The organism is Thermaerobacter litoralis (assembly GCF_054654595.1).
In genome coordinates this window covers 1-230,686 of record NZ_BAAIES010000002.1, presented here as the reverse complement: position 1 = coordinate 230,686, position 230,686 = coordinate 1, and the positions used below count along the sequence as shown (strand labels likewise).

The 230,686-nt window shown below is 74.4% G+C and carries 181 protein-coding genes and 3 tRNA genes; 125 read left to right on the top strand and 59 right to left on the bottom strand.

The features are described 5' to 3' along the window. Positions 1-115 precede the first annotated feature (115 nt). A complete protein-coding gene (locus ACYQ02_RS01140) occupies positions 116-322 on the bottom strand; it encodes a DUF1657 domain-containing protein (RefSeq protein WP_460038593.1) in 207 nt (68 codons plus the stop codon). Between the two features lie 312 nt (positions 323-634). Between ACYQ02_RS01140 and pfkA the strand changes: the two genes are divergently transcribed. The 6 genes from pfkA to ACYQ02_RS01110 all read left to right on the top strand — a co-directional run bounded on the left by pfkA (position 635) and on the right by ACYQ02_RS01110 (position 8,637). Next, complete coding sequence (gene pfkA, locus ACYQ02_RS01135; RefSeq protein WP_460038592.1) at positions 635-1,594, top strand: 6-phosphofructokinase; 960 nt, start codon at positions 635-637, stop codon at positions 1,592-1,594. 28 nt (positions 1,595-1,622) lie between these two features. Continuing rightward, positions 1,623-3,542, top strand: coding sequence for a pyruvate kinase (pyk, locus tag ACYQ02_RS01130; RefSeq protein WP_460038591.1), 1,920 nt, complete (start codon positions 1,623-1,625; stop codon positions 3,540-3,542). A 205-nt stretch (positions 3,543-3,747) separates the two neighbouring features. Continuing rightward, positions 3,748-4,851, top strand: coding sequence for an Mrp/NBP35 family ATP-binding protein (locus ACYQ02_RS01125; RefSeq protein ID WP_460038590.1), 1,104 nt, complete (start codon positions 3,748-3,750; stop codon positions 4,849-4,851). A 193-nt stretch (positions 4,852-5,044) separates the two neighbouring features. Further along, positions 5,045-6,013 carry an alpha/beta hydrolase gene (locus tag ACYQ02_RS01120; RefSeq protein WP_460038589.1) on the top strand — a complete coding sequence of 323 codons (969 nt, stop codon included), beginning with the start codon at positions 5,045-5,047 and terminating at the stop codon, positions 6,011-6,013. Positions 6,014-6,145: 132 nt separating this feature from the next. Then, positions 6,146-7,378, top strand: a complete 1,233-nt coding sequence (locus ACYQ02_RS01115) for an aspartate kinase (protein ID WP_460038588.1) — start codon at positions 6,146-6,148, stop codon at positions 7,376-7,378. A gap of 89 nt (positions 7,379-7,467) precedes the next feature. Further along, positions 7,468-8,637 (top strand): ABC transporter substrate-binding protein, encoded by a 1,170-nt coding sequence (locus ACYQ02_RS01110; RefSeq protein ID WP_460038587.1) that lies wholly within the window; start codon positions 7,468-7,470, stop codon positions 8,635-8,637. A gap of 150 nt (positions 8,638-8,787) precedes the next feature. Here ACYQ02_RS01110 and ACYQ02_RS01105 read toward each other — a convergent pair whose 3' ends face one another. From ACYQ02_RS01105 to ACYQ02_RS01095, 3 genes are all read right to left on the bottom strand, one after another. Further along, complete coding sequence (locus ACYQ02_RS01105) at positions 8,788-9,714, bottom strand: ABC transporter ATP-binding protein (RefSeq protein ID WP_460038586.1); 927 nt, start codon at positions 9,712-9,714, stop codon at positions 8,788-8,790. 81 nt (positions 9,715-9,795) lie between these two features. Further along, complete coding sequence (locus ACYQ02_RS01100) at positions 9,796-10,794, bottom strand: FecCD family ABC transporter permease (RefSeq protein WP_460038585.1); 999 nt, start codon at positions 10,792-10,794, stop codon at positions 9,796-9,798. Positions 10,795-11,213: 419 nt separating this feature from the next. Then, entirely contained in the window at positions 11,214-12,260 is a 1,047-nt protein-coding gene (locus ACYQ02_RS01095) for a FecCD family ABC transporter permease (RefSeq protein ID WP_460038584.1), read from the bottom strand. Between the two features lie 514 nt (positions 12,261-12,774). Here ACYQ02_RS01095 and ACYQ02_RS01090 point away from each other — a divergent pair. Next, positions 12,775-13,380, top strand: a complete 606-nt coding sequence (locus ACYQ02_RS01090) for a hypothetical protein (RefSeq protein WP_460038583.1) — start codon at positions 12,775-12,777, stop codon at positions 13,378-13,380. 440 nt (positions 13,381-13,820) lie between these two features. Then, positions 13,821-14,714, top strand: coding sequence for a hypothetical protein (locus ACYQ02_RS01085; protein ID WP_460038582.1), 894 nt, complete (start codon positions 13,821-13,823; stop codon positions 14,712-14,714). Positions 14,715-15,204: 490 nt separating this feature from the next. Here ACYQ02_RS01085 and fhuF read toward each other — a convergent pair whose 3' ends face one another. The 3 genes from fhuF to ACYQ02_RS01070 form a co-directional block, all read right to left on the bottom strand. Continuing rightward, positions 15,205-16,521, bottom strand: a complete 1,317-nt coding sequence (gene fhuF, locus ACYQ02_RS01080) for a siderophore-iron reductase FhuF (protein WP_460038581.1) — start codon at positions 16,519-16,521, stop codon at positions 15,205-15,207. Positions 16,522-16,932: 411 nt separating this feature from the next. Further along, positions 16,933-17,565 carry an NUDIX hydrolase gene (locus tag ACYQ02_RS01075; RefSeq protein WP_460038580.1) on the bottom strand — a complete coding sequence of 211 codons (633 nt, stop codon included), beginning with the start codon at positions 17,563-17,565 and terminating at the stop codon, positions 16,933-16,935. A 420-nt stretch (positions 17,566-17,985) separates the two neighbouring features. Next, positions 17,986-19,074, bottom strand: coding sequence for a VOC family protein (locus ACYQ02_RS01070; RefSeq protein ID WP_460038579.1), 1,089 nt, complete (start codon positions 19,072-19,074; stop codon positions 17,986-17,988). Between the two features lie 605 nt (positions 19,075-19,679). On the opposite strand from ACYQ02_RS01070, the gene ACYQ02_RS01065 reads away from it, so the two are divergent. From ACYQ02_RS01065 to ACYQ02_RS01050, 4 genes are all read left to right on the top strand, one after another. After that, positions 19,680-21,650, top strand: a complete 1,971-nt coding sequence (locus tag ACYQ02_RS01065) for an FAD-dependent thymidylate synthase (protein WP_460038578.1) — start codon at positions 19,680-19,682, stop codon at positions 21,648-21,650. A gap of 282 nt (positions 21,651-21,932) precedes the next feature. Beyond that, positions 21,933-22,016, top strand: a tRNA-Leu gene (locus ACYQ02_RS01060). A gap of 296 nt (positions 22,017-22,312) precedes the next feature. Next, positions 22,313-23,209: an SPFH domain-containing protein gene (locus ACYQ02_RS01055; protein WP_460038577.1), complete on the top strand. Its 897-nt coding sequence runs from the start codon at positions 22,313-22,315 to the stop codon at positions 23,207-23,209. A 143-nt stretch (positions 23,210-23,352) separates the two neighbouring features. Further along, entirely contained in the window at positions 23,353-23,571 is a 219-nt protein-coding gene (locus tag ACYQ02_RS01050) for a type II toxin-antitoxin system antitoxin (protein ID WP_460038576.1), read from the top strand. 176 nt (positions 23,572-23,747) lie between these two features. On the opposite strand, the gene ACYQ02_RS01045 is transcribed toward ACYQ02_RS01050, so the two are convergent. The 6 genes from ACYQ02_RS01045 to ACYQ02_RS01020 form a co-directional block, all read right to left on the bottom strand. After that, complete coding sequence (locus ACYQ02_RS01045; RefSeq protein WP_460038575.1) at positions 23,748-24,515, bottom strand: 3-hydroxyacyl-CoA dehydrogenase; 768 nt, start codon at positions 24,513-24,515, stop codon at positions 23,748-23,750. Positions 24,516-24,597: 82 nt separating this feature from the next. Further along, positions 24,598-25,758, bottom strand: a complete 1,161-nt coding sequence (locus tag ACYQ02_RS01040) for a thiolase family protein (protein WP_460038574.1) — start codon at positions 25,756-25,758, stop codon at positions 24,598-24,600. Positions 25,759-26,173: 415 nt separating this feature from the next. Beyond that, on the bottom strand, positions 26,174-27,760 hold the full coding sequence (locus ACYQ02_RS01035) for an acyl-CoA synthetase (RefSeq protein ID WP_460038573.1): 1,587 nt from the start codon (positions 27,758-27,760) through the stop codon (positions 26,174-26,176). A 192-nt stretch (positions 27,761-27,952) separates the two neighbouring features. Then, on the bottom strand, positions 27,953-29,620 hold the full coding sequence (locus ACYQ02_RS01030; RefSeq protein WP_460038608.1) for a long-chain fatty acid--CoA ligase: 1,668 nt from the start codon (positions 29,618-29,620) through the stop codon (positions 27,953-27,955). A 298-nt stretch (positions 29,621-29,918) separates the two neighbouring features. Then, positions 29,919-31,007 (bottom strand): CoA transferase, encoded by a 1,089-nt coding sequence (locus ACYQ02_RS01025; protein ID WP_460038572.1) that lies wholly within the window; start codon positions 31,005-31,007, stop codon positions 29,919-29,921. Between the two features lie 141 nt (positions 31,008-31,148). After that, positions 31,149-32,189: an alpha/beta hydrolase gene (locus ACYQ02_RS01020; RefSeq protein ID WP_460038571.1), complete on the bottom strand. Its 1,041-nt coding sequence runs from the start codon at positions 32,187-32,189 to the stop codon at positions 31,149-31,151. Between the two features lie 143 nt (positions 32,190-32,332). Here ACYQ02_RS01020 and ACYQ02_RS01015 point away from each other — a divergent pair, with 143 nt between their 5' ends. From ACYQ02_RS01015 to ACYQ02_RS01005, 3 genes are all read left to right on the top strand, one after another. Further along, the gene (locus tag ACYQ02_RS01015; RefSeq protein WP_460038570.1) at positions 32,333-33,499 is read left to right on the top strand and encodes a zinc-dependent alcohol dehydrogenase; all 1,167 of its coding nucleotides are present in this window, start codon (positions 32,333-32,335) and stop codon (positions 33,497-33,499) included. Between the two features lie 88 nt (positions 33,500-33,587). Beyond that, on the top strand, positions 33,588-34,814 hold the full coding sequence (locus ACYQ02_RS01010) for an alcohol dehydrogenase catalytic domain-containing protein (RefSeq protein WP_460038569.1): 1,227 nt from the start codon (positions 33,588-33,590) through the stop codon (positions 34,812-34,814). Positions 34,815-34,834: 20 nt separating this feature from the next. Then, the gene (locus ACYQ02_RS01005) at positions 34,835-35,293 is read left to right on the top strand and encodes a cupin domain-containing protein (RefSeq protein WP_460038568.1); all 459 of its coding nucleotides are present in this window, start codon (positions 34,835-34,837) and stop codon (positions 35,291-35,293) included. Between the two features lie 113 nt (positions 35,294-35,406). Here the strand turns inward: ACYQ02_RS01005 and ACYQ02_RS01000 are convergent, their stop codons facing one another. After that, entirely contained in the window at positions 35,407-37,296 is a 1,890-nt protein-coding gene (locus ACYQ02_RS01000; protein ID WP_460038567.1) for a hypothetical protein, read from the bottom strand. A 275-nt stretch (positions 37,297-37,571) separates the two neighbouring features. Next, positions 37,572-38,051 (bottom strand): hypothetical protein, encoded by a 480-nt coding sequence (locus ACYQ02_RS00995; protein ID WP_460038566.1) that lies wholly within the window; start codon positions 38,049-38,051, stop codon positions 37,572-37,574. Between the two features lie 677 nt (positions 38,052-38,728). On the opposite strand from ACYQ02_RS00995, the gene ACYQ02_RS00990 reads away from it, so the two are divergent. Further along, entirely contained in the window at positions 38,729-39,835 is a 1,107-nt protein-coding gene (locus ACYQ02_RS00990) for a COX15/CtaA family protein (protein ID WP_460038565.1), read from the top strand. Between the two features lie 316 nt (positions 39,836-40,151). On the opposite strand, the gene ACYQ02_RS00985 is transcribed toward ACYQ02_RS00990, so the two are convergent. Further along, entirely contained in the window at positions 40,152-41,093 is a 942-nt protein-coding gene (locus tag ACYQ02_RS00985; protein ID WP_460038564.1) for a heme o synthase, read from the bottom strand. A 599-nt stretch (positions 41,094-41,692) separates the two neighbouring features. Between ACYQ02_RS00985 and coxB the strand changes: the two genes are divergently transcribed. The 6 genes from coxB to ACYQ02_RS00955 all read left to right on the top strand — a co-directional run bounded on the left by coxB (position 41,693) and on the right by ACYQ02_RS00955 (position 46,722). Beyond that, positions 41,693-42,550, top strand: a complete 858-nt coding sequence (gene coxB, locus ACYQ02_RS00980) for a cytochrome c oxidase subunit II (protein ID WP_460038563.1) — start codon at positions 41,693-41,695, stop codon at positions 42,548-42,550. Positions 42,551-42,599: 49 nt separating this feature from the next. Further along, a complete protein-coding gene (locus ACYQ02_RS00975) occupies positions 42,600-44,378 on the top strand; it encodes a cytochrome c oxidase subunit I (RefSeq protein WP_460038562.1) in 1,779 nt (592 codons plus the stop codon). A gap of 62 nt (positions 44,379-44,440) precedes the next feature. Next, on the top strand, positions 44,441-45,163 hold the full coding sequence (locus ACYQ02_RS00970; RefSeq protein ID WP_460038561.1) for a cytochrome c oxidase subunit 3: 723 nt from the start codon (positions 44,441-44,443) through the stop codon (positions 45,161-45,163). Between the two features lie 16 nt (positions 45,164-45,179). Further along, positions 45,180-45,824, top strand: coding sequence for a cytochrome c oxidase subunit 3 (locus tag ACYQ02_RS00965; protein ID WP_460038560.1), 645 nt, complete (start codon positions 45,180-45,182; stop codon positions 45,822-45,824). 161 nt (positions 45,825-45,985) lie between these two features. Further along, positions 45,986-46,288: a cytochrome C oxidase subunit IV family protein gene (locus tag ACYQ02_RS00960; RefSeq protein ID WP_460038559.1), complete on the top strand. Its 303-nt coding sequence runs from the start codon at positions 45,986-45,988 to the stop codon at positions 46,286-46,288. Between the two features lie 113 nt (positions 46,289-46,401). After that, positions 46,402-46,722, top strand: a complete 321-nt coding sequence (locus ACYQ02_RS00955) for a hypothetical protein (protein WP_460038558.1) — start codon at positions 46,402-46,404, stop codon at positions 46,720-46,722. A gap of 210 nt (positions 46,723-46,932) precedes the next feature. Here ACYQ02_RS00955 and ACYQ02_RS00950 read toward each other — a convergent pair whose 3' ends face one another. After that, the gene (locus tag ACYQ02_RS00950; protein WP_460038557.1) at positions 46,933-47,826 is read right to left on the bottom strand and encodes a CAP domain-containing protein; all 894 of its coding nucleotides are present in this window, start codon (positions 47,824-47,826) and stop codon (positions 46,933-46,935) included. 102 nt (positions 47,827-47,928) lie between these two features. Next, positions 47,929-49,887: a hypothetical protein gene (locus ACYQ02_RS00945; protein ID WP_460038556.1), complete on the bottom strand. Its 1,959-nt coding sequence runs from the start codon at positions 49,885-49,887 to the stop codon at positions 47,929-47,931. Positions 49,888-50,412: 525 nt separating this feature from the next. On the opposite strand from ACYQ02_RS00945, the gene ACYQ02_RS00940 reads away from it, so the two are divergent. Beyond that, on the top strand, positions 50,413-51,048 hold the full coding sequence (locus ACYQ02_RS00940; RefSeq protein ID WP_460038555.1) for a hypothetical protein: 636 nt from the start codon (positions 50,413-50,415) through the stop codon (positions 51,046-51,048). Positions 51,049-51,164: 116 nt separating this feature from the next. After that, positions 51,165-52,157, top strand: a complete 993-nt coding sequence (locus ACYQ02_RS00935) for a M23 family metallopeptidase (protein WP_460038554.1) — start codon at positions 51,165-51,167, stop codon at positions 52,155-52,157. A gap of 10 nt (positions 52,158-52,167) precedes the next feature. On the opposite strand, the gene ACYQ02_RS00930 is transcribed toward ACYQ02_RS00935, so the two are convergent. Beyond that, a complete protein-coding gene (locus ACYQ02_RS00930; RefSeq protein ID WP_460038553.1) occupies positions 52,168-53,598 on the bottom strand; it encodes a glycosyltransferase family 4 protein in 1,431 nt (476 codons plus the stop codon). A 107-nt stretch (positions 53,599-53,705) separates the two neighbouring features. Between ACYQ02_RS00930 and ACYQ02_RS00925 the strand changes: the two genes are divergently transcribed. From ACYQ02_RS00925 to mutM, 5 genes are all read left to right on the top strand, one after another. Further along, positions 53,706-54,371 carry an RNA polymerase sigma factor gene (locus tag ACYQ02_RS00925; RefSeq protein ID WP_460038552.1) on the top strand — a complete coding sequence of 222 codons (666 nt, stop codon included), beginning with the start codon at positions 53,706-53,708 and terminating at the stop codon, positions 54,369-54,371. Beyond that, positions 54,368-55,957: a DUF4349 domain-containing protein gene (locus ACYQ02_RS00920; protein ID WP_460038551.1), complete on the top strand. Its 1,590-nt coding sequence runs from the start codon at positions 54,368-54,370 to the stop codon at positions 55,955-55,957. Before ACYQ02_RS00925 ends, ACYQ02_RS00920 begins: the two co-directional genes overlap by 4 nt. Before the next feature lie 407 nt (positions 55,958-56,364). Continuing rightward, the gene (locus ACYQ02_RS00915) at positions 56,365-58,146 is read left to right on the top strand and encodes a S8 family serine peptidase (protein WP_460038550.1); all 1,782 of its coding nucleotides are present in this window, start codon (positions 56,365-56,367) and stop codon (positions 58,144-58,146) included. 347 nt (positions 58,147-58,493) lie between these two features. Then, on the top strand, positions 58,494-61,607 hold the full coding sequence (gene polA, locus ACYQ02_RS00910) for a DNA polymerase I (protein ID WP_460038549.1): 3,114 nt from the start codon (positions 58,494-58,496) through the stop codon (positions 61,605-61,607). After that, positions 61,600-62,679, top strand: a complete 1,080-nt coding sequence (gene mutM / locus ACYQ02_RS00905) for a bifunctional DNA-formamidopyrimidine glycosylase/DNA-(apurinic or apyrimidinic site) lyase (RefSeq protein ID WP_460038548.1) — start codon at positions 61,600-61,602, stop codon at positions 62,677-62,679. Before polA ends, mutM begins: the two co-directional genes overlap by 8 nt. A gap of 221 nt (positions 62,680-62,900) precedes the next feature. On the opposite strand, the gene ACYQ02_RS00900 is transcribed toward mutM, so the two are convergent. The 3 genes from ACYQ02_RS00900 to ACYQ02_RS00890 all read right to left on the bottom strand — a co-directional run bounded on the left by ACYQ02_RS00900 (position 62,901) and on the right by ACYQ02_RS00890 (position 65,856). After that, complete coding sequence (locus tag ACYQ02_RS00900; protein WP_460038547.1) at positions 62,901-63,569, bottom strand: hypothetical protein; 669 nt, start codon at positions 63,567-63,569, stop codon at positions 62,901-62,903. Positions 63,570-63,798: 229 nt separating this feature from the next. Then, on the bottom strand, positions 63,799-64,656 hold the full coding sequence (locus tag ACYQ02_RS00895) for a cell wall hydrolase (protein WP_460038546.1): 858 nt from the start codon (positions 64,654-64,656) through the stop codon (positions 63,799-63,801). Positions 64,657-64,983: 327 nt separating this feature from the next. Beyond that, positions 64,984-65,856, bottom strand: a complete 873-nt coding sequence (locus ACYQ02_RS00890; RefSeq protein ID WP_460038545.1) for a cell wall hydrolase — start codon at positions 65,854-65,856, stop codon at positions 64,984-64,986. A gap of 517 nt (positions 65,857-66,373) precedes the next feature. Here ACYQ02_RS00890 and ACYQ02_RS00885 point away from each other — a divergent pair. The 6 genes from ACYQ02_RS00885 (at position 66,374) to ACYQ02_RS00860 (ending at position 69,576) form a co-directional block, all read left to right on the top strand. Beyond that, the gene (locus tag ACYQ02_RS00885) at positions 66,374-66,574 is read left to right on the top strand and encodes a hypothetical protein (protein ID WP_460038544.1); all 201 of its coding nucleotides are present in this window, start codon (positions 66,374-66,376) and stop codon (positions 66,572-66,574) included. After that, the gene (coaE, locus tag ACYQ02_RS00880) at positions 66,571-67,506 is read left to right on the top strand and encodes a dephospho-CoA kinase (RefSeq protein ID WP_460038543.1); all 936 of its coding nucleotides are present in this window, start codon (positions 66,571-66,573) and stop codon (positions 67,504-67,506) included. Before ACYQ02_RS00885 ends, coaE begins: the two co-directional genes overlap by 4 nt. Continuing rightward, positions 67,500-68,126 (top strand): lytic transglycosylase domain-containing protein, encoded by a 627-nt coding sequence (locus ACYQ02_RS00875; RefSeq protein ID WP_460038542.1) that lies wholly within the window; start codon positions 67,500-67,502, stop codon positions 68,124-68,126. The genes coaE and ACYQ02_RS00875 overlap by 7 nt, the downstream gene beginning before the upstream one ends. Before the next feature lie 83 nt (positions 68,127-68,209). Continuing rightward, a tRNA-Leu gene (locus tag ACYQ02_RS00870) sits at positions 68,210-68,293 on the top strand. 73 nt (positions 68,294-68,366) lie between these two features. Further along, a tRNA-Leu gene (locus ACYQ02_RS00865) sits at positions 68,367-68,449 on the top strand. Positions 68,450-68,817: 368 nt separating this feature from the next. Then, positions 68,818-69,576: a RibD family protein gene (locus ACYQ02_RS00860; protein WP_460038541.1), complete on the top strand. Its 759-nt coding sequence runs from the start codon at positions 68,818-68,820 to the stop codon at positions 69,574-69,576. 60 nt (positions 69,577-69,636) lie between these two features. Here the strand turns inward: ACYQ02_RS00860 and folP are convergent, their stop codons facing one another. Then, complete coding sequence (gene folP / locus ACYQ02_RS00855) at positions 69,637-71,520, bottom strand: dihydropteroate synthase (RefSeq protein ID WP_460038540.1); 1,884 nt, start codon at positions 71,518-71,520, stop codon at positions 69,637-69,639. A gap of 312 nt (positions 71,521-71,832) precedes the next feature. On the opposite strand from folP, the gene ACYQ02_RS00850 reads away from it, so the two are divergent. Continuing rightward, the gene (locus tag ACYQ02_RS00850; protein ID WP_460038607.1) at positions 71,833-72,591 is read left to right on the top strand and encodes a glucose 1-dehydrogenase; all 759 of its coding nucleotides are present in this window, start codon (positions 71,833-71,835) and stop codon (positions 72,589-72,591) included. Positions 72,592-72,669: 78 nt separating this feature from the next. Here the strand turns inward: ACYQ02_RS00850 and ACYQ02_RS00845 are convergent, their stop codons facing one another. Continuing rightward, positions 72,670-73,854: a glycosyl hydrolase family 18 protein gene (locus ACYQ02_RS00845; protein WP_460038539.1), complete on the bottom strand. Its 1,185-nt coding sequence runs from the start codon at positions 73,852-73,854 to the stop codon at positions 72,670-72,672. Between the two features lie 307 nt (positions 73,855-74,161). After that, positions 74,162-74,926, bottom strand: coding sequence for an N-acetylmuramoyl-L-alanine amidase family protein (locus tag ACYQ02_RS00840; RefSeq protein WP_460038538.1), 765 nt, complete (start codon positions 74,924-74,926; stop codon positions 74,162-74,164). A 301-nt stretch (positions 74,927-75,227) separates the two neighbouring features. Here ACYQ02_RS00840 and ACYQ02_RS00835 point away from each other — a divergent pair, with 301 nt between their 5' ends. The 6 genes from ACYQ02_RS00835 to ACYQ02_RS00810 all read left to right on the top strand — a co-directional run bounded on the left by ACYQ02_RS00835 (position 75,228) and on the right by ACYQ02_RS00810 (position 86,532). Next, positions 75,228-76,190: a hypothetical protein gene (locus ACYQ02_RS00835; protein ID WP_460038537.1), complete on the top strand. Its 963-nt coding sequence runs from the start codon at positions 75,228-75,230 to the stop codon at positions 76,188-76,190. Positions 76,191-76,604: 414 nt separating this feature from the next. Further along, entirely contained in the window at positions 76,605-77,945 is a 1,341-nt protein-coding gene (locus ACYQ02_RS00830) for an MFS transporter (RefSeq protein WP_460038536.1), read from the top strand. A 228-nt stretch (positions 77,946-78,173) separates the two neighbouring features. After that, entirely contained in the window at positions 78,174-80,147 is a 1,974-nt protein-coding gene (gene acs, locus ACYQ02_RS00825; RefSeq protein ID WP_460038535.1) for an acetate--CoA ligase, read from the top strand. A 353-nt stretch (positions 80,148-80,500) separates the two neighbouring features. Next, positions 80,501-83,776, top strand: a complete 3,276-nt coding sequence (locus ACYQ02_RS00820) for a DNA-directed RNA polymerase subunit alpha C-terminal domain-containing protein (protein WP_460038534.1) — start codon at positions 80,501-80,503, stop codon at positions 83,774-83,776. A 133-nt stretch (positions 83,777-83,909) separates the two neighbouring features. Then, the gene (locus ACYQ02_RS00815; RefSeq protein ID WP_460038533.1) at positions 83,910-85,181 is read left to right on the top strand and encodes a bifunctional phosphoglucose/phosphomannose isomerase; all 1,272 of its coding nucleotides are present in this window, start codon (positions 83,910-83,912) and stop codon (positions 85,179-85,181) included. A gap of 352 nt (positions 85,182-85,533) precedes the next feature. Beyond that, the gene (locus ACYQ02_RS00810) at positions 85,534-86,532 is read left to right on the top strand and encodes an ABC transporter substrate-binding protein (protein ID WP_460038532.1); all 999 of its coding nucleotides are present in this window, start codon (positions 85,534-85,536) and stop codon (positions 86,530-86,532) included. A 41-nt stretch (positions 86,533-86,573) separates the two neighbouring features. Here ACYQ02_RS00810 and ACYQ02_RS00805 read toward each other — a convergent pair whose 3' ends face one another. Further along, positions 86,574-87,269, bottom strand: a complete 696-nt coding sequence (locus ACYQ02_RS00805) for a thiamine diphosphokinase (protein ID WP_460038531.1) — start codon at positions 87,267-87,269, stop codon at positions 86,574-86,576. Positions 87,270-87,501: 232 nt separating this feature from the next. Between ACYQ02_RS00805 and ACYQ02_RS00800 the strand changes: the two genes are divergently transcribed. Beyond that, the gene (locus ACYQ02_RS00800) at positions 87,502-87,891 is read left to right on the top strand and encodes an SH3 domain-containing protein (protein WP_460038530.1); all 390 of its coding nucleotides are present in this window, start codon (positions 87,502-87,504) and stop codon (positions 87,889-87,891) included. Here ACYQ02_RS00800 and mntR read toward each other — a convergent pair. From mntR to ACYQ02_RS00775, 5 genes are all read right to left on the bottom strand, one after another. Beyond that, positions 87,888-88,661, bottom strand: coding sequence for a transcriptional regulator MntR (gene mntR, locus ACYQ02_RS00795; protein ID WP_460038529.1), 774 nt, complete (start codon positions 88,659-88,661; stop codon positions 87,888-87,890). The two genes, ACYQ02_RS00800 and mntR, sit on opposite strands and share 4 nt — an antisense overlap. A gap of 173 nt (positions 88,662-88,834) precedes the next feature. Then, positions 88,835-89,233: a cupredoxin domain-containing protein gene (locus ACYQ02_RS00790; RefSeq protein WP_460038528.1), complete on the bottom strand. Its 399-nt coding sequence runs from the start codon at positions 89,231-89,233 to the stop codon at positions 88,835-88,837. A gap of 227 nt (positions 89,234-89,460) precedes the next feature. Beyond that, complete coding sequence (locus ACYQ02_RS00785; protein ID WP_460038606.1) at positions 89,461-90,762, bottom strand: M20/M25/M40 family metallo-hydrolase; 1,302 nt, start codon at positions 90,760-90,762, stop codon at positions 89,461-89,463. A gap of 147 nt (positions 90,763-90,909) precedes the next feature. Beyond that, the gene (locus ACYQ02_RS00780; protein ID WP_460038527.1) at positions 90,910-92,514 is read right to left on the bottom strand and encodes a VOC family protein; all 1,605 of its coding nucleotides are present in this window, start codon (positions 92,512-92,514) and stop codon (positions 90,910-90,912) included. Between the two features lie 512 nt (positions 92,515-93,026). Next, entirely contained in the window at positions 93,027-94,175 is a 1,149-nt protein-coding gene (locus ACYQ02_RS00775; RefSeq protein WP_460038526.1) for an AAA family ATPase, read from the bottom strand. 583 nt (positions 94,176-94,758) lie between these two features. Between ACYQ02_RS00775 and ACYQ02_RS00770 the strand changes: the two genes are divergently transcribed. Together ACYQ02_RS00770 and ACYQ02_RS00765 are read left to right on the top strand one after the other, a co-directional pair. Next, on the top strand, positions 94,759-95,340 hold the full coding sequence (locus ACYQ02_RS00770; RefSeq protein WP_460038525.1) for a MerR family transcriptional regulator: 582 nt from the start codon (positions 94,759-94,761) through the stop codon (positions 95,338-95,340). Further along, positions 95,321-96,640 carry a glutamine synthetase family protein gene (locus tag ACYQ02_RS00765; RefSeq protein WP_460038524.1) on the top strand — a complete coding sequence of 440 codons (1,320 nt, stop codon included), beginning with the start codon at positions 95,321-95,323 and terminating at the stop codon, positions 96,638-96,640. The genes ACYQ02_RS00770 and ACYQ02_RS00765 overlap by 20 nt, the downstream gene beginning before the upstream one ends. Before the next feature lie 62 nt (positions 96,641-96,702). Here ACYQ02_RS00765 and ACYQ02_RS00760 read toward each other — a convergent pair whose 3' ends face one another. Together ACYQ02_RS00760 and ACYQ02_RS00755 are read right to left on the bottom strand one after the other, a co-directional pair. Then, positions 96,703-97,044: a glutaredoxin domain-containing protein gene (locus tag ACYQ02_RS00760; RefSeq protein ID WP_460038523.1), complete on the bottom strand. Its 342-nt coding sequence runs from the start codon at positions 97,042-97,044 to the stop codon at positions 96,703-96,705. Between the two features lie 58 nt (positions 97,045-97,102). Beyond that, entirely contained in the window at positions 97,103-97,555 is a 453-nt protein-coding gene (locus ACYQ02_RS00755) for a DUF192 domain-containing protein (protein ID WP_460038522.1), read from the bottom strand. 552 nt (positions 97,556-98,107) lie between these two features. Here ACYQ02_RS00755 and ACYQ02_RS00750 point away from each other — a divergent pair. The 3 genes from ACYQ02_RS00750 to ACYQ02_RS00740 all read left to right on the top strand — a co-directional run bounded on the left by ACYQ02_RS00750 (position 98,108) and on the right by ACYQ02_RS00740 (position 104,060). Next, a complete protein-coding gene (locus ACYQ02_RS00750) occupies positions 98,108-100,699 on the top strand; it encodes a hypothetical protein (RefSeq protein WP_460038521.1) in 2,592 nt (863 codons plus the stop codon). 103 nt (positions 100,700-100,802) lie between these two features. Beyond that, positions 100,803-102,062 carry a glycosyltransferase family 2 protein gene (locus tag ACYQ02_RS00745; RefSeq protein WP_460038520.1) on the top strand — a complete coding sequence of 420 codons (1,260 nt, stop codon included), beginning with the start codon at positions 100,803-100,805 and terminating at the stop codon, positions 102,060-102,062. A gap of 90 nt (positions 102,063-102,152) precedes the next feature. Continuing rightward, on the top strand, positions 102,153-104,060 hold the full coding sequence (locus ACYQ02_RS00740; protein WP_460038519.1) for an ABC transporter ATP-binding protein: 1,908 nt from the start codon (positions 102,153-102,155) through the stop codon (positions 104,058-104,060). On the opposite strand, the gene ACYQ02_RS00735 is transcribed toward ACYQ02_RS00740, so the two are convergent. Further along, positions 104,023-104,505: an SRPBCC family protein gene (locus ACYQ02_RS00735; protein ID WP_460038518.1), complete on the bottom strand. Its 483-nt coding sequence runs from the start codon at positions 104,503-104,505 to the stop codon at positions 104,023-104,025. The genes ACYQ02_RS00740 and ACYQ02_RS00735 overlap by 38 nt on opposite strands. Before the next feature lie 320 nt (positions 104,506-104,825). On the opposite strand from ACYQ02_RS00735, the gene ACYQ02_RS00730 reads away from it, so the two are divergent. The 22 genes from ACYQ02_RS00730 (at position 104,826) to menC (ending at position 129,749) form a co-directional block, all read left to right on the top strand. Then, positions 104,826-105,305 (top strand): acyl-CoA thioesterase, encoded by a 480-nt coding sequence (locus tag ACYQ02_RS00730; RefSeq protein WP_460038605.1) that lies wholly within the window; start codon positions 104,826-104,828, stop codon positions 105,303-105,305. After that, positions 105,302-105,706 carry a glycine dehydrogenase gene (locus ACYQ02_RS00725; protein WP_460038517.1) on the top strand — a complete coding sequence of 135 codons (405 nt, stop codon included), beginning with the start codon at positions 105,302-105,304 and terminating at the stop codon, positions 105,704-105,706. The genes ACYQ02_RS00730 and ACYQ02_RS00725 overlap by 4 nt, the downstream gene beginning before the upstream one ends. 108 nt (positions 105,707-105,814) lie before the next feature. After that, entirely contained in the window at positions 105,815-106,672 is an 858-nt protein-coding gene (locus ACYQ02_RS00720) for a class II fructose-1,6-bisphosphate aldolase (protein ID WP_460038604.1), read from the top strand. A gap of 256 nt (positions 106,673-106,928) precedes the next feature. After that, a complete protein-coding gene (glpX, locus tag ACYQ02_RS00715) occupies positions 106,929-107,912 on the top strand; it encodes a class II fructose-bisphosphatase (protein ID WP_460038516.1) in 984 nt (327 codons plus the stop codon). Positions 107,913-107,986: 74 nt separating this feature from the next. Then, positions 107,987-108,550 (top strand): GAF domain-containing protein, encoded by a 564-nt coding sequence (locus ACYQ02_RS00710; protein ID WP_460038515.1) that lies wholly within the window; start codon positions 107,987-107,989, stop codon positions 108,548-108,550. 197 nt (positions 108,551-108,747) lie between these two features. Further along, positions 108,748-109,263: a type 1 glutamine amidotransferase domain-containing protein gene (locus tag ACYQ02_RS00705; protein WP_460038514.1), complete on the top strand. Its 516-nt coding sequence runs from the start codon at positions 108,748-108,750 to the stop codon at positions 109,261-109,263. A gap of 449 nt (positions 109,264-109,712) precedes the next feature. Beyond that, a complete protein-coding gene (gene modA, locus ACYQ02_RS00700) occupies positions 109,713-110,819 on the top strand; it encodes a molybdate ABC transporter substrate-binding protein (RefSeq protein WP_460038513.1) in 1,107 nt (368 codons plus the stop codon). Between the two features lie 97 nt (positions 110,820-110,916). Continuing rightward, positions 110,917-111,681 carry a molybdate ABC transporter permease subunit gene (modB, locus tag ACYQ02_RS00695; protein ID WP_460038512.1) on the top strand — a complete coding sequence of 255 codons (765 nt, stop codon included), beginning with the start codon at positions 110,917-110,919 and terminating at the stop codon, positions 111,679-111,681. After that, the gene (locus ACYQ02_RS00690; protein WP_460038511.1) at positions 111,678-113,243 is read left to right on the top strand and encodes an XRE family transcriptional regulator; all 1,566 of its coding nucleotides are present in this window, start codon (positions 111,678-111,680) and stop codon (positions 113,241-113,243) included. Before modB ends, ACYQ02_RS00690 begins: the two co-directional genes overlap by 4 nt. Then, positions 113,192-114,343 (top strand): polysaccharide deacetylase family protein, encoded by a 1,152-nt coding sequence (locus tag ACYQ02_RS00685; RefSeq protein WP_460038510.1) that lies wholly within the window; start codon positions 113,192-113,194, stop codon positions 114,341-114,343. The genes ACYQ02_RS00690 and ACYQ02_RS00685 overlap by 52 nt, the downstream gene beginning before the upstream one ends. A 209-nt stretch (positions 114,344-114,552) precedes the next feature. Continuing rightward, positions 114,553-115,644 carry an ABC transporter ATP-binding protein gene (locus ACYQ02_RS00680; protein ID WP_460038509.1) on the top strand — a complete coding sequence of 364 codons (1,092 nt, stop codon included), beginning with the start codon at positions 114,553-114,555 and terminating at the stop codon, positions 115,642-115,644. Between the two features lie 5 nt (positions 115,645-115,649). Then, positions 115,650-116,369, top strand: coding sequence for an ABC transporter permease (locus tag ACYQ02_RS00675; protein WP_460038508.1), 720 nt, complete (start codon positions 115,650-115,652; stop codon positions 116,367-116,369). A 216-nt stretch (positions 116,370-116,585) separates the two neighbouring features. Next, positions 116,586-118,106 (top strand): GldG family protein, encoded by a 1,521-nt coding sequence (locus tag ACYQ02_RS00670; protein WP_460038507.1) that lies wholly within the window; start codon positions 116,586-116,588, stop codon positions 118,104-118,106. Then, on the top strand, positions 118,103-119,320 hold the full coding sequence (locus ACYQ02_RS00665) for a DUF4340 domain-containing protein (protein ID WP_460038506.1): 1,218 nt from the start codon (positions 118,103-118,105) through the stop codon (positions 119,318-119,320). Before ACYQ02_RS00670 ends, ACYQ02_RS00665 begins: the two co-directional genes overlap by 4 nt. Before the next feature lie 287 nt (positions 119,321-119,607). Beyond that, positions 119,608-120,219 (top strand): TetR/AcrR family transcriptional regulator, encoded by a 612-nt coding sequence (locus tag ACYQ02_RS00660; protein WP_460038505.1) that lies wholly within the window; start codon positions 119,608-119,610, stop codon positions 120,217-120,219. Positions 120,220-120,273: 54 nt separating this feature from the next. Beyond that, positions 120,274-121,080: an electron transfer flavoprotein subunit beta/FixA family protein gene (locus ACYQ02_RS00655; RefSeq protein ID WP_460038504.1), complete on the top strand. Its 807-nt coding sequence runs from the start codon at positions 120,274-120,276 to the stop codon at positions 121,078-121,080. A 25-nt stretch (positions 121,081-121,105) separates the two neighbouring features. Further along, positions 121,106-122,062: an electron transfer flavoprotein subunit alpha/FixB family protein gene (locus ACYQ02_RS00650; protein WP_460038503.1), complete on the top strand. Its 957-nt coding sequence runs from the start codon at positions 121,106-121,108 to the stop codon at positions 122,060-122,062. A 99-nt stretch (positions 122,063-122,161) separates the two neighbouring features. Continuing rightward, the gene (locus ACYQ02_RS00645) at positions 122,162-124,297 is read left to right on the top strand and encodes a (Fe-S)-binding protein (protein ID WP_460038502.1); all 2,136 of its coding nucleotides are present in this window, start codon (positions 122,162-122,164) and stop codon (positions 124,295-124,297) included. A gap of 103 nt (positions 124,298-124,400) precedes the next feature. Then, positions 124,401-126,245: a long-chain-fatty-acid--CoA ligase gene (locus ACYQ02_RS00640; RefSeq protein WP_460038501.1), complete on the top strand. Its 1,845-nt coding sequence runs from the start codon at positions 124,401-124,403 to the stop codon at positions 126,243-126,245. A gap of 212 nt (positions 126,246-126,457) precedes the next feature. After that, on the top strand, positions 126,458-127,249 hold the full coding sequence (locus ACYQ02_RS00635) for an acyl-CoA thioesterase (protein ID WP_460038500.1): 792 nt from the start codon (positions 126,458-126,460) through the stop codon (positions 127,247-127,249). A gap of 102 nt (positions 127,250-127,351) precedes the next feature. After that, a complete protein-coding gene (locus ACYQ02_RS00630; RefSeq protein ID WP_460038499.1) occupies positions 127,352-128,413 on the top strand; it encodes a GNAT family N-acetyltransferase in 1,062 nt (353 codons plus the stop codon). Positions 128,414-128,441: 28 nt separating this feature from the next. Beyond that, positions 128,442-129,749 carry an o-succinylbenzoate synthase gene (menC, locus tag ACYQ02_RS00625; protein WP_460038498.1) on the top strand — a complete coding sequence of 436 codons (1,308 nt, stop codon included), beginning with the start codon at positions 128,442-128,444 and terminating at the stop codon, positions 129,747-129,749. Positions 129,750-129,758: 9 nt separating this feature from the next. Here menC and ACYQ02_RS00620 read toward each other — a convergent pair whose 3' ends face one another. Then, positions 129,759-130,283, bottom strand: a complete 525-nt coding sequence (locus ACYQ02_RS00620) for a PaaI family thioesterase (protein WP_460038603.1) — start codon at positions 130,281-130,283, stop codon at positions 129,759-129,761. 517 nt (positions 130,284-130,800) lie between these two features. Here ACYQ02_RS00620 and ACYQ02_RS00615 point away from each other — a divergent pair. The 4 genes from ACYQ02_RS00615 (at position 130,801) to ACYQ02_RS00600 (ending at position 135,384) form a co-directional block, all read left to right on the top strand. Further along, complete coding sequence (locus ACYQ02_RS00615) at positions 130,801-132,000, top strand: ABC transporter substrate-binding protein (protein ID WP_460038497.1); 1,200 nt, start codon at positions 130,801-130,803, stop codon at positions 131,998-132,000. A 180-nt stretch (positions 132,001-132,180) separates the two neighbouring features. Beyond that, positions 132,181-133,215: an ABC transporter permease gene (locus tag ACYQ02_RS00610; protein ID WP_460038496.1), complete on the top strand. Its 1,035-nt coding sequence runs from the start codon at positions 132,181-132,183 to the stop codon at positions 133,213-133,215. 99 nt (positions 133,216-133,314) lie between these two features. Next, complete coding sequence (locus tag ACYQ02_RS00605; RefSeq protein WP_116901030.1) at positions 133,315-134,127, top strand: ABC transporter ATP-binding protein; 813 nt, start codon at positions 133,315-133,317, stop codon at positions 134,125-134,127. Positions 134,128-134,331: 204 nt separating this feature from the next. After that, complete coding sequence (locus ACYQ02_RS00600) at positions 134,332-135,384, top strand: cation diffusion facilitator family transporter (protein WP_460038495.1); 1,053 nt, start codon at positions 134,332-134,334, stop codon at positions 135,382-135,384. Between the two features lie 36 nt (positions 135,385-135,420). Here ACYQ02_RS00600 and ACYQ02_RS00595 read toward each other — a convergent pair whose 3' ends face one another. After that, a complete protein-coding gene (locus ACYQ02_RS00595; protein ID WP_006904356.1) occupies positions 135,421-135,624 on the bottom strand; it encodes a YHS domain-containing protein in 204 nt (67 codons plus the stop codon). Positions 135,625-136,005: 381 nt separating this feature from the next. Between ACYQ02_RS00595 and rlmD the strand changes: the two genes are divergently transcribed. The 11 genes from rlmD to ACYQ02_RS00540 all read left to right on the top strand — a co-directional run bounded on the left by rlmD (position 136,006) and on the right by ACYQ02_RS00540 (position 151,958). Then, entirely contained in the window at positions 136,006-137,658 is a 1,653-nt protein-coding gene (rlmD, locus tag ACYQ02_RS00590; protein ID WP_460038494.1) for a 23S rRNA (uracil(1939)-C(5))-methyltransferase RlmD, read from the top strand. Between the two features lie 115 nt (positions 137,659-137,773). Then, complete coding sequence (gene hemQ / locus ACYQ02_RS00585; protein ID WP_460038493.1) at positions 137,774-138,634, top strand: hydrogen peroxide-dependent heme synthase; 861 nt, start codon at positions 137,774-137,776, stop codon at positions 138,632-138,634. A gap of 229 nt (positions 138,635-138,863) precedes the next feature. Beyond that, a complete protein-coding gene (locus ACYQ02_RS00580) occupies positions 138,864-140,723 on the top strand; it encodes an amidase (RefSeq protein ID WP_460038492.1) in 1,860 nt (619 codons plus the stop codon). 425 nt (positions 140,724-141,148) lie between these two features. After that, positions 141,149-142,780, top strand: coding sequence for an alkaline phosphatase family protein (locus ACYQ02_RS00575; protein ID WP_460038491.1), 1,632 nt, complete (start codon positions 141,149-141,151; stop codon positions 142,778-142,780). After that, a complete protein-coding gene (locus ACYQ02_RS00570) occupies positions 142,777-143,754 on the top strand; it encodes a glycosyltransferase family 2 protein (RefSeq protein ID WP_460038490.1) in 978 nt (325 codons plus the stop codon). Before ACYQ02_RS00575 ends, ACYQ02_RS00570 begins: the two co-directional genes overlap by 4 nt. 203 nt (positions 143,755-143,957) lie before the next feature. Further along, the gene (locus ACYQ02_RS00565; protein ID WP_460038489.1) at positions 143,958-144,662 is read left to right on the top strand and encodes a hypothetical protein; all 705 of its coding nucleotides are present in this window, start codon (positions 143,958-143,960) and stop codon (positions 144,660-144,662) included. Between the two features lie 62 nt (positions 144,663-144,724). Next, positions 144,725-145,744 carry an iron ABC transporter substrate-binding protein gene (locus ACYQ02_RS00560; RefSeq protein ID WP_460038488.1) on the top strand — a complete coding sequence of 340 codons (1,020 nt, stop codon included), beginning with the start codon at positions 144,725-144,727 and terminating at the stop codon, positions 145,742-145,744. A gap of 193 nt (positions 145,745-145,937) precedes the next feature. After that, positions 145,938-147,839, top strand: a complete 1,902-nt coding sequence (locus ACYQ02_RS00555; protein WP_460038487.1) for a hypothetical protein — start codon at positions 145,938-145,940, stop codon at positions 147,837-147,839. 65 nt (positions 147,840-147,904) lie between these two features. Further along, a complete protein-coding gene (locus ACYQ02_RS00550) occupies positions 147,905-149,659 on the top strand; it encodes an ABC transporter permease (protein ID WP_460038486.1) in 1,755 nt (584 codons plus the stop codon). Then, positions 149,656-150,894, top strand: coding sequence for an ABC transporter ATP-binding protein (locus ACYQ02_RS00545; protein ID WP_460038485.1), 1,239 nt, complete (start codon positions 149,656-149,658; stop codon positions 150,892-150,894). The genes ACYQ02_RS00550 and ACYQ02_RS00545 overlap by 4 nt, the downstream gene beginning before the upstream one ends. Further along, positions 150,891-151,958 carry a GDP-mannose 4,6-dehydratase gene (locus ACYQ02_RS00540; protein ID WP_460038484.1) on the top strand — a complete coding sequence of 356 codons (1,068 nt, stop codon included), beginning with the start codon at positions 150,891-150,893 and terminating at the stop codon, positions 151,956-151,958. Before ACYQ02_RS00545 ends, ACYQ02_RS00540 begins: the two co-directional genes overlap by 4 nt. A gap of 129 nt (positions 151,959-152,087) precedes the next feature. Here the strand turns inward: ACYQ02_RS00540 and ACYQ02_RS00535 are convergent, their stop codons facing one another. Then, positions 152,088-154,097 (bottom strand): sodium-translocating pyrophosphatase, encoded by a 2,010-nt coding sequence (locus ACYQ02_RS00535; RefSeq protein WP_460038483.1) that lies wholly within the window; start codon positions 154,095-154,097, stop codon positions 152,088-152,090. A 248-nt stretch (positions 154,098-154,345) separates the two neighbouring features. Here ACYQ02_RS00535 and ACYQ02_RS00530 point away from each other — a divergent pair, with 248 nt between their 5' ends. Genes ACYQ02_RS00530 through ACYQ02_RS00520 form a run of 3 tightly spaced genes read left to right on the top strand, consistent with a single transcriptional unit; the run spans position 154,346 to position 158,458 of the window. After that, positions 154,346-155,815 (top strand): 5-formyltetrahydrofolate cyclo-ligase, encoded by a 1,470-nt coding sequence (locus ACYQ02_RS00530; protein WP_460038482.1) that lies wholly within the window; start codon positions 154,346-154,348, stop codon positions 155,813-155,815. A gap of 47 nt (positions 155,816-155,862) precedes the next feature. After that, a complete protein-coding gene (locus tag ACYQ02_RS00525; RefSeq protein WP_460038481.1) occupies positions 155,863-156,396 on the top strand; it encodes a MarR family winged helix-turn-helix transcriptional regulator in 534 nt (177 codons plus the stop codon). Continuing rightward, positions 156,350-158,458, top strand: a complete 2,109-nt coding sequence (locus tag ACYQ02_RS00520) for an MDR family MFS transporter (protein ID WP_460038480.1) — start codon at positions 156,350-156,352, stop codon at positions 158,456-158,458. The genes ACYQ02_RS00525 and ACYQ02_RS00520 overlap by 47 nt, the downstream gene beginning before the upstream one ends. A gap of 200 nt (positions 158,459-158,658) precedes the next feature. Here ACYQ02_RS00520 and ACYQ02_RS00515 read toward each other — a convergent pair whose 3' ends face one another. Next, the gene (locus ACYQ02_RS00515; RefSeq protein ID WP_460038479.1) at positions 158,659-159,222 is read right to left on the bottom strand and encodes an MOSC domain-containing protein; all 564 of its coding nucleotides are present in this window, start codon (positions 159,220-159,222) and stop codon (positions 158,659-158,661) included. A gap of 188 nt (positions 159,223-159,410) precedes the next feature. Between ACYQ02_RS00515 and ACYQ02_RS00510 the strand changes: the two genes are divergently transcribed. Further along, positions 159,411-159,809 carry an HIT family protein gene (locus ACYQ02_RS00510; RefSeq protein WP_006904337.1) on the top strand — a complete coding sequence of 133 codons (399 nt, stop codon included), beginning with the start codon at positions 159,411-159,413 and terminating at the stop codon, positions 159,807-159,809. A 68-nt stretch (positions 159,810-159,877) separates the two neighbouring features. Here ACYQ02_RS00510 and ACYQ02_RS00505 read toward each other — a convergent pair whose 3' ends face one another. Then, entirely contained in the window at positions 159,878-160,852 is a 975-nt protein-coding gene (locus tag ACYQ02_RS00505; protein ID WP_460038478.1) for a lysylphosphatidylglycerol synthase transmembrane domain-containing protein, read from the bottom strand. A gap of 398 nt (positions 160,853-161,250) precedes the next feature. Here ACYQ02_RS00505 and ACYQ02_RS00500 point away from each other — a divergent pair, with 398 nt between their 5' ends. The 10 genes from ACYQ02_RS00500 to serA all read left to right on the top strand — a co-directional run bounded on the left by ACYQ02_RS00500 (position 161,251) and on the right by serA (position 174,464). Next, positions 161,251-162,189, top strand: a complete 939-nt coding sequence (locus ACYQ02_RS00500) for an ROK family protein (RefSeq protein WP_460038477.1) — start codon at positions 161,251-161,253, stop codon at positions 162,187-162,189. A gap of 223 nt (positions 162,190-162,412) precedes the next feature. Continuing rightward, complete coding sequence (locus tag ACYQ02_RS00495; protein ID WP_460038476.1) at positions 162,413-162,883, top strand: DUF4260 family protein; 471 nt, start codon at positions 162,413-162,415, stop codon at positions 162,881-162,883. 511 nt (positions 162,884-163,394) lie between these two features. Continuing rightward, complete coding sequence (locus tag ACYQ02_RS00490; RefSeq protein WP_460038475.1) at positions 163,395-164,036, top strand: RNA polymerase sigma factor; 642 nt, start codon at positions 163,395-163,397, stop codon at positions 164,034-164,036. Then, positions 164,023-165,354 carry a hypothetical protein gene (locus tag ACYQ02_RS00485; protein ID WP_460038474.1) on the top strand — a complete coding sequence of 444 codons (1,332 nt, stop codon included), beginning with the start codon at positions 164,023-164,025 and terminating at the stop codon, positions 165,352-165,354. Before ACYQ02_RS00490 ends, ACYQ02_RS00485 begins: the two co-directional genes overlap by 14 nt. A gap of 31 nt (positions 165,355-165,385) precedes the next feature. Continuing rightward, a complete protein-coding gene (locus tag ACYQ02_RS00480) occupies positions 165,386-166,069 on the top strand; it encodes an ABC transporter ATP-binding protein (RefSeq protein WP_460038473.1) in 684 nt (227 codons plus the stop codon). 334 nt (positions 166,070-166,403) lie between these two features. Further along, positions 166,404-167,516: an ABC transporter ATP-binding protein gene (locus ACYQ02_RS00475; RefSeq protein WP_460038472.1), complete on the top strand. Its 1,113-nt coding sequence runs from the start codon at positions 166,404-166,406 to the stop codon at positions 167,514-167,516. After that, positions 167,513-169,771 carry an ABC transporter permease gene (locus ACYQ02_RS00470; protein WP_460038471.1) on the top strand — a complete coding sequence of 753 codons (2,259 nt, stop codon included), beginning with the start codon at positions 167,513-167,515 and terminating at the stop codon, positions 169,769-169,771. The genes ACYQ02_RS00475 and ACYQ02_RS00470 overlap by 4 nt, the downstream gene beginning before the upstream one ends. A gap of 59 nt (positions 169,772-169,830) precedes the next feature. Next, entirely contained in the window at positions 169,831-170,502 is a 672-nt protein-coding gene (locus tag ACYQ02_RS00465) for a hypothetical protein (RefSeq protein ID WP_460038470.1), read from the top strand. Between the two features lie 831 nt (positions 170,503-171,333). Further along, on the top strand, positions 171,334-172,611 hold the full coding sequence (locus ACYQ02_RS00460) for a pyridoxal-phosphate-dependent aminotransferase family protein (RefSeq protein WP_460038469.1): 1,278 nt from the start codon (positions 171,334-171,336) through the stop codon (positions 172,609-172,611). After that, a complete protein-coding gene (gene serA / locus ACYQ02_RS00455) occupies positions 172,608-174,464 on the top strand; it encodes a phosphoglycerate dehydrogenase (protein ID WP_460038468.1) in 1,857 nt (618 codons plus the stop codon). The genes ACYQ02_RS00460 and serA overlap by 4 nt, the downstream gene beginning before the upstream one ends. Here the strand turns inward: serA and ACYQ02_RS00450 are convergent. After that, positions 174,445-174,573: a hypothetical protein gene (locus tag ACYQ02_RS00450; RefSeq protein WP_460038467.1), complete on the bottom strand. Its 129-nt coding sequence runs from the start codon at positions 174,571-174,573 to the stop codon at positions 174,445-174,447. The genes serA and ACYQ02_RS00450 overlap by 20 nt on opposite strands. Positions 174,574-174,703: 130 nt before the next feature. Between ACYQ02_RS00450 and ACYQ02_RS00445 the strand changes: the two genes are divergently transcribed. The 5 genes from ACYQ02_RS00445 to ACYQ02_RS00425 all read left to right on the top strand — a co-directional run bounded on the left by ACYQ02_RS00445 (position 174,704) and on the right by ACYQ02_RS00425 (position 179,623). Continuing rightward, on the top strand, positions 174,704-176,059 hold the full coding sequence (locus ACYQ02_RS00445) for an amino acid ABC transporter substrate-binding protein (protein ID WP_460038466.1): 1,356 nt from the start codon (positions 174,704-174,706) through the stop codon (positions 176,057-176,059). Between the two features lie 169 nt (positions 176,060-176,228). After that, positions 176,229-177,122: a branched-chain amino acid ABC transporter permease gene (locus tag ACYQ02_RS00440; protein WP_460038465.1), complete on the top strand. Its 894-nt coding sequence runs from the start codon at positions 176,229-176,231 to the stop codon at positions 177,120-177,122. Next, positions 177,119-178,144 carry a branched-chain amino acid ABC transporter permease gene (locus ACYQ02_RS00435; protein WP_460038464.1) on the top strand — a complete coding sequence of 342 codons (1,026 nt, stop codon included), beginning with the start codon at positions 177,119-177,121 and terminating at the stop codon, positions 178,142-178,144. The genes ACYQ02_RS00440 and ACYQ02_RS00435 overlap by 4 nt, the downstream gene beginning before the upstream one ends. After that, positions 178,141-178,887 (top strand): ABC transporter ATP-binding protein, encoded by a 747-nt coding sequence (locus ACYQ02_RS00430; protein ID WP_460038463.1) that lies wholly within the window; start codon positions 178,141-178,143, stop codon positions 178,885-178,887. The genes ACYQ02_RS00435 and ACYQ02_RS00430 overlap by 4 nt, the downstream gene beginning before the upstream one ends. After that, positions 178,880-179,623: an ABC transporter ATP-binding protein gene (locus ACYQ02_RS00425; RefSeq protein ID WP_460038462.1), complete on the top strand. Its 744-nt coding sequence runs from the start codon at positions 178,880-178,882 to the stop codon at positions 179,621-179,623. The genes ACYQ02_RS00430 and ACYQ02_RS00425 overlap by 8 nt, the downstream gene beginning before the upstream one ends. A 117-nt stretch (positions 179,624-179,740) precedes the next feature. Here ACYQ02_RS00425 and ACYQ02_RS00420 read toward each other — a convergent pair whose 3' ends face one another. The 3 genes from ACYQ02_RS00420 to ACYQ02_RS00410 form a co-directional block, all read right to left on the bottom strand. Continuing rightward, positions 179,741-180,526 (bottom strand): enoyl-CoA hydratase/isomerase family protein, encoded by a 786-nt coding sequence (locus tag ACYQ02_RS00420; protein ID WP_460038461.1) that lies wholly within the window; start codon positions 180,524-180,526, stop codon positions 179,741-179,743. A 300-nt stretch (positions 180,527-180,826) separates the two neighbouring features. Next, positions 180,827-181,933 (bottom strand): lipid II:glycine glycyltransferase FemX, encoded by a 1,107-nt coding sequence (locus ACYQ02_RS00415; protein WP_460038460.1) that lies wholly within the window; start codon positions 181,931-181,933, stop codon positions 180,827-180,829. Beyond that, complete coding sequence (locus ACYQ02_RS00410; protein WP_460038602.1) at positions 181,930-183,480, bottom strand: alanine racemase; 1,551 nt, start codon at positions 183,478-183,480, stop codon at positions 181,930-181,932. Before ACYQ02_RS00410 ends, ACYQ02_RS00415 begins: the two co-directional genes overlap by 4 nt. A gap of 436 nt (positions 183,481-183,916) precedes the next feature. Here ACYQ02_RS00410 and ACYQ02_RS00405 point away from each other — a divergent pair, with 436 nt between their 5' ends. From ACYQ02_RS00405 to ACYQ02_RS00395, 3 genes are all read left to right on the top strand, one after another. Then, a complete protein-coding gene (locus ACYQ02_RS00405) occupies positions 183,917-185,500 on the top strand; it encodes a carboxypeptidase M32 (RefSeq protein ID WP_460038459.1) in 1,584 nt (527 codons plus the stop codon). A gap of 138 nt (positions 185,501-185,638) precedes the next feature. Next, positions 185,639-186,025, top strand: coding sequence for an MTH1187 family thiamine-binding protein (locus ACYQ02_RS00400; protein WP_460038458.1), 387 nt, complete (start codon positions 185,639-185,641; stop codon positions 186,023-186,025). Continuing rightward, positions 186,022-187,698: an MDR family MFS transporter gene (locus tag ACYQ02_RS00395; RefSeq protein WP_460038457.1), complete on the top strand. Its 1,677-nt coding sequence runs from the start codon at positions 186,022-186,024 to the stop codon at positions 187,696-187,698. Before ACYQ02_RS00400 ends, ACYQ02_RS00395 begins: the two co-directional genes overlap by 4 nt. Positions 187,699-187,882: 184 nt before the next feature. Here ACYQ02_RS00395 and safA read toward each other — a convergent pair whose 3' ends face one another. Further along, positions 187,883-188,953: a SafA/ExsA family spore coat assembly protein gene (safA, locus tag ACYQ02_RS00390; protein ID WP_460038456.1), complete on the bottom strand. Its 1,071-nt coding sequence runs from the start codon at positions 188,951-188,953 to the stop codon at positions 187,883-187,885. 794 nt (positions 188,954-189,747) lie between these two features. Between safA and pdxS the strand changes: the two genes are divergently transcribed. Next, entirely contained in the window at positions 189,748-190,665 is a 918-nt protein-coding gene (pdxS, locus tag ACYQ02_RS00385) for a pyridoxal 5'-phosphate synthase lyase subunit PdxS (RefSeq protein WP_460038601.1), read from the top strand. 31 nt (positions 190,666-190,696) lie between these two features. After that, positions 190,697-191,479: a pyridoxal 5'-phosphate synthase glutaminase subunit PdxT gene (gene pdxT / locus ACYQ02_RS00380; protein WP_460038455.1), complete on the top strand. Its 783-nt coding sequence runs from the start codon at positions 190,697-190,699 to the stop codon at positions 191,477-191,479. Positions 191,480-191,663: 184 nt separating this feature from the next. On the opposite strand, the gene ACYQ02_RS00375 is transcribed toward pdxT, so the two are convergent. Then, entirely contained in the window at positions 191,664-192,437 is a 774-nt protein-coding gene (locus ACYQ02_RS00375; protein WP_460038454.1) for a biotin transporter BioY, read from the bottom strand. Between the two features lie 336 nt (positions 192,438-192,773). Between ACYQ02_RS00375 and argC the strand changes: the two genes are divergently transcribed. From argC to ACYQ02_RS00330, 9 genes are all read left to right on the top strand, one after another. After that, the gene (gene argC, locus ACYQ02_RS00370) at positions 192,774-193,874 is read left to right on the top strand and encodes an N-acetyl-gamma-glutamyl-phosphate reductase (RefSeq protein WP_460038453.1); all 1,101 of its coding nucleotides are present in this window, start codon (positions 192,774-192,776) and stop codon (positions 193,872-193,874) included. Between the two features lie 45 nt (positions 193,875-193,919). Beyond that, entirely contained in the window at positions 193,920-195,497 is a 1,578-nt protein-coding gene (locus ACYQ02_RS00365) for a bifunctional ornithine acetyltransferase/N-acetylglutamate synthase (RefSeq protein ID WP_460038452.1), read from the top strand. A 27-nt stretch (positions 195,498-195,524) separates the two neighbouring features. Beyond that, on the top strand, positions 195,525-196,598 hold the full coding sequence (argB, locus tag ACYQ02_RS00360; protein WP_460038451.1) for an acetylglutamate kinase: 1,074 nt from the start codon (positions 195,525-195,527) through the stop codon (positions 196,596-196,598). Then, a complete protein-coding gene (locus ACYQ02_RS00355; protein ID WP_460038450.1) occupies positions 196,595-197,809 on the top strand; it encodes an aspartate aminotransferase family protein in 1,215 nt (404 codons plus the stop codon). Before argB ends, ACYQ02_RS00355 begins: the two co-directional genes overlap by 4 nt. Positions 197,810-197,827: 18 nt before the next feature. Continuing rightward, entirely contained in the window at positions 197,828-198,841 is a 1,014-nt protein-coding gene (gene argF / locus ACYQ02_RS00350) for an ornithine carbamoyltransferase (RefSeq protein ID WP_460038449.1), read from the top strand. 47 nt (positions 198,842-198,888) lie between these two features. Beyond that, positions 198,889-200,139, top strand: a complete 1,251-nt coding sequence (locus ACYQ02_RS00345; protein WP_460038448.1) for an argininosuccinate synthase — start codon at positions 198,889-198,891, stop codon at positions 200,137-200,139. A gap of 22 nt (positions 200,140-200,161) precedes the next feature. Further along, the gene (locus ACYQ02_RS00340) at positions 200,162-200,731 is read left to right on the top strand and encodes an MOSC domain-containing protein (protein ID WP_460038447.1); all 570 of its coding nucleotides are present in this window, start codon (positions 200,162-200,164) and stop codon (positions 200,729-200,731) included. Positions 200,732-200,825: 94 nt separating this feature from the next. After that, positions 200,826-202,370, top strand: coding sequence for an argininosuccinate lyase (gene argH / locus ACYQ02_RS00335; RefSeq protein WP_460038446.1), 1,545 nt, complete (start codon positions 200,826-200,828; stop codon positions 202,368-202,370). 277 nt (positions 202,371-202,647) lie between these two features. Beyond that, positions 202,648-203,979: an MFS transporter gene (locus ACYQ02_RS00330; RefSeq protein ID WP_460038445.1), complete on the top strand. Its 1,332-nt coding sequence runs from the start codon at positions 202,648-202,650 to the stop codon at positions 203,977-203,979. A 99-nt stretch (positions 203,980-204,078) separates the two neighbouring features. On the opposite strand, the gene ACYQ02_RS00325 is transcribed toward ACYQ02_RS00330, so the two are convergent. Both ACYQ02_RS00325 and ACYQ02_RS00320 read right to left on the bottom strand, forming a co-directional pair. Then, entirely contained in the window at positions 204,079-205,341 is a 1,263-nt protein-coding gene (locus ACYQ02_RS00325; protein WP_460038444.1) for a P1 family peptidase, read from the bottom strand. After that, positions 205,338-206,336: a uracil-DNA glycosylase gene (locus ACYQ02_RS00320; RefSeq protein WP_460038443.1), complete on the bottom strand. Its 999-nt coding sequence runs from the start codon at positions 206,334-206,336 to the stop codon at positions 205,338-205,340. The genes ACYQ02_RS00325 and ACYQ02_RS00320 overlap by 4 nt, the downstream gene beginning before the upstream one ends. 473 nt (positions 206,337-206,809) lie before the next feature. Here ACYQ02_RS00320 and ACYQ02_RS00315 point away from each other — a divergent pair, with 473 nt between their 5' ends. From ACYQ02_RS00315 to ACYQ02_RS00305, 3 genes are read left to right on the top strand one after another with little or no spacing between them, the layout of a single operon-like run. Beyond that, complete coding sequence (locus tag ACYQ02_RS00315; RefSeq protein ID WP_460038442.1) at positions 206,810-207,328, top strand: (2Fe-2S)-binding protein; 519 nt, start codon at positions 206,810-206,812, stop codon at positions 207,326-207,328. A gap of 29 nt (positions 207,329-207,357) precedes the next feature. Beyond that, a complete protein-coding gene (locus ACYQ02_RS00310; protein WP_460038441.1) occupies positions 207,358-209,745 on the top strand; it encodes a xanthine dehydrogenase family protein molybdopterin-binding subunit in 2,388 nt (795 codons plus the stop codon). Further along, the gene (locus ACYQ02_RS00305) at positions 209,742-210,650 is read left to right on the top strand and encodes an FAD binding domain-containing protein (RefSeq protein WP_460038440.1); all 909 of its coding nucleotides are present in this window, start codon (positions 209,742-209,744) and stop codon (positions 210,648-210,650) included. Before ACYQ02_RS00310 ends, ACYQ02_RS00305 begins: the two co-directional genes overlap by 4 nt. Before the next feature lie 108 nt (positions 210,651-210,758). Here ACYQ02_RS00305 and ACYQ02_RS00300 read toward each other — a convergent pair whose 3' ends face one another. The 8 genes from ACYQ02_RS00300 to ACYQ02_RS00265 form a co-directional block, all read right to left on the bottom strand. Then, on the bottom strand, positions 210,759-211,313 hold the full coding sequence (locus ACYQ02_RS00300; protein ID WP_460038439.1) for a hypothetical protein: 555 nt from the start codon (positions 211,311-211,313) through the stop codon (positions 210,759-210,761). Between the two features lie 142 nt (positions 211,314-211,455). After that, positions 211,456-213,117 (bottom strand): hypothetical protein, encoded by a 1,662-nt coding sequence (locus tag ACYQ02_RS00295; protein WP_460038438.1) that lies wholly within the window; start codon positions 213,115-213,117, stop codon positions 211,456-211,458. 614 nt (positions 213,118-213,731) lie between these two features. Then, entirely contained in the window at positions 213,732-214,793 is a 1,062-nt protein-coding gene (locus tag ACYQ02_RS00290) for an FAD-dependent oxidoreductase (protein WP_460038437.1), read from the bottom strand. Continuing rightward, positions 214,790-216,235 carry an alpha,alpha-trehalose-phosphate synthase (UDP-forming) gene (locus ACYQ02_RS00285; RefSeq protein WP_460038436.1) on the bottom strand — a complete coding sequence of 482 codons (1,446 nt, stop codon included), beginning with the start codon at positions 216,233-216,235 and terminating at the stop codon, positions 214,790-214,792. The genes ACYQ02_RS00290 and ACYQ02_RS00285 overlap by 4 nt, the downstream gene beginning before the upstream one ends. Next, complete coding sequence (locus ACYQ02_RS00280) at positions 216,207-217,385, bottom strand: DUF4236 domain-containing protein (RefSeq protein ID WP_460038435.1); 1,179 nt, start codon at positions 217,383-217,385, stop codon at positions 216,207-216,209. The genes ACYQ02_RS00285 and ACYQ02_RS00280 overlap by 29 nt, the downstream gene beginning before the upstream one ends. Before the next feature lie 77 nt (positions 217,386-217,462). Then, complete coding sequence (locus tag ACYQ02_RS00275; RefSeq protein ID WP_460038434.1) at positions 217,463-218,320, bottom strand: ABC transporter permease; 858 nt, start codon at positions 218,318-218,320, stop codon at positions 217,463-217,465. Next, the gene (locus ACYQ02_RS00270) at positions 218,310-219,383 is read right to left on the bottom strand and encodes a quaternary amine ABC transporter ATP-binding protein (RefSeq protein WP_460038433.1); all 1,074 of its coding nucleotides are present in this window, start codon (positions 219,381-219,383) and stop codon (positions 218,310-218,312) included. The genes ACYQ02_RS00275 and ACYQ02_RS00270 overlap by 11 nt, the downstream gene beginning before the upstream one ends. A 1-nt stretch (position 219,384) precedes the next feature. Continuing rightward, entirely contained in the window at positions 219,385-220,497 is a 1,113-nt protein-coding gene (locus ACYQ02_RS00265; protein WP_460038432.1) for an ABC transporter substrate-binding protein, read from the bottom strand. Between the two features lie 725 nt (positions 220,498-221,222). Here ACYQ02_RS00265 and ACYQ02_RS00260 point away from each other — a divergent pair. Next, the gene (locus tag ACYQ02_RS00260) at positions 221,223-223,463 is read left to right on the top strand and encodes a S8 family serine peptidase (RefSeq protein WP_460038431.1); all 2,241 of its coding nucleotides are present in this window, start codon (positions 221,223-221,225) and stop codon (positions 223,461-223,463) included. Between the two features lie 115 nt (positions 223,464-223,578). On the opposite strand, the gene bshB2 is transcribed toward ACYQ02_RS00260, so the two are convergent. The 3 genes from bshB2 to ACYQ02_RS00245 all read right to left on the bottom strand — a co-directional run bounded on the left by bshB2 (position 223,579) and on the right by ACYQ02_RS00245 (position 227,983). Continuing rightward, positions 223,579-224,838 carry a bacillithiol biosynthesis deacetylase BshB2 gene (gene bshB2, locus ACYQ02_RS00255; protein WP_460038430.1) on the bottom strand — a complete coding sequence of 420 codons (1,260 nt, stop codon included), beginning with the start codon at positions 224,836-224,838 and terminating at the stop codon, positions 223,579-223,581. Between the two features lie 75 nt (positions 224,839-224,913). After that, entirely contained in the window at positions 224,914-226,317 is a 1,404-nt protein-coding gene (locus ACYQ02_RS00250; RefSeq protein ID WP_460038429.1) for an EamA family transporter, read from the bottom strand. A 367-nt stretch (positions 226,318-226,684) separates the two neighbouring features. Continuing rightward, positions 226,685-227,983: a helix-turn-helix domain-containing protein gene (locus ACYQ02_RS00245; RefSeq protein ID WP_460038428.1), complete on the bottom strand. Its 1,299-nt coding sequence runs from the start codon at positions 227,981-227,983 to the stop codon at positions 226,685-226,687. A gap of 157 nt (positions 227,984-228,140) precedes the next feature. Between ACYQ02_RS00245 and ACYQ02_RS00240 the strand changes: the two genes are divergently transcribed. Beyond that, positions 228,141-228,425 (top strand): hypothetical protein, encoded by a 285-nt coding sequence (locus ACYQ02_RS00240; RefSeq protein ID WP_460038427.1) that lies wholly within the window; start codon positions 228,141-228,143, stop codon positions 228,423-228,425. Between the two features lie 210 nt (positions 228,426-228,635). Then, positions 228,636-228,911: a hypothetical protein gene (locus ACYQ02_RS00235; protein WP_460038426.1), complete on the top strand. Its 276-nt coding sequence runs from the start codon at positions 228,636-228,638 to the stop codon at positions 228,909-228,911. A gap of 31 nt (positions 228,912-228,942) precedes the next feature. Here ACYQ02_RS00235 and ACYQ02_RS00230 read toward each other — a convergent pair whose 3' ends face one another. After that, the gene (locus tag ACYQ02_RS00230; RefSeq protein WP_460038425.1) at positions 228,943-229,371 is read right to left on the bottom strand and encodes a Fur family transcriptional regulator; all 429 of its coding nucleotides are present in this window, start codon (positions 229,369-229,371) and stop codon (positions 228,943-228,945) included. Positions 229,372-229,832: 461 nt separating this feature from the next. Here ACYQ02_RS00230 and ACYQ02_RS00225 point away from each other — a divergent pair, with 461 nt between their 5' ends. Continuing rightward, positions 229,833-230,588: a metal ABC transporter ATP-binding protein gene (locus ACYQ02_RS00225; protein WP_460038424.1), complete on the top strand. Its 756-nt coding sequence runs from the start codon at positions 229,833-229,835 to the stop codon at positions 230,586-230,588. Positions 230,589-230,686 lie beyond the last annotated feature (98 nt).

Sequence of the window (230,686 nt, the reverse complement as noted above, 5' to 3'; positions counted from 1 at the left end):
AGCCTGCGGGCTCCCGCGCGTCCTTTCCGCCCGCCGGGGCGGGCCGGTTGGTGAGGCGTAGGGATCATCCGGCCGGCATCGGGATGCGCTGGTTCATCACCAGTTCGCTGGCCCGTCACTTCTGCTTGTACTGGGGCTCCTGCTGCTGGATCTGCTGCAGGCGCTGCTTCAGGCCGTTGACGGTCTGCTCCATCTGATTGGTCAGGTCCCGGAACAGCTGCTTGGCCTGCTGGTCCTGGGTCTCCAGCTGGTAGCTCTTCAGGTCCGCCAGGATGCTCTCGGCGTTGGCCAGGGTCTGCTGCATCTTCAAGCCGACCGTCACGCCGCTCACCTCCCGGGACTAATGTCGGCCGGCGGGCCCCGGGCCATGTCCGGCAATGGCTTGCGGCGATGGCGACGGCCGTGCGGCCCTGGTTTGGCCCCCTTCGTCCTGGATGGGGAGGACAAAGGGTGGGGCCCCTGCGCTACCATGAAAGGGTCGAGGCGCCCCGGTGGGTGCGGACGCCGCTGGGCGGGTCGCGGGGCCCGGTAGGCCGGCGGCGCCCGGCGGGCGGCGGGGGCCGGCGGCCGCGGGGCTGGGCCCAGGCGGCGTCCGGGATGGACAAGCGAGTCTGGCGGGCGGGGAGGGCGAGGGATGAAGCGGATCGCGCTCTTGACCAGCGGCGGCGACGCCCCGGGGATGAACGCGGCCGTGCGCGCCGTGGTGCGGCGCGCGCTGGCGGCCGGCTGCGCGGCCATCGGGGTCCAGGAGGGCTACGCCGGCCTGATCGACGGCCGCATGGAGGAACTGGACCACCGGGCGGTGGGCGACATCATCCACCGCGGCGGGACGATCCTGCGCACCGCGCGCAGCGAGGCCTTCCGCACCCCGGAGGGCCAGGAACGGGCCCTGGAGCAACTGCGCCGGCACGCCATCGACGGGCTGGTGGCCATCGGCGGCGACGGCACCCTGCGCGGCGCCCTGGCCCTGCACCGGCGAGGCGTCCCCGTGGTCGGGATCCCGGCCACCATCGACAACGACCTGGCGGGCACCGACGTCACCATCGGCTTTGACACGGCCGTCAACACCGTCCTGGAGGCGATCAACCGGGTGCGGGACACGGCCACCGCCCACGGCCGCACCTTCGTCATCGAGGTGATGGGCCGGCACAGCGGCCAGATCGCCCTCATGGCCGGCCTGGCCGGCGGCGCCGAGTCCATCCTCGTCCCGGAGGTACCCTACGACCTGGACGATGTCTGCGCGCGGCTGCTGCGCGGCCGCCAGCGGGGCAAGCGCCACAGCATCATCGTCGTCGCCGAGGGCGCGGCCCGGGGCTTCGAGGTGGCCCAGGCCATCGAGGCGCGCACCGGCCTGGAGACCCGGGTGACGGTGCTGGGCCACATCCAGCGCGGCGGCACCCCCTCCGGCCGGGATCGCCTGGTCGCCAGCATCCTGGGGGCCGCGGCGGTGGAGGCGCTGCTGGCCGGCCGGTCGGGGGTGATGGTGGGCGTCCGCGGCGACGGCTGGGTGGCGACGCCCATCGAGGAGGTCCTGGCCACGCCCCGGCCCCTGCCGCCGGGCTGGATCGAGCTGGCCGAGGTCCTGGCCCGCTAGACGGTCCCACTCTCCCCTTGCCGAGGTGATGGCTGTGGAATACCGGCGGACCAAGATCGTCTGCACCCTGGGCCCGTCCACCGACGATCCCCAGGTCCTGCGCCGGATGCTGGAGGCCGGGATGGACGTGGCCCGGATCAACCTCTCCCACGGCACGGCCGCCGACCACCGGCGCCGGGTGGAGCTGTTGCGCCGGGTGGCCGCGGAGGTGGGCCGCGACGACGTGGGCATCCTCTTCGACACCCGGGGACCCGAAGTGCGGGTGGGGCCCTTGCCGGGCGGCGCCCTGGAACTGGCCGGCGGCCAGCGGGTCGCCCTGGTGGCCGCCGATCAGGCCGCCGCGCGGGGCGCCGGCGCCGAGGGGAGCGGGCCGGCCGGTGCGCCGGCCGGGGCCGGCGGGCCGGGGGACGGCGGAGCCGGCGGCGGCGCCGGGGCGCCCCGGGCCGGTTCGTCCCAGGCCGGTTCCGTTCAGGGCGCCGGGGAGACGGGCCCGGCGGGGTGCCCGGTGATCCCCGTGTCCTACAGCCGGGTGGCCACCAGCGTCGGCCCGGGCGACCGGATCCTGCTGGACGACGGCAACCTGGTCCTGACGGTGGAGGAGTCCGACGGCGTCTACGTCTACTGCCGGGTCGACGCCGGCGGCCGGCTGCTCCAGGGCAAGAAGGCCACCCTGCCCGCGGAGAGCCTGGACCTGCCCTACCTGAACGAGGCCGACCGGGCCGACGTGCGCCTGGGCATCGAGCTGGGGATCGACTTCATCGCCGCCTCCTTCGTGCGCTCGGCCGCCGACGTCCACGCCCTGCGGCGGGTGATCGAGGAGGCGGGCGGCGACCAGTGGGTCATCGCCAAGATCGAGAACCGCCTGGGCGTGGAGCGGCTAGAGGAGATCCTGGCCAGCGCCGACGGCATCATGGTCGCCCGCGGCGACCTGGGCGTGGAGCTGCCCGTCGAGGACATCCCCCTGCTGCAGAAGCAGATCATCCAGGCGGCCAACCGGGCGGGCAAGCCGGTGATCACGGCGACCCAGATGCTGGAGTCCATGGTCCAGCACCCGCGGCCGACCCGGGCCGAAAGCACCGACGTGGCCAACGCCATCCTGGACGGCACCGACGCGGTCATGCTCTCGGCCGAGACCGCGGCGGGCCGCTACCCGGTGGAAGCGGTGGAGATCATGGCCCGCATCGCCCGGCGGACCGAGGCGGCCCTGGACTACGGCCAGCGCCTGGCCCGCACCGGTTTGGAGGAACACCGCACGGTCACCGACGCGGTGAGCTACGCCTCCTGCACCGCCGCCGAGAACCTGGGGGCGGCCGCCATCCTGACGGCCACCCAGTCGGGCTACACCTCCCGCATGATCTCCCGCCACCGGCCCCGCCAGCCCATCGTGGCCGTCACGCCCAGCCGGCGGGTGGCGCGCAAGCTGAGCCTGGTGTGGGGCGCCCGGGCCCTGGTGACGGCGGCCCAGAAGGACGTGGACGGCCTGATCGAAGAGGCCATGCGCGAGGCCGTCAAGGGCGGGTTCGTCCGGCCGGGGGACCTGGTGGTGATCACCGCCGGCGTGCCCGTCGGCCAGCCCGGCACGACCAACATGCTCCAGGTGCACACCGTGGGGCAGGCGGTCTTGCGGGGAACGGGGGTCGGCCAGGGCAGCCACACCGGCCCCGTGCGCATCGTCCGCGATCCGGAGGCGGCGGGGGCGTTCCACGGCGGCGAGGTCCTGGTGGCGGTGGCCACCGACCGCGACTTCATGCCCCTGATCGAGAAGGCCGGCGCCCTGATCACCGAAGAGGGCGGCCTGACCTCCCACGCCGCCATCGTCGGGCTGCACCGCGGCATCCCCACCATCGTCGGGGCGGCGGGGGCCCTGGAGACGCTCCAGGACGGCGAGACGGTCACCGTCGACGCCCGCCGCGGCCTGGTCTACCGCGGCTGGGCCCGGGTCGGGTAAGGGGGCCGGTAGGCGCGGCAACCCGGCGCCTGTTTCCGGATGAACCGGCGCCGCCCGCCGGGCCCGCACCCGTGGACGTGCCCATGGGCGGGCGGGCCGGCGGCCGGGCTCCCTGGCGGGCTGCGGCCGCGTTCGTCCGGCACGGCCTTCCGGCCGCTGGCCATGCGGGCTGGTACAATGGAGGCATGAAAGGGGGGACTCCACCGTGTCCGAGGTGACGCGGGAGCAGGTCCTCAGCGCCCTGGCGCAGGTCAAGGACCCCGAGCTCAACCGGAACCTGGTGGAACTGAACATGGTCCGCGACCTCCAGATCGACGGCGGTCGCGTGGAAGTGGAGATCGCCCTGACGGTGCGGGGCTGCCCGCTGCGCTATGAGATCAAGAAGGACGTGGAGTCCAAGCTGCAGGCCATCCCGGGTGTGACCGAGACGGTGGTCCACCTGGGCGCCATGACCGACGAGGAGCGGCAGCAGCTGATCGAGAAGTTCCGCCAGCCGCGCCAGCCCAAGTCGCGGATCATGGCCGACGACTCCCAGACGGTCATCCTGGCCATCTCCAGCGGCAAGGGCGGCGTCGGCAAGTCCACGGTGACGGCCAACCTGGCCGCGGCCCTGCGCGCCCTGGGATACAAGGTGGGCGTGCTGGACGCCGACATCTACGGCTTCAGCATCCCCGGCATGCTGGGCATCGAAGGGCGCAAGCCCGTCGCCTTCGACAAGGCCATCGTGCCCATCCCCGCCCATGGCATGCAGGTCATGTCCATGGGGTTCTTCGTCGACGCGGACACGCCCCTGATCTGGCGCGGGCCCATGCTGATGGGCGCCATCGAGCAGTTCCTGGCCGACGTGCTCTGGGACGATCTGGACTTCTTCCTGATCGACCTGCCGCCGGGAACGGGCGACGTGCCCTTGAGCATCATGCAGAAGCTGCCGCGGGCCCAGATCGTCGTGGTCACCACGCCCCAGCCCGCCTCGGTGACCGTCGCCCAGCGCACCGGCATCATGGCCCGCAAGGTCCAGCACGAGGTGCTGGGCGTCATCGAGAACATGTCGTACCTGGTGTGCTCGCGCTGCGGCGAGCGCCACGAGATCTTCGGCCGGGGCGGCGGCCAGCAGCTGGCGGAGAAGCTGGGCACGCGCCTGCTGGGCCAGCTGCCCATCCAGGAGGAGCTGCGCGAGGCGGCCGACGCCGGCAAGCCCGTGGCCCTGTACGCCCCGGAGAGCCAGGTGGCCCGGGCCTTCCTGGACCTGGCGGGCCGCATCGCCGAGCTCACCCTGCCCGCCGAGCGGCTGGCCGCGGCCTCCCGCTGAGCGGGGCCGGACAAAACAGGGAAGGTGGAAGGGCCTTCCGGATCGAAATCCCCGATGGCTCTGCCGGCCCGCCGGCTCCATCGGCCCGCTCTGCCCGGTGGCGGCGGCCTCCGCCAACCGGGGGCGACCGGTGGCGGCGGGCCGGTTCACATCCGGGCCGGGCGCCCGCCCGGCCGGCGAATGGGGGATGGACGTGGGGAGCGAACCGATCCGGGGCACTGCCCGGCCGGGCCGGCCCGTGGCCTGGCGCCGGTGGCTGGGATGGGGCCTGGCCCTGCTGGTCGTGCTGGCCGTGGCCGCGTCGGTGGCCATTTCCTGGCAGGTGGGCCTGGGGTTGATCCACCCCGAGCGGGAGCCGGTGACCCAGGACCCTGGCAGCCGCGGCCTGGCCTTCGAGGACGTGACCTTCTCCAGCCGCGACGGCGTCCGCCTGGCGGGCTGGTTCCTCCCGGCGGCGGGCGGCATGGCGCCCCGGACGGTGATCTTCGCCCACGGCTACGGGAAGAACCGGCTGCAGGACGACGTGCCGGCCCTGGACGTGGCGGAGGCCCTGGTCGGGGCCGGGTTCAACGTCCTGATGTTCGACTTCCGCAACAGCGGCGAGTCGGGCGGCGACCGCACCACCGTCGGCCAGGAGGAGGTGCAGGACCTGGTGGCGGCGGTGGAATGGGTGCGCCGCACCCACGGGCCGGACCAGGCCGTGGGCCTGCTGGGCTGGTCCATGGGGGCGGTGACGGCCATCCTGGCCGCCGGCGGCGGGGACGGGCCCGCCGTCCAGGCCGTGGTGGCCGACGCGCCCTTCTCCGACCTGCGGACCTACCTGGAGGAGAACCTCGCCCACTGGACCGGCCTGCCCGAGTTCCCCTTCAACTGGCTGATCCGCACGCTGCTGCCGCCCCTGGTCGACGTCCACCCCGAGCGGGTGCGGCCGGTGGAGGCCGTGGCCCGCATGGCCCCCACGCCCCTCCTGCTCATCCACGGGACCGCCGACACGGTGATCGGCCCCCACCATAGCCGCTACCTGGCCCTGGTCGCCGAGCGGTCGGGGGTGCCGGTGGAGCTGTGGGAGGTGGAGGGGGCGGGTCACGTCAAGGCCTACGCCACGGCGCCGGAGGCCTACCGGCAGCGGGTCACCGCCTTCTTCGACGCCCACCTGCGTTGAGCCGGCCCCCTTGGCCAGAACCTTGAGCCGGTTCCCTTGGCCAGACCTAGAGCCCAGACCCCTTTGACACGCCGGCCGCCGGGCGGAACAATACCGGACAAGGACTCTGGCACGGCGACGGAGGAATGAGCCTTGTCCCTTTGGGTATGGAAGTTCGGCGGCAGTTCCGTGGCGGGACCCGAGCGCATCCGCCACGTGGCCCGGCGGGTGGCGGAGGCCCGCCGGGACGGCCATGACCTGGTGGTGGTCGTCTCCGCCATGGGGGACACCACCGACGACCTCATCGACCTGGCCCGGCAGCTCCATCCCGAACCCCCCGCCCGGGAACTGGACGCCCTGATGGCCACCGGCGAGCAGGCCAGCGCCGCCCTGCTGGCCATGGCCCTCGACGCCCTGGGCGTGCCGGCCCGCTCCTTCACCGGCTGGCAGGCGGGCATCCAGACCGAGGGCGCCCACGGCAGCGCCCGGGTGCGGGCCATCGCCCCGGAGCGGCTCCGCGAGGCCCTGGCGGCCGGGTTCGTCCCGGTGGTGGCGGGGTTCCAGGGCCTCAACGCCGAAGGCGCCGTGACCACCCTGGGTCGCGGCGGCTCCGACACCACCGCGGTGGCCCTGGCGGCGGCCCTCCGGGCGGACCGCTGCGAGATCTTCAGCGACGTGGAGGGCGTCTTCACCGCCGATCCGCGGGTGGTGCCCGAGGCCCGGCTGCTCCCCGTGATCTCCTACGACGAGATGATGGAGCTGGCGCGCCTGGGCGCCCAGGTGCTCCACCACCGGGCGGTCACCTGCGCCCAGCACCACGGCATCGTGATCCACGCCCGCTCCACCTTTTCCGACCACCCGGGGACGCGGGTGGTGCCGGCGGGCGCCGTCGAGCCCGACCGTCCCGTCAGCGGGGTGGCCTCGGACCGCCACGTCGCCCGGCTGGCGCTGGTGTCGGTGCCCAACGTGCCCGGCATCGCCCACCGGGTCTTCAGTGCGCTGGCCGAGGCCGGGATCAACGTGGACATGATCAGCCAGTCGGTGGCCCGCAACGGCCACCAGGACATCGCCTTCACCATCGCCGACGGCCATCTGGCCGTGGCCCGGCGCATCCTGGAACCGGTGGTGCGGGCGCTGCCGGCGGAACGGCTGGTGGTCGACGACGGCATCGCCAAGGTCAGCGCCGTCGGCGCGGGCATGGCGACCCAGCCAGGGGTGGCGGCCACCATGTTCGGCGCCCTGGCCGGGGCAGGGATCAACATCGAGATGATCAGCACCTCGGAGATCAGCATCTCCTGCCTGGTGGCCCGGGAGCAGGTCGACGAGGCCGTGCGGGCCGTCCACGCCGCCTTCGGGCTGGATCGGGTCGAGGCGACCCCGGACTAAATTTTGAAATTGACACTCATTAATTCCTCCGTTACCATGGGCCCGTGTGAGAACCTTTCTCAATTTCTCCGAGGAGGGGGCACGGGCCCATGCATCTTCGGTTGGTCCGCGGGTTTGATAGAGCAAACCGCCGGCATGGTGGGGCCGGCGGCGAGGAGGCGCGGGAGCGCCGCCCGGAGGGTGGAACCGGCGGGCGCCGGCGCGGCCGCCGGCCCGGCGCCGCGGCGATCCTGCTCGCCGTCCTGACGGTGGCGTCCCTGCTGCTCACCGCCTGCGGCGGGGCGCCGGCGGCCTCGGGGGAGGCGGGTTCGTCCGGGGGAACGGCCACGGGCAGCGCCAGCGGTTCCGGCACCGGCACGGCCAGCGGCAGCGGGACGGGCTCGGGGGCGGCCGGCGAAGGCGAGGGGTACGTGGTTCGTCACGCCATGGGCGAGACCCCGATCCCCGGGACCCCCCAGCGGGTCGTGGTGCTGACCAACGAGGCCACCGAGGCCCTGCTGGCCCTGGGGGTCAAGCCGGTGGGCGCCGCCAACTCCTGGCTGGGGGACCCCTGGTACGACCACATCGCGCCGATGATGGAAGGCGTCACGCCCGTCGGCAAGGAGGACCAGCCCAACCTGGAGGCCATCGCCGCGCTGCAGCCCGACCTGATCCTGGGCACCAAGATGCGGCATGAGAAGATCTACCCGCAGCTGTCCCAGATCGCGCCCACGGTCTTCTCCGAGACGATCCGGGGCAAGTGGCAGGAGAACTTCATGCTCTGGGCTGAGGCGGTCAACCGGAAGGCGGAGGGCGAGCGCCTTCTGGAGGAATGGAACCAGCGCCTGGAGCACTTCCGCCAGCAGGCCGGCGACAAGCTGAACCTGGAGGTCTCCCTGGTCCGGTTCATGCCCGGCCGCGTGCGGATCCTCTACAAGGACACCTTCGCCGGCAGCATCCTGGAGGAGATCGGCTTCAAGCGCCCGCCGGCCCAGGACCGGCCCGACTTCGCCGCCGAGGTCGGCAAGGAGCGCATCCCCGAGATGGACGGCGACATCCTGTTCTACTACAGCTACGAGACCGGCGACGGCCAGGCGACGAAGCTGGAGCAGGAGTGGACCCAGGATCCCCTGTGGAAGAACCTGTCCGTCGTCAAGGCCGGCCAGGTCTACAAGGTCGACGACGTGATCTGGAACACCGCCGGCGGCATCCTGGCGGCCAACCTGATGCTGGACGACCTGTACCGCTACGTCCTGGGCACCGAGCCCCCGGCCCGCTGAGCCGGGCAGGATCGCCGCAAGGTCGGGCCTGGGGCGGCAAGAACGGGCCGGGTGGAATCACCCGGCCCGTTCGGCTTTGCTCGGCCTCTTGCATTCGGGATCTTGCATTCGCGTTGCACTCGCGGCGGCGGGGGGCGGGGGCACCGCCGTTCAGGCCCGGCTAGGCGCCAGGATCCGGGGCTCCTGGGGCCCCGGGCCGGCCGGGCGGGGGGTGCGGCCGGGGGGCTCTTGGCGGGCGCCGTCCAGGGCCGCCCGGGCGGGGGACGGCGCGGCCGGTTCGTCCCGGCGGCGGGACATCCAGCGGCTGCAGGGCACGCACAGGGGCGTGCCGTAGACGGGGTCGGCGATGACGCGGCAGTCGATGCCGAAGACCTCCCGGACCAGGTCTTCCCGCAGGACCTCTGCCGGGGCGCCCTGGGCGTGGATCCGGCCGCCGTGGACGACCACCAGGTGGTGGGCGTAGCGGGCCGCCTGGTTGAGATCGTGAAGGACCATGACCACGGTGCGGCCGTCGTGCTCGTTGAGGCGCGCCAGCAGGTCGAGGATCTCCATCTGGTGGGCCAGGTCCAGGTAGGTGGTCGGTTCGTCTAGGAGCAGCAAGGGCGTGTCCTGGGCCAGGGCCATGGCGATCCAGGCGCGCTGCCGCTGGCCGCCCGAGAGGGCGTCCACCGGGTGGCCGGCTAGGTCCTCCAGCCCCGTCCAGGCCAGCGCCTGGCGGACCCGCTCCTCGTCCTCGGCCGTCCACTGCTGGAGCCAGGACTGGTGCGGGTAGCGGCCCTGCTTGACCAGCTGCAGGACCGTCATGCCTTCGGGGGCCAGGGGGCTCTGGGGGAGGATGGCCAGCTGCCGGGCCACCTCCCGGGTGGGCAGGGTGGCGATGGCGCGGCCGTCCAGCAGCACGGCCCCGGTCTGGGGACGCATGAGCCGGGCCAGGGCGCGCAGCAGGGTCGACTTGCCGCAGCCGTTGCGCCCGATCAGCACCGTGATGCGGCCCGGCGGGATCCGCAGGTCGAGGCCCGCGATCACGGGCTCGCCGCCGTAGGACAGGGTCAGGTTGCGGCTCTCCAGGACGGGCATAGGTGGCCTCCTCCCTCGTGGTCGGATGGTCTTCCCCGGTTTCGGCGTCCCGCCGGTGCCGGCGCGTAAGGCTTCCGGCCGTCACCCCCGCTGCTGGCGGTAGAGCAGCAACAGGAAGAAGGGGGCCCCGACGGCGGCGGTGAACACGCCCGCCGGCACGTCCAGGGGCGGAAAGGCCGTCCGCCCCACGGTATCGGCGGCCAGCAGCATCAGGCCCCCGATCAGGGCCGCCCCCGCCGCGTTCTGGCTGAAGGCGGGCCCGGCCAGCCAGCGGGCGATGTGGGGGGCCAGCAGGGCGACGAAGCCGACGGCGCCGGCCACCGCCACGGCGGCGCCCGTCAGGGCGGCGGCCGCCGCCAGGGCCAGCAGCCGGTCCCGGTCGGGCCGGGTGCCCAGGCCGCCGGCCACCGCGTCCCCCAGCTGGAGGGCGTTGACCTGCCGGGCTGTCAGCAGGGCCAGGCCGCCCACCGCCACCAGCCAGGGCGCCAGGAGCCCGGCGTCGGTCCAGGTGGCGCCGTACACCGTGCCGGTGAGCCAGAGCATGGCCCGGTTCGTCAGGTAGATCGGGCTCTTGACCACGAAGAGGGTGGTCAGGGCAGCCGTGGCCGCCCGCAGGCCGATGCCCACCAGGATCAGGCGCAGGGAGGCGCCGGTGCGCCGGGCCAGCCCGTACATCAAAAGGGCCGTGACGGCGGCGCCGGCGAAGGCGGCGGCCGGCAGCCAGCGCACGCTGAGTCCCTGGCCGTAGGTCAGGAAGGCCACGGCGGCCGCCGATGCGCCGCCGGTGACCCCGAGGATGTCGGGCGCCGCCAGGGGGTTGCGGAAGACGGCCTGGGTCAGGGCGCCGGCCAGGCCCAGGGCGGCGCCCGCCAGCAGGGCCACCAGGGTGCGCGGCAGGCGCAGGTTCATCACGACGAAGGTCTCCGGGCCGCCCGCGACCCCGGTGCCGGCGGTCGCCGTGCCCCCGGCGGGGGCCGGCAGGCCACCCGCCTCCAGCAGGATGGCGACGATCCGGTCAGGGGGGATGGCCAGCGAGCCCAGGCAAAGGCTGGCGACGAAGGCGGCCAGGGTCAGGGCCACGAGCAGTGCCGTCGCGGCCAGGGAACGGCGGCTGGGGTGGAACGATACGGGCAGCCCGCGCGGGCGCACGGTCAGGTGGCCGGGCAGGGGCGGTAGGGGCGGAAGGGGCGGGAGGACCGCCCGGCCCGCCCGGCCCGCCAGGGCCCCGACCGGACCGGCAACGGGTGCCTGGGGTTCCTGGGCCGAATGTGTGAACCCCGTCGCGGGTCCGGAGGGCCCTGTCGAGGGACCCCCAGACGCTGTGGCCAGCGCCAGGGTGCCTGTCGCCGGCCCCGCGGGCTCTGCCGTGGAACCCGCGGGCCGCGGGGCAGCCCCCACCGGCCCCGTCGCCGGCCCTGCGGCTAGGGCCTGGGGCGCCGGCGCCGGTACGGCCGCGTTTCGCGTTCCTCGGGCCGGTTGAAGCGGCCGCCTTGCGGGACTCATCGCAACGCCCTCCGGCCAAGCAGGATGAAGAACGGCGCCCCCAGCAGCGCGGTGGTGACGCCCACCGGCAGTTCCTCCGGCATGGCCAGGAAGCGGCCGGCCAGGTCAGCGGCCAGCAGCGTCGCGGCGCCGATCCAGGCGCTGTAGGCCACCATCCAGCGCGGGTTCAACCCCACCAGGGTTCGGGCCAGGTGGGCCGCCACCAGGCCGACGAAGCCGATGGGGCCGGCGGCCGCCACCGCCGTCCCCGCCAGCAGGACCACCGTCGCCCCCGCGGCCAGCCGGACCGGGCCGGCCGGGACGCCCAGACCCCGGGCCACGTCATCTCCCAGGGTCAGGGTGTGGAGGGCGGGAGCCAGGGCCAGGGCGGTGGCCCAGCCCACGGCCATCCAGGGGAGCAGGGGGGCGAAAAGGCCGAGCTCGCGGCCTGCCACCGAGCCCTTGAGCCAGAACAGCACCTCGTCCAGGGCCCGCTCGTGGGCGGTCAAAAGGCCGCTGGTCAAGGACTCGCCCAGGGCCCACACGGCGGCGCCGGCCAGGGTGAGCTTGAGGGGCGTCGGCCCCTCGCGCCCCAGGGCACCCAGCAGGTAGACGAGGATACCGCCGGCGGCGGCGCCTGCCAGGGACGTGGCCGTGAGCAATCCGAGGGAGGCCGGCCCGCCCAGCACCGCCACCAGGACGACGGCTGTGGCCGCTCCCGCGTTGATCCCCGCCACCTCCACGTCGGCCAGCGGGTTGCGGGTCAGCATCTGCAGCACCAGCCCCGCGACCCCCAAGCTGGCGCCCACCATCACCGCCAGCAGCGTCCGGGGCATGCGCACCGTGGTGACGACCAGGTGGGCGTCGCTGCCGTCAAAGCGGGTGTAGGCCCCGACCACCTCGGCCAGGGGGATCGCCATGGCGCCGTAAGCCATGCTGGCGGCGGCCAGCCCGGCCACCAGCAACAGGCCGGCCACCAGGCCGGCCCCGGGCCTGTTGAGCGGAAGAACCGGCCCGCGGCGGGCGGGCGCGGGGACGGGTCGGGTTCCGGATACCGCGGCCAAGGGCGACGCCACCTTTAACGGTTGCGATGGTATTGTGCGATGGTATTGAAAATCTTTTTCTGTATATCCCGCATTCGATCTTGGGGGGCGGGATCCTCCCCGTCAAGGGGATCGCGGCCAGTGGTCCACGATGGACGGCCCGTCCCCGTGCGGGGCGCCGGCCGCGCCGGCGGCTCGTCGGCGAGCCCTGGGGGGCGGAGGGAGGTGCGTCAGGTGGGGCGGTCCTGGTGGCCGCGCTGACCGGCCACGGTGTTGGCCCTCGCGTTTTGGCGTCCTCATGGGCCGCGACCGGCGGGCCGGGCGCCGGGCGCAAGGGAACGGCGTGCGCAAGAGCACCGGGTGAATTCGGTTCCTTTTTGGCAGAGTGGTGGCGTTGGCTGAGTGATTGCGTATGGTTGACTATTCCTGGATGCATATGGTGTGATAGCAGAGATCCTGGTCTTGTAATTGCCAGCCGCCCTGGGGTCAAGTACCCAGAGTCGGGGTTTTGAATCCGGGTGGGGGTCGGGCGGGAATGGTAAATCCAAAAATATTGAATGTCAAGACGATTGTGGTCGTCGTGGCAGCGGCGGCGGTGGTGGCGGCGGTGGTGGCCGCCATCGCTTCGCTTCCCAAACCGGTGCAATTGTACGATACACATCAATGGCCTGATCCGAGCCAATTTGGGTCGGTTGATCAGATCAAAGGCGTACTAAGCATATCAGCTGTCGTCAAGGTCATGGACCGTCCTCCTCCACCTGGAAACGGGGGCGGGGATTGGTACTCCATAAGCTATGACATCAAGATCACAAATGTAAGTGGGAAGCCCGTGCGTGACCTCATTGTCGGTGTGAAGCTAGATCCTAAAATGGGGCCGTGGATCTTGTCGAACATGCTTGACTTCGGAAGTGGTCTGGATGGGATCGACTTGATTCCAGGTCAGAAGCCGTATGGTCTCTATGTATCACGACTATCAGGTGTACCCAATCCCCGGCTTCTCGATACGCAGGATCGGAATAAGTTGATTGAGGCCATTCGAACCCCGCTATGGATGAAGATCACGTGGAATGGCGAAGCTCATTACATCCGATTGGACCCGGAAGAAATACATTTTGAAGGCCTCAGTTTGCTTGAGGAGTAGGCCTTAGGGGGACCGGAAAACGCAAGCCTCCTCCACATCGCAACTCCGAAGGTCCGTGGTATAAATCCGTCCTGGTCGAAGCCCCACCCTAGTACTTGAATAGTTAGCGGTGCTCCCGGCGCGGTGCGGTCTAGCTGTGGCTTCCGTTGTCTCAGTTGCAGTACACCGTCGGCCGCGGATAATGCGAGATGGTCACCGAGCGCGGCGAACACACGGCCCGGAGCCACGCGGCGTTGGTGGTCCCCGTCGCCGGGGGTGGTCCCGAGACGGAAAACGCCCGTGGGCGGGACGAAAAATCTGTTGTCCAGGACCACTTCTGGAAGACATGGGAAGCCCGCACCGACAAGAAGGCATCCTCTGTGCACAATGGCAATCGAAGTAATTGTATGCGTTTGTTGGATTTGGGGCCCGGAAGAGCCGGGCCGAGAAGGGATGGTCGAATGAAGAGAAAGCTCATAGCCCTGCTGTTGATCGCAACGGTGTTGATCGGGCTGACGGGCTGCCGCTGGGGGCAGTCAGAGCCGTCAGCGCTGGAATCATCGGCCCCCAAGGTGGTTGATAACCCGGAACCTGCTTCGGAACCGGTGCAAGAGGCGGCGGTGAAGCCACTGGAGCTTCCCACATACGAGGTTGGGGGCGGGAAGAAGACTCCGGTGCCGATTGTGAAGCTGGGAGAGCCACTAGAAGTGGGACCTGTGACGTTCCTGGTAAAGGCGTACAGTTTGACCTATTCGGTTGCTCGGAGACAGCTTCCGGACGGTAGCCTGTCGCAGGAGGCCGAGCCCGACTGGGCCGCGACGGAGTTTCGCATAACGGTTGAGAATCGTAGTGACGGTGTATTGGATCTTAACCAAAAGAAAGCATATTGGATAATGGACGAAGACAATCTTTACAAGCGATATGGCTTTGATCCTGTGATCAACTGGTTCGTTGTGGGATACATTAATCGCTACCTCATTATCCCGGATGAGCGTGTAGCAGAGGCATATAATTACATGCCCATGGATAAGGCCCTTGTCGCATGGATGGTCAATGAAAAAAAGATCCGTCCGCTTCCGGACAAAGTGCTTCCGGGTCATACAGTCGAAGGAAGTGTTGTATTGACGAGAGGTGCGGAACCCAATACGTACTATCTTTGCTTTGGAAATTGGCTGCGCAAATTGGCCTGGGGGTGTGTGGACTTGGGTACACCCGAAGAAATGCTCCGAGCTGCGGTTGTTAACATTGGGCCCAGTCCGCCTACCCCGTGGATCCAGGATAGAGATATCCAGATTTCTGGGGAGAACGGATACGGTCCTGAAGGCATTGAGGGGGCTGGCCGCAAACTTCATTAGGAACCGGCACCAATTAAACAACTTTCCCCTCGCCGGCAGCTACCGAAACTCGAGGCACTCCCGGAACGCGGCGGGTCCGTCCGATCGGGTCGCCCCGGGCATGGACGTCCTTGACACCGTGACCTACCGCTTTGGCTGCGTGCCAAACACCGACCCGGTGGGTGCTTCCCGGACGGAGGTCGTCGACCTGATCTGCCAGGCCGTCGCCGAAGGGGCCGGCGGCGGCACGCACGGCTTGTGCAGCGGCCGCTCTCCGCACAGGAGGCAGCCGCTTCGGCCCGTTTCCAAGTGGTCACCATGACGTTTGCGGCAGGCGCCTTTCGTTGGTCCGATCCGGGTACGGTGTGGCTCCGGTGAGGTTGGGTGCAGCCTGAAGCCCTTAAGAAGGCGCTCCGCCGGCTCAGGCTGAGCGGTGCCCCAAGGCCGCCCTTCCGATTCCGGCGCGGTACGCGCCTCCGCCCGGGGAGTCTCAGATTGGGTTTCGTGGGGATCACGGGATCCGGGGGGAGTTCGGGTCCGGATGGGCCTGGCGCCGGGCGGCCCGCCAGCGCAGGGGGCAGCAGTGACAGGGCTGGCCGCCCGGCAGGCGGTAACGCAGGCAACACGACCGCCGGATCCGCTGGGGCATGGATCCCTCCGCCTCCCACCAGGGTAGGCCGGCGTACCGGATCCGTCCGGCCAGGGGATTGGGGTCGAACCCGCCCAGGGCCGGCGCCGCCAGCAGCCAGGCGGCGTCGTGGGCCGCCGCGGCCGCCGTGGGGGCCCCGGCGGCAGCCAGCTCTTCAAAGAGGCTGGCGCAGAGGTTGGCCGTGTTCGTCCAGAGGGTGGTGGGGCGCACCCCGGTGGCCTGGTTCAGGGCGTGGACCACCGGAGCCAGGTAATCCCGCAGCAGCACGGCCAGGAGGTCGTCCATCCAGGGGGCCCGCGGCGGCCGGGGGGTGCGGGGCGTCCGGGGAATGGCCGGGGAGACCAGCGGGTGCCCCGATTCCCCGTGGCCGCCCCTTGGCAGCGGGTGGCGACAGCCGCCCAGGGGACCCGTGCACAGGACGCACACGGGGCCGTCGGGGGCGGCGTCGACCGGCCCGCCGGCGCCGGGCTCCTGACCGGCGGAGGAAGTGGCCGGCAAACGGTGGACGGGATCGCTCCCGGCCACACCCCGGCCTGGTGGGGAACCGGCGGCCGGGGCGGCGGAGTCCTGCGGCACCGGGGTGAGGCGCCTCCGGTTTTGTCTCCCCGAGGTGGTCCTGCCGCCGGGGGCCGGCACCTGCCTTGGGTGGCCGGAAGGAGCCGGTACCGCCGGTGTCCAGGCGATGGCGAAGGGCAGCAGCACAGCCGGTCGCTGTGCCGGTTCGTCCGGTTCCGGTCCGGACCCCGTTTGCCGCCCCGGCTCGGGGGCCAGCACCAGCACGGCGTCCTGGACGGGACCCACCAGCGGGATGCCGGCGACGGTCATGGCCAGCAGCGGTCCGGTGAGGACGGCGGCGCCATAGTGCTTGTGCCACTGGGAGGCGACCGCTTCCAGGGGCCCGCCCCAGCACGCTTGCAGGGATTCAATCATGGTCCGGAGCACCGTGGGGTCGCGCAAGGCGAGGGCGGGGACCGGTGCGGCCCGCCCGCCGGCGTCGCCGTCGCAAAACACCGCGTCCCTGCGGGGCAAGGGGCAAACGGCGTCCCCGCGAGGTGAGGGACCCAGGCCGCAGGCGGCCAGGAAGCCGTCCAGGCGGCGCCGGGTGCCCGGCGCCAGCGGCAGCCGGTGGAGGGTGGTGAGGGCGGCCGGTTCAGCCGGCGGGGACGGGCTCCTGCTCATGGCCCAAATGATACTGCAAGCTGTTCGCAAAAACCACCGGGCGGAGCGCCCTTCCGGCGGGGGCGGCGGCTGGGGCACGCGGCGGGCAGGCCGGTTCAGCCGGGGGAACCCGAGCCGGTTCCACTAGGGTCTGGCGGAAATCCGGGGGAACCCGAGCCGGGTCCACCAGAGCCTGGTGGAAATCGGGGGGCTGAGCCGGTTCCACCAAAGCCGGGTGGAAATCCGGGTGGAACCCGGGCAGGTTTCACCGGCCGGTGGGCCGGCCTGGATGTCCCACCCGGTGTGGCGGGTTCTTGCGCGGGCCTCCGGGCTCCGGGCGAGGGCGCCACGGGGCCCGAAGACCAGCCGGTCCTCTGGGTGGCTGGGGCCGGGGCCGGCCCCCGGGGACACGGGCCCGGACCGGGGGCTCCGCTAGGCGTTGGGAGGCGCCCCAGGGCCGGGAGCAGGCTTCCCGTCGCCGGAAGCGGGTCGCCCGGCGCCGGAGGCGGCGCAACCGTCGTTGGAGGCGGCGCAACCGTCGCTGGAGCCGGCGCGGCCGTCGTCGGAGCCGGCCAGCAGCGGCGCCACCCGGTACCCCTCAAGGCGCTCGCCCCGGTATGCCGCGATGAACACGAAGGGCGGGCCGGCCGCCAGCATCCGCGGCAGGAACAGGGGGATGTTCCCCACCACCCGTGGGTCGTGGAGGACCTGCTCGACGGGCCACCAGGCCAGGCGGCCTTCCTCCGAGGCCAGCAGGCTCCCGGTGGCGCGACGTGCGAGGAAGGTGTAGATCATCTGGGGCCGCCAGGCGCCGTCCAGCTCGTGGAAACAGAGGACGGCCCGCAGGGTGGGGTCCTCCAGGGTGAGTCCCGTCTCCTCGGCGAACTCGCGAACGATGCCCTGGATGGGGTCCTCACCGGCCTCCAGCTTGCCGCCGGGCGCGTTCCACCGCCCCGCGTTGGGCGGCTTGCGGCGCTCCAGCAGGAGGACCCGGCCGTCCTGCACGAGGAAGCCCAGGGTGAACACTTCGAAGACATGCCGCGGTGCGGGTGCCGTCATGCTCATGGGTAGGATTCTTCGGTCGCCGGGCGTCGAATCCTGTTGGGACCCGGCAGGGGGCGCGTGGTTTGCGCCCGGCGGGGGCGCGGTTTGGGTCCGGAGCGGTCGCGGTTTGGGCCTGGCAGGGGGCTCGCGAATTGCCGATTTCCCGGGAAATGCGTCGGCCGGTTGTCGAACCGGCGGAAGCGGCGCCAACTGCGGGACCAAGGCCAGCGGGGCCGCGCCAGCTGCGGGGCCAAGGCCAGCGGGCCGCGTCGGCGACAGGGCCGGGGGCGGCCCGCCGGTCGGGAGCCGCCGCCGTTCGGCCCCACCCTCATGCCAGCTAGGCACCCCGGCAACCTTCACGACCGTGGGGAGCCGCCACGGTTCAGCCGCACACCTCGGCCGGCTCGCCCCACCGGGTTGCCCCCTCGGTGGGGGGACGGCTCAGGTGGTCAGGTGCACGGGGATCCTGTCCGGGTCGATCACCGTCCAGCCGCGCTCCGTAGCCTGCAGGGGGAGTCGGGCTCGCTGGACCCGTTCCCGCACCGCTGCGAGATCGGCCGCCGTGGGGAGGACGACCGTGAAGCCCGCCAGGCCCGCGGCGCCCGGCGGCGGGGCCGGCGCCCCTTCGCCCGCCCACACGTTGAGGCCCAGATGGTGGTGGTACCCGCCGGCGGCCACGAAGAGGGCGCCCGGGAAGTCGCGCTGGGTCACCTCGAAGCCCAGCACGCCGCAGTAGAAGGCTTCGGCGGTCTCCAGCCGCGACACCTGCAGGTGGACGTGCCCCACCACGGGACCCAGGCCGTCGGGTTCGGCAGGGGCCCCGGCGGACGGGTGGTCCGGGGACCCGGGGTCCGCCGGCTGTGGGGGTTCCGGGGCGGCCGGCGACCGGAGGTCGTCTCGGGCCGCGGCCACCAGGCTCTCCAGGTCCAGGGGGGCGGTGTACATGGCCACGCTGCCGTCGTGGCCGCGGGGCCACTGGTCGCGGGGCCGGTCGGCATAGAGCTCGAGGCCGTTGCCCTCGGGGTCGGCCAGGTAGAGGGCCTCGCTAACGCCGTGGTCGGCAAAGCCCTGGAACCGCCAGCCGCCTTCCACCAGCCGCAAGAAGGCCCGGCCCAGGGCCGCGCGGCTCGGGTAGAGCAGGGCGATGTGGTAGAGGCCCGTGGTCCGCGGGGGCCGGATCGGGGCGGCAGGGACCTCCTCCAGGACCAGGAGGGGCGGGCGGCCGGAGGCCGCGCCGAGGGCGACGACCCGCCGGCCGGTCCCGGGGGCCGCGGGCGGAGCGGCCGGATCGTCCGGCTCGGGGGTGCCGGCGTCACGGGCCGCCGGTGGCATGGTGGCGCCGGTGAGGCCGTCCGTTCCCCCGTCGATTCCGCCGGCGGCTACTCCGCCGGCGGCGGGGAAGGCGGTGGGCACCAGACCCAGCAGGTCGCGGTAGAAGGGCATGACCCGCGCCAGCTGCCGGACCCGCAAATAGACGGGGCCGAGGCGCAGGCCGGCGGGCAGGGGATGGTCCGGGTCGCCGGGCGGCATGGGGCATCACCTCGTGTTGGGATGGGCGCGCGGTGGCGTGGCCGGCCGGTGTCCGGCCCGCGGCCGGCTGCCTCTTCCCCCATTGTCACCATCCGGCTGCCGTCCGGCCAGGGACTGCCCGGGAGGGCCAGGCACGCCAGCGGCCGGGCGCCTGGGGCGACCCACCCGGGGTCGCGTGCCGCGGGGTTACCGCCCTCGGTGCTACGCCCCGGGGCGACACACCTGGCGCCACCCACCCGGGGCCGCGCGCCAGGGGCCGCATTCGCGTGCCACGGGCCGCACCGCACACCGACCGGCCGGTGGAGCGGGCAGGGGGAGCGCACCATGGGGCGCATTCGCGTGCCAGGAGCCCCATTCCCGGGGGATGGGGGTGGGAAGCGGGAGGGTCGTCGCCCCCCTACGGCGAAGGGTTTCTGTCCTGGGCCTTTCAGTCCCCGGCGCCCCTCGCCGCCCGCGACGGCGAGGGGTGGCGAGGACCCGTGGCGTTTGCCCAACGATCCCAGGCGACGGCGCGACGCGGCCCCCGGCGCCAGGCCGGCCACCACGGCGCCGCCGGTCCCAACGATGCACGAACCATGCCACCCCAGGCGAGGCGGTGTTGGACCTTGTCGACGGCCGGTTCCCGCTACACGCCCCGCCAGCGCCAGCTGCTGGCCCGTTACGTGAGCAACCTGGACCAGAACGTGTATGCCATCTACAACTTGCCCGAAGAGGTCGTGGCGGTGATCTTCGCCTACGTCAGCCGCAGCCCGCGCAGCTTCCGGGACAACCTGCTGCGGCTGATGGAAGACCCCGAGCTCGACCTGCTGGCCGGCCTGCCGCCCCAACCCCAGGGGGTCCCCCGTGCCGGGAGCGGTTCTGGGCCCTCCGGCCAGGGGGCCTCCTCCACCAACCCCTCCGCGCTGGAACTGCCGACCCGGGAGGCCACCGCGGCACCGGGGAACGAATCCGCCGCGACGGTGGAACCGGCGGCCCCGGCGAGGGGCGGGTCGACCTCGCTCGAGCGCGCCGTCGGGCCGGCGGGCGGCGGGGCTCCGGCCCCCGGCGGGCAGAGCCCCCTGGCACCGGTGCCGCCGTCCCCGGGGGGGACCACCGGCCTGAGCGGCCCCTCGCCGGCCGCGGCGGCGCCTCCGGAGGCGGTGCCTGCCGGCTCGGTGGCGGTGGCCGCCGAGAAGGCCCGGCGCTTCCACGAGAAATGGGTGGTGGGCTACGGCCATGCCTCGGTGGCCGAACTGGCCAAGGCGGCCGTCGGCATCGAGCGCATCTCCCGCCTGGCCAGCGCGCGCCTGGAGACGGCCAACCCGTGGCTGTCCTTCATCGAGTACAGCCAGCGCTACCAGATGCCCGCCCGCGGGGCCTACGTGGTTCCGCCCGAGCTGGAGCAGGCCGGCGACGCCGAGCTCCTGGCCGAGTTCCACCGGGTCCAGGACGTCACCTACGACGCCTACCAGGAGCTCTTGCGGGGCCTGGTCGCGCACCTGGAGGCGGTGGAACCGGCGCGGCCCGGCGAGTCGCCCCGGGCGCGGTCGAGCCGCCTGGAGAAGATGGCCTTCGAAGACGCGCGCTACGCCCTGACCCTGGCGGTGGAGACCAACCTGGGCATGGTGGGCAACGGGCGCGCCCTGCGGGACGCCATCGTCCGGCTCCTTTCGGATCCCTACGCGGAGACGACCCGCCTCGCCCTGGCCATCCGCCGTGAGGTGGAGCGGGTCTTACCCACCCTGGTTCGATATGCCGAACCCAACCCCCGGCTGCGCGCCGCCGAGGAGGCCGTCGCCCGTGGGGTCGACGAGGCCTTTCGCCGCTACGGGGCGACGGAGGCGGAGACCAGCGGGCCCGTCCTCCTTCTGGACTGGACGGGCCGGGGCGCGGGTGCCGGGCCGGCGCCGGCGCCGGCCGCTGCGGCCGGCGGGGCGAGCGTAACGGGGCCATCCGCCCTTCCCCCATCGACCACACCCGACGAGCAGGCGGCCCTGGACGTGATCCTGGGCGCCTGGCTGGTCGAACACGGCACCCGCGGCTGGCCGGCCACCGCCGACGTCCTGGCCCGCATGGCGCCGGCGGAGAAGATCGCCCTCTTCGCCCGGGCGGTGGAGGGCCTCGGGCCCCACGACCCCCCGCCCGATGCACTGAAGCTGGTCCGCTACCGGGCCGAGCTCTGCGTCTCGGAGGCCAACTGGCATCAGCTGCTGCGCCATTCCCGGCGCATGCACTTTGCCGCCCAGGCGCCGTCGGTGGTCCACGGCATCACCGTCCCGCCGCGGATCACCGAAGCGGGCCTGGCGCCGGTCCTCCTGCGCGCCGTGGACGCGGCGGAGCGCCTGTTCTTCCGGCTGGTGCGGGCGGGCCTGCCCCTGGCCGCCCACTACGTGGTGACCAATGCCCACCGGCGCCGGGTGCAGGCGGAGTTCGACCTCTGGCAGCTCTACCATCTGCTGACCCTGCGGGGGAAGCCCGAGGCCCAGTGGGACATCCGGGCCACCGTCCACGAGCTGGCGCGGCGGGTGACGGCGGTGCACCCGAACCTGGTGCGGTGCGCGCCGCGGCTGGCGGCGATGCTGGAGGCGGGCTCGTAACGGGCTGGGACGGCGCCGGGCGGTCGCGCGCGCATCCCGGCCGCGGAAACGGAAGGCGTGGCCGCGGGCGGCGGGCGGCTGGCGGTTGCGCGCGCAACCCGGCTGCGGAAGCGGCGGGACCGGCCGCGGCCGGCCGGCGGCGGCCGGTGGCGGCGAGGGCGGCCCAGGGCGGCACGTTGCGGCCGGAGGCGGGCGAGCGCAGCCGGCCAGGAAAGCGCCGGTAGGACAGGAACGCAGCCCGTTGTGAGGCCCGGCGCCCCTGTGCTACGATGCTGCTGCTGGGCCGGGGTGTCGGAACCGGTAGACGAGGCGGACTCAAAATCCGTTGGGCGCGAGCCCGTGCGGGTTCGAATCCCGCCCCCGGCACAGGAGCCGGCTCCCGAGGGAAACGGGGGCCGGCTCCGCCTTCACCCGCCCATTTCACCCACCCATCCACTCGCCCGTTGGCGCGCATTCCCTGGCGCCCGTTTTCTTTTTTCTTCTTCCGCTTTCGACGTAAATTTTGGTTCCGTATTTAGCTTCCGCAGGCGTTCACCCGCAGGAGATCCCGGCGTGCTAGCAGAATGATATCATCCCATCCAGAGGAACCGGCGGTCCGGGCCTCGCCGGGACTGAACCGGCAAGCGAAGGCCGCGGGGCCTGGGAGGCAGGAGGGGATGGCGATGAAGGAGCGGCGGGCGTGGGCCCTGCCCGGCATCGTTGGGCTGCTGGCGAGCCTGGCGCTGGCGGCGGCCGGCGTGTACCTGTTCGTCACGGGCGTGTCGGCCCTGGATTCGGGAACCAGGGCGGTGCTGGGCCATGGCGGCATCGACCTGGTGGCCAGCCTCTTGGCCCTGGCAGGCGCGGCGGCGGTCGCCTCGGGGATGGTGATCGTCCAGCCCAACTACTCCCGGTCCGTGGTGTTGTTGGGACGTTACCTGGGGACCTTGCGCGAACCCGGCTGGTGGTGGACCGTGCCCCTGGCCGCCCATCCCGCCGTGTCCCTGCGGGTGCGGAACTTCGAGAGCGAGAAGCTCAAGGTCAACGACCTGCGCGGCAACCCCATCCAGATCGCCGCGGTGGTGGTCTGGCGGGTGGTCGACCCGGCCCGCGCCCTGTTCGAGGTCGACGCCTACGAGGACTTCGTCAAGATCCAAAGCGAGACGGCCTTGCGCCACATCGCCAGCCAGTACCCCTACGACCACTTCGAGGACCATCGCGCGCCGTCCCTGCGGGAGAATACCGACAGCGTGTCCCAGGCTCTGGCTCAGGAGCTCCAGGAGCGGCTGGCGGTCGCCGGCGTGGAGGTGCTGGACGCGCGCCTGACCCACCTGGCCTATGCGCCGGAGATCGCCCACGCCATGCTGCAGCGCCAGCAGGCGGAGGCCGTGGTGGCGGCGCGGGCCAAGATCGTGGAAGGCGCCGTGGGCATGGTGGAGATGGCGTTGCAGGAGCTGCAGCGCAGCGGCCTGGTCGACCTGGACGCGGAGCGCCGCGCGGCCATGGTCAACAACCTGATGGTGGCCATCGTCGGCGAGCGGGCCGCCCAGCCGGTGATCAACGCCGGCACGCTGTACTGAGGGGCTGTGCCGTGCGGGGGGAGGGGGGCCGTCTGCCCGCCGCCCGCAGGGAACGGTCCCATGGTGGTGGCAATCGGCGAGCCACCGGCGGGCCGGCGGGGCGGCGGAGCAGCGCCGGGGCATGACAACGGGAAGTGACGCCGGTGACCGAGAAGAAACGGTTCCTCCTGCGCATCGATCCGGCGATCTACGACGCGATCCAGAAATGGGCCGCCGATGAGTGGCGCAGCGTCAACGGCCAGATCGAGTACCTGCTGCGGGAGGCGCTGCGCAAGGCGGGCCGCCTGCCCGGACCGGCCAGGGGGGACCGGGGGCCCAGGGAGTCCGGGCCGCCCTCGACCGATGCGGGAGGGGAGGGTTGAGGGCGCAGGCCTGGACGGCACGGGCTTGGACGATGCAGGACTGGACGACGCTGGACGGGCCGTCAACACGTCGCTTCCAGGCTTCGGGGGCCGGCCGCCCAGGGCGGATCCGGCCCCCATGCCCGGTCGCGACTCGATGGGGGACGCGATGGGGACGGCGCGGGCCGCTGCGCCCCTCAGCGCGGCCCCATCCGCAGCGCCCCGTCCAGGCGGATCGTCTCGCCGTTGAGCATCGGGTTCTCGATGATGTGCCGCACCAGCATGGCGTATTCCCGCGGCCGGCCCAGGCGGGAGGGGAAGGGCACCTGCTGCTCCAGCGACTTGCGGGCCGGCTCGGGCAGCCCCGCCATCATCGGGGTGTCGAAGATCCCCGGGGCGATGGTGACCACCCGGATGCCGTACCGGGCCAGCTCCCGGGCGATGGGCAGGGTCATGGCCGCCACGCCGCCCTTGGAGGCGGAGTAGGCGGGCTGGCCGATCTGCCCGTCGAAGGCGGCCACCGACGCGGTGTTGACGATGACCCCGCGCTCGCCCTCCTCGTTGGGCTCGGCCTGGGCCATCGCGGCCGCGGCCAGCCGGATCACGTTGAAGGTTCCCACCAGGTTGACCTCGATGACCCGGCGGAACCGGTCCAGGTCGTGGGGTCCGTCGCGGCCCAGGACCTTCTCGGCGATGGCGACCCCGGCGCAGTTGACGGCCCCGTGAAGTCCGCCGAAGCCCTCCAGCGCGGCCTGGACCGCCTGTTGCACGCTGCCGGGGTCGGTGACGTCGGTTGGGACGAACCGGCCCCGCCCGCCCAGGCGGCCGGCCACCGCCTCCCCGGCGGCCGGGTTGACGTCGGCGATGATGACGTTGGCCCCGGCTTCCGCCAGGAGCTCCGCCGTGGCGGCCCCCAGGCCGGAGCCGCCGCCGGTGACCAGAAAGGTTGCGCCCTTGACCTCCATGGGTGCGCCTCCTTTTGACCTGCCTGCTGGATGGACCTGCCACTGGTCGAGGCGGGCAGGGGAGCGGCCCCCTGCCGCGCCGCTAGGCCAGGCGCTCGATGATGGTGCAGGTGGCCATGCCGTGGCCGATGCACATCACCTGCAGGCCGAACTGGCCGCCGGTGGCCTCCAGCCCCGCCAGCATCTTCGCCATCAGCCCGGCGCCGGTGGCGCCCAGCGGGTGGCCGTGGGCGATGGCGCCGCCCCAGGGGTTGACCTTGTCCATGTCGGGCTCCAGTTCCCGGGCCCAGGCCAGCACCACGGTGGCGAAGGCCTCGTTGATCTCGATCCAGTCGATGTCCTGGAGCGTCAAGCCGGCCCGTTCCAGGGCCAGGCGGGTGGCGGGGATCACCGCCGTCAGCTGCATGGTGGGATCGTCGCCGACGACCACCCGGGCGCGGAACCGGGCCTTGGGCCGCAGGCCGTCCGCCAGAGCCGCCTCCCGGTCGGCCACCAGCACCGCCGAGGCGCCGTCGGAGATCTGGCTGCTGTTGCCGGCGGTGACGATCCCGTTGCCCTGGGGCCGGAACACCGTGGGCAGGGCCGCCATGCGCTCTAGGTCCACCTGGTCGCGGATGCCCTCGTCGCGGGTGACGGTGACGGGCTGCCCGCCGGCGTCCAGCCCTTCCACCGGGACGATCTCCCGGTTCCTCCCCTCGCGGGCGGCGGCGCTGGCTCGGCGGTGGCTCTCGGCGGAGAACTCGTCGGCCTCCCGCCGGGAGATGCCCCACCTCTCGGCGATGCGCTCGGCGCTCTCCCCCTGGTGGATCAGCTCGTACCGGTCGCGCAGCTCGGGGTTCAAGACCTCAAACCCGCCGCGGATGTCGCTGAACATGGGCACGCGGGTCATGCTCTCCACCCCGGCGGCGATCACGTAGCGGGCATCGCCGGCGGCCACGGCCTGGGCGGCGAAGTGGATCGCCTGCTGGCTCGACCCGCACATCCGGTTCAGGCTGACCGCCGGAACCCGGACGGGAAAGCCGGCCAGCAGCACGCCCAGCCGGCCGATGTTGGCCCCTTGCTCGCCGGCCTGGGTGACGCAGCCGGTGATCACGTCGTCGACGGCGCCGGGATCGATGCCCGCCCGGTCCACCAGGCCCCGCAGCGCCAGGGAAAGCAGCTTGTCGGGGCGGGTCGCGCGGTGGACGCCGTCGCGCCGGCCGAAGGCCGTGCGCACGCCATCGATGAGCACGGGCTCGCCCACGGTCACCCCTCCCTTCGTACGTCGGGTCCCGGCCCGCACCCCGCCATCCGGGAGACCCGGACCGCCCGCCGCGGGCACGGGTCCCGCCCGGGTTGGAAGCCGCCGCCCGCACCGGGACGAAGGCCGGCCTCCAAGCCCGGACCGACCAACCGGACGGTCGGCGGCGGCGTATCGGGCCGCCTTGCAGCCGCCCCTGGTGGGCCGGGGCCCGCCAGCTCCCTTCGGCGCGGGCGGGCCCCGCCCCTGCTGGACCCGGCTACCGGTAGGGCCGCAACCGGCCCGGCTTCGCGTCCCGCACCGACCGACCCCCGAGGGCCCGGCGGCTCCCCTGCAACCCCGGCCGGTCCCAGCGGCGCGGCGGGTGGCGTTGGTGGGGCAGGCCGTTGGTGGGGGAGGCGCTTCGGTCGCCCGGCCCTCAGTTCCCCGCTGCCGCCGCGAAGCGGGCCCGGAGCTCCCGCTTGAGGATCTTGCCCGACGCGTTCCGCGGCAGGTCGTCCACGAAGAAGACCCGCTTGGGCACCTTGAAGGGCGCCAGGTGCTGGCGGGCGTGGGCGATGAGCTCCTCCTCGCTGGCCTGGGCCCCGGCTTTGAGCACCACCACCGCCGTCACCGCCTCGATCCACTTGGGATCGGGCAGGGCGATGACCGCCACCTCCGAGACAGCGGGGTGGGTGTAGAGGGCTTCCTCCACCTCGCGGCTGGCCACCAGCACGCCGCCCGTGTTGATCACGTCCTTGATGCGGTCGACCACGTAGAGGTAGCCCTCTTCGTCCATGTAGCCCAGGTCGCCGGAGTGGAACCAGCCGCCGCGGAACGCTTCCTCGGTCTCCTCGGGTTTGTCCCAGTAGCCCACCAGCAGCTGGGGCGAGCGGTGGACGATCTCGCCCAGTTCCCCGGGCGGGACGTCCCGCATGGCCGGGTCCACCACCCGGGTCTCCACGTGGAGGACGGGCCGGCCGGCCGACGCCGGCCGGGCGTCGTGTTCCTCGGGGCGGAGCACCGTGGCCAGGGGCGCGATCTCGCTCTGCCCGTAGCAGTTGTACACGGCGACCCCCGGCAGCCGCCGGCGCAGTTCCTCCAGGACCGGCACCGGCATGATGGAGGCGCCGTAGTACAGCTTCTTGAGGCTGCTCAGGTCGTGGCGGTCGAACTCGGGGTGGCGCAGGAAGTTGATCCACACCGTCGGCGGGGCGAACATCGAGGTGATCCGCTCCCGGGCGATCAGGGGCAGGCACACCTCGGGCACCGGCGCCGGGAGGATCCAGCCGGTGGCCCCCACCAGCAGCTGGGGCATCAGGAACACGTGCATCTGGGCCGAGTGGTACAGGGGCAGGGCATGAAGGCAGCGGTCGTGGCGCTGGATGTCCAGCTCCACGAGGCAGCTCAGGTACTCGGCCAGCAGCGCCCGGTGGGTCATCATAGCCCCCTTGGGGGCGGCGGTGGTTCCGGAGGTGTAGAGCAGCTGGACGACCTGGTCCTCCTCCACCGCGGCGAAGGCATCGTCCGCTCCGGCGCCCTCGGCCGCCGCCGGACCGGCGGGATCGCTGGAAGCCTGGACCGCCTCCAGCAGCGACTCCATGGTGGCGTAGATCGACGCCCGGGCTTCGTCCCGCACCGCCGCCACCGCCGGTTCCAGCTGGGCGTCGTAGAAGAGGGCGCGGCTGCCCGACTGGTTGACGATGTACAGAAGCTCCCGGCCCGTCAGCATGAAGTTCACCGGGACATGGACGAACCCGGCCCGGGCGCAGGCCAGGAAGAGCAGGACATAGGTGTCCGAATTGCGCCCCAGGACTGCCACCCGGTCGCCGGCCTCCAGCCCCATCTCGCTGAGGATCCGCGCCAGGCGGGTGGCGGCCCCGTCCAACTGGGCGTAGGTCCAGCGGCGGTCGCCGAAGTGGAGGGCGACCCGGTCCCGGTGCTTGCGGGCCGACCGGCGCAGGGCGTCGCCGATGGTGTTGCGCAGGGCCAGGCGCCGGGCCGGATCATCGGGACGAACGGCCATGGCAGGTCCTCCTTCCGCAGGGTGGGGTGCGGGCCCGTCAGGGCGGTGCCGCCGGGCCGGGGCCGGGTTCGACCCGCGACCCGGGGCCCGGGCCGGCCGGGGGGCCTGGTGGCGGGCGCTTCGCCGCCCGCCACCGTGAGCCGCGACCGTAAGCCGCGACCGTGAGCCGCCACCATGGGCCGCCCGCCACGCCTAGCTGCTCGCCGCCAGGTGGTCCCGGAACCGCTCCCGGAGCGCGGCCTTGAGGAACTTGCCCGTCGAGGTGCGGGGGATCTCCGGGACGAAGACCACGTCGTCGGGCAGCCACCACTTGGCGAACTTGGGACGGAGGAACTCGATCAGCTCCTCCTTGGTCGCCGTGTGGCCCTCCTTCAGCACCACCACGGCCAGCGGCCGCTCCTGCCACTTGGGATGGGGAACGGCGATCACCGCCGCCTCGGCGACGGCGGGGTGGGCCATCAGCTCGTTCTCCAGGGCGACCGAGCTGATCCACTCGCCGCCCGACTTGACCAGGTCCTTGTCCCGGTCCTTGATCTCCACGAAGCCCCGGGGATCGATGGTGGCGATGTCGCCCGTGCGCAGCCAGCCGTCCTCCGTCCAGCGGTCGGCCGCCTCCGGCGCCTCGTAGTAGGCGGCGGCGATCCAGGGGCCCCGCACCTCCAGCTCACCCATGGTCTCGCCGTCCCACGGGACCACACCCCGCTCGTTGCGGGCCCGGATCTCCACCAGCGGCACGGGACGGCCCTGCTTGGCGCGGTACGCGTACTGCACCTCGTCGGGTGCACCGGCCAGGTCGGGCGGCAGCTGGGAGAGGGTGCCGACGGGGGAGGTCTCGGTCATGCCCCAGCCGTGGATCACCCGCAGCCCGTGGCGCTCCTGGAAGCCCCGGATCATGCCCTTGGGGGCGGCGGAGCCGCCCACCAGCATGGCCCGCAGGCTGGAGAGGTCCCAGCGGCCGGGGTTCTTGTCCAGCTCCTGCAGGATGCCCAGCCAGATGGTGGGCACGCCGGCCGTCAGGGTGACCCGCTCCTGGGAGAAGTCTTCCAGGAGGCTGATGGCGTCCAGGTGCGGGCCCGGGAAGACCTGCTTGGCCCCGACCATGGTCGCCGTGAAGGGCATGCCCCAGGCGTTGGCGTGGAACATGGGGACCACGGGCAGGCAGCAGTCGGCCTCACCCATGCCCACGCAGTCGGGCAGGGCGGTGCCCAGGGAGTGGAGCACCAGGGCGCGGTGGGAGTAGAGGACCCCCTTGGGCCGGCCCGTGGTGCCCGAGGTGTAGCACATGGCTGCCGCTTCCCGCTCGTCCAGGTCGGGTTCCCGGTAGCGGCCCAGGTCGGCCGCGGCCAGCAGCGCCTCGTAGTCGAGGAACCCCTGGCCCGCCTCCGCGCTGGCGCCGGGACCGCCCGCCGCCGTACCGCCGCCGGCCCCGGCGCCCGACGGGGACGGCGACCTCACCAGGATCACGTGCTCCAGCCGGACCTGGTCCCGGAACTGCTGAAAGAGCGGCAGCAGGGTCTGGTCGACGATCAGCACCTTGTCGCCGGCGTGGTTGACGATGTAGGCCAGCTCCGACGGGTGCAGCCGCAGGTTGAGGGTGTGGAGCACCGCCCCGGCGGCGGGGATGCCGAAGTAGGCCTCCAGGTGCTGGTACTGGTTCCACATCAGCGTGGCCACCCGGTCCCCCCGGCCGACGCCCAGGTCCTGCAGGGCGACGGCCAGGCGGCGGGCCCGCTCGGTGAAGTCCCGGTAGGTGTAGCGGTGGAAGGTCTTGTCGGGCAGGCGGGTGACGATCTCCCGGGGGCCGAAGAGGGCCTCGGCCCGGCGCAAGATGGTCAGCAAGGTCAGGGGATAGTCCATCATCAGGCCCTGCACGGTCCATCCTCCTCTCGCGGGGGCCGGCCCGGGCCCCCAGCGCCGGGGCCGGCCAAGGTGACCAGCGGACTGACCGTCGGACGAACGCAGCCGCGAAATCGGACGAACGCGAAGCCGAACGGGAAGGCGAACGGGAAGCCGATCGCTCGGCCCCGGCGCGGCCACCCTCCCCTGAGCCGGTGTGCCCGCAGCCCGCAGCCCGGGCCCGGCAGAGGGCCGCCTCCAGTCCGGGGAGGGCGTCGCACCCCGAGGGCGCGGCCCCGGTCCGGCCGGCCGCCCGGCAACGTCACGGGGCCGGTCGGGGTGAGGGCGCGGGGTCCGGCGGCCGGGCATCACCTCCTCCTGGGCCGTCTCCGTGGGGCGTCGCCGTGGCCGCGGCGGGCCCTTGAGGGAGGGCGGGCCGCTGCCGGACCGCGGCGATGGGCAGGTCCCGCTCCCGGGCCCAGGCCTCCCACTCGGCGGCCGAGCGGCGGCGGAAGGCCGAGGCCAGGGCGGCCTCCATCGCCCCCAGTGCCTCCGGCGGGACCGGTGCCGCCAGGCCGGCCTGGCCCGGCCGGGCAAGCTCGGCCAGCAGCCGCTGGGCGAAGTGGGGTTCCAGGGCCGCCACCGCCACCCAGCCCTCCCGGGCGGGATAGCAGCGGTAGAAGGGGAGGCCGCCGCCCAGGGGCCCCCCGGGGGCGGTGAGCCCGTGCTCTAGGGGAGCGGCCAGGGACGCCGCGGCCTCGGCCAGGCTGACCTCAACCCGGCGGACGAACCGGCCCCGTTCCCGGGCCAGGAGCAGCGCCAGGGCGGCCGTCACCGCCCGCTCCGCCCCGGCCAGGTCGGCCATCAGGGTGCGGGGCAGGGCGGGCGGGTCCAGCAGCCCCGTCGCGGCCAGGTAGGTCAGGTCGTGGCCGGGTTCCTCCTGGCGGGGAGCCGGGTGGCCGACGATGGCCACGTGGACCAGGCGAGGGAACCGGCGCGCCAGGTCCCCGGGCCCGAGGCCGAGCCGGGCCAGGGCCGAGGGGCGCTGGGCCGTCAGCAGCAGGTCCGCCTGGGCCAGCAGGTCGGCCAGGGCGGCCTGGCCACCGGGCGACTTCAGGTCCAGGCGCCGGACCACCTGCCCGGCGGTGAGGGACCGGTACCAGGCAGGGGCGGCGGCCGCCAGGGGATCGCCGCCGGGCGGTTCGATCTTGTAAACCGTGGCGCCCAGGGCTTGCAACCGGGCGGCGGCCACCGGTCCTGGCACGTTGACGGCCAGGTTGACGACCCGGTACCCCTCCAGGGGATCCGGGGACGGGGGCGGCGCGGGGGAGGGGCGGGCATCGACGGGCACGGCCTTCACCCCGATCTCGTCGCCAGACGTGGTGGTGAGCAATGGGATTCGCCGCGACAACCCGTCGTCCTGCCGGCTTCCGGTGATCACCGCTTCCCCGCGTTCCCCGGCAGGGCACCGGGTGGGGTGGCCGGGCCTACCCGTTGCTCGCTGGCCCCCATGGGATCGTGGGGCTCCATCCACACGGCCGCGTGACCGGGCCTACTTGTTGCCTACCGGCCCCCCGCCGGCCCCCTCCGCCAGGACCCGGTAGAGCAGGGGGAGGGAGACGTCGTAGCGGTGGGCGATGCCGAAGTGGCCGCCGTCGAACTCCTCGTAGGTGTGGTCGATCCCCAGCTCCACCAGGGCGCGGTGGAGCTGCCGGGCGCCCCAGAGCAGGTTGAACTCGTCCTGCCGGCCGCAGTCGATGTACACGAGCCGGAGACGGCGGAGGGCCGCCGCCACCTGGGGGGCCAGCCGCACGGGGTCGTGGGCCAGCCACCGCTCCCAGACCGCCGGCCGCAGGGCGCCGGTCTCCAGGTCGACGGGCAGGGCGATGCCGTAGGGCTCGGCAGGATCCGGCGAGTAGCAGGCGGCCATGGCGAAGATGTTCAAGGACGCCTGCCAGCTCCGGTTGAGGGACTGGCCCCGCGCCCGCAGCTGGCGGTAGGCATCGACGTACGCCTTCAGCCCGCCCAGCTGGCGCACGTGATCGAGGAACTTGGGGAAGTCGGGCAGATAGCAGTATTCGAAGGCCATGTCGCCCGAGTGGCAGGCGAAGGCCTGGAAGACCTGGGGGTGCCGGCTGGCCAGCATGAAGGAGCCGTAGCCGCCCGAGGACTTGCCCGCCACCCCGTGGGCGGCGATGGGGTAGAGGCCCTCCACCAGGGGCACCAGCTCCCCGACGACGTAGTCCTCGTAGCGGCCCACGGCGGGGGAGTTCAGGTACTGGCTGCCGCCCAGGTAGGTGAAGCAGTCGGGCAGGGCGAAGACCGCCGGCCCAATCCGGCCCTCGGCATAGAGCCTTCCCAAGCGCTCGGGCAGGGTCTCCTCCCACGGGTTGAAGTTGAGCTGGGTCGCGCCGGTTCCTCCGAATCCCGAGAGCAGCCAGATGCAGGGCACGGGCCGGTCGGGCAAGCCGCCGGGAGGAACCAGCACCCACAGGGAGCGCTCCGCCGGATCGCCCCAGGGGTTGCCCGCCAGCACGCGGCTCTGGTGGCGGTGCTCCACGGCCTGGAAGGGGGCATGGACGGGACGGTGCACGCTGGGATCACCTCGATGGTCGTGATGGCGGTCGTGGGCCGTCGCCGGGCGGCAGCCGGGGAGCGGCCGCCCGTTTGTGGTACCTTCTAATTTAGCCCCATACCCGGGATGTCCTGGACGTCCCGGCCCATGGAGGGTGGCCGTTGCTGCAAGGATACCTGGCCGGCATCCGCCGGCTGACCCTGCGGGAGATCCCGGTGCCCGAGCCGGGTCCGGGCGAGGTGGTCGTCCGGATCCGGTGCGCCCTGACCTGCGGCACCGACCTCAAGACCTTTCGCCGCGGCCACGCCCGCCTCCCCGTCCCGGGGCCCTTCGGCCACGAGGCGGCCGGCGTGGTCCACGCCGTGGGCGAGGGGGTTGAGCGCTTCCGTCCCGGCGACCCCGTGATGTGGGTTCCCACCGGCCCCTGCGGCCAGTGCCCGCCCTGTCGCCGCGGGCAGGAGAACCTGTGCCAGCGCCTGTTCGAACCGGAGCGGATGGCCCTGGGGGCGTACGCCGAGTACATCCGGCTGCCGGCGCCCGTCGTCGCCCGCCACCTCTTCCCCAAGCCGGACCATCTGTCCTTCGAGGAGGCGGCCTTCCTGGAGCCCTTGAGCTGCGTGGTCCGGGGCTGGCGCCGGCTGGGGCGGCCCGAGGAGGTCGTGGTCCTGGGGACCGGCACCATCGGCCTGCTGCACATCATGGTCGCCCGGGCCTTGAAGGTGCCCCGGGTCGTGGCCGTGGGCCGGCGCCCGGCGGGCCTGGAGCTGGCGAGGCAGGCCGGGGCCACCGAGACCCTGCAGGCCGACGCCCAGGAGGCCCTGGGACGGGTGCGGGCCCTGTTCGGCGGCGAGGGACCGGCGGCGGTGATCGAGGCGACGGGGCGGGCCGAGGGGTGGCAGGCGGCGGCCCAGTGGGTGCGTCCCGGCGGCCGGGTCCTGCTCTTCGGCGGGCTGGCGGGCGGCACCTGGGTCCACTTCGAGGCCTTCCGCCTCCACTACGAAGAGGTCGACCTGATCGGCTCCTTCCACTACACCCCGGCCGACGTCCGCGAGTCCTATGACCTGCTGGCGCGGGGGCGGCTGCCCGTGGCGGCGTTGATCACCCAGCGGCGGCCCCTGGCGGATCTGCCGTCGGTCTTCCAGGCCCTGGACCGGGGGGAGGCCATCAAAGTGGCCCTCTACCCGGACGGGGACGCACCGGGCGGGGACGAACCGGCCTCGCCGGGCGCTAACGAACCGGCCTCGCCGGACGCGCCCGCCGCGCCGGACGAACCGGCCGCAGCAGGCGCGCCAGGCTCGCCGGCCCCGGTCCCGCCGGCTTCGACCTGAGCGGTTTGCTGAATCGAACCCGGGCCCGGGCCAGGGCGGGATCGGCGCCGGCCCGGGCCGCGATGGGTGAGGCAGGGGGGAGCCGTCCATGGCCCGTGGGATGGCGCCGCCGGCGCCGCCGGCGCCGCCGGTTCTTCCCGCCCGGATGCGGGTGGCCTTGCTGGATGCCGGCGGCCGTGTCGAGGTGGGCGAGCAGCCCGTGCCGCGGCCGGGCCCCGGCGAGGCCCTGGTCCGGCTGCGGGCCTGCGGCATCTGTTCCAGCGACCTTCTGGACTGGTACGTGGCGGGCAAGGCCCGGGGCGGGCCCTTTGTCTTCGGCCACGAGCCGGCGGGGGAGATCGTCGCCCTGGGGCCGGGGACCCAGCCGCCGCCCGGCATCCAGGTGGGCACCCGCGTCTTCGTCCACCATCACGCGCCCTGCATGGACTGCGCCGCTTGCCGGCGGGGCGACTTCGTCCACTGTCCCGTCTGGCGCCGCCCGGGGCTCCTGCCCGGGGGCATGGCCGAGTACGCGGTGGTCGCGCCCCAGGTGCTGGCGCACGACACCCTGCCCCTGCCGCCCGGGGCGGGGTGGGAGGTGGGCGTCCTGGTCGAACCGGTGGCCTGCGCCGTCCACGCCCTGCGGCGGGCGGGCTTGGCGCCGGGGCAGCGGGTGGCGGTGATCGGCGCCGGGTTCATGGGTCAGGTCCTGGGGCTGGTGGCCCGGGCCTGGGGCGCGGCGGAGCGGGCCGTGGTCGACCGGCTGGCCGGGCGGCTGGCCTGGGCGGCGCGGCGCTGGGCGACCCTGGTGATCGACACCGGTCCGGCCGGTGACGAAAGGCCAGGGGGAGGCGCGGCTGGGGCGGCCGCCGCGAGCGGCCGTGGGGGGGCGGCGGCTGGCCCGGTGGACCCCGGCCAGCCGCCGGCGGCGGTGCCATGGCTGGCGGCTGCCTCGGACCCGGAGGCGGTGGCCCGCTGCCTCGAAGAGCGGTGGGGGGAGCGGGCCGACCTGGTCCTGGTCTCGCCGGCAGGGGAGGAGCCCCTGCGCCTGGGGATCGCCTGCGCGAGGCCGGGCGGCACCGTGGTGATGTTCGCGCCCACCGCCCCCGGGAGGGATCCGGCCATTCCCGGCTACGACGTGTTCTTCCGGGAGATCCGGCTGGTTCCCAGCTACTCCGCCGGGCCCCCCGACACCCGGGCGGCCCTGGACCTGCTGGCGGCGGGCCAGGTGCCGGCCGGGGACCTGGTGACCCACCGGTACCCGCTGGCGGAAGTCGCCACCGCCTACCGCCAGGTCAAGGACCCGGGCGCGTTGAAGGTGATGGTCGAGTTGTGACGGCAGGAGGTTTCATCCCAATGGAAACCACGTCCAACCGCCCCCTGACGGCCGAGGAGTTCGGGCGCCTGCGGGTGCGCCGGTTCGACCCCACCACCTTCCGCTGGGAGGGCATCCCCGACCAGGTGTACCAGGGACCGGAAGAACCGGCGCCGCGCTTCCGCGACGTCATCCGCCGCACCCTGGTGCCCGGCGGCGCCACGCCGGCGGCCTTCGAGGTCCGGTACTTCGAGGTGGGGCCCGGGGGATACTCCCGGCTGGAGCTGCACCAGCACATCCACGCGGTGCTGATCCTGCGCGGCGAGGGCGAGGTGCAGGTGGGCGACGAGGTGCACCGGGTCCGGCCCTTCGACCTGATCTACGTCCCGCCCGAGACGCCCCACCAGTTCCGCCACCCCGGCGGGGAGGGGGACGAGCCCTTCGGCTTCCTCTGCGTCGTCGACGCCCAGCGGGACCGGCCGCGTCCCCTGAACCCCTGACGGGCGATCCGGGCCGCGGCGGCCAGCGGGGATGGGCGGCTGTGCCCCCATCGCGGGCTAGCCGGGGGCTCGCTCTGTCTCCTGCCGGCTCACGGCCGGCGGGGCGGGCGCATTCAGCGGAAGGGCTGGAGCGAACCCGGTTCCCGGCCCGTGGCGAAGGACGGGACGACCCGCATCGCCCCGGGGGTGCGGGGGCCGGGGTTGCGGGCACCGGGTGGCGCCGCGGGCGGTGAACCGGCGGCCCCGCCGGGACCCGCCGCGATCCGGGGGTGGAACCGGTGGCCGGTGGAGGCCCCCGGCGGCAACACCGCGGGAGGCAGACCCTGCAGCGCCGCCGGGGAGAGGGTGGCCGGCCGGCTGGCGGCGCCAGGCCGTTCCCCGCGGGACCCCAGGGCCGGGCGCCGGGCGAGCGCCCCCTGGCCCGGCGGCGGGCCATCCGCTGCGGGCGGGATGCCCCGGCTGGCGTCGGGGCCGCCCGCCGGCAAGGGCTCGGCCGTGGGGGACGGGACCGCCCGTTTTCCTCCGGGCACCGCGGCCGCCGTGGGCGCCGCTGGAGTCGGGGTCTCCGTCCCGCTGGCCCCGGTTGCGGTCGGCGAGCCGGCCGTCCGGCCCGCGGCCGGCGGCTTCGGCCCTGCGGGCCCGGCTTCCCCGGCGCCGGCGACTTCGGTGCCGCCCGTGTCCCCGCCCGCTTCCTCGCCCGCCTCCTTTTCCGCGACATCAACCGGGTCCGCGATCAGGTTTTCCCGGGATTCCCCGGCGGCCTCTGTCTCCACCCCCTGGGCGGCGGAGCCGGGGCCGTCGACCCCCTGGCCGGCGACCGCGGGATCCGCCTCTTCGGGGTTGACTCCCTCGAGCCCTCCGTTCGCCCCGGCGCGGTGGCCCTGGGGTGCGCGGGCCTGGCCGCCCGGATCCGGGCCGCCGGGCCGGACAACCTTCCCATTGTTGGCCGCGGCCAGATCGGGTTCGGTGGCCGACGGGGTCTCGCCCCACGGCACCAGGGGCTGCGGGGGCCCGCCGAAGAAGGTGACCAGGCCGCTGTAGAGGGCGGCGGCCACCACGTCGTCGGGCCAGCCGGCGGGGAGGGTGAGGGTGACCGCCAGGGGCGCGCTCAGCACCACCCGTGCCGCGGCCGGCGACGAGCCAGCCTGGCGGGTGGCCGGGGTGCCGCTCCCCGCCGCCCGGCCGGCGCCGCGGAGCCCCCCAAACCCATCGCCGCCCCACCCGGACCCATGCGGAGGATCCGGCGCGCCCGCCGGCACCGGGAAGGACAGGGTGACGCCGCCGGTGCCCGGCCAGGGCTGCCGGTGGACGGGAACGCAGCCGTGCCACCACAGGGAGCGGGCCAGCCGCCGGGCCAGTTGCCACGCGGCCCACGGATTGCGGCCGGTGGCCCGGACCCGGGCGCGCAGGGAGACGGCGTCCAGGCGCAGGGCGACCAGGAGGTCGGCGCCGAGCGGCCCGGCCGTCGCCGTCCCGCCATCGGGGGTGCCGGCCCCGCCGCCCGGGCCCTCGGTTCCGCCGGTCCCCGGCGACCGGCCGGGGGAGGTTCCACCCGCCGGGGATTCCTGCGGTCCTCCGGGGTGCAGGGGCTGGTTCAGAGGCTGGTTCAGGGGTTGGCTCAGGGGCTCCGCCGGCCGTCCCGGGTCCCCCAGCGCCGGCAGGACGATCACCGTGGCGCCGGCCCGCTGGAGCAGGCGGGCGAGCCGGGTGGCCAGCGGCGGCAGCGAGCCGCCGGTACCGGCCGGCTGGGGAGCCGAGGGCGGATCCGGCGTCCCGGTGCCGCCTCCGGGCTCTGCCGGCCGGGGGCCGGGTTCGTCCCGGGACACCGAGAGGAGCACCGTCCGGCCGTGCAGGGCGGAGTCGACGGCCGCAAAGGGCCTTCCCCCGTCGCTGCCGCGACCCAGGAAGACCCGGTGTCCCAGCCGTTCCAGCACGGTGGCCCAGCCGGCGGCGCCGGCGGGGTCGACCTCCACGAGCCAGCGGTGGCGGACCAGGACCTGCATCGGCCGCTCCCCCCTCCGATCGCTGTCAACATACGCGGAGGGCAGAACAGGGGTGCGGCCGGCGGGCGAGGGGGCGCGCCGGATCCGGCTCGCCCCGGATTGGGGGCCTGCTGGTGCCCGGGCGGGCCTGGCGCGGCCCAGCCCATGGCCTCCGGCACGGGTCGGATCCGGGTATCCGGGTCGACCGCCGGGCTGCCGCCGGAGGCGCCGGTCCCCCGTCGACTAGGCGGGCGCGAGCGGCCGTGGGCCGGGAAGAATGCGGTCCGGGGCAACGGTCAGGCGGCGGAACGGGTTCCGGCCAGCATGCCGCCCAGGACGCCGCCGTAGACCAGGTGGGCGACGGCCGCCACCAGGGCACTGCGGGCTCCCGAGAAACCCGTGCCCAAAAAGCCCGGCGACGGGGCCGCCCCGATGGCGGAGAGGAGCGGCAGGATTACCAGGGCGCCGGCGATCCACACGGCCAGCCCGAAGGCCATGCCGGTGACGGCGTTGCCGGCGGGAGCGATGGCCCGGTAGACGAAGGCCCAGAGCACGGCCGCCACCAGGAGGGCCGCCAGGCCCCCGATGGCCATGGCGGCCTGGGCCATCACCCGGCTGTCACCCATCCCCAGGCCGTCGGCGACGAACCGGCTGAAGGCGCCGCGCTGGGTTCCCAGGATCGGTTGCAGGACGTAGACGGTGGCGATCTGGACGAGCCCGGCGATGAGGCCGGCCGTCACCACCCGGGCGGTGGCCACGTTGCGTACCGGTGCCACGGGCGTCTCCCTCCTTGTGCGTGCGGGTGCCGGTCGCGGCGGGGCGCGCCGGCACCAACGGCCCAGGGCGGTGCCCCTGGATTCGCCCCGGCCTGCGGTGGGGCGGGGCCCCGCGGGAGCACCGGCCGTTTCGCCGGCGGGACGGGCGCGGCGACGGCCCCGGCGCATCCGGAAGGGGGCGGTCGCCCCGGCGCAACGGGTGCGTCATGGTTAGGTTGACCAGCCCCCGGGGGCCCCATTCGGCCGGCCCGCCGCGGCCTCCGGGGAGCCGGCCCGGGCCGGGGCCGTTCGGCGGGGCCTTGTGGTGGCTGCGCGCCGCGGTCTCGCGGCGGCTCCTGAAGGCGATCTCGGGGCGGCTCCTGAAGGCTCCTGAAGACGAAGGTGCGCTGGAAGGTGCGCTGCAAGAGGCGGCGCCCGGCCCCGGGGCGCGCCATGGGGTGTTCGCCGAATTGCCTAGCCCGGTGCCTTGGGCTACGGTGGTGCTGGTTGCCCTGGCGGGCGGCCCCTCGCGGGCGGCCGATCCGCCTCGGTGGCCGATCCGCCTCAAGATGCCAAAAGACGCCCGGCGATCCAACAAGGACGCAGGGACGCGGAAGCCCGCCGGTAATGGACGACGTTCGGGCCTTGGACCCGGCGATGGACGACCTTCGGGCTTTTTACAGTGGGGGGTGACGCCGATGGCCGATGAAGCGCAGATACGGCGGAACGGGGATCCAGGCCCCACGCCGGCCGGCCGTGGCCTGAAGCGACTGGCCGCCGTCGCCACGGTGACGATGTTCCTCGTGGTGGTGGCCGGGGCGCTGGTGACCGCCACCGGCTCCGGTGAGGGATGCGGCCGGTCCTGGCCCTTGTGCGGTTCCCCGGTGTGGACGGTCCAGGCCGTCATCGAGTTCAGCCACCGGGTGGTGTCCGGGATCGCTGCCCTGGCGGTGGTGGCCCTGGCCTTTTTGGCGCCACGCCGGCTGGGCGGGCGGCGGGATGCGCGCTGGCTGGCCGGGGTGGCCGTGTTCTTCCTGTTCTTGCAAGCCGGTTTGGGCGCCGGTGTGGTCCTCTGGGGCCAGGCCGACGCGGTCCTGGCCCTGCACTTCGGCATCTCCCTGGTGTCCTTCGCCTCGGTGGCGCTGCTGAGCCTGCGCGTGTGGCGGTGGCGCGGTGGAACCGGCTCCGGGCCGGCCATGGCCGCGGCCCCGGGCGCGGTGGCGGCCGCGGGCACCGGGGGCGAGGGGCGGGGAACCCCCAAGCCGGGGGCGGGGGCCGGGAACGCGGTGCCGGTCCCGCTGCGCCGGTGGGTCTGGGCGCTGCTGGCCTACACGTACCTGGTGGTCTACACGGGAGCGTACGTGCGCCACACCGGGTCCAGCCTGGCCTGCCCCGCGTGGCCGCTGTGCGGCGGGCCGTGGGAGGGGGCGGCCCTGGTTCAGATGGTGCACCGGCTGGCCGCCGGCGTCCTCCTGGTGGGGCTATTCGCCCTGGCCGCCTGGGCCCGGCGCTACCGGGACCAGGCGCCTGGCATCGTCCGGGCCGTGCAGCTTGCCGCCGCGCTGGCGGCCGCCCAGGCCCTCAGCGGCGCCTTCGTCGTGTTCAGCCGGCTGGACCTGGCGGCGACCATGCTGCACAGCAGCATCATGGCGTTGCTCTTCACCGTCCTCTGCCACGGGGCGCTGGAGGCGGCCGGTCCGGGTTGGGCGCTGGGCACGGATGCGCCCGGGATCACCCTGGGGTCCGGGCGGGCGCGGCCGGTGACGGTGCCGGCGCCCCGGTTCGACCCGGCCCGCCGGGCTTGAGGCAAAAGGACCGGGGAAAAGGGGTCGCTGCGAAGGCTCCGTTTCAAGGCCACGGGGCCCCGAGCTGCGGGGACTTGGCGAAAGGCGGCTGGCATGGGGATGGGTCCCCGGTGCCAGCCGCCTTCCTTTCGGCCGTGCGCGGGTTCGGCGTCCCGTGGGCTGGCAGGGCAGGCGCGCGGCCGGCGTTACGTGGGTTGAAAGGGCAGGTTGGGATCCCGTGCCCCGCCCGACGAGGGCATGTGCCGGTTCGACCCTGGGCACCAGGCCATGGTCGCGTCCCACGGGGCCCTGGCGGGCCCAACCGCCCAACCGGCGACTAGAACCGGCCCAGCAGCGCGCCGGCCAGCTGATGCAGGGTCACGTCAAGGACCATGGCGCCGAACAGGCTGAACAGGTAGACGATGCTGAAGCCGTACACGGCCCGGGCCCGCCCCTCGGTGACCTGGTCCATGAGGCCCCGGGTCAAGCGGAGGAACCGGGCCCCCAGCGCGAGGGCGGCCGCCGTGTAGGCCCACCCCAGCACGCCCAGGGGCAGCATGGCCAGGGTGACCGCCACGGTGATCCACGTATAGAGGTAGACCTGCCGCAAGGTGGCTTCCACGCCCGCCACCACGGGCAGCATGGGGACCTTGGCCTGGGCGTACTCGTCCCGCAGGGCGACGGCCAGAGTCCAGAAGTGGGGCGGCGTCCAGAAGAAGACGATCAGGAACAGAACGACGGCCGCCAGGTCGATCCGGCCGGTGGCGGCGGCCCAGCCGATCAGCGGCCCGACGGCGCCGGCGGCACCGCCGATGACGATGTTCTGCGGGGTGCGCCGCTTGAGCCAGGCGGTGTAGACGCCGACGTAGAAGGCGATGCCGCCCACCGCCAGGTAGGCCGTCAGGGGATTCACCTGGGTATACAGCAGCGCGAAGCTGAGGATGCCGAGGAGCACGGCGAAGGCCGTGGCGCGGCCGGGGTGGACCCGCCCGGCGGCGATGGGCCGCCGGCTGGTGCGGGGCATGGCCGCGTCCATGTCCCGGTCGAGCACATGGTTCAAGGTGGCGGCGGAGCCGCCCGCCAGCATGGTGCCCGCCAGGGTGAGAAAGAGCGTCCAGGGGTGCGGGGCCTCGCCCAGGGCGACCCACATGGAGGCCGCCGTGGTGACCAGGACGAGCAGCATGACCCCCGGCTTCATCAGCGTCAGGTAGTCGCGGAGCGCGTGGCTCCGGCTGGCGGGGATGGCGCGCGCCAGCACCGCGCTGTTGGGCATGCTCATGGACCGTTCCTCCATCCGGAATGGCTGAACCCGCGGTTCGCGGCGCCGGCGCGGGACGCCGGCTGCCCGTGCCCGGGATCGTCCGGAGATCCGCCGGATTCCGCCATCCGCGCCCTCACAACGATTAGAAAATACCGAAACGCGTGGGGTTCATGCGACCCGAAGCGCCTTTCCTCCGGCCTCGGCCCGAGGCGCATCGGTTTGGAGCCCGATGGCCAGGACGGGCGCGGGTCAGGGACTTTTGATAGTGGGCTGCAGGAAAGAGGAGCGCGCAGGAACGATCACGGCACTATTCTATCGCTTTGTCGCCGGCTGGCAAGACGAGGCGCCCAGGTGGCTCGCGGCACCAGGGGGTGGGTTGCCGCTCTTGTCATTTGTCGCCTTGCGGCCGTAGGGGGGATTCCATACAATCCAAGCGGACTGCGGGGACTGCGACCTTGTTGCCCTCGGATTGCAATACGTTCTGATCCGGTCCACCTGATCCGGTCCACGACGGCAAGGTGGATCGCGGCGTCACGCTGGAACTCGACGGGCCGGCGACGGGAGGGCGGGCGGTTCGCCTGCCGCCCGGGACCGGCGGATGGGAGGCAAAGGGGGACATGCAGCAGGTGACGGAGCGCGACAACCGGCGCGCCGGTGCGGTCATGACCCTCCTGGTCGGGCTCGTCCTGGTGGCGGGCGTGGCCAGCACCGTCTACGCCACGAAGCGCTGGTGGCTGCCGCCCCTGGTGTCGGCGGCCGCGGCGCCCATCGACCACATGTTCAACATCCTGATGATCAGCATTGGCATCGTCTTCGTTCTCACCCAGGGCATGCTGGCCTGGTTCGTCTGGAGGGCCGCGCGCAGCCCGCGGGCGCTTTACTGGCACGAGAACAAGCGGTTGGAGACCACCTGGACCGTGGCGACGGCCGTCATCCTGACGGTGTTCATCGTGATGGGTTATCAGATCTGGCTGACGCTCCACACGCCGACGGCCGCCGCGGCGGAGAAGTCGGCGGTGGTGGAGGTTTGGGGCCAGCAGTTCTTCTGGACGGCGCGCTACCCGGGTCCGGACGGGAAGTTCGGCAAGACGGACCCGCAGTACGTGGACTTCCAGAAGAACCCCTTCGGCATCGACCCCAATGACCCGGCGGGCAAGGACGACATCGTGGTCGACGGGTCGAAGGGTCCCATCGTGATGCCGGCCGGTTACCACGTGACGGTCAAGCTCAGCTCGCGGGACGTGATCCACAGCTTCTTCGTGCCCCAGCTGCGGGTGAAGATGGATGCCGTCCCCGGCCAGGTCACCGAGGTGTACGTGGAGCCCACGGAAGTGGGGCGCTTCGAGATCGCCTGCGCGGAGCTGTGCGGCGTCGGCCACTTCACCATGCGCGGCGAGATCCAGGTGCTGTCCGACGCGGACTGGCAGGCCTGGGTCACGGAGCACGCGGGTGAGCACGGCGGGACGGCCCAGTGACCGGCCTTTGGATCGCCGGTCACCGGCTCGGTAGAGAGGAGGAACGGTAATGGCCCACGGCGGCACCCAGGCCGCGGTGGCGGGCCACGCCACCCACGCGGCCCACCACCACGAGCCGCAGAGCTTTTGGCGCCGTTACATCTTCAGCACCGATCACAAGATCATCGCCATCCAGTACCTGCTGACCTCGCTGATCATGGCGGCCATCGGTGGCTTCCTGGCCATGCTCATGCGCGTGCAGCTGGGCTGGCCCGGCAAGCAGTGGCCGCTGCTGGAGGCGATCATGCCCAACGCCTTCAAGGGCGGGCAGATGAACCCGGACTTCTACTACGGGGCCATCACGATGCACGGCACCATCATGGTGTTCTTCTTCCTGACGACGGCCCTGAGCGGCGGGTTCGCCAACTTCCTGATCCCGCTGCAGATCGGCGCGCGGGACATGGCGTTCCCCGTCCTCAACATGCTGTCGTACTGGATGTTCCCCGTCGCCATCGTGTTCGCGCTGGCCTCCTTCTTCGTGGAGGGCGGCGCGCCGGGGTCCGGCTGGACGGCCTACGTGCCGTTGAGCGATCGGGAAACGGCGGGCCAGACCCTGTGGCTGATCGCCGTCTTCATCCTGATGCTGGCGTTCCTGGCGGGTGGTATCAACTACATCACGACCACGCTGAACATGCGCACCAAGGGCATGTCCTTCAGCCGGCTGCCCTTGACGGTGTGGGCCCTGTTCGTCACGGCGCTGGTGGGCCTGTTCGCCTTCCCGGCCCTGATGGCGGCGTGCCTGATGCTGATCTTCGACCGGGTGGGCGGCACCCACTTCTTCGACCCGGCGGGTGGCGGTGACCCGATCCTGTGGCAGCACCTGTTCTGGTTCTTCGGGCACCCCGAGGTGTACATCGTCATCCTGCCGGCCATGGGCATCGTCTCCGAGGTGCTGGCGACCCACGGGCGCAAGCCGGTCTTCGGCTACCGGTACATGGTGGGCTCGATCCTGGCCATCGCCGGCCTGAGCTTCATCGTCTGGGGTCACCACATGTTCTCCAGCGGCATGAGCCCGACCCTGGGCAGCATCTTCATGGCGACGACCCTGGCCATCGCCATCCCGTCGGCGATCAAGACGTTCAACTGGCTGGCGACCATCTACCGGTCGAAGATGCGCTTCACGGCGGCGTCCTTGTACGCCATCGGCTTCGTGTCGCTGTTCATCACCGGCGGTCTGACGGGCGTGATCCTGGGCAACCCGTCGGTGGACCTGTACTTCCACGACACCTACTTCGTCGTCGGCCACTTCCACTTCATCATGGGGGCCGCGGCGCTGTTCGGGGTGTTCGCGGGGATCTACCACTGGTTCCCCAAGATGTTCGGCCGGATGATGAACGAGCGGCTCGGCAAGTGGCACTTCTGGCTGACGTTCCTGGGCATCTACGGCACCTTCTTCCCCATGCACTTCCTGGGGACGGCCGGGATGCCGCGGCGAATCTACAACTGGGCGGCGTATCAGTTCCTGGGCGACGTGGCGACCCTGAACCACGTGATCTCGATCTCGGCCTTCGTCCTGGGCGCGGCCCAGCTGATCTTCGCCTACAACCTGTTCTACAGCATGTTCCGCGGGCCCAAGGCCGAGCGGAACCCGTGGCAGGCCAATACCCTGGAGTGGTGGGCGCCGTCGCCGCCGCCCCACGGCAACTGGGACGAGGCGGAGCCGGTGGTCTACCGCTGGCCGTATGAGTACAGCCCGAAGGATGCGCCCGAGGGCGTCGACCACATCCCGCAGTGGGTGCCCGAGCCCGCGCTGGCGACGGCCGGGCGCGACGGCGCCGGCTCCCGCTGACCGGCCGAACCGGGATGGCAGGACGGCACCGGCGGGACCTCGGGCCTGTGGGGGTGACCGAGATGGCGACGACAACCCGAAAGCCACCGCGAACCCGTACCCGGACCCGTAGCGGCCGCGTCGCGGGCCGCCCGCCGGTGCCGGTGATCCCCGGGGGCCGGGCCGGTTCCCCGGTCCGGACGCCCCCCACCGGTCGCGGCGGGGGCCACGGCGGCCCCGGCGGCGGTGCCGGCGGCGGCGAGGAGGAGGCGGCCCGGGCCCGCGCGGCCACCATGGCCACCTGGATCGTGGTGGCGGCGGTGACCCTGATGTTCATGGGCTTCACCAGCACCTACGTGGTCCGCAGCGCCGAGCCGGGGTGGGCGCGGCAGGACCTGCCGTCCCTGCTGTGGTGGAACACGGCGGTCCTGCTGGCCAGCAGCGTCAGCATGGAGGTGGCCCGGCGGCGGACGCGCCATGGCCGGACCGATGGGGCGCGGCGCGCCCTGCTGCTGACGATCCTGCTGGGTGCCCTCTTCGTGGCCGGCCAGGTGGCCGCGTGGCTGCAGTGGATGGGCGCGGGCGTCGCCGCCGCGGGGAGCACCCACGCCGCCTTCTTCTACCTGCTCAGCGGCACCCACGCGGCCCACGTGGCGGGCGGCATGGGAGCGCTGATCTACGGGCTGTGGCGGCTGGGGCGGCCCGGCACCACGGCGCAACGGGCGGCGTCGCTGGCCAACATCGCGACCTACTGGCACTTCGTCGACGTGCTCTGGGTGTACCTGTTCGCATTGCTTCTCTGGTAACGATGGGGGTGTCGGCATGAGCACCATCGAGGCGACGCAGCACCCGCTGGCGGCCGACCAGGAGGCCGTGCTGCGGTCGGAGTGGGGCGGCGGCCGCTCGCCCTTCGCCACGGCCCACGCCAAGCTGGGTATGTGGATCTTCCTGGCGTCGGACGTCCTGGTCTTCGCCACCCTGCTGACGGCCTACGGCGTGGCGCGGCTGAAGGCGGGCACCTGGCCGGACCGGACCCACATCTTTGAAGGGCTCTGGCTGGTCACGTTGATGACCTTCATCCTGATCAGCAGCAGCTCGACCATGGCGGCGGCCGTGGGGGCGGCCCGGCGGGGCGACCAGAAGGCGGCGGTGCGCTTCCTGCTGCTGACGATCCTGGGCGGCCTGTTCTTCCTGGGGTCGCAGGCCTTCGAGTGGACCAGCCTGATCCATGAAGGGGCGCGGCTCTTCACCAACCCCTGGGGCGTGCCGCAGTTCAGCGCCAGCTTCTTCGTGATCACCGGGTTCCACGGGTTCCACGTCCTGACGGGCTTGATCTACCTGGCGGTGGTCACCCTGAACGCCATGCGCGGCCGCTACTCGGGGCTGGGCGTCGAGGTGGCCGGCCTGTACTGGCACTTCGTCGACCTGGTTTGGGTGTTCATCTTCACGCTGTTCTACCTGATCTAGTCTGATGGCCCGGCACCCCCGGCGGCGCGGTCGGCGATGAGGGTTGCGTCCGGGGAGGCGTCCCCGGACCCCTGGGTCGCATAGGCCAGCGCTTCGCGCCGTGCAGGGGGAGGGCCGCCGGCGACCGACGGGGTCGCCGGCGGGGGAAGGAGGGGCGCCTGGTGAGCGGAGCTTCCGAGCAGGCGATGGAGCACGGGCAGGAGCACGATCACGGCAACCGCTTGTACTTCGTCACGTGGCTTTGGCTGCTGGTGATCACCGTCCTGGAGGTCGGCGTGGTCTTGTTCCACCTCCCCCGGGCGGTGCTGGTCGGCGTCCTGCTGCTGATGACGTTGCTCAAGTCGCTGTTGATCGTGGCCAACTTCATGCACCTGCGGTTCGAGAAGCTGAACATGATCTACGTCATCCTGACGCCGATGATCTTCGCCCTGATCATGTGGTACGGCGTCTCGCTGGACTATTGATGGGCAATGGGCGTGATGGGAAACCGACGTGATGGGGGCCGGACGAACCGGCCACCTCGCACGCAGGGCCGCGACGGCTTGTCGCGGCCCTGCGTGCCCCGGGGGTGGGGCGCATGGGCGGCTTGGAACTGGCGACCCACTGGACCAGCGGCGGGCAGTTGCCCAAGGCCTTCGTGATCATCATGCTGGGCGTGACGTACGGCCTGATCGTCCTGCTCGGCGTCGGGGCGTATCGCCTGCTCAAGGGCGCCCAGCGCCCGCCGGAGGAACCCGGCGGCGGTACGGGCGACGGCACCGGTCGCGCCGGTCGCGATGGGGATGGTTCGGGCCCGGGCGCCAGCGGGCTCCGAGGCCGCGGGCCGGCCACCGACGGTTTGCCCGGCGGCCGGCGCAGCCGGAGCCCGGGGCCGGGACGGGGACGGGAAGGCGGCTAGGCAGCTAGGCGGCTAGGCGGCTAGGCGGTCCGGACGCGTCCAGAACGACTTTATACCCAGAACGACCCCTTACCCCGAACGACCCCAGAACGGCCGGTGGCGCCACGGGGCGGCCGTCGGCGGGGGCTTGGCCGGTGAAGACGATGGGCGGCGCCCAGCAGGGCGCCGCCCATCGCGTTGGCGGCTGGGTTCCCTTTCGGTGACGGGCGTTCACCGGTACCGGTCGCCCAGGAAGAGCTGGACCACCAGGACGCCGTAGGGGATCGGCACCACGGCCACGCCGATGGCGTCGTGATCCGGGTTCAGGATGTTGGCGCGATGGCCCTCGCTGGCCATCAGCTGCATGTGGGCGCGGTCGACGTCCCGGGACTTGGCCAGGTTCTCCGCCCCCATCACCCGGGCCGCGATGCCGGCCTGCCGCTCCATGGCGTAGGGTGTGCCGTAGGTCGGCGACTCGTGGGCGAAGTAGCCGTTGGCTTTGAGGTCCTCGGCCTTCAGCCGCGCCAGCCGGACCAGGTCGGGGTCCACGGACAGCGGCGGCAGGCCGTGCTGACGGCGCGCCTGGTTGACCAGGTCGACCAGATGCCGCTCGGCGGCGGTCAGGGTCGTCCCCGCGGGCGCCGGAGCGGGGCTGGGCGCCGGCGCCGCGGCCGGCGTTCCGGACCCCGCGCCGCCCGAGGACGACGGGCCGGAGGCCGGGCCGGGAACCGGGACCGGCGTGGCCGTGCCGGGGCGGGTGGGGGCGGCCGAGCCGCCCGGGTTCGGGGTGGGCGTGGGGGTGGGCGCGGTGGGCGCCGTGGGCTGCGACGTCAGGCCGCTGCGCTGGCGCAGGATGGCCAGCTTCCATGCGTAGTACAAGCCGGTACCGGCCGCGGAGGAACCCCGCACGGGCTGGCGGGCGGAAGCGGGCGCTGTGGCGGGTGCCGCGGTGACCGGTGCCGGTTCCGGCATCGGCCGCGCACCGGAGGGCGCCGGAGCCGGCGTCGACGGGGCCCTTTGCACCAGGTACCAGGAGGCCTGGGCGGGAGTGGCCGCGACGGAGACGACCAGCAGGGCGGCGGCGGCCATGCCGGCCGCCCGGCGAAGCAGGATCCGCTTTGACATAAAATCCCTCCCCGGATTGAGTCGAACCCACGATCCATTGTCGGCTTCGACCCTGGTCCGTGACAAATGACCTGGGCAGCTGTTGCTCGCCTGGGGAGGGAATCACGACCCGGACCGGCGGGAGCCCGCCTCCGGGGGCAGAATTCGACCAGGATGGAAGAACCCGCCGGTTGGGCCAGGCGGCCGGGGGCGTTGGGGCCGGGCGGGGTGGCCGACGGCCGGCGGCTGGGGGCGCCCCGGCGGGGGGCGGTCCGGCGGGCGTTCCCCGGGAGGGGCGCCGGCTGGCGGCCCGGCGTCTCCCGCGCCGGAGGCGCGGGCGGGGGGGCCGGCGTCTCTCGCGCCGGAGGGCGGACCGGCGTCTCTCGCGCCGAAGGCCCGGGTGGGCAGACCCGCGCCCTCCCCGGCCGGTTCCAGCTGGCCGCCGGCGGTGATGCGCGCCAGCACCCGGCCCGCCCCCGGGTTGTCCGGTGGCCGCAACCGGAGGGTGAGGCCGCCGGATTCGTCCACCTCCATCCGCAGCAAGAGGGCGCTGGCCCGGTCCCGGTTGGCCGGACCGGCCGCGGCGGCGGGGAGGGGGGCGGCAGGGGGCGGACTCCCGTCCGCGGGGAGGCTGCGGGGGCCGGGGCGGCCCCTCGGCGGGGCACTCCCGGCGGCCGCAGGGGGCGCCGCCCCAGGGAGCGGGCCGTCCTCCGGCTCAAGGGGAAGGTGGAACCAGCGGGCTCGCCAGTGGCCGGTCTCGTGCCGCCGCCACAGGCCCAGGCGGAGGGCCCGCGGCTGCGGGCGGCACGGCGCGCCCGCGTCGCCGTCGCCGGAGGCCCGTTCCGCCACATCGCCGGCCGCCCGTGGGGCGGGCGGCCCGGCGACCCTTGCGGCGCCGTCGCCGGCGAACCCGGCGGCGTCTTCCGCGGCGGCCGCCAGGACGACCAGGGGCTGTCCCCGATGGCACCAGCCCGCCGCCAGGATCGGCCCCCGGGCCGGCTGGCCGGGCGCTGGGGGAGGCGCGGCCTCGGCGGAAGCGGCCGCCCCGGTCCCGTCCCCGGTGTCCAGGATCACCGGCTCGTCGCGCCAGCGGCCGTCGAACCAGAGCACGCGCCATTCCCCGCCGCCGTGCCCGGCGCCGGGGACCGGCCCCAGCCGGTACCAGGGGACGAACACGGCCCGGCCCGCCGGGTCGCCGCAAGCGGCGGCCCAGCGGATGCGCTCGCCCCAAAGGGGCCGGAGCCGCAACCATCCGCCGAATCCCGGCGCCCCTGCGCCCGGCCCGATCCACACCTCCAGGTTGCCGGGTTCGGCCCCCTGGGCCGGCCGGTGGACGACGATCCATGGCACCGGCGGGTGGTCCTCCAGGTCGCCCGCGGGGCGCTCGGCCGGCGCGGGGCCGCAGGCCGGGCCCCAGCCGGCCCAGAGCAAGGGGGTCCCGCCCCGGGGCCCATCCGCGGCGCGGCCCGGGTCCGGCGAAGGGCGGCCCGGGATGGGGGGACCGCCCGCAGCCGGAGGGCCGCCGGCCGGTCCCAGGGGGGTGGGGACCGGTCCTGGGGGCCGGTGGCCCGGGAAGGAGAACGTAGCCCACCGGCCGCGCCGGCTGAGGGAGACCGGCCCCTCGGCCCCGCCGCCGGCCCCGGCCGGCCACCCTGCGACCCAGGGCTCACCGTCCCCGTCCAGGCCGGCCACCAGCAGCCGGGAGGCCGGGAAGGCGGGCGACGCGGGCCGCGGCCGCCAGGCCCACGGCCGGCCCGCGGGGTCGCGGCCGAGCAGCACCATGCCCGGCCCTTCCGGGGCACCCAGAAGCCCCTCCCACACCGTAAAGGCGGTCCCGCCGGCCTCCGTCCCGGGACCCGGGCGGGGGGCCGGCCCGGGCCCGCCCTTGCCGGCGTCAGGGCCCGGCGGGCCGGCACGCCCCGGCGCGGCGGCCCCATCACCGGGCGCCGGCGGGCTGCCACCGCGGCGGCGCCTGCCCCCCGGGGCGTCGCGGCCCGGCGTGCCGGCGGGGGCCGGTTCGTCCAGAAGCCCGTCCCGGTCGGGACGTCCCCGACCGGCGGGGTCCGTCCTGCCGTCACCCATGACGCCCGCCTCCCGCTTTCGATCTACAGGGCCGGCGGCGGTCCTATGCCTGCCCCATGACGGCTCCTCCCCCTCCGGTGGTGATCCATCCCTCTGGGCCGTGCTGGCGCAACGGGGCACGCCACCAGGCCCGCGCCCCACCCCCCACCCCACCCCGGGGCGCCGCTGCGCCGGGCTGGATCCCGGGACGCCCCTGCTCCTGAGTGGGCCCCCGGCCCGGCCCGCCCCGGGTGCTCGCCCCGGGGGACGCGGCCTCCGGCCCTTCGCGACGGGCGAAGACCCAATCTTCGCCCCCGGCCGTGGCGGCCGCGGGGGGCGCCTCATATAGCGGTAGCAGGCGAGGCGGGACGACCGGCCGGGCTCGCCATGGGTTCCGCCGGGACGCCGGGTAGGCCCTTGCCGGGATCCGCGGTGGGCGCCGACCCCGCGCCGGCCCCGGGGATGCTCCCCGGAGCCCGGGACCCGTGGGAACCGGGGGACAGGCGGGGCTCGATCATCATCGCCCAAGGGGCAGGAGGGATCGTCGTGAGCGACGGAGTGCGGGCGCAGCAGGTCGATCAGGTGGTGCCGGGACCGTGTGACCCGGTCTACGGGTGCCCCGAGCCCACGGAGATCGTCTGCATCGAGACGGTGAAGGTCTACGACTTCTGCTTCCAGACGGATCGCCGGGAGAACGTGTGCTTCCCCATCCCGGCGGCCTTTACCGGGGTCCTGCCCAGCGACCGGGTGGAGTGCACCATCGAGCAGGTGACCTGCCAGGAGGTCTCGCGGGAGGAGGACCCCAACAACCCGGGCTTTGCCGACGTCACCCTGATCGTCACGGTGACGATGCACTTCACCATCACACGCAACGGCAACGTCATCGCCGAGTTCGAGGACTCCTTCGGGTTCCTCAAGACGGTGCTGCTGTGCGCGCCGGAGGGGACCGCCATCCAGTGCGAGTCGGCCGGCTCGCGGTGCGGGCCCTGCGTGATCATCAACGGCCAGGTGTGCTGCGAGGTCAACCTGTGCCTGTTGATCCAGTCCAAGGCCCTGGTGAAGCTGCTGGTGCCGGCCTACGGCTTCTGCGTGCCGGCGCCGTGCGTGACCCTTCCCCAGCCGCCCCTGGTCTGCCCGCCGGAGAACCTGTTCCCCCCGCAGTGCGTGCCGCCCACGACCTGACGAACCGGCGGCACCGCCCCGGGGGCCGCACCGCGCCGCGGTGCGGCCCCCGTGCTTGTCGCGGGGACCGCGGGGACGGCCGGGCCAAAGGGGCAGGAAGGGAAGGGGGGCTTGACGTGGCGGCGGGTGAGAACCGGCGACTTCAACGGGGAGACCTCAAGGCCGGCGGCTCCCCCGCACCCCGGGCTGGCGTCCCGGAGGGGGCGGGGGCGGGGCCGGCCGGCGCCGGTGACGCCGGTGGTCAAGGGGGCGGGCCGCGGGCGCCCGGGCGAAATCCGGGGATGCGGCCGGCGCCGGTGCCCGGGGGGCCGGGGGGCCGGGCCGCCGTGGTCTCGGGTGCCGTGGTCTCCGGTGCCGTGGCCGACGCCTTGCGGCGCTGGGAGGCCACCGTGCGGCCGCACTACCCGGACCTCGACCCCCGGCTGCTGCGGCCGGGGTTTTGGTTTCCCCTGCCCCGGGGGCGGTACAAGTTCGACAGGGACACCTTCGGCGATCCCCGCCGGTGGACACCGGCAGGGCCGCGGCCCCGCCGGCATCAGGGCAACGACATCCTGGCCGCCCGGGGCACACCGGTGCGGGCGGTGGGGGCCGGGCGGGTCCTGGCCCGCGGGTGGAGCCCCTACGGCGGCTGGTTCATCCTGGTGGAACTCGCGGGGACGGGGCATGCCGCCTACTACTCCCACCTGGACCGCTATGCGCCGGGCACCGGCGTGGGGCGCCCGGTGCAGCCGGGCCAGGTGCTGGGTTTCGTCGGCAACACCGGCTACGGTCCTCCGGGGACCCGGGGCAAGTTCTGGCCCCACCTGCACTTCGAACTGCGCCGGCTGGAGCGGGGAACGGGCCAGGGCGACCGGCCCGGCACCCCTCCGGCCGAGGCGGGGGTCAAGGACCGCGGCGCGGCCCGCGGGCCGGGACGGCCCGTCAATCCCTACCCCTACCTGCGGTACTGGGAGGCCTGGGCGGCGGCGGAGGAAGGGGAAGGGGTGGCGGCAGCGGAAGGGGGCAGGACCGCCGCCACCGGAAAAGGGGAGGCCGGAGCAGGGAAAGCCGGGAAAGGGAAGACCAGGGGGAAGACCCGGGATCGGCAGGCCAGGGGGTCGTCGCCCTAGGCCCTGCGCGTCACCGCCCGGCCGGCCGGTCCGCGGGGTCCGGGCCGGCGGGCGAGCCTTCTCCGTGGGCTCCCCGGGGCAGGGCCGCTGGTGGGGCCGCCGGCCAAGCCGCCGGCGGCCCCGCGTTGCTCGCTGGGGCGCCTGCACCGGCCGGCGCCGGCTCCTCCGGATCCGGCGCCGGTGGGCGGGGTTGGGACGGCGCCGGTCCGCCCGCACCCCCGGCGGCCGGTTCGCCCGCTTCCGAGGCGGCCGGTTCGTCCAGGTCGGGCGCCGGTGCGCGGGGATCGGGCGGCACGGGCGGATTTGGCTCCGGGGCGGCGGGATCGTCCCCCTCAGGGGCGACCCGCGGGGCCCGTTCGTCCGCTGCGGGCATGGCCGGTTCGTCTAGATCCCGCCGGCCGTGGTCGACCGCACCACCCTCTGCCGGGTCGACCGCGGCGCCGGCCGCCCGGTAGACCGCCAGGGTCCGGTCGACCATGGCGTCCAGGCTCAGGTGCTCTTCCGCATACCGGCGCCCGAAGGCCATGAGTTCGGCCAGCCAGGCCCGGTCCCGGTAAAGGCGCAGCAGGTCGCGGAGCAGGGCCGCCGGATCGGGCGGCCCCAGCCGGCGGCCGTTGCCGCTGAAGTCGGGAAAGGACATGCGCTCCACCTGTTCGGGGGTCACGGGCCCGTGGTACTCCCGGCCCAGGACCAGGCAAGCGGCGCCCGCGGCCAGCCCCTCCCGGATCACCCTCCCCGTGCCCACCACCACGTGGACCCGGCCCATCACCCGCTCCAGGTCGGGCACCCAGCCCAGGTTGCGGATGCGGCCGCCGCCCAGCCGCCGGTTGGACGCCGCCCACACCTGGACGTCCTGGGGAAGACCCAGCACCGCCCGGCGGAAGGCGGCCACGGCCGGGCGCTTGTCGCGGTCGACCCGGCCGGCGTAAAGGAGGGTGAAGCGGCCTTCGCGAATACCCGGACGAAACCGCTCCAGGTCCACGCCGTTGCCCACGACGGCGATCTTCGCCCGGTAAGCGTCCAGGTCACGGGCCACCCGGGGACCGACGCAGATCAGCCGGTCGGCCGCCTGGAGGGCGGGGCGGTAGGCGGGCTGGTCGAGGCCCAGCCCGTGGCAGGTCAGGACCAGGGGCAGGCCCAGCAGCGCGGCCAGGCGCCGGGCCAGTTCGAAGGACCAGGACGACTGGGCGTGCACCACGTCGTAGCGGTCCTGCGGGATGCCGAGGCGCCGGTCGATCACCGGTGCGGGGAGGAACCGCACCGCCACGCCGCCGGCCTCCAGGGCGGCCACCGTCTCGGCGTGGGCGTCCCGGCCGCCCCGGGAGTGGGTCACCCAGAGGTCCACCCGGTGACCCCGCCGCACCAGGCCCCGGGCCAGGTCGAGGACGTGGGTCGTCTGCCCTGCGGCGAAGAAGGTCGCCGTCAGCATCAGGACGTGCAAGGCTCCATCCCCCCGTTGCCAGGAGGCTATGCGATCCCATCCGCCGCCGTCCCGGGAACCCGGGGCCGGCTCCGGGCGTCCAAGGCGGTGCAGAGAGGAGGACGGCGATGCACCTCGGCGAGGGCGGGCGACCGGCCGGCGGGCCCGCGGCTGCAGGGACCACCCCGCCCGGTGGTGATGCCGTCGACGTCCCCGTGCCCCCCGCGACCGACGAGGACCTGGTCCGCCAGGCGTGCCAGGGGGACCAGGATGCCTTCGCGGAGCTGGTCCGGCGGCACCACGGGCTGGTCTACAACCTCTGCCTGCGGCTGGTGGGGCAGCCTGCCGACGCGGCGGACGCCACCCAGGAGGTCTTCCTGCGGGTGTACACCCGGCTGGGCCACTTCCGCGGCCAGGCCCGGTTCCGCACGTGGCTCTACCGCATCGCCGTCAACACCTGCCAGGACGAACTCCGCCGCCGGCGCCGCCGGCCGCGGCTCCTGGGCGACCTGGGCCGGGACGCCGCCGCGGATGGGCCTCCCCCGCCGGCAGGGGCCGTGCTGGCCAGGGAGGTACGGGCGGCGGTGGCGGCCGCTTTGGCCGCCCTGCCGGAGCCCTTTCGGGTGGCGGTCGTCCTGCGGGATCTGCACCACCTGTCCTATGAGGAGATCGGCGCCGTGCTGGGCCTGCCGCCCGGGACCGTCCGGTCCCGGATCCATCGCGGCCGGCTGCTGTTGCGAGACGCCCTGACCCGGGCCGGTTGGGCGCCGGGGACCGGAGGCGAGACGCCATGAGATGGCCCTGGATCGAGATCCCCGCAGGCTGGATCGGCCCATGGGGCCACCCCGACCCCTGGCTCGACGAGGAAGGGCGGGCCCTGTTGCCGCCCCGGCGCCGGCGGGCGGTGGAGCGGCACCTGGCCCGCTGCCGCCGCTGCGAGGCCCTGGTCCGGGCGGAGGAACAGGCCCGGGTGGCCCTGGCCGCCCTGGGGCCGGAGGAGCCCCCGGCCGGGCTGGCCGAGGCGATCCTGGCCCGGGTGGCGGCGGCCCGGCAAGAGGCAGGTTCCGCCGCTGGAGACGGAGCCGGGGTCACCGCCGGGCCCGGTGGTGGGGCGACCGGGGGGCCTGCGGCCGGTTCCACCCCCGTGCACGCGGCCAGCGTCACCGGCGGTCGCGGGGCTCGTTTCCCGGGATACGGACGGTCCCCGGACCAGGGACCCGCCCGGAGCCGGCGTCCGGCCCCCGCCGCCCTGGCCGCGGCGGCCGCGATCCTCCTGGTCCTGGTGGCGGCCGGCCTCGCCGCCCTGATCGCTCCCGGCCGGTGGACCACGGTGGTGCGGTGGGACGCCGCGGGCGGGGTGACCGGGTCCCCGCCCCCTGCCCAGGGGGAGGTCCCCCCCCTGGCCGTCGACGGCATGGGGGCGGCCGGGCTGCCCGGCGCCCCGGAGGCGCAGGGGACGGCCGAGCTGGCCGGGATGCCCGGAGCCGGCGCCCCCGGCCCCGGCGGGTCGTCCGGGGCGGCGAACGCCGGCAGCCCGCCGCCGGAGGGGTCCGGAGCTGCCCCCGCCGGCCGGGCGGCGGGAACGGGCGGTGACCTGGCCGCGGGGACTGGGCGGGAAGGCACCCCCGGCTTGCCGCAGGCGGACCCCGGCGCGGCCGCCGGGGAGCCGGGCGACGGCGTCGTGACCACCTCTGCCGCGGAGGAGGGGGGGCCGTGGCTGATCCGCTCGGGACGGCTGGCCCTCTCCGTGCCGGCGGTGGAACCCGTCTTCCGCGAGGCCCAGGCCGTCGCCCGCCGGCTGGGCGGCTTCACCGAACAGGCCCAGCTGGAGGGGGTCGGCGCCGCCCGTTCCGCCTACCTGGTGCTGCGGGTGCCCGACGCCCGGCTGGAGGAGGCCATGGACCGGCTGGCCGCCCTGGCCGGGGACGGCCGGGTCGACCTGCGGGCGATGACGGCCGAGGACATCTCGCGCCAGTGGGTCGACACCCAGGCCCGGCTGGAGAACCTGCGGGCCCAGGAGGACCGGCTGAGGGAGTTGGCGGGGCGTTCCGGCGACGTCGACGAGTTGCTCAGGGTCGAGCAGGAGCTGTGGCGCGTCCGGGGCGAGATCGAACAGCTGGAGGGGCAGGTGCGGTACTGGCGCCAGGCGATGCGGCTGGCCCGCATCGAGGTCAGCCTGGAGGCCCTGGCGCCGCAGCCCGCGCCGCCCGCCGGCGACCTCGGCACCCGGGTCCGCCTGGCCCTTCAGGCATCGGTGCGGTCCCTGGCCGCCCTCGGGGCGTGGGTCGTGGTGGCGGGGGCGGCGGCCCTGCCGTACGCGGCCCTGCTGGGCGCCGGCTACCTGGCCTGGCGCGCCTGGAGGCGGCGCCGGACCCCGTGACGGCGGCGCCGGGGGTCGGGACCCCAGGAACCCCCTTGACAAGGGCGCCCTTGTGAACCGCGTCACGAGAACCTTGGGACCCCGGGCCCGGCATTTTGGGCCTGCGGCACCAAGGAGATGGCGGCCGGGCCGCGTATGTGGCATCTCCAGATCCTGCAAGGAGGGGATGCCACGTGGGGCGTCGCCATGTTCGTCCCGTACCCACAGGGGTTGACCCGAGCCGGCCGGGAGGGCGGGCCGCATCGGCCGCCAACCGCCCGGGACCCGTCGCCGGGCTCGGGTCCGCAGCTTCTGCCGGCACCCGCCCGGACGTTCCCGGCGCTTTGCCGCCGCTCCGTCCGGTCCCCAGGGCCGGCGCGTCCCGGTCCCGGCGGCGAGCGGTCGCCTGGCTGGTGGCCGCCGCTCTGGTGGCCATCCCGTGGGGCCAGGCCCTGGCGGCGGTCTCGGCACCGGCGGCCGGTCCGGGGCAGGGAGCAGGCCGGCAGGAGGCCCTGTCCCTCCCGGGCATCCGGCTGGCCTCGGCCGGATCCGGGGCCGCGGCCCAGGCCGGCCGGTCCGGTGGCGACCGGGCGGCCAAGGCGCCGGAGCCCGCCCGGGTGCCGCCCGTCCTCGTCGACACCGACGGCGACCGGATCAGCCAGGACCTGGAGGCGCTGCTGGCGACGGCGGCGGCGGGCGAGCGGCTGGGGGTGATCGTCCGGCTGGAACCCGGCACCCTGGCCCGTCACGGCGGCGTCGCCCGGCTGCTCGACCGGTGGCAACAGGCGGTGGGGACCTTTGACACCGGGGCTCGCTGGTCCCACGCCCTGGAAGGCTTCGCCGCCCGGCTGACCCCGGGCCAGATCCGCGCCCTGGCGCGCCAGCCCGAGGTGGCGGCCGTCGAGCCCGACCGGACCGTCCAGGCCCACCTGGACACGGCGACCACCTGGACCGGGGTCCGGCAGGCCCGCAGCGACTTCGGCGTCACGGGGGACCGGGACGGCCGGCCGGCGTCCTACTCCCGGACCGACGTGGTCATCGCCGTGATCGACACGGGCATCGACGCCGGGCACGTCGACCTGGACGGCGGCAAGGTGATCGGCTGGTACGACGCCGTGCGGGGACGAACCAGCCCCTATGACGACAACGGTCACGGCACCCACGTGGCCAGCATCGCCGCCGGCACCGGGGAGGGCAACAGCGCCTACACGGGCGTGGCGCCCGGCGCCGCCCTGGTGGGCATCAAGGTGCTGAACCAGCAGGGCAGCGGCACCACCTCCCAGATCCTCAGCGGCATCGACTGGATGGTGCGCAACAAGGACAACTACGGGATCCGCATCGGCAACATGTCCCTGGGCGCCGCGGGCTGCTCCGACGGCACCGACTCCCTGGCCACGGCCGTCAACAACGCCGTGGCGGCGGGGATCGTGATGGTCGTCGCCGCGGGCAATGAGGGGCCCAACCGCTGCACCATCGGGACGCCCGGGGCGGCGGCCAGCGCCGTCACCGTGGGCGCCGTGTACGACCCCGGCGAGCGGGGGTGGGTGCTGGCCGAGTTCTCCAGCCGCGGGCCGACCGCCGACGGCCGGGTCAAGCCCGACGTGACGGCGCCCGGCCGGAACATCACGGCGGCCAAGGCCGGTTCCACCAACGGGTACGTCACCTACAGCGGCACCTCCATGGCCACGCCCTTCATCGCCGGCACGGCGGCCCTGATGCTGGATGCCAACTACGGCCTCACGCCCTCCCAGGTCAAGAGCCTGCTCACCGCCTCGGGCAACGGGAAGGACTTCGGCCCGGCCGGCAAGGACATCGACTGGGGCGCCGGCATCAGCATCGCCTACAACGCCGTCAAGGCGGCTGGGGGCTTCAGCGGCAGCTTCAGCGACGGCTTGCAGCACGCCTACTGGCGGGGCAGCCTCTCCGCCAGCGGCGACGCCGACGTCTACAGCGTGACGGTGACCGATGCCAGCCGGCCCCTGGGCCTGACGATGAACATGCTCTCCAACCCCAGCTGCGGCTTCTGGAGCTGCAGCCCCGACTTCGACCTCTACCTGTACGACCCGGCGGGCCGCCTGGTCGCCCGCTCCGAGGGCACGGCCCGGCAGGAGCAGATCCTCTACCAGCCCGCCAGCACCGGCACGTACCGGGTGGAGGTCTACAGCTACAGCGGCTCCGGCAGCTACGACCTGGACGCCAGCTACCGTTGAGGCGGCGGCCGCTCCGCTGGCGCACCCGGCGCCAAGCTCCCCCTCTCCAGCCCCCCGGGCCGGCCCCGGGGGGCTGGTTCGTCCCTGGGAGATCGGCGCGGCGACGCGGGCGCCGCGGTGCGCCCGCCGGCGGCATCCGGGGGACCCGGGCCCGATGCTACAATGGACGGGACGGACGGGACATGCGGGAGGGGGCGGGAAGGCCCATGGACGGGGAGCGCCAGCCAGACCTTGACCGCGGCGGGGCCGCGCGGGGCGCCGCCCGGGGTTCCACCGGCCGCGGCCGGCGGGGGGGCGCCGGCCGGGCCGACGAGGCCGGCGGCGGGCTTGGGGGTTCCACGACTGGGATGAGGGAAGGGGTGGAGACCGGCCCGGGCGGGGCCGCGAACCGCCCTGCGGGCGGAGGCGGGGGCCGCGGCGACGGGGCGGCGCATCCCGGAAGCCGCAACGGGACCCGGCGTTCTCCGGCCCCAGCGCTGGTGGCGCCCGATCCCGCCGCGCTGGAGGACAAGCTGGTCCTGGTGGATGGCCACAGCTTGATGTACCGGGCCTTCTTCGCCCTGCCGCCGCTGACCACGGCCGACGGCCTGCCGACCAACGCCGTCTACGGTTTCCTCACGATGCTCCTGCGCCTGCTGGAGGAGGAGCGGCCGCGCTACGTGGTGGTGGCCTTCGACCGCGGCCTGCCGGCCTTCCGGGTGGAGCGGTACGCCGCCTACAAGGGGCACCGGCCCGAGACCCCCGACGACCTGCGCAGCCAGTTCCCGGTGGTCAAGGAGGTCCTGTCCGCCCTGGGCATCCCCATGGTGGAGCACGACGGTTTCGAGGCCGACGACCTCCTGGGCACCCTGGCCCGGCGCGCCCGGGAAGCCGGGGTGGGCCGGGTCCTCCTGGTCACCGGCGACCGCGACGTCCTGCAGCTGGTGGGCGACGGCGTCGAGGCCCTGCTCACCCGCCGGGGGATCAGCGACGTCCACCGCTACGATGCCGCCCGCATCCGGGAGGAGATGGGCATCGACCCGGCCCAGTACCTGGACGTCAAGGCGCTGATGGGCGATCCCTCGGACAACATCCCCGGGGTGCCCGGCATCGGCGAGAAAACGGCCCTGAAGCTGATCCAGCAGCTGGGGGACCTGGAGTCGGTGCTGGCCAACCCCGAGGCCGCCGGCGGCAAGAAGCTGCCCCAGGCCCTGCGGGAGTACGCCGACCAGGCCCGGCTGAGCCGCGAGCTGGCGCGGATCCGGACCGATGCCCCCGTCGACTTCGACCCCGAGCGGTGGCGGCGCCGGCCGGCGGACGCTGGGGTGCTGCGGCCCCTGCTGCTGCGGCTGGAATTCCGCAGCCTGGTGGAGCGGCTGGGGCTCAGCCAGCCCGGCCGGGCGGCTGGGGCGGCGGAAGGCCCTGGGGATGCCGGCCGCGGCGGTGGAACCGGCCGGGCCGGCGCCGCAGATGGCCTCGCCACCGAGCCCGCTGAGCCGGGTGCGGCCGGGGGCCGCGCCGGTGGGGGCGACGAGGCCGGGGCCGGGACCGGGCCGGAGGCGGGACCCGGCCTGGCCGGCGACCTGGACCGGACGGCGGGGGCCCCGGGGGCCGGGCCGGGCCCGGGGGCGCCGCTGCCCGGGACCGTGACCCCCCTGACCGCCGGCGCCGTGGCGGCGTGGCTCGAAGAGAGCCTGGCCGGCGGCCGCGATCCGGACGGGCCGGGTGCCGCGGCTCCACCGGTGACGGTGGTGGCGGCCTGGTTGGACGATGCCCAGGCCGGGGAGGCCGCACCCGGGGCGGCCGGCCCGTCCCTGGCGGGGATCGGGCTGGCGGTGGGCCAGCGGGCGGCCGCCTGGCTGGCCGGGGACGACGGGGACCCGGGCGCCGCCCCGGCGGCCGGGGCCATCCTGGAGGCCCTGGCGGGCCGGCCGCTGGCCGGGTTCGACCTCAAACCCCTGTGCCGGCTGTTCCTGCGCCACTCCGCGGCGGCGGGCGGCCCGTCGGGTGGCCCAGCCGGGGCCCCGGCGGCCGACCTCAAACTGGCCGCCTACCTGCTCGACCCGGTGCGCAACCGCTACCACCTGGTGGACACGGCCCGCCAGTTCTTCGGCTGGGACCTGGAGGAGGGGCCTGCCGACCGGCCGACCGACCCCGCCTGCCGGACGGTGGCCCTGCTGGGCCGGGACGCGGCCCTGTGCGCCCGGCTGCGGGAGGCCGTGGAAGCGGAGCTGGCGGCCCGGGGCCTGGAGCGGGTCTACCGGGAGATCGAGCTGCCCCTGGTGCCCGTGCTGGCCGCCATGGAGGAGGCCGGGATCGCCGTCGACCGGCGCCAGCTGGAGGAACTGGGCCGCCTCTTCACCCGGCGCAGCCAGGAGCTGGCCGAGCAGATCTACGAGCTGGCGGGCGAGACCTTCAACATCAACTCGACCCAGCAGCTGGGCCAGATCCTCTTCGAGCGGCTGGGCCTGCCGGTGGTGAAGAAGACGAAGACGGGCTACTCCACCGACGCCGAGGTGCTGGAGACCCTGGCGGCCCACCACCCCATCGCCGAGCTGGTGCTGGAGTACCGGTCCCTGGTCAAGCTGCAGGGGACCTACGTGGACGGCCTGGCCGAGCACATCGGCCCCGACGGCCGGGTCCACACCACCTTCCAGCAGACGGTGGCCGCCACGGGCCGGCTCTCCAGCACCCAGCCCAACCTGCAGAACATCCCGATCCGGGACGAACCCGGCCGCTCCCTGCGCCGCGCCTTCGTGGCGCCGGCGGGCCACCGGCTGGTGGCGGCCGACTACTCCCAGATCGAGCTGCGGGTCCTGGCCCACTACAGCGGCGACCCCGGCCTGGTGGAGGCCTTCGCCCAGGGCCAGGACGTCCACGCCCGCACGGCCAGCGAGATCTTCGGCGTGCCCCTGGCGCAGGTGACGCCCGAGCAGCGCCGGGTGGCGAAGGCGGTCAACTTCGGCCTCGCCTACGGCCAGACGGACTTCGGCCTGGCCCGGGCCCTGCGTATCGACCGGGCCGACGCCCGCCGCTTCATGGACCGCTACTTCGAGCGCTATCCCGGGGTCAAGCGGTACATGGAGGAGATGGTGCGGCGGGCGCGGCAACACGGCGAGGTGACGACCCTGCTGGGGCGGCGCCGCCCCGTGCCGGAGATCCGGCACCGGGTCTACCACATCCGCCAGAACGCCGAGCGGGTCGCCATCAACACCCCGATCCAGGGCACGGCGGCGGACATCATGAAGCTGGCGATGATCCGCGTCCACCAGGCCCTGCGGGCCGAGGGGCTGCGGGCCCGCATCGTCCTCCAGGTCCACGACGAGCTCCTGGTGGAGGCGCCGGAGGCCGAGGTGGACGCCGTCGCCGCCCTGTTGCGCCGGGAGATGGAGGGGGCCTTCCGCCTCGACGTGCCTCTGGTGGTGGAGGTCAAGGCGGGCGCCAACTGGTACGAGATGGAGGCGATCGACGCCGGTGCCTGAGCTCCCGGAGGTGGAGACCATCCGGCGCGATCTGGAGCAGCACCTGTCGGGCGTCCGGGTCGCCGGCGTCCGGGTGCTGCGCCCGGAGGTGGTGGTCGGGGCGACGCCCGCCGCCCTGGACCGGGCCCTGCGGGGGGCCCGGTTCCACCGTTTCACCCGCCGCGGCAAGTACCTGATCGTGGAGTTCGCCCGGGACGGGGACGGCGCGTCCCGGCAGGACGAACCGGCCGGCGGCCGGCGCTGGCTGGTCATCCACCTGCGGATGACCGGCCGCCTCACCCTGGCGCGGCGGGAGGAACCCCTACCGCCCCACACCCACGTGATCGTCGAGCTCGCGGGGGATCCCCATCGCGGCCCGGCCGGGTCGAACCCGGCCGGGCCGGTCCCCTGGGACGAGCTGCGCTTCTCCGACGTCCGCCGCTTCGGCCGGTTGTACCTCCTGGACAAAGACCCGCTGGCACCGGGCCCGAGGGAAGCCGGAAGAGGAGCTGGCGCCGGAAGAACGGGTCCCGTCCCCGGGCTGGAGGGCCTGCGGACCCTGGGGCCGGAGCCCTTGGGCCCGCGCTTCTCCGCCGCCGAGCTGGCCCGGGGCCTGGCGGGACGGCGGGCGCCGATCAAGGCCCTGCTCCTCGATCAGCGGGTGGTGGCGGGCCTGGGCAACATCTACGCCGACGAGGCCCTGTTCCGCGCCCGGATCCACCCCGCCCGGCCGGCGGGTCAGCTGGCGGGCCGGGAGGTCGCCCGCCTGGTCCGGGCCATCCGCGCCGTCCTGCGGGAGGCGGTGGACGCCGGCGGGACCACCTTTTCCGACTACCGGGACGGGTTGGGCCGGCAGGGCCGCTTTGCCCGGTGCCTGGCCGTCTACGACCGGGCGGGGGAGCCCTGCCCCCGCTGCGGCACGCCCATCGCCACCCTGCGCCTGGGTGGGCGAACGGCCCACTTCTGCCCGCGGTGCCAGCCGGCCTCTGCGCCGCCGGATGGGGGGCCCCGACAACGGGGAGCGGTCCACGGGCCCGGGGAGGGACCCGACCGGCCGGCCCATGCCCCGGACGAACCGGCGGGGGCCCGATGAAGGGCGAAGGGGAGACCGGCTCAAGGGCCCGGTCGCCCCGTCCGGGGCGGGGGCGGGGCTGGGCGGGGGCGGGTCATGGGGATGAGGTGGGCCGGCGGGGGGCGCGTCCGGGCACGGCTCACCGCCCCGGCCCGGCCCCCGCCCGGCTGTCAGGCCTGTCGCCCCGGCCCCCGGACGAACTGGCGGGGGCGTTGGGGCGGCGCGGGGGAGGCGCGGCGAGCTCAGCGGCCGGCGGGCCCGTCGCCCGGCCGTCGGGAGGCGGGGCGGCCGCCGTCCTGCGCGGTGTCCGGGGTGGCAGGGCCGCCGGCGTCAGGGGCGGCCCGGGTGGCCTCGGGGGCCCCGTAGGCGGCGGCGCCGGGCTCGGGGCCACCGATGTCGGCGGTGACCCGCAGGCCGGGGATCTCGAACTCCACCTGGGGCCGGACCCCGATGGCCCGGGCCTGGGCGTCGGCCAGTTCCTCCAGCTCGTCGATCCAGCGGTCGTCGTCGGTGAAGGAGGCGGGCGCCCCCGTCGCCGTCAGGTCCGCCCGCTCGGGGGCCCCGGGTTCGGGTTGAACCGGCCGCCGGCCGCCTTGCGGGTGACCCGGCCCCGCCCCGGGGGCGCCCGCGGCGCCGGCGGGCCCCCGGCCGGAACCGCCGGCGGTGGCCAAGGGATGGCCGGCGCCGGGGCCGGCGCGGTCCGCGGCGGGTGACGCGGCCCGTGGGAACGGGCCCGCCGCCGGACCGGAGGCGACGGCTGTCTCGCGAGGGACGCCCGTCGCCTGACCGGGAACGCCGGCCGCCTCGCGCCATGCGCCCGTCGCCCGGCCGGAGACGCTGGCCACCTCGCGCGATGCGCCGGTCCGGTTGCCGTTCCCGGCGGGATTGTCCTTCACGTCGCGTGGGGTCATGGCGGTCGCTCCTTTCTCCGCCTGTCACCCGTAGCTTGGCCGCGGCGCCCCCGCCTCAACCCCGGAAACGGCGCGGGGCGGGGGATGGTCCCCCGCCCCGTTCGATTTCGCAAACCCTGCTGGTCCGGGCCGCAACCCAACGCCTTGGCTCGCCCGGGCCGGCGCCGCCGGTCCGGCTCCACCGGCGCGGCGCCGGTTCTCCGCAGGCGACCCCTCCGTAGCCGAACCCTCAGTAGGCGAACCGGTGATTGCCGATCCAACCCGCGCTGGGCCGGCTCTCCAGGAAGGGCTGGTAGCCCGCCTTGACCGGGTTCCAGAAGTACAGGGCGCCGCCGGTGGGGTCCCAGCCGTTGACGGCGTCGATGGCCGCCTGCCAGGACTCGGCGCTGGGCTCCTGCCAGAAGGTTCCGTTCAGGACCGGTTCGAACTGGTAGGGCTCGAACAGCACGTCCGCCACCGTGTCGGGGAACAGCGGGCTCTTCACCCGGTTGAGGATCACCGCCGCCACGGCCACCTTGCCCACGTAGGGCTCGCCGGCGGCCTCGGCCTCGACCATCTGGGCCAGCAGGCGCAGCTCGTAGTCGCTGACGTGCACACCGGCCCCGCCGGTCACCGGCCGGGACGGCGCGGTCGTCGCCGGCGCCTGGTAGGCCGGCGTGCTGCCCTGCCAGCCGGCCAGGGGGACGATGAGCCGCTGCCCGGGCATGATCAGGTCGCTGCCCAGGGTGTTGGCTTCCATCAGGGCGGCGGCCGTCAGCCCGTAGGCCCGGGCGATCTTGAAGAGGGTGTCCCCGCGGCGCACGGTGTAGATGTCGTACCGATCGACGCTGGGGATCGCCAGGTACGTCCCCGCCCAGACGACGTTGGCCGACGGCAGGCGGTTCAGCGCGACGATATCCCGGACCGGCACGCCGTACCGCCGGCTGATCTGCCACACCGTCTCGCCGCGCTGGACGTAGTGGGTCACAAAGGCCGGGCCGCCCTGGGCTGCCGCCGCCGGGGCCGTGCTGCCCATCACGGCCAGGACGGTCAGGCTCACCCCGGCCATCAGGCCTGCCAGCGCGCGCCGCCACCGCGAATTCGCCAATGCCTCTCCCTCCCCGGAGAAATGGTGTTGTAACATGGACGAAATGAATTATAGGGAAGCGCAACATTCGTAAGCATTAGCAAAAAGTTTCCGGGCCATTGGAGAGGCATGATATGGGAGGTTCACCGTCAGTTCGCGTAAGTTCACGGAAGGTACTGTAAGTCCGCCTCGGCTCGCACCATGGGGCGAGCGACGAGCTATGCAAAAAGGCCGGCGGGGGCTGCCACGAGCCCCCGCCGGCGCTTGCGTCCACGGGTCGACCGTTCCCGCGCTGACGTCTGCGCTGGATTCATCGACTTTGCGCGATCGCGCGATGTCCCACGGCCTTCAGTAGGCGAAGCGGTGGTTGCCGATCCAACCGGCGCTGGGCCGCGACTCCAGGTGGGGCTGGTAACCGGACTTGGCCGGATTCCAGAAGTACAGGGCCCCCCCGGTGGGGTCCACGCCCCGCGCCGCGTCCCGCGCCGCCCGCCACGAGGCGGGGCTGGGCTCGCGCCAGAACCAGCCGTTCAGGATCGGCTCGAACTGCCAGGGCTGGAAGATGACCTCCTCCACGGTGTCCGGGAACAGGGGGCTGCGGACGCGGTTGAGGATGACGGCGCCCACAGCCACCTTGCCCTCGTAGGGCTCCGCGGCCGCCTCGGCCTCGATCATCTGGGCCAGGAGCCGCAGCTCCCGCGGGGTGAGGTGCATCGCCCGCCCCGTCGTCCCGCGCTGGGCGGCGGTGGCGGCGGTGCGGCCTTCCTTCCCGGCGGCGCGGGTGTTCTCCTGGGACGAACCGGCCCGCGGGGCCTTGCCCGTCACAGCGCCGGTCGCCTGGACACCCGTGGACCGCTCCTTCTCCCCGCCGGTCTTATCGGACCGGTCCGCCGTCGTACCCCGGCGCTCCGGTTCGACCCCATCCTTGGCGGCGGCCCGCTGGGCTGCCGCCACCAGGCCGCCCGTCGCGATCGTGGATCGATCGGCGGCGACCTGGGAGACCTTCGCCGTCACGGCCACCGGACCGGACCCCGCCGCCCCGGCGCCACCGCCCTTCTCCAAGGGCTTCGCGGCGATGGCCAGGGCCGCCGTCGGCCCGGACAGCACGAAGGCCAGTACCAGGACCGCGCCCACCAGGGGCAGGCCCTGCCACCGGCTCCGGCCGGCCCGGCCGGTGACCCGGGCCGCCGGGGTAGCCTGCTCCATCGCTGTAGCCCGCATCGCTTTCCCTCCTCGTCAGCGAAAAGGTCAACGATCTACGGTTGTCGTCGAAATTATAAAAAGTCGACATTTACGCGGCATTATTGAATCCATGGTCATCGGGGCTTGGTTCAACAGAATAGGAAAAATATCGGGATCAGGCTTGGCGCGGGATGGCGGCCCCGAGCCGGGTGGCCGCGCAGGCCGCGGGGTGCAGGAGGCGGGGTTCAAGGAGATGGGGGCTGCGCGATGGACGGGCGGTCCAGGGCGCGGCGCGGGCAGCGCGGGCCCGCCCGCGGGCTGTATAATCGCCATGGCGCCGCACCGGCACCCCGTTTCCCGGATCACGAGCCGCGGGGCCGGCGGCCCTGGGGCCGGTTCGTCCGGGGGACGGGCTCGGACGGGTGCCGGCCGGTGGAACCCGGCCTGGCGCAAAGCCGGCCGGTGGAACCCGGCCCGTCAGCGGGCGCAGGCCGGCTCGTGGAACCCGGCGGCGGGCCAGAGGGGCGCGACGGTGCCCCGGAGGGAGGAAGCCGAGATGATGGTCGTGGCCCTGGAGTTCGACGATCCGAAGAAGCTCGAGGCCGCCGTGCAGCGGCTGCGCCAGAACCTGGGCGTCACGGGGGAGCTGGCCATCAAGCCCCTGGACGGCGGCCGCTGGCGCCTCACGGTCAGTTCCGAGAAGCCCCTGCGGGAGAGCTCGCTGGAGAAGCTGGGCGGCCGGCGGGTCGACCTGTGACGGGTCGACCTGGGGACGGTGCCGCCGCCCGCACCGCCGCGCCGCGGCCCGCGGGCCGGCCCGTCCTGATCGGGTTGACGGGCGGGATCGGCAGCGGCAAGAGCGCCGTGGCCCGCCTGCTGGCCTCCCTGGGGGCGGCGGTGGTGGATGCCGACGCCGTCGCCCGCCAGGTGGTGGAACCGGGCGAGCCGGCCCTGGCCCGGCTGGTGGAGGCCTTCGGCCCGGAGATCCTCCACCCCGACGGTACCCTGGACCGCCGGGCCCTGGGGCGCCGGGTCTTCCGGGACGAGGCGGCCCGCCGGACCCTGGAGAGCATCGTGCACCCGGCGATCCGGGCGCGCACGTGGGAGCAGATCCAGTCCCTGATGGCCGCGGGGCGATACCCGGCGGTGGTCTGGGACGTACCCCTGCTGTTCGAGGTGGGCGCCGAGGGGCTCGTCGACCAGGTCTGGGTGGTCACCGCCCCGCAGGCCGTCCGGCTGGAACGGCTGCGCCGGCGGGACCCCGACCTGTCCGTGGAGGAGCTGGAGCGGCGCATGGCGGCCCAGATGCCCCTGGAAGAAAAAGCCGCGCGGGCCCACGTGGTGATCGACAACGGCGGCGACTGGGACGCCACCCGGCGCCAGGTGGAAGGCGCCTGGCGGCGTTACGTGCTGGGCGCGCCGCCGGCGGACCCCGTGCCGTCCGCGGCGGTCGAACCGCCCGCCCTCGCTGCGCCTCCGGCCGCGGCGAAGCCGGCGGCGGGTCCCCCTTCGCCGGGGGCCGCCCAGCCGCCTGCGCCTGCGCAGCCGCCCGCGGCGGCACCGGGCGTGGAGCTGGGTGGCGGCGGCGATGGCCCGCTGTCCCATCCCGCGCCGCCATCGCACCCGCCCCAAGGACCCCAAGCCGGCGACCCCGGGGATGACGCCCTCGGGGGTGACCCACGGTGCTGAGCGCCGGCCGCTGGCTGGGATGGGCGGCGGGCGCCCTGCTGGCCGTTCTGGTGGGGCTCGTCGTCCTCTATGCGATCTACCCGGTCCCCATGGCGGAGTTGATCCGGCGGGAGGCCCGGGCCTGCGGTCTCGATCCCCTGCTGGTCGCGGCGGTGGTGCGCCGGGAGAGCGGCTTCGAGCCGGGCGCCGTGTCGGAGCGGGGGGCGCGGGGGCTGATGCAGATCATGCCCGAGACCGGGGCCTGGGCGGCGAGCCGCCTCGGCATGGCCTCCTTTCACCCCGATCGCCTGTTCGAGCCGCAGGTCAACCTGCGCCTGGGGTGCTGGTACCTGGCCTACCTGCTGGAGCGCTTCGACGGCGATCCCGTGGCGGCCCTGGCGGCCTACAACGGGGGCGAGGGTACGGTGGCGACGTGGATCGCCCGGGGCCACTGGCACCCGCGCCAGGGCCCGCGGGCCATCCCCTTCCCGGAGACCCGCCACTTCGTCGCCGGGGTGCTGCGGGACTATCGGGTGTACGACTGGCTCTACCGGCGCTTGCCGGCCGCGTGGGGCCGGGTGCGGCAGCTGGCCGTGGCGCTGGGGCCCGCCGCCGTCGCGCCGGACCGCGGGCGGGAATGAGGCGAGCGATCCGGGGGTCTTGCACCCGGCCCGGCCAGGTGCTATATTACGAACTGCGCAGCCGATCCCGGCGCGCGGCACATGCCGAAGTGGTGGAACTGGCAGACACGCGGTGTTCAGGGCGCCGTGGGCTTACGCCCGTGTGGGTTCGAATCCCACCTTCGGCACCGGCGGACAGGTGATCCTGTCCGCCTTTCCCATCCAAGCCCGGAGTTCCTTCATGAACAGCCGGGCGGCCGTGCGAGGGTGCTGGAACTGGCAGACAGGCACGTTTGAGGGGCGTGTGGGTTTATCCCGTGCGGGTTCGAGTCCCGCCCCTCGCACAGCAGGCAACGGGCACGCCGGGCGGCGTGGCGGCAGCCACGCCGCCCGGCGTTTTTATCGGCCCCGCGCCTTCCAGGCTGCCCTTTCGACCTTCCTTGGGTGGAGCGTTCTGGGCATCGTGCGGGCGCCGGGTGCCCCGTCCCGGTGCCCGTGGTGGCCCTGGCGTGGCCCGTGGTCGTGGCCGTGGCACAGCCGGTGGCCCGCCCATGGCGCTTTCGCCACGCTGCTTGTCGGCCGCCTCACCGTCAGTGGCCGTGGCGCGGCAGGTGACCCGCCCGTGGCGCTGGCACCCGCCCCCGGGCAACGATAAGATCGAGCCGGAACCCCGTCCTGGAAGGTCAAACCAGATCCAAGGCAGGTGATCCCGGTGCAGCAGCTCTACCCCGAGGCGCGGCCGTGGCCCGATCCCCTGGCCATCTACGACGACCTGGACCTGCCCGATGGGCCGCCCCACCGGCCCTACGTGCTGGTCAACATGGTCTCCACGGTGGACGGGAAGGTCACCATGGGCCGGGGCGCCATCAAGGAGCCCATCGGCAGCAAGGTCGACCACGGCCTGATGGCGCGCCTGCGGGCGCCGGTGGACGCGGTCCTGCGCGGGGCCGGGACCGTCCGCGCCTACGACGTCCCGCCGCGGGTGCCCGATGGATACGCCGAGCGCCGCCAGGCCCGGGGCCTGCCCGCCCAGCCCCTGCCGGTGGTCATCACGGGCTCCTGCGACCTGCCCCTGGACGCCCGCTTCTTCCGGGAAGCGCCCCGCCGGCCCCTGGTGCTGACGCGGCGGGCCGCGCCCGCCGACAAGGTCGAAGCGGTGCAGCAGGTGGCGGACGTGGCCTTCGCCGGCGAGGAGAAGGTGGAGATGCGGGCGGCCCTGGCCCTGCTGCGCGAGCGGTACGGCATCCGCCGGCTGCTGAGCGAGGGCGGCCCGACGGTCAACTTCGCCATGCTGGAGGCCGGTGTGGTGGACGAGCTGTTCTGGACCGTGGCGCCGAAGATCGTCGGCGATGAGGGCGACAAGACCATGGTGATGGGGCCCCACCCGCTGGAGCCCCTGGTCCGGTTGAGCCTGGCCAGCGCCTTCTTCCACGAGGGCGAGCTGTACCTGCGCTACCACGTGCTGGACTGAGGGTGTCGTCGGCCGGGTAGCGTCCGGCTGGTGCAGGGCTGGCGCGCGGCCCTCAGGGACTCAGGCCTGACGATCCTCCGCGCCGGGCCCCGCGGGCAGGCGGCCCAGCTCCCGCAGGGGGCGCCGTTGCTTCCCCGTCACGGCGTCGAAGGGCCAGCCGGCGGCCGGTTCGTCCCATCCCCGGACCAGGGCGTCGGCCATGCGGGCGACCCGGGCGTTGGCCCGGATGTCGTGGACCCGGACCATGTCGGCGCCGTGGACCGCGGCCAGGGCGGTGGTGGCCAGGGTGCCCTCCAGCCGGTCGCCGATGGGGGTCTCCAGCACGTTGCCGATGACCGACGTGCGGGAGGCGCCCAGCAGGACGGGATAGCCCAGGCTGCGGAAGGCGCCCAGGTTCTCGAGGATCTCCAGGTTGTGGCGGGTGCGCTTGCCCACGCCGATGCCGGGGTCGACCACGATGGCCTCCGGCCGCACCCCCGCCTGCAGCGCCCGGTCGATTCCCTCCTGCAGGTAGCGGGCGATGTCCAGCACCACATCTTCGTACTGGGGATCCCGGGTCAGGTTCCGGGGGTGGCCCTGCAGGTGCATGATCACCACGCCGGCCCCGTAGCGGGCGCAGACGGCGGCCAGGTCCGGGTCGGCGTGCAGGCCGCTGATGTCGTTGATGATGTGGGCGCCGGCCTGGAGGGCCGCCTCTGCCACGGGGGCCTTGTAGGTGTCGATGGAGATGGGCACGTCCACCTCCCGGACCAGCCGCTCCACCACGGGGATCAGCCGCGCCAGCTCCTCCTCCAGCTCCGGCTTGGAGGCGGCGATGTTGGCGCTTTCGGCGCCCACGTCGATCAGGTCGACGCCTTCGGCCACCATCTCCAGGGCGCGCCGCAGGGCGCGGTCGGGGGCGTTGTAGCGGCCGCCGTCGGAGAAGGAGTCGGGCGTCACGTTGAGCACGCCCATGATCAGGGTGCGCTGGCCGAAGACCAGGGAACGCCCGCGGAAGTCGACCCGGCGGGGCCCGCCGGCCACGGGCACCGGCCCGATGCCGGGGAAGGGCCCGCCATGCCCGTCGCCGGGCGCTGCGGTGGAACCGGCGGGGCCGGCCCCCGCCGGTGCGGCCGCGCCGGCGGGCGCGGCCGCACCGGCGCCGTGGCCGAAGGGCAGGGAGAGCAGGGCCCGGGCCAGGGCGCGGCCAGCCCCGGCCCATTCCCGGGCCAGTTGCCACAGGGTGCCCACGGGGCCGCCCAGCAGGAGGCTGGCCGCGCCGGCGTAGGGGCGCCAGGTGGCGAACCCGGTGCGGCTGGCGGCCTCGTGGGCCAGCTGCCGGGCCTGGTCGGGGGCCAGGGGCGCGATCTCGAACACGTGGAACCAGCGGTCGTAGAGGGCCCTGGCGCCGGGCCATCCCGTCCGGACCAGCCGGGCGGCGGTGTCGCCGGCGGGCCAGGGCCCCCGGTGGACGGCGACCACGGGCCCGGGCACGGCGCGGCCGGGCCGGGAGGCCGGCGCCGGCGAAGGGGCGGCGGTGCTGGGGCCGGGGCGGGCGGGTTCGGGATCCTTCACGGGCGAGGCTCCTCCTTGCTCGGGGTTCGGCCGCGGCGGGACGGCGGGCGGCACCAGCGCTGCGGGCGATGGCATCCCTGCGCTGCCGGAGGGGTTGCCGCGGGCCGCGGTTCCCAGGGTGGCGGGGGCCAGCTCGGCCCAGGCCCGCTCGGCCAGCGGCCCCCAGAGGTCGAAGTGGGGGAGGCGGCCGTGGTGGCAGATCCCGCGGGCGGGGAGGCCGTAGCGGGTGCCCCAGGCCGCCAGGCGGCCTTCGTCCGCGCAGAGCACCTTCACCAGATACGGGGCCACGGTCCCGTCGGGGACAGGCCGGTTCCAGGGCTGGCGCAGGACGGCCAGTTCCCCCCGGCGCGCCCGGGCCAGGGCGCGCCGCCATTGGTCCACCAGCCGCACGGGCATCCTCCTCGGGTGGGCGGGCCGCGGGACGGGGGCCGGAGCGGGCGGCGCTGGCGCCGGGCCGCCATCCGGCTGCGAGCCGGGCCGCGACCCCGCCGAGTCGTGCCGCGGCCCCGCCGCAAGCTGGGCCGCCACCCCGCCGCGAGCCTGCCGCGTTCGTCCCCATGATAGCAGGACCGGGGCCGGCGGGCCGAACCGCGGGGATGCCGGCGGCCGGGGGAGTGGGATGCAGCGAAGGCCGAATCGGCCGGGAAAGGGGAGGTGGAGCCGGTGACGGAGCCGGCGAAGCAGGAGGCGACGCGGGACGCGATGGCCGGGCCGGCCAGGCGGCTCGGCGGCGAGGTGGCGGTGGTGACGGGGGCCGGGCGCGGCATCGGCCGGGCCGTGGCCCGGCGGCTGGCGGCGGAAGGGGCCGCCGTTGGCGTGCTGGACGTCGACGGGGCGGCCGCCCAGGCCACGGCCGCCATGATCCGGCAGGAGGGGGGCCGGGCCCTGCCGGTGGAAGCCGACGTGGCCGACAGCGCGGCGGTGGCCCGGGCCATGGCCCGGGTGGCCGGCGAGCTGGGTCCTCCCACGATCCTGATCAACAACGCGGGGATCGGCGGCTTCGTGCCGCTGGAGCACCCGGAGGCCGAGGCCACCTGGCAGCGGGTGCTGGCGGTCAACCTGACGGGCGCCTATTGGTGCGCCCGCCATGCCGTCCCCTACATGCGCCGGGCCGGCCGCGGGGCCATCGTGCAGATCGCCTCCACCCGGGCGCTGATGTCCGAACCCGATGGCGAGCCCTACGCGGCGGCCAAGGGCGGGCTCCTGGCCCTGACCCATGCCCTGGCCATCAGCCTGGGGCGGTACGGGATCCGCGTCAACGCCGTCAGCCCCGGGTGGATCGACACGGGCCACGAGCCCGTGGGCGAGCAGGACCACGCCCAGCACCCGGTGGGGCGGGTGGGCCGGCCGGAGGACGTGGCGGCGGCCTGCGCCTTCCTGGTCTCGCCCGAGGCCGGGTTCATCACCGGCCAGAACCTGGTGGTGGACGGCGGGATGACGGTGAAGATGATCTACCTCTGAGGCGGGCCGCCGGCCCGAGGGAAGGCGGCCGCGCCCTGCCGCAGCCCCCACCTCAGGTGGCAGGCGGTCTCCCGGTGCCTACCTCAGGCGGCGGGCGATCTCCCGCCAGGCCGCCTCCTCTTCCATGCCCAGCCGCCAGATGGCCACGCCCCGCACCCGGTGGCGCCGGATCAGGTTCAGCTTCTCCGCCCAGCTGCGGGCGTTCTCGAAGTAGACCGTGTGGGTGGAACCGTCGGCGGCCGTGTAGGTGAAGAAGGGGACCCGGGCCCGGTCGTCCCACCGTACCTCCACACCCTGGTCCCGGGCCAGCCGCACCGCCTGGGCGTGGTCCAGGTAGCGGGGGAAGGTGCCGCCACCCCAGTCGAACCCGAAGGAGCCGAGGCCCACGATCACCTTCTCCCGGGGGACGTGGCGCAGGGCGTAGCGCACCATGCGGTCCACGTAGTCCAGGGAGGCCAGGGGCCCCGGCGGCGTGTCGGCCCGGTGCTCCGAGTAGGTCATCAGGATGAAGAAGTCGACGGTCTTCCCCAGGGCGGCGTAGTCGTAGACGCCGGTGTTGGGGTCGGTGCGGTCGTCCCGGTCCCGGGGGAAGACGGCGATGCTGAGCAGCTTGTCTTCAGGCAGGGCCTGCCGCACCTTGCGGACGAAGGCGGTCAGCCGCGGGCGCTCCTCGGGCGGCACCGTCTCCAGGTCGATGTGGACGCCGTCGTAGCCCTCCTGCCGCAGGATGTCCAGGATGCCGCGCACGGCCCGGTCCTGGGCCGCCGGGTCGCGGAGGAACCGGCGGGCCGTGGCGGCGCTGCGGTCCCCGGAGCCGTAGAGCAGGTTGTGGACGATCATCTCGACCTTGAGGCCGCGCCGGTGGGCTTCCCGGACCACCTGCTTGCGCCGCTGGGGCGGCGGCGCGCCGTAGGCTTCGATGGTGCCGTCGCCGCTCTCCGCCAGCCGGAACCAGAAGGGAACGATGACGTCCAGATCCCGGGCGTGGCGGACCATGGTCTCGTAGGAGCCCGGCAGCGGCGGCTCCGGCTCGGTGTAGAAGCCGTAGACCACCGGGTCGCCGCCCAGCAGGCGGGCGGCCCGGCTGGGCCCGTCGTCGCCGCGGCCGGGGCCCGGCTTGGCGGGGGCGCGGGAGGCCGGCCCGTTGCCGCAGGCGGCCAGGATCAGGGCAGACAGCAGCAGTGCGGCCAGCCAGGCCAGGGGCCGCCGGCGGGGCCGCTGGCGGGGGTCGCGGTCTTCACCGCGGCAGGAACGTGGCGTCACGGCGCATCCCTCCGCCCGCAGTGTCACCGCGGGCAGCGGGCGCCATGCACCGCCCGGAGCCGGAACCCGGAGGAGGCGGCGGCGCCGGCGACGCCCGGAACGACCGGTCCCACCGGCGCCGCAGCCGGCGTCTTGACCGCCGGGCGCCTGGACCGCGGGATTCGCCGCGGGCTGCGCCGCCCGCCCCCAGCCGGCTTGAGGGGAAGCAGCGCAGCCGGTCCGACGCCGAACGGGGGAAGCCGCCCGGACGGCGAACGGGAAGCCGCCCGGCCCGCCCCGCCGGCCGTGCCGGCCCCCAGACCCGGGTTCACGGGCCGCCCGGCGGCCGGGGGGACGGCCCCCGGGCCCGGATGCCCAGCCCCGCCAGCCCCCGCACCAGCCCGTCCACCGCCGCGGCCGCCAGCTGCCGCCGCCCGCTAGGGCTGAGCAGCAAGGCCCGATCCGCCGGGTTCGTCAGGAAGGCGAACTCCACCAGGACGGCGGGTCGCCCCGCCCGCGCCAGCAGGAAGAAGTCCGCCGGCAGGGCCTCGTTGCGGGCCTCCGGCGGGAAGGCGGCGTTCAGGCGGTCCTGGACGGCCTCCGCCAGGCGGCGGCCGGGTTCGTCCCCGAACTGGTAGAAGACGATGGGGCCCCGCAAGCGGCGGTCCCGGGCGGCGTTGACGTGCAGGCTCACCAGGGCGACGGCCCGGGCGTCCCGGGTGATGCGCAGGCGCTCTTCCAGGTCGCGCCGCACGGCGGCGTCGTCATCGCCGGGGGCCAGGGCGTAGTCCGCCGTCCGGGTGAGGACCACCCGGAACCCCGAGGCTTCCAGCATCGGGGTCATCAGCTGGGCGAACTGCAGGGTGAGGTCCTTCTCCAGGATCCGCCCGTCCAGGTGGGTTCCCCCGTCGATGCCCCCGTGACCGGGGTCCAGCACGATCACCGGCCGCCCCTGGGGGGACGGGGGCGGGGCGTGGACCCGCTGGGTCAGGACGAACAGGCCCAGCAGCGCGGCCAGGATCACCAGCAGGGCGGCCTCGGCCGGCGTGGCGCCGGCGGGGGCGGTGCGGCCCCGGCGGGGGTTCGATCTCAACGCATGGCCCTCCCTCGGCGGACCCGGGGACCCGGCCTCCAAGGGGCAGCCGGGGACGCCGGCGCCCCGCCGGTGCGGTGGCCGCAACGCGGGCCGGCAGCGCCGCCGGCCGTGGGGCGGGATCCCTTCCCGGCGAGCGGGTCCCCCTGGGGAGGGTCCCGTTGGCGTTGTATGCGGCCGGGCGGGCGATCTTGTGGCGGTCCCGGCCGGCCCCGGCGGGAGGAACCGGCGGGGTGGATGGGGAAGTCAGGGCCAGGATGGGCCGGCGGCGGGCAGGGGGCTGCCGGGAGGGGGCGAGCCGATGGCGGGAGGATCCCAGCGACGGCGGGCGGAGCCGGCGGGGGGCCGGCCGGAACCGGTGGGCGGCCCCGCGGAGGAGCCTGCACCCGTCGACGAACCCGAGCTCTTGCTGATCGGTCCGGACGCTGCCGCGGGGCCTGCCGGCGCGGGAGCGCCCGCCAGCGGCCGGGCCGGATCGGCGGCATCAGGGCGCGGCGGCGTGGCGGGGCGCCTGGCCCGCCGGGCCGGGGGGCCCAGGGGCGCCTCCGGCGAACCGTGGGGACCGCCGGCCGAGAGGCCGCCGGCGGGGCCGGGGGCGCCGGCCGCTCCGGCGGCGGGTGGGCCCGGAGCGGGGGCCGGGGAGGGGCCCGGCGTCTTCCCTGAGCAGGACCTCCCGCCGCCCGTCGACCCGGCGCCCCTGGGCTGGTTCCTCCTGAGCGTGGTCTACGCGGTGACCGCCCTGTACACCGCGGTGCCCGCGGCCGGGACGACCCTCTTCGGCGCGGGGCCCGAGGGCGGCGGGCGCATGGCCGTGGCCCTGGTCGTCCTGCCCTATCTCTTCGCGGGCCTGTACACGGGGCTCACCCACGGCGGCCGCGGCTGGGTCTACCCCGTGACCTTCGCCGCCTGGCCGCTCCTCCTGGAGCGCCTGGCCTTGTACCTCTTCGGCTTCGCCGGGCGGTGGATGCAGGAGGGCTTCCCCGATGGCTGGCGGGAGGCCCTGCCCGTGGCATCCGCCCTGGCCTTCACCCGGGAGGCGCTGGCGCCATACGCGACCCCGGCCTACGGGGCGGCGGGGGCGGCGAGCCTGGCCTTGACCGTGGCCGTGTTCTTCGCGGTGCGCTGGGCGGAGGCCCGCTGGCGGCTGCGGCGGGCCGTGGAGCGCCCGGGTCCAGGGTCTGCGCCCCGGTGGCCCCGGCTGCGCCGCCGGCAGGCGGGCGCCGGGTCATCCTTCAGCAGGAGTTCGCCGGCCGCCGCGGAATAAGCCTTCCCATATCGTGCCACGGGACGATCCCGCGGCGTCGCCAGGCGGTGCCGCCACGCCAGACCCCGGCCCGACGGGCCCCGGGCGTCTCGCGCCGTGAACCGCCCGGTTCACCGCCACGTTGCACTCATCCGTCGTATCCCCATGGGACCGCCGGCGCAGACCGCCGCCGTCGCGGACCGCCCGGCCGAAGGCCGCGGGTTCCCGGCTGCGGCGGCGGGCCGGGGTCGACGGCCGGTGAACGGGTTCACCCCGGCGGCGATGCCCGTCACAGGAAGGGAGGGATTGGTGGAACAGGTCCGACGTCCAGGGGTTGCCCCGGACCGGGATTGGGGGCCCGGTGCGGGGTAGGGCGGCCCCGGCTGCCCGGGAGCGTTCCGCGGGATGCTCAGCGCGAGAGGGGAGGTCCTCTGAATGGGTGCGGTCACTGCCACCGCCGGCCCGGCGGACCGCCAGAGCATCTGGCGCGTCATCGCCGCCTCGGCCGGGGGGACCATCATCGAGTGGTACGACTTCTACATCTTCGGCAGCCTTTCCACCGTCATCGCCTCGGCCTTCTTCCCCAAGGGGAACCCGACCGTCGCCCTGCTCAACACCCTGGCCATCTTTGCCACCGGGTTCCTGGTGCGGCCCTTTGGCGCCCTGGTGTTCGGCCGCCTGGGCGACCTCATCGGCCGCAAGTACGCGTTCCTGATGACCCTGCTGATCATGGGCGGCGCCACCACGGCCATCGGCCTGGTGCCGACCTACAGCCAGATCGGCATCGCCGCGCCCCTGATCGTCCTGGTCCTCCGGTTGCTGCAGGGCCTGGCCCTGGGCGGCGAGTACGGCGGCGCGGCCACCTACGTGGCCGAGCACGCCCCGGACGGGCGGCGGGGCTTTTACACCTCCTTCATCCAGACGACGGCGACCCTGGGCCTGTTCGTCTCCCTGGGCGTGATCCTGGCCGTCCGGCTGTCCATGAGCCCGGAGGCCTTCAACGCCTGGGGCTGGCGCATCCCGTTCCTGCTCTCGGCGGTCCTGCTGGTGCTGTCGGCGTGGATGCGCATGCGCCTCCAGGAGTCGCCCCTGTTCCAGCAGCTCAAGGCCCAGGGGAAGACCTCCCAGGCGCCGGTCTCGGAGACCTTCCGCAACTGGAAGCTGGTCCTGCTCGCCCTGCTGGGCGCCACGGCCGGCCAGGCGGTGGTGTGGTACACTGGCCAGTTCTACGCCCTGGTCTACCTGCAGAACACCCTGAAGGTCGACTTCGTCACCGCCAACACCATCGTGGCCGTCGCCCTGGCCCTGGCCACGCCCTTCTTCATCGTCTTCGGCCACCTCTCGGACCGGATCGGCCGCAAGCCGATCATGATGGCGGGGAACCTGATCGCCGCCCTGACCTACTACCCGCTCTACCAGCTGATGCACCAGTACGCCGGCAATCCCGTCGTGCTGACCCTGCTGGTCTGGATCCAGGTCATCTACGTCACCATGGTCTACGGACCCATCGCCGCCTTCTTGGTCGAGATGTTCCCGGGCAAGATCCGCTACACGGCCTTGTCCCTGCCCTACCACCTGGGCAACGGCTGGTTCGGCGGCCTGACGCCCTACATCTCGGCCAGCTTGGTGGCCAACACCGGCAACATCTACGCCGGCGTCTGGTATCCGATCATCGTGGCCTCCATCACCTTCGTCGTCGGTACGTTCCTGCTCAAGGAGACCAACGTGATCTCCATCTGGCGGGAGACCCATCCCGGCGAGGTGACGGCCGACTGACCGGCGGTCGTGGGGGACGAACCGGCCGGCAGGGGCGGCCCCGCGGGCCCGAAAGGGTCTCGCGGGGCCGCCCCGTGCCCGGCCTGCCGGGGCGCGGCGGCCCGGCCCGGCCATCCGGCGCAGGATCCCGGCCGGTTTCGTCCTAATAACAGGTACAGGGGACGAATTCCGGCGGGCGGTGGGGCCCGGGTCGTCGCCGGGCCCTTGCTCGCCCAGGGAGGGGAGATCATGGCAGAGGCCGGTGCACGGCCCATCGACGCCCTTCTCAAGGAGGAGCGCCGCTTTGCGCCGCCGGAGGACTTCCGGGCGCGGGCCCACGTGCGCGACGAGTCGGTCTACGAAGAGGCCGAGCGGGATCCCGAGGGCTTCTGGGCGCGGTGGGCGGAGGAGCTCGAGTGGTTCCAGAAGTGGGACCGGGTGCTGGAATGGAACCCGCCCTTCGCCCAGTGGTTCGTGGGCGGCAAGCTCAACGCCAGCGTCAACTGCGTCGACCGGCACATCCGGGGGCCGCGCCGCAACAAGGCGGCGATCATCTGGGAGGGCGAGCCCGGCGACACCCGCACCCTGACCTACTACGACCTCTACCGGGAGGTCAACCGGTTTGCCAACGTCCTCAAGGACCTGGGCGTGCGGCGGGGCGACCGGGTCACCATCTACCTGCCCATGATCCCGGAGCTGCCCATCGCCATGCTGGCCTGCGCCCGCATCGGCGCGCCCCACTCGGTGGTCTTCGCCGGCTTCAGCCCCCAGGCGCTGGCCTCCCGCATGGAGGACGCCGGCTCGCGGTTCCTCATCACCTGCGACGGCTTCTACCGGCGGGGGAAGGTGGTGCCCCTCAAGGCCCAGGCCGACGAGGCCATCCGGCTCCTCGGGGGCAAGCAGGACGTGGAGGCGGTGGTGGTGGTCCGGCGCACCGGTGACGACGTGCCCTTCACGCCGGGCCGCGACCGCTGGTGGCACGAGCTGATGGAGAAGGCCCAGCGGCTGTGCCCGCCCGAGGTGATGGACGCCGAGGACATGCTCTTCATGATGTACACCTCGGGCACCACCGGCCGGCCCAAGGGCATCGTCCACACCACCGGCGGGTACCTGACCGGCGTGTACGCCACCACCAAGTGGGTCTTCGACCTGCACGAGGACGACGTCTACTGGTGCATGGCCGACATCGGCTGGATCACCGGCCACTCCTACATCGTCTACGGCCCCCTAGCCAACGGCGCCACCACGGTGATGTACGAGGGGGCACCCGACTGGCCGGACAAGGACCGGCCCTGGGTGATCGTCGAGAAGTACGGCGTCACGGTCTTCTACACGGCGCCGACGGCCATCCGCGCCTTCGCCGCCGACGGCCCCGAGTACCCGCGGCGCCACGATCTCTCCAGCCTGCGCCTCCTGGGCAGCGTGGGCGAGCCCATCAACCCGGAGGCCTGGATGTGGTACCACGAGCACATCGGCGGCGGCCGCTGCCCCATCGTCGACACCTGGTGGCAGACGGAGACCGGCGCCATCATGATCACCCCGCTGCCCGGGGTCACGGTGACCAAGCCCGGCAGCGCCACCCGGCCGTTCCCGGGGATCAAGGCCGCCGTCCTGGACGACCAGGGCAACCCGGTGCCGCCGGGGCAGGGGGGCGGCTATCTGGCCATCCTGCGTCCCTGGCCCTCCATGCTGCGGGGCATCTGGGGCGACGAGGAGCGCTACATCAACACCTACTGGTCCAAGTGGGGCCGGGACGTGTACTATCCGGGCGACGGCGCCAAGATCGACGAGGACGGCTACTTCTGGGTCCTGGGCCGGGTCGACGACGTGATGAACGTGGCCGGCCACCGGCTCAGCACCATGGAGATCGAGAGCGCCCTGGTCTCCCATCCGGCGGTCGCCGAGGCGGCGGTGATCGCGGCACCCCATGAGCTCAAGGGCCAGGTGCCGGTGGGCTTCGTCATCCTGGAGGCGGGCCGGCAGGGCAGCCCCGAGCTGGAGGCGGAGCTCAAGGAGCACGTGGCGAAGGTGATCAGCCCCATCGCCCGGCCCGACCGCGTCCTGTTCGTGCCCGACCTGCCCAAGACCCGCAGCGGCAAGATCATGCGCCGGCTTCTGCGGGACATCGTCGAAGGCCGGGAACTGGGCGACACCACCACCCTGCGCGATCCCGACGTGCCGGAACAGCTGCGGCAGATGTACGCCACCCGGGCGGGGCGCTGACGGCGGCGTGCGGGCAGGCCGCAACAGGTGGAACCAGGGGGCCGGCGGGGCATGCCGGCCCGCCGGAGCCAGGAGCCGGTGGTGAACCACCGGCTCCTGGCGTGTTGGGGTGCGCCAATGCTCTGGTGGAAACCGTCAAGAAAAGTTTACAATCGAACACGATTGGTTTAAGTGGTCGTCCCCGGCTTCGTCACAATTCGACAGGGTTTTGTCGAAAATTGTGGTAGCCGATGGCGACGGCGATACGTCACCGCACCGGCGGCATCCCGCCTGGTGCCCGGCCGCGGCCCGGGCGGCCGCGGCCGGCCGGGCCTCCCGCAGCCGCCGGGCGGCGCCCGTACGGAGGGGAAAGAATGGAACTGGCGCCCGATGCGCCGAGCCTGGCGACGCCCGGTGCCGGGGGGCCGGGCCTTGACCCCGGGCCGTCTCCCGGCCCGTCCACAGGCCCCGGACTGGCGGGCGGCGCCGGGCGGCCTGGCGCGAGTGGCATGGCGGAGATGGCCGGTTCGTCTGGGGCGGCGGTCCGGCCGGCGGACGCCTCGTCCGGGGCGGCGGTCCGGCCGGCGGACGCCCGCGGCCTCGTCTCCGCCGCCGAAGACCCCGGGGACGGCCGGGACGGGCCCTGGGAGGCGACCCCCTCGGGGGGGCCGGCGGGGACGTCGCTGGCCGGGGTCCCCCTCAACCTGCTGGACATCCCGCCCCGGGTTCGGATGGCCCTGCAGCAGCGGGGGTACGAAACGGTGGGCGACCTGGCCTGGCGCGAGGACCCTCGCCTCCTGGCCGCCCGGGGCATGGGGACCCGCGGCCTGCTGGCCCTGGTGACGGAGCTGGCACGGGTCATGGCCGACGCGGGCTACCAGCAGGAGCTGCTGGCCCGGGCCGTCCGCTACGATCCCCGGCGCTTTCCCGAGCCGGTCCGGCGGCTGTCCGTGGAGGAGCTGGGCCTGGGCCAGCGGGCCTACCGGGCCCTGCGCCGGGCCGGGATCCAGACGGTGGGCCAGTTGCTGGAGCTGGGCGAGCCGGGCCTCCGGCGGCTGCGGGGCCTGGGCCCGCGCTCGCTGGCGGAGATCTGCCACCGGCTGGACGCCCTCCAGTCCGGCCGGCCGCTGCCGCCGCCGGGAGGGGCCACGGGCGATCCCCTGGCCCCCGACCTGATGGACGACCCGGCCCCCATCGCCGCCCTGCTGTTGCCCCGCCGCGTGGTGACCGCCCTCCAGCGGGCGGACTTGCACACCGTCGGCGCCGTGGCCGGCTTCACCCTGGAAGGGCTGCGGCGGCTCCGAGGGCTGGGGGAGAGTGGCGTGGGCACGATCCTCGAGGCCCTGGAGCGCTACCGGCAGGAACGCAGCCGGCGGGAGTCGGTGCCACGGGAGCTGGCCGACTGGCTGCAGGAGCTGATCGAGCCCCTGGCCGACCGGGAGCGGGAGGTCCTGGCCCTGCGCTACGGCCTCCTGGGATTGGAACCCCACGACCTGTCCGCCATCGCCGCCCGCTGGCAGACCACCCGGCAGTGGGTCAGCGTCGTCCAGGGGCGGGCCCTGCGGCGGGCCCGGGCGCGGGCCAAGCTGGAGCGGTTCGAGCCCCTGGTCCGGGCGGTGCTGGCCGCCGCGACCCGTTGCGGGGCGGCGGGCCCCGCCGAGCTAGCGGAGGCCTTGCGGCAGGACGGCGCCGTGGGTGTGCCCGAGGCGACCGACGAGGCGGTGCGGCTGGTCGGCCTGCTGGTCCAGCTGACGCCGGGGTTGCGCCGGGTGGCCGGTTCCACCTGGTCGACGGTGGAGATCGCCCAGCGCCTGCCCGATGCGGCGCGGCGGCTCGAGGCCTTTTTGGCCGCCGCCGGCCGTCCCTTGCCCCTCGCCGACCTGGCCCGCCACCTGGCGGAAACCATGGAGGACTTGCCCGCGCCGGCCGAGGCCATGGCCCGGGCGGCGGTCGCCACCCAGGGATCCTTCACCCGGTTCCAGGGCGGCTTGTACGGCCTGGCCTCCTGGCGGGAGGGGCGGCGGGTGCGGGCCCGCGACTACGTCTACCAGGCCCTGCAGCGGGCCGGCCGGCCCTTGCACTACGCGGAGCTGACCCGGCTGGTCAATGAGCTCTTGCCCGAAGGGCGGAAGATGCCCCCGACCCATGTGCTGACGATCCTCTCCTCCGGGGAGCCCTTCCGCCGGGTCGACCGGGGGATCTACGGCCTCAGCCACTGGGAACGGGAGCCCGAGCGCAACCTGACCCAGCTCTGCCGCGATGCCCTGGCGGAAGCGGGGGAGCCGGTGGCCTTGGACCAGGTGGTCGCCGCCGTGCAGGCGGAGCGGCGCTACCCCCGGCGCACGGTGGCCCGGGCCCTGAACGAGGATCCGGCCGTGCTCCGGTACGGGCGGGACCGGTTCGGCCTGACGGCATGGCTGGCCACGGACCCCGGGGCCGCGGGCGTGGTCGGGGCGCCCGCCTACGGGCCGCGGCCGACCAACCTGGCTGCGGTGCGGGGGCTCCTGGCGGAACTGCTGGCGGGCCACGTCTACGACACCGCCCAGCTCACCTCCTACCTGGGCCGCTGGCGCCAGCGCTCCCAGGCCCGCCAGGTCATCGCCTACCTTCACACCATGGGGTGGCTGACGGGGCTGGACGACACCTGGACCGCCACGCCCCTCAACGACACCTGGGTCCGGGCCGGCAGCGAGGCGGACCAGCTGGTCGCCCTGGCCCTGGCCGACCCCATCTTTGCCCGGGCCGTGATGCTCCACGCCGCCTTCCGGCGGCTGGAGGCGGAGGGGCTGGAGGCGGAGGCGGCCGCCGGTACGAAGGCCGACACCGGCGCGGCGGCTCGGGGGGCGTCCCCGGCGGCGGGGGATGGGCCGGCCGGTGGCGTCCTGACGCCCCAGGAGGCTGCCCGCTGGCTTGGTGCCCGGATCCGCCGGGCGGCCGCGGCCGCCGGCGAGGCGCCCGGGCCCGGGCTGGTGGAGCGGTTCCACCGGCGCTGGCAGGTCACCGCCTGGTTCGACCCCTGGCTGCCGGTGCTGCTGACGGGCCGCAACGAGGAGCCGGAGGGCGAAGCCAACGGCGCCGGCGAGGCCGGGGAGACCCCGGCGGACGAACCGGCTGCGGCCGGGCCGGGCCGGGCCCGCGGCGCTGCCCGGGCGGCCCTGTGGGACCTGGCGGCGGAGCGGCTCTGGCCGGACCAGCCCGTCCACCTGCCGGCCGCCTGGCTCGAGTCGCCGGCCACCGCCTGGGCCGTGGTGGCCGACCTGGTGGCCTCCCGCGCCGGGGCCGGCGGCACCGCCGTCGACCTGGACGCCCTGGCGGCCTGGTGCCGGGGGCAGGGCCTGGAGGCCGAACCCGTGCGCATCGAAGCGGAACTGTTCGCCCTGGGGCTCTGGCCGGTGGTGCAGGGATCGCGCTTGCGGCTGGCCATGCCCTACCGGCTGGTGTTGCCGCCCGGCGGCTTTCCCGCCCTGGGCCTGCCCGGCGGGGACGGGCTCGTCGACGCCACGGCGGCCACCCTGGCGCGGGAGGGGATCCTGGTGGAGCAGCCTGCGGGCGGGCCGGCGCCGCCGCCCGCGGAGGTCTATGCGATCCCGTCCCTGGGCGGCGGGCCGGCGGAGGCCGCCGTCCACGGGGAGGACGGCGGCGACGGCTGAGACAGGCGGGACGGGGGATCGGCCGGCGGCGCGTCGGCGGCCGGCCAGGGTGGCGGGGGATGGCGTCCGCCCGCGCAGGGGTGATCAACGGCACCATCGGGACGTCCAGGGGCGTCGAGAGGGAGGCCGAAGGATGGACGCCGGAGAGATGGTCAGGGATGGCGCCGGTGCCGCCGGCCGGGCGGCGCCGGCCGGGAGGGCCAGCGGGGACCAGGACGCCAGCGGGGCCGTGGACTGGCAGGGGCTGCGAGCCTTCGACCGGTCGGGGATGCTGGGGGTCGTGGCGGCCTTCCCCCACCAGCTGGAGGAGGCCTTGCGGCTCGGCCGGGACGCCACCAACGTGCCCCGGCCCCTGGCGGAGGTCCCGCGGGCGGTCCTGGTGGCCGGGTTAGGGGGCTCGGCCATCGGCGGCGATTTCGTTGCCGCGGTGCTGGAACCGGAGGCGCCGGTGCCCGTGGTGGTCCACCGCGACTATGGCTTGCCCGGCTGGGTGGGGCCCCGGGACCTGGTCTTTGCCGTGAGCTATTCCGGCGCGACGGAAGAGACCCTGAGCGCCTTCGACGAGGCGTTGCGCCGCGGAGCCGCGGTGGTGGCGGTGGCGAGCGGCGGCCCCTTGCTGGAGCGGGCGGCGGCCGCCGAGGCGGCCGGCCGGCCGGTTCGTCAGGTCCGGGTGCCGGCCGGCCTGGCGCCCCGGGCCGCCTTGGGTTACCTCATGCTGCCGGTCCTCTACCTGACCTGCGCCTGGGCGGGGCTGGGCGACCCGTCGGCCCAGGTGGAGGAGGCCATCGCCGTCTTGCGGTCCCTGGCCCGGGAGCTGGAGCCCAATGGCCCCGAGGGGCCGGCGCAGGCCCTGGCCCGGCGGCTTCTGGACCGGCCCCTCTTCGTCTACGGGGCCGGGCGGCTCGGCCAGGCGGCCGCCTACCGGTGGCAGTGCCAGATCAACGAGAACGCCAAGCAGCTGGCCCATTCCCACAGCTTTCCCGAGCTCAACCACAACGAGATCATGGGCTGGGAGGGGGTCGGGGCGCAGCCGGCCGGGGCGGACCCGGTCCCCGGCGGGGTCGCGGTGGCGGCGGCCTCCGGCCGGGCCCGGGAGGGCGAGCCGGCGCCCGGCGCCGGCTTCGGGTCCGGGCGGGCCCGCCCGCTGATCGTCCGCCTGGAGGCGCCCGCCGATCACCCCCGCAACCAGGCTCGGATGGCCATCACCGCCGAGCTGGTGGGCGACCGGGCGGAGTGGGTGACCGTCCAGGGGCGGGGGCAGGGCCGGCTGGCCCAGCTGCTCAGCCTGGCCTATTTCGGCGATTTCGTCTCGGTCTATGCCGCCTTGTTGCGGGGCGTCGACCCGTCGGCCATCGCCAGCATCCAAAAACTGAAGGAACGCCTGGCCGCCCTGCCCGCCGAGTAGGCAAGGGGCGGCTGGGGGTCGGGGCGGCGGCCGGACCCCCGGGCGCCGGGGGGTGCCGGTCACCCGGCTCCGCCGGCCGGCCCCGGCGACGGTGCCGGGAGGACCGTGCCCTTTGCGGCGCGCCGGTCAGCAGGGACCGCGGGCCGGCTGCCCGGGCCCGTCGCCTGCCGGTCCCGAGGCTCGCCCGGCCCCAGGCGGCTTCCGGACCGGCGGCGCGAAGCCCGATCGGCGGGGCGGCGCCGGCGGTCTGGCCGTCGCGGCGAGCACATAGCCATGGGCACCGGGAGGGCCGATCCCGGTGCCCATGGGTTTTTGGAGGCTGGGTTTTTGGAGGCGCGGGTGGGTCTGGGGAGTGGCCGTCGCCCTCGGCCTGGCCGCGGGATGGGTGGGTGCCGGCGCCCCGGCGGCGGGAGGGCGGCAAGGGCCGGCCGGCCCGCCTGCGGCCCGGTGGGTCTTCCGGGACGACCTGGGCCAGCGGGTCACCCTGCCCGGACCCCCGCGCCGCATCGCCTGCAGCGGCCGGGACCTGTGCGACCTGGCCCGCGCCTTGCTGGGCGGTGAGGACGGCGGGACGGTGACGGTGTTGCCGCCCGGGGCCGAGATCCAGCACCTGCGGCCGGGCGCCGTCGACCTGGTGCTGCTGCCGGCGGTGACCCGCCAGCCGGGGCTGGCGCGCACCCTGCGGGCTCGGGGCTGGGCGGTGGCCACCCTGCGCTGGCTGGACGTGGGGGAGCTGCCGGCGGCGGCCGAGCGCCTGGCCGGATGGCTGCACCGGCCCGGGCGGGGCCGGGAGGTGGCCGGCGCCTACCGGCGGCGCCTCCACCGGGTGGCGGCCGCCGTTGGCTCCGTCCCCTGGCCCCAGCGCCCCCCGGTGCTGGTGCTGGCCTGGGACCAGCCGCCCGTGTGGGCCGGGCCGGGCAGCCCGGCGGCCGCCCTGGTGGAGCGGGCGGGGGGCCGGCTGCTGGACGGCGGCGGAGCCGCCCTGGCCGGCGAGCCGGTTCCTCCGGGTTCCGGCTGGCGGGCCCGGCTGGGAGCCCTGGCGCGGCGGGCGGGGCTGGCCTCCCTCGTCACCGGCCCGGGCTGGCAGACGGGGGAGGACCGGTGGCGGTCCCTGCCCTGGTCACCGGCGGTGCGGGTGGTGACGCCGCTGCTGGGGCCGGCGGTGCCGGCGGTGCCGGGCGGCCCGCCGGTGGCCACGGCCCTGTACCTGGCTCCGGCCCAGCTGCTGGGGGTGGGGCCGGCGGCCCTGGACGGCCTGGAACGGCTGGCCGCCTGGCTCCACCCGGATCGGCTCCCCAGCCCGGACGACGGCCCGCCCCACCGGCTGGTGCCCCTGCGGACCATCCCCTGAGCCGCCAGCCACGAGGCCCGCGCCCCAGGCCCGGGGACTGGTCAGCTGCGGCGCTGGAGCACCACCAGGCCCAGCCCCGTGCGGGCCCGGAACGCCCCCTGGGAACCCGCCAGGGCGTTGCTGACGGTGTAGGCGGTCCCCCAGGCCAGGGTTGCGTCCCGGAGCGGGTAGACCAGGCCTTCGGTGGTGACGCCGGTCATGCGGGGACTGAGGGGAACCAGGGAGACCGTCTGGCCGGGTCGTCCGTGGAACTGGACCTCGCCGGGGCCGGCCAGGGGCCGCACGTGGGCCGGGCCCGCCAGGACGGTCAGGGGGTGGCCGCCGGCCCACCACCGGGCCACCAGGAGCAGGTTGGCCAGGGTGTGGTCGACCCGGTCCCCCACGCCGCCCACGAGATAGAGAGGGACCCGCCCCAGCCGCCGGCGGGCCAGGTCCAGCGCCAGCTCGGTGTCGGTGAAGTCCTTGGCGGGAGGAACCGGCACCACCTCCACGCCGGCCGCCCGCGCCGCCTCCACCTCCTCGGGGCCCAGGGTGTCGAAGTCGCCGCACAGCAGGTGGGGCCAGAGGCCGGCCCGGCGCAGCAGGCGGAGGCCGCCGTCGGCGGCGACGCAGAGGGAGGCCCTGCGGGCCAGGTGGGCGACCTCGTCCGCCAGGGCCGGTTCGTCCAGGTCGCCGCCCGCCACCACCACGGCGTAGGGCGGGGCGGGGGGCGGCAGGAAACCGAAGGGTGTGGACACGGGCCCACCTCCCGGCATGTCCGGTTCCTCCCGCGCATAGGGTCATACGGGTCCCCGGAGGCGGGCCCCGGTGCCGGTTCATCCGCCGGCGGGCGCCGGTTCACCCGCCGGGTCCGCGCGGGGACCGCCGGTCCGCTGGCCGCCGCGGGCGGTCCCGGGACGGAGCCGCACCGCCCGGCGGCCGGGAGCCGGTGCCCTGTTCGCCGGGACGCCATCGGAAGGGGGAGGAACCGTGTCGCGCATTCGGGAACTGGCGGCGGAACTGCGGGAGCAGGAGCGGCCCCTGCTCGACCACTACAAGCAGCTGGTCGATGCGGCCACCACGGAGACGGAGCGCCGCCTGGCCCAGATGATGTACAACTACCAGCGCTTCCAGCTGCAGAGCCTTGAGCTCTTCCAGGACCGCGTCCCCGAGCGCTTCCACTGCTTCGGCGTCATCACCCACGACGACGTCAACGTCCGCCAGCGTCCCTCCGGCAAGTCCGAAGCCCTGGCCCGGGTGGGGCGCGGCACGCCCGTCATCGTCATGGCCTTTGAGGGCTTCTGGGCCGAGGTCCAGCTGGTCGGCGGCGAGACGGGTTACGTCTTCAAGGATTACGTCCGCTGCGAGGTGGGCGGCTAAGGCCGCCCGCCCGCCGGGTCCGGCGCCCCGACCTCGGGCGTGGCGGCCCGCCGGCCCCCGGTGCCGGTGGCGATGGCGGTCCCGGCGCCGGGGTGGGAGGGGGCGTCCCCGGCGGCCCCGGCGGGGGTGCCGGGGTGGGGGAGGCCGCCGTCGCCCGTGCCCGGCCCGCGTTGGGGGCCGGTCCCGCCGCTGGCGCGACCACGGGTGCTGGGCGCGCCCTGGGGATGCCGGGCGCCGGGACGGCCCGGGTTCTCGGCGGGTTCCGGGCTGCCGGCGTCGTCTCCCTCGCGCAGGGCCGCATGGAGCTGGTTCATCCAGGCGGGGTTGGCCCGGGCGAAGGCGACGAAGCGCTCGATCCGCTCCAGGGTCTCGTGGCTGACGTGATGCTCGATGCCCTCCACGTCCTGCTGGACCACCGCTTCGTCCCGCACGCCCAGCAGGCGCAGGAAGGTGGCCAGGGTCTCGTGACGCCGGCGCATGGCCTTGCCGATGGCCTCGCCTCGCTCGGTGAGCACGAGGCCCCGGTAGCGCTCGTAGGTGACGAAGTTCTGCTCGTCCAGCCGCTGGACCATGCGGGTGACCGACGAAGGCTGCAGGTTGAGGGCCAGGGCGATGTCGCTCACCCGGGCGTAGCCCTTGCTGCGGATGAGCTCGTAGATCGTCTCCAGGTAGTCCTCCATGCTCGGGGTCGGCCGCACCCGGGTCACCTCGTTCCCACCGGCGCTGCTCGTCTCCGGCCGGGATTCCGCCGTCTCCGCCATCTCCGCCATCAATATATCGTACGAGGGCGCCCCGCCGCCCCTGGGGTGCGGTGCCCCGGGTGACGGTGCGCCGGCGCCGGGAAAGACGCGGGAGGCAGCCGGCCGGCTGCCTCCCGAGCTTGCGGGGATGTGATCCGCGCGTTACCGCGCCTCGCTGCCTGTTTCGGGAAATCCCTGGTCGATCACTCGGTCACGTGGATGGTGCCCTTCATCGTGGCGCTGTGACCGGGAACGGTGCAGATGAACTCGAAGTCCCCGGTCTGCTGCGGCGTGAACTCCACCGAGTTGCTCTTGCCGGGATCCGTCAGGGGGATCTCCAGGTCCAGCTGCTCGGAGACCAGGTCGTGCTGGACCGAGTCGTTGTTGACCAGCTCGATGGTGTAGGTCTGGCCCTTCTTCAGGTTGATCTCCGTCTTGTCGAAGGACAGGCTCTGGGCCGTGACCGTGATCTTGTTGCCAGCGGCCTGGTCACCGTTGCCCTCGTTGCCGCCGCCACCGCCGCCACCGCACGCGGCCAGGACCGGCAGGGCCACCAGCATCAGGGCGACCAGCACCAGCAGAGAACGGCGTGCGCGCTTCATGCTGGGTGCGTCCCTCCTTACGGGGATTGGGTCCACCGTTCTTTTATATCCCATGAACGTGGCTCCCGCACTCGGATGGACAACCGATTTCACCACCCGGCGCGCGCCCGGTTCCCGGCGACCGGCTCCGGGCCGTTGGGGTGCGCAGCTTAACCCCGCCCTCCGGCCGCTCCCGCCCCCGGCCGCTCCCGATTCCGGCCGCTCCCCGCGGCTCCCCGGCCGCTTTCTTACCGCTCCCGCGGCGCACCGGGTCGTTCAAGGGCGGCCGCCGCGGCCAGGCGGCTCACGTAGGCCCAGAGCACCTGGGCCACCTGGGCCAGGTGGGTCCGGTCCACGTGCTCTAAGCGGTCGGTGTGCCAGTGATAGTGGGGGATCCGGCCGTCCGCACCCGTGGCCAGGAAGGTGATGGCCGGGATCCGCCGGGCCGCCGGCACCAGGGCGTCGGTGGGGAGGAGGGGCCGTGGCCCGGGCGTCAGCCGTCCCGGGGGCAGCTCCCCCGCCAGCCGCCGGGCCTGCTCGACGAGCCCCGGGTCGTAGCGGACCGGCACCACCATCCCTTCGGCGGTCAGGTAGTGGAGCCGGCCCGCCCCCACGTTGTCGACGTTGACGACGGCCACCGGGCCCCGGCCGTCACGGAACCAGGGGTGCTCCAGCAGGGCCGCCATGCCCCGCATCCCGGTCTCCTCGGCGCCCGTCAGGGCGACGAGCAGCTCGACGCCGGGCAGGGGCGCCGACGCCCAGCGGCGGGCCAGGGCCAGGGCCACCGCGACGCCCGAGCCGTTGTCGTTGGCTCCATTGATCGGCCGTCCCGTGGCCCAGCTGATCAGGAGGAACGCGGCCACGGCGGCCGACGCCCAGGCCGCGGCGGCCAGCGGCCCGGCCACGGGAAGCCCGCCGGCGCGGGCCGCCAGCAGCAGCGGCACCGCCGCGAAGGCGCCGTAGCCGGCGGTGAAGAAGGCCTGCAGCCAGGGCAGGAACCGCGGGGCGAAGAGCCAGCTGCCCCACTGGGTGTCGTAGTGGGCGGCGATCACCAGGCGCAGGGCCGGCGCTGCCGCAGGCCTGGCGCCAGGGCCCGCCGCGCCAGCGGCCGTCCCGGAGGGTGTGGAGGGCGACGCCGGCGCGCCGGCGCGTGGCCAGCGGGCCACCACGTTCTGGGACCGGCCGCGGGGGACGACCCACGCCAGGCTGACGGGGACGCCCTTGGGCCACAGGGCCAGCTCCCCCACCAGGGGCACCAGGGCCAGCAGGCCTCCCAGGGCCAGAAGACCAGCCAGGGCCCCCGGGATGTCCGGCCGCGCGCCAGCCAGGCCCAGCACCGCCAGGACCAGCCCGATCAGGCCCGGTCCCAGGTAGAGGGTGTGGCGCGGGGCCCGGAAGGGCTGGACGTCGACCTCGAATCCCAGCTCCTTGAGGCGCGCCGCCAGCCAGCGGGCGGCCCGGCCTTCCTCCGGCGTGCCGGTTCCCCGGTGGGGCAGGCGACAAAGCTCCTCCAGATCGGGCCATGGGTCCGGGACCCGCGGGTCCGGCATCCCTTCCACGCCGCTCCCCCCTTCCGGGCGCCCCGGTCCACCGGTGGGCGCCGAAGGTGGACCGGGCGTGGGCTGCCGCTTCGCACCGTTCTTTCCCCGCCGGCGGCGGCTTCCCTTCTCAGGCCCGGCCGGCCGTGGCTTCCCTCCTCAGGGCGCCGCCGGGGGGAGGGGCGCCTCGGCCAGCCAGCGGCCGGCGGCCTCCACCTCGGCCGGTTCGACCCCGTGGCCACCGTCCGCCCAGTGGAGGGTGACGGCGGCGCCGGCGGCCTCCAGCTGCCGGGCCAGCTCCCGGCTCTGGTCCGCCGGCACCACCGGGTCCTGGCGCCCGGCGGCGATGAAGACGGGTCGTCCGGCCAGGGCTCCCGGGGCTGCCGGTTCGACCGGCACCGGCATCGGCCGGAACAGGACGGCGGCGGCCAGCAGGTCGGGGTGCCGCAACAGCAGCGCCGCGGCCAGGTTGGCCCCGTTGCTGTAGCCCACGGCCACCACACGGCCGGCGGCGAAGCCGTAGCGGCGGGCCGCCGCCCGGACGAACCCGGCCATGTCGCCGGCCCGGCGGGCCAGGTCGTCCGCGTCCAGGACGCCCGGGGCCAGGCGGCGGAAGAAACGGGGCATGTCCCCTTCCAGCACCTGCCCCCGGGGGCTGAGGAGGGCGGCGCCGGGCCGGAGGTGGGCTCCCAGCGGCAAGAGGTCCTGCTCGTCCCCGCCCGTGCCGTGCAAGAGGAGCAGCACCGGCGCGGGGCGGTTCCCGTCCTCCTCCGCGGCGGGGACGAAGCGGTGGATGAACCCCAGCTCGGCGAAGCCGCTGGGATGGTGCAGCGGTGGCAGCGCCTTCTCCAGGGCTGCACGGGCCGGCTCGTACCAGGGCGGCAGGCGCAAGCCCGTGCCCAGGGACGCCCGGTCCTCGTCGATCAGGAAGCCCGGCGGGTCGGTGGCGATCTCGAACAACACGCCGCCCGGCTCCCGGAAGTAGATGGAGCGGAAGTACTGCCGGTCCTGGACGGGCGTGACGTGCAGGCCCAGCTGGGTCAGGCGGTTCCGCCAGGCCTGCTGGGTCGCGTCGCCGGCGGTGCGGAAGGCGACGTGGTGGACCGTGCCCGCCCCCAGGGTGCCGCGGCGCAGGCCGGGGGCCACGTCCAGCTCGATCCAGCGGGTGGCGCCGCCGTCGCCGGTAATCCACAGGGCCGGGGTCCCGCCGGTTCCTCCCTCAGGCGCAGGGCGGTAGCCCAGGGCCTGGAGGACCCGGCCTGTGGGTTCGACATCGTGAACCGTGAGGCGAACGCCGGCCACCGCCCGGATGGCGTGGGGGGCCGGCACCGGGCCGCCGGGCCAGCCCGGCCGGTCGGGGGCCGGTTCGTCCAGCAAGGCCAGGGGCAGGCCGTCGGGATCGGTGAAGAACAGGCCCGGCCGGCCCCCGGGCGCCGGCCGGCGCCGGCAGGGCACGCCGAAGCGGCCCAGGCGCTCCTCCCAATAGTCCAGGGCGCCTGGCGGCACGGCCAGGTAGACCAGGGTGGCCTGCCCGGCGCCGGTGCGGCCCCGCGCCGCGCCGGGCACGGGGAAGAAGGTCAGCAGGGTGCCGGGCCCGCCTGTCTCATCGCCGAAGTAGAAGTGGTAGGTCTCGGGGTCGTCGAAGTTCACCGTCCGCTTGACCAGGCGCATCCCCAGCACGCCGCCGTAGAAGTCGGCGTTGGCCTGGGGATCGCCGGCGATCATGGTGACGTGGTGGATCCCGCCGACCGCGTTCTCGTCCAACAGAGGCCGCCTCCCCGGGTGATGGAGTGCCGTGACGGCTCAGGGGCCCCAAGGCCCGTACCTGCCGGGAGCCGCCGCCCGGCCGGGTGGGAGCGGGGTCTGCTTCTAAGGTATCACCTGGCGCGCGCCGGGGGCCGGCCGGCGGACTGGGTGGGAGCGGCGGGGCGGGTGGGGCGACGGAACCGGGTCGGAGCGGGCGGGGCGAATGAGGCGACGGGACCGGGTAAGCGCGGGCGGAGCGGGTGGGGCGACCGGGTCGCAGCGGGCGGGGTGGACGGGGGCGACGGGAGCGGGTCGAGCGGGAGGGCGGATGGGGGCGACGGGAGCGGCTGTGGCCCGGCGCAGGGGGCGGCCGCCGCCCCGCGGTGGCGGCTGGGCGGGCCGGCGAAGGCAGGGACGGTGCCCCCCGGACGGCAAGCCGCGCTGGGAGGTGAGCGGGCCGCAGCCCGCCGGCGCCGGGCCGCCGGCACCGGTGAACGGGCCCGCGCCGGGCCCGGGGCGACGGCCGCGGCTCAGGCCAGGCGCTGGCCTTCGTGCCGGCCGGTCCCCGCCGCCAAGAGGGCGTCCGCCTCCGCCAGGATCTCCCGGGCGAAGGCTTCCACCTGGGCCCGCAGCTCCGGCGTCGCATAGGCGGTCTCCAGGTCCTGATGGGCCATCAGCGCCCGGCGCAGGTACCAGATCCCCTGGTCGAAGGCCTGGCCGAAGAGGGCCTGGGCCACCTCCATCTCCTCCCGGTAGCGCTCCAGGGCCTCCACGTCGACGAAGGCCGCCGTGTCGATCACCAGGTCTCCCCGCTTGGGCTCGTAGGTGTGGGGGTAGGCATTGTGGACCACGGCGGCGCCCAGCTCGGGGATGATCACGTGGTCCAGCCGGCGCCCGTGGAGCCCGCAGTGGTAGGCCTCGATGTCCAGCCCCCGCCGCAGGGCCGCCTCCGCCACCCGTTCCACCAGGGTGGCGCAGCCGGTGCCGGGGTTGCCCCGGATGAACACCCGCCGCTCCAGGGGGTCCAGGAGGCTGTCCAGGAAATGGCGCGGTCCCTCGGGCGTCACCGCGCTGGCGAACAGCCGCCGCACCCGTCCCCGGCGGCCCGCCCGCACGACCCGGTGGCCTTCGAAGATGGTGGCCTCGATCTCGTGGGCGGAGTGGTCCAGGGCCGCCAGGTCCAGGGCCCCGGCGTGATGGTAGAAGTCCTCGTACAGGGTCAAGGCCTCCAGGGCCAGGCCCAGGTAGCGGTGGGCCAGCTGGAAGCGCTGGCGCACCCGGCGGCCCGTGGCGTCGATCTGCGCCTGGCGGGCGGCCAGGAGGTCGCGGTTGGCCGTCGCCTCTAGGCTGAGCAGCCGGCCGACCAGGCCCGGAAGGGGCGGTTCCACCGCGTGGGGCGGCGTGCCGTCCACCACCGCCAGGCCCAGGTCGGGGGCGTTGACCCCGTCCAGGGAGGCCGGGTCCGAAGGACAGTGGAACAGCTCGACCCCCACGCCCCGTTCCATCAGCCCCTCCGCCACCAGGCGGATCACCGCCGACTTGCCCGTGCCCGGGCCGCCCTTGAGGACGAAGACCCGCCGCGGCTCGGGCCAGGCGACGTCGTCGAAGAAGGATTGAAAGCCGTGACCGGTGTTGCCGCTGGCAAACAGATGACGCACCCAGCCGTGACGCGTGGCCATGCCGATGCCCCCCATCCTCGCCCCGGCGCGGCCCATCCGGGCCGCCGGGGCCCCTGCCGTGGCCGGTGAAAGGTCGCCGGTCGAAACCAAGTCCGCGGGCCGCCACCCGGGGCCCGCCGCCTGCCGGCCGCCGGCCGGCGCATCCCGGCGCGGGCCCGTTGCCCCGCCGGCCGGCCCCCGCTGCAACCCCTGGCGATGCTACACGCTATGGGGGCTGCGGGGCGTGGGGTGCCTGTCCCGGGGTGGGCGGATGCCCCGGCGTGTCAGGGAACCTGACGTGGCACGGTGGCCGGCGGGCGAATCAGGGAGGGGCGGGCTCCCAGCGGGGCCCAGGGGGGCGGTCCAAGCCAGGGCCGGGGTTTCAAGGGTCCGGCCCGCGGGGGCCCGGGTCCCCAGGGCCGGCCCAAGACCGGCGGAGCCTGGGATCCGGGTGTTGCCGGCGACCGGGACGAACCGGCCGCCGCGCCCGGGCCGTTCCCCGCCCGGGCTGGAACCGCCCGGGCCGGAACGGCCCGGGCAGGGAACGGACGCCGCCATCCCGCCATATGTATGAAGGAACCCACGGCAAGGGGAGGGGGCTGGCGTGTCGCGGCACCGCAACCTGCCCCTCTATTCCATCGGCGCCGTGTGCCACCTGACCGGCCTCAGCGAGCGGCGGATCCGCTACTACGAACAGGCCGGGCTGGTGCGCCCGGCCCGGACGGCGGGCAACCAGCGGCGGTACAGCCAGGCCGACGTGGACCTCCTGCTGGAGATCAAGTGGCTGCTCCAGCAGGGCCTGCACCTGGACGAGATCCGCCGCCGCCTGCTGGCGCGGCGAGGCCGGGACGAGGTCATGGGCCCGCCCGACGTGCCGGCTGCCCGGGCCGCCGCCGAGCCCTGGCCGCTGGCCGCCGGGGCGCCCGCCCACCGGGCCGCCGGAAGCGGCCGTCCGGGGGCGGCGAGCCGGCCGGGCGCGGGGACGGCCATCCAGGCGGCCCCGGGCCTGCGGCGGATCGACCGGCTCTTCCGCGGGCCGGCGCCGGCCGTGCCGGGCATGGGCACGGCCCGCAGCCTCTACCCGGCCCTGGATCCGGCCGTGCTCTATGAGGTCCGCCGCTGGCAGCGCCGGCATCGCCCGGCCCAAGGCGAGGGGGCGGGGCGGGATGCGCCGGCCGCCGGTTGAGCCGGTTCGTCCGGACGAGCGGGCCCGGCGGCTGGCGGAGCAGGGCGTGCACCTGGTGCAGCTGGTGTACGCCGACGTCCTGGGCGTGCAGAAGGGGCTGACCCTGCCCGTCGGGCAAGCCGCCGCCGCCTGGGACGGGGGCGTGCGGGTGGACGGCGCGTCCCTGGAGGGGTTCATGCGGGTCGAGGAGCGGGAGATGCGGCTGCGGGCCGGGGGCGACCAGGTGTTCATCCTGCCCTGGGAGCCGGCGGGCGGGCGGGTCGCCGTGGTGCCGGCCGGCATCTTCACCCGGGAGGGGCGCCCCTTCGACGGGTGCCCGCGGGAGCGGCTGGCGGCCGCGGTGCGCCGGCTGGAAGGGCTCGGGGTGGCGGTGGAACTGGCCTTCGAGATGGAGTTCTACCTGCTCCGGCGGCGCCGGGGGCGGCCGGAGGTGCGGGTGCCCGACCGGGCGGGGTACATGGACCTGTCGGTGCGGGACGCGGGCGAGCCCGTGCGCCAGGAGATCGCCCTGGCCCTGGACAGCATGGGGATCGTGGTGGAGTCGGTCCATCACGCCGTGGCGCCCGCCCAGCACGAGATCGACCTGGGCTGGCAACCGCCGCTGGCGGCCGCCGACCACCTGATGATCGCCAAGCGCGCCGTCTACGCCGTGGCGGAGCGCCACGGGATGCACGCCACGCTGCTCCCCAAGCCGCGCACGGGCAGCCACGGCTCGGGCCTGCACGTGCGCATGCGGGTGCGCCCGCTGCCGGGTTCGTCCTGGAGCCGGGCCGCCGCCACCCGCCACTGGCTGGCGGGGTTGCTCCACCACGCCCGGCCCCTTTGCGCCGTCACCAACCCCCTGGTGAACTCGTACAAGCGCCTGGTGCCGGGCTTCGAGGCGCCGGTCTACGTGGTCTGGGGCCGGGAGACCCATGCGCCCCTGGCCCGGCTGGTGGCGGGCTGGGACGCCGGCGAGCTGGAATGGCGGGCGCCCGATCCCTGCTGCCATCCCCACCTGGCCCTGGCCGCCCTGTTGCGGGCGGGGGCCGACGGGCTGGAGCGCCGGCTGGAGCCGCCTCCGCCCCTGGAGGAGAACGTCTTCGAGATGGACCCGGCGGAGATCGCGGCCCGGGGCCTGGAGCCCCTGCCCGGCAGCCTGGGTGAGGCCCTGGACGACATGCGGGTCAGCGGCCTCCTGCGCGAGGCCCTGGGCGAGTACCTCTTCACCCGGTACCTGGAGGCCAAGCGGATGGAGTGGGACATCTACCGCGTCCAGGTGCACCAGTGGGAGCTGGACCAGTACCTGCCCGTGTTTTGAGGGGGTCTCCTGTTCCGAGGGGGGACTGCGAGGGCCCGCGAGGGGGGCGGAGGTGGCGACCCCTACGCCCCGCCGCCCCCATCGTCCCCGCCGTTCCCAGTCCGGCCGGCGCCTCGAGTTGGGCCGGCGCCATCCTGGGTGCCCTCGGCGGCGCCCCGCCCGGCGCCCTGCAGGGCCCGCTGGATCGCCTCCCGGTTGCGCCCGAAGCCGCGGAACACCTGGCCGTCGATGACCACCGTGGCGGTGACCCGGCTCTGGTAGCGATGGACCAGCCGGTCGTAGGCGTCGGGGTCCTGCCGCACGTCGTAGGCGGTGTACTCGACGCCCAGCTGGCGGAGGAACTCCTCCGCATGGTGGCAGTCGGCTCAGCCGGGCTGGAGGTACAGCTCGACCTTGGGGGGCACGGTTCCACCTCCTCCGCAGGCATGGCTCAGCGTTCCACCCGGCCCGTTGGGGTATGCGTCAGCCGCCCTTGGCCGGGCGTCGGGGCGACGGCCGCGCCGGAAGGCCCGCGGGCGCCCAGGCCAGCCGGTCGCCCCGGCGCGTGCCGGTGGACTCCAGGGTGCCCGCCGGGAGCTCCAGCACGCTGGCGCCCCGCCAGATGGGGGGCCCCACCCGGCCGGGGGCCAGGCGGTAGGCGGCCACCACCACCCCCTGCCGGTCCAGGTGGGCGACGTCCAGGGCGAAGGCCATTCCCAAACTGTGGACCCAGCGGCACGGCCAGAGCCAGAGGCCCTCGCCGGGGTCCAGGCCCTGCCGGCCCAGCAGGCCGCGGCGCCGGCTGCGCCAGGTGGCGGCCACGGCCACCGCGGTGCCCAGGACGCTTCCCCGGGTGAGGTTGACCACCTGCACCCGGTCCCCGGGGCCGGGCGGCCGGAGGCGGTCGCCGGCCTGGGGTGCACCGGTCGCGGACAAGCCCTTCACCTCCCGGGACGAACCGGCCTGTCTCCCATACCCAGGGTTTCGGCGCGGAACGGGGACCGCGTTAGCCCCGGCCGATCCAGGTTCCGGCCGCCGGGGCGGCCGGCGATCATCAGGGGGCCCGGGGCCGCATAGGGTTGTCCCCAGCGGGGGCGTGGCGGGACCGACCGCGGCCCCCCAGGCCCCTGCGGCCGGACCGAAGGGGCGCCCCGCCGGCAGCCCTCCTGCGGCCGGCCGGCGGCGGCCGAGGAGGTGGCGGCCATGACCGGAGATCGCGAACGAGAACCGGCAAAGGCACGGAACGGAAGGGTCCCCGGTGGACCGGTGCCCGCGGTCCCGGGGCCTCCGGCGACGGATGGGGCGCCGGGAGGGCCGCGGGCCGGCGCGAGCCCGCCGGCGCCCCCGAAGGCGGCTGCACCCGAAGGACCCTCGACGGTGGAAGGGCCGGGGGCCGGCGGGCGACGGCCCGCCGGCGGCGCGGGGGCTGGCGGCCGGGGCTCCCCGGCGGCCCCGACGGTATGGCGCCCTGGCCGCTGGGGACAAGCCGTGCTGCCCCTGGAAGGACCCTGGCAGGTGGACCGGCCCGGCACCGGCCCGGGCCCCGCGGTGGTGTGGGTGCCCCGGGATCCTCCCAGCCCGCCGGGGACGCCGCCCCCGCCGGTGGTGGTGTACCGGCGGGTGGTGGAGGTGCCGGCGGATCTCGGCGGGGCTGCGGCCCTCCTGGAGCTGGCAGGCGTCCTCGGCCGGGTGCGGGTGCGGATCAACGGCGACGAATACGAGCCACCCGCCCCCGGCCAGGTGGCCACCGCCCTCGACGTCAGCCGTTCCCTGCGCCCCGGGACGAACCGGCTGGAGATCGAGGTGGCCGGCCCCGCGGCGGACGCCGCCGAGGGGCGCCGGCGGAGGCACCCCCTGGGTTGGGGAGAGGCGGGGCGGGTGGGCCGCGAGCCGCCCCGCGGGGCCCAGGCCGTGGCCTGGGGCGCCTGGGCCCGGCCGGAGGCGGTGCCGCCCGGCCACCTGCCGCCCGGCCTGGCCGGGCCGGTGCGGTTGCGGTTCGTCCGCGGGGTGGCGCCCGTCGGGTTGTCCTGGTTCATCGTCGGGGAGGGCCTGGAGCCGTTCCCTGCGCCGGGCGGCGCGGCGGGGCGCCGGGCCCGGGCTGATGCCGGCTCGGGCCAGCTGCGCCTGCCCATGGTGCGGGGCTGCGCCCGCGTCCGCTACGTGGCGACGGAGCCCGCCCGGGGCCGGTGCTGGGTCGCCATCGAGCCCGACGGCTTCGCGGCGCCGGGAGCTTGCGTCGCCTGGGACGTGGAGGCGGTCCCGCCCGGGGGGACGTGGGAAATCGGGTTTACCCTGCCCGCCCCGCGGCTCTGGACCCTGGGCGAGTGGGGGCGGCCCCACGTCTACCGGCTGCGGGCCTGGTTCGAACCCCAGGGCGAACCCCAGGACTCCGCGGGAGCCACCCCGGGAACCACCCCGATGGTTGGGCCGCCGGACGAACCCGGCTCCTGGCCGCCGGGCCTCCAGCCCGCTCCGGCACCTGCCGCCCTGGTGGGCGTGCGCTTCTGCCAGCGGGTCGACGGGGCCTGGTACCTGAACGGCCGGCCCCTCCGCTTCCGGGGGGCCTGCCTCGTGCCCTCCGGCCCCTGGCCGGGGGCCATCACCGCCCGCCAGGCCCGGGCCTGGGTGCGCCGGGCGCGGGCTCTGGGGCTCAACGCCCTGCGGGTCTACGCCCATGCGGCCCACCCCGCCCTGTATGAGGCGGCCACGCGGTGGGGGATCGCCATCTGGCAGGACCTGCCCCCGGTGGGCTCCCCCTCCCGGGACGCGGCTGCCGCCCTGGAGCACCAGCTGGCCGCCTGGGTGGAGGAGGTCGGCCGCTGGCCCGCGGTGATCGCCTGGTCGCTGGGCGCCGAGCCGGCGATGCCGGCCGGAGCAGGATCCGCCGGGTTGGGGATGCCGCCAGGCCGGGGGCGGGCTCCGGAACCGGCCCAGGGAGCGTCCCCGGGCCCGTCCCAGGGGCCGGCCGCCGGGCCGGCTCCGGGGGAGCCCGTAAGCGGTCGTCCCCACGGGGGCCCCATCCCCCGCACCTCCTTGGCGGGGTTGGGTGAGGCGTTGAAGGGACGGCCGCCGCTCCCCTGGCGGTGGCCCATCCCCGGGGACCGGGCCGTGGCCGGCCTGGCCCGGGAACTGGAGCGCCTCGACCCCAGCCGGCCCGTCCTGGAGCGGGTGGGAAGCCCGTCCTGGACCCGGGCCGGCGGCACCTGGCGCTATTTCCCGGCCGGCCACGACCCCGAGGGCAGGCACCTGGCCCGCCGGCTGGCGTGGATGCCCCACGTCACCGTGGTGTCCTCCCTGGGCTGGCCGGCCGCCGACCACACCGGCCAGGCGCAATTCGTACGGTATAGCACGGAGGTCTTGCGCCGGCGGCCCCATCCCGCCGGCGGCGGGTTCCTCTTCGCCCTCAACGATCCGCCGGGAGGACCCGCCTACGGCCTGTACACCGCCGAGGGCCGGCCGCGGGCGGCGGCCCGGGCGTGCCGGGAGGCCTGTGCGCCCGTGCGGCTGCTGCTGGGGACAAGACCCGGCCGCTGCCGGCCGGGACGGGCCTTCCGGCTGCCGGTCTGGCTGGTCAACGACCGGGACGAACCGGTGTCCGGCCGCTGGACGTGGCGCCTGCTGGCCGGAGGGCAGGTGCTGCAGGCGGACACCCTGGCCTGTGCCGCCGGGCCGCTGGATCTGGTGCCGGTGGGCTGGGTGACGGCCCGCTGGCCCCAGGAGGCCGTCGCCCTGCCGCCCACGACGGGCGGGGCCGAACCCGGCCCGCTGGCGGGAGGTGCGGGTTCCACCGCGGAGGACGGCCCCACGGGGAGCGCCGGGCCGGCCGCAGGGGCTGCCTTGCGGCTGGTGCTCGAGCTGCAGGCGGGCGGCCGGGTCGTCCGCGTAGAGTACCCGCTGCCGGGTTGGCTGCCGGCTCGGCAGGGCGCCGAAGGCCCCGGGAACCAGGGGGGTGCCGCTGCCGCCACCGGCCGGGAGGTGGAACCGGGCGGGGGGCGGGATGCCCGCCCGGGGGAACGGTCCCCGCGGGCCCCGGCGGGCCGCTTGGACGGCGGGAACCCGGTGCGCCTCCGGTTCGTCTGAAGGGCTGGGCGGCCGCCGCACGATGCCGCACGATTCCCATTGACGCCGCCCCCAGCCGGACTATGCTGGAATTCCGGAAGCGACCGGTGTGGGAGGGAGAACCGTGACGTACCTGGATCCGGCGGCCACGGTCATCGGGGCGCCGGCGTGGCCCGTATGGCTCTTGCGCGGCCTGGAGGCGGCCGTGGTGTTCGTGGTCGTCTACAACCTGGCCGTCTACCTGGGCGGGCTGCGCAATCCCCGTCCGGTTCCCCGGACGGCACCGCGGACCCGGTTCGCGGTGCTGATCCCTGCCCATAACGAGGAGGCCGTGATCGGGCCCCTGATCGAGAGCCTCTGGCGGCAGGCGTACCCCCGGCACCTCTTCGACGTCTTCGTCATCGCCGACAACTGCACCGACGGCACCGCCGCCGCCGCTCGGGCGGCCGGGGCCCACGTCTGGGAGCGGTTCGACGACCGGCGCCGGGGCAAGCAGTACGCCGTGGCCTACGCCCTGGAGCGCATCGCCAGCCTGGGCCGCCGCTACGACGCGGTGGTGATGTTCGACGCCGACAACCTGGTCCAGCCCAACTTCCTCCAGGTGATGAACGACCACCTGGCGGCCGGGGAGAAGATCATCCAGGCCTACGTGGACGCCAAGAACCCCGACGACAGCTGGGTGTCGGCCGCCTTCGCCTTCAGCTTCTGGATGAGCAACCGGTGGCGGCTGCAGGCCCGGCACAACTGGGGGCTGTGCGGCGCCCTGGCGGGGACCGGGATGTGCATCGCCTGGGACGTGCTGGAGCGGGTGGGGTGGGACGTCCACACCCTGACGGAAGACCTGGAGTTCTCCGCCAAGGCGCTGGCCCACGGCTACGTGACCACCTTCGCCCGGGAGACCCGGATCTACGACGAGAAGGTCACGGGCTTCGTCGCCTCCTGCCGCCAGCGGATCCGCTGGGCCCGGGGCAACGTCCAGGTCATGCTGATCCACGCGCCCCGGCTGCTGTGGGCCGGCCTGCGCCAGCTGGACCCGGTCAAGTTCGAGTTCGTCTTCGACCTGACGCGGCCGCTGCACCTGCTGCTCACCGCCGTGGCCTCCTTGCTCACGCTGGTGGCGGGCCCGGCGCTGGCCCAGTGGGGCTGGGTGCCCTTGCCGGAGTGGCCCATCCGCTTGACGGCCCTGTTCGCCGTGGTGGGACCGCTGCTGGTCCTGGTGCTGGACCGGTTGCCGCTGCGGCCGTACCGGTTCATCCCCTTGCTGCCCCTCTTCCAGTACTCGTGGATCGTCCTGGTGCTGTGGGCGCTGCTGACGCCGAGGAACCGGCAGTGGGTGCCCACCGTCCACACCCGGGCGGTGCGGCTGGGGGAGCTGTCCCACTGACCGCCCACCGGGGTGCCGCCACCGCTGCGTTACAATAGCGGCGTGAACGGCCATCGCGACGGAAACGGCGGCGGGAAGAAGGGGCGCCGGTTGACAGCGGGATCCGACAACCCGACCGGGCAGCCGGCGGGGGGCGGGCGCGGCCCAGGGACCTCAAGGCCCCTGCCGGCCGGGGCCGCCTACCGGGAGCTGCTCTGGCCCCACCGGCGCCAGGCGGTGCTGGCCGTGATCCTGCTGCTGATCCGCTCGGGCCTTGATTTGGGCATCCCGCAGATCTTCCGCTGGTTGCTGGACGTGGCCATCCCGTCGGGGGACCTCGGCCGGCTGGCTTCCGGAGCACTGGTGTCCCTGGGCCTGGTGACGGCCCGGGCGGCGGTCCACTACGCCGCGGTCTACGTGTCCTTCGACCTGACCCAGCGGGTGGTGCACGACCTGCGGGTCCGCCTGTTCCGCCACATCGAGTCCCTGCCGCTGGCCTTCTTCCACCGGGAACGCCAGGGGGCCGTGGTCTCCCGCCTGACCAACGACATGGGCGCCATCGAGCGGTTCGTCCAGGCGGTCTTCGCCCGGCTGGCCGGGGAGTTCGGCGGGGTGCTGGCCGTGGTGGGCACCGTGGTGGCCCTGCAACCGGGCCTCGGGGTGGCGCTGGTCCTGCTCCTCCCCGTGGCGGCGGGCTGGTTCTACCTGCAGACCGTGCGCATTCGCCGGCTGAGCCGCGAGATCCAGGCCCAGGCGGGATGGCTCGGGGCGCTGGCGACGGAGGTCGTGGGGGCGATGCCCACGGTCAAGGCCTACGGCGGCGAGCCCCATGAGGCCGAGCGCTTCGCCCAGGCCAGCCGGCGGTACCGGGCCCTCAACATGGAGCGCCGCCGGTTCATCGGGCGGATGGAGAGCGGCGCCGACCTGATGGGCAACCTGGGCCTGCTGCTGCTCTTCTTCGCCGGCGGCTACCTGACGATCCAGGGCACCCTGAGCCCCGGCCGGCTGGCGGCCCTGGTCCTCTACCTGCGGATGATGCTGGCGCCCCTGCGGAGCCTGGTGAACTTTCACCTGATCCTCCAGGAGGGCCTGGCGGCCATGGAGCGGGTCCAGGAGGTGCTGGCCCTGCCCACCGAGGGGGACCGGGCAGCGGGCGATGCGGTGACGGCCCGGGCGTCGACTGCGCCGGGCCCGCGGGCGGCCGGTTCGTCCCCGTTGCGGGCGCCGGCCCTGCGGGCGGCCGGGGCGACCGGCCGGGGGGCGGCCCTGGCGTTCGACCGCGTCCGCTTCCGCTACCGGCCGGAGGGCCCGCTCGTCCTGCGGGACGTCACCCTGGAGGTGGAACCCGGCGAGCGGCTCGCCCTGGTGGGCCCCTCCGGGGCCGGCAAGACGACCCTGCTCCACCTGGTGCCGCGGTTCTTCGATCCCGAGGCCGGGGTGGTGCGCCTGGACGGGCGCGACGTGCGCACCCTCCCCCTGGTAGACCTGCGGCGGCAGATGGCCTGGGTGATGCAGGACCCGGTGCTCTTCTCCGGGACCGTGGCGGAGAACATCGCCTACGGGTGCCCGGACGCCACCCCGGAGGCCATCCGCTGGGCGGCCGAGCAGGCCAATGCGGCCGGCTTCATCGCGGCCCTTCCCCAGGGGTACGACACGCCGGTGGGCGAGCGGGGGGTGCGCCTCTCGGGCGGGCAGCGCCAGCGGATCGCCATCGCCCGGGCCCTGTTGCGCCGGCCCCGGCTGCTGCTCCTGGATGAGGCCACCTCGTTCCAGGACGCCGAGTCGGAGGAGCGGATCCACGAGGCCCTGGATCTCCTGGCCGCCGGCGGCTGCACCTGCCTGGTGGTGGCCCACCGCCTGTCCACCGCCCTGCGGGCGGACCGGATCGTGGTGATGGACGCGGGGCGGGTGGTGGAGGTGGGGACCCACACCGAGCTGATCGCGCGGGGTGGCCTGTACGCCCGGTTGTACCGCACCTTCTTCACCCCGCCCGGCCGGGCCCGGCAGGCCCTGCGGTAGGCGATCCTTCGACCGCCTGGCGGAGGCGGGGCAGCACCGTCGAGCGCCACCCCTCGTCCATCCGGGCGCGGATCGCCTCGTGGGTCCACCCGGTCTCGGGGGCCACCTTGCCCGCCACACAGCCGTCGTGGGTCAGGGTGACGCGGGTTCCGCCGCCGGCCGGTTCCAGGTCGAAGGTCACAACCCAGTCCTCGCCCCAGGTGAAGCGTAGCCGGCGCAGGGGTTCGACGTCCGTCACCTGGCAGCGGGCCGCGCCAAAAGGCGTTTGCAGGGTGAAGGCGTGGCCGGCTTCGGCCTTGATGTCGCCGGGCATGAACCATGTCGATAGCCCCTCGGCGGTGGCGATGGCGGCCCAGACCCGCTCGATGGGGGCTGCGACCGTGACCGTGTGCCGGATGGGAGGCAGCGAGTGCCCTTGCCCGTCCGCCGTCCATGGCTCGTCCACCGTGAAAACCTCCTGTTCCCTCGTCTACGTTTCCCATTGATTTGTCCGCTTGCCCCGCCGCTTCTCGGCGGGAGCCCGTGGCCCGGGATGGGGTACCGCGGGCCCGGCACGCCGGGTGGAGCGGCGTGCCGACGGTCCTACCGTATGGGACCGGTGCTCGGTTCTCAAGGGTCTGCGGGGGAGGGGACCGGTTCGTCGGGGGATGGGGGAAGGGATGCCCCGGCGCGGTGCAGGGGCGCCTGGGACCCTTGGCCGCCTTCCCTTGCCGAGGAGCGCCCCCGGGGTGCTATCGTGGAAGGCGGTGGAGGCGATGCCCGTTGATGCCCGTGACCCGCTGGACCCTCCGGCTCCGGGTGCGCTACGGCGAGACGGACCGCATGGGCCGGGCCTACTACGCCCGCTACTTCGACTGGTTCACCGACGGGCGGACGGAGCTGATCCGCCGCCTGGGCCTCTCCTACCGCCGGCTGGAGGATGAGGGCGTGTTCCTCCCGGTCCTGGAAGCCGGATGCCGCTACCTGCGCCCCGTGGACTACGACGACGAGCTGGAGCTGGATGTGGCGCTCACCCGCTTGACCCCCACCCGCATGGACTTCGCCTACCGGTTGCGGGCGGCCGGCAGCAACCGGGTGGTGGCCGAGGGGGAGACCCGCCACGCCTTCATCGACCGGCGGGGCAAGCCCATCAACCTGCGCAAGGCACACCCCGCCATCTGGGAGCAGCTGGAGGCCTTGCAGCCCCCCGCCGCGGACCCGCCGGCCCCAGGGGACGAACCGGCCGGGGAGGCCGCCGGCCGGTGACCAGCCGCCGCCGGCTGGACCTCGAACTGGAGCTGGAACGCCTGGAGGCCGCCGACCCGTCCCTGTCCGGGATCACGCGGCGGCTGGGACCCTTGCTGGACCTGCTGGAGGCCGTCGACCGGGGGGCCACCCTGGACGTGTGGGTCGAATTCGGCGGCGGCCACGTGGTGGTGGCCGACGTGGCGTCCTCCTTCCGGGGCCTGGTCCGGGATGCGGCCGGGCCGGGCCTGGGCTTGGAAGGCGCGGCGGGGGAGCTGGTCGTGCTCCTGCACCATGTCGAGCGCGTCCGCCAGGAGCATGCCACGGGCGGGGTGCGGGTCCTGCTGTCGACGGGGGAGTCCCTGTGGTTCCGGGCGGTGCGGCCCGGCCACAGCGGGCTCTCCCGCCCGCCGCGGCCGTGAGCGGGCCGGCCCAGGGCGCCGGGGCCGGTTCGTCCCTTTCCCGGACCTGGGCTTTCCTGTTATCGTGGGAGCGGTGTGGACTACCCCTCGGGCGAGGTGATCCCCAACATGCCGCTGGTCACCGGCATCGAGCTTCTGGAGGACGCCCGCAAGCGCGACTACGCCGTGGGCGCCTTCAACGTCAACAACATGGAGATCATCCAGGCCATCATCGCCGCGGCCGAGGAGGAGCGGTCGCCCGTGATCCTCCAGGCCAGCCAGGGCGCCATCAAGTACGCGGGCATCCGCTACATCCGGGCCCTGGTGCTGGCGGCGGCCGAAGAGGCCCGGGTGCCCATCTGCCTGCACCTGGACCACGGCCCCAGCTTCGAGCAGGTGATGGAGTGCCTGCGCTACGGCTTCACCTCGGTGATGTTCGACGGCTCCCACCTGCCCTACGAGGAGAACGTGCGCCTGACCGCCAAGGCGGTGGAGGCCGCCCACGCCGTGGGGGTGTCCGTGGAGGGCGAGCTGGGCAAGATCGGCGGGGTCGAGGAGGAGATCCGGGTCGAGGACTGGGACGTGGTCCTGACCGACCCCGAGGTGGTGCCCGACTTCGTCGAGCGGACCGGCGTCGACTACCTGGCGGTGGCCATCGGCACCAAGCACGGCTTCTACAAGGGCGAGCCCAAGCTGGACTTCGACCGCCTGGCCCGGATCCACCAGCTGATGCCCGACCTGCCCCTGGTACTCCACGGCGGCAGCGGCATCCCCGAGGAACACATCCGCCGGGCCATCCCCCTGGGCGTGCGGAAGATCAACATCGACACCGAGCTGCGGGCGGCCTTCGTCGGCCGCGCCCGGGAGATCATGGCGGAGAAGCCCCAGGAGATCGACCCGCGCAAGATCCTGGGCCCCGCCCGTGAGGCGATGAAGGAAAAGGTCAAGGAGAAGATGCGGCTCTTCGGGTCGGCGGGCAAGGCTTGAGGCGGGAGACGGCGGCGGGGCCGGTTCATCCGGACGAACCGGCCCCGCCCCATGGGCGGCACGACGAGAAGGCAGGGCCGGGGGCCGGCGGGTCCGGTGGCGCCGGGGGAGGCCGGGCCGGCGGAAGCCAGGCGGAGGGCGGGCCGGCGGGAGCCGGGCGGGGGCCAGGCCGGACCCCACGGACCCATCAAGCCGGAGGGCGGTCCGGGAGGACCGGGCCCCGACGGATCGGCCTTTGGGAGCGGAGGCATCGGGGATGGAGCGGGAGCTGACCCTCGAGCTGGTGCGGGTGACGGAGGCCGCCGCCCTGGCGGCCGCCCGCTGGATGGGGCGGGGCGACAAGAACGCCGCCGACGGCGCCGCCGTCGATGCCATGCGGGCCGTCTTCGACACCGTGGACATCCGCGGCACCGTGGTGATCGGCGAGGGCGAGATGGACGAGGCGCCGATGCTCTATATCGGCGAGCAGGTGGGTAGCGGCCAGGGGCCCGAGGTGGACGTGGCCGTCGACCCGCTGGAGGGCACGAACCTGGTGGCCAAGGGCCTGCCCGGCGCCATCGCCGTCCTGGCCGTGGCGCCGCGAGGCTGCCTCCTGCACGCTCCGGACATGTACATGGAGAAGATCGCCGTGGGGCCGGCGGCGGCCGGCGCCATCGACATCGAGCGGCCCATCGAGGAGAACCTGCAGGCCGTGGCCCGGGCCCTGGGCAAGCGGGTCGAGGACGTGACGGTCATCCTCCTGGACCGGCCGCGCCACGCCGACCTGGTGGCCCGGATCCGCCGGGCCGGCGCCCGGATCCGCATGATCTCCGACGGCGATGTGTCGGCGGCCATCGCCACAGCCCTGGAGGGCACGGGCATCGACCTCATGGTGGGCATCGGCGGCGCCCCGGAGGGCGTGCTGGCGGCGGCCGCCCTGTACTGCCTGGGCGGCGAGCTGCAGGGCCGGCTGTGGCCCGAGGACGAGGAAGACCGGCAGCGGATGCGGGCCATGGGAATCGACGAGGCCCGGGTCCTGCGCATCGAGGACCTGGTCCGGGGCGAGGACGTGATCTTCGCCGCCACGGGCATCACCAGCGGCGAGATGCTGAAGGGCGTGCAGTTCACCAGCCGGGGCGCCTTCACCCACTCGGTGGCCATGCGCTACCGCACGGGGACGGTGCGGTTCGTCGAGGCCTGGCACCGGCTGGAGCGCAAGCCGGTGATCGGCCCCCTGGTGGGCGGCGGGGCCGGCGGCTGAACCCGGCCGCGCCGGGATGGACGGGGATCGTCGGGATGGATGGGGATCATTGGGACCAAGGCGGGGTGACGGCGATGGCAGATCGGGAGCGGGAGGAACCGGCCGGCGCCGTGGCCGGCGGCGACGGCGCCGCGGCGGCGCTGGAGGCCCTGCGGGCCCAGACCCTGGAGTGGCTTGAGGCGGAAGCGGCGCGCGGGGTGCCGTACCGGGAGCTGGCCCAGGCGGTTTGCACCCGGCTCTACCGGGACTTCCCCCACTACTCCTGGGTCGGGATCTACATGATCGAGGGCGACCGGCTCCGGCTGTGGGCGTGGGACGGGCCCCAGCCGACCCAGCACGTGGAGATCCCCCTGAACGCGGGGCTCTGCGGCTGGGCGGCGTCGACGGGTCAGGTGGCCAACGTGCCCGACGTGCGGAAGGACCCGCGTTACCTGCAGTGCTTCCTGTCGTGCCAGTCGGAGATCGTGGTGCCCATCGCCCGGGGCGGGACGGTCTACGGGGAGATCGACATCGACAGCGACCGCCTGGCCGCCTTCGACCGGGAGGACGAGCGGTTCCTGAACGCGGTCTGCGCCGTGCTGGCCGAGCGGGCGGCGGCGCAGCCGGAGGCGGCTGCCGCGGGCGATAGCGAACGCTGAACCGGGCCGCCGCCCGCTGCCCGGGAGAGGAGATGACGGCGGGCGGACCCCCCGCCGGATCGCCGGCCGGTGGCGGCGGCCACCCGGCGGCGGCGGAGGCCGGCAGGCCGGCGGCGGAGACCGGCAGGCTGGTGCCGCGGGCGCGCCTTGCTGGCGAGCACCGGGACGGTCCACCATGGGAGCGGAGGTGAGCGGGCGTGGCCAAGCGCATCGCCATCCTGGTCGACGACATGTACGAGGACCTGGAGCTCTGGTATCCCTACTACCGGCTGCTGGAGGCCGGGCACCAGGTCGAGCTGATCGGCAGCGAGCGGGAGCGGGCCTACACCAGCAAGCACCACTACCCGGCCAAGGCGGTCAAGTCCATCGCCGAGGTGCAGCCCGAGGAGTACGACGGCGTGGTGATCCCCGGCGGCTACGCCCCCGACAAGATGCGCCGCGACGAGCGGATGGTCCGGTTCGTCCGCCAGATCCATGACCAGGGCAAGCTGGTGGCGGCCATCTGCCACGCCGGGTGGATGCTGGTCTCGGCCGACGTCCTGCGGGGCCGCAAGGCCACCAGCGTCCGGGCCATCCGGGACGACATGCGGAACGCCGGCTGCGAGTGGGTGGACGAGCCGGTGGTGATCGACGGCAACCTGGTCACCTCCCGGACGCCGGACGACCTGCCGGCCTACATGAAGGCGATCCTGGCCAAGCTGGGGGAGGGGTGAGCCCGTCCCCATCGTTCCGGTTTCACCCTGCAGTCGGCCACTCCAATGCAGTCAGCCCCCCATGAAGGAGCCTTGGGGCGTCCGGGGCGCGGCAAGGTCCTTGCCGCGCCCCGCCGTTTTCGCCGGGGCGCCGATGGGGGGTCTTCGCCGGGGCTCCGGGGTTGGGGTGTGCGACGAGGCCCCGGGGTTGGGTCTTCGCCAGGGCCCCGGGGTTCGAGTCTGCGACGGGGCCCTGGCCTGGGCCGCCCCCCGGCAGGCACCCCCCGCCGGGTACCCCCTGGCGGGTCCCCCCGGTTTCCCTCAGGCCATCCGGCCGGTAGGGGCCACCGCGAGTTGCCTCAGGCAAGCAGGAATGACCTCCAGGCCATGGAAATCTTCCCCGGTGGGTGGACGTGATCTTCGCAGGCAGGCCGGCGAACACGGCGCGGGGGAAGGCGGGAGGCGGTCCCATGACGGAACCGGCGCCCACGGCGGGGGCGGTCCCCGCGGTGTCTGGAGACGAGCTTCCAGCCTCCACGGCGAAGGCCGCCGGCACGGCGCCCGGCCGTTCCGGCCGGCGGGGGCTGGGGAGCCGGCGGAGGCGGAAGGGGTTCCGCCCCTGGGCGATCAGGGCGGCCGCCATGGCCTGGGTGATGGCCCTGGTGACGCTGATCGCCGCGACCGGGTGCGGCGGGGCGGCTTTATCGCCGGACGAACCGGCCGCCCCCGGCCCCGGGGCTTCCGCCGGGGCCGGTACGGGGGCCGCTGCGGAACCGGGTGCCCCTGGGGCGGGCCCGGTGGCCTCCGACCCCGGCCAAATCCCCGCTGGGGGGCGTTCCGCCGGCGCCGGGGCGGGCCGGGCGGGGGAGACGGTCCTCCTGGTGGCGGCGGCCGCCTCCCTCCAGGATGCCCTGCAGGCGGTGGCCGCCGCCTTCCGGCAGGTTCGTCCCGACGTGATGGTCCAGTTCAACTTCGGCTCCTCGGGGGCCCTGGCGGCCCAGGTGGAGGCGGGCGCCCCCGTCGACCTGTTCGTGGCGGCCGGCCGGGAGCCGGTGGAGCGGCTGGTCCGGGCGGGGCTGGTGGCGGAGGGCGACGTCCGGGTCATCGCCGGCAACCGGCTGGTGCTGGTCGTCCCGGCGGCCGGGGACGGCGGCCCGCCGGCCGTGCCGGTCAAGGCGTGGGCGGACCTGGCCGGCGCGGCGGTGCACCGCGTCGCCCTGGGGGACCCGGCCCACGTCCCGGCGGGCCGCTACGGCCGGCAGGTGCTGGAGCACCTGGGCCTCTGGGGGGCGGTCGAGCCCAAGCTGGTCCTGGACCAGGACGTCCGGCAGGTCCTCCACCACGTGGCGGCGGGGGCTGCCGATGCTGGCATCGTCTACGCGACGGACGCGGCGACGGCGCCGGGGGTGCGGGTGGTGGCCCCGGCGCCGGCGGGCAGCCACGACCCCATCGTCTACCCGGCGGCGGTCCCGCGGGCGGCTCCCCATGGGGAGGCGGCCCGGGACCTGATGCGGTTCCTCGCAGGGCCGGAAGGCCAGGCCCTCTTGCGGCATTACGGGTTTCTGCTGCCTCCCTGATCGGGGCGTCAGGAGCCGCGGGATCGACAGCGTGATCGACAAAGGGCCGGCCCGGGACGGGCGGGTGCGGGGCGGCGGAAGGGGGAGGGAGAGACCGGTGGTCGATGCCATGGGTGCCTTGCGGGTGTCGCTGCTGGTGGCCACGGCGGCCACGCTGATCGTGGTGGCGGCCGGTCTGCCCCTGGCGGCCCTCCTGGCCCGGCCGGGGTGGCGGGGCCGGACCCTGCTGGATGTGGCCGTCACCCTGCCCCTGGCCCTCCCGCCCACGGTCCTCGGGTTCTACCTCCTGCAGCTGCTGGGGCGCCACGGGCCCCTGGGCTGGCTGGCCGGCCGCGGGCTGGGGACGGGCCTGATCTTCACGCCGGCGGCGGCGGTGCTGGCGGCGGCCGTGGTGGCCCTGCCCCTGTTCGTGCAGCCCGCCCGGGCGGCCCTGGAGGAGATCCCGGCCGACGTCCGGGAGGCGGCGGCCATCGACGGGGCGGCCGGGTGGACCCTGGCCCGGCGGATCGTGCTGCCCCTGGCCTGGCCCGGCATCGCCACCGGGGTCTTGCTGGCGTTCGCCCGGGCCCTGGGGGAATTCGGCGCCACCCTGATGGTCGCGGGCAACATCCCGGGCCGGACCCAGACCCTGCCCCTGGCGATCTACAGCGCCGTCCAGGCCGGCCGGGACGACGTGGCCGCCCGCCTGGCGCTGCTCCTGACGGCGGTGGCCGCCCTCTCCCTGGGGGCGGGCTACCGCTGGCGCCGGCCGCGGCGGGGGGAGCCGAGCGGAAGCCGGTTCGTCCGCCCGGTCCCCTCCCCGCCGCCCGTGCCCACCCCGGCCGGCCTGCTGGGTTGGGACGGGAGGAGGCCGCAGCCATGAGGGGCGAGCAAGGGGGCGGTCCCGGGCCGGGCGGGCGACCCGAAGGCGGGCCGCCGGTGGTGGCGGCGGCTTTGCGGGAGGCCCGCCTGCGGCTCGGCCTCACCCAGCAGGAGCTGGCCACCAGGGCCGGCGTGACCCGGCAGGCCATCGGCGCCATCGAGGCGGGCCAGATGACCCCCTCCCTGGCGGTGGCCCTGCGCCTGGCCCGGGCCCTGGGCTGCCGGGTGGAGGACCTCTTCCGGCTGGAGGAGCCGCCGCCGGAGGTGGTCGTCGAGCTGGCACCCGCACCGGATGGGGATGGCGGGGCCCAGGTCCCCGCTCCGGAGGCGCCGCCGGGCGGCCGGATCCTGGTGGGCCGGGTGGGCGGGCGCTGGGTCGGCCACCTGCTCCACGGCGACGCCGCCTTTGCCGCCGACCTGGTGCCGGCCGGGGCCCGGCTGATCGCGCCGGCCGGGGAGGGGCCGGTCGAGCCGCAGGCGGTGGAACCCGGCGCGGCCCCCGGTGACGCCCCACCCCCGGCTGGCGAGGGGCGGGTCGAGCCGGGAGCGGGCGAGCCCGCCGCAGCCCTCGGTGACGCTGCGGCCCCGGCCGGTGAGGGGCCGGTCAACCCGGGGGTGGTCGAACCCGCCGCACCCCCGGCTGGCGGTCGCCGCTGGCGGGCGGCCCTGCTGGAAGACCCCCAGGATCTGGACCGTTCCGTGCTGGTGGCGGGGTGCGCCCCCGAGCTCTCCCTCTGGGCCCGGACCCTGGCCGCCGGCCGGCACGGCGCCCGCTTGCACCGCCTGGCCGTCAACAGCCGCCGGGCCCTGGAGCTGCTGCGGGCGGGGACGGTCCACGCCGCCGGGGTCCACGTGGCGGGAGGACCCGGCGAGCCCGACAACCTGGCCTTCATCCGGGCGATGCTGCCGGGCCTGGCGGCGGTGGTCATCCGCCTGGGGGTCTGGGAGGAGGGCCTGCTGGTCGCGCCCGGCAACCCCCTGGGCTTGCGGAGCGTCGCCGACCTGGCCCGGCCGGGGGTGGTGGTGGTCAACCGCGAGCCCGGGGCCGGCTCCCGGCTGCTCCTAGAACGGTGCCTGGCGGCGGCGGGGATCCCGCCCCAGGCGGTGGCCGGTTTCGACCGGTTCGTCCCCGACCACCTGCAGGTGGCCCGGGCCGTGGCCCGGGGCGAGGCCGACGCGGGGGTCAGCACGGCGGCCGTCGCCGCCGCCTTTGGGCTCGGGTTCATCCCCCTGCGGGCGGTGGCCTACGACCTGGTCTTCCTCCGTCCCACCCTGGACGAACCGGCGGTGCAGGCCCTGCTGGGCACCCTGGGCGACGCCTGGGTCCGGCGCCAGCTGGCCGCCCTGGGCGGGTTCGACACGACGGCCACGGGCACCGTCATGGCCCGCCTCGACCCGGACCCGCCCGCCGCTCATGCCGCCGCCCCGCCCCCCATAGGTTCGGATTGGAGCGGGCGATCACCCCAGCCGGCGGCGCCGGGCCCGACGGCCCGCTCGGGGAGCGGTGGACCATGGCGGCAACGCGGCAACGGTGGCGGCGGGCGCTGGGATGGCTTCTGCTGATCGGGGTGGCGGTGGCCCTGGGGCGGCACGGCTGGTCGCCGGCCCGGCTTCTTCCCGGCAGGGGATCCCCCCGCGACCTGCCCGGCCGGGTGGCGCCGGGCGTCTGGGTCGGACCCGTGGCGGTGGGCGGCTGGCCCCGGGAGCGGGTGGAGGCCTGGCTAGGGCAGCTGGCCCCCCGGGTGGCCATGCCGCCGGAGGATGCCCGGCCCGATCCGGCCAACCGGGCGGTGATCCCGGGCCTCGCCGGTCTAGAGCTGGACGAACCGGCCAGCCTGGCGGCGATCCTGCGCGCGCCCCGGGGCAGCCGGGTCGACCTGGCCTTCCGCGCCATCCCGCCCCGCCGGGACCTGGACGCCTTCCCCCAGGCGCCGGTCTACCACGGCAACCGGCGCAAGCAGGCGGTGACCTTCCTGGTCAACGTGGCCTGGGGGGAGGAGCATCTGCCCGCCATGCTGGACGCCTTCGACCGGGGCGGCGTGCGGGTGACCTTCTTCCCCGTGGGCCGCTGGGCGGAAGCCCACCCCGACCTGGTGGCGGCCATGGCCCGGCGGGGCCACGAGCTGGGCAGCCACGGCTACTCCGACGCCCTGGACCTGGAGGGGGCGCCGGCGGCGAGCGTCCTGGCCGATCTCCGGCAGGGCGTGGCGGCCGTCGCCCGGGCCGCCGGGGTCGAGCCTGCGGCCATCCGGTTCTACAGCACCCACCGGGGGGTGCGCACGGCCGCGGTGGAACAGGCGGCGGCCGAGGCCGGCGTGCGCCTGATCTACTGGAGCCTGGACACGGTGGACTGGATGAAGCCGGCGCCCGCGGCGATGGCGCGGCGGATCGTCACCCAGGCGCGTCCCGGCGACCTCATCCTCATGCACCCGACGGCGGTCACCGTGGAGGCCCTGCCCGCCATGATCGAGGGCCTCCAGCGCCGGGGGCTGGCCATCGTCCCCCTGGGGCAGCTGCTCTCCCCCTGGCCCGTCGACGCGGCCCGGCCGGCCTTCCGGCCCCTGGGCCCGCCGGCCCCCGCCCTGGCGGCGGCCTCCGCCTGGGCGGCGGCGCCGGGGCGGGAGGGGGCACCGGCCCTGCTGGCCCCTCCAGGCCGGCCCTGACGCCGCGCTCCGCCCGCCCCGCCTTCCGGCCGCGACCCCCTCCCGGCACCGGCCGGAACCCCCGCTCGACACCAGCGCGGCCAGCACGGCCTCACGCCCCGTTAACAAATCCTTTACATTTGCCTTCCTCCCCGTCCGGCGGCGCCGGAAGGGCCGATGCTATACTGTTGCGCGGTGGCCGGGCTTTCCGGACCGGGAGGAGGGTTGCCATGATCGAGGTCTCCCACGTGAGCAAACGCTTTGGCGAGCACCGGGCGGTGACGGACCTGACCTTCACCGTCGGGCGGGGCGAGATCGTCGGCTTGCTGGGTCCCAACGGGGCCGGCAAGACGACCACCATGCGCCTCATCACCGGCTACATGCCGCCCAGCGCGGGCACCATCCGCGTCGCCGGGTTCGACACCTGGGAAGAACCCCTGGAAGTCAAGCGGCGGGTGGGCTACCTGCCCGAGAACCCGCCGGTGTACCCGGACATGACGGTGGAATCCTACCTGCTCTTCGTCGCCGCCTTGAAGGGCGTCCCCCGCCACCGGCGCCGGGCCGAGGCCCAGGACGCCGCCGAGCGCACCGGGGTGGCCCACGTGTGGAAGCGCCTGATCGGCAACCTGTCCCGCGGTTACCGCCAGCGGGTCGGCCTGGCCCAGGCCCTGGTGGGCAAGCCCGACGTGCTGATCCTGGACGAGCCCACGGTGGGCCTGGACCCCACCCAGATCGTGGAGGTGCGCCAGCTGATCCGCGACCTGGCCGGGGAGCACACGGTGATCCTGAGCTCCCACATCCTGCCGGAAGTGCGCCAGACCTGCCAGCGGGTGCTGATCATGAACCGGGGCCGCCTGGTGGCCCAGGACACGCCGGAAGGCCTGACCCGGGCGCTCCAGGGCGGAACGGCCCTGCAGCTGGCCGTCAAGGGGCCTGCCGAGGCGGTGGCCCGCCGGTTGCGGGAGCTGGACGGAGTGGAAGCCGTGCGGCTGCTGGAGCCCGGCCACGGGGCGGCGGCCCCGGCACCGGCCGGGGCGGGAGCCGCGCCCGGTGAACGGACGGGCCCGGAGCCCGAAGCGGTGGTCCGGCTGGAGGTGACGGCGCGGGGCCGGGACGTGCGCGAGCCGATCTTCTACGCCATGGCCGCCGAGCGCTGGCCCATCCTGGAGATGCGCCCCCTGGAGATGACCCTGGAGGAGATCTTCATGCAGCTGGTGACCGACGAACCGGCGCCTTCCGCCCCGGGCGAGCAAGGGCGGGGCAGGGCAGCGGCCGGCGACCGGCGGGGTCGCCGCCCGGCCGCAGGCGCCGCCAGGAGGTGAGGGCCGTGGGTTGGCACGGGCTTCTGGCCCTGTGGCGCAAGGACGTGCTGTCCTTCTGGCTGTCCCCCCTGTGGTGGGTGGTGGCCGCCGTCTTCCTGGCCCTGACGGGCTGGTACTACCTGGCCGTGGTGGCCAGCTTTCAGGCGCCCGACCTGCGCTTCCTGCTCGACCACATGGTGGTGCTGCTGCTGTTCGTGGTGCCCGCGCTGACCATGCGCTCCTGGGCCGAGGAGCAGCAGCGGGGCACCGCGGAACTCCTGCTGACCTCGCCCATCACCCTGAACCAGGCGGTGCTGGCCAAGTTCCTGGCCGTGCTAACCCTGCTGACCGTCCTCCTGCTGGTGACGGGGATCTACCCGGCCGTCACCGCCGCCTACGGCGGGGTGGAGTGGCCCATGCTGCTGGTCGGCTATCTGGGTGTGTGGCTGGTGGCCGCCACCTTTGCCGCCGCGGGCGTCCTGGCCTCGACCCTGAGCGACAGCCAGGTGATCGCCGCCGTGGCCGGGTTCGGCATCCTTCTGGCCCTCTACATGCTGGACTGGGCCGCCGGCTCCGTCGGCGGGACCACCGGCGACGTGCTGCGCGCCGCCTCGGTCTGGGAGAACCTGAGCGATTTCATCAACGGGGTGCTGGACACCCGGCGCCTGGTCTATTTCGTCACGCTGATCACCGGCTTTTTGTTCCTGGCCGTGCGCAACGTGGAGCGGCGCACCTGGGCCGCTTGACGGCGGGTTCTGCGCCGGCCGGCTGCGTCCGCCGGGACGCGCAGGCGACCGGAACGGCCGCGGGATGGCCGGCTGCAGCCCGCCCGGCAGGACGCGAAGCGCGGCGTCAAGCGGGGCGGCTCCGCTGCGGAGCAGCACGACGAGGACGTGAGGCGGAGCCGCGACGTGATGCGGAGCACCACGACGTTCATGAGCACTGGTTGAGGAGGACCGCCTATGGCCGAACGGGCCGATGCCCATCGCCGCCGGGTGCTGTGGCGGGGGACGAACACGGCCGTCCTGACGGTGGCCGTCCTGGCCCTTCTGGTGCTGGCCAACGTGTTCGCCGCCCGCTACTCGTGGCGGTACGATGCGACGGCGCAGAAGATCTACTCCCTCTCGCCTTCAACCCACCAGGTCTTGAGCGAGCTCGACCAGGACGTCACCCTCTACGGGTTCCTCCAGTCCGGATCGGCCGAGGGTGACACCCTGCGCCGCATCCTGGAGCTGTACGACCGGAACTCGGACCGGATCCGGCTCGAGGTGGTCGACCCGGAGCGGGAACCCGCCACGGCCCGCCGGTACGAGGTGGACACCTACAACACCGTGGTGGTGGAGTCGGGCGACGACTACCGCAAGATCGACCCCCTCAGCCTGTTCGGCTACGGTGCGGGCGGCGGCCTGGAGATCCGCGCGGAGCAGGCCATCACCCGCGCTCTCCTGGATCTGACGGGCCGTGGCGGCAAGAAGGTGTACTTCCTGACGGGCCACGGCGAGGGCACGCCCGGCGGGGAGCTGGCGACCCTGGGCCGGTTGCTGGAGGGTGAGGCGCTGGCCGTGGAGACCCTCAACCTGGCCCAGAAGGGCGAGGTGCCTGCCGACGCCGCCGTGGTGGCCATCGCCGGTCCCACCCGCGATCTTCTCGAGGAAGAACGCCAGCGCCTGGAGGAGTACGTCCGACGCGGCGGGCGGCTGCTGGTCCTCTACGGCCCGGTGCCCAACCAGCCGCGCCTGGAGCAGCTGGAACGGTTGCTGGCGACCGTGGGGGTCGACGCCGCGGCGGACGTGGTGGTCGACCCGGAGCGGGCCTTCCTGGGGCAGGATCCTCTCTCGCCCATGCCGCTTTTGGGCAGCCATCCCATCGTCGACCCCCTGCAGCGGGGCGACCTGGTGCTGGTCCTTCCCGGCAGCCGCAGCCTGGCGCCCAGGGAGGACACCCAGCTGACCACCACCGAGCTGCTCCATACCAGCGACGCAGCGTGGGGCGAGACGGATCTGCGGGCCCGGGCCGTCCGGCAGGACAGCCAGGACCGGCCCGGCCCGCTGGCGCTGGCCCTGGCGGTGGAAGGGGAGCTGGGCCAGGGGACGGCCGGTACCGGTGGGAACGGGCAAGAGGGCGGCGCCGGCGATCAGGAGGCCGCCTCAGGAACCGCCGGGCAAGGGGAGGATGCGGGGTCCGAGGCGGCGGAGCCGACCGGCGGCCCGCGCCCGGTGGCGGTGGTGGTCGGCAGTGCCGCCTTCGTCGCCAATGACTACCTGGACCGGGTGCCCGGCAACCGGGACTTCGTGGTCAACGCCGTCAACTGGCTGGTGGGGTCCGAAGAGCGGCTGACCATCCGGCCCAAGGAGCTGGCGTCCACGCCCATCGTCCTGACCCCCAGCGCGGTGGTGGGCATCTTCTACGGCCTGGTGCTGGGCTTCCCGGCCCTGGTGGCGCTGGTGGGGCTCGGCATCTGGTGGAGGAGGCGGCACGCATGAGCCGCCGCAGTCGCCGCCGCGGGCCGGTTCAGCAGGCCTTCCTGGGGCTGTTCCTGCTGGTGGTGGCGGCCGGCCTGGCGGTGTACGCCTGGGCCACCCGGGACCGGCAGCCCGGCGACGGGGAGGCCGGTGAGGGCGAGACGGCCGTCGTGTGGGATGCCGGCGATGCCGCGGTGCGCGAGGTGGTGATCGAGGGCGAGGACGGCCGGATCGTCCTGCGTCCGGGCCCGCCGCCGGAGCTGGTGGTGTCGCCCGACCGGCCCTTCGCCGGCCAGGGGCCGGTGGCCGCGGATACCATCGACGGCCTGCTGTCCAGCCGCCGCTGGTGGATCCACCAGCCGGGCCCGTACCCCGTGGCCGACGAGTATGCCACCACCATCGCCGACAACCTGCGCCGGCTGGTGGCCCAGCGGGTGGTGGCCGAGGACGTCCCCGAAGGCGAGCTGGCCCAGTACGGCCTGGACCGGCCGGCCACCCGGGTCACGGTCCGTTTTGCCGGCCAGGGCGAAGCCCGGGTGCTGGAACTGGGGGCCCGGAGCCCCCTCACGGGCGGCGGCACCTACGCGCGTCTTGAGGGCGGCCGCCAGGTGTACCTCATCGCCCCGGGGGTGGCGGACACCCTGCAGCTGCCCCCCGGCCAGCTGCGGGAAACCATGTTCCTCCCCTTCAACGACGAGCGGGTCCGGCGGGTGGAAGTCGACTGGAACGGCCGGCGGCTGGTGTTCGTGCGGGAGGAAGGGGGCACCAGCTGGTCGATGGAGCGGGACGGCCGGCCGGTGGGCAAGCAGGACAGCAGCCAGCTGTCGGAGCTCTGGTTCGCCCTGCACCAGTGGCGCGCCGCCGGCTTCGCCGCCGACCAGGGGGACGAACCCGCCGCCCAGCGGCGGTACGGCCTGGCGGAGCCCTACGGCCGGATCCGCCTGGAGTTCCAGCCGGCGCCGGGGCAGCAGGCGGCACCGTGGCTGGAGATCCGGGTGGGCGCCCCGGCGGAGGAGGGCGGCCGCTTCGTGATGACCAGCGAGGGGCCGTGGGTGTACCGGCTCGACCCCGACGACCTGTCCTACCTGGAAGATCAGGTGCTGCCTGCCCTGGAGAAGCCGGTGGAAGAGGGCAAGGCCGGCGGCCAGGCGGGCCAGGGGCAGGACGACGGGCAGGCGGGACAGGAGGCGCAGGAGGACCAGGTCGGGCAGGGGCAGGGGGCTGGAAGCGACTAGCGGCACCCCAAGGATCCCCCAGGGCGGCCCGCCGCGGCCGGGGAGGAAACGGGCCGGGCGCGCCGAATCTCTGTAACACCCGCCGCACAGGGCGGGCGTCCGGAGGGCAGGCGGGCGGCCCCCAGGCCGCGTTCGTCCTGAGCCCGTCCGCGCCGCCCTTTTTTATGCCCCCGCCCCGACCGAACGGTCGGTCGGGGCACCCGAGCCGGGAGGGGCCTGGGGCCACCGCTGCGGGCGGGCGGAAGCCCCGCTGCGGCGCGGGACGGGGCAGCGCAGGAGGCGACGGCATGGCCAGCCGGGAGCAGGAGATCCTGGACGCGGCGCGCAAGTTGTTCCGCCAGAAGGGCTACTACGCCACCACCATGCAGGACATCGCCGAGGCGGTGGGCCTGCAGAAGGCGTCCCTCTACCACTACATCCGCAGCAAGGAGGCGCTCCTGCTGCAGATCGCCGGCGAGACCATGCGGCTCTTCCACGCCGAGCTGGACCGCATCCAGGCGGCGGGGGGCAGCGTTGCCCAGCAGCTGGCGGCGGCGATCCGCGCCCACGTCAAGGTGGTGGCCGAGCACCAGGAGACGCTGACGGTGCTGTTCCGCGAGTCCCACGCCCTGCCGCCCGAGCACGCGGAGAAGGTCCGCGGCGAGACGGGCCGGTACACGCGGCGGCTCACGGAGCTCATCGCGCGCGGGGTGGCCGCCGGCGAGCTGCGGCCGGTCGACCCCGGCGCGGCCTGCCTGGCGATCCTGGGTGCCTGCAACTGGATGTACCGCTGGTACAGCGCCGACGGCCGGCTGACGCCGCAGCAGATCGGCGACCAGTTCGTTGAGGTGATCCTCCACGGCCTGCTGGCGCCGGGCGGGGCGGGGCGCGAGGCCCGGACGCCCGGCCGGTCGCCCTGAGGCGGGCCGTGGCCGAAACCCTTTGACAACCCCAGGGAAAGGTGGGGAAGCCGGATGGGTTGGAACGTGGTGGTGCTGCTCAAGCCCATCCTCGACCCGGAGCTGCCGGCGCGGAAGTTCCGGGTGGCGGCCGACGGGCGCCGTCCCGAGCGGGGCGACGCGCCGGTGGTGATCAACCCCTTTGACCAGAATGCCCTGGAGCTGGCGCTGCAGCTCAAGGACAAGGGCGCGGCGGACTCGGTGACGGTGATCAGCGCCGGCGGCGCCGAGGCCACCGACGGGCTGCGCAAGGCCCTGGCCCTCAAGGCGGACCGGGCCGTGCGGGTCGACCTGGGCGGGCTGGACCTGCCCGACGCGGCCACCACCGCGCGGGTGCTGGCGGCGGCGGTGCGCCAGGCGGGCTCGGTGGATCTGGTCCTGGCCGGGCGACAGGCGGGCGACTGGGACCAGGGCCAGGTGGGGTACCTGCTGGCGGAGGAACTGGGCTGGCCCTGCGCCGCCCTGGTCCAGCAGGTGGAACCGGCCGGCGGCGGCCTGCGCCTGGTGCGGGAGGCGCCGGGGGGGCGCGAGGTGCTGGAAGCCTCCCTGCCCCTGGTGGTCACGGTGACCAACGACGACAGCAACGTCCTGCGCCTGCCCAAGGTGCGCGACGTGATGATGGCCAACCGGAAGCCCATCGACCAGTGGACCCTGGCCGATCTGGGACTGGACGAGGGGGCGCTGGCCGGCGAGGCGGCGAGCGAGGTGCTGGCGCTGCGCATCCCGGAGCGCAAGACCGAGTGCGAGATGATCCAGGGCGACGATCCGGCGGAGGTTGCCGCGACCCTGGTGCGGCGGCTGCGGGAGCTGAAGGTGCTCTGAACCGCCCTTGGGAGGAGGACATGCCATGATCCTGGTAGTCCAGTGGAACGGAAAGGGCCTGACCCAGGGGACCGCCGAGCTCCTGGGTGGCGCCCGGCAGCTGGCCGGCGACGGTCCCGTGGCCGTGGCCGTGCTGGGACCCGGCGCCCGCGAGGCGGCGGCGGAGGCCGGCGCCTACGGTGCCCGGGCCTACGCCGCCGACGGGGACCTGGAGAGCTACGGCGGCGAGGCGTACGTGGCGACCCTGGCGGCGGCCTGCCAGAGCCTCCAGCCCCAGGTGGTCCTGTTGCCGGCCGACCCCCGCGGCCGGGAGGTGGCTCCGCGGCTGGCGGCCCGGCTGGGGGGTGCTGCGGTGACCGACGTGATCGAGGCCCGGCGGGACGGGGACCGGATCGTGTGGTCGCGACCGGTGTTCGGCGGCAAGGCCGTAGCCGACGTGGTGCTGAAGAAGTCGCCCCAGGTGGCCACGGTGCGGCCGGGGTCCTTCCCGCCGGCGGAGAAGGCCGGTTCGTCCCCGGCGGAGGTGGAGGATCTGCCCGTCAGCGGCACCGACCGGCCGCTGCGCCGGGTGGAGGTGCGGGTCGCCGACGAGGGCGGCGTGCGCCTGGAGGAAGCCCGGGTCATCGTCTCGGGCGGGCGCGGCCTGGGCGGTCCCGAACCCTTCAAGGATCTGGAGGAACTGGCCCGGCTGCTGGGTGGCGCGGTGGGCGCCTCCCTGGCGGCGGTGGACGAGGGCTGGGCGCCGCCGGAGCGGCAGGTGGGCCAGACCGGCAAGATCGTGGCGCCGGACCTCTATATCGCCATCGGCATCTCCGGCGCCAGCCAGCACCTGGCCGGCATCGCCGGAGCCAAGACCGTGGTGGCCATCAACAAGGATCCCGAGGCGCCGATCTTCGAGGTGGCGCGCCTGGGGGTGCCCATGGAGTACCAGAAGGTGCTGCCCCACCTGATCGAGGAAGTACGCAAGCTCAAGGCCGGCTGATGCCGGCCCGGACGCCGGTGCCCGGGCGGCGCGGCCGCCGCCCGGGGCCGGACCGCCTCCCGGCGGGCGGGGGCGGCAAGGAGCGAGGGGGGAAGGAGCATGCCGGAGGCGATGCCTGCCGTCGCCGAGGCGACCCGCCAGGTCCAGTGGAACGTTCCCCACAGCTTCGTGTGGATCATGTACATCAGCATGACCGTGGCCCTGGCGGTGATGGCCTATGGTGCCTGGCAGCGGGTGCGCACCTGGATGGCGGGCAGGCCCGAGGTGCGGTGGGATCGCCCCGGGCAGCGCCTGCGCCGCGTCCTGATCCACGGGCTGGGCCAGGGGCGGCTGCTCAAGGAGCGGCTGCCGGGCATCGCCCACGCGCTGCTGTTCTTCGCCTTCATCGTGCTGTTCATCGGCACCCTGGTGGTGATGATCCACCATGACCTGGGGATCCCCATCCTGCGGGGCCGGTTCTACCTGTACTTCCACAGCCTGACCCTGGACGTGTTCGGCGCCCTGGCCACGGTGGGCCTGGCCGTGTTCTTCTGGCGGCGGTACGTGATGCGGCCGGGCCAGCTGGAGAAGGGCAAGCGGGCCGACTTCCTGCTGCTCCTGGGGCTTCTGGTCATCATGGTGACCGGGTTCGTCCTGGAGGGGATCCGGCTGGTGGTGACGGCCGATCCCTGGGCCCTCTGGTCGCCCTTCGGCTACCTGACGGGCCTGGCCCTGGCGGCCCTCCTGCCGGCGGAGGGCGCCCTGCGGGCGGTCCATGCCGGGACCTGGCTGCTACACATGCTGACCTGGCACGCCTGGCTGGCTGCGCTTCCGTACAGCAAGGCCTTCCACCTGGTGACGGGGCCGCTGAACATCTTCTTCAGCAACCTGGACGCCAAGGGCGAGCCCAAGCCCATGGACCTGGAGGACGAGACGGCCAGCCTGGGGGCCCGGACGGCGCTGGACCTGACCTGGAAGCAGCTGCTGGACCTGGACGCCTGCACCGAATGCGGCCGCTGCGAGGCGGCCTGCCCCGCCTTCGCCGAGGGCAAGCCCCTGTCGCCCAAGCGGGTGATCCTGGACCTGCGCGATCACGTGCGGGCCTACCGGGACGATTTGCTGCGGGCCAAGGCGGCCCAGCTGGCCGGCGACCAGGAGACCTATGACAGCATCGTCGAGCACCTGCCCATCCTGGCGGGCGGCGTGATCAAGGAAGAGACCCTGTGGGCCTGCACCACCTGCCGCGCCTGCGAGCAGGCGTGCCCGGTCTTCATCGAGCACGTGCCCACCATCCTTGACATGCGCCGTTACCTGGCCATGGAGAAGGCGGAGATGCCCGAGACCCTGGCCAGCGCCATGGAGAGCCTGGAGACGCGCCAGCACCCCTACCGGGGCGCCACCGCCGACCGCACCGACTGGTACAAGGACCTGCCGGTCAAGACCATGGCGGAGCTGGACGACCCCGAGGACATCGAGTACCTCTACTGGGTCGGCTGCGCCGGCGCCTTCGACGAGCGGGTGCAGAAGGTGGCCCGGGCCCTGGCCCGGGTGATGGACCGGGCCGGCATCAAGTTCGCCGTGCTGGGGCCGGAGGAGCAGTGCACCGGCGACCCGGCCCGGCGCAGCGGCAACGAGTACCACTACGAGATGCTGGCCCAGGCCAACGTGGAGACCCTGAACGGCTACAAGGTCAAGCGCATCGTCACCCACTGCCCCCACTGCCTCCAGCAGCTCAAGCACGAGTACAAGCGCTTCGGCGGCCACTACGAGGTGATCCACCACAGCGAGCTGGTGTTCAAGCTGATGGAGGAGGGCAAGCTGGAGCTGGCCCGCGAGCTGCACCGCTCGCTGCAGGTCACCTACCACGACCCCTGCTACCTGGGCCGCTACAACGACGTCTACGACGCGCCCCGCCAGGTGCTGGACGGCCTGGGGACCCGGCGGCTGGAGATGGGGCGGTCGCGGGAGCGCAGCTTCTGCTGCGGGGCGGGCGGCGCCCACATGTGGTACGAGGACAAGTCCGGCGGCAAGATCAACCGCAACCGGGCGGAAGAGGCCGTGGGCACCGGAGCGGATGTGGTGGTCACCGGCTGCCCCTTCTGCCTGGCGATGATGGAGACCGGCGTCAAGGCCGTGGCCGGTGCGGAAGAACGCGGCGTGCGCGTGCGGGACTTCGTCGAGCTGGTGGACGAAGCGCTGGCCGATCCCGCCGGTGCCGCCGCAGGAGGAGAGGCCCGGCAGGGTGCGGGCGATTAGCCTTGGCCGGTCCGGCCGGCGGCCCGGCCGGTCGCTCTGCAGGTGCGTACAACGCCCCCGGCCAGGAGAAGCGGAGAGGCTGGGGGCCAGGGAGGGGAGTACCGTGGCGGAATCCCTGGCGGGAACGGGGACCCCGGCGGGACAAGCCCAGGCGGGGGAGTTCCCCTGGCTGCGTTTCTACCCCGAGGGGGTGCGGCATCGCCTGGATTATCCCTCGATGCCGCTCTACGGCTTGCTGGACAAGGCGGCGCGGGAACGGCCCGAACACCCGGCCGTGATCTTCTTCAACCGGACCCTGACCTACGCCCAGCTCAACCACGCCGCCGACCGCTTCGCCCGGGCCCTGGTGCGGCGGGGAGTCCGGCCCGGCGACCGGGTGGCCATCATGCTGCCCAACTGCCCCCAGTTCGTCATCGCCTACTACGGCGTCCTCAAGGCGGGCGGCGTGGTGGTCAACCACAACCCGCTCTACACCGCGCCGGAGCTGGAGTTCCAGCTCAACGACTCGGGCTGCCGGGTGCTGGTGGCGCTGGACATGACCTATCCCACGGTGCGCCAGGTCCGGCCGCGGACCCGCCTGGAGACGGTGATCCTGACCCGGGTCAACGAGTACATGCCGGCCCTGCTCCGCCTGCTCTACCCGCTGAAGGCCCGGCGCGATGGCACCTGGCCGGAGATCCGCGAAAACGACGACGTCCTCTGGTTCCAGGACGTGCTGGGCGAGGGTGGGGAGGCCGGCGGCGGAGCGCCCCCGGTGCCGGTGCCCGTGGAGCCTGATCAGGTGGCGCTGCTGCAGTACACCGGCGGTACCACGGGGCGGCCCAAGGCCGCCATGCTCACCCACCGGAACCTGCTGGCCAACGCCTTGCAGACGGCGGAGTGGGTGCTGCAGGGCAAGGTGGACGACGGGCCCCGCCACCGCATCATGGGGGTCATCCCCTTCTTCCACGTCTACGGCATGACCACCGTGATGAACCTGGCCATCGCCATCCAGGGCACCATGATCCTGCTGCCCCGCTTCAACGCGGGCGAGGTGCTGAAGGCCATCGCCCGCTACCGACCCACCATGTTCCCCGGCGTGCCGACCATGTACGTGGCCATCCTGAACCACCCCGACTTGCGCCGGTATGACTTCTCGTCCATCGAGTCGTGCGTCAGCGGCGCCGCCCCCCTGCCGCTGGAGGTCCAAGAGCAGTTCGAGCGGCTCTCCGGCGGCTCGCTGGTGGAGGGCTACGGGCTGACGGAGGCCTCGCCGGTCACCCACGTCAACCCCACGGGCCCCGGCAAGCGTAACGGCACCATCGGCATTCCCCTGCCCGACACCGAGGCCCGCATCGTGGACATCGAGACCGGGACCCGGGTGCTGGGGCCGGGCGAGGAGGGCGAGCTCGTCATCCGCGGCCCCCAGGTGATGAAGGGATACTGGAACCGGCCCGACGAGACCGAGCGCACCCTGCGGGACGGCTGGCTCTACACGGGTGACATCGCCACCATGGACGAGGACGGCTTCTTCCGGATCGTGGACCGGAAGAAGGAGATGATCATCACCGGCGGCTACAACGTCTACCCCCGCGAGGTGGAGGAGGTCCTCTACCAGCACCCCAAGGTGCTGGAGGCCGCCGTGGCCGGCGTGCCCGATCCCTACCGGGGCGAGATGGTCAAGGCCTATGTGGTCCTCAAGCCGGGGGAGACGGCCACGGAGCAGGAGATCATCGAGTTCTGCCGCCAGCGGCTGGCCAAGTACAAGGTGCCGCGGGCCGTGGAGTTCCGCAGCGAGCTACCCAAGAGCCTCATCGGCAAGGTCCTCCGCCGGGTCCTGGCCGAGGAGGAGCGGAAGCGGGCACCGGCGGCGGGCGAGCAGGCGACCCCGTCCGGGGAAGCACCGGCCGGGCCGCAGGCCGGGGTGGCGGGGGACGGGGAGGAACCCGGCGACCCGCAGCCCCGCTAGGGCCGAGCCCGGCGGGGGCAGGGAGGCGACCCGGCGGTCGAGCTGGGCGTGAAGTCGCACTGGGCGCAAAGAAGATGGCTGCCGCCCGCCGGCGGCCGGGACCGGGGCAGGTCGTGGGATCGCGGCAGGGCCGTGGTATCATGGGCAACGAGAGCCAGGACCGTGGGGGAGGGGCCGGCCGACCGGCCCCTCCCGCGCAGCGGGGTGAGCCCATGAACGGCCAGCAGCCGCAGGATCCCGAAACAGGCCAGGCCCGGGAAGCCGGCCTGCCGGGGGCGCGCCCGTCCGGGGAGCCCGGCCGGCCGGAGCCCGCCGCCGAGAACCCCCCGGCGGCCCCCGATCCGGATCCCGTGCCACCGGCGCGGCCCGCCCGGGAATCCCGGGTGGAAATGACCGAACTGGTCCTGCCCAACGATGCGAACCCCCTCGGCAACATCCTGGGCGGGAAGGTCATGCACCTCATGGACATCGCCGGGGCGCTGGCGGCGGCGCGCCACTCGCGGCGGATCTGCGTCACCGCCTCGGTCGACCGCATCGACTTCCTGCACCCCATCCGCGTGGGCGAGGCGATCCTGCTGGAGGCCCAGGTGACGGACGCCGGCCGCACCTCCATGGAAGTGCGGGTGAACGTCTACAGCGAGAACCTGCGCACCGGCCAGCGGCGGCACACGGCGACGGCCTTCTTCACCTTCGTGGCCCTGGACGACAGCGGCCGCCCGGCCCCCGTGCCCGCCGTCATCGCCGAGACGCCCGACGAGCAGCGCCTGCAGGCGGAGGCTCGGCTCCGGCGGCAGGAGCGCCTGGCCCGGGCAGGCCGGGCGGGAACCGGCCTGCCGGAGGGGGCGGCCCAGGGGGTGGCGGCTGCGGCGGCGGGCGCAGGCCCCAAGGGCGAGACCCAGGCCGGCCCGGGAGCCCGCGGGATTCAGGCCGGCGGGACACCGTCCGGCGGCCTGCCCGCCGGGACGGCGCCGGACCCGGAGCCGGCCGGGGGCGCGACCCCGTAGCCGTCCCGGGCCCGCTCCGGGGACCGGCCCAGGGCCGGCCGCCTGGCGCCGGCGGAACTCCCGGTCACGGGAGAAGCGGTCAGCGGAGAAGGGGGACGAGCCTTGGAACTGGTCATCCGGCCGCTGGAAGGGCATGCCGAGCTGGCCCAGGCCGAAGCCCTGCAGCAGGCGGTGTGGGGCGGGCCGCCCCTGGTGCCGTCGGCCACCATGCGGGCGGTGCTGGAAGTGGGCGGGTCCGTCCTGGGGGCCTGGCTGGGCGGCGAGCTGGCCGGCTTCTGCTTCGGCTTCCCGGGGTGGCGCCAGCGGCAGCCCGTGCCTCCCGGCCTGGAGGAACCGGCCGGCGGCGCTGCCGCGGCGGCCGGGCCACCGGCCGGGCCGCCGCCCGTTCCGGGCGAGCCGGGCCGGCGGGAGCCGGTCTTCCATTCGGACTTGCTGGCCGTGCGGCCCGAGCTGCGGGACCGGGGCATCGGCCGCCGGCTCAAGCTGGCCCAGCGGGAGTGGGCGCTCCGGCAGGGGCTGCACCTGATCACCTGGACCTACGACCCCCTGCAGGCCCGCAACGGCTATCTCAACCTGACCCGCCTGGGCGGCGTGGCGCGGCGCTACGTGCGGGAGTTCTACGGGGTGCTGGACGACGAGCTGAACCGCGGCCTGCCGGCCGACCGGGTGGTCATCGAGTGGTACCTGACCAGCCGCCGGGTGGCCCGGCGGGCCGGGGCCGGCGAGGGCCCGGGGGACTCGGGGCGGTCGGGCCTGGCGGTCCCGGCCGGCGCACCAGGCCCGGGGGCCGGCGCGGAGACGGCGGCCGCCGGGGACGCCCCAGGCTCCGCTCCGGAGGGCTCCCGGGCACCGGATCCGGTCCCGGGGCCGCCGGCGCCGGGACCGGCGGAGCTGCCCGTGCTCAACCGGGTGCGGGACGATGGGGGGCTCCCCGTGCCTCTGGACTGGCAGGCGCCCGGTGGTGAACCCGAGGTGGCCGTGCTGATCCCGGCCCGCTTCGCCGAGTGGCGGCAGAACCGGTTCCAGTGGGGCCTGGAGTGGCGGTTCCACCTGCGCCACGTGCTGGAGGCGGCGCTGGGGGCGGGTTACCTGCTGGACCGGTGCCTGCCCGGGCCCGGTGGGGCCACCGTGACGTACGTGCTGGCGCGGCGGGCCTCCCCCTGACCCGCCGCCGGGGAGAGGAGGAACCGCCGTGGAGCAGCGGGACAGGGTGGAACGGGGCGAGTGGCAGGAGGCGGCAGCGGAAGCCGGGGCCGCGGCGACTGCCGCGCAGCGGGATGAGGTGGCACCGGCGGCGGGATCAGAAGGTCCGGGCGTTCTGGACTTTCCCCCCATGCCTGCCGAGCCGGGGGCGGAGGCCGTGCCGCTGACCATCACCGGCGTCCAGCTCTTCTGGCTGCGCATGCCCCTGGTGGCGCCCTTCGAGACCAGCTACGGCCGGGTCGACCGGCGGGAGTGCCTGCTGGTGCGGCTGGAGGCCCGTCATCCGGAGGCAGGGGTGGTGGAGGGCTGGGGCGAGGTGGTGGCCGACGCCGACCCGGGCTACAGCTACGAGACCACGGGCACGGCCTGGCACGTCCTCACCGAGTTCATCCTGCCCGCCCTGCCCGGCCGCACCTTCGCGACGCCCGGCCAGTGGCGGGCCGCGTGCGAGTGGGTGCGCGGCCATCCCATGGCCAAGGCCGGGGTGGAGATGGCCCTGCTGGACGCCCGTTCCCGGGCCCGGGGCGTGCCGCTGTGGCAGGAGTACGGCGGTGACCCGGCCCGCCGGCGGATTCCCGTGGGGGTCAGCGTGGGCATCCAGCCCAGCCTGGATGCCTTGCTGGCCACGGTGGAGCGGTTCCTGGACCAGGGCTACCGGCGCATCAAGATCAAGATCAAGCCCGGTTATGAGGTCGAACCGGTCCGGGCCTTGCGGCAGCGGTTCGGCAGCATCCCCCTGATGGTCGATGCCAACGCCGCCTACACCCTGGCCGATGCCGGCCGGCTCCGGGCCCTCGACGACTACGGCCTGATGATGATCGAACAGCCCCTGCACGAGGACGACCTGCTGGACCACGCCGCCCTGCAGCGGCAGCTGGCCACGCCGGTGTGCCTGGACGAGTCCGTAAAGCACGTCCACGGCGCCCGGGAGGCCCTGGCCCTGGGCAGCGGCCGGATCGTCAACATCAAGCAGGGCCGGGTCGGAGGGCCGATGGACGCCCGGCGGATCCACGACCTCTGCCGCCGCTACGGCATCCCGGTGTGGTGCGGGGGGATGCTGGAGACCGGCGTCGGCCGCGCCCACAACATCGCCCTGACCACCCTGCCCGGCTTCACGCTGCCCGGCGACACGTCGGGAAGCGACCGGTACTACCACGAGGATGTCATCGACCCGGCGGTCCGGGTGGGGCCCGACGGCACGGTGGAGGTGCCCCAGGAGCCCGGCCTGGGGTACCGGGTGGTGCCGGAACGGGTCGAGAAGTACACCGTCCGGCACCGCTCCTGGCACGCGTCCTGACCGGCCCGCTCAACCAGGCCGGCGCTCCGCGCCGGCCTGGTTCGGGGTCATGGCCGGTGGGGCCAGCACCGCCACCACCTGGCCCCGGGCGCAAAGGGTCTCGCCGGCGTAGAGCTCGCTCTCCACCACGGCCTTGCGCTGGCCCAGCTCCACCACCCGGCCGCGCACCACGAGGGGAACCCCCAGGGGCGTGGGCCGCAGGTAGTCGACCTTGAGCGACGCGGTGACACAGCGCGGCACGGGCTCGGGATCGCCCAGCCGGTGGCCGTCCCGGCGATAGAGGGCCAGCGAGGCCGTGGCCATGCTGTGGCAGTCGATCAGGGAGGCGATCAGCCCGCCGTAGACGAACCCGGGCACCGCCATGTGTTCCGGGCGGGGTTCGAACACCGTGACGGTTTCGTCGCCGTCGGGATAGGTCTTCAAGTGCAGGCCCGCAGGGTTGTGCCGGCCGCAGCCGTAACACCAGGCGAAGTCGTCCGGGTAGCGGTCCTGCACGGCCGGCCCGCGGTGGGCGGGACCTGCATCCGGCTCCATCGGCACCGTCGCTCCAGCTCCTTCCTGTCCCCCCAGCCGGGGCAAGTTCCTCGACCCGCCGGCTCCGGCCGCGGATCGGGCGGGCTGGCTTCCTTTCGCAGGTTCAACGCTTCCCGGCGGGTGGAACGGCCCGGCGGGGGCGTCCCGGTGGGACAGCGTTCCGGTGGGGCAGCGTCCCTCACGCCGCCCCGCCTCGCCCCATCCCGCCCGGATTCCCTGAAGCTTGCGGCCTGCGCCCTGACGGCCGCCACCGGTGCTTTTCCCCCGGGCCGCCGCCTTCCCTGCCGCCTCTCGCCGCCCGGCCGGGCGGGCGGCACCGCAGGCCCCCGCCCAGGCTGAGGGAGGTGGCCTGCGAGTCCCCCTGCCTCCGGATCCCCCACCGTCCTTGGGGCCCGTGACGGAAGGGCCCGCTGCTGCACACCCGCCCATGGCCACGGCATATCGTGGGGTAGTCGTCACGGCCGGTGCGTCAGGTTTCCTGACGCCGGCCGGCGGCAATCCATGCGGGGGGTCGAGTATGGGAGGAAGTATCTGGAACAGCAGGCGGTGGGGCCGCGTTCTTCCCGCCCTGGCAGCCCTGCTGGCAGCGGCTCTGCTGCTGGCGGCTTGTGGCGCCGGTGGGGGCACGGGCAGCGGGACCCCGTCCGGCGCGCCGGCCGGCGGAGCGGCCGGCGGCAGCGGGGAAGGGGACGGGGGCGGAGGGACGGCCGCCGGCGACTGCAGCCAGCGGCCCGGCCTGGCCGGCGTCCCGCCGCTGCCCCAGGAGGTCACCGTCAAGATCGCGGAGGACGGAGCCCCGTCGGGGGCGGGCTTCTACATCGCCACCGAGAAGGGGTACTTCCGCGACCTTTGCATCAAGCCCGAGTTCGTCACCTTCGAGTCCAGCGCCTACATGCTGCCTGCCCTGGCCGCCGACCAGGTGCAGGTGGCCGGCGGGGTGCTGAGCGTCGGCCTCTGGAACGCCATCCAGAGCGGTCTTGACCTGCGGCTCATCGCCACCAAGGGCGAGAACGTCCCCGGGCGTTCCTACTTCAACCTGACGGTGGCGGCCGATAAGGCCGGTGAGATCAAGGACTACCGCGACCTCAAGGGCAAGCGCATCGCCATCACCGCCGAGGCGTCGCTGGACGAACAGTTCGTCGACCTGGCCCTCCGGCACGCGGGCCTGACCCGGGACGACGTGGAGTACGTGATCATCAAGTCCTTCGGCGACATGAACGCCGCCCTGGCCAACGGGGCCGTCGATGTGGCGATGCACATCGAGCCCCTGATCACCCAGGCGGAGGAACAGGGCATCCTCAAGCGCTTCGGCGACGCGGCCCGGGACTACGCGCCCGGCTTCCAGATCGCCGAGGTGCTGGCCAGCCCCAAGTTCGTCGCCGACAAGGAACTGTCCCAGCGCTTCATGCTGGCGTACGTCAAGGCGCTGCGGGACTACAACGACGCCTTCGTCAAGCGGGATGAGGCCAAGATGGCCGAGATCATCCCCATCATGACCAAGTACACCGCCCTGAAGGACCCGGAGCTGTGGAAGAAGGTCTACGTCCCGGGGCTGAACCCCGACGGGCGGCTGAACGTGGAAAGCCTGCAGGCCCAGCTGGACTGGTACCGGGAGCGGGGCTACTTCACCGGGCAGATCGACCTGAACAAGGTGGTGGACCAGTCCCTGGTGGAGTATGCGGTCCAGGTCCTTGGTCCGTACGACGGGGGTCAATAGGGAAGGCGGGGCCTCCCTGAGGGGCTGCCGGTGAACTTGGGGGCGGTCGCAAGCGGCTGGGGGGTGTCCGGGTCCCACTCCCGCGGTCCGGCGACCGCTCCCTTTCCCGGCCACCCTGCGCGGTCCTCCGGGGCGGGCCGGGAGGCGGGTAGCCGGGAGTCTGGTCAAGGAGGGAATGCCATGCTGAACCGGCGACAGGTGCAGGGCGACGGCTGGGCGCGGCGGCCGGGGCTGGAAGCGCCGGCGGCCGCGGGGGGCCGGCAGGACCGGCAGGCGGTGGTCCCCGCGGGGGCCACCGCGGAAAGGGGGCCCGGCGGGCCGGATGACCGCCGGCCCGAAGCCGGTGCCCTGGCTCCAGGCGCCAACGGCACCGGCCGGCGCCGGGCGGGGATCCTGCCCGGAAGGGGATCCCGGCGGGGCCGGGCCGGCGGTGCCGGGGCGGTTCCGGGGCGCCGCGTCCCCTGGCTCGATCGCGAGCGGTGGCTTTCCGTGGTCAGCCCCATCGCCCTGCTCCTCATCTGGGAGCTCATGGTCCGGGCGGGCATGCTGGATCCCCGGTTCTTCCCGCCGCCCAGCCGGATTGCCGTGCGGTTTGCCGCCATGGTGGCCGACGGGACCCTGGTCCAGCACCTGGGTATCAGCCTCCTGCGCGTCATCCTGGGGTTTGCCGTCGGCGCCATCCCGGCGGTGATCCTGGGCCTGACCATGGGGCTCTTCCCCCTGGTGCGGGCGGTGCTGGAGCCCATCGTGGCGGCCATCTACCCGATCCCCAAGATCGCCCTGCTGCCGCTTCTGCTGATGATCTTCGGCGTGGGCGAGGCCTTCAAGGTGGTGACCATTGGCCTGGGCTGCTTCACCCTGGTGCTGGTCAACACCGTGGCCGGCGTGGTGAACATCGAGCGGATCTACGTGGACGTGGCGCGCAACTTCGGCGCCTCCCGCCTCGACTTCTACCGCACCGTGGCCTGGCCGGGCGCCCTGCCGATGATCTTCGCCGGCCTCAAGCTGGGCATGGGCGTCTCGCTGCTGCTCATCGTGGCCGCCGAGATGATCGGCGCCCGCAGCGGCCTGGGCTACCTGATCTGGAACTCCTACCAGGTCTGGGACATGGCCGCCATGTACATCGGCCTGGTGCTGATGAGCTTCTTCGGTTACGCCTTCACCATGGCCCTGAACGAACTGGAGCGGCTGGTGCTGCCCTGGCGCCCCCGGTAGGCGGGGCCCAGGGCCGGCGATGCCGGAACGGAGGTTGCGGGGCGGCGGCCTGCCGCGAGGGGAAGCCGGGGTGACGGGACGGCTTCAGGGGGGATGAGGATGTCCGAGCGGTGGAAGATCCGGATCCGCGGCCTGCGCAAGGAGTTCGTCGCCCGCCGCCGGGTGGTGACCGCGCTGGACGGGGTCGACCTGGAGGTGCAGGAGGGCGAGTTCGTCTGCCTGGTGGGGCCGTCGGGCTGCGGCAAGACCACGCTGCTGCGGATCCTGGCCGGGCTGGAGAGGCCCACGGCGGGCGACATCCAGGTGGCGCGCAGCGATCCCTCCCGGCCTCTGCAGGCCATGGTGTTCCAGGAGCAGTCGGTGTTCCCCTGGATGACCGTCCGGCGCAACATCGGCTACGGCCTGGCCCTGCGGCGGGTGCCCCGGGCCGAGCGGGAACGCATCGTCGACCACTACCTCAAGCTGGTGGGCCTCGAAGCCTTCGCCGACGCCTATCCCCACCAGCTCTCCGGCGGCATGAAGCAGCGGGTCAGCGTGGCCCGGGCCTTTGCGGTCGACCCGGAGATCCTGTTGATGGATGAACCCTTCGCCGCCCTGGACGAGCAGAACAAGCTGCTGCTGGCCCAAGAGCTGCTCCGCCTCTGGGAGGCGAACCGCAAGACGGTGCTCTACGTCACCCACTCCATCGACGAGGCGATCCACCTGGCCGACCGCATCGTGGTCTTCACCGCCTCGCCGGGGCGGATCAAGGCCCAGGTGCCGGTGGCCATCCCGCGCCAGCGGGACCTGGACACCCTGCGCAGCCACCCGGCCTACGCGGCCACCTACCAGCGGGTATGGGAAGCCCTGCGGGACGAGGTGCTGGCGGCGCGGGAGCGCGACGAGCGCCGGCTGGTGGCCGGGCGGCGCTAGTGGATGCCGGCCCCCGGCCGCGGCAGCGCCCGCTGATCCCGGGCGCTTGGGGAGCGGCAGGAGCACCCGGGGTTCACCGGACCGGTGGCGGAGGCTATACTGGAACCGTTGTGGGAGGGAGGCCGCACCCCTGGGTGGCGGGCCTCCCTCCCCGCGTGTCGAGGGATTTGCACGACGGCAACCTTGTTGTGGGGAGGAAATCCGGTGACGGCGCAGGCGCGGGCTCACCGCCAGGGGCAGGACCAGGCCGTTCGGGCCAGCTTGAAGGGGGCCTGGCTGAGCGCAGCCAGCTACGTCGTGTTGAGTGCGGTGAAGATCGGGGTAGGCTGGCGGGCCGGGTCGCGGGGCATGCTGGCCGACGGGCTCAACAACCTGACCGACGTGCTGGCATCGGTGGCCGTCCTGTGGGGCATCCGGGCCGCGGCGCGGCCGGCCGACGCCGAGCACCGCTACGGCCACGGCCGGGCGGAGACCGTCGCCCAGCTGGTGGTGGGCACGGTGATGGGTATGGTGGGGCTGAACGTGGGCCTGTCGGCCCTGCAGGCCGCCCTGGCGCCCAACCTCGAGCCGCCGGAGCCCTATGCGGCCGGGGTGGGCCTCGCTGCGGCAGCGGTGATGGCCGCGGTGTACTTCTACAACCGGGCCCTGGCCCGGCGCACCGGCAGCCCCGCCCTGCGCGCAGCCGCCCGCGACCACAGCTCCGATGCTCTGGTCAGCCTGGGCACGGTGGTGGGCATCTGGGGAGCCGGCCGGGGCTGGACCTGGCTCGATCCTGTGGCGGGCGTGGTGGTGGGGCTGCTGGTGGTGCGGACGGCCTGGCGGCTGGCCAGTGAGGCGACGCATGAACTCCTTGACGGCTTCGAGCCGGAGCGCGTGCAGCGGCTGGGCCGGCGGGTGGCCCGCGTGCCCGGCGTGGAGACGGTCCGGGACGTCCGGGGGCGCCGCCTGGGCAAGGCCACGGCCATCGACGTGACCATTACCGTCGACCCCGGCTTGACGGTGGAGGAATCCCACGCCGTGGCCGACCGGGTCGAACAGGTCCTGCGCCAGGATCCCGACGTGACGCACGTCCACGTGCACGTAGAGCCCCACCGGGGAAAGGGTCCAGCCCGCCGCCGGGCGACGGACCCGGAGGCCGGCGCGAGGGCCGGGCCGGCCGGTTCGTCCCCGGAAGCCGGGAGGCCGGGCCGCCCGGTGACGCCGGTGGGACCTGCCGGCCGCAGGGGAGAAGACCCGGGGGACGGCCGGAAGGGCTGAGGGATCCGGCGCCGCAGCAGGCCGGTTCAGGCCGGGTCAGGCCGGCCCGTCGCCGTGGATGGCGTCGTGGTGGGTTCCCGGTGCCTGCTTGATGTACCTTTCCGGGTCCTGCTCGAACTGCTTGCGGCAGTAGGGGCAGCAGAAATAATAGGTGGTGCCGCGGTACTGCACCGTCTCGATACCCATCTCCTCGGCGGTCGACTCGTCGATGGTCATGCCGCATACGGGATCGACGGCCACGTCCCATGCGCCTCCTCGGTGCAGGCTGCAGGCCGCGCAGGCGGTGCCCGCGGGCCCGTTGCATGTGTATGTACAGAATTGGCCGCCCGCCCGGGCATCCCTGCCCCGGCGGGTTGGACCGGCCCGGGAGGACTGGTCATGCCACAAGATTCGCACCACCGCCCACGAGCCCGCTCCCGGCGTTCCGGGACCCGGTTCCCCGGGCAGCCCGCGGACCGGCACCAGGCTCACCGCCGGCCCGCTTCGGGGGGCCGGCCGCAGGGTGCCGAACCGCAGGGGCACCGGGCGGCGGCCGCTGATCCGGCAGGGCACGGGCCGCCCACCGTGTCCCCCGCGTCCCCCCAGGCCGCCCCATCCCCCGCGCCCCTTCAGGTGGGCCAGGTGGTCGAGCTGGAACCCCATGCTCTGGCGGCCGGCGGGGACGCGGTGGCCCGCTATGGCGGCATGGCCGTGTTCGTCCCCTGGGTCGCCCCGGGGGACCGGATCCGCGTCCGGGTGACCGAGGTGAAGCCCCGCTACGCCCGGGCGGCGGCGGAGGCCGTGCTGGCGCCGGGGCCGGACCGGGTAAGCCCCGCCTGTCCTCTCTTTGCCCGCTGCGGCGGTTGCCGGCTGCAGCACCTGTCGTACCCGGCCCAGCTGGCCTGGAAGCGCCGCCTGGTGGTCGACGCCCTGGAGCGGGTGGGGCGGCTGGAGGCGCCGCCGGTAGCCGAGACCCTGGGTATGGACCCGCCCTGGTTCTACCGCAACAAGGCCGCCCTGCCCGTCCGCCGGCTGCCCGGCGGGCGGGTGGCCATGGGCTTCTTCGCTCCCGGCACCCACACCGTCGTCGACCTGGAAGAACACGGCTGCGCCATCCAGCACCCGGTGATCAACCAGGTGGCGGCCGCCCTGCGCCGCTGGCTGGAGGAAGACCCGGACGGCCGGGCGACGAGCACCTATGACGAGGAGCGGCACCAGGGACTGTTGCGGCATCTGGTGGTGCGGGTGGGGCTGCGGACGGGCGAGGCGCTGGCCGGGCTGGTGATCAACGGCGACGGCCTGCCGGGGGAAGAGCGGCTGGCCCGGCACCTGCAAGAGCAGGTGCCGGCCCTGGCGGGTGTGGTGAAGAACCTGAACCGGCGCCGCGGCAATGCGATCCTCGGCCCGGAGACGGTGCCCATCGCCGGCCGGCCGTGGATCGTCGACCGCCTGGGCGGGCTGGAGTTCCGCATCTCCCTGGAGTCCTTCTACCAGGTCAACCCCGTCCAGGCCGAGCGGCTCTACCAGGTGGCCCTGGACTACGCCCTGGCGGGCCGGGAGGCCGGGTCCGCCGCCACGGGTTCGAACCCGGGGGCGGCGGTGGCCGAACGGGATACCGCGGCCGGCCGGCCGGCCCGGGACGCCGGGGCCACCGGGGCGAGGCGGGACCCCGGGACGGGGGACGGCGGGACTGCGGCAGGCGGCCGTCCTTTCTGGCTGATCGATGCCTACGCCGGCATCGGCACCCTGGCGCTGCTGGCGGCGGCCCGGCTGGCCGCCGGCACCGCCGGCCGGGGGGCGGCCGGCTCCGGCTACCGGGTGACGGCCATCGAGGTGGTGCCCGAGGCCACGGCCGACGCCCGCGTCAACGCCGAGCGCAACGGCCTGCAGGGCGTGGAGTTCATCACCGGCGCCGTGGAGGACGTCCTGCCCCGCCTGGCCGCGGAGAGCCAGGGCGGCGCCGGAGGCGGGGACGGGGCCGCGGCCCGCGGCGGCCGGCCCGACGGGATCCTCCTCGATCCGCCGCGCAAGGGCTGCGCGCCCGCGGCGCTTGCAGCGTGCCTCGAGCTGGCGCCTCCCCGGATCGTCTACGTTTCCTGCAATCCCGTCACCCTGGCCCGGGACCTGGCTGTGCTTTGCGACACGGGCTCGCCGGCGGCGCCCGCCGTCCACGGCAGCGGCCGGCGGCGGGGGCGGCGGGCCCGCTACCGCCTCGAGGCCGTCCAGCCGGTGGACATGTTCCCCCATACCGCCCACGTGGAGTGTGCCGCACTGCTGGTCCTGGAGGACGGGTGAGGGCAGGGGACCCGGTGCAGGGCTGCAAGTTGGGGACGGGCCGCCCGGTCCGGCCACGCCGCCCTTGTAGCGCGCGGCGCCTTCTGTCATGCTCGTGGCGGTGAGGTGGATGCCCATGCACCCCGGTGGAACCGAAACCAGCCATCACTCCGCCAACCCCCAGTCGACCCAGAATGCACCGCCCTTCACCCTGGAGGGCTGGTTCATCCTGCACGATTTCCGGCGGCTGGACTGGCGCCGCTGGAAAGCCCTGGATCCCGCCCGGCGGGCCCAGATTGCCCGCGAGGCGGCCGCGTTCCTCCGGCACGTGGAGGCCGCAGGGGACACGGGCGAGGGGGCCAGCGCCCTCTATCGCGTGGTGGGCCACAAGGCGGACCTGCTGTGGCTCCACTTCCGCCCGGCCCTGGCCGACCTGGGCGAGCTGGAGGCGGCCTTGGCCCGGACGGCCCTGGGCGACTATCTGGAGCCGGCGTACTCCTACGTCTCGGTGACGGAGCTGAGCTTTTACCGCTCCGGACCCGGCGGTCCCGAGCGGGACGTGCGCCAGGAGCCCTTCGTCCGCGCCCGCCTGTACCCCGCCATCCCCCCGGCCCGGCACGCCTGCTTCTACCCGATGAACAAGAAGCGGGACGGCGCCGACAACTGGTACACCCTGCCCTTTGAAGAACGCGGCCGCCTGATGCACAGCCACGGGCTCATCGGGCGCAAGTATGCGGGCCGGGTCACCCAGATCATCAGCGGGTCCATGGGGCTGGACGACTGGGAGTGGGGCGTCACCCTCTTCGCCGACGACCCCGTGGACTTCAAGCGCGTGGTCTACGAGATGCGCTTCGACGAGGCCAGCGCCCGGTACGGCGAGTTCGGCCCCTTCTACGTGGGTGTGCGCCTTGCGCCCGGCGAGCTGGTGCGCTTCCTCAGCCCCGAGACGCCGGACGGGGCGGCGGGGGCCCAGGCGGCCGCCGGCTCAGGGCGCTGAGCCGGGTCTCCGGCCGTTCCCACGGGCCCGCACCTCGGCGCCGTCGAGGCCGGGCCGCGGGCATCAGCCCCTGGGCCCAGGCGGTCATCCTCCGGCGGGTCCGGCGGCGGCGAACCCAGGCTGCCGGGCCCGCCCCGTTTTTTCCCCCGGCCCCTTGCCGCGGCCGGGTAGGGACGGGCCGGCCCGTCACGAAATCCCCGGCAAAGCAAAGGCAACAGGGGGTGCCCTCTTGGAAGAGCTGGTCCGTTCCATGGCTGAAGAGCTCCTGGGCCGCGGCGCGGTGGAGGACGAGGTGATCCGGGAGACGGCCGCCCGCCTGGAGGGGCTCGTCGCCCGCCTGCGGGCCTTCGGCGAGGAGGTGCTGGGCGAGACGCTGCCCGCCATCGCCTTCGACCCCGGCCACCCCGCGTACCATGCCGCCCCCGGCCTGCCGGTCGAAACCCTCGAACGCCTGGGCACGGCGGGCGGGACGGGCTACGGGGCGGCCCGCCCGGTGGCTTCGCCTTCCGGGCCGGAAGGCGCCGGGACCGGGTCCACCCGCGAGGCAGCAGGCGGGGACCGGGCACGTTCCACCCGGGCCGCCGGGTCCTGGGCGGCCCCCGGCCGGCGGGTCATGGCCGGCGGGCCGTTGGCCGGGGTGAGCGCGGGGGAACTGGTCGAAGCCTTCCGCCGCGGCCGGATGGGGGTCGAGGAGGTCACCCGGGCCGTTCTCGAGCAGGTGGAAACCCTGGACCGGGACCTTCGCGCTTTCGTCACCGTAACGGCCGAACAGGCCCTGGCCACGGCCCGCCGCCGGGATGAGGAGCTGGCCCGCTGGCGGCGCGGCGGGGGTGGGGCAGGGGATGGGGCCGGCGGCGGTCCGGGTCCCCTCTTCGGGGTGCCCGTGGCCCTGAAGGACCTGATCGACCTGGCCGGGGTGCCCACCACGGCCGGCTCCCGGGTCCGGGCCGGCCACGTGGCCCGGGAGAGCGCCACGGTGGTCCGGCGGCTGGAAGCGGCGGGTGCCGTGATCGTCGGCAAGACGGCCACCCACGAGTTCGCCTTCGGTGCCACCACCGACACGCCCTTCCACGGCCCGGTGCACAACCCGTGGAACCTGGAGCACTCGGCGGGGGGGTCCAGCGGCGGCTCCGGTGCGGTGGTGGGGGCGGGCCTGTTGCCCGTGGCCCTGGGCACCGACACCGGCGGCTCCATCCGCATTCCCGCCGCCGCCTGCGGCACCGTGGGGCTCAAGCCCACATACGGCCGGGTGAGCCGGCACGGCACCGTGCCCCTCAGCTGGTCCCTGGACCATACCGGGCCCCTGGCGGGCACCGTGGCCGACGCCGCCCGGGTGCTGGAGGTCCTGGCCGGACCCGATCCCCTGGATCCGGCCACCGTGCCTGCCGCCGCCCAGGGCCTGGTCGAGGCCGCCGCAGCGGGGGCCGCCGGGGACCTGGGGGGCGTGCGGGTGGGCGTGCTGGCCGCCTGGGCCCGCGACCGGATCCACCCGGAGGTCGAACAGGCCTTCGCCGCCGCCCTCGAGCATCTGCAGGCCATGGGGGCCGAGCTGGTGGAGATCGGGGGAACGGGGCCCGGCGAAGCAGACTTTCCCGCCGCCGGGGTGCTGACCCTGGTGAACCGCCTGCTGGCCCTGGCCGAGGGGGGCGCCTACCATGCGGCCACCCTGGCACGGCAGGGCGGGGACTACAGCCGGGAGGTGCGGGTCCGGTTCGAGCTGGGCCAGTTCCTCCTGGCCCGGGACTACCTGCTGGCCCAGCGGCTGCGGACCGAGCTGGCCCGCCGGGCGGCGGCGGTGATGGCGCGCTGCCATGTGCTGGTGGCGCCCACTCTGCCCATCCCGGCGCCGCGGCTGGGGCAGGCCACGTGGCAGCCCGAGGGGGCGGATGCCGAGCCGGTGCCCGAAGCGCTGATCCGGCTGACGGCGCCCTTCAACGTCACGGGCCAGCCGGTGCTGTCGGTGCCGGTGGCCATCGGCCCCAGCGGGCTGCCCCTGGCCATCCAGATCGCGGGCCGGGCCTTCGACGAGGCCACGGTCCTGCGGGTCGGCGCGGCCCTGGAACGGGCCCGGGGCCCCCTGCGGGGGTGAGGGGCGCCGGGAGGACCGGAGCCCCTGGCGACCGGCGGCTGGACCCGACCCGGGGCGTGGCGCCTGCGGCCGGCGGTGGGATGGGGCCCGGCCGTTGCACGCGACCCGTGGGCCAATCCGGCCGCCGGCGGCGGGACGCGCCCGGCGCCGGCCGGCAGGGGGTGGCGCCTCCGCCCGGCAGTGCCCAGCGGTTCCGTTTCATCGCAACCGGCGAGAGGGAGCCCGGAGACCACAGGCGGGGCCGGGACGCTGCGGCGTCCCGGCCCCGCCTGGTTTTGCTTTGCTTGCTTTGCCCTGGAATCCGGCCCCGCTCGTCTTGACGCCCCGGGCGGCGGCCGTTATACTTGGCCGCGGGTCACCATTATTGACACTCATTATCAACAAACCAACCTCCTGCGCAACGCGACCGGAGTGGAGGCGTGCCCGTGAAAGCGGCATCGGCCTTTGAGGTCATCGCAGCCCGCGGCTGGAACCTGCTCAACGAGGGCAAGAGCTTCTACCCGATCTTCAACCTGGGCCTGCTGGCGGTTCTGGTGGCGGCCGACCCGGCCTGGCGCCGGGGCGCCCTGGCGGGGGGCGGGACGGGTCTGGCTTTGGCCCTGCTGGCCAGCCTGCCCCTGGTGCTGGCCTACATCCGCTGGGACTTCCCCCTGCACCTCCGCTGGTTCCTCTGGCCGCCGCTGCTGGCTTTCGGCCTGTTCTTCGGCTGGCCGCCGGCCGCCGCGGTGGTCCTGTCGGCCGGGCTGTACTTCTTCTTCACCGTCATCGTCTGGGGAACGATCTACTACCACCTGCGCACCGGCACGACCCTGTGGAACTTCCTCCGCTTCTGGAAGCTGGTCCTGAAGAACGCCGATTCCACCAGCGGCAACGCCCAGGAGCAGTTGCCCAAGTCCTTCCTCACCCTGGCGGTGTGGCACCACCTGCTGGCAAACCCGGCCACCGCCTCCGCCGCCGCGGCGGGTCCCGTGGAGGACCTTCTACCCGTGTTCCTCTTCGCCCTGGCGGTGGCGGCCTACGGGGCGGTGGTCCACCGGCTGGGCTTCAACTGGCGGCCGGCCGAATACCCCAGCTACGCCCCGGCCCCCCCGCCGCTGCCGCAGCCGTCGCAGCGGGTGGTGGTCATCGTCATCGACGGGTGCCGCAAGGACAAGCTGGAGCGGGCCGAGACCCCCTTCCTGGACTGGCTGGCGGCCCGGGGGACCCGGTTCGACCGGATGGAGACGGTCTATCCTGCCCGGACCGTGGTCTGCTTCAGCTCCATGTTCACCGGCACCTACCCCCGGGAGCACGGCATCACCAGCAACCTGGTGCTGCGGCTGGGGGTGCGGGTCGAGAGCGTCTTCGACGTGCTGGCGCGCCACGGGCGCCGGGGCGTGCTCCTGGGCATCGCCCACCTGATCGACGCCTTCGGCGGGGACGTGCGGGCCATCACCAGCGTGCAGAACGGGGACGAGGTGGACGGCAACATCATGGCCGCGGCCCGGGAGATCCTCCAGCGGGACGACCCGGACCTCCTGATCGTGCAGCTCATCGCCACCGACCAGACGGGCCACGCCCGCGGGGTCCACTACCCGGAGTACCTCCAGCGCATCCGCGAGGCCGACGCCCACATCGAGGCCTTCTTCGCCTGGATGCACCGCCACGGCTACACCCGCGACGCCACCTTCCTGATCTGCGCCGACCACGGCCAGGGCGACGGCATCGGCGGCCACGGCCACCTGGGCGAGGGCGAGCGCTGGGTGCCCTTCTTCCTGGCCGGGGCCAACGTGGCCCGCGGCCGGCGGGTCGACCGCCACCACAGCATCGTGTCGGTGGCCGGCACCCTGATGCACCTGTTGGGCCTGCCCTTGCCCCGCCGCGCCCGGGGGCCCGTCCTGGAAGAGGCCCTGCAGCCCGGTGCGCCCGACCTGACCGGCGACCTGGACCGCTACTTCCACACCGCCGGGGCAGCCGCCAGCGCCGGGGACGAACCGGCAGCGGCCCGGCCGGCGGCCCGCCGCGGCCACGGGACCGGCCTGCGGCCCCGGGCTGCCGCGGGGAGGGGGCGGCGGTGAGGCGGTCGCCGGCGGCGGTCCGGACGGGAGGCGGACCGGGAGGCGGCGGGCCGGTTCGTCCCGGACCCGGGGCCGGGGGACAGGGGTCGCAAGCGCCGCTGGTGGTCGTCTTCCTGCCGGCCCTGAACGAGGCCGAGGCCATCGGCGACGTCCTCCGCCGCATCCCGCGGCCCGCCTGGCCGGGCTGGCGCACCCTGGTGCTGGTCTTGGACGACGGCTCCACCGACGGCACCGCCCAGGTGGCCCGGGCCGCCGGCGCCGATCTGGTGGTCCGGCACCCCCGCAACCGGGGCCTGGGCTACACCGTGCGCCAGGGCTTGCGCCTGGCCTACCGCCTGGGGGCCGACGCCGCCGTGATGATCGATGCCGACGGCGAGTACCCGCCGGAGGCCATCCCCGATGTGCTGGCGCCCATCGCCGCCGGCCGGGCGGACTACGTGCTGGGCTCCCGCTTTCGCGGCCGCATCGAGGGCATGCGCTGGTACCGGCGGCTGGGGAACCATGCCTTCACCCTGCTGCAGGCGCTGATCCTGCGCCGGTGGATCAGCGACGGCCAGACGGGCCTCCGGGCCTTCAGCCGCCCGGTCCTCCGCCGCTGCCGGATCGTCCACGACTACAACTACGCCCAGGTCATGACGCTGAACATCCTGCGCCAGGGCTTCCGGCTGGCGGAGGTGCCCATCGCCTACCGGTTCCGCCGGACGGGCCAATCCTTCATCCGCTTCCGGGACTACGCCCGCCGGGTGCTGCCCGCCATGGTGCGGGAGCTGCGGCTGCCGGTGGAGGGGAGGGCGGAGGGTCCGCCTGCGGGATCCCGCCGGGTGGCGGTGCAGGCGGCCCCGTCCCGGGGACGGGCGGTCGGGGCCCGGGCGGCTCGGGCTCCGGTGGTCGCAGAGGGGCCGCGCACCAGGCCTCCGTCCGGCGGCCGGGCCCCCGGGCCGGCGACGGCGGCCGGGAGGGGTTATGCGGGCTAGCGTTTTCAGCGATCGCGCCGCGGCGGCGTCGGAGCTCGCCGCCTGAGGCGCCTTGGTCAACCGTTGGCCAGCGACAACCCAGGCCGGACGAACCGGCCCCCCAGGGGCCGGTAGGACCGGTTCCCAGAGAGGGTCCCAGAGAGGGCCGAAGGACGGCCCCGAAACGGGCCGGGAGGAACCGGCCGAAAAGGGAGGGTTGCAGGATGGTCGGAGGGATCCAGGCAGGACACTCCCGGCGCCCCCGCGCCGGGCGAGGGTGGGGACGGCGGATCGCCCTGGCGGCGGTCCTCGTGCTGGCGGTGCTGGCCCTGGCCGCATGCGGGCGCGGGGAGGACCGGCCGGGCAGCGTGTCGGTCGACCCCGAGAGCTCGACCCCGTCGGTGTCGGGGACGGGCACCCATAGCGGCAGCGCCTCGGGCACCCACAGCGGCAGCGCTTCCGGGACCCACAGCGGCAGCGGCTCGGGCACCCACAGCGGCAGCGCCACCGGGAGCCATGCCCACGCCGGCGCCGAGGCGGGCCACGTGGAGCCCAAGCCTGCCGGGGCGAGCCAGGTCGACGTCACCCTGAAGGAGTGGGCCATCGAGGTCGAACCGGCCCAGGTCAAGGCCGGCCAGGTCTACTTCCTGGTGACCAACGCGGGCCCCGTGCATCCCCACGAGCTGGTGATCATCCGCTCCGACGCCGAGCCCGAGGAGCTCCCCGTGGTGGAGGGCCGGGTGCCCGAAGACCAGGTGGAGTTCGTCGGTGAGGTGGAGGCCTTTGCCGCGGGCAGCCAGGCTTCCGGGGTGTTCGACCTCGAGCCCGGCCGCTACCTCCTGATCTGCAACATCGTGGAGGGCGAGGGCGAGCACGCCGTCAGCCACTTCGAAGAGGGCATGGTGGCCGAGCTGACCGTGACGCCGTGAGGCCGCCCGGTGGCGGGCGAGATCCCGTGGTCACGAAGGGGATGAGGTGCTTGCGAGCCGCGATGCGACGGGTCCTGGCGCCGGCGGCCCTGCTGGCGCTGGCCGCGTTCGTCCTGTCGGGGTGCGGGTCCCTGGGCGGCGGGGAGACGAAGGAGCTGGTGGTCTACTCCAGCCGGACCCAGAGCCTGGTCCACCCGCTGCTGGAGCAGTTCGCCCGGGAGACGGGCATCGACATCAAGGTCCGTTACGGCAGCACGGCGGAGCTGGTCAACACGATCCTGGAAGAGGGCGACCGCAGCGCGGCCGACGTCCTGTACCTGTCCGACGCCGGCGGCTGGGGGCCCCTGCGGGAGGCCGGCCTGCTGGTGGAGCTGCCCCAGGACGTGCTGGAGAAGGTCGACCCCCGGTTCCGCTCGCCCGACGGCCAGTGGGTCGGCGTCTCGGGCCGGTCCAAGGTGATCGTCTACAACAAGAACAAGATCGACCCCGAGCGCGACCTGCCCGATTCGGTCCTCGACCTGACCGACCCCAAGTGGAAGGGGCGCTTCGGCTGGGCCCCCACCCACGGCGAGTGGCAGATCCTGGTGACCGCCATCCGCCTGACGAAGGGCGAGGAGGCGGCCCGCCAGTGGCTGGAGGGCATGAAGGCCAACGAGCCCAAGGAGTACCCCAACCTGATCAGCATCGTCCGGGCCGTGGCCGACGGCGAGATCGACATCGGGGTCGCCAACCACTACTACGTGCCGCGCCTCATGGAGGAGCTGGGCCCCGACTTCGCCGCCCGCAACTACTTCCTGAAGAACGGTGACCCCGGGGCGGTGATCGACGTGACCGGGGCGGCGATCCTGAAGGCCACCGACAACCGCGAGGCGGCCGAGCGGTTCGTCCGCTTCCTGCTGAGCGAGGAGGCCCAGCGCTACTTCACCCAGGAGACCAAGGAGTACCCGATGATCGCCGGCATCCCCCTGCCGGAAGGGGTCCCGCCCATGGAGGAGCTGGACCCGCCGGCCATCGACCAGAGCGACCTGGGCCAGTTGCGCGAGACCGTCAACCTGCTGCGGGAGACCGGGGTCCTGCCGTAAAGGGCTGCGGCGTTGCCCGCCCGGTGGGCGCGGGGAGAGCCCGGCGTCTCCGGGGAAGGGCCGGGGCCGCCCGCACCAGGGCTTGGCTCAGGATGCGCCCCGATGCGCCCCGGCGACGCACCTCGAGGAAGGAACCAAAGCCAGCGCCCACGGAGCACCCCACGGAAGCGCCCCGGGGGAGGAGGTGGCCGGGATGGCCCGGCGGGCCGTGCTGCTGTTCGTCCTGCTGGCGGTGGTGTACGGGCTGTCGGCGGGCCTGCGGGCCAGCCGGGGGGCGGCCATCACCGGCGACGAGCCCTTCTACCTGCTGACCACCCAGAGCCTGCTGGAGGACGGCGACCTGGACCTGCGGCAGCAGTACCGCCGCCACTCCTACCGGGCCTTCTTCGACCACCCCGACGGGCTGTGGATGCAGTCGGTGCCCACCCCCGACGGCCGCATCCTCAGCCCCCACAACCCGGGGCTGTCGGTCCTCCTCATCCCGGGCTTCGCCCTGGGCGGGCTCCGCGGGGCGCAGCTGGAGCTGCAGCTTCTGGCCGCCCTGACCTTCACCCTGGTGTACGTCTGGGTGGCCCGGGTGACGGGGGAGGCGCGCTGGAGCGCCTGGGCCACCCTGGCGGTGGCCTTGAGCGCCACGCCCTTCGTCTACGCCACGGAGATCTACCCCGAGGTCCCGGCGGCCCTGGTCCTGGTGGGCCTCCTGCTCCTGCTGGAGCGGGCCCAGCCGGCGGCACCAGGCCGCCGAGCGGCCACGCCAGCGGACGAACCGGCGGCGGCCGGACGGGGGCAACCGGCCCCCGCGGGACCGGAGGAACCGGCGGGGGCGGGGCGGGGTGAATCGGCCTCCCCGGAGCCGGGACCGGACGGACCGGCGGGCGCGGGGGCTGGCCGGCCGGCAGCAGCGCCGGCCAGCGGGGGGCGGGGGGAGGTGGCCTGGGGCCTGGCCGTTGCCCTGCTCCTGGCCGTTCTGATGTGGCTTGGCATCAAGTACGCGCCCCTGGCCTTGCCGGTGGCGGCCGTCGCCTTCTGGCGGCTCGGCCGGCGCGGGCGCTGGACCCTGGCCCTGGCCGGCGTCGCCCTGGCCGTGCCCTACGTGGCCTTCCACCTGCTGGTCTTCGGGGCCCTGACGCCCTATTCGGTCAATGTGGTCTGGGCCGGGGCGTCGACCCCGGAGGTGCTGCAGGCCCACGTGACCGACCTGGCCAACCGGTTCTACCGCCTGTGGGGGCTGTTCGTGGACCGGCGCTTCGGCCTGGTGCGGTGGGCCCCGGTGCTGCTCCTGGCCCTGCCGGGTTTGGTGGTCATGGCCCGCCGCCGCGGCACGCCCCGGCTGGCCCTGGTCCTCATCCTGATCCAGCACCTGATGGCGGTGTTCGTCGCCATCACGATGATGGGCTGGTGGTTCCCGGGCCGCACGGTGATGACGGTGCTGCCGCTGTACGTCCTGGGGCTGGCCCTGGTGCTCGAGCGGGGCGGGCGGCGGGCGCGGGCTGCCTTCGTCCCCCTGGCGCTCGGGTCGCTGGCCGTGACGGCGGCCCTGGTGCGGTCGGTGGGGCTGGGGCAGGTGACGGTGGCCGTCGACCCCTTTGCCATGCCCGTGGGCTGTTTCCAGGCCCTGGGCCGGGTCTTCCCGGACTACCGGGCCTGGACCCTCCCCACCACCGTCCTGACGGGCCTCTGGCTGGCGGTGCTGGCGCTCCTGGGCGGGTGGGGCTGGCGCCTCGGCAGGCGGGAACTGGGCGCCTCCAGCGGGCCTGAACCCTGGTCCCCGGCGCGGCGGGCGGGGGCCGCGGCCGGGATGGCGGGTGCCGCGGGTCCCGCGGGCGCAGCGGGCGACGGGGGCGAGGCGGGCGCCGCGGGCGGCGCGGTCGGGGTGGCGGCTACGGCGGGTTCCGCGGGCGCAGCGGGCGAGGCGGGCGCCGCGGGCGCGGCCGGCACGGCGGGGACCGCGGGTGCGGTGGGTGCGGCGGGCGGGGTCGCGGCGGGCGCGCCCCCGGGCGGCCTCCGCGGCCCGGTGAAGGGCCGCGGGACGGGCGCGGGGGTGGCGCAGGTGGCGAAGGGCCTTCGGAAGGCGAAGGGCGTGACGAAGTTCTGAAATAGAGAATTTCTATCAATTCATCCTCCGCCCGTGCTAAAGTGAAGCCGAGGAGGCGACCCCTGGTGGCAGAGGCCCGGTCGACGGCCTGGCTCGAGGAACCGGCCCGGTGTCCCGCCGGCGACGGGGCGGCGGTGGAACCCCGCCGGCCCGGTCCCCGGGGCGAAACGTCTGGCCCGCGCCGACCCGGCATCCCCGTCCGGGATGCCCGGCGTCCCTGGCGCCTCCTCGAGGGGCGGCGGCCTTCCGTTGGGCCGCGGCCGCCCTGGTGGCTCGTCGTGCCCGCCGCCCTGGTGGCGCTGACCATGGTGCTGCCGGTGGCGTACCTGTTCATCCGCACGGCGGGCGCCTGGGACCGGGTGGCGGAGCTCTTGCTGCGGCCGTCCACCTGGGCCACCGCGGCCCGGTCCCTGGGGCTGGTGGCCGCCGTCACCGCCACCGGGATCGGGCTGGCGGTGCCCCTGGCCTGGCTCGTGGTGCGGACGGACCTGCCCGGCCGGCGGTTCTGGTCCGTGGCCACGGTGCTGCCCCTGGCGATCCCCAGTTACGTGGGCAGCTTCCTGTACGTGGTTGCTGCGGGGCCCCACGGCCTGCTGCAACGGCTCCTGGTCCCCCTGGGTGTCCAGCGGCTGCCCGACCTGCACGGGTTCTGGGGCGCCTACCTGGTCATGACCTTGTTCACCTATCCGTACATCCTTTTGCCGGTGCGGGCGGCCCTGGCCCGGCTCGATCCGGCCCTGGAGGAGGCGGCCCTCAGCCTGGGGCGTGGGCGGGCGGCCACCTTCTGGACCGTCATCCTGCCCCAGTTGCGGCCGGCCATCCTGTCGGGAGCGCGGCTGGTGGCCCTGTACACCCTGGCCGAGTTCGGCGCCGTGGCGACCCTGCGCTACGAGACCTTCACCTGGGCCATCTACGTCCAGTACCAGGCGGCCTTCGACCGCGCCACCGCGGGGGGGCTGGCCCTGGTGCTGGTGGCCGCCGCCCTGGGCATCCTGGGCCTCGACGCGCTGCTGCGGGAGCGCTGGCGCTATCACCGGGACACGCCGGGGACGCCGCGGCCGCCGGCGCCGGTGCCCCTGGGCCCGTGGCGCGGGCCGGCCCTGGTCTTCTGCGGGGCCGTGGTCCTGCTGGCCCTCGGCATCCCCCTGGGGGTGCTGGCCTACTGGGCCGTGCGCGGCGCCCTGGAGGGCAGCTGGTGGGAACTCCTGGGCCCGGCCACCCTCAACTCCCTCGGGGTGGCCGCCCTGGCCGCCGCCGGCACGGTGGCCGCCGCCCTGCCGGTGGCCATCCTGGGAGCGCGCTACCCGGGCTTCTGGAGCGGGGTGGTGGAGCGGGCCAGCTACGTGGGCTTCGCCATCCCGGGCATCGTCATCGCCCTGGCCATGGTCTTCTTCGGGGTCCGCTTCCTCGGGCCCCTGTACCAGACGGTGGCCCTGCTGGTGGCCGCTTACGGGATCGTCTTCCTGCCCACGGCCCTGGGCCCCCTGCGGGCCTCCTGGCTGCAGGTGGACCCCAAGCTGGAGGAGGTCGCCCGCACCCTGGGCCGCCGGCCCTGGCAGGTCCTGCGCGAGGTGACCTTGCCCCTGGTGCGCCCGGGGCTTCTGGCCGGGGCGGGCATGGTCTTCCTGGTGACGTTGAAGGAATTGCCCTTGACCCTGATCTTGAGCCCGGCGGGATTCAGCACCCTGGCCACCTCGGTCTGGAACTCCATCTCCGAGGCCTTCTTCGGCCAGGCGGCGGTCAAGTCGCTGCTGCTGGTGGCGGCCTCGGCCGCCTCCGTGATGCTGATCCTCCGCCGCGAGGGGGAGTGGGAGGCGTGAAGGACACCTCGACGCCGGTCATCCGCTGCCGCGGGCTGGTCAAGCGCTTCGGCGCCACCGAGGCGGTGGCCGGCCTGGACCTGGACGTGGACCGGGGCGAGGTCCTGGTCCTGGTGGGGCCCAGCGGGTGCGGCAAGACGACGACCCTGCGCCTGATCGCGGGCTTCGAGACCCCCGATGCCGGCCGCATCGAGCTGGCCGGGCGGACGGTGGCCGGCGCCGGGCGGCCCGTTCCTCCCGAGGCGCGCCGCGTCGGCCTGGTCTTCCAGGAGTACGCCCTCTTCCCCCATCTGACGGTGGTGGAGAACATCGCCTTCGGCCTGCCCCGGGGGCCGGAACGCTGGCGCCGGGTGCGGGAGATGGTCGAACTGGTGCGCTTAGAGGGCCTGGAGGACCGCTACCCCCACGAGCTCTCGGGCGGGCAGCAGCAGCGGGTCGCCCTGGCCCGGGCCCTGGCCCCGCGACCGGCCATCCTCCTCCTGGATGAGCCCTTTTCCAACCTGGACGCCGACCTGCGCCGGCAGGTGCGGGAAGAGGTGCGGGACATCCTGCGCCGCACCGGCAGCACGGCCATCCTGGTCACCCACGACCGGCGGGAAGCCCTGAACCTGGGCGACCGGGTCGCCGTGATGCACCGGGGCCGGATCGAGCAGGTGGGGACGCCCGAGGCGATCTACTACACGCCCCGGACGCCCTTCGTCGCCGAGTTCATGGGGCCCGCCACCCTGCTGGAGGGCCGGGTCGAGCCCGGCGGCATCGCCACCGAGCTGGGGTTCTTCCGCCAGGGGGTCGGCCTCGCCCCCGGCGCGCGGGTGCGGGTGCTGATCCGCCCAGACGACGTCACGCTGCAACCTCTGGGCGCCGCGGGTCCGGCGGGCTCCGGCGGGTCGGGTGCCACCGGCGCCACCGGGGTCATCGCCGGCCGCGAGCGCAAGGACGGCTACTACCAGTACCGGGTGCGCCTGGACAGCGGCACCGTGGTGGGCAGCGAGCTGGTCCACGTCCACGACTATCCCGTAGGTACGCGGGTGCGGGTGACCGTGGACCCCGGCCATCCCCTGCACTGGTTCCCCGCGGCGGACGAACCGGCCCCCTCCCGAGAGCCGGCCGCCGCCGGAGCGCCTGCTCCCGAAGCCGGCGCGCCCGAGGGGACGCCGCGGCCACGGGCAGGGCGGCCGGCAGCGCCCGTCGCGGCAGGGTTGGCCGGGGGGCGGCCACGGGGGGAGCGGCCATGAGCATGCGGCTTCTCATCACCGGCGGCGCCGGCTTCATCGGCTCCCACCTGGCCGAGCTGGCCCTGCTGCAGGGGGCCTACGTGGTGATCCTGGACAGCCTGGCCGCCAACTACGACCCGGCCCTCAAACAGGCCAACCTGGAGCTGGTCCGGCTGCGGGCCAGCCGGGCGGCCGGGGCGTTCCGGTTCGTCCGGGGGGACGTGCGTAACGGCGAGCTTCTGGACCGCCTCTTCGCCCGCCACCGGTTCACCCACGTCGCCCACCTGGCGGCCCTGCCGGGAGTCCGCCCGTCGCTGGCCGAGCCGCGGCGGTACCTGGAGGCCAACGTCGGCGGCACCGTGGCCCTGTTCGAGGCGATCCGGCGCTACGGCGGCCCCGTCCAGCGGGTCGTGGTGGCCTCGTCGTCGTCGGTGTACGGCGCCCAGCCCGGCCCCTGGCGGGAGGATCTGCCGCCGGCGCCCCTGTCGCCCTACGCCGCCTCCAAGGCGGCGGCCGAGCAGTACGCCCTGACCTACCAGCGGCTGCTGGGCATCGGCGTGACGTGCCTGCGGTTCTTCACCGTGTACGGGCCCCGGCAGCGGCCCGACATGGCCATCGCCCGGTTCACCGCCCGGGCCCTGGCGGGCCAGCCGATCCCCGTCTTCGGCGATATCCGCAGCCGGCGGGACTACACCGAGGTGGGCGACGTGGTGCGCGGCACCTGGGCGGCCCTCCAGGAGCCTGCCGAAGCCGGGTACCAGGTCTACAACCTGGGCAGCGGCCGGCCCGTGACCTTGCAGGAACTGATCGCCGCCCTGGGGCGGGTGCTCCACCGGCCCATCGCCCTGGACCTGCAGCCGCCGGCGCCCGGCGATGCGCCGGCCACCTGGGCCGACATCCGCCGGGCCCAGGAGCGTCTGGGCTACGCGCCACGGGTGTCGCTGGAACAGGGCCTGGCCCGCTACGTGGCCTGGGTGCGGTGGAACCTGCCGGCCGGCCGCACCAGCCCGGGGCTGGGGCGGGGCTGGGGCCGGCGGCGCCGGCCCCGGGGCCTGGAGGGCCGGGAGTCGGGCGGCGGCGGATGACGGCCGCCGCCCGCGGGCGGGCCGAGCAGGTCGAAGACCGATGCGGTTCACGCAGTACAGCCGGTGAAAAGGGCCGCGGGGCAGGACGGGCGACGTCCTGCCCCGCGGCCGTTCTGCGCACCCGTTGGATCAGAGCCAGAGGGACGCCACGATGGGCGCGATCAAGAGGGCCACGATGTTGATGATCTTGATCATCGGGTTGATGGCCGGACCCGCCGTGTCCTTGTACGGGTCGCCCACGGTGTCGCCCGTGACCGCGGCCGCATGGGCTTCCGTGCCCTTGCCGCCGTAGTGGCCCATCTCGATGTACTTCTTGGCGTTGTCCCACGAGCCGCCGCCGTTGGTCATCTGGATGGCGATGAACAGCCCCGTCACGATGGAGCCGACGATCAGGCCGCCCAGGGCCTTGGGCCCCAGGGCCAGGCCCACCACGATGGGGCCCAGCACGGGGATCAGCCCGGGCAGCACCATCTCGCGCAGCGCCGCCCGGGTGACGATGTCCACGGCGCGGCTGTAGTCGGGCTTGGCCTTGCGTTCCATGATGCCGGGGATCTCCCGGAACTGGCGCCGGACCTCCTCCACCACGTCGAAGGCCGCCCGGCCCACGGCCTCCATGCTCATGGAGGCGAACAGGAAGGGCAGCACGCCGCCGATGAGAAGGCCCGCCAGCACGTAGGGGTCGCCCAGGTCGAAGGTCAGGGCCTGGGCGCCGGCCTTGCCCAGCTCCTCCACGTAGGAAGCGAAGAGGACCAGGGCCGCCAGTCCCGCCGAACCGATGGCGTAGCCCTTGGTCACCGCCTTCGTGGTGTTGCCCACGGCGTCCAGCTGGTCGGTGACCTCGCGCACCGAGTCCTCCAGGTCGGCCATCTCCGCCAGGCCGCCGGCGTTGTCGGTGATGGGCCCGTAGGCGTCCATGGTGACGATGATGCCGGTCAGGGACAGCATCGCCATGGCGGCGATGGCCACGCCGTAGAGCCCGGCCAGGTTGTAGGCCAGCAGGATCGCCACGGCGATCACCAGGGCGGGGACCGCCGTCGAGCGCATGCCCACGGCCAGGCCGGCGATGATGTTGGTGGCGTGGCCGGTCTGGGACGCATGGGCGATGTTCTGCACCGGCCGGTAGTTGGCCGAGGTGTAGTACTCGGTGATGATGATCATCGCCACGGTGACGCCCAGGCCGATCAGCGAGGCGTAGAACAGGCTCATGTCGAGCCCCAGCCACCGGGTGACGGCGAAGAAGCCCACCGTGCCGATCAGGCCGCTGGCCAGGGCGCCCTGGTACAGGGCCCGCATGATGCCCCCGGGCCGCGCCGGCGGCGTGGCCAGCACGCCGACGATGGAGCTGACGATGCCCACGGCGCCGACCAGCAGCGGGAAGTAGACGAACCGGGCGTCGCCGGCGAACTGGGGGGTCAGCAGGCCCAGCAGGATGGCGGCCACCGCCGTCACGGCGTAGGTCTCGAAAAGGTCCGCCGCCATGCCGGCGTCATCGCCCACGTTGTCGCCCACGTTGTCGGCGATGACCGCGGGGTTGCGCGGGTCGTCCTCCGGGATGCCGGCCTCCACCTTGCCCACCAGGTCAGCGCCGACGTCGGCGGCCTTGGTGTAGATGCCGCCGCCCAGGCGGGCGAAGACGGAGATCAGGCTGGCGCCGAAGCCGAAGCCCACCAGGGCCGAGTTGTTCTCGGCGCCCGTCAGCCACACCAGGGCCGTCACGCCCAGCAGGCCCAGGCCCACCACCATCAGGCCCGTGACGGCGCCGCCCTGGACCGCGACGCGGAAGGCAGCCGCCAGGCCCTTGCGGGCCGCCATGGCCGTGCGCATGTTGGCGCGCACCGCCACGTTCATCCCGATGTAACCGGCCGCCGCCGACAGCACCGCGCCGACGACGAACCAGATGGCGGTGGTGAGGCCGAGCCCAGGCGCCACGGCCAGCACCACGAAGAGGACCAGGGCCACCAGGGCCAGGGTCCGGTACTGGCGATTCAAGTACGCCGTGGCGCCGGCCTGGATGTGCCCGCCGATGTCGGCCACCGCCGGGTTCTCCACCGGCAGCCGGGTGATGCGGGTGGCAAAGAAGAGTCCGGTGAGGAGCGACAGCAGGCTCCCGGCCAGCGGGATCCAAAGGTAGCTATTCATGGGCGTTGCCCCGCTGCGAGGCGGGTCCCTCCTTTCTTCTCCCGACAAATGCTGACGGTCCGATGAACATGATAAAAGTGTTGGAGGAACCGGACCAGTCCTTGCATGAAAAGTGGCCTCCGGCAGTCTGTGCCGGCGCGGGCGGCCCCATGCGGGCCGCGGCCGCGGAAGGGACGGCCGGTGCCGCGAACGGGACAGGGAGCAAGCCGGCGCGCCAGCGGCGCGCCCGTGGGGAAGGAGGGCGGGCGGTGGAGCGGGGGACCCAGGCCGGCGAAGCCCCTTCCCAAGGCATGGACGCCCCTTCCCAAGGCATGGACGCCCCATCCCAGGGCCCGAAGGATGTCGGATCCCGCCGAGAGGCCGGGCCGCAACCCGCCGCGGAGTCGACCCCCGACGAACCGGCGGGAGGGCTGCGCGACCCCGAGCCGCCCGCACCGGCCCCGGCGCCCTCCGGCGCCGGGGAGACCGGTTCGTCCAAGGAAGCCGCCCGCCGCCTGGTCTACCGGCGGCTGCGGGAGGCCGGCGCGGCCCGCTTCCCCTTCCCCATCGAGGGCCGCATCCCCAACTTCCGGGGGGCCGAGCGGGCCGCCGCCCGCCTGCGGGAACTGGACCTCTACCGGCGCGCCCGCGCCCTCAAGGTCAACCCCGACACGCCCCAGCTGCCGGTCCGGGCCATGGCCCTGGCCGACGGGAAGACCGTCTACATGCCCACGCCGCGCCTGCGCGGCGCCTTCCTGCGCTTGCGCCCCGAGGACGTGCCCAGCGGCGAGGAGCGCCGGGCGGCCCAGCTCAGCAAGGCCGCCGAATACGGCCGGTTCGTCACCCTGGACGAGCTGGCCCCCGAGGCGGCGCCCATCGACCTGGTGGTGGCCGGCGCCGTGGCCGTGACCCGGGACGGGGCTCGGGCGGGGAAGGGGGAGGGCTACGCCGACTACGAGTACGGCCTTTTGCGGGAGCTCGGCCACCCCGAACTGCCGGTGGTGACCACCGTGCACCCCCTGCAGATCGTCGAGCGGCTGCCCGTCGAGCCCCACGACCTCTCGGTGGACGTGATCGTCACGCCGGACGAGGTGATCGCGACCCGCACCCCCTATCCCAAGCCCCAGGGGATCCGCTGGGAGGCGGTGACGCCGGAGGATCTGGAGGCCATGCCGGTGCTGCGCGAGCTGCGGGCCCTGCGCTGGGAGCGGATGGGGGTGCCCGACGTCCTGGCCCCCGGCCTGCGGGCCGTGTTCGTCGGGCTCAACCCGGGCCGGGCCAGCGCCACGGCCGGCCATCACTTCGCGGGGCCCAACAACCACTTCTGGCGGCTGCTGCACGAGGCCGGTTTCGTCCCGCGGGCCCTGCGGCCCGAGGAGGACGGGCTGCTGCCCCGCTGGGGCCTGGGCGTGACCAACGTGGTGCCCCGGGCCACCCGGGGCGAGGCGGACCTGACCTGGGACGAACTGGCCGCCGGCGGCGCCGCCCTGCGGGCGAAGATCGCCCGGTACCGGCCGCGGCTGGTCATCCTGCTGGGCAAGCAGGTCTACCGCGCCTACGCGGGCCTGCCGCGCACGGCCCGGGTCGGCTGGGGCCTGCAGGCCCGCCAGACGGTGCCGGGGGTGAGGGAATTCGCCGCTCCGAACCCGTCCAGCCGCAGCACGGTGCCCTACGCCGAGCGGCTCCGCCTGTTCCGGGAGGCCCGATCGCTGATCGACCACGGGCTTGTTTCATCCTGAAATTATTTCACTTGACAATGACCTCGGGCCCGCCTACGATCCCGATTATGAACGGTTGGGAGATCCTCCAGCACATCTGGCGCCTGCAGCAGGTGGTCCTGCGGGAGGCCTCGCCGTGTCTGGAGCGGCACGGCCTCTTCCGCATGGCTCCCTTCGCCCTGGCCATGGTGCGCCGTTGCGGCACCCCGTCGGGGGTGGCGGCGGCCCTGGGGCTGCCGGCGCCCACCGTCAGCCACATCCTGCGGCGGCTGGAGGCGGAGGGGTGGGTGACCCGCCAGGTCGATCCGGACGACCTGCGCCGCCACCGGCTGGCCCTGACCCCCTCCGGGCTGGAGGCGCTGCGGGCGGCCCGCAGCTGCCTGGAGGCGGCCATGGAGGGGCGCCTGGAGGCCCTGACACCCCCGGAGCGGGAGCAACTGGCCCGGCTGCTGGCCCGCCTGCATGGAGATCTCCCCGATCCTCCCGGAGAACCGCCCCGGGACCTTCGGGACGGGGCGGAACACGACGGTACGGAACGCGAAGGAGCGGTGTCCCGTGAAGGAGCGGAAGAAGCTGGTGACGCCGGCCGCCCAGGCCGGTGAGCCGGCGGCCGGGGCCGCGGCGGGGGGCGCCGGGACCGCCAAGACGGCGGCCGGGGCTACTGAGGTGACCAGGGCGGCGGAGGCGGCCGGTGCCGCGCCGGCCGCCGGGCCGCGCCCCGGCGAGCGGCGCCTGGCCATGATCGGCGTCATGCTGTGCATGTTCCTGGGTGCCCTGGACCAGACCATCGTCGCCACGGCCATGCCCCGGGTCGTCGAAGAGCTCCACGGCCTGGACCGCTACGCCTGGGTGGCCACGGCCTATCTGCTGGCCACGGTGGTCGCCCTGCCGGTCTTCGGGCGGCTCAACGAGCTGTTGCCGGGCAAGTGGGTCTTCACCACCGCGGCCAGCCTGTTCCTGGCCGGCTCGGCCCTGTGCGGCCTCTCGCCCAGCATGGATGCCCTGATCGCCTTCCGGGCCTTCCAGGGCATCGGCGGCGGCGGCCTGTTCGCCACCTCCATCACCACCATCGGCCTGCTCTACCCGCCCCGGGAGCGGGGGCGCGTGCAGGGCGTGTTCGCCGCCGTCTTCGGCCTCTCCAGCGTGGTCGGGCCGTGGGTGGGCGGCCTGCTCACCGACCACCTCAACTGGCGGTGGGTGTTCTACGTCAACATGCCCGTCGGCATCGTGGCCCTCTACTTCCTGCTGCGGCACATGCCGCTCTTGCCGCCCGTGCGGCGGTCGGCCTTCGACCTGCCGGGCGCGGTGACCATGGGCCTGTGGACGGTGCCGCTGATCCTGGCCTGTGCCTGGGGCGGTTCGACCTATCCGTGGAGCTCGCCGGTCATTGTGGGGCTCCTGGCCCTGGCGGCGGTGGGGCTGGGCCTGTTCATCGCCGTCGAGCGGCGCAGCCCGCAGCCGCTGTTCGACCTGACCCTGTTCGCCAACCCCACCTTCCGCTGGTCGGTGCTGGCCCTGCTCTTCTTCGGCGGCACCTTCCTGGGCAGCGTGATGTTCCTGCCCCTCTACCTGGTGCAGGTCAAGGGTTTTTCGGCCTCCAACTCGGGCCTGGCCCTGACGCCCCTGACCTTCGGCACCATGGCCGGCAGCCTGCTGGCAGGCCAACTGGCCACCCGGTACGGGCGCTACAAGCCCATGCTGCTGGTGAGTTCCGTGGGCTCGGTGGCGCTGTTCCTGGTCTTCCACGAGGTGCTGCGGGTCGACACGCCCCTCTGGCAGGTGCTGGTGCTGATGGTCCTCCTGGGCTTCGTCTTCGGCCCGTCCATGCCCCTCTACGGCATGGCCGTGCAGAACAGCGTCTCCAGGGAGCGCCTCGGCACCGCCAGCAGCGCGACCCAGTTCTTCCGCCAGGTGGGGTCCACGGTGGCCGTGGCCTTGCTCGGCACGGTGCTCAGCGGCGCCCTTCACGACGGGATGATCCGGCACCTGCCGCCAGCCTACCAGGCGGCGACCCAGGCCGTCCAGATGCCCGCCGAGGGCATGGCGGGCGGGACGGACCTGGCGGCCCGGGTGCGCCAGGGGTTCGAGGCGGTGCTGGCCGACGTGGAGAAGGCGCTGCGCGGGGACGAACAGGCCTACGCGCGGCTGCAGGCCGACCCGCGGGTGCCCGCGGCGCTCAAGGAAAAGCTGCCCGAGGGCGGCGTGCGCGCCCAGGTGCGCCAGCAGGTGGCGGGCCTCAAGGCGGCCCTGGCGGCGGCTCTCCAGGGGGACGAGCAGGCCCGGCAGGCCCTGCTGGCCAACCCGGCGCTGCCCGCTTCCCTGCGCCAGCTGGTGGAGCACCCGCCGGCCGAGCCGGCGGTGCGCCAGGCGGCCCTGGCGGCAGCGGAGCAGGCGCTGGACGGCCGGGTGGACGCCATGGCAGCCCAGGCGGAAGAACAGGCCATCGCCCAGATCCGCCGGGCCATGGAGCAGCAGGTGGACCAGGCGGTGGCCACCTTCCGCAACGCCTTCAACCAGGCCGTCACCGAGGCCCTGCGCCAGGTGTACCTCTACACGGCGGCCATGGCGGTGATGGGGCTCTTCTGCCTGTTCTTCCTGCCGGATGAGGAGCTGAAGCGAAGCTACGCCCAGGCGGAGGCGGTGCCGGCGCCGGCTCGGCAGTGACGGGCCGGAGCGGGAAGGTTGCTCCCCGGCGGCCGGGGGCCAGGTTGCGCTGAGGCTCGGTGGCGTGAGGTCAAGCTGCGGCGGCTCCGGCCCGGCAGCGACGGGGCGGAGCGCCGGGACTGAGCCGGTGACCGTCCCAGGAGCCGGCGGCGGGCGTCTCGCCGGCGGCGGGTTGCCGGTGCCACCACCGCGACGAGGCTCTAGCTTCGCGGCAGCCAGATGCGCACCCGGTCGCCCTGGGCGATGCGGCCCGGCCGCTCCACGGAGAGGACGATACCCCGCCGCCCCCGCGCCACCTGGACGAACCGCACGGGCAAAGCCTCCCGCTCGGGGTGCAGGGGGTGCAGCGCCGCCAGCACCTCGCCCGGACGGCGGCAGGGGCGGTTCTCGCCCTCGCAGACCAGCCCGGCGCCGCCGGGAAAGAGCAGCCGGGCCCCCGCCGGCAGGCGGGTCAGCTCCGGCAGGCCCTCCAGCAGCAGGTTGGCGCCCAGCCATTCGGGCAGGACCGCATCGAGCCCGAGGCCGGTGGCGATGGCGGCGCACTCCTCCACCGACACGGCGCTGAGCTGGCGCCGGTTGCGGATGGGGGTGCCCCGCGGGTACATGGGCTCCCGGCTGCCCGCCGGGCGGGTGAGGCCGTGGTGGCGGTCGCCGGGGATGCCGCCGAAATCCACTTCCACCGCCTCAACCCGCTGTGTCACGAAGGTTCCGGCATCCCAGGCTCCTAGTACGGCCTCAACGCGGGTGGTCAGCACGACGGCCACGGTGTTTCCTCCCATCCGGAGGGCATGTTAGAATGGCGTTATGGGCGGTAGGGCGCCGGTCAAGGCGCTGTCCGTTGATGCCTGTACTTGTACCACTCCTGCCCAGCAGCCTCAACCCGCGGCGGCGACGCCGGCGACGGCGGTCATTGGGCGACGAAGACGAAGCGGCGGGGACGAGGAGGATCTGCGTGGAACGGTGCCCGTTTTGTCACCTGGCCATTGACCCGGAACAACGGGTCGTGCTGCAGAACGAGCATTGTCTCTTCCTGCAAAAGCCGCAAAAGGTTCTGATCGGGTCTGGCGTGATCGTCCCGAAGCAGCACCGGGAGACGGTCTTGGACTTGACCGAGGAGGAGTGGGCGGCCACTTTTTCGTTGCTACAGGACGTGAAGCGGCTGCTCGACGAGCAATGCCGTCCCGATGGGTACAACCTTGGGTGGAATTGCGGTCCCACCGCCGGGCAGCACATCATGCATGCTCACCTGCATGTGATCCCGCGCTTTCGGGACGAGCCCCTGGCCGGCAAGGGAATCCGGTACTGGCTGAAGAGCGAGGATAACCGGCGGCATCACACCGGGCCGCATTGACGAAGTCCTCACGCAAGGACGCATTCACGAATCCGCAAAACGTATCTCGAGTTTGCGTCCCTGTCCCGTCACTCCCGCAACCGGCCCAGCAGGCGTATCGGGCCTCCCGCCAGCCGCCAGGCGGGCTCCAGCCCGGCGGCGAAGGCGAAGAGGTACTTGGCCAGGTGGGTGGCCAGGGCGATGCGGAAGGCGGCGGCGGGTTTCACCGCGTAGAGCTGGAGCGCCAGGGTCATGTTCGCTTCGTAGGTGCCCAGGCCGCCCGGGGTGATGGCCAGGACCTGGCCGGCCACCGCCACCAGGGTGGCGGTGAGGGCGGCGGCCGGGTCCAGGGGCGCGCCAAGCCCCCGGGCCACCACCACCAGGATCCCCGCCTCCAGGGGCCAGCTGAGGGCCGAGAGCAGCCACGCCAGGGCCAGCCGGCGCCCGGAGACGGCGGCCAGGGCGCCGGCCACCGGTGCCAGGCGGGGCCAGCGCCGGGCCAGGCGCGGTGCCAGGCGGGCTCCCGCCGCCAGCCCCACGGGGACGGCGAGACCCAGGGCCACCGCCGGCACGGCGGCCGCCTGGGCGGGCGACAGGAACAGGGCGGCGGCCGCCACCGCCAGCAAGGCGGCCGTGTCCACGGCCCGCGCCTGCACCACCGACACCAGGGCTTCCGCCCGGGGCAGGCCGGCTCGCGCCGCCAGGGCGATGCGGGCGACTTCACCCAGCTTGCCCGGCGCCAGGTGGTTGACCAGGTTGGCCGCCAGGGTGAGGCGCCAGAGCAGCAAGAAGGGCGGCCGGCGGCCCCCCGGCGGCAGGAGCACCTGCCATGCCCAGGCCCGCAGGGCAAAGGCGGCGGCGTACGCGGCCACGGCTGCCAGGGCCGGGGCCGGTTCGTCCCGGAGGAACCGGCCCAGCGTGGCCAGGTCGGCGGGCCGTATCACCCGCGCCGCCACGGCCACCAGCCCGGCCAGCAAGGCCAAGCGCAGGGCCAGGAGCCCGTAGCGGGCGGCGGGCCCGGGCCGGGCGGTGGAGCGGAGGGCGGGAACGCGCATGGGGGTCATGACAACCGCATTGTACTACGGATGACGGGGTGCCAGGGGAACGGGCGGGCGCCAGAGGGACCGGGAGGCTACGGGTTCCAAGAGGACCGCCGGCGCCACCCGGTGAACTCTAGGGCGGAACCCATCGGGGTGCGTGATCCCATCCGGTTTGCGAGGCGCGATCGATGACGGGAACGTTCCATATTTACATTTACCGTTCTGGATCGGACGCGCGGGGCGGTGCCGCCTCGGGAGCGCACGCGCGGGGCGGTGCCGGTGTCGGTGCCGCCGGCACCGCCGGCAACGACAGGGGTGGCGCCTGGCCCGCCGGCGTCCCCAGGGGCGCCGCCCGGCCCGCCCAGGACGGCGCGGCCCCCGCAGCCTCCCCGCCCCCCGCCCGGCCGGGCGAGGAGCCCGTGGTGGCGGGGATCGACCTGGGGGGCACCAAGATCGCGGCCGGCCTGGTCGACCGCCAGGGCAGGGTGCTGGCCAGCCGGACGCTCCCCACCGACGCGCCCTCCGGCCCCGCGGCGGCCATGGACCGCATCGCTGCAGCCGTCCGGGACCTGGCGGAAGAGGCCGGCCGCCGGCCGCAGGCGGTGGGGGTGGGCGCGCCCGGTCCCCTGGTGCTGCCCGAAGGCCGGTTCGCGGGCACGCCCAACCTGCCCGGGTGGAACGGGTTCGCCCTGCGGGACCAGCTGGCCGCACGCCTCGGCTTGCCCGTGGCCGTCAACAACGACGCCAACGCCGCGGCCCTAGCCGAAGCCCGGCTGGGTGCCGGCCGCGGGGCGGAGGTCATGGTGTACGTCACCGTCGGCACGGGCATCGGCGGCGGCCTGGTGATCGGCGGGCGGCTGTTCAGCGGCGTCAACGGCAACGGGGTGGAGATCGGCCATACCACCGTCGACCCCGACGGGCCGTCGTGCGGCTGCGGCAACCGGGGCTGCTGGGAGGCCGTGGCCGCCGGGCCCGCCCTGGGGCGTCTCGCCACCGAGCGCCTCGGCCCCCCGCCGGGCCGGCCGGGCGGCCGCTGGACCGCCCGCGACCTGCTGGACGCGGTGGCTGCGGGGGACGAGCGGGCCCGGGCGGTGGCGGAGGAATACGCCCGGCTGCTGGGGATCGGGCTGGCCAGCGCGGTCAACCTGTTCAACCCCGACCGCCTGGTGCTGGGGGGCGGGGTGATGGCCCGCTACCCGTTGCTGGCGCCGACCATGGAGGCCGAGATGCGCCGCCGGGCCCTGCCGGCCAACCTGGCGGCGGTTACCCTGGTACCCGCGGCCCTGGGCAAGGACGCGGGACTGGTGGGGGCGGCACTGCTGGCCTGGGACCTGCTGGACGAACCGGCGCCCCGGCGCTGACCGCCCTGCACCGGCGGCCCGTGGTCCGCATCCGCAGGGTGCCGCCTGGACGTCCGCTGGCCGGCCGAATGACGCGCCGGCTGAAGCAAGCCCGGAGCGGCGCCTGCGGGGGGGGGGCCCGCGGCTTTGCCGGCCGCCCGCCCCGCGGACGGTCCGGCCCGCGGCCTGGCCTTCCGGAGCCGGTTGCGGCTTGTACGAGGGTGGCGGAGGGGAGGGGGAAACCGTGGCCCAGTGGTGGCTGCGGCTGGAGGGGTTGCTGCTGGCCGTGGCGGCGGTGGCGGCCTATGCGGCCGCCGGCGGCGGCTGGGCGACCTTTGCTGTGTTCTTCGCCCTGCCCGGGCTGATCGGAGGGATTCCCTTCCGCAGGGCGGCACGGCGCCTGGAGCGGGATGGGGTGCAGGGCCCCGCCCCGGCCCAGGGAGCCCGCGGCCGCCGGCGCCCGGCGGGCCAGGCGCCCGAACCGCTGGTCCCGCGCCGCTGGTTCCTCCTGTACAACGCCGTCCACAGCACGGTGCTGCCGCTGCTCCTGGGCCTTGGGGGGTGGTGGCTGGCGGGCCGGGTCTACCTGCCCCTGCTGGGCTGGCTGGCCTACATCGGGCTGAACCGGGCCCTGGGCCGGGGGCTGAAGCTGTACCCCTACCTGCGGTCGACCCACCTGCAGCTGGAAGAGGCGCCCCTCCGGCCGCGCTGGTAACCTAGCCGGGGGCGGCCCCGGGGACGGGGTGCACCCCCGGGGGGTCGGGGCGCTCCCGCAGGCGCTTCCGCATGCTCCCGTAGATGGTGCGGAGGCCCTCAAGCGGCCCTCCCTGGCCACTCCGGCCGGTCTCCCGGCGGGAACCCGGCACGGGGTGGTTCGTCTTCTGGGCGGGGGATGGAGCGGCCCTCGCTGAGGGAGGAGGAGCGGACCGTTGGAAGGCGGCGGGTATGCAGCGGAGATCCCATGGCGGCTGCGCCACGGGGAGCCACCGCGCCCCGCGCGGCAACCGGCCCGGGACCGCAGGGACGCGGCCGGCACCGGCCCGGCCGGTGGGGCAGGGCTGGGGGCCGGGGAAGGGGATGGCGGCCGGCTCCAAGCCCCCGCCGCACGGGCGGGCGGGCTTCCCGGACGGGCCGTCATGGGGGTGACCTTGGACCCTGGGATCCGAGACGCCGGGGCTCTTGCCGGCGCGGGTTCCCCCTCCCGGACGCCTTTCCGCGAGCCGGAGGTGGATGCCTCCTGGGAGGCCGGCCTGCGGGCGGGCGATCCGGCCGCCCTGCAGCGGCTGGCCGAGCACTGGGCACCCCGCCTGTACCGCTATGCCCTCCGGCTGGGAGCGGATCCCGAAGCCGCCCAGGACCTGGTGCAGGACACCCTGGTGCGGGCGCTGGGCAGCTTCCGCGCCGGCCGCATTCCCGGCCGCCTGGGCCCCTGGCTCTACACCATCCTGACCAACCGGCTGCGGGACGACGCCCGCAGCGCGTACCGCCAGCGGGTGGCCCTGGCGGCCGCCCTGCCCGAGGGACCGCCGCCATGGCACGCCGGATCTTCCCCTGACGGGGCCGCCGTGGACGGCCCCGGCTGCGATCCGGCGGAGGTGGTGGCCTGGCGTGCCGGCCACGCGGCCCGGGCCGAGAGGCTGCGGGCGGCCCTTGGCACCCTGCCGGAACCCTGGCGGCAGGTGGTGGTCCTGCGGATCCTGGAGGAACGGCCGGTGGCCGAGGTGGCGGCCATTCTCGGCGTGGCCGAAGGGACCGTCAAGTCCCGCCTGCACCGGGCGCTGAAGAGCCTGCGCCAGGCGCTTGAAGAGCTGGACCGGGAGCCGGAACCGGCGGGCCAGGGGGAGGTGACGCGCGATGGCGAGCCCTGACGCGGCGGCTCGCCGCAAGGGCGAGCGGCGGGAGCCCCCGGCGGCGAACCCGCCCGCACCCGCTGGGGAAGAACGGGCTGCGGCGCCCAACCCGGCCGCCGGAGTCCCTGCCGGGGCACCGCACCACCGTCCGGCCGCAGGCTCTGCTGACCCCCGTCTCCCGCGGGCCACGGCGGCTCCCCAGGGCGCGGCGCAGGCCTGGGAGATGCTCTGGCAGGAAGCGGCGGAAGGGGCCCGCCGGGAGGGGGACGATCCCCTCTCCCCGGCGGAGGTGAAGGCCCTGTGGGCGGACTTCGCAGCCCTGCGGGCCGAGCCCGGACCCGTTCCCCAGGACCTGGTGCCCCGGGTGACCCGGGCCTTGCTGGCGACGGCGGGCGGGCAGGAGGAACCCGAGCCCGTTGCCGCGCTGCCCGCCGGCCCGGTCCCGGCCCGGGCCGGCGGCGGGCCCCTGGACCGGGACGCCCTGATCCCGGCCGGTACGGTGCGGCCTCGTATGGTGCAGCTGCTGAGGCTTCTGGCCGCGGAAGCCCGCTGCTTTCCCCTGCCGTTTCTCGCCCTGCAACTGCTTTTGATGGCCGGCGGCCTGCTGCTGCACCTGGTGGCGGTGGAGACGGCCCGGGGGCTCATGCCGGACTGGACCCCGGCGCTCCGTGCGGCAGGGGATGGGGCGGGAGCCCTGGGTCCCGCAAGCCGGCCGGTGCTGGACGGCTGGCGCCTCATCCTGCTCTCCGCCGACAGCCTCGCCCTGGTGGCGCCGTGGCTGGGCACCCTGGTGGCGCTGGCGGCCGTCTGGCCCCGGCGGCAGCGGCTATGGGCCGATCTGGAGACCCTGTCGCCGTTCCCTGCGGCCAGCCGGCTGCTGGCCCGGGCCGGCGTGGCGGGCCTGCTGGCGACCCTGTTCATCCTGGTGACGGGGTGGATCCAGCCGGCCGCGGTGCAGGCGTTCATGGGCCTGCCGCCCGGGGGTCCCGCTCCAGACACCGTGCTGGCGTGGTCGGCCGCGGGGGCGGCGGCCGGTGTGCCGGGCGGGAGCCCCGGCGGGACGTTGGGGGTGATCCTGGCCCGGCTGGCGCCCCTCTGGCTGGCGGCGGCGTGGGCCCTGTGGTGGCACATGCGCGCGGGCACCCTGGGCGCGATGTTGGCCTCCGCCGGGCTTTGGACGGCCGTGACCCTGGGGGGGCACTGGCTTGGTCCCTGGAACCCGCTGGCCGCGGGCCCCGTGCCGGCGGTGGCCGTGCAGGTCGCCATGCTCCTTCTGGCGACCCTGCTGGGGTGGGGACTGGCCAAGCAGGCGGGTGCCGGGGAGGTCGCCGCATGAATGGGGCTCCTGGCGTGGGGGGATGGATCCCGTGCCCCTGACCCTGGCCGGGGTGCAGCGCCTGGCGTGGGAGGGGCTGGTCCTGCCGGGCCGGCAGCCCGTGGCGGTCCCGGACACGGTGTTGGCTCCCGGGGTGGTGCTGGTCACGGGGCCGCCGGGGGCGGGCAAGTCGCTGTTGCTCCGGGTGCTGGCGACGCTGGCCGTTCCTCGCCGGGGGCAGGTGCACTACCCCTGGCCGGCTCCCGGCGGGGAGCCGGTCTCCTTCCCCGGGGCAGGGCCCGGCGCCCTGGCCGCGGTCCGGGGATGCACCGGCTACGTGCCCCAGGAAGGCCGCGTGGCCCGGCGGATGAAGGTGGCCGCCGCCCTGGCCTACCTGGCCGCCCTGCGGGCCGTGCCCGAGCCACGGCAGGCGGTGGCCGCGGCCCTCCGGCGGTGGGGCCTGGACGGTGCGGCCCGCCAGCGCCTGGAGGAGCTTTCGGGTGGCCAGTGGCGCCGCTGGTTGCTGGCCCAGAGCCTGCTGGCGCGCCCGGCCCTCTGGATCCTGGACGAACCCGCCCGTGGCCTGGACCATGACGGCGTGACCCTTTTGCGGGCCGCCCTGGAGGAATACCGGGCGGCGGCCGCCGGCGGGCGGCCGGTGTGGGCGGTGGTGGTCGACAGCGAGGGGCGGCTGGTGGACCTGGCGGACCAGTGCCTGGTCCTGCCGGCGCGGTGAGCGGGGCTGCACGCAGCCAGCTGCCCGGGGTCGCAAGGGAAAGCCTGCCTCCTGGAGGCGGCCGAGTTCGTCCTGGGGAGCGGTTCCTGGGACGTCGACGACCTGCTGCTGAACGGCCCCGGTGCCGTGATCGGCTACGGGGCCGCCCGGGCCGCCGGGTTCGGGTTCAAGCATGCCTGACCAAGATCCTGAGCAAGAGGGCCAGCGGCCCTGGGCAGGCGCCAGGGCCAGGCACGCCGGCCGGATCCTCCCGGCCGGCGTGCTGCTAGCGGGGAACGCCCGGCCGTCTCGCCCGTCCCTCCGGGTGGAAGCGACGGTGCGGGGAGGATGGAGGATGGACGCGACCCGTCACGCTGCATCACGGCGCCCGGGCGGTCCCGCGGCGGCCGCCACGGCCAGCGCGGGAGAGGAAACGGGCATTCGGCTGCACCTGACCGGTGTCAGCAAGGTCTACGGCCGCCGGAAGGTAGCCCTTGACGGCGTGAACCTGTCCTGGGGACCCGGCGTGCTGGGTCTTCTGGGGCCCAACGGAGCCGGCAAGAGCACCCTGCTGGGCATCCTGGCCACCCTGGTGGAACCCAGCCAGGGGCAGGTCCGCATCGGGCCCTGGACCCTGCCCCGGGACCAGCACGCCGTTCGCCAGCACCTGGGCTACCTCCCGCAGGAAGGCGGCTGGTTCCCCCAGCTGACGGTCTACGAGACCCTGGACTTCGCCGCCATCTTCAAGGGGATCGCCGACTCGGCCGCCCGCCGGCGGGAGATCGAGCACCGGCTCGAGCAAGTGGGACTTCTGGACGTGCGCCATGTCCGGGCCGGCCGCCTCTCGGGCGGCATGCGCCGGCGCCTGGGCATCGCCATGGCCCTGCTGGGGGATCCCTCCCTGATCCTGCTGGACGAACCCACCGCGGGGCTCGACCCCGAGGAGCGCGTCCGCTTCCGCCAGCTCCTGGGCGGCCTGGGCCCCGAGCGGCTGGTCATCTTCTCCACCCATGTGGTGGAGGACATCGCCGCCACCTGCGAGGAGGTGGCCGTCATCGCCGGCGGGCGGCTGCGCTGGCTGGGACCGCCCCAGGACCTGGCCGCCTGTGCCGCGGGCCTGGTCTGGGAAGTGGAAGGGAGTGCGCCCCAAGGGGCCGTGGTGGTCTCGTCCCGCCGGGAGGGGGGCACTGCCCTGCTGCGGGTACTGGCGTGGCACGAGCCCCCGGGAGCACGCCCCGCCGAACCCCGGGTGGAAGACGGCTACGTGGCCCTGCTGCGGGGCCTGGCGGCCGGTCGCCGGGGGGTCCCGGGGGACCCGGCCGGGGCGCCGCCGCCGCAACGGGTGACCGGTTCGGAAGCGCCGGATGCGGAGGAACCGGCGAGGACGGCGGGGGGCGACTCCGCCGGTGGGGCCACGGGGAGCCGTGGCGCCGGTTCGCCCTCCGGCGGGAAGGAGGTCAGGCCGTGAGCTGGCTCGCTTCCTTCCGGACGGCGGCCCGCTTCACCTGGACCCGGGTGCGGCGCAGCTGGTGGTTGCCGGCCGCCGCGGCCGGCGGCCTGGCCACGGGCCTGGTGACCGTGACCCAGACCGTGGCGGAGACCGGAGCCGGCGTCCTCCAGCAGTCGGCCCAGTTCCTCGCCTTCCTCCAGGTGGGGGTCATGGTGCTGGCGGGGCTGGCGGCCGATCCCGAGCGGGATGAGGACAGCGCCGCGGTGCTGTGGTCCTGGCCGGTGGACAAGGCGGCCCTGGTCCTGGGCAAGTTCGCCGGGACGGCACCCCTGGCTCTGCTGGCGGCCCTGGGGGCGGTGGTGCCGCCGGCGGTGCGGATGGCCATACTGGCCCGGTCGGCCGGACTACCATGGGGTTACGTGCTCGCCGAGTGGGGCCTGCTGACGCTGTGGATCGTTTCGGGAGCGCTGTGGGCCGGTGTCCTCGGCGGCGCGTTGGGGCTGGGCTTGCGGGGTCTGCCGCTGTTCGCGGCGATCCTGGCCACGTGGCTGGCGGGCCTTGTGGGACCATATGTCTTCCAATCTCTCGTCAGACCCTTCATCCCCGTGGCGTGGCTTCTACAGTGGACCGGCTCGGGGATGCTCCCTGGGGATTGGCAGGACGTCGCGTTGGCGGCCCTCGCCGAAGACGTGCCCCTGTTTGTCGCCCATCGGGTGCTGTACCTGGCGGCGGCCGGGGTCGTGGTGGTGACCCTGGCCCTGGCCTACCGCCGGGGCCGTTGGGTCAAGACACGGGTGCGATGGGGCTTGCGAATGACCGCAGCCGCCCTTGTGCTGCTCACCCTGGCATCGTCGGCAGGCTTCGTCGCCACCTTGTATGCCCAGGCGGACGCCGCCCGTGCTGAGCTGCTGCACTACGCCCGGAACGGGGTTGCTTCCCTTTATGCTGGTCCTGAGCCGGATCCGGCGCCCCCGTTCGCCATCAGCCGCTACGAACTCGACGTCGACGCCCGCCGGGCGCCGGAGGTCGTCGTCCATGCCCGGCTCCGCCTGGAGAACCGCGGCCGCGAGGCCGTGGAAGATCCCGTCCTCACCCTTCGCCACGTCTTCACCGTGACCCGGCTCCAGGTGATGGCGCCGGGCGGCGATGCCGTCCGCTGGTCCCAGGAAGGCGATGTCATCCGCATCCAAGACCTGGTCTTGCCACCCCGCGGGGCGGCGACGGTCGCCCTGTCCTACCGGGGACGGGTCGACCAGTGGTTGTTGCCCTTCGAATACCCGCCGGTGCGGACGGCGGGCATGACCATCGCGCCGCCACCCATGCGAGGTGCCCAGGTGGGGCCCGCCAGCCTCAGCCTGCCGCCGTCCTATGGCTGGTACCCGTTGCCGGGAGCGGTGACCTTGGCTCGGGTCCTTGCCACCCGTGCTGATCCGGACGGCGGCGGTCAAGAGGTCTGGTGGTTTGGCGAAGGTCCGGACAGGACCTCCGCCGGCGCCATCCGGTGGGCGGGCGTCGCCGCGCCCCGGCCGCCGTACGTCCCGGAGAGCTTGCGGGCATCGTTCCAGGTGACGGTTCGCCATGCGGGTCGGTATCCCGTGCTGTCGAATCTGCAGACCGTGGAGAGGCCCTGGGGACCGGTGACCGTGATGCGAGGCACCACGGCCTTCCTGGAACTGGTAGGTGGGCACCTGGTGCAAGCGAACGACTCTAGCGCGGAAATCTGGTACTCCCCTGAGGACTTGGGGAGCCGCGACGATGCCCTGCGGTGGGCCCGCGACCTGGTCGAGGCCTACCGCTGGGTCGGCCGGACCGTCCGACCCCGGGTGGTCACGCTGCCCCCTGGTCGCGGCGACGCCCATTGGGTCCACCTCGATCCGGACACCGGCACGGTCATCGAGCGTGGCTCCAACATCTTGGTTCCGCAACAGGTGGCGCAAGCCGTGCTCTACGGACGCCGGGAGGTGGCAGGCGACGCCGAGGGGTGCCTGCTCGCCGTTCTCGCCGATGTGGTGGGTGCGTCCTCAGGTCGGACGCCGGCAGGCCCGCCGTTTCCGACCCCCGGCGGCGACGCGCCGACCGCCCCGGGGGCCGGGGGGGCGCCGCCGCAGGGACCCTGTGAGAATCTGCCCGACGGACCGCGGTACGAAGAGGTGCAGCGCTGGCTCCTCGGCACCCCCCGTTCTGAGGTGACGGCCCGGTTGAGCCGACTGCGTGAGATGGCCGCCCAGCGGCCCCTGACGGCTGCTGACCTGAGGGAGGTCCTGGGGCGATGAGCGCCGGTCTGGTGCGATTGCACCTCCGTTTGGCGCGACCAGGCCTGGCGGTCACCGCGGTGTTGGGCTTGGCGTTCGTCCCGGTGTTGGTGTGGCCCGAGCGGCTGATGGGCCACCCCCTGGCGCTGCACACCCTGTTGCGGCTCGTCGAGGAGTTCCTGGTCCTGGCCGTCCTGCCCGTGACCGTGTCCCTGTGGGCGGACGTGGAGGGGCGGCGGCCGGGACTCTGGCGGGCGCTGCCGTTTCGCCGGACGGTGGTCGTGCTAGAGCGGATCGGCTTGGCGCTGGCGACCTACCTCCTGGTCGCCCTCGGGATGACCACCGTGGCCGTTCTCCGGCTGGCCCCAGCCGGGGGAGCCCCCTGGGGGACCGGCCTACGGGCGGTGGGCCTCGCGCTGCCCGCCGCGGCCTGGCTCGGCGCTCTGGCAGCCTTGGTGGCCGTGCTCGTCCGGACCCCGGTGGCCGGCGCCGGGGCGGCCGTGGCCTGGTGGGCGCTGGAGGCCGTCACCCGCGGCGACCTCACCGGGTCGCTCTACCTCTTCGCGGCCAGTGGCGGCTTGCGCGCGGCCGGGGTCGATCCCGCTGCCATCGTGGAAGCCCTGGCCCTGGGACAGCCGCTGCCGCCCGCCTTGGTCGCGAACCGCTGGGCGCTGGTGGGCCTGGCTGGCCTGGCGGCGCTGGCGACGGCCGAACGCTACCGGAGGAACGAGCGGTTCCTCCGTCAAGGATGACGCGATGACGCGGGGCCTCGCGAGCTACGGAGGCACGTCCGCGAATGCCGCGCTGTCGAAAGATCGATTCCTGACGCCGACGAACATTCGCAAAATCCCCGCGACGCCGCCTTGCCTGGCCGGGGCGCCTGTGCTAGAATCCCGCCCAAACCTGAACGATGGTCGAGGCGCCGTTGAAGGGGCTAGTACCCTGCTGACGCTGCCGCCAGAGAGCCGGCGGATGGTGCGAGCCGGTGGGGCGGGCAGGGGAATCCACCCCGGAGGTGGCCCCGAGGGTCCGGCAGGGATCGGAAGGGGTCCGGCAGGCCGCCGTTAACGGCCGAGAGGGGGCCTCGCCACCGGGCGGGCGCCGGCCGGCAGCGAAGGGCATCCATCGGGCGGATGCCGGTCGCGAGCCGCCCGGTCCGATGCGCGCGAGGTCAAGCGGGGTGGCACCGCGGGTGAGAACCCGTCCCGGAAGGGACGGGTTCTCGTGTTTTCCTGCCCCGTCGCCGGCCCGTCGCCGCGGGCCGCGCGGGCCGGAACGTCCCTTCCGGGCCCCCTGGCCTGACGTGCCGGAGGCTCGGCTGCAAGGGGCCGCGCGGGCCAAGACGTCCCCTCCCGGGCCCCCCTTCGCGTGCGGTGGTCGGGGCGGACCCGGGAGCGTCGCTCGGGGATCGCCTCTCGGGGCGAGACCCGGCGTTCTGGGGGCTGCTGCGGGGGCGTAGTCCCCCGGTCTCCCGCGCCCCGGGGTCCGACCCGGTACGCGGCGCGCGGCGTCGCCGGGGGATCGAGAGGGTGCTTCGACCGTCCGGGCACCGCTGCCCGGCTCGCCCAAAGGAGGGTGTCGCCATGCACCAGCCGCTGGAGAGGGTGGCCGGAACCTTCCCCGCCCAGCCGGCCGCGGGACCGGCCGGCGAGACCGATGCCGAGCGGGTCGACAGGCGTCGTCGCGAGCCGGTTCGTCCGGCGAAGGTGTTCCTGTCGCCGGGACCCACCGCCGTCCCCGATGAGGTGCGGGCCGCCTGTGGCCGGCAGGTGGTCCTGCACCGCAGCCGCGAGTTCGACCGGGTCAGCGGCTTCGTGCTGGAGGGGCTGCGCCGGCTCTTCCGCACCGAGGGCCGGGTGGTGGTGTTCCCCTGCTCGGGCACGGGTGCCCTGGAGGCGGCGGTGGTCAACACCCTGTCGCCGGGGGACCGGGTGCTGGCGGTGGTGATGGGCCTCTTCGGCGATCGCTTTGCCGCCGTCGCCGAAGCCTACGGGCTGGAGGTCGACCGCCTTGAGGTCCCGTGGGGGCGCGTCCCCACCGCCGAGCAGGTGGCCGAGCGCCTCGAGGCGGCGGCCCGGCCCTACCAGGCCGTGTTCCTCACCCATTCGGAGACCTCCACGGGGGCGTTGCTGCCCCTGGACCGGCTGGTGCCGGCCATCCGCCGGGTGGCGCCCCAGGCCCTGGTGCTGGTGGACATGGTGAGCTCCTTTGCCGCGGTCCCCGTGGCCATGGACGCCTGGGGCATCGACGTGGCGGTGACGGGCTCCCAGAAGGCCCTCATGACCCCGCCGGGCCTGGGCATCGTCGCCCTGGGGCCCCGGGCCCTGGAGGCGGTGGAACGGGCCCGGCTGCCCCGCTTCACCTGGGATGTCAGGCCCTACCTGGCGGGTGGGGGCGACTTCCCCTACACGCCGGCGGTCACCCTGTGGTTCGGCCTGCAGGCGGCCCTGGAGCGGATCGCCGCCGAGGGGGAGGAGAACGTCTACCGCCGCCACCGGCTGCTGGCCGCCATGGTGCGGGCGGGCGTGCGGGCGCTGAGGCTGGAGCCCCTGGCCCGGGACGAGGACGCTTCGCCCACGGTGACGGCGGTGGAACTGCCCGGGGGCGTGCGGCCGGGCGCCGTGATCCGCCGCCTGGAGGAGCGCGGCGTGGTGGTCGTCGGCGCCCAGGGCCGGCTGAAGGACCGGGCCTTCCGCATCGGCCACATGGGGGCGGTGGAACCGGACCAGGTGCTCGCTGCCATGGCCGCTCTGGATGCCGTGCTGGTGCCCATGCTGGAGGAGGCCGGCCACGGGCCGGTGCCGGGGTCGGCGGCCGCGGCCGCGGCCGAGGTGGCCCGCCGGGCGGGGGTGGGACGATGACGGACGGGACGCGGGACGCCGGCGGCCGGCCCGCCCGGGGCCCGGAGCGGGAGCCCGGGGCGGCCACGGGGGCGGAGGCGCGGTTGCACCCGGCACCGGTGACGAAGACGGAAGGGGGGAGGGGGACGGCACCGGGGGCGCCGGCGGCCCCCAAGCCGTGCGTGGTCCTGGCCGACCCCTTGCCCCGGGACGGCCTGGCGCCCCTGGAGCCTTTCTGCGAGGTGATCGACGCGTCGGGGGCGAGCCCCGAGACCCTGCGACGGGAGTTTCTGCCGCTCGCCGACGCCCTGATCGTCCGCAGCCGGGTCAAGGTGACCGCGGAGTTGATCGCCGCCGCGCCGCGGCTGCGGGTCATCGGCCGGGCAGGGGTGGGGGTCGACAACATCGACCTGGAGGCGGCCACGGAGCGGGGCATCGTGGTGGTCAACGTGGCCGACGGCAACACGGTGGCCGTGGCCGAGCACGTCTTCGCCCTGCTGCTGGCCCTGGTCCGCCGGCTGGTCCCGGCTGCCGCCTCCCTGCGGGAGGGCCGCTGGGAGCGGTCCCGCTGGGTGGGCGAGGAGCTACGGGGCAAGGTGATGGGCCTGGTCGGCTTTGGGCGCATCGGCCAGGAGGTGGCCCAGCGGGCCCGGGCCTTCGGCATGGCGGTGCTGGCCCATGACCCCTACGTGCCGGAAGCCCGCATGCGCGAGCTGGGGGCCGAACCCGCCCCGCTGGACGAGCTGCTGGCCCGGGCCGACGTGGTCAGCATCCACACGCCCCTGACCCCGGCCACGCGCAACCTGATCGACGCCGAGGCCCTGGCCCGCATGCGGCCCGGCGCCTACCTGATCAACACGGCCCGGGGCGGGATCGTGGACGAACAAGCCCTCTACCGGGCGCTGGTCGAGGGCCGGCTGGCGGGGGCGGGGCTCGACGTGTTCGCTGCCGAACCGCCGGGGCAGAACCCCCTGCTGAGCCTGCCCAATGTGGTCGCCACGCCCCACCTGGGCGGCTCCACCCGGGAGGCCCAGGCCTACAACGCTCGGGCCATCGCCGAGCAGGTGCTGCGGGCGCTCCAGGGCCAGCCCGTCCGCGGAGCCGTCAACCTGCCGCCCCTCTCGGACCGGGACTGGCGGGCGGCCGGGCCGCTGGCCCCGGTGGCCGAGCTGGTCGGCCTGATCTACCGCGAGGGGCTGGGCGGCCCGCTGGAGGACCTGGAGCTCCGGGTGCTGGCCCGGGAGCTCCCGTCCGAGCGGGGGTTCGAACTGCTCGCGGGGGCGGCCCTCAAGGGGCTGCTGGCCGGGGTCGTCGACGGCCCGGTCAATGCGGTGAACGCGCCGGTGCTGGCCGCCCGCCGCGGGATCGCCCTCCGCTGGCGGAGCGAGCGGCACCCGGACCTGGCTGCGCCGGTGGTGGAACTGGCCGGCGGCCGCGGGCCGCGGCGGGCGGTGGCGGGCAGCTTGAGCCCGGAGGGGCTGCCGCGGCTGGTCCACCTGGACGGCTTGCCCCTGGACATGGTGCCGGCTCCGCGCCTGCTCCTCACCCGGCACCATGACCGGCCGGGCATGATCGGCAAGGTGGGAAGCCTCCTCGGGGCCCGGGAGATCAACATCGCCGCCATGCAGGTGGCGCGGCGCCGGGTGCGGGGGGAGGCCATCATGGTGCTGGCGCTGGACGACCCGGTGCCGCCGGCGCTGCTGGCCGAGATCCGCCGGTTGCCGGGCATGGAGGAGGCCCGCCTGGTCCAGGTACCGCCGGCCTTGCTGGAGCCGGCGCCGCCGGTCGAGCCGGCGGCGCCCCGGACAGCACCGGAGGCCGGCCGGGACGCGGGGGGACCGGTGCAGCGGCTGATCACCGAAAGAGCGGGATGACGTAGTTCGCCAGGAAGTAGAGCACGGCCAGCAACATGATGATCCAGGCCCCGTACTTGATCGCCGTGGCGCCGGCGCCGTTGCCGGCGCCCTGCTTTTCTTCGTCCATCGTCCGACACCTCACCCTTCGCAATATCTGGTTCCCCGGGATGTTTCCTCGGAAAGGGCAGGATTTTCGCCACCCCTTCGCAAAAGAGGATGACATTCCGCTCCACGATTCATAACTGGGGGGGTACCGCGTGGAAGGTTTCCTGAAGCGGCCGGCCGGGCGGGCCGGCGGCGGGGCCGAAGCAGGACGAGAACGGGGTCGCCGGCCGGGGCGCCGGCGCGGGCGCTGGGCGGTGGCGGCGGGGCTTGCCCTGGCCCTGACGGCCCTGACGGCGTGCGGCGGCGCCGGCGGCGGGGCGGCCGGCGGCGGGGAAGGCGGTGGCTCCGGCGGCGGTGCGCCGGGCGAGACGATCAAGATCGGCATCGTGTTGCCTCAGACCGGCCGTGAGGCGAAGCCCGGCACTTACCAGCTGGAGGGCATCCAGCTGGCCATCGACCAGATCAACGCCGCGGGCGGCATTGACGTGGGCGGCAAGCAGCTGAAGGTCCAGCCCGTCATCTACGACGACGAGTCGGACCAGGCCAAGTCCGCCTCCCTGGTCCAGCGGGCCATGGAGCAGGACAAGGTGGTGGCGGTGATCGGCGGCTACTCCACCGCCCTGGGCCAGGCCCAGTCGCCCATGCCCGACCGCTTCCAGGTCCCCTGGATCACGCCGGGCGCCGCGGCCAGCACGATCTTCAGCCAGGGCTACCAGTACACCTTCGGCACCCTGGCGCCGGTGAACCTGCTGGGTTACACCACCGGCCAGTTCCTCGGCTGGCTGGTCGACCAGGGGAAGCTGGAGAAGGGCCTGACCATCGCCCTGGTCGTGGAGAACACCGACCACGGGGTGGACTACGCCAACGGGATCAAGAAGTGGATCGAGGAGAACCCCGGCTACTTCGAGATCGTGGTGGAGGACACCTTTGAGCTCGGGGGTACCGACTTCTCCGGCATCCTGCAGAAGGTGAAGAACGCCAACGCCGACATCTTCCTCTCCGACGCGCACCTGGAAGACTACATCACGATGCACCGGCAGTACACCCAGATGGGCCTCCACCACCAGATGATCAGCTACGGCGCCCGCGGTCCCGAGGCGGCGGCCCGGGAGGCGCTGGGCGACGCCGTCGACTACATCTTCGCCGGCATCTGGTGGTCCAAGGAACTGCCCTACCCGCAGGTCAAGAAGTTCGTCGAGGACTACAAGAAGAAGTACGGCCGCGAGCCCGACTCGTGGTACGCCGCCACGGCCTATGACGCCATGCGCATCCTGGCCAAGGCCATCGACCAGGCGGACAGCCTGGATCCCACGGCCATCCGGGATGCCCTGCGCCAGGTCGAGCTGACCGACTCGCTCCTGCCGGGCCAGCACCTGAAGTTCCCCGAGAACGGCCAGGTGCAGCTGCCCTTCGTCATCGTGCAGAACAAGCCCGGCGGCGAGGTCGACATCGTCTACCCCGAGGATGCCGCCACGGGCGAGGTCGTCGCGCCGGTGCCCGCCCAGTGACGCGGGCCAGGCGTGAGGCGGGCTAGCTGGCGGCGGCCGGCCGCCCCGCCGGATCCGGTCCGGCGGCCACCATCGCCGGGACGGCATTCGACCAGCGGGGGGAGGAACGCGGCCCGCGGCCCCAGGGCCCGGGCCGCGTTCCCCTGTCCCCGGAGGGGGTGCAGCATCCTTGGGTTGGCTTGACGTCCTCAACCTGCTGGTGGCGTCGCTGCTGCTGGCGGGGATCTACACGACGATGTCCTTCGGCATGACGGTCATCTACGGCGTGATGAAGATCATCAACCTGGCCCACGCCGGCTTCATGATGCTGGGGGCCTACTTCGTCTTCGAGCTCTTCAACCGGCTGGGCGTTCACCCCATTCTGGGCGCGCTGCTGGCCTTTCCCGTGTTCTTCGTGGTGGGCATGGCGGTCCACTGGCTGCTGGTTCGCTGGCTGCCGGTGTCCGACCAGCCGACCCTGCCCTCCCTGCTCCTGCTCTTCGGCCTGTGGCTCGTCCTCCAGAACCTGGGATATGCCATCTGGGGCAACCACGACCGGTCGATCTATACGGACATGACCCTGGCGACGGTCCAGGTGGGCCCGCTGACCCTGTCGGTGGTCCAGCTGGTCGTGTTCGCCGTGGCCCTGGTCTCCCTGGTCTTCCTGCAGCTGTTGCTCACCCGGACCTGGTTCGGCCGGGCGGTGCGGGCCCTGACCCAGAACCCCTTCGCCGGCCGGCTGGTCGGCATCGACACGGGGCGCATCGCCCGCCTGAGCTTCGGCCTGGGCATCGCCTTCGCGGGCCTGGCCGGCGCCCTGCTGGCCTCGCTCTACTCCTTCGACCCCGACTTCGGGCGCCCGTTCCTCCTGCGGTCCTTCGTCATCATCGTCCTCGGCGGGCTGGAGTCCTTCGCCGGCGTCGCCCTGGGCGCCCTGATCCTGGCCCTGGTCGAGACCTTCAGCGTCCAGTTCGTGCCGGCGGGCTACCAGATGGCGATCTCCTTCTCCCTGCTGGTGGTCGCCCTGCTGGTCCTGCCGGGCGGGGTGGCGAGCCTCTTGGAGCGAAGGGGGCGGGCGTCGTGACGGCAACCTCCGCGCCGGTGGAACGCGGCCTGCCGCGGGCCACCGCCACCCGGGACCTGGTGGCGGCGGCGGTGCTGGTCGCCATCCTGATCGCGCTGCCCCTGAGCGGGTGGCAGGGCAACCTGCGGCTGATCTTCACGACCCTGCTCTGGACGACCTGCAGCATCGCCTGGAACCTGGTGGGCGGCTTCGCCGGCCAGGTGTCCTTCGGGTTCGCCGTGTTCTACGGCCTGGGCGCCTACACGGCCGCGGTCCTCATCACCGCGGGCCACGTGAACCCCTACGTGGCCTTCCTGGGGGCGGCCGTGGTGGCGGCGGTGGCCTCCCTGCTCATCGGGCTGCCCACCTTCCGCTTGCGCGGGCCGTACTTTGCCATCGCCACCATCGGCGTCAACGAGGCGGTGCGGGTGGTGATGAACAACCTGGAGGCGCTGGGCGCCGCCAGCGGCTACCGGGTCGACGAGATCGTCGGGGGGAAGCGGGTGCCCTTCGTCATGGAGCACCACTACCTGACGGCGGTGGCGATCTTCGCCGTCGCCCTGGTGCTGTCGATCCTGGTGGCCCGCTCCCGCTTCGGCCTGGCCCTCAACGCCATCCGGGACGACGAGGACGCGGCGGCGGACGTCGGCGTCAACGCCTTCCTGCACAAGCTGGCGGCCCACGCCCTGGCGGCGGCCCTGGTGGGGGCGGCGGGCGGTGCCTACGCCCGGTACGCCGCCTTCATCGACCCCAGCGGCGTCTTCAACTTCAACAACAGCGTCTCCATTCTGCTCATGCCGGTGATCGGGGGGCTGGCCACCATCTGGGGGCCGGTCATCGGCGGCGGGGTGTACGGCATCATCCAGGAGGAGCTGGTGGCGCGGTTCGCCGATCTCCACCTGGGGCTCTACGGCGCGCTGTTGATCCTGGTGATCCTGTTCGAACCCGGCGGGGTGGTGGGCCTGGCCCGGCGCCTCCGCACCGCCCTGGGACGCCGCCGGGCACCGGGCAGGCCGGTGCCGGCCGGGGGGGTGAAGGCATGACGGCGGTCCTCGAGGTTCGAGGCCTGACCCGCTACTTCGGCGGCCTGGCGGCGGTCAAGGACGTCGACCTGGTGGTGCCCGAGGGGGCGATCTTCGGCCTGATCGGGCCCAACGGGGCGGGCAAGACCACCACCTTCAGCATGATCGCCGGCTCCTTGACGCCCAGCGCCGGCCGGGTGTTCTACCGGGGGCGGGACGTGACCCGCCTGAAGGCCTTTCAGCGGGTGCGGCTGGGGATCACCCGGACCCACCAGATCGTCCGGCCCTTCCGGTCCTTGACGGTGATCGAGAACGTGGAACTGGCCGCCCGCTACGGCCGGCGGCCGCCCCGGACCGCCGGCGAGGCGCGGCGGCGGGCCCTGGAGGTGCTGGAGTTCGTCGGCCTGGGGGCCCAGGCGGGGCTATCCGCGGCCGTGCTGCCGGTGGGCCAGCAAAAGCTGCTGGAGCTGGCGCGGGCCCTGGCGACGGCGCCCGACCTGCTGCTCTGCGACGAGATCTGCGGCGGGCTGACCGACGCCGAGACCCGCAACGTGATGGACCTCCTGCGCAAGATCCGGCAGAACGGCACCACGATCCTCTACATCGAGCACGACATGCGGGCGGTCATGTCCGTCTGCGACCGGATCGCGGTGCTAAACTTCGGCGAGAAGCTGGCCGAGGGGACGCCGGAGGAGATCCGCACCAACCCGGCGGTCGTCGAAGCCTACCTGGGCCGGGCGGCGGAGGTGGGGGCCGGTGCCTAATCCGAAGCGGTCCGGGGGCGGGGGACAGCCCCTGCTGGTGGCGGAGAACCTGGAGATCGCCTACGGCGCCGTCCAGGTGGTCTGGGGCGTGAGCTTCCAGGTGGCCCAGGGCCAGATCGTCGCCCTGATCGGCTCCAACGGCGCCGGCAAGACGACGACCCTGCGGGCGCTGGCCGGGGTCCTTCCCCTGAAGGGCGGGCGCATCCGCCTGGCCGGGGAGGACATCACCGCCCTGCCGGCCCACGTCCGGGTGGGGCGGGGCCTGGTCCTGGTCCCCGAAGGCCGCCAGCTCTGGCCGCGCATGACCGTGGAGGAGAACCTGATCCTGGGCGCCTACTCCCCGGCCCTGCGGGGGCGGGTGGCCCAGAACCTGGAGCGGGTCTACGCCATGTTCCCGCGGCTCAAGGAACGGCGCGCCCAGCTGGCCGGGACCCTGTCGGGCGGCGAGCAGCAGATGCTGGCCATCGGCCGCGGCCTGATGGCCGAGCCCCGCGTGCTGATGCTGGACGAACCGTCCCTGGGCCTGGCCCCCAAGCTGGTGGAGGACATCTTCCGGTTCGTCCGGGAGATCGCGACCCAGGGCGTGACGATCCTGCTGGTGGAGCAGAACGTGCACCAGACCCTGGAGATCGCCGATTACGCCTACGTGCTGGAGACCGGCCACCTGGCCCTGGAGGGGCCGGCGGCGGAGCTGCGGGAGAACGACTACGTGCGCCGGGCCTACCTGGGCGCCTGAGCTGCCGGGGCGGGCAACGCGGCGGACGGCCCAGGGCACGGGTCCGCAACATGGGAGGAACGCGGCCGGCGGGCGCCCCCTCGGGGCGCCCGCCGGCTTCAGAAGGGTGCCCGGCGCCTACCGGCCGCGGAAGACGGGCGGGCGGCGTTCCACGAAGGACCGCATGCCCTCCCGGCGGTCGTCGGTGGGCACGCAGGCGGCATACAGCTCCAGCTCCCGGCGCCGCCCCTCCTCCCACCCCAGGGAGCGGGTGGCGCGGATGGCCTGCTTGACCTGCCGGACGCTGATGGGGGCGTTGGCCGCGATCACGCCGGCCAGTTCCAGGGCGCGGTCGACCACGCGGTCGGGCTCGGTGACCTCGGTGACCAGCCCGATCAGCCGCGCCGTCTCCACGTCGATGATCTCGCCGGTCATGATCAGGCGGTTGGCCCATCCTTCCCCCACGATGCGGGGCAGGATCTGGGTGGCGCCGCCGCCCGGCATGATGCCGCGGGTGACCTCGGGCAGCCCGAAGCGGGCGTCGCGACCGGCCACGATGAAATCGCAGTTCAGGGCGATCTCGAACCCGCCGGCCAGGCAGTACCCGCGCACCGCCGCGATGACGGGCACGGGCGTTTCCGACACCGCCCGGAACATCCGCTGGAACACGTGGTGCTGGGCGAACCAGGCCTGTTCGTCCAAGGTGGCGCGCTCCTTGAGGTCGGCGCCGGTGCAGAAGGCACGATCCCCCGCGCCACAGAGGACCACGGCCCGCACCGCCGCCTGCTGGCGGAGGTCTTCGAAGCGGGCGGCGACGGCTTCGGCCATGGCGGTGTTGAAGGCGTTGAGCCGCTCGGGGCGGTTGAGCCGCACCAGGGCCACCTCGGGCCGGGGCCATTCCAGCTGGACCAGGCTGTCGTCCACGGCGGTCCACCTCCGTAGCCGAGAGTTCCATGGGCGGAGGCCGTGCCCCTGCCACTCCCGGTGCCGGGGGGAGGAACGCGGCGGCAGGCGGCGGGTCCGGCCGCTCGCCGCCCGCCGGAACCCCGGTCGGGTCCACCCGCCAACTCCGCCCGAAGCGCCTGGCCGGTGGATGGCGGCGAGGTGGTGGGCTGCGGCCGGGGTAAGGGTCGCGGGCCATGGGCGGACGGCCCCCGCCGAGCCGCCTGTTGAGGACCCGGCCCCCCTGCCCGGGGACGCGGGCACCGCCTTGGGGGGCCAGCCTCACTCGCCGGGGGACGCGGGGGCCGCGCCGCCGCGGCGCTCCCGCAGCCATCGCAGCAGCCGCCGCCGGGCGGTGAAGGCGCCACGGAAGGCCCAGTAGCGCGCGGGGGCGTAGATGCGCTCGAACTCGCCGATGTACTCGACCAGTTCGGCACCGAAGCCCTTCTTGAACCGGTAGAGGCCGTAGTGGGGGTCGGCGGGGTCCAGGTTGCCCGAGACGCCGCGAAAGTCGTAGATCCGGCAGCCTTCGGCGATGGCCCACTGGATCGCCGCCCACTGGGCGGCGTGGCTGGGCATCACCTTGCGGGCGTCGTAGTCGGTGCCGCCGTAGAGGTACCACACGGTATCGCCGCAGCGGAAGACCATGATGCCCGCCACCGGCCGCCCCTGGTGCTCGGCCAGGAAGATCCGGCCGTGGCCCGGAACCAGCAGGTGCCGCCACAGCGCCTCGTAATAGGAATAGGCGCGGATGGCGAACCGCTGGCGGGCCGCCGTCAACTGCAGCAGCCGGTAGAAGGCGGCCAGGTCCTGCTCGTCCTGGGCCGCCCGGGTCGTCACGCCCTGGCGGGCGGCGTAGCGGATGTTGTAGCGGGTCTTGGACTCGAAGCGGGCCAGGGTCTCCTCCGGCGTCGCCGCCAGCTCCAGCCGCATGACGAACCGCGGCTGCAGGGCCTCGAAGGCCGTCGCCTCGGTCCCCCGGCGAAAGCCCAGGCGCAGCAGGAGGTCGACGGCGTCCTGGCGCTCCACCGGCACGTCGGGGTCGACCCGCAGGACGATGGCCCGCCGGCGGCGGGCCTCCCCGGCGGCGGCCTCCAGGAGCGCCTGGACGGTCTCCCGGTCCCGGTAATCGACGGCGGGCCCCGTCGGGGCGTAGAAGATCGTGCCCAGGCCGGGCAGGTTCCGGGCCAGGACGGTCATGGCGCCGGTCACCGTGCCGGCCCGGGTGGCCAGGAAGCGCAAGGGCTCCCAGCCGGTGGCCCGCTTCACCTCGCCCCAGCCCCAGAGCTGCATGAAGTGGGGCTTGCCGGAACCGGCCACCGCCTGGTCGTAGGTCGGCTGGTCACCGGGGCCAGCAAGGGTCACCCGGGTGGTGGCTGGCTCGTTCATCCCACGGTCTCCTTATCGGGTTGGGGCATCCCGCGGCCCGGCGGGGTGGCGGCGGGGGTGGTCCCGCCCGTGCCGTTTCCGGTCCCGTCGCCGGCCGGGACGAAGGGGCCCGCGGCCGGTTCATGGGCCAGGGCCGGCGGGGCCTCATTGGCCGCCCAGGGGGCCGGCACCGGGGAGACCTCCGGGGGTGTCGCGGCCCCCGTCGCCGCCGGCGCCCCTTGGGCGGCCGGCACCGGCCGCACCTGTTCGACCACCTGGCGGTGGGGCCAGGCGATGGCGACCGGCCGGCCACCGCGCAGGTAGACCACCGGCAGGTGGGCGGCCGCCGTCAGCCGGCTGACCTGGAGTTCGACCTCCTGGCCCGGCGCCAGGTCGAGCCCCGTGGCGTCGAACAGGCAATGGTTCATCATGAACTCGCCGCGGAAGGGGACCTCCCGACCCCGCGTCCGGATCCGCGGTCCCGGCGGAGCGGCCACCGCCCCGAGGACCCGCTGGGCGCCCACGGCCCCCAGCAGGCGCCGTCCCATCAGGACGAACCGGTCCGTCCAGCCGCGGGCTTCCCGGCTGGGTCGCAACCCGTCGGCCAGGCCGACGGGCAGGACCGCCACGGTGGCGCCGGGCCGCGCCCAGCCCCCGCGGTACCCGGGGTCCAGCCCGCCCGCCCGGTAGACCGAGCGCACCCGGACCACCAGCCGGGAAGGCGGCCGCACCGCCAGGCCGGCCCGGCGGGCCGCCCGGGGGGCGTAGCCGTAGAGCAGGTTGCCGACCCGCACCATGTCCAGCTGGGCGTAGGGGGCCAGGGCCAGCAAGTGGCTCTCGGCGCAGTGGACCAGGGGCGGCCGGAGGCCCCGTTCCTCCAGATCCTTCACCAGGCGGAGGAACCGGTCCAGCAGCCGCAGGGCCAGTCGGGGCCGGGCCGCGGTGGGCAAGTGGGTGTAAAGCCCCTCCACCCGGACCCCGGGCAGGGAGGCCGCTTCCGCCAGGACGCCCGCCACCGCCTCCGGCGCCAGGCCGCCCCGGCCGAGGCCCATGTCGACCTCCAGGTGCACCGGCACCGGCCCGTGGCCGGTCGCCTCGGCGCGCCGGGCCAGGGCGGCCAGGGTGGCGGCATCGTGGACGGTGGCCGTCAGCCCTTCCCGCAGCCAGTGGTCGAACAGCGGCTCCTCGGGCGGCTGGAAGACCAGGATCGGCGCCGTGACGCCGGCATGGCGCAGCCGCAGGGCGGCTTCCAGGGTCGCCGTGCCCAGGGCGTCGGCGCCGGCGGCCGCCAGGGTGCGGGCCGCCATCTCCGCCCCGATCCCGTACCCGTCGCCCTTGACGACGGCCAGGATCCGGGTTCCGGGCTGGAGGAAGCGCCGGACGGCGGCCAGGTTGGCGTCCAGCACGTCCAGGTCGACCTCGATCCGCGCCCGGGCCAGGGCGGCGGCCAGTTCGGCCGGCCAGGTCACCGCGGCATCGGTGGGGAACGGGTCGTTGCGGTCACCGCCGGGACCGGTGGGGTCACCCGGCGGGTTCCCGTTGGGGCTGGCCTGAGGATGGTGTTCCACCGTCAACGCCCTTTCCTGCTCCGCCCGTGCCCGCCCCGGCCGGTCGGCTCGGCTCGCGCCGGCCGGTCGATCCGGCTCGCGCCGGCGGCCCCGCCACGGGGCGGCTCCGGGTCGGCTTCGGAACCACCCCGGTTCCTCCGGGGATGCTCCCGCGGGGCCCTTCGACCTGGACCGTCCTTCCAGGTACGGGTTCGCTGTGTCCTTCGCGGCCGGCGGCGTGGGCTCCTGTCGTTCCCTTTCATAAAAAGGCTGCCTGCGGGCCCGCCCTTCCATGCGGGGGCGGCGCCGAGGCCGGCGGGTCGCGCCCCTCTGCGGGGCCGCCCCCGGCCCGACCGGGCTGGCAGGCTTTGACCGGTGCTCCGCCGAACCGCAACATATCCAAAGAAAGCACCATGTCCTCAGGGTGACAAGCCCTCTTCGCGAAAGGAGCATGCCGATGCCGGAGACGCCCGCGCAAGGGATCACGGGTGCCGCGGCCCAGGCGGAGGAACCGGCCAGCCTCCTGCCGCCCGGGGCCCCGCCCGCCTACCACCGCTTGCTGGAGCGGCTGGGGCAGGTCAGCGACCTGCACGCCGTGACGACCCTGCTCAATTGGGATGAGGAGGTCAACATGCCGCCGGGCGGGGCGGCCGCCCGGGCCGAGCAGAAGGCGACCCTGAACCGCCTGGCCCACGAGGCCTTCACCGCCCCTGAGGTCGGCCAGTGGCTGGACGAGCTGGCCGCCTGGGAAGCCCAGCTGGACCCCGAGAGCGACGCCGCCGCCCTGCTGCGGGTGACCCGGCGGGATTACGAGCGGTCGCGCCGGGTTCCTCCCGATCTGGTGGCCGAGCTGGCCCGGGCCTCATCCCAGGGCTACCAGGCCTGGGTGGAGGCCCGCCAGCAGCGGCGCTTCGCCGTCTTCGCGCCCGCCCTGGCCCGCCTGATCGAGCTGCGGCGCCAGATGGCCGATGCCCTGGGCTACCCGGAAGAACGATACGACGCCCTGCTGGAGGGGCACGAGCCCGGCATGCGCACCCGCCAGGTGCGGGAGCTCTTCGCCCGCCTCAAGGAGGGCCTGGTGCCGCTGGTCCAGGCCATCGCCGAGCGGCAGGACCGGGTGCGGGACGACTTCCTCCAGGGCGACTTCCCCGACGCGGACCAGTGGGCCCTGACCGTGGAAGCGCTGGAGGCCATCGGCTTCGACTTCCAGCGGGGCCGGCAGGACCGCTCGATCCACCCCTTTACCGCGCCCCTGTCCACCGGCGACGTCCGGCTGACGACCCGGATCAACCCCGGCCTGTTCGGCCCGGCCTTCTTCAGCAGCCTCCACGAGGGCGGCCACGGCCTGTACGAGCAGGGCTTCCCGCCGGCCTGGCACCGCACGCCCCTGGCCGACGGCGCCTCCTCGGCGGTCCACGAGTCCCAGAGCCGGCTGTGGGAGAACGTGATCGGCCGCTCCCGGGAGTTCTGGGCCTTCTTCTTCCCCAGGGTGCAGGCCCGGTTTCCCCACCAGCTGGCCGGCGTCGACGCCGAGGCGATGTACCGGGCGGTGAACCGCTCCCGGCCTTCTTTGATCCGGGTCGACGCCGACGAGGTGACCTACAATCTGCACATCATGCTGCGCTTCGAGCTGGAGCTGGCCCTGCTGGCGGGCGACCTGCCGGTGGACGAGCTGCCGGCCGCCTGGCGGGAGAAGACCCGGGCCTACCTGGGCCTGGAGCCGGCCGACGACGTGGAGGGCGTCCTGCAGGACATCCACTGGTCATGGGGCGGGTTCGGTTACTTCCCCAGCTACGCCCTGGGCAACCTGATCGCCGCCCAGCTCTGGGAGGCCGCCCTGCAGGACGAACCGGCCCTTCCCCAGCGGATCGCCCGCGGCGAGCTGGGCGCGGTCCTGGCCTGGATGCGGGAGCACGTCCACCGGCACGGGGCCCGCTACGAGCCGCTGGAGCTGGTCCGCCGGGCGACGGGGGCGGAGCTCAGCGAGCAGCCCTTCCTGCGCTACATCCGCCGCAAGTATGGCGAGCTGTACGGGCTCTGACCGGCCCGACCGGCCGGCGCCGGCGACCGAAGGGGGCCGGCGACCCGCCGGCGCCCGGCGGCGGTCGGGAGGGGTATCCGGTCGGGGCCGGCATCCGGTCGGGCCGGCATCCGGCCCCGTGGTGAGGGAGGTGGCATCGTGGCCATCGTGGCCGTCAGCATCGCCCCGGTGGGCGAGGGGGTCAGCGTCAGCCCTTGGGTGGCCCGGGCCCTTCAGGTGCTGGCCGCCCAGGACCGGGTCCGGTATCAGGTCGGCCCCATGTTCACCACCCTGGAGGGCGATCTGGACGAGATCCTAGGGCTCATCCGGGCGATGCACGAGGCGATGTTCGCAAGCGGTGCCCAGCGGGTGTCCACGGTGATCAAGATCGACGACCGCCGGGACCGGCCGCAGACCATGGAGGAGAAGGTGGCCAGCGTGGAGCGGAGGCTGAAGGAGGCGGGGACCGGCGGGCCCCAGGGCCAGGGCGCCGCCGGGGCGACAGCAGGTGAGGGGGCTCCGGAGGCCGGGGCCCCGCGGTCATGAAGAACCGGCGGCGCCATCCCGGCCCGCCGGTGGGGGCCGCCGGGTTGCCGGCGGCGGCCCGGCCGGCGGGGCTGGCGGGGACCCCGGGCCCCGCCGGTTCGTCCGGGACGGCCGGCGCCCAGGGAGCCCAGGGCGGGGCGGCCGCCCGCCACGGGGGGCCGCCCGCCGAGGTCCACGCGACCCACAAGGGCCTGATCCTGGTCGCCCTGATGCTGGCCATGTTCATGGCCGCCATCGAGGGGACCATCGTCGCCACGGCCATCCCGTCCATCGTGGCCGACCTGGGGGGCTTCTCCCGGTTCAGCTGGGTCTTCTCCGCCTTCCTGCTGACGTCGGCGGCGTCGGTCCCCATCTACGGGAAGCTGGCCGACCTGTACGGCCGCAAGCCCGTGTTCCTGGCCGGGGCGGGCCTGTTCCTCCTGGGCTCGGCCCTGTGCGGCACGGCGACGACCATCGGCCAGCTGGTGGCCTTCCGCGCCCTCCAGGGGCTCGGCGCGGGGGCGGTGCAGCCCATCACCATGACCATCGTCGGCGACCTCTACCGCCTGGAGGAACGGGCTCGCATCCAGGGCTACCTGTCCAGCGTGTGGGGCGTCTCGGCGGTGGTGGGGCCAGCGGCCGGGGGCCTGCTGGTGCAGTACGCCGGGTGGCCGTGGGTGTTCTACATCAACCTGCCCATCGGGCTCCTGGCCTGCACGGGGCTCGCCCTGTTCCTCCACGAGCCGCCCCGCCACGGCCGGGTGGCCATCGACCTGGCGGGGTCCTTCTGGATGGTGGTGGCCGTCAGCGCCCTCCTGGTCCAGCTGGTCGAAGGCGGCAGCGCCTGGCCCTGGGCCTCGTGGACCACGGCGGCGCTCTTGGCCACGGCCCTCTTGGCGGGGTGGATGTTCGTCCGCCAGGAGCGGCGGGCGCCGGAGCCCATCCTGCCCCTGGAGCTGCTGGGGCGGCCCATCATCCGGGCCGGCAACCTGGGCGGCCTGGTCGGCGGCATCATCCTGATCGGCCTTTCGTCGACCATCCCCACCTTCGTCCAGGGGGTGCTGGGCCGCTCGCCCGTGGTGGCCGGCTTCGCCGTCGCCACCCTGTCCATCGGCTGGCCCCTGGCCAGCACCCTTTCGGGCCGGCTGATGCTGCGCTGGGGCTTTCGCGGCACCGCCGTGACCGGCTCCCTGTTCGGCATCCTGGGGACGCTGGTCCTCTGGCTGGCCGGGCCCGGGGCGTCGCCCCTGCAGGTGGCGGCGGGCTGCTTCCTGGTGGGGGTCAGCATGGGGCTGGCCATGACGACCTACATCGTGTCGATCCAGGAGTCGGTTCCGCGCCACGAGCGGGGGGTGGCCACCGGGTCCCAGGCCTTCGCCCGGATGCTGGGCAGCGCCCTGGGGGCCGCCTTGCTGGGCGGGGTGATCAACACCCGGCTGGAAGGCGCCCTGCTGGCCGCGGGCCATCCCGACCTGGCGCGGCTGGGGGCCGACGCCGGCAACTGGCTCCTCGACCCCCAGCGGCGGGCGACGCTGGACCCCGCCGCCCTGGAGGCCCTGCGCCATGCCCTGGCCGGTGCCTTCCGGGCGGCGATGACGGTGGTCCTGGGGCTGGCGGTCCTGGTGCTGCCCATCACCCGGACCCTGCCCCGGGGGGTCGAACCGGCCGGCGGGGGGCGGCCCGCCCGCGGCTAGGGATGGCTTGGCGGGCGGGGGACCGCCGCCGGGCCGGGGCCGGGGCGCCCGCCCTGGCGAGGGCGCCCCTTGCCTGCTTGGCGAAGACGCCAGGGGGCCGGAACCCTAGCGGTTCCGGCCCCCTCTGCATGCCCGGCGCCTTCCGGGCGGTCTTCGCGGCGGTCGCTGGGTCCTCCCGCAGCGGTCAGGCGCAGCACCCGGCGCGGCCCAGCCGCCCGCTGCCGGTCCCCGGCCCCAGGGGGGTGTTCCCGTTCGCGGACTGGGGCTGGCACTGGGCGAACAGGCCGATCAGCACGATCCGGTCCAGGCTGGGCTGCAACACGTCGGGGCTGAGCTCCGCCGTGACGATCAGGTCGTTGAACGGCGCCAGCTGCTGGCCCGGCGGCAGCGCCAGGGACCCGGCCCAGACCCGGGGCGTCAACAGCGGGTTCGTCCGGACCAGGGGGACCTTGACGGTGCGGCCGTCGGGGGCCACCCCCCGCAGCCAGGCCACGAAGGTCGTCCCCCCGAACACGGTGGGCGCCGGCAGGTCGATGGTGCCGATCAGCACGTTGGCCCCGGCTGTCGCCGACTGGAAGATCCGCGCCACGCCGCCGGCCTCGGGCCCCCGGGGCACGTTGGCCGTGCGGAACAGCAACATGCAGCACTCGACGGTGGGGACCTGGGGCGCACCGCCCGTCGGCACGCAGATCTGCTGCCCCGGGAAGATCACGTTGGGGTTCGGGATCTGCGGGTTGGCCGCGATCAGGGCCTGCAGGCTCACCCCGAACCGCTGGGCGATGAGGAACAGGGTGTCGCCCGGCTGGACCGTGTAGATGAACCCGTTGGGACACGGGGGCGGCGGCGGCAGGGTCACGCCCGCCGGCACGCAGATCTGCTGGCCGGGGAAGATGGTGTTGGGGTCGGGGATCTGGGGATTGGCCGCGATCAGGGCCTGCAGGGTCACCCCGAACCGCTGGGCGATGAGGAACAGCGTATCCCCCGGCTGCACCGTGTAGATGAACCCGTTGGGGCAAGCGGGCGGCGGCGGCAGCTGCTCCTGGGCCACCTCCGCCCCGTTGGCCGCGGCGGCCACCTCCTGGTCGGCCGGCGCCTCACCGGTCCCGGTGGACAGGGCATCGCCGGCGTCGGGCCTGCCGGCGACCGGCGCCCGCGCCTCCGGGCCGGCGCCTCCCGGGATCGCCGGGCCGGTGCCGCCCGCGGCCGCCGGGTCCCGGCCGGGATCGCCGCTGTGGACGGTCTCGTCATGGGCCATCGGTGTTCCACCTCCCAGGGCGATGTATGTCGCCCCGGGGCCGCCGGTCCCGGCTGCGGGGAGAGCTTGGGCGATGGCACAGGGATTCGGGCGCGGGACCCATGGGGGTCCGGTGGCCGGGGAGGGCCGGGGAGCCGCCGGTTCCGCCGCAGGTGGCCGTTGACAGCCCGGTCCGGCCGCGCCATGGTAAGGGTAACGACCAGCGCATCGATCTCGTGGTGTGCCCATCCTTTGGGGCAGGGTGAGGCGCCGGCGCCCGCCGGCCCGGCGCCAATTCCCGACCGGCAGTGATGGGGCGGCCCCCGCGGGCCCTGCGGCGGGCCAGCCCACGAGCCTGCCAGCCTCGGCGGTTGATCCGGTGAGAATCCGGAGCCGACGGTATAGTCCGATCGGGCAGAGGTGGCGCACCCGGGCGACGAGGAGCGGGAGGGGCGAGGAACCCCTCCCGGCGGCGGCCGCACCCCTGTCGCGGGACCCGGCGGCGGCCGATCGCCGCACCCCTGTTGCGGGGCCCTGCGGCGGCCGATCCTTCCCGCCCGGCCCGTGAGCCCAGGGAGAGGGCGGCGAGCCCTCCCCGGTGACCTCTGCCCGGCGTTCATCCCCAGGATGGCGCCGGGCTTCGTCGTTTTCAGGGGACACCGCGGGCGATGCCGGTGGCAGGGTGGGAGGTGAAGCCGGTGGAAGGCCATGACGGCCGGGCGGCGCCCGGGCCGGCCGGGTTCGTCCGCCAGGCCCCGGACCGGGGGCCGGCCGTGGCCCCCAGCGAGCGGCCGGGCGCGGGCCCCCAGGCCGCCCTGGCGGAGCCGGGGGAGGCGGTCGAACCCGCCCGCCCGCGGCACGGGACCTGGGCCCTTAAGACGGGCCTGGCCCGCATGCTCAAGGGCGGCGTGATCATGGACGTGACCACGCCGGAGGAAGCGCGGATCGCCGAAGAGGCCGGCGCGGTGGCGGTGATGGCCCTGGAGCGGGTGCCGGCGGACATCCGGGCGGCCGGCGGGGTGGCCCGGATGGCCGATCCGGACCGGATCCGGGCGATCATGGCGGCGGTGACCATCCCGGTGATGGCCAAGTGCCGCATCGGCCATTTCGTCGAGGCCCAGATCCTGGAGGCCCTGGGCGTCGACTTCATCGACGAGAGCGAGGTGCTGACGCCCGCCGACGAGCGCTTCCACATCGACAAGCACGCCTTCCAGGTCCCCTTCGTCTGCGGGGCCCGGGACCTGGGCGAGGCGCTGCGCCGCATCGCCGAGGGGGCGGCCATGATCCGGACCAAAGGAGAGCCCGGGACCGGGGATGTGGTCGAGGCCGTGCGCCACATGCGCCGGATGAACGAGCAGATCCGCCAGGTCTGCCGGGCCGGGGAGGAGGAGCTGGTGGCCCTGGCCCGGGACCTGGGGGCGCCCTACGAGCTGCTGCTGGAGGTCAGGCGGCAGGGGCGCCTGCCGGTGGTCAACTTCGCGGCGGGCGGCATCGCCACGCCGGCCGATGCCGCCCTGATGATGCAGCTGGGGGCCGACGGCGTGTTCGTCGGTTCGGGGATCTTCAAGTCGGCCAACCCGGCGGCCCGGGCCCGGGCCATCGTCGAAGCCGTCGCCCACTACGACGACCCGGAGCGGCTGGCCCGGGTCTCCGGCGGGTTGGGCGAGGCGATGGCCGGCGTGGCGGCCCACACCCTGGCGGACGAGGAGCGGATGCAGCGGCGGGGCGGCTGAGCCCCGGCCGCAGGGGGAGGTGGCGGCAGGCATGGATGGGTTGGACCGCGGGGCGGCCGCCTGGGGGCCGTCCGGCGACGGCGTGGCCGGCCGGCGGGCCTGGACCGGGGACGCCGGGGCGAACGGGGCATGGGGACCCGGGGACCGGCTGCCCGGCGAGCCGGTCACCTGGCCTCAGGAAGGGGACGAACCGGCCGGCGTCCGCCGGGCCCCCTCCGGCGGGCCTTGCATCGGCGTGCTGGCCTTGCAGGGGGACGTGGCCGAGCACGTCGCCTACTTCCGCCGGGCCGGTGCCCGGGTCCGGCCGGTGCGGGTGCCGGGCGATCTGGAGGGGCTTGAGGGGCTGGTGCTGCCCGGGGGCGAGAGCACGACCCTGGGCCGGCTGATGGAACGCGCGGGCCTCCTGGAGGCCCTGGCCCAGCGGGGCCGGGCCGGGGCCATGGCCTTCTTCGGGACCTGTGCCGGGCTGATCCTGCTGGCGCGGGATGTGGCGGGCGGTGCGGTGCCGCGGCTGGGCCTGATGGACGTGGCGGTGGCCCGCAACGCCTACGGCCGGCAGGTGGACAGCTTCGAGGCGGACCTGGCCGCCCCCGGCCTGGGGGAGGAGCCGCTGCGGGCCCTGTTCATCCGGGCCCCGGTGGTGGAGTCCGTCGGGCCTGGCGTCCAGGTCCTGGCCCGCTGGCAGGGGCGGCCCGTCCTGGTGCGGCAGGGCCGGTGCCTCGCCAGCACCTTCCACCCCGAGCTGTCGGGCGACCTGCGGGTGGCCCGGCTGTTCCTGGACATGGTCGCCCAGGGGCCGGCCGTGGCGGTTTGACCCCGCCGGACCCCGCAGCGAAGGCGCCCGCCCCAGGGGGCGGAGGGCGGGACACCGGGGCGGCCCGCCCCCCGGGCCCGGGGGCGGGACCCGGGCCCGGGCCCCTTCATCCCACAACGAACGAGCCTGGCGGTGCCGGAGGGCCCCGCCAGGCTCGTTTTGTCCGGCTCTTGTTCCGGCGGCTTTAGGCGGGCAGGCCGCCCAGGGCCCGGTGCAGCCGGCGGCTCAGCCAGGCTGCCAGCACGGCCTTGGCCAGGTCCCCGGGGATGAAGGGGAGGACGGCCGCCCCCCAGATCTTCGACCAGGCGGTCCCCGTCACCACCGCCAGCCACGGGGCGCCGGCGGCGTAGACCAGCAGGATGCCGCCGGTCACGGCCGCCACCAGGGCGCGAAGGAAGCCGGCTTCCCCGTCGGGCGACGGCGCCGCCAGCCGGTCCCCGCCAGCCGGCCTCCCGGCGACGGCCGGCCCGGGCCGGCCCTTGGGGAGCCGCCACGCCCCCGGGCGGGCCAGCAGGCCGGTCAGCCCCGCCGCCAGCGGGTAACTCAGGAGGAACCCGCCCGTCGGGCCCAACAGGGGGGCCGGGCCGGCGCTGCCACCGGCGAAGACCGGGGCTCCGGCCAGCCCCAGGAGCAGGTAGGCCAGCTGGGCGGCAAAACCCCACCGGGGCCCCAGCAGCAGGCCGGACAGCATCACGCCCAGGGTCTGGCCCGTGATGGGGACGGGGGTGAAGGGCAGGGGGATCCGCAGGTAGCTCAGCACGGCGGTGAGGCCGGCCATCAATCCCGCCAGGACCAGCGGGCGCAGGCCGGCCACCCCGGCCCCGGCTGGACGGGCGACGGGGACCGTTTCCGCCGGCCCGGGATCACCGCTGGCGGCGACGGGCGCCTCCCCGGCCGCCGGCGCCGAGGCCGCAGCGCGCTGCGGGCCCGACGGGTCCGCAGTCCGTTCGGATGGCATGGGGCTCCCTCCCTTGATACCGACGTGCGGTGAAGAACGGATGCGGTGGGTGACGCGACCAGCGTACCGGCTTGGCCGGCCGTTTGTCAACCATGATGTAATTTAGGTTAACAATCTCCCTTGCCGGGTTCCCGTCCTGCCGGCCGCCGGTCAGCATACCGCCAAGAACCCCGCCGTCCATGTTCGCCACCGGTTGCATCACGGATTGCATTAATATACGAACGGTCGTATACTCATACACAAGTTGCCGGGCGGCCCGGATCCCCCGGGGGCCCCGAACCCCCGGGTCCCGGATCCGCCGGGGGCTCCGGCGCCCGGAAGGGATGGGAAGAGGCGGTGACGGTGCCGGTGCGGGTGGCGGTGTTGGGAGCCAGCGGTTACGCGGGGGGCGAGCTGGTCCGTTTGCTGGTCCGGCACCCGCGGGTGGAGCTGGCGGCGGTGGCCGGTTCGTCCCGGGCCGGGGAGCCGCTGGCCGCGGTGTTCCCCCACCTGCGGGGGATCGTGGCCCTGGACCTCTTGGATGCGGCCCGGCCGGAGACGTGGGTCGACCTGGGCCTGGATGGGATCTTCCTGGCCCTGCCCAGCGGGCAGGCGGCCGAGCTACTGCCCCGGATCTGGCCCGAGGCCCGGGCCCGGGGGGTGCGGGTGATCGACCTCAGCGGCGACCTGCGCCTGCCGGCGGGCCTGTACGAGGCCTGGTACGGGCGGCCGGCGGTGGACCCGGCTCTGCAGGCCGAGGCCGTCTACGGCCTCAGCGAGCTCTTCGCGGACCGGATCCGCGAAGCCCGGCTGGTGTCGAACCCCGGCTGCTACCCCACGGCGATCCTGCTGGCCCTGGCCCCCCTGGCCGTCACCGGCGGCCTGGCGGGCGGGACGGTGGTGATCGACGCCAAGAGCGGGGTCTCCGGGGCCGGGCGGGGCGCGTCGGCTGCGACGGCCTTCGCCGAGGTCAACGAGAACTTCGCCCCCTACAAGGTGGGCCGCCACCAGCACACCCCGGAGGTGGAGCACGTGCTGGGCGGGCTGGCCGGCGCCAGCGTCACCGTGCTCTTGACGACCCACCTGCTGCCGGTGACCCGGGGGATCCTGGCCACCTGCTATGTGCGGCCCCCCCAGGGGTGGTGGCCGGAGGCCCCGGGGGCCGAAGGGGCCGACGGGCTGGGGCCCGCCCTGCAGGGGCTCTACGAGGCCTTTTATAAAGGAAAGCCCTTCGTGCGGGTGCTGCCGCCGGGGCAGGTCCCGGCCATCAAGCACGTTCAGGGCTCCAACCTGTGCGACCTGGGCGTGCATTACGACCCGCGGACCGGCTGGATCACCGTCTTCGCCGCCATTGACAACCTGGTCAAGGGCGCGGCGGGCCAGGCGGTTCAGAACCTCAATCTCATGGCGGGCTGGGACGAGACCACGGGCCTCGACCTGGTGCCCCTCTTCCCGTGAGGGGCGGAATGGCATGGCCGGATGGCGAGGGGAAGGAGCTTGGGGATGAACCAGCGGGACGGGTTGGCAACGTCGACGGCGGTGGCGGCCTCCGGGGTGACGGCGGGGCCGGCCTCCCAGAGCCCGCAACCGGGCGCGGTCGACCAGGGGGGTCGCAGCCGGGCTGCGCAGCCGGTCCCCGTGCCTCCCGCCGGGGAGTACGTCCTGCAGGCCGGCTGGGGCGTCACCACACCGGCCGGCTTCCAGGCCGGGGGATTGCACTGCGGGATCAAGCGCCGCAAGGCGGACCTGGGGTGGATCGTGGCCGAGGCGCCCTGCGCGGCGGCCGCGGTCTACACCCGCAACCGGGTCCACGCCCCCTGCCTGGACGTGACCCGGGACGGCCTGGCCGCCACGGGCGGCTACCTGCAGGCGGTGGTCTGCAACAGCGGCAACGCCAACGTCTGTACGCCCCGGGCGGCGGCCGACGCGGTGGAGATCCAGGCGCTGGCGGCGGCCATCCTGGGCCTGCAGCCCGAGCTGGTGGCGGTCGCCCAGACGGGGGTGATCGGCGAGCCCATGCCGATGGCGGCGGTGCGCCAGGGGCTGGCGGCCCTGCCCCGGGTCACCTCGCCCGCGGGCGGCCATGCCTTCGCCGAGGCGATCCTCACCACCGACACCCGGACCAAGGAGTGGGGCGCCCTGTGCCACCTGCCGGGCGCCGAAGAGGACCACGGGGCCCTCGATCCGGCCCTGTCCTTTCCGCCGGTGGAACCGGCCCCGCTGGGCCCAGCGGGCCCCTCGGGTCCTTCGGTCCTGCCGGCGCCGGCGGGCCTACCCGCCCGGCCGGCCGAACCGGGGCCGCTGCAGCCGGTGGGCCTGGCGGCCGGCGCCGGGGGCCCGGGCGTCCCGGCCGGCGGCAGCCCGGCCCGCCGCGGCCGGTTCGTCCGCATCGGCGGGGCGGCCAAGGGGTCGGGCATGATCCACCCCCAGATGGCCACCATGCTGGCCTTCATCACCACCGACGCGGCCATCGAACCCGCCGCCCTGCAGGCCTGGCTGCGGGAGGTCACGGAGCGGACCTTCAACGCCATCAGTGTGGACGGCGACACCAGCACCAACGACATGGTGATCGTGCTGGCCAGCGGCCGGGCGGGCGGGCCGGCCCTGGCGCCGGGCCGCCCGGGCTGGGAGACCTGGGCGGCGGCGGCGGAAGCGGTCTGCGACCGGCTGGCCCGGGAGATCGCCGCCGACGGCGAGGGGGCGACCCGCCTGATCACCGTGGAGGTGGAGGGGGCGCCCGACGATGCGGCCGCCCGGCAGGTGGCCCGGACGGTGGTCGCCTCGCCGCTGGTCAAGACGGCGGTGCACGGGGCCGACGCCAACTGGGGCCGGGTCCTGGCCGCCGCCGGCCGCTCGGGGGTCGACCTCGACCCCTCCCGGGTCGACGTGGACCTGGGGGCCATCCCGGTCTGCCGCGGCGGGCTCGGGGTGCCCTTCGACGAAGGGGCGGCGGCAGCCTACCTGCGCTCGCCCGAGGTGGTCATCCGGCTCAAGGTGGGCGACGGCCCCGGCCGCGGCCGCGCCTACGGCTGCGACCTGAGCCCCGGTTACGTTCACATCAACGCCAGCTACCGCACCTGAGGGCGGCTGGGAGGGAGGAACCAAGGCATGGCGCTGGAGGCCGTCCGGGTCCCCGCGGTGGAACCGGAGACGGAGCCGGGCATCCGACGGGCCGCCGTCCGGGAGGCCGACCTGGCCCCGGAGGTCAAGGCGGCGGTCCTGACCGACGTGCTGCCCTGGGTGCAGCGCTTCGCCGGCCGGATCGTGGTGGTCAAGCACGGCGGGTCGACCCTGGGCCCGACCCCCGGCCTCAAGGGAGGGCGAGCCGCGGGCGGCGACCCGGCGGGGAACGGCCTGGTGGGCGGCCATCCGGCGGCAGCCGGGCTCCTTCCTCCCGATCCCCTGGGCGGCGACGCCGTCCTGCGGGATGTGGCCATGTTGCGGGCCCTGGGCGTCCGGCCCGTGGTGGTCCACGGCGGGGGCAAGGCGATCACGGCCTGGCTCGAGCGCCTGGACCTGCCGGCCCGCTTCGTCGACGGGCTGCGGGTCACCGACGCCGCCACGCTGGCGGTGGTCGAGATGGTCCTGGCCGGCCAGGTCAACAAGGCCCTGGTGACCGGGCTCAACCAGGCGGCCGGCCGGCCCCTGGCGGTGGGCCTCTCGGGCTGTGACGGCGGGCTGCTGACGGCCCGGCCCAAGCGCCCCGGCGGCCGGGACCTGGGGTTCGTCGGGGAGATCGTCGCGGTGAACACCGGCTTCCTCAAGCAGCTGCTGGAGGCCGGGTTCGTCCCGGTGATCGCGCCCCTGGCCGTCGGCGAGGGGGGCCAGCGTTACAACGTCAACGCCGACGACGCGGCGGCGGCGGTGGCCGGCGCCCTGGGCGCGGAGAAGCTGGTCTTCCTGACCGACGTGCCTGGGGTGATGGCGGACCTGGACGGCGACGGCCAGGCGGAGACGCTGTCGACCCTGGACGCGGCGACGGCCCAGGCCCTGATCGCCCGGGGCGAGATCCGCGGCGGCATGGTGCCCAAGGTGCAAGCCGGCCTGCGGGCCCTGGCGGCCGGGGCGGGCAGCGTTCACATCATCGACGGCCGGCGGCCCCACGCGCTGCTGGTCGAGCTGTTCACCAGCGAGGGGGTCGGCACCATGGTGGTAGCCGGAGGGGAGGGGCACGGCGCATGACCTCCGAGGGGAGCCCAGCGAAGGCGACCGGGGCGCCGCCCCACCTGTTCCCCAACTACCGGCGGCTGCCCGTGGCCTTCGTCCGCGGCCAGGGCGCATGGCTCTACGACGAGGCAGGCCGCGCCTGGCTCGACTGCACCAGCGGCATCGGCGTCACCGTCCTCGGCCACGCCCATCCCGCGGTGACGGAGGCCATCGGGCGGCAGGCGGCCGAGCTGCTGCACTGCTCGAACCTGTACCGGATCCCCCAGCAGGAGGAACTGGCCCGGCGCCTGGCCGGGCTGACGGGCCTGGACTGCGCGTTCTTCTGCAACAGCGGCGCCGAGGCCAACGAGGCGGCGATCAAGCTGGCCCGGCGCTACGGCTGGCTGCGCCGGGGCGGCGGTGCCGGCGCGGCCCCCGAGATCATCGCCTTCACGGGCAGCTTCCACGGCCGGACCCTGGGCGCCCTGGCCGCCACCGGCCAGCCCCACTACCACGAAGGGTTCGGCCCGCTGCCCGCCGGCTTCCGCCACGTGCCCTTCAACGACCTGGAGGCGGTGGAGGCGGCCATCACGCCCGCCACCTGTGCCATCCTGGTGGAGCCCGTCCAGGGCGAGGGCGGCGTGGTGCCGCCGGCCCCCGGCTTCCTGGCGGGCCTGCGGGAGCTGTGCGACCGCCACGGGCTGCTTTTGATCGCCGATGAGGTGCAGACGGGCTGCGGCCGGACGGGCACCTTCCTGGCCATGCAGGGCGAGGGCGTGCGGCCCGATGTGGTGACCCTGGCCAAGGCCCTGGCCAATGGCGTCCCCATCGGCGCCATGCTGGCCGACGGGCGGCTGGCGGAGGTGCTGGGACCGGGAACCCACGCCTCCACCTTCGGTGGCAATCCCCTGGCGGCGGCGGCCGCCCTGGCCACCCTGGAGGTGCTGGAGCGGGAGGACCTGCCGGCCCGGGCGGCCACCCTGGGCGCCCACCTGCGCCAGCGCCTGGAGGCGGTGGCCCGCCGCCATCCCGGATGCCAGGAGGTGCGGGGCCGCGGGTTGATGCTGGGCCTGGTGCTGGACGGCCCCGCCCAGCCGGTGGTGGAGGCCTGCTTCGCCGAAGGCCTGCTGGTCACGGTGGCGGGGGGCCGGGTCGTGCGGTTCCTGCCGCCCCTCACCATCACCGCCGCCGAGCTGGACGAGGCGGTGGACCGCCTGGAGCGCGCCCTGGCCCGGGCGGGCCGTTGAGAGACGGGAGGGAGAACGGTGCCATCCTGGACGAACGCGGCTCCGGCGCGGGCGAGCTCGGGTTCCCTGGCCGTCCCGGCCGCCGGGCTCCCCGAGCCCCTGCCCGCCCTTTCGGGGCGGGACTTCCTGACGCTCAGCGACTTCACCTCCGACGAACTGGCCGGGCTGCTGGACCTGGCCGCCGCCCTGAAGCGGGACTGGCAGGCCGGCCGGGCCGGCGAGCCCCTCTACGGCAAGACCCTGGCCATGATCTTCGAGAAGCCCTCCACCCGGACCCGGGTGTCCTTTGAGGTCGGCATGCAGCAGCTGGGCGGCCGGGTGCTCAACCTGAGCCCGCGGGAGCTGCAGCTGAGCCGGGGCGAGACCCTGGCCGACACCGCCCGGGTCCTCTCCCGCTACGTCGACGCCCTGATGGTGCGGGCCTATTCCCACGCCACCGTGGAGGAACTGGCCGCCGCGGCCTCGATCCCGGTGATCAACGGGCTGACCGACCTCTACCACCCCTGCCAGATCATGGCCGACCTCTTGACGATCCGCGAGCACAAGGGGCGGCTGCAGGGGGTCACGGTGGCCTACGTGGGCGACAGCAACAACGTGGCCCACACCTGGTTGCTGGGGGCGGCCCTCCTCGGCCTGCGCCTGCGGCTGGCCTGCCCGCCGGGGTACGAGCCCCATCCCCAGGTGCTGGCCATGGCGGAGGACCTGGCCCGGGGCACGGGGGCCGTCGTGGAGGTCCTCCACGATCCGGTGGCCGCCGTCCGCGGGGCCGACGTGGTCTACACCGACGTCTGGACCAGCATGGGCCAGGAGGGGGAGGAGGCGGACCGGCGGCGGGCCTTCGCCCCCTACCAGGTGAACGAGGCCCTGGTCGCCCACGCCAGCCCCGATTACATCTTCATGCATTGCCTCCCCGCCCACCGGGGCGAGGAGGTGACCGCCGGGGTGCTGGACGGCCCCCATTCGGTGGTGTGGGACCAGGCGGAGAATCGCCTCCACGCGCAGAAAGCCATCCTGCTGGCCCTCTTGAGCTAGGGCCTCCGGTGGGAGACGGACCAGGACGCAGGGGGAGGGACGCCGTCGTGGCGGAGAAGATCGTGCTGGCGTACTCCGGGGGCCTGGACACCTCCGTGGCCATCCCCTGGCTGAAGGAGACCTACGGCTACGACGTGATCGCCCTGTCGGCCGACGTGGGCGAGGGCAAGGATCTCGAGTTCATCCGGCGCAAGGCCCTGCAGGTGGGCGCCGTGGAGGCCGTGGTGGTCGACGCCCGGGAGCGGTTCGCCCGGGACTTCGTGCTGCCGGCCCTGCAGGCCAACGCCCTGTACCAGGGCCGCTATCCCCTTTCGGCGGCCCTGTCCCGGCCCCTGATCGCCCAGCTGCTGGTGGAGACCGCCCGCCGCTACGGGGCCACCGCGGTTGCCCACGGCTGCACGGGCAAGGGCAACGACCAGGTCCGGTTCGACGTCTCCGTGGCGGCGCTGGCGCCCGACCTCAAGGTGGTGGCGCCGGTGCGGGAGTGGGCCTGGTCCCGGGATGAGGAGATCGCCTATGCCCGCCGCCACGGCATCCCCATCCCCGTCACCGAGGAGAACCCCTTCTCCATCGACGCCAACCTCTGGGGCCGCAGCTGCGAGGCCGGCGTGCTGGAGGACCCCTGGGCCGAGCCGCCCGACGCCGCCTACGCCATGACGGTGGCCCCCGAGCAGGCGCCGGCCGAGCCCGAGTACGTCACCCTGGCCTTCGAGGCGGGCGTGCCGGTGGCCCTGAACGGCGAGCCCCTGGGCCTGGTGGAGCTGATCGAGCAGCTCAACCGGCTGGCGGGCCGCCACGGGGTGGGCCGGATCGACATGATCGAGGACCGGCTGGTGGGCATCAAGTCCCGGGAGGTGTACGAGGCCCCGGCCGCCGTGGTGCTGGTGGAGGCCCACCGGGCCCTGGAGGCCCTGTGCCTGCCCCGGGAGGTGCTGCACTTCAAGCCGGTGATCGAGCAGCAGGTGGCCCAGGTGATCTACAACGGCCTGTGGTTCTCGCCCTTCAAGCAGGCGCTGGACGCCTTCGTGGCCGAGACCCAGCGGTACGTGACGGGCGAGGTCCGGGTCAAGCTCTACCGCGGCACGGCGACGGTGGTGGGCCGCCGTTCACCGGTCTCCCTCTATCGCCACGAGCTGGCCACCTACTCGCCCGGCGACCGGTTCGACCACCAGGCGGCGGTGGGATTCATCCAGCTGTGGGGGCTGCCGACCCGGGTCCACGCGGCCGTGCACGGTTCGGCGGTGGAACCCGGCCCGGCGGCCGACCGGGCTCCGCTGCCCGCCGGGCGGTCGGAGTAAGGGTGGGGCAGGTTCCTCGGGCATGGCGCGGGAGCAGGGCCCCGGCGCGGGGGGAAGGGTGGTCGGGCTGGGCATCGCCCGGCGGGCGGGGGCGCCCGTGGAAGCCGTCCCTGCCGTCCGGGCGGTGGCGGGACGCGGCCTGGAAGGCGATCGCTACTTCCTGGGCACCGGCACCTGGCAGGGCTGGCCCGATCCCCAGCTGACCCTGATCGAGGAGGAGACGGTGGCCGCCGTGGCCGCGGCCCTGGGCCGGCCCCTGGAGCCCCTGGCCCTGCGGCGCAACGTGGTGACCCGGGGGGTCCGCCTGGAGGCCCTGATCGGCCGGCCCTTCCGCCTGGGCGACGTCTGGGTGGAGGGCATCCGGCCGTGCGATCCCTGCGGGTACCTGGAGGGGCTGGTGGCGCCGGGGCTCAAGGCCGCCCTGGCCGGTCGCGGCGGCCTCCGGGCCCGGATCCTCACCTCGGGGATCATCCGGGTGGGGGACCCTGTGGTGGTAGGCGACCCGGCCGGAGCGGCTCACCCGCCGCCGACCCGGGGCGGGTCCGGCCGGGCGGCCGTCCCCTGGCAGTCCGAAGAGTCCGCAGAGGCCTAAGCTCCCGGGGCGATGGAGCGTGTCGACGTCCAAGGGGAAGCGCGTGCAACGTGTATAAGAGGACGCGCTGGACGGCGAAGGAGGGAAAGACCCCTTGCCGGATCACGCCGACCTGCCCTCTTCCCATCCCGTGCCCCCTCCTGCCGGCGAGCCCCGGCCTCGTGCGGGGACGCCGGTTGCCGCCGGGGCGGGGGATCCCGGGGCGCCAGGGGCTGCCGCGGCCCCGGGGGCGCCGGCCAATGCCAAGCCGTGGGGCGGCCGCTTCACCACGGCCACCCACCGGGCCGTGGAGGCCTTCACCGCCTCCATCGACGTGGACCGGCGGCTGGTGGAGGTGGACATCCGGGCGAGCCAGGCCCACGCCCGCATGCTGGGCGCCTGCGGCGTCCTGGCCCCCCAGGAGGCCCGGGCGCTGGTGGAGGGGCTGGAGGAGGTGCGCCGCCGCCTGGCCAGCGGCGAGTTCGTCCTGGACCCGGCGCTGGAAGACGTGCACATGAACGTGGAGCACCTGCTGGGCCGGGTGGTCGGGCCCCTGGCCGGCAAGCTCCACACCGGCCGCAGCCGCAACGACCAGGTGGCCACCGACATGCACCTCTATATGAAGGAAGCCCTGGGCCGCCTGATCGCCGCCGTGCGGGACCTGCAGCGGGCGCTGGTGGACAAGGCCGAGGCCCACCTGGACGTGATCATGCCCGGCTACACCCACCTGCAGCGGGCGCAGCCGGTGCTCTTCGCCCACCACCTGCTGGCCTACTTCTGGATGCTGGAGCGGGACGCGGGCCGGCTCGCCGACGCCCGCCGGCGGACCGACTGGTGCCCCCTGGGCGCGGCGGCCCTGGCCGGGACCGGTTTCCCCCTGGACCGCGCGATGGTGGCCCGGGAGCTGGGGTTCGGCCGGGTCTACCCCAACAGCATGGACGCCGTCAGCGACCGCGACTACCTGCTGGAGTTCCTGGCGGCGGGCAGCATCCTGGCGATGCACCTCTCGCGGCTGTGCGAGGAGCTGGTGCTCTGGTCGTCGGAGGAGTTCGGCTTCGTCGAGCTGGACGACGCCTACTGCACCGGCTCCAGCATCATGCCCCAGAAGAAGAACCCCGACGTGGCCGAGCTGGTTCGCGGCAAGACGGGGCGGGTCTACGGGGCGCTCTTTGGGCTGCTGACCGTGCTCAAGGGGTTGCCGTTGACCTACAACCGGGACCTGCAGGAGGACAAGCCGGGCGTCTTCGACGCCCTGGACACCCTGGAGGCCGCCCTGCCCCTCTGCGCGGGGATGATCCGCACCATGCGGGTGCGGGCCGACCGCATGGCCGCCGCCCTGGAGCGGGACTTCTCCGCCGCCACCGACCTGGCCGACTATCTGGTGGACCGGGGGGTGCCCTTCCGGGAGGCCCACCGCATCGTGGGCGAGCTGGTGCTGGACTGCATCCGGCAGGGCCGCCGCCTGCAAGACCTGACCCCGGACGAACTGGCCGCCCGCTGCGACCGGTTCGGCCCCGACGTGGTAGAGCGCCTCAGCCCGCGGGCCGTGGTGGCCGCCCGGCGGCTCTACGGGGGCACCGCCCGGGAGGCGGTGGAGCGGCAGCTGGCCGAAGCCCGGGCCGCGCTCGCACAGGCCGCGGGGGAGGGTCCCCCTGCCTAAGGGGGCGCACGGCGTTCCCAGCGTCCTGCCCGGCTCGCCCCCGCTCCCGCTTCTGGGGCCGGCCCCGCCCCCCGGCCGGCGGTCCGGGGGTACGGTCCGTGTCCCGTTTCGGTAGGTGAGGGTCGAGGCAAATAGAAGAGGCCTCACCCCGAGGCGCGGCCCCGTTGGATCTCGCCACCGGCCCCGCTATGCTAAGAACGTTACCAAGACGCGGCACCTGGCCCGGATCGCCGGCGGCGACGGGTTCCGGGGCCGGAGTCTGCCTGGGGTGGGTCCCGTGGGGCGAGGGAAGCGGCGTGCGACCGTCCGGATGGCCGTCGACCCGGCGGCGGTTTACGTGGTCTACCGGTTCGGCATGGCCTTCCTGCTGGCCACGGCCCACACCGTGGCGGCCCTCTACCGCATCCAGCAGGCCGGCCTCGATCCCCTGGAACTAGCCCTGGTCGGCACCATGCTGGAGATCACCGTGACCCTCTGCGAGGTGCCCACGGGCATCGTCGCGGACCTGTACGGCCGGCGGGCTTCGATCCTGGCGGGGCTCGTCCTGATCGGCGCCGGCCTGCTGGTCGAGGGGGCGGTGGCCGCGCTGCCGGCCATCCTGCTGGGCCAGGTCCTTTGGGGCCTGGGGTACACCTTCACCAGCGGCGCCGACGCCGCCTGGATCGCCGACGAGGTGGGGGAGGAACGGGCCCGCCACCTGTACGTGCGGGGCGCCCAGGCGGCCCAGGCGGCCACCCTGCTGGGCATCGGCGCCAGTGTGGCCCTGGGCAGCCTGCGGCTGGATCTGCCGTTACGGGCGGCCGGCCTCTCCTTGTGGCTTCTGGCCGGCTTCCTGGCCCTGGCGATGCCCGAGCGGGGCTACCGGACGCGGCTCCAGGCTCGTGGGTCGCTCTGGCAGGGGATGGGCGGCACCTGGCGGCGGGGGTGGCGGGCGGTGCGGGGGCGGCCTGGCCTGGACCTCCTGCTGGCCATCGGCGTGTTCTACGGCCTGGCCAGCGAGGGATTCGACCGCCTCTGGCAGTTCCACCTCCTGACCCGGTTTCCCCAGGTGGCGGGAACGGGTCCGGGGACGGCGCCGGGGATGGGCCCCGTGGTGTGGATCGGGCTGCTGACCGCCGGTGCCATGCTGCTGAGCATGGGGGCCGCGGAGCTGGTGCGGCGTCGCGGGGTCGGCGACCCGGGCCGGGTGGGGCGGCTCCTCCTGGGCATCAGCACCCTGCTGATCCCCAGCGTGGCGGGCTTCGGCCTGGCGGGGTCCCTGGCCATGGCGGTGAGCTTTTACTGGCTCACGGCGTTGCTCCGAGAGACGTACGATCCGCTCCAGGTGGCCTGGGTCAACCACGGGCTGGATCCCGGCGCCCGGGCCACGGTCCTCTCCATGGTCGAGCAGTTCCATTCCTTCGGGGAGATCATTGGTGGACCCGTGCTGGGCGGCATCGCGGCGGCGGTGGCGGTGGAGGCCGGCATCGTCGCCAGTGCGGCCTTCCTGGTGCCGGTGGTGGCGATGTACATCTGGTTGGTGCGGGTGACGCCGGCGATCGGACACCGGGGGACTCCGGCCACCGCGGCGGGACAGCCCGTGGAGTCGAAGGCGGCTTCGGAGGCGTAAGGCCGAACGAACCCGCACGGCCTGGAGCAGCCCGCACCGGTGGGGTGGGCCCGGCCCCTTCCACCCGCCGGGGTCCACCGGGTCAAGGCCGTCCGGGCCTCAGCGGGGCTGGCAGGCGGGCTCCGGGCCGTAATCCCAGGGGATGCCGCGTTCCTCCAGCAGGCGACGCACCCGGCCGGTGGGCAGGGCGGGCACGTGGTGGCCGTCGCGGCCCGTCATGGGGCGGGCTGCCACCAGGGCCCGGATCACCGCCTCCTCCGTGGCCGCCGCAGCCGCCTCGAAGAAGGGATTGAGGTAGGCGCCCTCGTCGGGCAGGTAGGGCGGGTAGCGGCGGGCGGTGCTGAAGGCCAGGACGAAGTCGCCGCTGCCGTGCCAGTAAACGGTGCCGGTGCGGGCCAGGCCGGCCGCGGCCCGGCGGGCGATCCGGCCCAGCTGGCGGGAGGTCAGGGGCGCGTCGGTGGCCAGGACCACCACCACCGAGCCGCCCTCGCCGGTGGGGCCGGGTGTCTCGGCAGGCGTGCCCGGGGCACCGGATACTGCTGCCTCCGCCGCACCGGGCGGGGTGCCGGTGGGGGCGGCGGTTGTGCCGCCCATGGGGGTGGCCGGTCCCCCTTCGCCGCCGGCGGCGGCGCGGGCGGGCGACGGCGCCGGTTCGTCCGACGGTTCGTCCGCCGCGTCCAGCAGCCGGCCCACCGGCACCCCGGCGATGGTCAGGTCGCGGCGCCGGCCGAAGTTGGCCAGGACCAGGCAACCCAGGGTGACGGGCTCCTCCCCGGCGCCGGGCAGGGGGGAGGGCCAGACCCGGGAGGCGGTGCCGATTCCACCCTTGAAGCCGTAGCACACCATGCCGGTCCCCGCTCCCACGCTGCCCTCGGCCACCGGGCCGCCGGCAGCCGCCGCCAGGGCCTCTGCCACCTCCCGCGGGCCCACGTGCCGCCCCCGGATGTCGTTGAGCCAGCCGTCGTTGCACTCGCCGGCGACCACGTTGACCGTCGGCGCCCGGACCCCGATGTCCGGGTGGGCGGCCAGGATGTGGTCGACCAGGGCGTCGGCCGCCCGCCAGATGGAGAGGGTGCTGGTCAGCAGGATCGGCGTCTCCAGGCGGCCCAGCTCCATCACCTGGGCCAGGCCCAGGGCCTTGCCGAAGCCGTTGATCACGTGGGCCGCGGCGGGGAACTTGGCGTCGTAGATCGAGCGCAGGTCGCCGGGGGGCAGCACCACCGTCACGCCGGTGCGGGCCGGCCCCTGGCCGGTCCGCAAGGGGCCCTCGCCGCGGATCACCGTGGCGTGGCCGACCCGGACGCCGGCGACGTCGGTAATGGCGTTGTGCGGGCCCCGTTGCATCGCGGGTGGGGGCGTCATGCGCCTCGCCTCCGGGCGCTTTTGCCGGAGAGGGCGGAGACGGGCCCGCCCCGGGCGGCCTCGCCGTCCACCAGCTGCCGGGCCCGCCGGAAGATGGCGTCGAACATGGCCTCGGTCAGCACCCCGGTCTGGGTGTTCTGGCGGCTGGGGTGGTAGCTGGCCAGCAGGACCGGCAGGTTCCCGGGGGGCGTCGCCCCAGGGGCCCCGGCGTCGCGGGCCGCCGCCCCGCCGGCATGGGCGTCCGCCGGCAGCCAGCGGTACTCGCCGCCGTGGCGGAAGCGGGGCTTGCCCGGCCGCCGGTTCGTCCAGGGGGACGGGGCCGGGGACGGCGTCGGCAGCAGGCCGGGCGGGCTACCGCCCCCTGGGTCACCGCCCCCCGGTTCGCCGCCCACTGCAGGCTCCTGCCCTGGCTCCACCTCCACCGGCCAGCCGTAGCCCCGTTCCCGCATGCGCCGCAGCACGGCCTCGAAGGCGATCTGCCCCAGGCAGACGATCACCCGCAGCGCCGTCAGGGTCTCCAGCTCCCGGTCGAGGTAGAGGCTGCAGGCGGCCAGTTCCTCCCGGGACGGCCGGTTGTCCGGCGGGGCGCAGTGGCAGGCGGCGGTGATGTAGGCGTCTTGAAGCCGCAGGCCGTCGTCGCGGTGGGTGCTGGTGGGCTGGCTGGCGAAGCCGGCCCGGTACAGGGCGCGGTACAACCAGTCGCCCGACGCGTCGCCGGTGAACATGCGGCCCGTCCGGTTGGCGCCGTGGGCGGCGGGGGCGAGCCCCACGATGAGCAGCCGGGCCCGGGGATCGCCGAAGCCGGGCACCGGGCGCCCCCAGTAGTCCCAGTCCCGGTAGGCCCGGCGCTTGATCCGGGCGACCTCGGCGGTGTAGGCGACCAGCCGCGGGCAGCGGCGGCAGGCGATGACGTCCCGGTGGATCCGGTCCAGGGCCGCGGCCGGATCGGCAGGCGGCGGGGACGCGCTCGGTTCCCTCGTGGCCGGTTCCTTCATGCCGCTATTGTAGCACCGCGAAGGTCGCGCCGGCCGCGGGCCCGGCAAGCCCGGTGTGCGGAAGCCGAGGGGGATCACCCGCCCCCGCCCGGCAGGAGTTGGAACCTGTCCGCCGTATTCCATCGGATGACGGGGGATGCATCGCGGTTTCGTTCACCGTCCAGCCACCCCACGACGCCTTTCGCCAGCGCAGCGGGAACCGGCCCGGGAGCCAGCCCGGCGGCTTGGCCGCCGCGGTGGGCCCCGGGGAGGCGCGGGGCCGGTTCGTCCTACGGAGAGCTCCAGGCCTGCAGGGCCCGGGACCCATGACCGTTGGGGCCCACCACCCGGCCGCAGGCGGGCGGCTTCTCCGGTGCCGGCCGGCGGCCGTCACCCGGTCCCCATCCCCCAAGCGGATCCGGTGGGTCCTCGTCCCGCCGGGTTCAGGATCCGTCATGCGGGCGTGGGCCCGTGAAAGGAGGTCGGGCGGCGTCATGGCAGGGACCGGCCCGGAAGCGGCCGGCCAGCGGGTGCCGGTGACCCTCAAGGTCAACGGCCGGACCTATACCCGCGAGGTGGAGCCCCGCACCCTCTTGGTCCACTTCTTGCGGGAAGAACTCGGCCTGACCGGCACCCACGTCGGCTGCGACACGTCCAACTGCGGCGCCTGCACGGTCCACCTCAACGGCCAGGCGGTCAAGTCGTGCACCGTCCTGGCGGTGCAGGCCGACGGCGCCGAGGTGGTGACCATCGAAGGCCTGGCCCAGGATGGCCGGCTCCACCCGGTCCAGGAGGGGTTCTGGGAGCAGCACGGCCTCCAGTGCGGCTTCTGCACGCCGGGCATGATCATGGCCGCGGCGCACCTCCTGGAGGTCAACCCGAATCCCACGGAGGAGGAGATCCGCCGCGGCCTGGAAGGCGTCCTCTGCCGCTGCACGGGTTACCACAACATCGTCCGCGCGGTTCAGTACGCGGCCCGCCGCCTGCAGGAACGCAGCGCGGCCGCGGACTGACCCCGGTCGCCGGCGAGGGGGTGAAGACGGTGCCGGTCGCAGGCATTGGCGCTCGGCTGAAGCGCAAGGAAGACCCCCGCTTGATCACGGGGTCGGGCACCTACACCGACGACATCAAGCTGCCCAACATGGTCCACATGGCCGTGGTGCGCAGCCCCCACGCCCACGCCCGGATCCGGCGGATCGACACCGCGGCGGCCCGTTCGGCGCCCGGCGTGGTGGCCGTCCTCACGGGCGAGGAGCTCAAGGCAGGCCTGATGGCCCCGCTGCCGTGCGCCTGGCTCTACGAGGGGCTGAAGAACCCGCCCCACTGGCCCCTGGCCATCGACCGGGTGCGCCACGTGGGCGAGGGGGTGGCCGTCGTCGTGGCCGAGACCCGGGCGGCGGCCAAGGATGCGGCGGCCCTGGTCGAGGTCGACTACGAGCCCCTGCCCGCGGTGGTCGATCCGGAGAAGGCCATGGAGAGCGGGGCGCCCCTGGTCCATGACCAGTTCGACACCAACGTGGCCTATACGTGGGAGGCCGCCGGCGGCGACGTGGAGGCCGCCTTCCGCGAGGCGGACGTGGTGATCCGCCAGCGGCACCTGCAGCAGCGCCTGGTGCCCATGGCCCTGGAACCGCGGGCGGTGGTGGCCGACTGCCACCCGGCCACGGGCGAGCTGACGGTCTGGAGCACGACCCAGATCCCGCACCTCTTGAAGGTCAACCTGTGCGGTATCCTGGGCGTGCCCGAGCACCAGATGCGGGTCATCGCGCCGGAGGTGGGCGGCGGCTTCGGGGCCAAGCTCAACGTCTACCCCGAAGAGGTCATCGTGCCCTATCTGGCCAGGAAGCTCCGGCGCCCCGTCAAGTGGGTGGAGGATCGCCGGGAGAACTTCGTCACCACCATCCACGGCCGCGAGGGCATCATCGACGTGGAGGTGGCGGCCCGGCGGGACGGCGAGATCCTGGGGATGCGGATCAACTGGATCTGCGACCTGGGCGCCTACAACCAGCTCAACACGCCCTACATCCCGATCCTGGGCCTGATCGTCTCGCCCGGGCCCTACCGGCACAAGCACCATGCCATCAAGATCACCGGCGTCTTCACCAACAAGACGCCCACCGACGCCTACCGCGGCGCCGGCCGGCCGGAGGCCACCCACTTCCTGGAGCGGACCATCGACCGGCTGGCGGACGAACTCGGCCTGGACCCGGCCGAGGTGCGCCGCAAGAACTTCGTCCGCAAGGACGAGTTCCCCTACACCAACCCCGTGGGCATCACCTACGACTCCGGCGACTACCACACCGCCCTGGACAAGGCCCTGGAGGCCGTCGGGTATGAAGACCTCAAGCGGGAGCAGGCCGAGCGCCGGCAGCGGGGGGACCGGCTCCAGCTGGGCATCGGCATCTCCAGCTACATCGAGGCGTGCGGCCTGGCGCCCTCGGCGGCCCTGGCGGGGACCTTCTACGGCGGCAACCTGTTCGAGTCGGCCCAGGTGCGGGTCCACCACACCGGCAAGGTGACGGTCTACACCGGCTCGTCCGCCCACGGCCAGGGCCACGAGACCGCCTGGTCCCAGATCGTGGCCAGCGAGCTGGGCATCCCGCCGGAGGACGTGGAGGTGCTCCACGGCGACACGGGTCGCGGGCCCATCGGATTGGGCACCTACGGCAGCCGCTCGGCGGCGGTGGGTGGCATCGCCCTCTACCAGGCCTTGCAGAAGGTCAAGAGGAAGGCGGCCCTGATCGCCGCCCACCAGCTGGAGTGCAGCCCGGAGGACCTGGAGTTCGTCGACGGCCAGTTCCGGGTCAAGGGCGCGCCCCAGCGGGCGATCAAGTTCACCCAGATCGCCGCGGCGGCCAACCTGGGCTCCCACATCAACTTCCCGCCCGGGCTGGAGCCGGGGCTGGAGGAGACGGCCTTCTGGCAGCCGGAGAACTTCACCTTCCCCTTCGGCACCCACGTGTGCGTGGTGGAGGTGGACACCGAGGACGGCCGCACCCGCATCCTGCGGTACGTGTGCGTGGACGACTGCGGCAACGTGATCAACCCGCTGCTGGCCGAGGGCCAGATCCACGGCGGCATCGCCCAGGGCATCGCCCAGGCGCTGTATGAGGAGCTGGTCTACGACGAGAACGGCCAGCCCCTGAACGCCTCGCTGATGGAGTACGCGGTGCCCACGGCGGCCGAGCTGCCGTCCTTCGAGTCCCACTTCACCTGCACCCCCTCGCCGGTCAACCCGCTGGGCGTCAAGGGCATCGGTGAGGCCGGCACCATCGCGGCCACGCCGGCGGTGGTCAACGCCATCGTCGACGCCGTCTCCCACCTGGGGGTGCGGCACATCGACATGCCCTGCAAGCCCGAACGGGTCTGGCGGGCGATCCAGGAGGCCCAGCAGGCGGCGGCTGCCGCGGAAGGGGGGGAGGGGCGATGATCCCCAGCGCCTTCGCCTATCACCGGCCGGAGACCCTGGATGAGGTCTTCGAACTCCTGGGGCGGTACGGGGATCAGGCCAAGCTGCTGGCCGGCGGGCACAGCCTGCTGCCGGCGATGAAGCTGCGCCTGGCCCAGCCCCAGGTCCTGATCGACCTGGGCCGGGTCCGGGAACTGTCCGGCATCGCGGTGGAACCGGACGGCACCCTGCGCCTGGGGGCCCTGACGACCCATCACCAGGTGATGACCGATCCCACCGTCCGCCGGCACGCGCCGCTCCTGGCCGAGGTGGCCGCGGTCATCGGCGACATGCAGGTGCGTTACCGCGGCACCGTGGGCGGCAGCGTGGCCCACGCCGACCCGGCGGCCGACTACCCCGCGGCCCTGCTGGCCCTGGAGGCGGAGATCGAAGTGGCCGGGCCCGGTGGGGAGCGGGCGATCCCCGCGGGGGAGTTTTTCTTCGGCCCCTTCCTCACCGCCCTGCAGCCGGATGAGGTGGTGACGGCCGTCCGCATTCCGGCGGCTGCCGGCGGGGACCGGGGCTGGAGCTGGGGGTACCGCTACCTGAAGATGGCCCGCCGGGCGTCGGACTTCGCCCTGGTGGGCGTGGCCGCCGCCGTGGCCCGGGACGGGGAGGGGGCTGCGGCGGCGGTCCGGGTCGCCCTGAACGGCGTGACGGGGGCGGCCTACCGGGCGTCGGCCGTGGAAGAACACCTGACGGGCCGGGTGCCGACGGCGGAGCTGCTGGCCGAGGCGGCCGCCCGGGCCGTCGACGGCGTCGACGTGGACGGCGATGCCCTGACGTCCGCCGAGTACCGGGCCCACCTGGCCCGGGTGTACACCCGCCGGGCGCTGGCCGAAGCCTGGCAGCGGGCCGGCGGGGAGGAGGTCATGGCCGCGGACTGAGGGCCGTCCCCCGGGGAGGGCAAGCCCGAACAAGCCACGGGCCGGGGCTTTGAGCCCCGGCCCGTGGCTTGCAGGGGTGCAGGGGAGATCCTGGGCGATCGGGCCCCCTCAGTCGATCACCTTGACCTCCAGCTTCATGCCGGGCAGCTTCGCCTTGTTCTGGAACAGGTAGTGGGCGATGATCTTGGCGTCCTCGATCACCACGCCGGGCGCCGACATGGACAGCGGGCTGCTGCCCCGCTGCTCGTCGACCACCTGCTCGTTGAAGGAGATGGAGCCGGCCTCCTGGTAGGTCATGTCCTGGACCAGGCCGCTGATCTCCACCGGCGAGGCGGTGATGCTGACCCGCACCGTCTTGCCGCCCACGTTGAGGTCCTTGTACAGGTGCAGGTTGGTGATCACCAGGTGGTCGATCTTCGCCCGGGCCATGGGGACGCCCGCGGCGTCGTCGGTGTCGTTGGTCACCGGCAACATCTGAAAGCCCTGCCCCTCCAGGCGGTCGAACTCCAGCATGACGCCGCCGATCCCGGCCAGGGGCGCCGCCAGGGCGATGCCCTGGGACATCATGACGAACAGCATGGCGCCCAGCACGGCCATGGAGAGGCCGAAGGTGACCCAGAAACGGCGCCGGGAGAAAGTCCCGGTGGTCACGGCGTATGGCATGGGGCCATCCCTCCCTGATGTGACGTCCCGTCCTCCGTCGTCCACCGGCGCCCGGCCGGACGGGTCCGGTGCCGGTCGCCGGTCGTCTCGCCCTACCCGGGCCCGCCGGGGCCCTTTCCCCGATCAGGGGTCCTTACCGTACTCAGGGACCCTTGCGGAGCAGGCCGCCCAGCCCGGCCGAGCTCAGCAACCCGCCCAGCAGGGGCAGGAGACCGCCTTCGCCACTTCCGTCGCCGGCCCCGTCTCCGGTGCCGGCTGCACCCGTGTCCCCCGTGGTTCCCGTGGCCGCCTCGGAGCTCCCGCCGGACGAACCGGTCCCACCCAGCAGGCTCCCCGCCAGGTCGGCCAGGTCCGGCCAGTAGCGGCCGCAGTCACCGGCGAGCTGCAAGGCGGCGGAGGGCACGCTGCGAGCCTCCACCAGGCCCAGGTCGACCAGGCCGTCCAGCAGTTCCGTCGCCGTCAGCGAGGAATCGCCAGCCAGCGGCTCGAGGTCACGCTCCGCCAGGTCCAGGGACCCGGCGACGCAGGCCAGGGCCGGGCTGAGGGCCGGCAACGCCGGCTGCACCGGCAGGGGAAGGGCCGGCTGGTCCGCACCCGATTCGCCGGGCTCCGCGGGGGCGGCCGGGGCCTCCGGCGCCTCGGGGGCCGGTTCGTCCGCGAGACAGCCGGCCACGGCCTGGGGATTCAGGTCGCGCAGGGGGGCGACGGCTCCTTCCAGATCCCCCTGGCGCAGCGCCGACAGGTCCAGGAGGGACAGCGGATCCTTCGGCAAGGCCTCTTCAAGGCACGCCACCAGGTCACGGGCCTCCTCGGGAAGCGGCAACGGCGGCACCGGCGGCGAGGGGATCCGCGGCTTCGGCAACGGGAGGTCGGGCAGCGGCGCCGACGGCAGGCCGGGGCCGGGCAATCCGGGCAGGGGCAGGTCGCCTCCGGGCAGCCCGGGCAGCAGTCCGGCCCGCTCCTGCTGCTGCCGGTCGCGGCGCAGGTCGTCCAGGTCGCGGTACTTGCCGTGGAGCATGGCGGCCTGGCGCTCGACCCGCTGGATCCGGTCCCGCTGGGCCAGGTCGGCCGGATCGGTGACGAAGCGCATCACCGCGCCGGGGAGGACCGCCGTGCCGGTGTGCATCCAGGTGGCCCGCATGCCCATGTCCCGCACCCGCAGGGTGACCTGACCGCCGCTTTCCAGCAGATCGAGGACGAACTGGATGGGGTCGGCGGCCTGGGCGGCCCCCGGAATGGTCCCGATCAGGGACAGCAGGTCCGTGCGCATGGCGGTGTCGGTGACCCGGGCGACCCCGCTGCTGGTGATCTGCAGGTACAGGGGCGAGCCCTGGCTGAGATCCTGGGTCAGGGCCAGGTTGTGGATCTCGGCCGACTCGAACCGCACGATCACCTCGAAGGGGCCGGCCCCGGGCTCGGTGACGGGCATGACGCTGGCCCCGCGACCGACCATCTCGTCGGCGGTGACGATGAAGTAGCGGTCGGGCACCAGAAGGTCTTCCAGGCTGGCCGGGGCAGGGCTGGCGGCACCCGCCCGGGCGGCGGCCACCAGGAGGAGCACGGCGACCAGGGCCAGGGCGGGCAGCCCCCGAGCCAGCCGGTGGCGCCGGCTGTGCCCTGCGGCCGCCCCGGGTCCCGGTTCCCCGTCGCCGCCCGGTGTCCCACCGGCGGTCCCGCCGGCGCCCCCACCGGTGGAGGGGGCGAAGGGCGCCCGGAAGGCCCCCTGACGGTGGCGGGCACCCTGGACCCGGCGGCTGGGCCATGCTCGCCCCAGGCTGCGGCCGGGGATGCGGGGTTGGTCCACGCTGTCACCCTCCTTTCTCCCGCAGGGTGGGCCGGTTCTGGGGGAAAGGGGGTGTTGCGGGCGACCCGCACCGGCGCCTCCAAGGGGCTCCGGACCAGCCGGCCCGGCGACCGGTGGGCTGATCGCCGGCGGGCCCGCGGGCCGGCCCACCCGTGGCCGCCGGGGTTGCCGGTGGCCTGCGGGACGGAATGGGACCGGCTGCCGGCTCCGGTCCGCCGCGTCGACCGCCCGGTCGGTCGGGACGGGCGCCTGCCGCTGCTGCGAAGACGGGAGTGCGGTGGGCCGTGGTTGACGCCGTTCCCCCAGAACGGTTCACTAAGCGGATTCGGCGGGGGGGCCCGCCTTATGAGGGTCGCCGCGGGTGGCTGCGGGTCGCCGAGGGATGGCCGCGGGCGACCGCGGGGCACCACTGGTGGCTGGGGGGCGCCGCCGCTGGCCGCGGGTCGCCGCGGGGTGGTAGCGGGTCGCACGGGTGGCTGCAGGTCGCCGCGGGATGGCCACGGGCGGCCGCGGGGCGCCGTGGGTAGCTGCGGGTCGCCGCGGGGGGCGCGGGTCGCCATGGTACGGAGGGGCGCGCGACAAGAGGGCAGCGGCGGCCGGGCGAACCGGGCCGATCAGGAGCCGGCCGGGACCGGCAGCCCCGCGTAAGCCGCCACCGCCGCCGCCACCTGGCGGGCCAGCCCCAGGCTGAGGGACAGGCCCTCCAGCCCCAGTCCCGCCAGGACGAACAGGCCCTCGGCGCCGCCCAACGGCGCCACGGGGCCCGCGAAGGGCAGGCCCTCCGGTCCCCGCAGGTCGATCAGGGTGCGGGTGCGGTCCAGCTCCGCCTCGCCGGGCAGGTCGAACCGGGTGACCAGGTCGTCCACCAGGGCCACCAGCTCCTCGAAGGAGGGCGGGGCCCAATCCCCCTCCAGGCGGGCTGCGGCCAGGAGGGTCCGGGGCTCGAGGCCCAGGACGAACTGCCAGATCAGGGAGCGGCGGGTGTACACGGCCGGCGCCACCGCGGCGGCTTCCGGCAGGCGGAAGGGGATCACCACGTCCTTCACCGGGACGAACCGGCCGGCGAAGCCGTCGGGCAAGCCCTCCAAGGCCAGGCTGTCGGTGCGGGGCCCCGGCGCCAGGACCAGGGCGGCGGCGGGCAGCACCTCCGGGCCGCTGCCGGCCCGCTCCGTCCGGACCCCGACCACCCGGCCGCCCCGCAGGACCGGTTCCACCACCCGGGTGTGGGTGAGCAGCCGCAGTCCCCGGCGCCGGGCCAGCAGCAGCATGGCGTCGAGCAGCAGCAGGTGGTCGAGGAAGGCTGCTCGCTCCGGCTTGTCGTCCAGGGCGGCGAAGGACAGGCGGACGGGGGAGCGGGGGTGCTCGTGCTGGGCGAGGGCGAAGGCCCAGGTGATGCGGGCGGCCTCGTCCAGCCGGGGGTGGCCCAGGAGGGCCTTGAGGACGCCCACGGCGGTGCGGGTCTCGCCGAGACCGGGGAACTCCCCGTCGTCGACCAGGACCACGGGGAACAGGTCCTGCAGGGCGAAGGCCACGGCGGTGCCGGCGATGCCGCCCCCCGCCACCACCACGGGCGGGCGGGGGACCGCGGACCCGTTGGCCCCCGGCGTGGCCGCTGGGCTGGGGCCGGGCCGGTTGGCGGCGGTTGCAGGTGCGACGGGCACGGGCACGGGCTTCATGGGGTGATCGAACCGGCTCCTTCCCTCTGGCCGGGCGGGCCGGCGGCCGCCGGTTCCTCCCGGGTCCCTTCTAAGGATGCCAGGAAGCGCGCCGCCCAACCATGGACGTCCAGGGCGGCCACCCGCTCCTTCAGGGCGGCCCGCCGGGCCTCCCACCGCCGGCGGCCGCGTTCGTCCGCCAGGGAGGCCAGCACGTCGTGGAGGGTCTCGGCCAGCCCGTCCACATCATAGGGGTTGACCTGCACCGCCTCGGGCAGCAGCGCCGCGGCGCCGGCCAGGGTCGACAGGATCAAGACCCCATTCTCCGTCACCCAGGCGTACTCCTGGGCCACCAGGTTCATGCCGTCCCGCAGGGGCGTCACCAGGGCGGCGTCGGCGGCCAGGTAGAAGGCCGTCAGTTCCCGCGGGGTGAAGGCCCGGTAGAGGTAGCGCACGGGCATCCACCCGTCCTGCATGTAGGCGCCGTTGATCCGGCCCACCTGCTCGTCCACCCGGCGTTTGAGCTGGCGGTAGGACTCCAGCCGGGTCCGGCTGGGCACCGCGATCTGATACAGGGTGGCCTGCCCGCGCCACTGGGGGTAGCGCTCCAGCAGCCGTTCCCAGGCGTCCAGCCGCTCCGGGATGCCCTTGGTGTAGTCCAGGCGATCGACACCGACCAGGACGAACCGGCTCGCCGCCATCCGGCGCCAGCGGGCCGCCCGCTCCCGCACCCGGGGATCGGCGGCCCAGCGGCGGAAGCGATCGGTGTCGATGCCGATGGGGTGGGCCTCGACGCGGATCCGCCGCCCCTGCCAGAGCACCGCCTGGCCGCGGACCGCCGCGCCGGGGAGGAGCCGGCAGGTGGCGAGGAAGTTGTCCACGTACTCCGGGGTGTGGAAGCCGACCAGATCGGCGCCCAGGACCCCCGCCACCAGGTCCGCCGCCCACGGCAGGACCTGCCAGACCTCGGGGGGCGGCCAGGGGATGTGCCAGAAGAAGCCGATGCGCCCGCGGGGGCGGGCGGCCCGCAGCAGGGCCGGGACCAGCATCAGGTGGTAGTCCTGCACCCATACGGCCGTGGCCCCATCGGTCCAGGCCTCCAGCGTCGCCTCGGCAAAGCGGGTGTTGGTCGCCCGGTACGCCTGGAAGAAGTCGCGGCGGATCTCGACCCGGTCCAGCAGGTAGTGGGCCAGGGGCCAGAGGGTGCGGTTGGCCATGCCGTGGTAGGAGCCGGCCACCTCCCGGGGCGGCAGGAAGAGGCGCCGCACGGCGAGGCGAGGGGCAGCGGGCGGGTAGGTGAGGACCGGCCAGGCATCGGCCTCCTTCTCGCCCCAGGCCACCCACGTGCCGCCGCGCCGTTCGAGGACGGGGAGGAGGGCCGTGGCCAGGCCGCCCACCGCGGGCGCCCAGCCGTCTCCCTCGCGGCGCAGGGGCTCACGGTTCGCCACCACGATCAGGGACACCGCCACCACCTCCCCACTGCTCCAGCAGGCGCCGCGCGTCGCGGTACCCGATGTCGTCGGTGACGATCCGGGCCAGCTGCTCCCGGGCCCGGCGCAGGTCGCCCAGGTCGTGGTAGGCCAGGGCCAGCTCGTAGCGGATCGCCTTCAGCGCTTCGGGGTCGCGCCGGAAGCGGGTGGCGGGGCGCAAGGCGGTGACCGCCAGGTCGGGCTGCCCCGCCTGGCGGAAGGCCTGCCCCATGGCCGCGACGGCCCACAGGTAGAGGGGATCCTCCCGGGGGATCTCCTGCAGGACGGCCACGGCCCGGTCGAAGGCGCGGGCCCCCTCGATCAGGATCAGCGCCTTGAGCAGCCGGGCGGGGTGGAACCCGGGATTCAGGGCCAGGGCGCCGTCCAGCTGGGCCACGGCCTCGGCGTGGCGCCCGGTCCGGGCCAGCAGGTAGGCCTGCAGCATGTCGACGCCCGGGGCCGAGGGCAGCTCGACCCGCAGGGGCCAGGGCTGGAACTCCACCTCCCAGGCCACGCGGGCGGGACCGGCCAGCCGGCCCAGGGTGTCGGGGCAGGCGTCGATCCGCAACAAGGCCGCCACCGCCTGGGCCTCGTCGCCCAGCCGCCACAAGGTCAGGCCCCACAAGAGCCAGAGATCGGCCTCCTGGTGGTGGTGGGCGAGGAGCGGCTCCAGGATCCGCCGGCTCTCCTCCCAGCGGCCGGCCCGGAAGGCGGCGGCCGCCTGTTGCCAGGCCCGGACCAGCCGGCCGCCGTGCCACGACAGGTAGGCCGAACCGGCCAGGGCGCCCAGGGCCAGGGGCCAGAGCCAGGGCGTCGCGACGGCGAGGAGCACCAGCACCAGGCCAAGGCAACCCAGGACGCCGGCCGCCGAGCCGCCTTCCAGCTGCCCCTCGGGGTAGGCGCGCACGGCCTCCTGGGCCGGTGACGGCCCGGCCGGGCTGCGTGCACCCCGGCGCCGGGACCGGGGTGCGGCCAGGGTCTTCCGGTAGTACAGGCCGCCCGTGCCGGCGTGAACGTAAGCACCCCGGGGGCCCACGCCGATGCGGGCGCCCCGGGTGCCGACGGAAAGCCCCAGCCCGGACCTGGACAGGTTGAGCCGGACGCCGGGAGCCACTCGAAAGCTCTTGCGCAGGTACCAGCCCATGGTGGTCGAATTCGCTCCTCGCCGTGGAGGGCCTGCCGGCCCCCGGCCGCTCTCCGGAGACTGGGTCCGGCGGCGGTTCAGCCGGTGCGCGGCACCTGCCAGCGGCGCGCGAGCCCCTGGGACAGCCGGTCCATGACGATGGCCAGGGCGACGATGGTGAAGCCCGACTCGAAGCCCGCGCCGGGATCGACCCGCTGGATGGCCCGCATCACCGCCTCGCCGACGCCGCCGGCCCCCACCATGCTGGCGATGACGACCATGGCCAGGGCCATCATCGTCGTCTGGTTGATCCCGGCCATGATGCTGGGCAGGGCCAGGGGCAGGCGCACCTGGCTCAGCAGCTGCCAGCGGGTGGCGCCGAAGGCCCGGGCCGCCTCCTGGGCGTCGGCGGACACCTGGCGGATCCCCAGGTCGACCAGCCGCGCCACCGGCGGCAGGGCGTAGACCACCGTGGCCAGGGTGCCGGGCACCGGCCCCAGGGCCTGGAAGAGCATCATCACCGGGATCAGGTAGACGAAGCTGGGCATGGTCTGCATGGCGTCCAGCACGGGGATCACCAGGGCGTGGACGCGGCGCGACTCGGCCATGGCGATGCCCAAGGGCAGCCCGATGGCCACGGCCAGGATCACCGCCACGATCACCATGGCCAGGGTCTCGATGGCCGCCTCCCAATAGCCGAAGGCGCCGATGGCCAGCATCAGGCCGGCCAGGGTCAGGGCCGTCAGGGGCCGGCGGGTGACGGCCCAGCCGGCCACCAGCACCCCGCCGATCCAGACCCACCAGGGCACGGCCAGGAGCCCGGCCTCGATGCCGTTGAGGGCGCGGGTGATGGCGACGGACAGGCCGTGGAAGAACCCGCCCCCGGCATCGACCAGCCAGGCCAGGCCCTCCTGGATCCACGGGGCCACGTGGAACTCCAGCGCCTCAGGGAACAAGGGGGGATCCCTCCCTGGCGACGGCGGGACCGCCCCAAGGGGTGGGCGCCACCGGGTCGGCGCGCAGGCCGGTCGCCCCGTCGGCGGGCGTGGCCCGGAACACCTCGCCTGCCGCCGCCAGCCGGGGCTCACCCGCCCCGCCGGCCACGCCTGCGGGGGAGGATTCGGCCGCCGCGGCCCGCCACGCCCCCGCGGCCAGGGCCGCCGCCTCCCGGACGTCCCGGACGAACCGGCGGACGTAGTCGTCGGCCGGGTTCTGGATGATCTCCCGGGGCCGGCCCACCTGGACGATCCGGCCCGCCCGCATGATGGCCATCCGGTCGGCCAGGCGCAGGGCCTCCTGCAGGTCGTGGGTGATGAAGACGATGGTCTTGTGCAGTTCCTGCTGCAGCCGCAGCAGCTCGTCCTGCAGCTCCCGGCGGATCAGGGGGTCCAGCCCGCTGAAGGGTTCGTCCATCAGCAGCAGGTCCGCATCCCGGGCCAGGGCGCGGGCGATGCCCACCCGCTGGCGCATGCCGCCGGAGAGGGCGGCGGGGTAGCGGTGGGCCCACTTCTCCAGGCCGACCCGGGCCAGGGCCTCCCGCGCCCGTTCCAGCTGGACGGCCCGCGGTTCGCCCCGCAACCGCAGGCCGAAGGCCACGTTGTCCAGCACGGTGCGGTGGGGGAGGAGGCCATAGTGCTGGAAGACCATGGCCACCCGGGTCCGCCGGAAGGCCGTCAGCTGCCGGCCGTCCATGGCGGTGACGTCCTCGCCGTCGAACAGGATGCGGCCGGCGGTGGGTTCCACCAGGCGCAGCAGGCAGCGCACCAGGGTCGACTTGCCGCTGCCCGACAGGCCCATCACCACGAAGATCTCGCCGCGCCGGACGCGGAAGCTGGCCTCCCGCACGGCCACCACGGCCCCCCGCGCTTCGGCCTGGGCGACCGCCTCCGGGTCGTGGACGTCGATGCGCCGGTGGTGGCGGGCATAGATCTTCCACAGGTCCTGGACGGCCAGCAGCACGGGAGCGTGGGTGCCCTCATCGCCCCGGGCGCCGCGCCCCCTGCCGCGGTTCGCCGTCATCTCACCTCACCTCCTCGAGGGCCGCCTGCACGCGCTGGCGGACGTCGTCGGGGACCCACTGCTGCCAGTCGTCGTAGGTCTTGAGGAACCAGACGGCGGCGTCTTCGGGCTTGCCGCCCTCATCCTGCATGTAGGCCAGGGCCGCCGCCGTCTGCTCCAGGGTGGTGTCGTACTTCTTGAGGAACTCGACGACCTCCGGCGCCATCTCCTGAAGCCGGCTGTTGGCGGCCACCAGGACCTTGCTGGGCGGATAGGCGCAGGCCTTGTCGGACTCCCAGCACTCGTCGCTGTACGGCGGTTCCTCCAGCCGGATCAGCTCGTACTTGCCGGTGATCCAGGTGGGCTCCCAGTAATAGCCCACCCAGGGCTTGCCCTGTTCGTAGGCGGTGGTGATGGACGTGTTCAGCCCCGCCTCGGAGCCGGGGTTGAAGGCCGTGAAGTGGTCGTCCAGGCCGTAGGCCTTGAGCTTCTGGGCGTTGATGTCCGAGCAGACCCAGCCCGTCGGGCAGTTGTAGAACCGGCCCTTGCCCGGCTCGGAGGGGTCCTCGAACAGCTGCCAGTAGCGCTTCAGGTCCTGGACCGAGCGCAGGTCGGGGGCCATGGGCTCGATGCCCCGCTCGGGGTCGCCCTTGACCACGTAGGCGGGCACGTACCAGCCCTGGGGCGATTCGGGGTAGTTCTCGCCCAGGTCGAGCACCTTGCCGGAGTCCAGGGCCTTCTGCCAGGCGTCGCGGATGTTGTCGGGCCACATCTCCATGGTGATGTGGACGCTGCCGTCCTGCAGGCCCTGGAGGATGGGGATCGTGTCGCCGAACTTGTAGTCGACGGGGTAGCCGTAGCCGTGCTCGATGATGAACCCGGCGATGCGGTTGTGCACCTGCACGCTGTCCCAACTGAAGTCGCCGAAGATCAGGGTGGGCTTGTCGCCGCCGGTTCCGCTGCCGGAGGCCCCGGAGCCGGATCCGGTTCCACCGTCGCCGCCGGTCGCGCCGGCGCCGCTGCCGCAGCCTGCGGCCACGAGGAGGACGACCAGGGTCAACAAGGACAGGGCCCACGTTTGGACCCGCGGGGCGTGCCGGCGGCGACCCGCCGCCCGCCGTGCCGCGGTCTTCACGCAACGACCTCCCTCCGCGGCAGGCCGGGGGCGCGGGGGAACGGTGAACGGCAGGTTCCGGGGTGGTGGAACCCCACCGCAGCAGGGGGACAAGGTAGGCAGGGAATGGCGTGCACAAAGGGCCCGCGTGCCTACGGGGTTAGCTGGCGGGCTCGGGCCGGGCTGCCCTATCCCGGAGTCGCCGCGGACGCCACCGCTGCCGGCGCGGATGCCAGGGCTCCGACCGGCGGCGGGCGCGAGCCCTGGGGCCGCCGGAGCGGGCCGGCGGGCCCGCGACCGGAAGGACCGGTGGCGTCGTGGCGGCCGGGAATTCGCCCCAAGGACGGTTCCCCCGCGCCCCGTGAGGGGGCTTCGGCCTGCCAACTTGGATTTGTGTCCCCAATATTATAGGAATGCTGCCGGGGCGTGCAAGGTGAATTTTGGCATCGTGACCTGGTTAGGGCCCGGTGGGGGTTCGATAGCACCTTCTTTCGGCCAGTGGCGCCTCCTCAGCACGCCAGGCGTTGCCCAGGGGCCCCCGTCGAGCGGGGCGGGCAGAGGGCGACGGGGCCGCCGGGGGCGGACCTCTCCTCTCGGGGTCCCCGGCTCCCCGCGGGGACGGGCTGGGAGGAACTGGACCGGCCACCGCGAATCTTCCCGGGCACGGGCACCGCAAGGTTCCCGCCGGCCGCCCCAGGCGGGCGCCGGGAACCTGCGGCCCAGGCATCCCGGGGAGGGGATGAACCGTGGAACGTTGGTCGCGCCGTATTCCGGCCCTGCTGGCCGTGCTCCTGGTGCTGGCGCTGGCCGGAAACGTGGTCGCGGCGGTGGGGCCGGTCCCCCGCCACGACTTCACCGAGGGGGATGCGGGGGCGGCGGCCGGAGGAACCGGTTACGCCATCGTCCAGCTGGTCGACCCGCCCGCCGCCAGCTATACCGGCGGCATCGGCCGGCTCAAGGCGACCAAGCCGGCGCCGGGCAAGAAGCTGGACGCCCGCAGCCGGGACGTCAAGGCCTACGTCGACTACCTCAAGCAGCGGCACGAGGAGTTCAAGGCCTCCCTGGCCTCCGTTGCCCCGCGGGCGCGGGTGGTGCGCGAGTTCTTCTTGACCGGTAACGCGCTGGTGGTCGAGCTCAACGGTCATTCGCCGGACGAACTGGCCCGCGGCCGCGGCGCCAAGCGGGTGACGCCCAGCGGGCTGTACCGGCCGGCCATGAACGTCAGCGCCGGGCTGATCGAGGCTGATGAGGTGTGGGCGCTGCTGGACCGCTCGGGCCGCTGGGAGCGGGGCCGGGAGCGGGCCGGTGAGGGCATCAAGGTCGGCGTCATCGACTCGGGCATCGACCGCAGCCATCCCTTCTTCCGGTGCAAGGACCGGGACGGCGACGGCGACGTGGACGAGGTCGACATCCCGTCCAAGGTCTACGCCAGCGGCGTGGCCGGGGATCCCTCCAACGTGCTGGTCAACGATCACGGCACCCACGTGGCGGGCACCATCGCCGGGTGCGTGACCACCCTGACGGAGGGCCCGGTGCAGGACACCCTCAGCGGCATCGCCCCGGCGGCCGAGCTCTATGACTACAACGTCTTCCCCGGCTTCGGCGCGGGCTGGGTGGCGTATGGCGGTTCGGCCTTCAGCCACGACATCGCCGCGGCCCTGGAAGACGCGGTGCGGGACGGCATGGACGTCGTCAACATGAGCCTGGGTGGCGGCGTCCAGGGCCCCCATGACTACCTGGCCGAGGCGGTCAACGCCGCGGTCGACGCCGGGGTCGTGGTGGCGGTGGCCGCGGGGAACTCCGGCCCCGGGGACATGACCGTCGAGTCGCCCGGCAGCGCCGCCAAGGCGATCACCGTGGGCGCCAGCACGAACCCCCACTACATCGGCATCCCCGTCACCGCCGGCGGCCGGTCCTTCGGCGCCGCTCCGGGCGACTTCGCGCCCTTCGGCCAGGTGACGGCCCCCTACGCCATCGCCCGGGACGGCTCGGCGAACCCGACCCAGGCCTGCTATCCGCTGGTGAACGCCGCAGAGGTGGCGGGGAAGATCGCGCTCGTCGACCGTGGCAGCTGCACCTTCACCACCAAGGTGCGCAACGCGGAACAGGCCGGGGCCATCGGGGTGCTGATCGTCAACAACGTGGCCGGCGATCCGTCGGCGCCGGGCCAGGACGGCACCACGCCCGTTCCCCAGATCCCCGCCGCCATGGTCTCCCGCAACGACGGGGCTTTCCTGAAGCAGTTGCTGCAGGCCGACCCCGGCGCCCAGGTGAGCATCGACGGCACGGTCCTGACGGAGATCCGCAGTGAGAATGCCGACATCCTGGCCGGCTTCTCCTCCCACGGGCCGACGCCCTTTACCTACCTGATCAAGCCCGACGTGACGGCGCCCGGCGTCAACATCTACTCCTCGGTGTTCCACGGCGAATACGCCATGTTCCAGGGCACCAGCATGGCCACGCCCCACGTGGCCGGAGCGGCCGCGGTGCTGCGCCAGCTCCATCCCGACTGGTCGCCCGCCGACGTCAAGTCGGCCCTGGTCAACACCGCCGCCCGGGTGGTGAGGGATCCCTTCACGGCCTCCCGGGATCCCGGCGTGCTGGCCCGCGGCGGCGGCCGGATCGATCTGGCGCGGGCCCATGCCACGCCCGTGACCCTGGATCCCGTCAGCATCAGCTTCGGCTACTTCAACGGCAACGCGCCGGTGAGCGGGGAACAGGCGCTGACGCTCCACAATGTCAGCGGCACCCGGCAGACCTGCACGGTGACGGTGGTGCGCGATGCCACCGATCCTGCGGTCACGGTGTCGGCCGGCTCGGTGACCCTGGACCCCGGCGCCTACGCGACCCTGACGGTGTCCATGGAGGGCGGGCGCAGCGACACCACGCCCAGCGGTGACTACGACGGCGAGCTGGTCTTCCGCTGCGGCGGCAAGGAGCTCCGCGCCCCCTGGTGGCTGCGGGTGGACCGGGAGGCCAAGCCTTGAGGCCTTGACCGTAGCGGGACCGCCGCAGGATGGGACGAGGACCAACGAAGACCCAGGGGCCCCACCCGACGGGTGGGGCCCCTGGGGTCTTTGGGGGGTTCGGGCGGGGACGGCCTCAGCTGGGCGTCGCGGGACCGGGAGCGTAGACCCAGAAGGACTCCTCGACGAACAGGCGGGCGAACCGGCGCGCCATCTCCGGATCCGCCTCCAGGCGCTGGTCCCAGCCGGTGGTCTGAGAGCGGTGGGCGCGGAAGGCGGCCTCCTTGCGGGCCCGGACTGCCTCCACCGGCACCGTCACCTGGGGCAGGCCCGGGTCGGCGTCCCGCGCCGGCCCCTTGACGAACAGGACCCGCGGCCGCGGGCCGGCCAGGCCGGCGACGGCTTCCACGGTGGCGGCACCGGCGGCGTTGTGATCGGGGTGGCCGCCCAGCTCCGGGTGGAAGGTGATCACCGTGGTGGCTCCCGTCTCCTCCAGGATCCCGCGGATCCGGGCCGCCAGGCCGGCGCGGTCCTGGAACTCCACCGTCTTGTCCCAGACGCCCAGGACCCGCACGTCCCGGACGCCCACGGCGGCCATGGCCTCGCGGAGCTCGGCGATGCGCAGGGGCCCGAGGGACTCCCGGTGGGCCAGGGGCGGCCGGCCGATCCGTCGCCCCATTTGTCCGGCGGTCACGCAGACCATGGTGACCGGGATCCCGCGGTCGACGGCTAGCGCCATGGTGCCGGCGGCGCCGAAGGACTCGTCGTCGGGATGGGCCAGCACCACCACTAGATGCCGGTCCCACGGGGCCGGGACGGCGCCGGCGGGGTCGGCGCCGGCGGAGGTGGCACCACGGGCCGTGGCTCCCGGCAGGGTGCCCGCCGGGGCGGGCGAGCCGCTCGCCCCCTGGCCCGGCCGGGCGCCCGCCGTCCCAGCCGGTATCCCCGGACCGCCGGCCGGGGTCGCGGGGTTCGGCCCGGCTGCGCCGGCGGCCGCCGCCGGACGGGTTGCCGCCCCGGCGGCTCCGGCGACGGCGGCGCCGGTCCCCTCCGGTTCGGCCGGCGTGGCCGTGGGGAAGGGTTCCCGGCCGATCTCCAGGACGACGGTCAGGCGATCTTCCGCATCCCGCCCTTCCAGCAGCAGCCGGCCAGGTTCTTCCTGCCAGTGGGTCAGCCCCTCCGCGTAGACCCAGCCGCCCGGCACCCGCAGGCCCGCCCGGTAGGGACCGCTGCCGCGCACGGCAGCCGCCTCCAGGCGGATCCGCAGGTTGCGGGCGAAGGCGCCGAACCCCCCGCGGGTGTAGGCGCCGTGGGTCGTCTCCAGGTGCAGGTAGACCTCATCCCCCACAAAAGCTTGGAAAGCCCGCTCGACACGGGCCGGGTCGATGGCTTCCATTCCGCTCCTCCTGCCACGGCGAATTGACCACGGGCCGCCGGGCGGCCCGGACCTGATCCCGAACCTGATATCGTCCTACCTTCGCCAGGCAGGGGGCGCCTCCTCTTGGGCCAGCAGGGGGCGCGCGGGCGGGCGGGGGGCCGGTTCTTCCCCATCGGCGTTCCGGTGGACCGGGGCGCGCCGGCCCACGGCCACCACCGCCGCCACGGCCAGGGCGGCCACCAGGGTGACGGCATCGACCCGCTCGCCGAGGCCGGCGTGGGCGGCCAGCAAGGTGAAAAAGGGCTGAAGCAGCTGGAGCTGGCTGGTCCGGGCGACCCCGGCCAGGGCCATGGCCCGGTACCACAGGACGAACCCGGCCAGCTGGGTCACGCCGCTGATGTAGATCCAGGCCAGCCACGCCCGCACCGCCGGCGCCCGGTCCGTGGAGGGGGGCTCGCGACCCGGAACGGGGTAGGGCCCGCCACCGGCCGCTCCCGGGACGGGCACGCCGGCGGCCGCGGCGGGTCCGCCAGTGGCCCTGTCGAGAACGGGGCCGCGACCTGCTCTCATCTCGCCGGGCATCGAGCCGCCACCGGCCCCGCCCGGAGCCCTTACGGCCAGGGGTCCCACCAATCCGGAGGCGGTGGGGGCGACCAATCGCCCTTCCACCCCGGGATCTTGCGGCGGCGGCCCGGCGGCGTATTCCCCGACCGGCCTGGGGGCTGGCGGGAGGGCGGGGGCGGGCGAGGGCCCCGGGGCGGGAGCCAGCGACGGCAGGGTGAGCAGCAGGGTCAGGGGCAGGGCGGCCCAGAGGCCCCAGGCGATGGGGAGGAACCCGCCGTACCGCCGGGCCAGGCGGCCCCCCTCGCCGTGGCCCGCCGCGGCCATCCCGATGGCGGCCAGGAGCAGCAGGTCGGCGGTCTGGGGGCGGCCGGCGCCCATGAACACGGCAAAGGCCACCACGACGCCGCTCCCGGCCACCGCCGCCAGCCAGAAGCGGGCGGAGGGCCGCTCCCCGGCCCGCCACGTGGCGTAGCCCGAGGTGAGGAGGGGGAGCAGGCCGAGGAGAACGGCGCCGTGGGCGGCAGGCACCCGGGCCAGGGCCAGGGTCGAGAGCCAGGGGAAGGCGGTGACGGTTCCCAGCGCCACCAGCAGGACGGAACCCCAGGCCTCCCGGGGCGGGGGCCAGGCGGGGGGATGGGCCGCAGGCGCCGTGGGCTCCGCGGCGGCCGGCCGGCGCCGCCCCCGGGGCCGGCGGATCCGGGCGGCGAGGGCGGCGGCCACGGCCATGGCGGCCGCGCCCACGGCCCGGCCCGGGCCGACCAGCCCGGCGGGGAGCCCCTCCAGGGCCACCCGGGTGGCGGGCAGGGTCAAGCTGAACAGAAGCACGGCCAGCAGCCCCAGGGCGGCGCCAAGCAAACTGTCGACGGGCGCGTCGCCCGCCGCCGGCGGGTGCTGCGACGGCCTGCGGCCGTGCCGGACCATCGTCGATCCCACCGATCTGGCCTGCCCAGGGTGGGGTCGGCCAGGGAGCCGCCGGCGTTCCCCGCGGGGAGGGCCGTCCCCCGGCCTGGGGCGGCGCCCCAGGCAGGGGTTGGACGTCCCCGTTCTGGCCTGTGGCCTTCCGTGCAGGGCGGGGCCTGCCCCGGCCGGGACCCCGCCCGCCCCCGGCACCGCCCCGGCGGTCTGGGACGGGGGCCCGCCGGTTCCCGGAACGGCGGCCCGCTGGTCCCCGGAACGGCAGCCCGCCGACCCCCGGGGCGGTGGCCCGCCGGCACCCTACCTTACGCCTCACGGAGGCGGGGGGTTCGCCCCCTGGGGGCCGCCATCCGGCCGGTCTTGGGGCCCGCCGCCGGCCGGTTCGTCAGCCCAGGGCCCGCAGGTCGTCCACCACGTCGTCCAGGGCCCGGGCCGCGGCGGGGTCGAGGGCTTCCAGGGCCCGGGCCTCCACGTCCATGGCGCTGAGATAGAGGTGGGGACGCTGGGCCTCCCGGGCCCGGCGCCGCGCCAGCCGGGCCAGGACCAGGGCCCGCCGGTGGCGCCCGGCTTCCAGCTCCAGCCGGGCGAGATCGACCAGCACGCTGGCCACGCCGTCCAGGCGCCCCGCCCGCCGGTAGCCCCGCAGGCAGTGGCGCAGCCGCGCCCGCCCCGGTTTCCAGGCGCCCTGGCGGCTCTGGACGATGGCCAGGTCATGGGTCGCCATCAACTGGCGCACCGGATCCCGGCCCCGGTACAGCTGGATGGCCCGCTCCAGGTGGCGGGCGGCCCGTTCGAGGCGGCCGAGGGCGCCATAGCAGCTGCCGAGGCCGTGATGACATGCCGCCACCAGTCCCCGGGGCAGGTGACGGGTGGGCACCGGCACCGGACCGGTTTCCGTGGCGGCTCCCGGGTCATGACGGGAGGCCTCCCGCCGGGCCGGGCCGCCTCCGGCCGCCGGGGCCTCGCCTGGGAGGGTGCCGGGCTTGCCGGGGAGGCCGGGATCGCCGTCCACCTCCTCCGGGGGCACGCCCGTGGCATACCACCGCAGCGCGTCCTCATAGCGGCCCTGGCGGAACAGGGTGCTGCCCAGGGCCACGTGGGCGCGGATACGGTCGGCCGGTCGCGGGGCCGCCGCGGCGGCCAGCCGGAAGGCTTCGGCGGCCACGGCCAGTTCGTCCCGGTGAAAGGCCAGCTGGCCCCGGGTGTAGTGGAGGCGGAAGGCGGTCCCCGGGGGACACCGGTCCAGGGGGACGCGGGCCAAAAGGGTCAGGGCGGCAAACAAGTGCCGGCCGGCCTCTTCGACCCGCCCCAGGCAGGCCAGGGCATGGGCGTGCTCGACGTGGACGGCCAGCAGCAGGGGCGAGTCGGCCTCCCCGGCCAGCAGGTCCAGGGCCGTGGCGAAGGATTGGGCCGCCTCGGCGAACCGGCGCTGGCGGGCGTAGCGGCGCCCGCGGCGCACGTAGTCATGGACGACCCGGCGCTGGGCGAACTCCTCCGCCTCGCCGAGGAAGTAGGTCACCGGCTTGCCCAGGCGCCGGGCCAGCAGCTCCAGCGTGGGGAGGGGCGGGATCACCTCGTTGGCTTCGATGCGGCTGATGTAGGAGCGGTCGAAGTAGCCGGCCGCCAGCTGTTCCTGGGTCATGCCCAGCTCGCGGCGCCGGGCCCGGATGCGATCGCCGATCACAGGCGCGCCTCCCTTCCAGGGGGCTGCGGCGCGCCGGCACCGGGGCACGCGGCCGTTCACCCGCGTGACGAACCGGCACGCCGTGTCCCACCCGTCCCGGTCCACCATGGACTTACCCGGGACAACGTTACGCCGCTGGCCGGCGGGAGGTGAGGACATGAGCAGGGTTCGCGGACGGGCCGCCCTCACCCTGTTGGGGCTGGTGATCCTGGGGGTCGTCGCCCTGGGGGGGTGGAACCCGGCGGCCGGAGCGGCCGGGCTGCGCGGCGACCTGATGGGGCCTGGCATCCCCGAGCTGGACGGGGTGGTGCCGTGGCAGGCCGCCGACCTGATGGGGCCGGGGATCCCGGATCTCGACGGTGGGATCCGGGGGCAGCGGGCCGACCTCATGGGCCCCGGCATTCCCGATTTTGGCGCCGCAGCCCCGCGGGCAGCGGGCTGAGGCATCCAGCCGGCGGAGGAACCGGCCCATCGGGAGCAGCCATCACCGGCGAGGAGGCGGCGGGTCCCACAGGCCCGCCGCCTCTGCCATGCCGCCAGACCATGCATGGCTCCACCGGCCACCCCGCGCATCCTAGGGGTGATGGGCGACCGGCCGGGTGATGGGCGACCGGCCAGGGAACGGCCCAGCAGCCTGGGAGGTGGCAAGGCGATGGATCAGGCCGATCGGCCCCGCATGGCCGGCGGGGCGGCGGAACGCAACGGCCGGGTGGAGGACGGGAACCGCGGGGTCGTCACGGGGGCAGCCCCGGGCGCCGCCGGCGGCGCCGAAGCCCTCTGGAACCAGGTTCAGCAGCCTCTGCACGAGATGGTCAACGTGGCGCGGGACCTAGAGCGCCACCTGGACGGGATCCACGGAGCCCGGGCGCGCAAGCTGCGCCAGCTGGCCGAAGAGGTGGTGAGCAAGCTCAAGCCGGAACGCTCCTGAGAAGGGGGCGGGGTTCCGCCGGCAACCGCCGCTAACCCGCCTTCTGGCACCGGCTGCAGTAGCCGTAGATCTCGAAGGTGTGGCCGAGGACCCGGAACCCCGGATCCTGGGAGGGCACCGCCTGCAAGGTGGCCGTCGGGCACCACTCGACGCAGAAGGACTGCCCGCAGACGACGCAGACGAAGTGGTGGTGGTGCTCGTCGCCCTGGTATTCGAACCGGGTCCCGTCGCGCCCCTGGAGGTTGACCGGACTGATCAGCCCGCACCGGGTCAACAGGGTCAGGTTGCGGTAGACGGTGTCCACGCTAACCCGGGGGTGCCGCTCCCGTACCGCGTCGGTCACCTCGCGGGCCGTGACGGGGCGCCCGGCACCCATCACCGCCTTGAGGATCTCCAGCCGCTGGGGCGTCACCTTGAGGCCCCGGTCCTTCAGCCGCTGAACCGCCCGCTGGAAGCTCACGCCGGCACCTCGCTTCCGCCGGGTATAGCAAACCGGAAGATTCCGAGTCGACCGATCACCTCTCAATCTACCCCGGGGCCGGCGCGGTGTCAAAACCGGCCGGCCCACCGGCCAGCCTGGACCGCCCGAACCGCCCCCCGCGCCGAACAAGGCCGGTGGCCCAAGGCCGGCCGCACCGGAAAGGGCCGTCCCCGTCCCAGCGCCGTACCGTACCGTCCCGGCGGCGTGCCACCCCGGCCCGACGGCGTGCCGCCCTTGACAGGTTCCACCACGGCCGTCTATTACTAGTTCGGAATATTCCGATCACGAAGTTCTCGCCGTCGCCTCGTGCCAAAGCCGCGGGGCGCGCCAAGGCCGCGGGGAACTCAAGTCGCGGGCCGCCGGGGCGGCAGCCCGGCGGGGCGGCGGCCCGCCGGGGCGGGAGCCCGGCGCCGCGGGACGCGAAAGGCAGGTCGGTGGGCGTGACGGCCGTCGTCCAGGTCGACGATGTCTCCTTTTCCTACGGGGCGGAACCCGTCCTCGACGGGGTGTCCCTGGAGGTGCGCCGGGGCGAGTTCCTGGGCCTCGTGGGGCCCAACGGGTCGGGCAAGACCACCCTGCTGCGGTTGCTGCTTGGCCTGCAGCAGCCGGCCCGCGGCCGGATCCGGCTCTTCGGGCAGGACCTGGCGTCCTTCCGCCAGTGGTGGCGGGTGGGTTACGTCCCCCAGCGCCCCGCGGCCCTGGCCGGCGGCTTCCCGGCCACGGTGGAGGAAGTCGTGCAGACCGGCCTGGTGGCGGTGGCCGGCCGCGGCGGTCCGGGAAGCCCGGCCGAGGAGCGCCGGCCACCCCGCACGCCCCGGGAGGCCCTGGCCCTGGTGGGGATCGAGGACCTGGCCCGGCGGCCCATCGGCCGCCTCTCGGGCGGCCAGCAGCAGCGGGTCTTCCTGGCCCGGGCGCTGGTCAGCCGCCCCGAGCTGCTGATCCTGGACGAACCCCTGGAGGGCGTCGACGCCGCCACCCAGGACCGCTTCTACGGCCTGGTGCGCCGGCTGCGGGAGCAGGAAGGGCTGACGGTGATCATGGTCTCCCACGACGTCGGCGTCATCAGCGCCGAGGTGACGACCCTGGCCTGCCTCAACCGCCGCCTGTTCTTCCACGGCACGCCCGAGAAATTGGAGCCGGGGACCATGGCCGAGCTCTACGGGTTCCCCGTCACCACCCTGCATCACCGCCACTGAGGGAGAGGATGACCCGCCCATGGGCGCAGGGACGGACGGGCTCGCCGGCCTGGCGGGCATGTTTCAGTACGATTTCATGATCCGGGCCCTTTCGGCAA

Coding starts and splice junctions, on each gene's coding strand:
- pfkA (WP_460038592.1), top strand. CDS start 635: ATGAAGCGGATCGCGCTCTTGACCAGCGGCGGCGACGCCCCGGGGATG.
- pyk (WP_460038591.1), top strand. CDS start 1,623: ATGGCTGTGGAATACCGGCGGACCAAGATCGTCTGCACCCTGGGCCCG.
- ACYQ02_RS01110 (WP_460038587.1), top strand. CDS start 7,468: ATGCATCTTCGGTTGGTCCGCGGGTTTGATAGAGCAAACCGCCGGCAT.
- ACYQ02_RS01105 (WP_460038586.1), bottom strand. CDS start 9,714: ATGCCCGTCCTGGAGAGCCGCAACCTGACCCTGTCCTACGGCGGCGAG.
- ACYQ02_RS01090 (WP_460038583.1), top strand. CDS start 12,775: ATGGTAAATCCAAAAATATTGAATGTCAAGACGATTGTGGTCGTCGTG.
- ACYQ02_RS01085 (WP_460038582.1), top strand. CDS start 13,821: ATGAAGAGAAAGCTCATAGCCCTGCTGTTGATCGCAACGGTGTTGATC.
- fhuF (WP_460038581.1), bottom strand. CDS start 16,521: ATGAGCAGGAGCCCGTCCCCGCCGGCTGAACCGGCCGCCCTCACCACC.
- ACYQ02_RS01075 (WP_460038580.1), bottom strand. CDS start 17,565: ATGAGCATGACGGCACCCGCACCGCGGCATGTCTTCGAAGTGTTCACC.
- ACYQ02_RS01070 (WP_460038579.1), bottom strand. CDS start 19,074: ATGCCGCCCGGCGACCCGGACCATCCCCTGCCCGCCGGCCTGCGCCTC.
- ACYQ02_RS01055 (WP_460038577.1), top strand. CDS start 22,313: ATGAAGGAGCGGCGGGCGTGGGCCCTGCCCGGCATCGTTGGGCTGCTG.
- ACYQ02_RS01045 (WP_460038575.1), bottom strand. CDS start 24,515: ATGGAGGTCAAGGGCGCAACCTTTCTGGTCACCGGCGGCGGCTCCGGC.
- ACYQ02_RS01035 (WP_460038573.1), bottom strand. CDS start 27,760: ATGGCCGTTCGTCCCGATGATCCGGCCCGGCGCCTGGCCCTGCGCAAC.
- ACYQ02_RS01030 (WP_460038608.1), bottom strand. CDS start 29,620: ATGATGGACTATCCCCTGACCTTGCTGACCATCTTGCGCCGGGCCGAG.
- ACYQ02_RS01010 (WP_460038569.1), top strand. CDS start 33,588: ATGGCCCGTGGGATGGCGCCGCCGGCGCCGCCGGCGCCGCCGGTTCTT.
- ACYQ02_RS01005 (WP_460038568.1), top strand. CDS start 34,835: ATGGAAACCACGTCCAACCGCCCCCTGACGGCCGAGGAGTTCGGGCGC.
- ACYQ02_RS01000 (WP_460038567.1), bottom strand. CDS start 37,296: ATGCAGGTCCTGGTCCGCCACCGCTGGCTCGTGGAGGTCGACCCCGCC.
- ACYQ02_RS00990 (WP_460038565.1), top strand. CDS start 38,729: ATGGCCGATGAAGCGCAGATACGGCGGAACGGGGATCCAGGCCCCACG.
- ACYQ02_RS00985 (WP_460038564.1), bottom strand. CDS start 41,093: ATGAGCATGCCCAACAGCGCGGTGCTGGCGCGCGCCATCCCCGCCAGC.
- coxB (WP_460038563.1), top strand. CDS start 41,693: ATGCAGCAGGTGACGGAGCGCGACAACCGGCGCGCCGGTGCGGTCATG.
- ACYQ02_RS00975 (WP_460038562.1), top strand. CDS start 42,600: ATGGCCCACGGCGGCACCCAGGCCGCGGTGGCGGGCCACGCCACCCAC.
- ACYQ02_RS00970 (WP_460038561.1), top strand. CDS start 44,441: ATGGCGACGACAACCCGAAAGCCACCGCGAACCCGTACCCGGACCCGT.
- ACYQ02_RS00965 (WP_460038560.1), top strand. CDS start 45,180: ATGAGCACCATCGAGGCGACGCAGCACCCGCTGGCGGCCGACCAGGAG.
- ACYQ02_RS00955 (WP_460038558.1), top strand. CDS start 46,402: ATGGGCGGCTTGGAACTGGCGACCCACTGGACCAGCGGCGGGCAGTTG.
- ACYQ02_RS00950 (WP_460038557.1), bottom strand. CDS start 47,826: ATGTCAAAGCGGATCCTGCTTCGCCGGGCGGCCGGCATGGCCGCCGCC.
- ACYQ02_RS00945 (WP_460038556.1), bottom strand. CDS start 49,887: ATGGGTGACGGCAGGACGGACCCCGCCGGTCGGGGACGTCCCGACCGG.
- ACYQ02_RS00925 (WP_460038552.1), top strand. CDS start 53,706: ATGCACCTCGGCGAGGGCGGGCGACCGGCCGGCGGGCCCGCGGCTGCA.
- ACYQ02_RS00920 (WP_460038551.1), top strand. CDS start 54,368: ATGAGATGGCCCTGGATCGAGATCCCCGCAGGCTGGATCGGCCCATGG.
- polA (WP_460038549.1), top strand. CDS start 58,494: ATGAGGGAAGGGGTGGAGACCGGCCCGGGCGGGGCCGCGAACCGCCCT.
- ACYQ02_RS00900 (WP_460038547.1), bottom strand. CDS start 63,569: ATGACCCCACGCGACGTGAAGGACAATCCCGCCGGGAACGGCAACCGG.
- ACYQ02_RS00890 (WP_460038545.1), bottom strand. CDS start 65,856: ATGCGGGCTACAGCGATGGAGCAGGCTACCCCGGCGGCCCGGGTCACC.
- ACYQ02_RS00885 (WP_460038544.1), top strand. CDS start 66,374: ATGATGGTCGTGGCCCTGGAGTTCGACGATCCGAAGAAGCTCGAGGCC.
- ACYQ02_RS00850 (WP_460038607.1), top strand. CDS start 71,833: ATGGCCGGGCCGGCCAGGCGGCTCGGCGGCGAGGTGGCGGTGGTGACG.
- ACYQ02_RS00835 (WP_460038537.1), top strand. CDS start 75,228: ATGGCGGGAGGATCCCAGCGACGGCGGGCGGAGCCGGCGGGGGGCCGG.
- ACYQ02_RS00830 (WP_460038536.1), top strand. CDS start 76,605: ATGGGTGCGGTCACTGCCACCGCCGGCCCGGCGGACCGCCAGAGCATC.
- acs (WP_460038535.1), top strand. CDS start 78,174: ATGGCAGAGGCCGGTGCACGGCCCATCGACGCCCTTCTCAAGGAGGAG.
- ACYQ02_RS00820 (WP_460038534.1), top strand. CDS start 80,501: ATGGAACTGGCGCCCGATGCGCCGAGCCTGGCGACGCCCGGTGCCGGG.
- ACYQ02_RS00815 (WP_460038533.1), top strand. CDS start 83,910: ATGGACGCCGGAGAGATGGTCAGGGATGGCGCCGGTGCCGCCGGCCGG.
- mntR (WP_460038529.1), bottom strand. CDS start 88,661: ATGGCGGAGATGGCGGAGACGGCGGAATCCCGGCCGGAGACGAGCAGC.
- ACYQ02_RS00790 (WP_460038528.1), bottom strand. CDS start 89,233: ATGAAGCGCGCACGCCGTTCTCTGCTGGTGCTGGTCGCCCTGATGCTG.
- ACYQ02_RS00785 (WP_460038606.1), bottom strand. CDS start 90,762: ATGCCGGACCCGCGGGTCCCGGACCCATGGCCCGATCTGGAGGAGCTT.
- ACYQ02_RS00775 (WP_460038526.1), bottom strand. CDS start 94,175: ATGGCCACGCGTCACGGCTGGGTGCGTCATCTGTTTGCCAGCGGCAAC.
- ACYQ02_RS00765 (WP_460038524.1), top strand. CDS start 95,321: ATGCGCCGGCCGCCGGTTGAGCCGGTTCGTCCGGACGAGCGGGCCCGG.
- ACYQ02_RS00730 (WP_460038605.1), top strand. CDS start 104,826: ATGCCCGTGACCCGCTGGACCCTCCGGCTCCGGGTGCGCTACGGCGAG.
- ACYQ02_RS00720 (WP_460038604.1), top strand. CDS start 105,815: ATGCCGCTGGTCACCGGCATCGAGCTTCTGGAGGACGCCCGCAAGCGC.
- glpX (WP_460038516.1), top strand. CDS start 106,929: ATGGAGCGGGAGCTGACCCTCGAGCTGGTGCGGGTGACGGAGGCCGCC.
- ACYQ02_RS00710 (WP_460038515.1), top strand. CDS start 107,987: ATGGCAGATCGGGAGCGGGAGGAACCGGCCGGCGCCGTGGCCGGCGGC.
- modA (WP_460038513.1), top strand. CDS start 109,713: ATGACGGAACCGGCGCCCACGGCGGGGGCGGTCCCCGCGGTGTCTGGA.
- ACYQ02_RS00690 (WP_460038511.1), top strand. CDS start 111,678: ATGAGGGGCGAGCAAGGGGGCGGTCCCGGGCCGGGCGGGCGACCCGAA.
- ACYQ02_RS00685 (WP_460038510.1), top strand. CDS start 113,192: ATGGCGGCAACGCGGCAACGGTGGCGGCGGGCGCTGGGATGGCTTCTG.
- ACYQ02_RS00680 (WP_460038509.1), top strand. CDS start 114,553: ATGATCGAGGTCTCCCACGTGAGCAAACGCTTTGGCGAGCACCGGGCG.
- ACYQ02_RS00670 (WP_460038507.1), top strand. CDS start 116,586: ATGGCCGAACGGGCCGATGCCCATCGCCGCCGGGTGCTGTGGCGGGGG.
- ACYQ02_RS00665 (WP_460038506.1), top strand. CDS start 118,103: ATGAGCCGCCGCAGTCGCCGCCGCGGGCCGGTTCAGCAGGCCTTCCTG.
- ACYQ02_RS00660 (WP_460038505.1), top strand. CDS start 119,608: ATGGCCAGCCGGGAGCAGGAGATCCTGGACGCGGCGCGCAAGTTGTTC.
- ACYQ02_RS00655 (WP_460038504.1), top strand. CDS start 120,274: ATGGGTTGGAACGTGGTGGTGCTGCTCAAGCCCATCCTCGACCCGGAG.
- ACYQ02_RS00650 (WP_460038503.1), top strand. CDS start 121,106: ATGATCCTGGTAGTCCAGTGGAACGGAAAGGGCCTGACCCAGGGGACC.
- ACYQ02_RS00645 (WP_460038502.1), top strand. CDS start 122,162: ATGCCGGAGGCGATGCCTGCCGTCGCCGAGGCGACCCGCCAGGTCCAG.
- ACYQ02_RS00635 (WP_460038500.1), top strand. CDS start 126,458: ATGAACGGCCAGCAGCCGCAGGATCCCGAAACAGGCCAGGCCCGGGAA.
- ACYQ02_RS00620 (WP_460038603.1), bottom strand. CDS start 130,283: ATGGAGCCGGATGCAGGTCCCGCCCACCGCGGGCCGGCCGTGCAGGAC.
- ACYQ02_RS00615 (WP_460038497.1), top strand. CDS start 130,801: ATGGGAGGAAGTATCTGGAACAGCAGGCGGTGGGGCCGCGTTCTTCCC.
- ACYQ02_RS00610 (WP_460038496.1), top strand. CDS start 132,181: ATGCTGAACCGGCGACAGGTGCAGGGCGACGGCTGGGCGCGGCGGCCG.
- ACYQ02_RS00605 (WP_116901030.1), top strand. CDS start 133,315: ATGTCCGAGCGGTGGAAGATCCGGATCCGCGGCCTGCGCAAGGAGTTC.
- hemQ (WP_460038493.1), top strand. CDS start 137,774: ATGCACCCCGGTGGAACCGAAACCAGCCATCACTCCGCCAACCCCCAG.
- ACYQ02_RS00565 (WP_460038489.1), top strand. CDS start 143,958: ATGGTCGGAGGGATCCAGGCAGGACACTCCCGGCGCCCCCGCGCCGGG.
- ACYQ02_RS00560 (WP_460038488.1), top strand. CDS start 144,725: ATGCGACGGGTCCTGGCGCCGGCGGCCCTGCTGGCGCTGGCCGCGTTC.
- ACYQ02_RS00555 (WP_460038487.1), top strand. CDS start 145,938: ATGGCCCGGCGGGCCGTGCTGCTGTTCGTCCTGCTGGCGGTGGTGTAC.
- ACYQ02_RS00540 (WP_460038484.1), top strand. CDS start 150,891: ATGAGCATGCGGCTTCTCATCACCGGCGGCGCCGGCTTCATCGGCTCC.
- ACYQ02_RS00535 (WP_460038483.1), bottom strand. CDS start 154,097: ATGAATAGCTACCTTTGGATCCCGCTGGCCGGGAGCCTGCTGTCGCTC.
- ACYQ02_RS00525 (WP_460038481.1), top strand. CDS start 155,863: ATGAACGGTTGGGAGATCCTCCAGCACATCTGGCGCCTGCAGCAGGTG.
- ACYQ02_RS00505 (WP_460038478.1), bottom strand. CDS start 160,852: ATGACCCCCATGCGCGTTCCCGCCCTCCGCTCCACCGCCCGGCCCGGG.
- ACYQ02_RS00485 (WP_460038474.1), top strand. CDS start 164,023: ATGGCGAGCCCTGACGCGGCGGCTCGCCGCAAGGGCGAGCGGCGGGAG.
- ACYQ02_RS00475 (WP_460038472.1), top strand. CDS start 166,404: ATGGACGCGACCCGTCACGCTGCATCACGGCGCCCGGGCGGTCCCGCG.
- ACYQ02_RS00460 (WP_460038469.1), top strand. CDS start 171,334: ATGCACCAGCCGCTGGAGAGGGTGGCCGGAACCTTCCCCGCCCAGCCG.
- serA (WP_460038468.1), top strand. CDS start 172,608: ATGACGGACGGGACGCGGGACGCCGGCGGCCGGCCCGCCCGGGGCCCG.
- ACYQ02_RS00450 (WP_460038467.1), bottom strand. CDS start 174,573: ATGGACGAAGAAAAGCAGGGCGCCGGCAACGGCGCCGGCGCCACGGCG.
- ACYQ02_RS00430 (WP_460038463.1), top strand. CDS start 178,141: ATGACGGCGGTCCTCGAGGTTCGAGGCCTGACCCGCTACTTCGGCGGC.
- ACYQ02_RS00415 (WP_460038460.1), bottom strand. CDS start 181,933: ATGAACGAGCCAGCCACCACCCGGGTGACCCTTGCTGGCCCCGGTGAC.
- ACYQ02_RS00405 (WP_460038459.1), top strand. CDS start 183,917: ATGCCGGAGACGCCCGCGCAAGGGATCACGGGTGCCGCGGCCCAGGCG.
- ACYQ02_RS00395 (WP_460038457.1), top strand. CDS start 186,022: ATGAAGAACCGGCGGCGCCATCCCGGCCCGCCGGTGGGGGCCGCCGGG.
- safA (WP_460038456.1), bottom strand. CDS start 188,953: ATGGCCCATGACGAGACCGTCCACAGCGGCGATCCCGGCCGGGACCCG.
- pdxT (WP_460038455.1), top strand. CDS start 190,697: ATGGATGGGTTGGACCGCGGGGCGGCCGCCTGGGGGCCGTCCGGCGAC.
- ACYQ02_RS00375 (WP_460038454.1), bottom strand. CDS start 192,437: ATGCCATCCGAACGGACTGCGGACCCGTCGGGCCCGCAGCGCGCTGCG.
- ACYQ02_RS00365 (WP_460038452.1), top strand. CDS start 193,920: ATGAACCAGCGGGACGGGTTGGCAACGTCGACGGCGGTGGCGGCCTCC.
- argB (WP_460038451.1), top strand. CDS start 195,525: ATGGCGCTGGAGGCCGTCCGGGTCCCCGCGGTGGAACCGGAGACGGAG.
- ACYQ02_RS00355 (WP_460038450.1), top strand. CDS start 196,595: ATGACCTCCGAGGGGAGCCCAGCGAAGGCGACCGGGGCGCCGCCCCAC.
- ACYQ02_RS00340 (WP_460038447.1), top strand. CDS start 200,162: ATGGCGCGGGAGCAGGGCCCCGGCGCGGGGGGAAGGGTGGTCGGGCTG.
- ACYQ02_RS00325 (WP_460038444.1), bottom strand. CDS start 205,341: ATGACGCCCCCACCCGCGATGCAACGGGGCCCGCACAACGCCATTACC.
- ACYQ02_RS00320 (WP_460038443.1), bottom strand. CDS start 206,336: ATGAAGGAACCGGCCACGAGGGAACCGAGCGCGTCCCCGCCGCCTGCC.
- ACYQ02_RS00315 (WP_460038442.1), top strand. CDS start 206,810: ATGGCAGGGACCGGCCCGGAAGCGGCCGGCCAGCGGGTGCCGGTGACC.
- ACYQ02_RS00305 (WP_460038440.1), top strand. CDS start 209,742: ATGATCCCCAGCGCCTTCGCCTATCACCGGCCGGAGACCCTGGATGAG.
- ACYQ02_RS00300 (WP_460038439.1), bottom strand. CDS start 211,313: ATGCCATACGCCGTGACCACCGGGACTTTCTCCCGGCGCCGTTTCTGG.
- ACYQ02_RS00290 (WP_460038437.1), bottom strand. CDS start 214,793: ATGAAGCCCGTGCCCGTGCCCGTCGCACCTGCAACCGCCGCCAACCGG.
- ACYQ02_RS00280 (WP_460038435.1), bottom strand. CDS start 217,385: ATGGGCTGGTACCTGCGCAAGAGCTTTCGAGTGGCTCCCGGCGTCCGG.
- ACYQ02_RS00270 (WP_460038433.1), bottom strand. CDS start 219,383: ATGACGGCGAACCGCGGCAGGGGGCGCGGCGCCCGGGGCGATGAGGGC.
- bshB2 (WP_460038430.1), bottom strand. CDS start 224,838: ATGGAAGCCATCGACCCGGCCCGTGTCGAGCGGGCTTTCCAAGCTTTT.
- ACYQ02_RS00240 (WP_460038427.1), top strand. CDS start 228,141: ATGAGCAGGGTTCGCGGACGGGCCGCCCTCACCCTGTTGGGGCTGGTG.
- ACYQ02_RS00235 (WP_460038426.1), top strand. CDS start 228,636: ATGGATCAGGCCGATCGGCCCCGCATGGCCGGCGGGGCGGCGGAACGC.